This is a genomic window from Aridibaculum aurantiacum, from assembly GCF_017355875.1.
Taxonomy (GTDB): Bacteria; Bacteroidota; Bacteroidia; order Chitinophagales; family Chitinophagaceae; genus Segetibacter; species Segetibacter aurantiacus.
Genome location: NZ_JAFEWC010000001.1, coordinates 2,479,255 through 2,709,940, shown reverse-complemented (window position 1 = coordinate 2,709,940; position 230,686 = coordinate 2,479,255). Strand labels below are relative to the sequence as shown.

Sequence of the window (230,686 nt, the reverse complement as noted above, 5' to 3'; positions counted from 1 at the left end):
CTGATGTCTAGGTAGTGCAATTAGATGGAGGGCTTCAAACTCTTTTGTAATCTCTATCTCTTGTTCAGTTACACGGTCGTTTTCTTCATCATTTATGTACAGAGATTCATCGACTGTATTCAAAACAATGATTTTCACGTCAGGATTCGCATCAATAAGATTTTTCAATTTTTTGAAAGAAACTTTGTCTTTGCTTAAAAAGGAATCGAAAACGATGCATTTTACATCTGCATTTTTCTGTCCCAACGATTGTACTTCGTTTTTTACAGCATTATGTATTGTATGGGGTTTTGAATATGAATTGTCTATATAGATCCATAGTTCATTATTGTTCCATGCCTTCTTGACTAAGTAATGGGCTAGTGTTGTCAATCCGAACTGAGCAGGTGCATTTATGATATATGATTTCTCAGAAAGTAGTATTTCTTCAATTAGGACTCTTTGACTAAAGTTTTCATCAGGATTTCGTGATAAATCGCTAGTGCGACTGATAACTGGTTCTATCCAGACTTGTGGCTGTCCATCAAAACTCTTCAATGCATCTTGGAATCTCTTATCGAACATTTTGCACAAGGCCTGTTTATTGATAAGTTCATCTGCATTAGCTGGCTTTTCATTTGTTTTCTTGTATGAATCAATGAAGAATTTGGTTAGATGTTTTCTTAGCTTTTCTTCGAAATTAACGGGTCCATTATAGGAGCCATAGAGACCGAAAGGTTGGATTTTCTTTTTGAATTCCTCTATTTTGACCAATTCAGATATATTCAGGTCGCTCATTAATTGTGGTGGTTGCTCGTTAAAGTAAAAAATTACTTCTACGTTCTTTTTTTCCTGATGACGTTTAAATGCTTCATTAAATTCTTCTTCTGTTCCAGACCCAGCCCTTGGTGTAGGAGTGCCAAACTTTTTATTCATAATACCGATGAAAATCTCAAACTGGCTTCCTATCTGATCAAAAATGATTGTCTGTCCATCCTTATTTTGAATAGATGGTCTTACATCATTTTCCCATCTGAGCGACTCAACTCTAAAGTTGAAGATGTTTCCTAGTCCTGCATTGATTTCTGAAAATATTCTTTCGCATGCATCTCTTTCCTCACCGGTGTCACTTGGTGAAGCGATGAATGCTTTAAAAATTCTTACGTTCATCTTTTTCGCAATTAATTTTAGTTCAATCGTTCCGGTGAATTAGTTGATCTAAGGGGGATTGGATATTCAATTATAGTACGACTTCTTCCGGCGCTAGATAAAAGTAGCACAAGTGTGCGACGCAACGATGCTTAATAGCACAACTACAGCCGGAAACAAAATCAACTATGAACTATGAATGATAAATGATGAATGTAAGGGGCTACCTTCATCATTTATCACTCATCACTCATCATTAATCTCCACTTCGACAAGGTCAGTGTGACAAACACTACGTCGTCACCACACTCACGTCCACATCTTTATTCTCTTCCAACCACTGCACCATGTCATCATTCAATGTAAAGCCTTTCTCCAGCATGTACAGGCCTATCTTCATGTTTTGAGCAGGCTCGTTGATGTTGAACTTGATGGATGTCTTGCCCGGGTTGGCTTTTACGTTGCTGTCAATGAATTCCACAAACTCCCTGCTGATCGCACGGGCATTTACATCTATAATGATCTGCTTGGTCTGCGCGGCTTTCACGCCTTCCAGCAGAGCAATGGAGCTGATCTTGAACTCGTACTGCTCGCTGTTGAAGCGGCTTTTGAATTCGCCCTGTATCTGTATGTTGAGGCCTTTTTCCAGGTAATTCTGGCATCGTACATAGTCGTCGCTCCACAGCATGATCTCGGTCTTGCCGCTAAAGTCTTCAAAGGCAAGGATACCGAAGTTGCGGCCGGTCTTGGTAACACGGTGTTGTGCATCTACCACCAGTCCTGCCAGCTTCCACGTCTTGTTGCGCTTGGGCGATAAGTGCGGCGCTTCCTTTACCTCGTTGAACTCGGCAACAGGGGTGAAGCCGTAGTGCTTTAGTTCGAACTTGAAATGATCAAGCGGGTGACCACTCATATATATACCCGTCACTTCCTTTTCATGATCCAGCTTTTCGGTTAGCGTCCATGGAGCGATTTTAGGCAGTTGCGGTGTAGGAATGTCCATCTGTATCATGTCGCCAAACAGGCTGTTGCTGGTGGTTTGCAACTGTGCCTGGTAGCGCTGTCCAAACTGCACCACGATGTCGAAACCGGTTTGTGTGCTGTCTTTGGCCGTACCGAAATACTGTGCACGGTGGTGCTCAGGCCAGCAGTCGAAGGCGCCGCTATAGGCAAGGGCTTCCAGCGATCGCTTGTTCACGGCACGCAGGTTTACGCGTTTTACCAGGTCGAAGATGCTTTTGTAAGGGCCGTTCTTGCTGCGCTCTTCCAGTATACATTCAATGGCGTTCTCACCCACACCTTTCAGTCCCATCAGTCCAAAACGGATCTCACCTTTCATGTTCACAGCAAAGCCTTTCTGGCTCTCGTTGATATCCGGACCCAACACCGGCAGTCCCATACGCTTACACTCTTCCATAAAGAAGGTGATCTTTTCAATGGCACCGGCATGGTTGAGTACGCCGGCCATGTATTCGCTAGGGTAGTGGGCCTTCAGGTAAGCGGTCTGGTAGGCCACAAAGGCATAACAGGTAGAGTGCGATTTGTTGAACGCGTATTGCGCAAAGGCTTCCCAGTCGGTCCAGATCTTTTCGAGTTTGTCCTTAGGGTGACCTTTCTTGGTAGCGCCTTCGATGAACTGCGTCTTCATCTTGTTCAGTACGGCGATCTGCTTTTTACCCATCGCCTTACGCAGTACGTCGGCGTCACCCTTACTAAAGCCTGCCAATTTCTGGCTCAGTAGCATCACCTGCTCCTGGTATACCGTGATACCATAGGTCTCTTCCAGGTATTCGGCCATGTCGGGAAGATCGTAGGTGATCTCCTGGCGGCCGTGCTTGCGCTCTACATAGTCGGGGATGTAAGCCATTGGGCCGGGACGGTACAGGGCGTTCATCGCGATCAGGTCGGCAAACTTGTCGGGCTTCAGGTCGCGGAGGTGCTTCTGCATTCCCGGGCTCTCAAACTGGAACGTACCGTTGGTTTCGCCGTTCTGGTATAGCTGGTAGGTCTTCTCATCGTCCAGCGGTATCTCGTCTATCTCTATGTCTACGCCATGGTTTTGCTTGATGAGCTCCAGCGCAGTCTTGATGATTGAAAGGGTCTTCAACCCCAGGAAGTCCATCTTGATTACACCAGAGTCCTCAATGATGCTACCCTGGAACTGGGTTACCAATAGATCGGAATCCTTGGAGGTAGCCACTGGGATGATGTTCTTTAGGTCGTCGGGGGCAATGATGATACCGGCAGCGTGGAGACCGGTGTTGCGGACAGAACCTTCCAGCCGGGCTGCTTCTTTTAGCACCTGTGCCTGCAGGTCGTAGCCTTTATATATTTCGCGTAGGCGCTTTACATTTTCCAGGTCTTCGGGAGCAAGGTCTTCTTTCTCTTCCAGGCTCTTTTCGCCGTCCTTTTTGGTGAGCGGCGCAAACAACATACGGTTGAGGTTGGTGCCCGGCTTATCGGGTACCAGCTTCGCCAGCATATTACTTTCTGCCAGCGGAAGATCCAGCACACGAGCCACGTCCTTGATACTCATCTTGGCGGCCATAGTACCAAAGGTGACGATCTGCGCCACCTGGTTCTTGCCGTATTTGTCTACCACATAGTCGATCACCTTCTGGCGGCCTTCATCGTCGAAGTCCGTATCGATATCCGGCATGCTTTTACGATCCGGGTTCAGGAAACGCTCAAACAGGAGGTTATACTTAATGGGGTCGATATTGGTGATGCCGATACAATAGGCCACAGCAGATCCCGCAGCCGATCCACGACCGGGGCCAACAAACACGCCCAGCTCACGACCGGCACGGATGAAGTCGGATACGATGAGGAAGTAACCGGCAAATCCCATCGTCTTGATGGTGAACAGCTCAAAGTCGAGGCGTTCACGGATGTCTTCGGTGATCTCGCTATAGCGTTTGCGGGCACCTTCGTAGGTCAGGTAGTGTAAATATTCCCACTGGTTCAGGTTGCCATCGTCGTGCTTCTGGAATTCCTTTGGAATAGGGAAGTTAGGGAGGAGGATGTCCTTCTTCAGGTTCAGCAGTTCTATCTTATCTACAATGGCATTGGTGTTGTCGATGGCCTGCGGAATGTCTTTGAACAGCTCGGTCATCTCGGCTGTCTTCTTAAAGTAGAACTGGTCGTTAGGGAACTTAAAGCGTCGGTTCTTCACCTGCAGCTCATCGTTCACAAAATCGTCAAAGCCGGGTGTGCTTTGTTTTTCACCGGTGTTGATACACAACAGGATGTCGTGTGCATTGTAATCGTCCTGGTCGGTATAGTGACTGTCGTTGCTGGCGATCACCGGTACGTTGTACTTCACCGCCCAGCGAAGCAGCACTTCGTTTACCTGGTTTTGTTCCTTCATGCCATGGCGCTGGATCTCGATATAGTAGTCCTCGCCAAACATGTCCAGCCACCACTTGAATTCTTTTTCCGCCGCATCTTCGCTGTCGTTCATGATCAGTTGCGGCACATAGGCACCCAGGCAACAGGTAGTTGCGATCAGTCCTTCGTGGTATTTTTCGATCAGTTCTTTATCGATACGCGGGTACTTGCTGTACATCCCTTCCTGGTAGCCCAGCGAAGTCAGCTTTAGCAGGTTCTCGTAGCCCTGTTTATTCTTGGCAAGGAACACCTGGTGGTAGCGGTTATCTTTCTGCTCCTTGGTAAACGTCTTCTTATGACGATCTTCCACCACGTAAAACTCGCAGCCAACCACCGGCTTTACCTTAGGTTTGCCGTTCTCGTCCACGTTCTTATACGCCTCGGCCACAAATTCAAACGCGCCAAACATATTACCGTGATCGGTAATTGCCAGCGCCGGCATATTGTCGGCTATTGCTTTTTTATATAATCCTTTGATAGAAGCCGCTCCGTCGAGCAGGGAGAACTGGGTATGAACGTGTAAGTGAGAAAACTGCATATTAAGTCAAAAGTAAAAAGTCAAAAGTCAAGATGAATGCAAAATGAACCACAAAGACACCAAGGCTCTAAGTTTCACCAAGACTTCTTTGTGCCTCTTTGTGTCCTGCGTGCCTTCGTGGTTCAAAAACGTGCAAAATGCAACTTCTCCCACCGAAAACGAAAAAGAGAAATGCACATAAGTTGAGAAGAAGAAGGAGGGATTGTGGTACAGGCATTTACGCGCTATTAGACTTTACTTGCGCCTGCCCCGTTCGAAGCTTTAGCGGAGGCGGGGTCGCACACTTATACAGGTAGTTCTTTCTGCAGCTTGTTTTTGAACCACTAACGGCACAGCGGCTCTTACCGTTCATAACGTCCTACTGCGTAATGTTGAAAGTGGCCGTTAGTGCTTTAAGAGAATCCGTTCTAATCCTTCCAATCCGCGTCATCCGCGTTCCACAAACGTTGTGCTTCGTAGTGCCGGAAGTGTCGTCAGTGCCTGCCTGCCGGTAGGCAGGGTTCCAATCTTCGTGTTTCTTGGTGTCCTTCGTGCCTTAATGGTTCCATGATGCAGATCTACTTATGCACCCAGAGAAAAAGTTGATGCTGGAACTACTAAGGCCTGATATCAGGAAGCTTTCTTCGTGCCTCTTTGACTCCTTCCGGGCCTCTAGTTTTCAATCAAAAGGGGTGCAGTAATGCATCATGTAAAGTTCATAATATTCCAGATGACGCAATAGTAACAGAACTAGCGTGTAGAACATTCTCTTTATCACAAGATGTAAGTTTAAACAACAGGGTAAAAGAGTATTACATCTTATAGAAAAAAATTTTTTTGCTACTATTTGATATTGTGAAAACATTAACTATTTTGTTCTTCCTCCCAATAAAGATTTTAAAATCCTTCCTCTGATTTTCCTCCTCTGCTAGCTTAGAAAAGTACACCCTTTCTACACCATCAAAACACTGTCATATGAGAAATGCAAACTCCCCTTTGCACTGCAATGTCGTGTACTTTTTCTTCTGGTATTTTTCCTCGGGATGATGATAGATTGTAATTGTTACCATCACCAATTTCCCAATCATTCAAATTATAGATTATGTCAACCTTGCAAAATTTCTTCTCATTGATATCACTTCTGATATTTTTTTCTTTTTCATCCCATTTATCTGCACAAACATCAAATAAAGATATTGCAATCATCAAAAGTTGGACTGGCCTGATAGAAGCTGGGACTGAATGTGAAGTTTACTACTCATTTGTACAATGTGGTAATGAGAAAATAGTATTATTAAAATTTTATAATGAAGTACCCTTTCAACAAAACATCAAAGTCAAGGTAACCGTGAAATATTCTGGATATAGAGTTACTGAGGCTAAAACAGTCTCCATTAATCCAAACCAAACAATAGTAGGTGCCTGCAACTCAACTGATGAAAACTTATTTATTAAACTACCGACGCCTATTTGGGATTTTGATAAAACCACAATAGAAGTTATTTCATTAGAAACAAAGAATTAAAAAAACTAAAACTAACTGTATGTACTATAAATACTTAATTACAGCTGCACTCTCTTTGTGTGTGTCAATCTGTTCTTACGCACAATGCGGTGCACCAGTCATAGATAATTTTTCTCCTTTGTCTGCGGCAACAGGTACAATTATAACTATCAACGGTAGTAATTTTAATACAACAGCTGTAAACAATATAATTTATTTTGGAGCAGCTAAAGCTACGGCCACAACCGCAACTACAACACAATTGACAGTAAAAGTACCGTTGGGTGCAACTTTTAATTATCTCACAGTGACTAATGCTGTTTGTAATCTAACAAGTTATTCAACTGAATTTTTCAGCCCAATTAGTGTTTGCCCCGGTACCTTCAGTGCTTCTACTGTGGATGCTCGTATAGATTATACTTCGCCTGACCCTACTTATGGTCCCTACGCAATTCTTTTTGGAGATTTCGATTTAGATGGAAAAACAGATGTTGTTTATCCAACAGCTTTCACCACAGTCGCTCCAATTGTAATCGCAAGGAATCAAAGCGTACCAGGTCTTATTGATTTGTCATCAAATATTGTAATAGGTGGAGGAGTAGGTGCAGCACAGGCTCGAAATATGGCAATTGCAGATATAGATTTAGATGGCAAATTAGATCTTATTAGTGTCGATGGTGGTAGCTCACTTAGAATCTACAGGAATATATCTTCTGGACCCGGAAATTTTGCCTTTGCATCACCGGTTGTTTACAGTACTAACTCTAATTGCTACCAGGTTGCTTCCAACGATATTGATGGGGATGGTAAACCTGACCTTGCGGTTGGACACTTTGGTAGCAATGATGCTGCAGTTTACAGAAATACATCTGTTCCTGGCACAATTTCATTTGCAGCTAAGCAAGATTTCAACTCTCCAGGGTATTCAATAGCATTATCAGATGTAGATGGTGACCATAAAGTCGATTTATTATCTGGTGGAAATAATGGGCTATATGCTAGCAGAAATACATCCACGATTGGAACTATAAGCTTTGCCGGAGCTTCATTTACATCTGGTGGTGGAGGTTATAGAATAGCTGTAGGTGATTTAAATTCTGATGGAAAAAATGATGTAGCTTTTTCTGCAGGGAACGTTGGAATTTTCAGAAATACCAGTTCTGGTGGAAATATATCATTCATTTATTCAACTATTAATACAGCAAACTTAGGATCTCAACGAGTGGCTATAAGCGATGTAAATGGTGATGGAAGACCTGATATCATGGCTTGCAATACCGGAACTCCTCAGGTGGCTGTAGCACTTAATACAACAACTACCAGCGGCGGAGCAATCACCTTTGGAGCGACACCTGTACAGCTTACCGGAACTGGCTGCCAGTATGCGTTAGGAACTGCCGATATAGATGGTGATGGAAATAACGATGTGCTTGCAGGCGACTGGTGTCAAAACAGAAAGTTAAGTGTATTTAGAAATAATGTACTAGGATTAATACCTGTAACAAGTTCAGTTTCTCCAACAACAGGATTGGTTTGTAATAGTACAATCACAATAGATTATTTTGCTCAGTGTGCGGGGGCAAATCCTGGTAATGTTTATACTGCCCAACTTAGTGATGCCAATGGTAGTTTTGCTGTGCCGGTTAATATTGGTTCTGTGACATCATCTGTATCAGGTAGTATAGTTGGAACAATACCATCTTGTATTGCTACAGGAACTGGTTATAAAGTTAGAGTGGTTGGTTCTGATCCTGCTGTAACAGGAACTATATCAACAAGCAGTCTAAGTATCAATTGTCAGACAATTTCTCCTGCATCTATAGCTACTTCATCTATTACACCTACTTCTTACTGTGATGGGGCTTCATTATCAGTTCCATTTATTGCTTCTGGTACTTTTGGAGCTTGTGAAGAAAATACCTTCACAGCACAGTTAAGTGATGCAGGTGGCAGCTTTGCAAGTCCAATAAATATTGGATCAGTTATTTCGACCACCTCAGGTTCAATTAATGCTATTATTCCGCCTAACACACCAGCTGGTAACTCCTATAGGATACGGGTTGTAAGCAATCAACCAAGTATTGTTGGCACAAACAATGGTAGTGATATAACTATTTTGAATAATTGCAATATTGCACCAATAGCAGTATGTAAGCCACTTTCCATTTCTGCTGATGATAATTGTCAGGGAACTGCAATTGCCAATGCTTTTGATGATGGTTCAAGTGATCCTGATGGTGATCCATTGTCCTTCTCAATTTCTCCTGCAGGACCTTATGCAATCGGTACAACCAATGTCACTTTAACCGTGGCGGATAACAGAGGTGGAGTTAGTACATGTACAACAACCGTTACTGTTATTGATAATACCCCACCTGTAATTACCTGTCCTCAACCTATTTCAGTAAATAGTGATCCCAGTATGTGTGGTAAAATTGTAAATTATTCTTTACCGACAGTAATCGATAATTGTTCTGGTAGTGGATCTGAAGTAGAAACATTCAGTTATATTGGTGCTGCAACAACTTGGACAGTTCCTCCTGGTGTTACATCAGTTACTATCACTGCAAAAGGATCGCAAGGTGGTAATTCAAAAACATTTACAAGTGGAAATAATATTGGCGGTAAGGGTGCTATTATGAAAGGGAAGTTTAATGTTAATCCTGGTCAAATTTTAACCATTGTTGTTGGTGGTCAGCCTACAAGTTCAATAAGAAATATAGGCGCTGGTGGAGGCGGAGGAACTGGAGTTTTGCTTAATTCCACACCACTAATTATTGCAGGTGGAGGCGGGGGGGCTTCTGTTAACTTCAACGGAATCGATGCTTCAACAAATAATGACGGCGTAGGTTCTTCTGGTACTGCAGGAACCAATGGTGCTGGTGGTCAAAAAGGATACTATGCGGGCGATTGTGGCTTTGCTGGAGGTGGTGGTGGACTGGTTGGAGATGGATATGGCGGAAATGGAAGCTGGGATGGCGGCTTACAACCTGGTGTGTTAGCTATGTATGGTGGTGGAAAATCATGGGCGAATGGAGGTGCTGGTGGGGAGCTTGGTGGATGTCCATGGAATGATCATAAGAACATTGGAGGCTTTGGTTGCGGAGGTGGTGGCAGCAGCACACACGCTGGTGGCGGTGGAGGAGGTTATAGTGGTGGTGGTGGTGGTCAATACCGTTACTTCGATAATAATCAGCCTCTTTGGTCTCCTGGCGGAGGCGGTGGCTCTTATAATGATGGAGTAGATCAAGAGAACTCAATTGGGCATATTGGTAATGGTGAAGTCAATATAAGTTGGAGTACTAATATTATTGATTTGAAACAAGTCCAAGGTTTACCATCCGGTTCCTTATTTCCTATTGGTACTACAACCAATACCTTCGAAGCAACCGATGCTGCTGGCAATAAGTCCACCTGTAGTTTCAATGTGACAGTAACTGATAACGAGCCGCCAACAGTAGTGACCCAAAACATTACAGTACAACTCGATGCAACCGGTCAGGCTATCATCACGCCTTCTCAGGTTGATGACGGTTCTTCAGATGCATGTGGTATTCAATCAATGAGCCTAAGCAAAACAAGCTTTGACTGTTCCAATGTTGGTGCAAATACTGTAACACTGACTGTTACAGACGCGAATGGAAATCCTGCAAGTGCAACAGCCGTAGTGACGGTAGAGGACAACGTAGCACCAACTGTTGTGACCCAAGCAATCACCGTACAACTGGATGCATCAGGTCAAGCTACCATCACGCCTTCTCAGGTTGATAATGGTTCTTCAGATGCTTGCGGTATTCAATCTATGAGCCTAAGCAAAACCAGCTTTGACTGCTCCAATGTAGGTGCTAATACTGTAACACTGACTGTAACAGACGTAAATGGTAATCCTGGTAGTGCAACAGCTGTAGTTACAGTAGAAGACAAAGTGAAGCCAACAGTTCTTTCGAAAAATATCACGGTGAACCTGGCTAATGGAAATGTTACCATCACACCGGCACAAGTTGATAATGGTTCACATGATGCCTGTGGAATTCAAAGCATGAGTTTGGATAAAACGAGCTTTAATTGTACACAGATTGGTAATCATACTGTAACTCTTACTGTTATTGACCAAAATGGTAACACAAGCAGTGCGACTGCTACTGTTACGGTTGTAGGTGTTATTCCAAGCCCATCTATTACTGTTTCAAGAACAGATAATACTTACACCGGACCTGGAACAGATAAAACCATCTTCCTGGGTTATGGCGCACAAAGCTTGAACCTGGCTGCTTCTGACGCTTCTGTTCCTGCTTCCAGCACCTATTCCTGGAGTCCTTCAAGCTTCTTAAGTGCAAGTACCGGATCTTCAACAGTATACAGCCCAGATGCGACAGCTGTAGGTACAAGTCCAAACACTATCACATTAACTGCAACGAATCAATATGGCTGTACCAACACCACAAATGTTGCTATAACAGTTGTTGATGCCCGTTGTCAAACAGGCAAAGTGTTGGTATGCAAGAGCCCAACTCAAACAAACCCAAAAGCACAGGAAGTATGTGTTAGCCCGAATGCAGTACCCGCACTACTTGCTCAGGGGGGTCAGTTAGGTGCTTGTTCTAATTATCAGCCTTCATTTACAAAATCAGCAAATAGTACTGTCAATCAGCAACTAGCAGAAGGTTTAAGTCAAATGCAGGTTCAAGCACTTCCAAATCCATCAAACGGTGAGTTCATTGTTAGGATAGGAAAAACTAAAGCTTTGAATGCTGAAATATTGATCTTGAACGGTAGTGGAAGTGTTATCGAGAGGAGAAAAATTTTGGTTGAGAACGCCGGTACAAATGTTAGGTTCAATTTGCGTAACCATTCAAAAGGTGTATACCTTGTAAAAGTGGTAACGGAAGAAGGAGTTGAAACAGTCAAAGTTGTTATTCAATAACAACCATAATTGTTCAACTACAAACAAAGGCTGCTTGTGCAGCCTTTGTTTTTTTATGTTCTATAAAACAGGATGAAGGTTTGTGCAGCAAAGAAATCAAAGCACATTTCTAGCCTTGCAATCGATCTAACTGTACACGACAGTATCTGCTGGAGAGTTTGTAGCTCATTTGACCTGTTTTTATTCATGGCGATACTGAACGCTCCTAGTCATGTGGATTTATGTATGGGTATTTCCCGGAGCTTTGAGTTTGTTTTTTATCATTAACGGAACAACAACACCTGCGGGTCACCGCGTTGTGTTACTCCGTCCCGCCGTTTCTCTGTGCCTGCCTGCCGGTAGGCAGGGTTCAAACTCCACTTTAATCCTTCCAATCCGCGTCATCCGCGTTCCCCAACGTTGTGCCTCGTTGTGCCGTCGCTGTCGTCAGTGGTTCCTCCCTTAGTGCCCCTTCGTGTCCTTCGTGCCTTCGTAGTTCAAAATTTTGCGTTCCTTTCCGCCTTAGCGCCTTCGCGGCAAATCCAGCACCAGTACATGTGAACCATCATATAACGCATTTTCTTCTTTCTTCAACTGATTGTGCACAGATTAAAGACCCCTTAAAAGTTATTCAATGTCATGCTCTTTCCCAATATGAAACCCTTTCTTTGCGTTCATCTACGATGAATATAAAACAATTATCATATTGCCTGCTGCTACTGGTTATGCTCTCTTCCTGCAAACAGTTCAAAGCCATTACTGCATCCGATAACTCTGTTGCTTCATCCAAACCTTCCAAACGCAGTGGTCAGCGTGGCGTTAAATTCTTAGAGGATATCTCCGTAACCCACGGTCAAACCTCCACTACCAAAGTAACTACAGGTCCAGTCGCTCCAAGATCAACTACCAACTCAAGACTTTCCAATACACCACCTTCAGGTGATATAGAACGTGCAGACTGGCTGCAACTGAAGTATGCCATTATGCTCGACGCTAACGTCGAAAAGCTCAACAATGTGAGCATGCTCAAGACCATTGATGAATGGTGGGGCACTCGTTATTGCATGGGTGGCAGTACCAAGAGTTGTATCGATTGTTCGGCATTTACCCAAACTGTAATGCAGAGCGTGTACAACCTGAACATTCCGCGCACTGCGCAAGAGCAGTTCAACTACACTGAACGCATCAACCTTGAAGATCTGAACGAAGGCGACCTCGTTTTCTTCCAAACCTCTGGCCGCAGCATATCGCATGTAGGCGTATATCTCCTCAACAACAAGTTCGTTCACGCAGCCACCTCCGGCGGAGTAATGGTTTCTGACCTGAACGACTCTTACTGGCAGCCACGCTTCAAAGGCGCCGGCAGGGTAAGAGATGGAAAGATGGCGATGAAGCCGTAGTTCATCATTCCATTCCAGATGTTTTTTTTTCATCTTGTTGTAGGAACTTCAGCAAATGCTGATTTACAATCCACCTACAAGTCACTACACGAAATTCTTTCAAAGAATCCTAAGGTTTCTTCTTCTTTTTTCTATTCCTGTTTTATACTTTCTCCTGTTTCCCCAGGAGAATTCTGGTAGTTACCATTTACTACTGTGGATACTTTTTCTAATGAAGATATTGAATGAGATCAGTTTTAAAAGAGTATTGGAAGTTCGTTTTAAACCGGAAGAGAGAAAGATCATTTTTACTATAAGAACTTTATTTTCTGACCAACTACAAAAAGTATACTCCCTTGACGACTTGCGCCTGGAGGTAGTTGAAAGTAAACCTGTCATCTTCGGCTTATCTCAACCCGTAGCACTTTACTTCCTGCGAAACAGGAAGGAAGTATGCGAGCTAACTAATAGTAAAGATGGTTTCTCCAATGAACAATTACAGGAAATATATAAAACCGCTGAAACCTTATCGCTGCCGGTTAAGAAGGTGTAAGTGGTTCGTTTTAGAGAAACTCGAAAAGCTACGTGAAAGGAAAATTACCATCTCTGCGTTACGTCCCCTGTGGTCCTTCTCCGCATTTCTCTTTGGTTATTTCATTGTGAACATTTGCCCGCACCCATAACCCCGCCAAACAAAACAGCCTCCACAAATGCAGAGGCTGTTAAAAATCACATCAAATCATTTACTGTTTCAAGAGTTTCTCCGAATGAACAGTGTCATTGGTCACAACCTGCACGGTGTAGACACCGCTGGCTAACATAGACACATCAGCAGTTACCACTCCCGTAATCAACGAGATTGTCCGGTTGTACACTACCTTACCATCAGGTGCCAGTATCCTCAGCTGCGCATTGTTGATCTTATCACCATCATTCACGATCCTGATAAAATCTTTCGCAGGGTTTGGCTGCACCCGTATAGATGATCCTTTCTGGCTGATCCTGATCGTCCGCACGGGCGACAACGTGCTGCGTCCATCCACGTCCACCTGCTTCAACCTGTAGTGGATGACAGTATTGTACGGCAAATCTTTATCAGTGAAGCTGTAGTCACTACCAGTAGTGGCGTTACCCGTAGTGGCAATTGTGCCAACCTTACTGAAGTTATTGCTGTTGCCAATGCTGCGCTCTATGTCAAAAGACCGGCTGTTCACCTCGGTCAGTGTTTTCCAACTCAGCAATGCGTCATTGCGGTTGATCGCTCTCACATTGAATTCTCTCAACGCCACCGGCAGTACCACGTTTTGTATGGTGAAATCAGCATTGGAAATATCGAAGAAGATACTCTCAGCCGACTCTACCAGTAGCCGCACGGTAGCGTTACTTGGTAGGGAAGTTGGGACGGTGATCTGCTCCACCCCGTCGTTTGGTGTGTTCTCAAGTATGGAAATAGGGTAAGTGAAGCCGCCGTCCAACGAGAGCTTGATATTTACATTAGGCGAATTATAAGGAGCTACATTGGTAGCAGCATTGTTCCATGTAATAGTTTGTACTGAACCCGCCTGCCATGTTTCGCCACCATTTGGCGAGGTAACAGCAAACGGCGTTGCACCGGCCACAAAAATCCTGAAGGTATCGGTAAAGCCGGTAACACATCCTTCACCACCGGTTGCTATACCGCCGCCCCCTGTGCGGTTGTCTCGTACCGTCAGGCGAAACTTCATCTCCCTTGGCACCAGCGGCAGGTTTTCGCCTTTGATGCCATTCATTTCCGAAGGTGGATTGATAGGATAATTAGCCACGATAGCACGTATATCCGGGAAAATGCGGCTGCCGCTCAGCTTGGGTACACGAGAACGGAAAATAGGCTCTGTTGGAGTAGCAGGGCCAGCCAGCAAGCCGCCGCCATTTCCCCTGTCCATTTGCTCCCAGCTATAGGTAAGCACATCACCGTCGGCGTCCGTTGCAGTGCCTGTTAGTACAAACGGCGTAGATGGCGGAATGACAGCATTATTATTAAACATGGCCGTTATCACAGGCGGCGTATTACCGGTATTGATCCGCTGCTGGCAGTTCTGCGTGCGCAGGTAGTTAATCATTTCGTCATAGCTGATCGTGTGGAAGTGCGGGTCGCTGTTGGGTTGTGTATTATCCACGGTTGTACAAATGCCTGCATAACCTTGAATGGTAGTACCGCTGCCCGGCTCTACCGCGGTGCCTTGCGGACCAGGATTGGCATTGAGTAAACAGGTAGGAAAAACAGCGTTGAATGTATGGTTGCCGCCAAACTGGTGCCCCATTTCGTGTGCTACATAATCAATGTCGAAAGGATCGCCAGTGGGATTGCTGAGACCGGTAACGCCACGGGCCTTCACATTGTCGCGACAAACCACACCTAGTCCTGCAATACCGCCTGCACCAGTACTGAACGTATGGCCGATGTCGTAGTTGGCAGCACCTATCCGCGTGGTGATGTTGGACTGGCTTTCTCCCAGCAATGTCACGCCGTCGGAGTTGCCCATGTAAGGATCAGGATTAGCAGGATCGTTGTTGTATACGATTTCAATGTTGTTGGCGATCAACACCAGCCTTACAGCCAGTTCGCTTTCGTACACACCCGTTACCCGGTTCATGGTAGTCACGATACGCGCCAGCACCTGTTGCTTTGTTGGTTGTTGTATGCCTGTTGCCGCAACGGCATATTCGTCCGTGTTAGAAACGGCTGCGCGGTACACCCATAGTTCATTTCCCCGACACGGCGCGGCTGCATTGGAGCGCAGGTGCGCCTCATCACCGGGTGTTATATCAAGACCTTGTTCCTGGTAGGAGCCGCGTTTTGCAAAGTCTCTTTTGTAGTAGCTGATATAATGTTCCTTGTCGTTCCTTGCATAAGGATCTATGAACACTGTACCATGTGGTGACAAGATCATCCCGTGAAAGCCATAGTACGGGCTCCAGTCGAGGCGGATGGTAGCTGCCGGGTCGTCGATGCCTTGCCCGGCGTAGGTTCGGATCTCGGGCACTCTCTGCTCAAGACCCGGCTCCATAATACTGGAAACAGCCACGCGAAAGCGCTGTAGCGAACCATCGGGCATTGGGATAGGCAGGATGTTGTTGTTGCCGGTACGCGCTTCATGTGTAAATTCTTTTGGTGCAGCATGAAGCACTTGCATAAGCTGTCGCTCGTTAAGTGCAAACAGGCCGTACTTCTTGGGAATGATCTGTCTTTCGCCGGCAGACCTGAGGGAGGCCTCATTTGTTTCCCTCCACACCTGTGCAGTCACATGTTGAACTGCCGTAATAATAAAAAGCAAAAACGTAAATACTCTTTGCATACGGATTGATTTAAGTGAAGAATAGGTGACTGTTCTTTAGAGGGATAGGGTGCTGGTAATTCGGTACCGAAACGAAGAATAATGGATTTAAAAGACGCGCTATTGGCTTCTACTGTAATAAGTGAAAAATTCTGCTGTTGATTAAGATCCGATCTGGTGTATACGGCTTGGAAATGTTCTGATCTAACGCTTGTTTAGCTGGTTGTAGCCCTACTAGCTACCCCTGCCATGCCAAAACTGTGCCCATTTGTTAAGAAAATGTTACCGGTTAAGAAGTTGTTATCGACAGAAAAAGTCAGGTAAAATTAATTGTACAGTTTCGCTTGTTTCTTTCTAATGTCTTTATTCCTTACTATTTGATATTTTAAAATTGATTTATATATTGTTGCTCCAACCCAAAGTTTAATACCTTCTTCGTCTGGTCCATATTCTATAAAAATGATCTTAGGGTCTTTGTTAATTGTAATTAGATCACGAATTATCTGCCATATGCTTCTTCTCATTCTGTTCTTACAATGGAGACATTTGTTATCTGTCATGAACCATAGCCCTCCCGAGTTATGCAACTACTCCTTTATACTAATTCATAACAAATAAACTAATTGCATGAAAAAATTAATATCTACGATTGTTATTGCCGCTTTTTTTGCTTTTGGCACTTCTCCGGTAAATTCACAAACAGTGGTATCTGAAAGTGATGTTACCAGGCAGACCGAAAATACCCCGCCTACAGACAACTGGGTGTTATACACCAGGGCAGGAACACCACCTACAGCCGGTGCTTTTGTAGAGGGACCCGGAGATCCACCTTTAGGTTGTGGTACTTTCAAAATGACAACTGTAACCAGTTCTGAAAAAGTGTATTTATTCAATTTTGAACATGTTGGTACAGCTCTCTCAGATATCAGGGAAATTTCTTATTCAACCTTTCGAACTGCTGGTGCGGGACAGCAGGTTGCTGCATTAAACCTGGTAGTGGATTACAATGGTCCAAATGTAGATGGAGGATTTACAACCTTGGTATTTGAACCTGTTTATAATACATACCAGGGATCAGTAGTTGATAACATGTGGCAAAGTTGGGATGCATATGATGGCGGCAACGCCAGGTGGTGGTCATCACAGAATATACCAGGCGTTTGTCGAAGTTCCTGTTTTGTAACATGGAACCACATATTAGCCAACAACCCGGATGCAGTTATTTTAGGGGGTGTTGGTGTTAACCAGGGATCCGGCAATCCAGGACTAATTAGTGCTGTTGATAACTTTAATTTTAACGGAACCACCTATAATTTCGAACCTTCTGCAGATTCCGATGGCGACGGTTTAGGTGATGCATGTGATACATGCCCTAACGACCCGGGCAACGACTCCGATGGCGATGGCATTTGTGATGATATTGATAATTGTCCAGGCACAGCTAACCCTGGTCAGGAAGACGCAGACGGTGATGGCATAGGTGATGCCTGTGATAATTGTCCAACCGTCTCAAATCCGAATCAGGTTGATGCTGATGGAGATGGTATCGGTGATGTATGCGATGACAGCGATGGTGATGGCGTACCCGATGCTTACGATTGCGCATCGAATGATAAAAAGAATAACAAGTGGATGGTATGTCACAATGGCCAGACCTTGTGCGTAGCTAAAAGTGCAGTGGATGCCCACCTGAAACATGGTGATGTTTTAGGTCCTTGCGGTTATAACGCCAGAAGCAGCAAGCCAGTATTATCCCTGGTTGAAGAGCTATCTACCAAACCCTCCGTTTACCCATCACCAACTCGTGGTGAAGTAAACATCCAGCTTCCAATCTTGAAATCAGCAAAAGCAGAAATTGTGATTATGAGCTCCAACGGAAAAGTTGTAGATCGTAGGGCGGTGAAAGCAACTGGCCAGATCGAACGCTTCGACCTTCGCAAGAATGGTGCAGGTATGTATTTCATCCGCATCGTTTCTGAAGAAGGAGTAGAAAACCTGAAGGTGATCGTTCAGCGATGATTTTCGAATAGTTATTCATTAAAAAAATAGAGGGCACTTAAGGTGCTCTCTTTTGCTTTTATGAAACTTTCACAACAGCTTTTCTGGGGAGCCTCGCCGTATGCAGCGTGTGTAGCTTGAAATGATGATACCTGACTTCTACTTCTTCGGCATTCACCTCTACTACAGTCATGGGATTATTGAGCGGGATGTCGGGGAAGTTTTGCTTTAAGCTTGGTCGGAGCATAACTATGTCCATAGGCCTGATGATCCGTTTCTTCCTGCGCTTCTGGTTTCTTTTACTGATTATAATAAGTAAGGCAATGAGTGCTATAACAGCAATCACTGAAAGAAGGAGTTTTATGGCAAATGCATTCATAGATCGTCAGGTGGCAAGCAGGCAACGCAAGATTGCGTAATATCCATCAACTGCACAATAATTCAGTATTTTTTTTCTATTTAGTTCTGTTAATGCAAAAAGAAGGCCCATGGTACAACACCATGAGCCTTCAAATGTTTATTTATCACTTTCCAAGTTAGATCATCCTCACACCTCGAACCTAACACCTCTTCAACTACACCGCTACATTAAAATCTCTAAGTGCATCATTCAGGCTGGTCTTCAGGTCGGTACTTGCTTTACGTTGTCCGATGATCAGCGCACAGCTCACATTGTATTCGCCTGCAGGGAATTTCTTGATATAGCTACCAGGAATAACAACACTTCTTGCAGGTACACGTCCTTTATATTCTACCGGTTCGCTGCCGCTTACGTCAATGATCTTGGTCGATTGTGTAAGAACCACATTTGCACCTAGCACCACCTCTTTCTCCAGGTGAACGCCTTCTACCACAATGCTGCGGCTTCCCAGGAAGCAACCATCTTCTACTATTACCGGACTTGCTTGTAGTGGCTCCAGCACACCACCTATTCCTACACCACCACTAAGGTGAACATCCTTGCCAATCTGCGCACAACTACCTACAGTAGCCCATGTATCTACCATGGTTCCTTCATCTACATAAGCACCAATGTTTACATAGCTGGGCATCATTACCACGTTCTTTGCCAGGTAAGCACCATAACGTGCAACAGCATGCGGAACGGCACGTACACCCAATTCCTTGTAGTTGCTCTTCAGCTTCATTTTATCGTAAAACTCAAACGGAGGAAGTGTGAACGTCTCCATCTGCTGAATACCGAAGTACATGAGAATTGCCTGTTTCACCCATTCGTTTGTTACCCATCCATTTTCTGAAGGTGAGGCAACACGCAGCCTTCCTTTATCTACTTCTTCTATCACATCGCGTACTGCCTGCGCGTATTTCTCATCTTTCAGCAATGAACGATCTCCCCATGCTGTTTGTATCAATGATTGATCCATTTAAATAATTTTTGCAAAAGTAAGGGCAGGAGGAAGTGTGTCAAAAACAAAGCTCATCTTATTGAGGTAGGCCTGCTATGATGTTGCGACTAGAGTCGGCGAAACGCTTAAATGCAGGAGTATTCAGTGCTTTGTAAGCATCTGCAAGTGGCACATTCTGCTTTGCCTGGTGAAGCGCCCAATGGACTACCATACTTTGTGATGGCGCTGGTGCATCGTAGCCGCTCACCTTGAAGTCGCGGTTTATAATAAGATATGTTGGAAAATCATTTACACGGAAAGTGCGTAGCAGGTTAATCTTTTGTGGGCGATTACGTGCATAAAATACATTGATGCCGCCAATCTTTTATCCTTCACCATATCCTTCCATGCCTGCTTTCGTTCTATGTTTTCTATGCAGATGTTTAAAAACACGATGCTGGTATCGGCAGCAAAGAATGACTGTAGGTCTCTGGCGTATGGTATTTCCCTGATGCACGGTGGGCATTGGGTAAACCAAAAATCGACATAGATGGTCTTGCCTTTTAAAGAAGCAGTAGAGATCATCTGTCCGCTGGTGTCTTCCAGTTCCATTTCAGCGAAAGAAACATTTTGCAAAACCCCAAAGTGATTTGGAGGAATAACTAGTCGTGGTGGCTGAGCGGCCAGGAGGTTCGCCACCAGCGAAAGGACAAGGATCAGAAACCAGTTTTTCATTTGCCAGCTACAATTTTTTGATCCAGTACTTCCAGCAATTGCTGGGCGCGGATGGTATGTGCGCATTTGAAATGTCCCAATGGACATGCTTTGTGGCCGTGCAGTCCGCAAGGCTTACAGGCTAATGGCTCCTCCGTTTGTACAATCGAGCTGCACTCGCTGAGCGGCCCAAAGCCAAAAGATGGAACGGTAGAACAATATACCGCTGTAACAGGAGCATTTACAGATGAAGCAAAATGCATAGGAGCGGAGTCGTTTACATAGTTCATTTCAGCTCCTTCCTGCAAGGCTGTTGACTGAAGCAGGTTTAGCTTTCCTGCCAGGTTTTCTACATTTTTATTGGATGTACCGGTGCGGATAGTTTCACATAGATCTTTATCAGATGGAGCACCAAGCAAATAAACTTTATGAACTGCAGGTAAAACATCCAGCAATTCAATCCATTTTTCCTTTGGAAACTGTTTGGTAAACCAAACCGAAGCAGGTGCTATACATATGTAAGGCTCGTGCTGAAGCGTTGCTATCTTTTCCCTGTCTGCTGCAGAAGGATACAGACGAGGTTTGGCAGGCCGTGCATCCGTAAGATGCCTGATTAATTCCTGGTTTCGTTCTACTTCGTGCAGCACATTGTCTGCAGTACTTATTACGTGTTTTACTTTTTTTGAAAAAAGGAAACTCCATGGATTTTTATCAAAGCCAACTGTATGTTTTGCGCCGGATAAAACAGTGAGAAATCCTGTGGCAGCAAAACGCTGCACATTTATCACAACATCGTAATGCTTGTTGCGGATGCGCTGCAACATCTGAAGCAGGTTCTTGTATTTGTCTTCTTGTTTATTCCAAATCAATACTTCATTTAGATATGGATGATTTGCCAGCAGACCTTCATTTCCTTTTCTAAGCAGGAAATCTATTGACGCAGCAGGATAATGCTCATGAAGTTTTTCAACCAAGGCAGTAGCTAATACTACATCTCCAATAAAGGCTGTTTGAATAACAAGAATTTTCTGCATTGGCTTGCAAAGTAAAAGGATTTAGCTGTTGATTGTTTCGACAGGATAGTATCTAAAGTGTTAGCCTCGTTACTTTCAGCAGCCTTTGCTCTTCATAGCAACTTCAGCAGATCAAGTGATACTTTCGCAGCCATGACAGATTTTACCAACGATGTTGAACAATGCCTGCGGGTATTAGAAAGTGGAGGAGTAATTCTGTATCCTACAGATACCATTTGGGCATTAGGATGCGATGCTACTAACGATCTGGCGGTTGAAAAACTGCTTACAATTTGTCGCCGGCAAGCGGGAAAGGGATTGGTGGTGATACTGCCAACAGAACGGGATGTGCTACAGTACACGGCTAATCCTGATCTGGAAGTATTTGATTACCTGAAGACACAACAGAAACCTACTACAGTTATATATGAACATGGATTTGGTGTGGCGGATGCAATACTGGGAGCAGATGGATCTATAGCCATCAGGCTGGTTACAGAAGATTTTTGCCGTCATCTACTCAAACGTTTTAAAAAACCTGTGGTTGCAACAGCGGCAAGCTTATCAGAAACTGCTTTTCCCCATAATTTTTCTGAAGTTGATATTGAAATAAAAAATAATGTAGAATATGTGGTACAACATCGGCAGAATGAGAAAGTTGAGTTTGAACCCTCGGCTATCATCCGGTGGAAGAATGCGCAAGTAGAAGTAGTGCGACCATAAGGAAATTTGATAATATTAAAATTTTTCATTTTTAATTTTTGAGGCTTTGGTATGGCAGGCTTATTGTTCCACTCCCTACAAAACCATCCAACTATGCCACAGATCACGCTTTCAGTTCCAAAAGAAAAGCTCCCCCTGTTACAAGAATTCCTGCAAGCTTTAGGAATTGAAGGACAGCATATTCAGTCTATGTTTCGTAAGTCGCGTAAGAACGAAAAGTCTGCTTCTGCTGCTTCACAGCAGCCGTTTAGTTGGGAGTACTATTGCAACGAACTGGAGTTTGAATAGCGTGATGAGGGGTTTTCGTAGTTTCTGGTTCCTCGTTTCTAGTTATCATAGTATTAGTGGTTAATATTATTCTACTGACAGCAAATGCTTGGTTCATCCAGCAATAGAAGAACAAGGAACCAGAAACGAAGAACCAAAAACAGGAACCAAGAACCAGGAACGAGAAACCTTGATCCTACAACCGCCTCCAGCTTTACATCTCATCCCTTCATCTTCACACCTGCTATCCGTTATCTTTGCCGCTATCATGTTTATTAATTGCAGCGACAGGGAGTTATTCATTTTAAAAAAGATTGCTAACGCAGCTAAGGACTTGCAGATGCCTGCATACCTTATAGGTGGCTTTGTGCGCGATAAGATCATTGGTCGTAAAACCAAAGATGCTGACATCGTTTGCCTGGGAGACGGTATACAGCTAGCTGATAAGGTAGCAGAACGCTTTTCACCCAAGCCGCATGTTTCTTTTTTTAAAAATTTTGGCACTGCACAGATCAAACTCAGTGACCTGGAGATAGAGTTTGTAGGTGCCCGCAAAGAAAGCTACCGCTCCGATAGCCGCAAGCCTGCTGTAGAACCAGGAACGATAGAAGATGACCAGAACCGGCGTGATTTCACTATCAATGCCCTTGCAATTTCTTTGAACGATGCAGATTACGGACAGTTGCTGGATCCTTTCAATGGGATGGAAGACCTGGAAAACAAGATTCTCCGTACGCCGCTGGAGCCAGCGCAAACTTTTAGTGATGATCCATTGCGCATGATGCGCGCCATCAGGTTTGCTGCGCAACTAAACTTCACCATTCACCCTGAAACCTTTGCTGCAATTGGCGAGATGAAGGACAGGATCAGGATCGTATCGCAAGAGCGTATTACAGATGAGTTCAACAAGATCATGCTTACTGATAAGCCTTCGGTAGGCCTTGACCTGCTGTACAAGTCAGGTCTGCTGCAACTGATCTTTCCTGAGATGGTAGAGCTGGCAGGCGCAGAATATATTGATGGCAAAGGTCATAAGGATAATTTTTACCACACCCTCCAGGTCATCGACAATATTTGCATCAATACCAAAGACCTATGGCTGCGTTGGGCTGCCTTGCTGCACGACATCGGTAAACCTGCTACCAAGCGTTTTGAAGAAGGACATGGGTGGACATTTCATGGACATGAAGTAGTTGGAGCGAGGATGGTTCCAAAAATATTTGCGAAGCTTAAGCTGCCGCTAAGCGAGAAGATGAAGTTTGTGCAGAAGCTGGTTGAGCTGCATTTGCGCCCCATTAGCTTAACGAAAGAAAATATTACAGATAGCGCTGTCCGGCGATTACTTTTTGATGCTGGTGAAGATATAGATGCACTGATGCTGCTTTGCAGTGCAGATATTACCAGCAAAAACAAGTACAAGGTAAAGCGGTACCAGCAAAACTTCCAGCTGGTGAAAGAGCGCATGCAGGCGGTAGAAGAAAGCGACCGCATACGCAACTGGCAACCACCTATCACCGGAGAAATGATCATGCAGATCTTTGGCCTGAAGCCCGGCCGCAATGTTGGTATCATTAAAGATGCCATACGTGAAGCCATCCTCGATGGGGAAATTTCCAACAACTATGATGCTGCCTACCAGTTTATGCTGCGCAAGGCGGAAGAACTACAACTGCAGCCGGTTGGCTGATACACATTAATATCGTTTCTTTGGTGGCTTGTTTTTTTTATGTAGCCAGCAGCAGATCGCTATCCAGCTTCTGTTGCGTCGCACACTTCAACAATAGAAGCCTGGTGCAGCTGCAGTTTCAATTTTTTGAAAAACACCTGCAAGGGTTAATCTATAAATTTACCAATGGCCGTTCTAAAATTCAGAGCATATTACGAAGAGGATGACAGCGTGTACCGCGACATCGTGATCAAACACACCCAAAGTTTTGAGGACCTTCACCGGGCTATCCTGAAGGCTTACGACTTCGACAGCAAGCACCAGGCAACATTTTACCGCAGCAACGACTCCTGGCAGCGTGGACGCGAAATAACCCTGGAGAAGTACGATAAGTCTTACAAGGCTGAGCCATTGCTCATGAATGAAACCACTATCGGCTCCGAAATACGCGATCCTAATCAAAAATTCATCTACACCTACGATTTTGTAAAAGGCTGGACATTCCTGGTGGAACTGATCAGCGTGAGCAAAGAAGAAAGTTCTAAAATCACTTATCCATCTACCAGCCGTGCTGAAGGAATTGGACCGGCACAATATGGCACCAAGAGCTTGTTGGGCGATAAATTTGTTGACATAGAAGAGAAGTACGACCTGAGCGCCGGTGCTGAAGGCTTTGGCAGCGAAGGCGACGATGATGGCAGTTCAGATGATAGCGACGGCGAAAGTTATGGCTCCGAGGAAGGTAGAGAAGAGGAGTACTAAGTAAGAAATACAAAGTTCGAGGTACTAAGTTGGAGTGTGAAATTTTCGCCATAGGCTAGAATTTTATGTCAGGAGAGGGTAGAAGTGAGCAGTGAGATTGGCGTGAGACATTAGTTTTTAACTCAAGTAACCAGGCTCCCAATCATGCTTTAAAACATCCTTCGTTCCAGTATCCAATATCATTTATCAAGTATCAAGTACCCCAACCTCCAACAACCCCCATCCTCCAATTCAGAAGTTTGAAAACCATCTTCATTATTTGCGGGCCTACAGCGGTAGGAAAAACTTCCTTAGCCATCGAGTTGGCGCAGCGACTGCAAACGGATATAATTTCAGCAGATTCCAGGCAATGTTTTATAGAACTGAACATTGGCGTAGCCAAACCTTCTGAAAAGGAATTGGCTGCTGTTCATCATTATTTCATCAGTTCTCATTCAATTCACCAGGAAGTGAATGCCGCTGTTTTTGAAGAATATGCCTTACAGGCCGCTGCAAATATCTTTTCTATAAAAGATACTGCGGTGATGGTAGGTGGAACAGGCCTCTACATCAAAGCTTTTGCAGAAGGCCTGGATGAAGTTCCTACAGTTGATCCGGCTATTCGCCAGCAGGTGATTAACAGTTACAATAAACTAGGATTGGAATACCTGCAGCAACAATTACAGGAAAAGGACCCTGTATTTTGGGAGGTAGCAGAACAGCAAAATCCGCAGCGGCTGATGAGGGCACTTGAGGTGATTTTATCTACCGGCAGATCTATCAGTTCATTCAGAACAGGTAATAAGCAGCAACGTCCATTCAATATCATCAAGATCGGCCTTGAACTACCACGAGAGCAGCTATACCAGCAGGTAAATACAAGAGTGGATGAAATGATTGTAGCCGGGCTGGTAGACGAGGTAAAAGCGCTTTTACCGTATCAATATCTCAATGCACTGCAAACTGTCGGCTATCGAGAATTATTTCCTGTCTTCACCAAGGCTGTTACACTCGATACAGCAATAGAAGAAATAAAAAAGAACACACGCCATTACGCCAAGAGGCAGATGACATGGTTCAAACGCGATTCAGGCATTCATTGGTTTCACCCAAAACAGGAAGGTTTGATAGATCAGCTTATTTCAATGGTTACTAATTAGGATGAGCGGTTGCAGCGAGCTAAACATTCTAATAATTTTCCTTATTGTTTTTGCATCTTGCGGCTTGTTAAACTAAAACATCTCCTTTATGAGAAAATGGCTACTCGTTTTTTCAGCCGGCACATTGCTTTGCAGCAATGCATTTGCGCAGGCAAGAAAAATCAATTTTGAAAAGTACACACTGCCCAACGGTTTAAAGGTGATCCTTCACCAGGACAGAACTGCCCCTGTTGTTGCAGTTACCGTGTTGTACCACGTTGGTTCCAAAAATGAAGACACGGCACGCACAGGCTTTGCTCACTTTTTTGAACACCTGCTGTTTGAAGGTTCGGAGAACATTAAGCGCGGCGAGTTCATGAAGTATGTGAACGATGCCGGTGGTAGCTTGAACGCCAACACCAGCCAGGACAGGACCTTCTATTACGAGCTGCTTCCGAGCAACCAATTAAAACTTGGTTTGTGGTTAGAGAGTGAAAGAATGCTTCACGCCAAAATTGAAGAAATAGGTGTGAGCACACAACGCGAAGTGGTAAAGGAAGAAAAGCGCATGCGTATAGACAACCAGCCTTATGCTTCTTTTCAAACTGAGATGCTAAAGCGTGCACACCACGATAATCCATATCGTTGGGCTCCTATAGGAAGTATGGAGCACCTGAATGCGGCACAATTGCCTGAATTCATCGACTTCTACAAAACGTTTTACGTTCCTAATAACGCTGTATTATCTATAGCTGGTGATTTTGATGTTGCAGAAACAAAAAAGTGGATCAACGATTATTTTGCTGCTATTCCTCGTGGTACACGTCCTATTCCTCGTCCACAGTTTGAAAATAACCTGCTGGGTAAAGAAGTAAGAGATGTGGTGGAAGATAATATTCAACTGCCTGCTGTATTCCAGGCTTACCGTGCACCAAAGCAGGGTAGCGATGAGTATTATGCTTTCAATATGTTGTCTACACTTTTATCTGGTGGTGCTTCCAGCAGGATGAATAAATCTATTGTTGATGAAAAACAGCTGGCAGTACAGGCACTGGCATTCCCATTCTTCAACGAAAGTGCAGGCTTGTTCATTACTGTAGGAATAGCTAATATGGGTGTGAAGCCTGATACACTTGAGCAGGCAATGGATGTAGAGGTTAATAAGCTGAAGACTGCGCTTGTTTCAGAAAGAGAATTTCAAAAAGTAAAAAATCAAATTCAAACACAATTCGTTTCATCTAATGCTTCTATGGCAGGTATAGCCGAAAGCTTAGCCAACTACGAAGTGTATTTTGGTGATGCTGATCTCATTAATACTGAGATAGCCCGTTACGAAAAAGTAACGCGCCAGGACCTGATGAACGTGGCTAAGAAATACCTGAACAAAGACAACCGCGTTGTGCTGCATTATGTACCAAAAGGTAAAGCTCCAGCTGCCGGTCAGCCTTAATCTATTTTTTGAATTTGCAAAAACTTAATGATGAAAAAATCAATCATACTTCTTTTCACGCTGTTGCCATTTTCTATGATGGCGCAGGTAGACCGCAGTAAGGCTCCTGCTCCTGCACCTGCACCAGAGATCAAAGTTGGTAAGCCAGCTACTTTCACACTACCTAATGGACTTCGAGTATTCGTTGTATCTAACAATAAATTACCCCGCGTTTCTGCTACTCTTACTATGGATATGGATGGAATAGTAGAAGGCGATAAAGCTGGTCTGACTGACCTGGCAGGTAGTCTTCTTCGTCGTGGTACAACCAAAATGCCAAAAGCCAAGCTTGACGAGGAAATCGACTTCCTTGGAGCTAATGTAAATACTTCTGCATGGGGTGTTAGTGCTTCTTCTTTAAAGAGCAATTTTCCGAAAGTGATGTCACTGGTAGGTGATATCGTTCTTCGTCCTGCATTGCCAGCTGCCGAACTAGAGAAGCTGCGTAAGCAATCTATATCTGGTTTGCAGGCTGCTAAAGATAACCCAGATGCTATTGCTGCTAACGTGGTTAATCGATTGGCTTATGGAAAAAACCATCCTTATGGTGATATAGAAACAGAAGAGACAATTAACAATGTGAAGCATGCTGATATCAAGCAATTCTTCAACACTTATTGGAAGCCAAACAACGCGTACCTGGTTTTTGTTGGTGATATATCTGTTACAGAAGCACGGGCACTTGCACTATCTACTTTTGGAGCGTGGGCAAAAGGAAACGTTCCTAAAAAGACATATACTGCGCCACAGGCACCTGCTAAAACTTATATAGCAGTAGTTGATCGTCCTTCAAGTGTGCAGAGTGTGATCAATTTCATCACCCCTGTTCCTCTTAAGCCAGGCACTGCTGATGTTATACCTGCTTCAGTAATGAACAATATTTTGGGTGCAGGTTCTTCAAGCCGCTTGTTTATGAACCTGCGCGAAAAGCATGGCTTTACCTATGGTGCATATTCTAACCTGAAGAGCGATAGGCTGGTAGGTTCTTTCACTGCATCTGCATCTGTTAGAAACGAAAAAACAGATAGCGCAATCGGGCAGTTCCTGCATGAGTTTGAGCGCATACGTACAGAGCCTCTTTCTGATACTTCTGTTCAAAACATGAAGAACAACCTGGCTGGTAGCTTTGCCCGTTCTCTAGAAAGTCCTTCTACAATTGCCAATTTTGCTTTGAATACGGCTCGTTACAATCTTCCTGAAACCTACTACCAGGACTACCTGAAAAATCTTGCTGCTGTTACACCACAATCAGCACAAGCTGTAGCTAAAAAATATGTAACGCCTAACCAGATGCACATTGTGATTGTAGGGAATGCCAAAGAAATAGCTCCGGGCCTGGAGAAATACGGCGAAGTGAAATACTTTGATGTGTATGGTAATCCTATGGCGGCGCCGGTTGTGAAAGAAGTAGGTGCGGGTGTTACAGCTGAAAGCATTATTCAAAAAGCAATTACTGCAGCAGGTGGTGCTGCAGCTATTTCAGCTCTTAAAGATGTGCAGCTAAATGGAACTGTATCTGTGATGGGACAATCACTTAATCTGTCTCAGAAGCATGTGTTTCCAACTGCTTTTACTTTAGAACTTGGTATGCAGGGAATGGTATTGCAAAAGAAGGCAATGAACAATGGCCAGTATACACTTACTGCACAGGGACAGACACAGCAACCAGAAGAGAAAGATAAAGAAGAGATAAATGAAGACGCTGCACTTATAAGCGAAGTGTACCTGGCCAAACAACCAGGTTATAAGTTTACACTTGCTGGTATTGAGCAGGTAAATGGTAAAGATGCTTATGTAGTAAAAGTGAATTCTCCTGCTGGTCGTGAATATTCAAACTATTATGATGTAAACAGCGGCTTAAAAATTCAGCAAACCCGTGAAGAGGATGCAGGTCCAATGGGTAAGATAACTGTAAGCACTTCATACTCTGATTTTAAACCTTATGCAGGTGTACAAATACCTACTAAAATGGTGGTTAACCAGGGGCCGGTAAAACTAGATATCAGCTTTAATGATATAAAAGTAAATTCTGGTTTGCAGGCTGACCAGGTTAAATAACTTCAGTTTCTGATTTAGAATAAAGCCGCAACAAATGTTGCGGCTTTTTCTTTTGATAAGCAACTGATACCACCTGCAATTTCATTTTGGGTTTCACCTTCTCTCTATTCCATGCATGGCAGAATAATTGCAAATACGCAATGGGCAAACTAAATGATGCTCATTCATTTACAGTAAACTCTTTACAACTATGGAAGTAAGAAAAGAAGATTTCCCGGTGGTGGTGCAAGCTTTTGATACCACAGGAAACACTGACATTTTTATAGCTGAACAGGTAGTGAATTCACAGGCTGATATTGACAGCTTTACTTCCAGGTATACGGGTAAATTGATCAAGGCAAGGCGCCTTACTGAGGCTGAGCTAGGACGATTGAACAACACCTCCGGCACCACAACTTCTTCCCGAAGAAAATCATCTTCAGGTTCATATATACTCATTATTATACTATTGGTGATCGTTGCACTGGTTGTAATTGGTTTTACCACAGGTTGGATACAGCGCACGTTCAACATCCAGCTTTCGATTTCACCAATCAATCTGTTGCTTAACTTCCGGCTTTAATCACCAGAACCGCAATCCATACTTCCAGATTTAATTTTTCTGCTTGTTTTGATAGCGGCTGTAATAGCCACTATTGTTACCCATAAGCTTACACACGTAGCTGGTTGCACGGGTGGTGTATTGGCTATAGCTATTTATTCTGGTACCGGTTATACAGGTGTTGGTATGCTAGCAGCTTTTTTCCTGTTAGGTACCTTGGCTACTTCGTGGAAGTTGGCAAAAAAGCAAGCAGCAGGATTAGCTGAAACAAACAAAGGGCGTCGTACCGCAAGCCAGGTTGTGGCCAATGCTGGCGTAGCAGCTTTAAGTGCAATGTTGGCCGTTGCTTTTCCATCACTCAAGGAGCTTTCTATGTTACTTGTAGCAGCTGCATTTTCATCAGCTACAGCCGATACTTTATCATCGGAACTGGGTAATATTTATGGTAGTAGATTTTACGACATTACCACCTTGCAAAAAGACCAACGAGGACTTGATGGAGTAGTGAGTGTAGAAGGAACTTTATGTGGACTGGCAGGTAGTACTGTTATAGGTGCCATTTATTTGGCAGGCGGCGGCACATTATTCGGTGCTGTTATAGTATTAGTGGCAGGTACAATAGGAAACCTCACAGATTCTGTGTTGGGTGGTACTGTAGAGCGTGCAGGATTAATAAAAAATAATGCAGTAAATTTTCTGAATACACTCGTAGCTGCTGTAGTAGCACTCGCTTTTTCCTTTCTTCTGCATTAGGTTATTTGGAAACCTGCGATCTTGTAATAAAGAAAGCTGCCGCCACGGATGCTAAAAATGCTGCACCAATAGCAGACCTTGGTGAAGGTGAAAGCCTCACACTCCAGCCACCGTGGATGCCGGTACCATAATCCACCGGCTTCATTATATTTCCACTGGTATGTTCTGTAGGTTCTGCCACTTTTAAATAACCCTCTACCAACTTGGCTGTAATGGTGCGTGTAAGTGTAGGTGCAACTGCATTGGCTATTTTTAGTAAAGTAGATACGCTGCCTATAGTTACAGACCTTCTTGGGCGATTAACCACTGAAACCACTGCACGTGCTACTTCCTGTGGATCATAAACAGGTGGAGCCGGCTTAAGTATTTTGCCGGTATAATTAGCGGCATGTTGTATGCCTGGTGTATCAAGGAACGCAGGAAAAAGGTCACAGATCCTGATGTACCTGTATTTGGTTAATTCTCCCCGCAAAGCTTCTGAAAAACCTGTAAGGCCAAATTTACTTGCAGAATAGGCTACACCATAAGGAACCGGCATCCAGCCTCCAACAGAAACATTGTTTATCAGCGTTCCATGCTTCTGCTGCTTGAAGTAAGGCAGTACAGCATGCGCACCATAGAGGTAGCCGAGCAGGTTGGTATGTATTACCTGTTCATGAATTTCGGTAGGTGTTTCAGTAAAATCACCTGCTGCCAGTACGCCGGCATTGTTTATCCATACATCGATCCTTCCACCAAACTCATTTGCTTTTGCTGCTATGTCTTTTAGCGCGTCAGCATCTCTAACATCGGCAGGCATAGCTAAAGCTAAACCACCTAACTCATTACATTGTTGAACTACTTCCTTCAGTGCATCAACCCTCCGTGCCACCAGTACCAGTTTAGCTCCATATTTGGCTAGCTCTACAGCCATTGCACGGCCGGCACCACTTGATGCACCTGTTATAACAATTGTCTTATTGGTAAAGTTGATCCTGCGTTCCTTCCTCGTTTTCATGTGTTAATACATTTTGCAGAAAGGAAGAAAAAGAACTATGCCGCAGGTACAGGTTTGCAGAAACTAAAAAGCCCCGGAAAACCAGGGCTGATAATGTAGTCGCTATGTTAAGCCTATCGCTGAGGCTGCTTCTTTGTATCGTTTGAAACCGGAACTGGGATTAAAGCTGGTTTCTTATTTCCAAACACAAGGGCCAATACATCTTGCCAATTCATACTATCAGATTTTTGGGGGTGATTAATTACCTCTTCTTCTGAGGGTAGGTGTAAATTACATGATGAATGATTACCAACCGCACTCTTTTTTTCGAGTGGAGGTAATTTAACAATCGGCAACGCGAGCTTAAAAAATCTTCAGGCTGCTTTCTTTGCCATTCCCGCTCATTTATCGAAAGAATTTTTCAGCTTTTCATTAGCCCGATTAATTGTTGATTAAACCCTGCTGTTCTGGCATTGGCTTAACGCATTATAACATTTCACACCACTAATTTTGAAAAAGATTTTATGGAACAGATACAATAAATCATCATATTATCGTTAACAGCATATAAATAAAAGTAAAACCCCCAGAACATGAAAAACTTTGAAATCGTTTGCGAGATGGGCATGTACATCATCAGGCCTAAGCAATAAAGAAAAGACTTGTTTGAAAACAGCCCTGTAGTGAAAACTACAGGGTTTTTTATTTGGCAACGGCTGGTGGAGTAAGTTTGCGCTATGACGCAACTGTTCACTACACCAGCACGCATTATTGTAACGTGTAATAAAAGATTGTCGCCCTACCTGCAGATGGAGGTAGAGGAACTGGAACTGCCCATTGTTCGTGTCTTTTCCACCGGGGTGGAGCTGCAAGGAACCATCAATGATTGCATAAAGTTGAACCTGAACCTGCGCTGCGCCAGCCAGGTATTGTATTCTTTAAAAACATTTAGCTGCACCGGCCCCGAAGATGTATATAAACATGTGTCAGCCATCGCCTGGGAAAAGATCATTCCTGCAGAAGGATATTTTTCCATTACCAGCAATGTAGATCATCACTCCATTCGCACGCCATTATTTGCCAATGTAAAAGTGAAAGATGCTATAGTGGACAGGATGCGCCAGCAGACCGGAAGTCGTCCGAACTCTGGCCCGGAACTGGATCGTACGGTAATTCATCTTTTTTGGCGTAATGAACAGGCTGAACTCTTCCTTGATACATCGGGAGAAACGCTTGCCAAGCATGGCTACCGCAAAATACCAGGTAAGGCTCCTATGCTGGAGGCATTGGCAGCAGCTACATTACTTGCAACCAAGTGGGATAGAAAGTCTGCCTTTGTAAATCCTATGTGCGGATCATCTACGGTAGGTATAGAAGCAGCGTTGCTTGCTACCGACCGCAGGCCCGGCTTGTTTAGAAACAATTATTCATTCATGCACCTGGTTGGATTTGATGCAGGCGTTTATACTACAGAAAGGCGGAAACTTTTCGAACGTATAAAAGAGGTTCCGGGGCTGAAGATCATAGCTTCAGATATAAGTGCTGATGCTATTAATGTTTCTACCATCAATGCGGCCGCTGCCGGTGTAGAACAATACATGGAATTTTTTACAGGCGATTTTGAAGGCACACCCGTCCCTGGAGAAAGTGGTGTTGTGTACTTCAATCCTGAATATGGTGAGCGACTGGGTGTAGAAGCAGAATTGCAGGCAACTTATGCACGTATAGGCGATTTCATGAAGAAGAAATGCAAAGGCTATACAGGCTATATTTTTACCGGCAACCTTGAGCTTGCAAAAAAGATCGGCCTGAAGGCAAGCAGGCGGTTAGAGTTTTATACAAGTAAGATCGATTGCAGGTTGTTGGAATATGAACTATACGCCGGCACTAAAAAAAATGTTTCCACAGAACAACAGACTTAACCAGCTGATTTTGCGTCTATAGTAGCAGTTTAACCTCTATACCTTGAAAAATCCCCTGACCTGGTTGTTTAATTCGGTCGTACAACAAATATCTTAGTTGGATGAACCGGATGCAGACCCTTATAAAAGCAGCTGTGCTTACAGGCTTCATAAGCCTTGTAGGGGTGTCGTATATTGTTTTCTCCGTGGTTTCTTCGCCTGCCCCTGTTACAGTACCCGTACATGCGCGACAACCTCAAGCCGAAGAAAAGGTGCAGGTAAAAGAGCAAGCTCCATCCGTTGATGCCAATTTGCCTTCAACCACACCTCTTCCTTCAAAGATCACCATGCGGAGAACAGCCTATGCACTTCCTGGTTATTCAGTAGTGAAGCAAGTGACAATGGCTTTTCCAACCATAAAACGGCAGGTGCAAAGAAAACTGGAAGAGCAAAGACAAAGAGAACTGGAAGAGCAGCGGCAACTGGAAGAGCAGGAAAAAGCTTTTTTCAATATGGAGGTAGAGCCACCGGTAGCTACTCCGCAGCCTTCTGCACGTCAGCAGGCGCCACAGGAAGAAAAGGTGCCGGAGGCTCAGGTTGTAAAGAAAGAAGAACCTGTACGACAGCCTGCTAAAGCATTATCTGCAGAAGCGGAAAAAGCTATACTGGCAGAAGCCGCACGAACATCGGCAGAACGTAATAGAAAGCAGGAAGTGCTGGAAACAGGGAAGCTGCCTGTAAGGGATATGAAAAAACGCTTTGATGGAACACTGACAGAGCAACAACTGGCAAATGTTCTCAACGATATTTTTGGTGAAAAAGGAGAGCAGGATAGTGATGCCACTTGCGTACAGATAAGGTCGTTGCCTGAAACAGAAGTTACAGCCCGGCAGCTTACAAGTTATTTACTCAAAAATGGCTTTACTATGGCAGGCAGGGGAGAAGCAACTAATAAAGACAGGGGAATTAAAGTAGATGCTTCAGGAAAATGTATTGTGGTAACAATAGGTAAGATAAGTTAGAGGATAATGCTGGAATTTGGATAGCGCATTGAGTTTCTACATAGCGTTCCTTTGGAACAGGTGCACCACGAAAAATGCAAGCACGCAAAGCACCAGGATGATGATAACGGTTATCATAGACAAAGGCATTTGCTTTATCTCCCTTTTTTCTTTTCTCTGTTTTTTATTAGAAAGTTGTTGCTGCAGGTTCTTATTCAGTTGTTGAACCAGGTCATCCAGCTTCTCTTTTTTCTTGAAATGTTGTAAGCCTTCTACTGCATCATTATCAAAAGAAGAGTCAGTCATCTTTCTTTCAACAGCATGTTTCTCTTCATCCGTTGCCTCACCGGAAAGATATTTCAGCAACTCCTCGTCGCGCAGGTTCTCTTCTTCATCAAATATGTCTTTCAAGTCAGCCATTAATTTTGTTTCAATTTCTTCTGGATGATAAGTTTGAGATTTCGTTTACCATTTTGAATATAGCTTTTTACCTGTAGTAAGGTATAGCCAGTAGTATCAGCTATTTCCTGGTAAGATTTCTTTTGCAGGTAAAATAAAGTTACACATTGTTTCTGCTCTTCATTCAGTTCGTGCAGGCTATCATGCAGTGTATTTAGCGTTCTGTCCTTTTCATGTAGTTGAAGTTTCAGGTCAGTCTCATCATCTTGCCTGGCTATATTTTCCGTTACCTCTACTGCATATTTACCATGGCTTTCTCTTAGCTTCATCAGGCAGTGGTTCTTGGCCACCATGTACAGCCAGCTCTTAAAGTAATCTACTTTATACTTCTGTAGTTCAGTAATAGCTTTAAGAAAAATTTGTTGTACGCAATCTTTGGCCTCTTCTTCATTCTTCAAATACTTCATGCACAAACCCAATAGCAGGAGTGTATAACGCTGGAGCAAAATACCTAACCACTGGTTGTTTCCATCGTGGTAGAATTTATCAAGCAGTTCTTTATCTTCGATATGTGCAAAAGGATCTTTAGCCACGCTTCAAAGTAATGTACTTTTTTACCAAGATGCAGTAAAGATCAAAATCCATAATCATAACAATGAATAAAGCAATTTGTGTAGTGCCTGTAAGCCCCATGCGAGCAGCGCCTTCGCACAAAACAGAACAAGTAAGCCAACTGGTTTTTGGAGATGTGGTAGAAATATTGGAGCGGGAAACAGACTTCTTCTTTATCAATAACATCTACGACGGATATAAAGGATGGTGTCCAAAAGTTCACCTGCAACATATAGAAGATGAAGCGGCTTTCTTCCCGGCCATTCTTACCAATAAATGGGTAACCACAGTGTATGTGAATAATGCACCCATGCAATTGCCCTTAGGTAGTAATATAGGTTTTATAAAAAATGGAGCAGCGTACATTGGTCCCTTACATTTTTCTACCATTGAGGAAGGACTGGCAGTTCCGAGCAAGCCTGATCTGCAATTGCTACAACAATATGCAATGCTTTACATGAATACATCTTACCAATGGGGTGGCAGAACCGTATTTGGTGTAGACTGCAGCGGGTATACACAAATGCTTTATAAGCTGATAGGTGTGCCTCTTTTGCGCGATGCATCGCAGCAGGCTACACAAGGAGAAGTTGTTGATTTTATCCAGGAAGTAAGAACAGGCGATCTTGCTTTCTTTGATAATGAAGAAGGACATATAATGCATGTAGGAGTGATGCTTTCAAGTAATAGCATCATTCATGCATCTGGAAAAGTACGCATAGATACAATGGACCAGGCAGGAATTTTAAACAGGGAAACAGGCGAGCGAAGTCACAAGTTGCGCATTATAAAACGCATCTTATAGATAGATTAAATTGGACCTGTAGTTTCTTCTTTTGATGTGATTGAAGCATTCGGACTTCCATCAATATTTGGTGATTTCCTCCTGTCGAAGAAAAGCATCTTGATAGCTATGAGCATGATGACAATTGCGAAAAAACGTTTTACTTTTTCTTCGCTCATACCAAGTGATATTTTACTTCCAAAGTAGCTCCCGAGTATAAAACCAAGGGCTACAAATATGACTACTTTAAAATCAACATAACCTTGCTTGTAGTAGTTCAACACACCTAAAACACCTACGGGAAACATGAGCAGGCCTAAGGTAGTTCCCTGTGCAGACTTCTGCGAGAAAGCCAGCAGGAACACCAATGCCGGAACAATAATAATTCCACCACCAATGCCTACCATGCCACTTAACATTCCAGCGGCTATACCTATAAGTACGAGCATAAGAATAGTTTGTAGTGACATGGCAGCAGGTTTATATTTTAGAGAGAATTACTTTTTACCTTCTACAAATGTAGTCTTGTACAGGTCTATACCATTTTGTACAATACGTAGTGCAGTTGATTTATCTTGGAACTCTTCTACCACAACTTCTTTCTTCTCCAAACGCTTGTACTCCTGGAAGAAGTGACGCAGCTCCTCGAAGAAGTGCTTAGGCAATTCTTCAATATTATTGATGTAGTTGATAGCCGGATCGTGCGCTGCTACTGCTATGATCTTATCATCCGCATCGCCGCCGTCAACCATCTGCATTACACCAATTACTTTGGCAGTAACCAAACACAATGGCTGAATGCTAAGGCTTGAAAGTACCAGGATGTCTAATGGATCTTTGTCCTCACCATAGGTTTGTGGAATAAAACCGTAGTTGCTAGGGTAGTAGAAAGAAGAATGGATCACACGGTCCAATTGCAATAGACCAGTCTCTTTATTGATCTCGTACTTAGCTCTTGAACCTTGAGGGATCTCGATGATGGCATTCACCAATCTTGGCGCCTGGTCTCCGCAAGGAACTCCGTGCCATGGATGTAAAACATTATTCATTGTATTGTTATATAATTATCAATTAATCAAGTTCTGCTGATGTAAAATCCGGTACAGGCTGCAGCAATGCTTAAGACGATGCTTCCTGTTATATATGTTGCCGCCACTACATATTTCTGTTGTTGCAGCATCTGCATGCTCTCTATAGAAAAGGCGGCAAATGTAGTAAAGCCACCGCATATTCCTGTGGCTAAAAACAATCGTAATGTGTTAGATGAAAACTGATGTACGGCCATGCCCAGCACAATGCCAATAATAAAACTGCCAATGATATTAATACAGAAAGTAGCAAAAGGGAAGGATTGATTTCCTACTAGTATGGTGATGGTGAAACGAAGTATACTACCAATCATACCTCCAACGCCTACCATCAGTATGTTCTTAATGGTTAGCATTATAAGTTTCCTGAGAAGGTGTATTTAAAATCTACCACCCAATCGTTATTGAACTTTACTACTTTAATTTTCTGCGGCACGTTTTTATACGAATTGCTGTAGTGGATGATGGTGACACTATCGGCCACCACGTCTGATATTTCTAAAATATTGATAGAAGCCGTACTGAATGCTGTTTTTTCCTGCTCGTTTATCTTGCTGAACTCCTGGCTCCATTTGGCAAGCCAATAATTATTTTCTTCATCATTCAGCATGTACTGCTTTGCCTGGTTAAATTTCCCTTTCAGCGAGTACTCAATAAACTGTCTGCCGGCATCCAAAGCATTTTCAGGACGGGAATATTCATCTTTATTTTTACATGCAAAAAAAACAACAACTAAAACTATTGCGAAGAAATATCTCATACTTAGTACAACTTGGCGCTAAAGGTAAGTAAGAAATTGATGGTGGCGCTGTTGCTAAAAAGAAAGGCTGCATGTATGATGCAGCCTTTGCTTTAGTGGGTGAGTAAGTATTAACGTTGATGATGTGGCATCTCGTTCTGTTCTTTTTCTTTCTCGCGATCATAAGCTTTGATGATTGCTTTTACAAGCCTGTGACGTACTACGTCTTCTTCATCCAACTGTATATGTGCGATGCCATCAATATTCTTTAAAATGCGTGTTGCTTTGTCCAGGCCACTGCGTTGATTCTTTGGAAGATCGACCTGTGTAGGGTCACCTGTTATAATAGCTTTTGCATTGGCACCTATACGGGTCAAAAACATCTTCAATTGAAGATCGTTCGTGTTTTGTGCCTCATCTAAAATGATGAAAGCATTATCCAAAGTACGACCGCGCATATAAGCCAACGGAGCTATCTCAATGGTACGTGTGCTCATGTAATAACCCAACTTATCAGCAGGTATCATATCATCCAGCGCATCGTATAATGGACGCAGGTATGGATCAATCTTTTCTTTCAGATCGCCTGGCAGGAAACCTAAATTTTCACCGGCTTCTACCGCTGGACGCGTAAGAATGATCTTCTTTACAACTTTGTTCTTGAGAGCCCTTACAGCTAAAGCAACAGCAGTATAAGTTTTACCGGTACCTGCAGGTCCTATCGCAAATACAATATCATTTCTGTCTGCAGCCTTCACCATATTTTTTTGGTTGGCTGTGCGTGCTCTTACTGTTTTGCCATTGGGTCCAAAAACTAAAATGTCATTAGGATTGCGGTCTACAAAGTTGTCAATCACTTCTGCATCATCGCCTCCAAGTATCTGTTCAAAATAGTTTTCACTAAGATGTCCATTACGCTCAAGGTATTGAACGATCAGGTCGATCTTTTCTTTTGCAACATCTATCTGTTCGGGAGCACCGCTTAGCTTTAGTTGTGTGCCGCGGCTTAAGATCTTCAATAGCGGGAACTTCTTTTTTAGTAAGTCTAGTTTCCCATTGTTAACACCAAAGAATTCTATGGGGTTAACTGATTCGAGGTTGATTATTGTTTCTGTCAAATGTGTATGTTTTAAGTTGGTTAGCTGGAAGACCTGGTTACGTAATAGCTAATCTGAGGTAGGTAATTGTTACTCTCCAAATCTAACTCTTCACCTTACAAATATCCAAATTCCGTTATGCACAAACTGTGAATTAGTTGTCAAATAACAAATGCAACTTTTATGCCCTTGAGATGATGGCAGAGATCATTAATTGGTGATTAGTGATTGGAAATAATAAAACCAGGAACTAGTAATTTAGAAACCCTAACTTTTTTTTCTACCACTTCGCTACCAGCTTCAGGTTTAGCAGGCGTGGTGTCAATCGGTTAGGCATGGTGAAGGTATTATTCGCAAAGTCTTTAATGAGCAAATAGCTGATGGTATTAGGCCTGTCGATCAGGTTGAAAACTTCCAGGCTTACCCAAATATTATCGAAGCTGCGAAAAGGGCTATGGCTTCTTCTACGCGATCTTTCTGTGTCGAGCAGTAGAGCACTGAAACCAAGATCAACACGTATGTACGGGTCTATAACCAGAGCATTTCTGTAGCGGACGCTGCCAGGAATATTATAAGGAAGGTTGCTTCCATAGAGCGTGTTCAGGTATACTTTAAAGTTCTTATTGGTGCTTAGGTAATCCTGGAAGAACATACCAAAAGTTACCATCCTGTCTGTTGGCCTTCTTAAGTAACCAACATTTACCAGCGTACTATCAACAGGTGCATTTTGTTCATTCAATTGGTACTTGTAGTACTGGTCGTTTTGTAGGTCTTCTCTTGTACGCATCAAGCCTAAGCTTATCCAGCTCTCTGCATCTTTTACCAGTTCTCCGAACAATCTTACTTCCGCACCGGCAGCATAAGCTTTGGCCATGTTTTCACCAAAGTAGCGTAACCGTACATTATCTATATCATACGGAACTACATCCGTCATGTGCTTGTAATATAACTCTGTAGTAAGCCGGGCAGGTCGTTGCAGCATTTTAAAACTATAATCAAAACCACCCGTTACCTGCCAGCTCTTCTGTGCGCGAAGCTTATGATTGATGGTACCATCATACCTTCTTAACTCCCGGTAAAACGGGGGTTGATGATAAGCTCCTGCAGCAGCACGGAATACAATGTCTTTCTCCCAACGTTTTGGTTTGAAAGAAAAACCTACCCGCGGCGAAATCAATAATTCATTGTTCAGGTTATTGTAGTTGTAGCGCACACCAACCTGCATCGTTACATCAGCCGAATCGCGGAATTGAATATTGTCCTGCACATAACCGTTCAGTCGTATCACCTCCAGGTCGGCATTAGTTTTAAGCACCTTGCTTAGTTGAAGTATGTTGGGCGAGTATGGCAGTGAATAACCCGCAGAGTCATTGTATTCCCATTCGTGCAGTTTATCCATGATAGTCTGCCTTTCTATGCCGGCGCCAAACTGGATAAAGTGTTTGCCCTTGTCATAGTTGCCTTTCAGCGAAGCATTGGTAACTTTTATGTTCAGCTGGTTGCGCGCATATGTTTGAAATATACCGGCACCCAATGGATTAACGATAAGTCCAAAGGTTGGTTTGCTTTTGTCGAAATCTCTTTCGCCAAAAAGGTAAGCACCGGTTATGTCAATGTTTTCTGATTCATTGTTCTCAAACTGGCTCAACATCCATTTCAACCTAAAGTTCTTTGTGGGTTGATAAGTTGCAGAAAAGCCGATCATGTTTGTATTGTACCTGTCTTTTTCCTGCCCGTCGAAATAGATGTCAACAGAAAGGTTAGCAGAAAAGAGAGGAGAGAAAACAGCTGACGAAAGTTTGCTTTCTTCAGGGTATAATGTAAAACGGCTGGAAGAAAAATTACCCAAAGCTTCCAATTGCCATTTACTGCTAAGCTGATAGGTTAGTAGTGCTTGTATGTCAGACGAGGAAGGAATATAATTTCCTTTTGTTTCCTGGCTGGAAAGCAGGTTACGATTGCTTCGATTGCGCATACCTACTACATAACTAAACCTATTGTTGTTAGAAACGCCTTCCAGGTGCAGGCCTTGCTCCAACAAACCAACATACGCAGTGCCGCCAAACTTTTTTGGCCTGCGATATGTAATGTCCAAAACGCTACTCATTTTGTCGCCATACCTCGCCTGGAAACCGCCATTGTAGAACTTGACACCAGCGGTCATGTCTGGGTTAATGAAGCTTAATCCTTCTTGCTGCCCGCTGCGCACCAGGTAAGGCCTGAAAACTTCAAAATCGTTCACATAGATGAGGTTCTCATCGTAACTGCCACCACGTACGTTGTACTGGCTGGTAAGCTCGTTGTTGCTTCCAACAAATATTTTTATGAGGCTTTCTATATTACCTAAAGGAGAAGGATTAACACGAGCTGCACCCGGGTCAATGCTTATTCTGCCGGCTTCGGTTCTGCTACGGTTGTCTGTTACTGTGACACCTTGCAATACATTCTGCGAGGCCTGCATTTGAATGGTTACTGTCTCGTTTTCACCTACTGATAAATTGAAGTTTCTCTGTACTTCTGTATAACCAGTAAAAGAAAATATGAGAGCAAATGGCCTGCCGACAGGCGCCTGTATGGTAAACCTTCCTGCGGAGTCGGTTACTACGCCACGGTCTCTTCCAAGAATAGTAATGCTAACAGGATGTAGCGGTTTATCATTTTCATCCAGCACAATACCAGAAAGAGTTGCCCCATTCTTTTGGGCAAAAACAGATATAGAGAACAAGATGAAAACGGCCAACAGCTTGAATCTTCTCATATTAAAAGCTAAACGGTGCCAAGATACAATATGATTTTATGCAAGAGCGAAATGATTGAGTAACACTAAGATAATGGTACAGTTTTTTAAGAAGCTGGATTATATTTTTACCTTCGCTTTTTAAACAACTACTTTATGAAAAGAATTTTTACGCTTCTCTCTTCTTGTAAAACATTAATGATGAGTGCTGCTCTCCTGGCTTCGGCTAGTGTGTTTAGTCAGCCAATTGCAAGATGGACTTTTGAAGGAGTAACCTTTAGTTCTACTGCAAGTCAAACCCCAACCTTAACAGCAGGAACAACTACAGCTGATGAAGGAACACAACCTGGAGGTTCTGCTTTCACAGCTTTCCATTCCAGTGCTTCAACTGTTTATTCCACTCCTGCCGGTAATGGCTCGGCAAAATCTATAAGTTCTAATAACTGGGCAGTCGGCGATTACTACCAGTTCCAGGTAAATACCACAGGCTTTAATGGTATTGCAATAACTTTTGATCAGACAGGAAGCAATACAGGTCCGAGAGAATTTAAAGTACAATACAGTGTTGATGGAACCACTTATCTAGACCTAGCAGATTACCAGGTGCCAACTAGTTCAGGTTCATCAATTAGCTGGAATGCTACTACGCCTAATTCAAATTCCGGATTATACTTCGACTTAAGTGCATATCCTTCAGTGAACAATACATCTGCAGTATATTTTAGATTAGTAAATAGATCTACTGTTTCAATCAATGGTGGTACCGTAGCTAGTGGTGGCACTAACCGTGTAGACAATTTCGCAGTATGGCAAGCATCTGTTTTGCCAGTTTCCTTAAAAGCTTTCAACGCTGCATTATTTAACGGTTCAGCATCACTAAGCTGGTCAAGTGCAACAGAAAATAATTTGCGTGGCTATGCTGTAGAAAAGAGTTTTGACGGCGCTTCGTTTAGCGAAATATCTTTTGTTAGTGCAGAAAATCGTGCGGCCAATTATTCTTTTGTTGACAACAGCATTAAACCAGGAACTAATTATTACCGCTTAAGAATTGTAGATAAAGACGGTTCTACAAGCTACAGCAATGTTGTAGTATTGAGCAACAGGTCTATCAAAGCTGAAGTATTCCCTAATCCTGCAGTTAGCAACATCACTGTGTCTCACGACAAAGCTGAAGCAGGTGCACGCATCCGCATCGTAAGCATGGATGGAAGGCAGATCAAGATCGCACAGGTTCAGCCAGGTGCAATCCAAACAGGTATCTCTGTTAGCGAACTGGTGAAAGGCAATTACCTTTTGATCTATGAAAGCAATAATGATAAAGTAACATCTAAGTTCACTAAGCAGTAATTACATATTCTCTTTTTGAGCATGAATATTTTGAAATATCCCCTCCACGCCGGAGGGGATATTTATTTTACATCCTTCACCTACGGATCAGCCTGCTCTTTCTTATGCTTTTTTTATATATGTCATTTCTTACAACAGGCGTATTTTCTCAATTTCAAATTTTCCTTTTTTTAAGGTAGGTTTGCCCCTCTTTAAAATGGATACCCTGGTGAGGAGTAAATCCTTGACCACAAAACCAAAAATAAATACCAGATGAATTTCAACAGGATCAACAACATTGTTGGATGGGTTGTTTGTATCATTGCTTCGGCCACCTATATTCTCACTACCGAAAAGACCTCTAGCTTATGGGACACCGGTGAATTTATCAGTAGCTGTTACAAGCTGCAGATACCTCACCCGCCAGGAGCTCCTTTGTTTGTATTAATAGGTCGTTTCTTTATTATACTTTTTGGTGATAACCCGATGACTGCTGCTAAGGCAGTGAATATAATGAGTGCCCTTGCCAGTGGCTTTACCATTCTATTCCTGTTTTGGACGATAACACACTTTGCACGTAAGGTTGTTCAAAAAGCCGGTGAGGCATTAACAGGAAACCAGTTGGCTGCAATCATGGGTGCTGGTGCTGTGGGTGCTTTAGCATACACCTTCTCTGATTCATTCTGGTACTCTGCTGTGGAAGGTGAGGTTTATGCACTTTCATCTTTTTTCACTGCTATCGTTTTCTGGGCTATCCTTAAGTGGGAACACGCAGTAGACCATGTAGAGCAAACCGGTATCAATCCCGACCGTTGGATCGTATTCATCTTCTTCATGATGGGCCTTTCAATAGGCGTGCACTTACTAAACTTGCTTACCATACCGGCTATTGTTATGGTATACTATTACAAGCGTTACAAATCAACCCCAATGGGTACTTTCTGGGCTTTTGTGATTGGTTGTATCATCACTGGTGTTGCACAAAAAGTAGTTATTCAATATTCAATCAATACTGCAGGTTGGTTCGACAGGTTGTTTGTAAACAGCTTTGGCCTTCCTTTCTTCAGCGGGTTTATCGTTTTCTTCTTGTTGGTAGCAGCTGCAATCTGGTGGGCGCTTCGTTATGCAAAGCAAAACAACTACAGTTTCCTGCGCCTTGGTATGTGGTGTATCACATTTATACTTATCGGTTATAGCACATACATCACTACTATGATACGTAGTAATGCAGACCCTGCGGTGGATATGTATAATGTAGATAATCCAATGAGTTTGGTGGGGTACTTAGGCCGTGAGCAATATGGTGATTTCCCACTGCTGTACGGTCAGAAGTTTACTGCACAACCGATAGATTACAAAGAGACAGGTACAAAATGGATCAAGGCTGATGGTCGTTATGTGGAAAATGGTAAAGAAGGTAAATATGTTTATGAGCAGGATAAGATGATGCTTTTCCCTCGTGTATGGGATGGCAGCAACGACCAGGGTCATGCTGATTATTATGCATCTTATTTAGGCATTGGTAAAATGCAAGACGGCACTTATGAAAGAGATCCAAACTTTGGCGATAACATCAAGTTCTTCATGGGCTACCAGATGTACTGGATGTATTTCCGCTACTTTATGTGGAACTTCTCTGGTAGGCAAAACGATGTACAGGGCGTATTTACCGGTAACATCCGCGATGGTAACTGGATAACAGGTATTCCATTTATAGACAACGCCATGTATGGCGACCAGGACCTGATGCCGGATAGTGGCAAGAACAACAAAGCTAACAACAAGCTGTTCCTGCTTCCTTTTATCCTTGGAGTTATTGGTATCATTTATCATTCAAAAGCTCATAGTAAAGATTCCTTCATAGTTTTCCTGATGTTCTTCTTTACTGGTATAGCCATTGTGCTTTACCTGAACCAGGCGGGTAACCAGCCAAGGGAACGTGATTATGCATATGTTGGTTCCTTCTATGCATTTGCTATTTGGATTGGTTTAGGCGTATTACAGGTAAGAGAATGGTTAAGCAAAGCTGTAAGCAGGGGAGTGGCAACCAATCTGGCTACCGCTTTATGTCTTCTGGCAGTTCCTGTACTAATGGCAGCACAAGAGTGGGATGACCATGATCGTAGCCGTAAAGTACTGGCTAGAGATCTTGCTCGTAATTACCTTGAAAGCTGTGCTCCTAATGCTATTCTCTTCACATTTGGCGATAACGATACTTACCCGCTGTGGTATGCGCAAGAGGTAGAAGGTATACGTCCTGATATCCGTGTTATCAACTATAGCCTGTTAGGTATTGATTGGTACATTAACCAGATGCGTTACAAGATCAACCAGAGCAATCCTATAGATGTTATTTGGAGTAAAGAACAAATACAAGGACGCAAACGCGACTATATCAGGTATCGTCCTGTACCGGGCGTTTCACCTAATCAATACTTCGACCTGTACGACATGATGAAGAATTTTGTTGGCAGCGAAGATCCAGGTAAAATGCTGGCAACCGGTGGCAATGAAATGATCAATACTTTCCCTGTGAAGAAAGTATCAGTAGATGTAGACGCAAACCTGGTTCGCCAAAACGGAACAGTTACTCTTACAGATAATGTAGTGGACGAAGTTCGTTTCGATATTCCAAAGGACCTGTTGATGAAGAATGACCTGGCTGTACTGAATGTAATAGCTGCAAACAGGTGGCAACGCCCTATCTATTTTACAGCACCATTTGATGAGCTTGGCTTTGGACAATACCTGCGTAAAGATGGTTTGACCTACAGGCTTGTTCCGGTACAGGGTCAGCAGGTAAATACAGAATGGATGCTTGACAAACTGATGAACAAGTTCTCTTCTGGAAATGCAGATAAACCAAATGTTTATTTTGATGAAGAGAACCGCCGCCACCTGAATACAATCCGTTCTGCTTATGCTGAACTGGCACTTGACCTGGTATCTAAAGGCCGAAATGAAGAGGCGCGTACCATTTTGCAAAAAGGTGATAAGATGTTCCTTGAAAGTAATTTCCCTTATGGCCACATTAGCCGTGGAAACCTGCACAACAGGAATAGCATTATGTACCTGGAAGCCTGCTACCGTGCTGGTGCAACAGACCTTGCTGCTAAAGTGCTGAAAGGTGTTCGTACCGATCTTCAGCAACAAATGAAATTCTATAATTCACTTAGTGAATCAAAGGCTGAGTGGATGGCTTATGATAGAAAAACAACTGAAGATTATCTACAGGCACTTGATCGTCTTGAGCAAATATTTGGTGCTAAAGGAGCTGCTACTCCTGAAGGTGGCAATAATGTAGTTACGCCGGGCGGTGCACAACCTTTACCGGATACCAACAGGTAATTCAAACTAATATTCATATAAGCAAAGGCTGCCTTAATGGTAGCCTTTGTTTTTATAGTTCTTCGTCTTTATAATTGGTATTTTCATGCATCTAAAACACAACCAGGATATGCGCCTAGCAATCATTTTACTTTTTACACTTATACATGCAGTGGTGTTTGCTCAGAAAGAAGATTCGATCTACATGAGCACCCACTACAACAAGTTTGAATACAATATTCCCATGCGTGATGGAGTGCGGTTATTCACTATTGTTTACGTGCCAAAAGATGAAACAAAGAAGTACCCGATCATCTTAAATCGTACGCCGTACAATGCCAGTAATGCGGGAAATTTCAATATCACCAGGCGGTACATGGTACAGCACGGGTTCATCTTCGCTGTGCAGGATGTGCGCGGCAGGTATATGAGCCAGGGCAGGTTCACTACTATGACACCAAACATTGCTGGTAATAATCCAAAGAATAAAAAAGATATAGATGAAAGCTCAGATACTTACGATACCATAGAATGGATGCTGAAAAACCTGAAAAGCAACAATGGAAGAGTAGGTATCTATGGTATTTCATATCCGGGTTTTTATGCCGCAGCAGCTTTACCTGATGCGCACCCTGCACTGAAAGCAGCTTCGCCACAAGCACCAATAGCCGATTTTTTCTTCGACGACTTCAAGCATAATGGCGCTCATATACTTGGTTATACTCCGGCATATCCTGTTTTTGGTTATCAAAAAGATACACTTAAAAGATCGGTTTGGTATGGCGATAAGCAGCGACGGATGTACGCTACGCCTGTAAAAGATGCATATGACTATTACCTGCGGTTAGGGCCTTTGAGTAATATCACGAAGCAGTTTCATCATGATAATTTTTTCTGGAACGAGATCATTAAGCATCCTGATTATGATGCTTTCTGGCAAAAGCGCAACCTGCTTCCTCATTTGCAAAATATAAAACCAGCTGTGATGACGGTAGGAGGATGGTTTGATGCTGAAGACCTATACGGCCCGTTGCAGATATATAAAACCATTGAACGAACATCGCCTGCAGCCAAAAATACACTGGTGATGGGGCCATGGGCACATGGTGATTGGGGACGCGAAACTGCCAAAGCCACCCATAACCACATCTTTTTTGGCGATAGTATTTCCAGCTTTTACCAGCGAGAGATAGAGTTGCCATTCTTTGTACATCATCTGAAAGGAGAGGGTGCAGATAATTTACCTGAAGCATATTTGTTTAATACGGGATCTAAACAATGGCAAAAGTTTGATGTATGGCCGCCAAAAGCTAATCCACCGATGCGCCTGTATTTTGGAGCAAAAGGAAAATTGTCCATCAACCAACCTGTGGATGATAGTGCTACTTTTTCATATGTAAGTGATCCAGCCAAGCCTGTTCCTTACACATCCGAAACAGAAGGATTGACATTTACGCCACGCCGCTACATGAGCGACGACCAGCGTCATGCAAGCCGCAGAACAGATGTATTGACTTTTGAAACAGATACATTAAAAGAGGATGTAACCATTGCAGGTGAAATATTGGCAAAGCTAAAAGTGACCATGACAGGTACGGATGCAGATTTTGTAGTAAAGCTGGTAGATGTTTACCCGCAACATCATCCTGAATATGCACACAACCCAAAGAACGTAACCATGGGTGGTTACCAGCAACTGGTTCGGGGTGAAGTTTTTCGTGGTCGCTATCGCAATTCATTTGAAAAACCTGAGCCGTTCATTCCGGGTCATGTTGCCAATGTTAATGTGCCATTGCAGGATGTATTGCACACCTTTAAGAAAGGCCACCGCATCATGATACAAATTCATAGTACATGGTTTCCTTATATTGATCGCAACCCGCAGCGGTACGTAGATAATATTTACGAAGCTGAAGAAACTGATTTCATAAAATCGGCCATTACCATTTTCGGTTCGTCGGTGGTAGAAGTGGGTGGTACTATAAAGCGGTAAAAGAATATTAACCCTGGCTTTGCTATTAAACATTGTCAGTGGCTTAAATGTTGTAACAATAATCTCGCGTCTTTTCGCGCAATTCAATTGTATGTTAGGATTACGTTTTACCAATTTTGACCCCAACGAAGGTTCGCAGGATAAGTTCCAACAGTTACTCAACCTGTTTCTTCAATTGCTCACGTATACCAATGGTGACTTTAGCGAAGCCATGGATTGGATGAACCAACTTGACAGGCAATATGGCCTGACAAATGATGAATACGGAATGGGTGATTTTATTGATGAACTAAAGGAGAAGGGATATATAGACGAAAATCCTGTGAACGGCAGCATAAAGATCACAGGCAAGACCGAACAAGGCATCAGGAAAAGTTCCTTGGAAGAGATCTTTGGGAAGCTGAAGAAAACAAAGCAAGGCAATCACAACACCTTCAAGCCGGGGCAAGGCGATGAGCTAAACGCTGAGACCAGGCCTTTTATTTTTGGTGACATGATGGAGCAGATCGATTTTACCGAGAGCATCCGCAATGCCCAGATTAACCATGGGATCGATAGTTTCCGGATGCAGGAAGATGACCTGTTGATACGGGAGACTGATTATAAATCGCAGACTTCTACCGTGTTGATGATAGACATTAGCCATAGCATGATCTTATACGGCGAGGACAGGATAACTCCGGCCAAAAAAGTAGCGATGGCGCTGAGTGAATTGATCACCACCAAATATCCAAAAGACACGCTGGATATAGTGGTTTTTGGTAACGATGCCTGGCCGATAGAGATTAAAGATCTTCCTTACCTGCAGGTAGGTCCATACCACACTAATACTGTAGCAGGATTAGAACTTGCAATGGATATATTACGCAGAAGAAAGAACCAGAACAAGCAGATTTTCATGATCACAGATGGTAAGCCTACTTGTTTGAAAATTGGGAAACGCTATTACAAAAACAGCTTTGGCCTTGACAGGAAAGTGGTAAATCGTTGCATCAACCTGGCTGCTCAGTGCAAAAAGCTGAAGATCCCCATTACAACTTTCATGATAGCAAGCGATCCTTACCTGCAGCGATTCGTACAGGAGTTTACCGAGATGAACCAAGGCAAAGCATTCTTTGCATCACTGGATAAGTTGGGCGCTTTCATTTTTAAAGATTTTGAAAGCGGCAAGCGTAAAACAGTCTTTTAATGAGCAACTGCTTGTTAGAACTGAAGAAGCATACTCCTCATCATTTTTAGAAAAAACACAAACACACCAGATAATACACATGGACATTCATGCTATAAAAACATTGGGAGAGTTAAGAGAAAGTGGCTATAAAAGCAGGAGCATAAAAGAAGAGATCAGGAACAACCTGGTAAAGAAAATACAAGCCAAAGAAGAAACATTCCACGGGATTTTAGGTTACGAAGAAACCGTAATACCCGATACAGAAAGAGCCTTATTAAGCCGGCACAATATCCTTTTTCTTGGATTAAGAGGACAGGCAAAAACAAGAATGGCCCGCCAAATGGTAGACCTGCTGGATGAATACATACCTGTGATTGCAGGCAGCGACATCAATGACGATCCATTAAACCCAATGAGCCGGTTTGCCAAAGATTTGGTAGCACAACATGCTGATGATACACCTATACGCTGGCTGCACAGAAGCGAACGCTATGGCGAAAAATTGGCTACACCCGATGTAAGCGTGGCAGATCTTATTGGAGATATTGATCCTATAAAAGCAGCAAACCTGAAGCTGAGCTTTGGTGATGAGCAGGTAATCCATTACGGCATCATTCCGCGCAGCAATCGAGGCATTTTTGTCATCAACGAATTGCCTGACTTGCAGGCAAGAATACAGGTGGCACTGTTCAATATTTTACAGGAAGGAGACATCCAGATAAGAGGCTTTAAGCTTCGTATGCCTCTCGACATTTTGTTTGTGTTCACTGCAAATCCAGAAGATTATACCAACCGCGGAAGTATTGTAACGCCGCTGAAAGACAGGATCGAAAGCCAGATATTGACACACTATCCAAAAACTATAGAGACAAGTTTGGCCATCACTGAGCAGGAAGCAAATGTGCTTGACGAACAGAAGGAAAGGGTGATGGTGAGCGATCTCGTAAAGCGACTGATAGAACAGGTAGCTTTTGAAGCACGCACCAATGAATATGTAGATAAGAAAAGTGGTGTGAGTGCCCGCCTTACCATTGCAGCTTTTGAGAATGTTGTAAGCACCGCTGAGCGTCGTGCAATCATTCACAACGAAAAGCAGACTCAGGTTTGGATGGCAGATCTGATGGGTATCATACCTGCTATTACCGGTAAGATTGAACTGGTTTACGAAGGCGAACAGGAAGGTCCTTTCCAGGTAGCGGTAAACCTGGTAGAAAAAGCTATCAGGACGCAGTTTGTAAATTATTTCCCTAACCCCGAGCTTACTAAAAAGAAGAGGGCAACCGGCAAAGCGAGCCAGCAAACCAAAGCCGAAGAAGAGAACCCATACAAGGCTATCATTAAATGGTTTGACAGCGGCAATCATCTTGATCTGCTGCTCGACGTAAAAGATGAAGCAAAACTTGCTTCACTTTACCAGGTGAATGGCTTGCATGCTTTTGTAAAGAAGCATTTTCCAAATTTGAACGAAATGCAGACCGGCTTGTTGATGGAATTTGTTTTACATGGACTGGCAGCTTATTCACTCATCAGTAAAAAGATGCTAGAGGGACGGATAGAGTTCAAAGACCTAATGGGTAGTATGATGAATTTTGATCCGCATGATTTTGAAGAAGAGGAAAATGAAGATGATTTCAGATAATAAAAAACGGCTGGTAATTTACCAGCCGTTTTCATAAATACTTTTCCAGTTTTAGAATTTATATCCGAAACCAACGCCACCATAAAAAGGCCAGAAAAACCCGCTACCGATCAATGGGTTGATAGCAGCTCTAAAGAAGAAACCACCATTAGCTGGTTGTAATCTATAACCAATGTTCAGGTGACCGAAAGTAGCAGTCAAAGGATCATCACCTTCTGATTTAGCAATTACAGGAGTGATACCACCTCCGATTTCAATATAGTTGCGTTGATCCCTGCTGGCAATGTAATTCAAACCAACCGGTACAAGGATTAAAGATCCGCCATCTACATTGAAACCACCAAGGCCCGCTCTAAAACCTAAACCACCTTCTCCTTTGAAGCGCATATCGTAGTTGATAGAAGCAATACCAGGACCACCCAATTCAGCAAATACAACTTTGGCAGGAGGAGCAAACCCTTCGTCGGAACGAGATTGTGCTTGTACGGTGATAATAGTAGCTAGCAAAAATGCAGTTAGGATTGTTTTTTTCATCATGTTGAGTTTTTGGTAAAACAATGATAAGGACAAATCCGCTGCACTAAAAAATATTTTTACTAGTTCTTTAAATTAAGACAATTAGAAAGTATAACCCAGGCCTGCGCCAACCCAATATGGCCAGAAGAAACCATCACCAAAAACCGGGACAAGAGCTGCTTTATAAAACCATCCACCGTCGGAGGGTTGTTTTCTATAACCAATATTCAGGTAGCCAAACGATCTTTTGAATGGTCCTGTTTCACCAGGCAGTGCACTGCTATTACTTACAATAGAATAGCCGGCGCCTGCTTCAAAATAATCACGTTGATTTTTACTGGTTATATAATTGGCACCAATAGGAACAAAAAGCAATCTTGAATCTTTCAGTGACCATCCGCCAACACCTGCCCGTACACCAAAGCCATCTTTACGCTTTCCAAGGCGCATGTCATAGTTAATCGAAAGGAGCCCAGGACCACCAGCTTCTACAAAAACAACTTTTGCAGGTTTCTGGTCTACAACGCCATCCTGAATTTGTGCTGAAGAAGAAATAGAAAGACCTAAAAGAACAGAGGATACTAATAAGAATTTTCTCATAAACAATTTTTACATGTACAATGAATGCGTATGCCGCAGTTAAATAATATTTACTTCTCTCTCTAGGATTATGCCAAACCTATCTTGCACACTTTGTACGATCTCCTCGGATAATGCATAAACCTGGTTGCCTGTGGCGTGGCCATAGTTTACCAACACCAGCGCTTGCTTAGGATGGCATCCTGCATCACCTGTTCTATAACCTTTCCATCCGGCTTGTTCTATCAACCATCCAGCGGCCACTTTTGTTTGCGAAGTGCCGGCAGAATAACCAACAATGGCGGGGTGTTGCTGTTTCAGTTGTTCAAACTGTTCGTTAGGTATAGTCGGATTTTTAAAGAAACTACCGGCATTTCCAGTCACTGCAGGGTCAGGTAATTTGCTTCTCCTGATATTAATAACAGCTTGCGAAATAGCAGCTATATTCAACTGCTGCACGCCCATTGCATCAAGCTCTTGCTGTATAGCTCCATATGACGTATTGAAGTTGGCTTGTTTGCTAAGCCTGAAGGTTACGCTAGTAATGATAAACTTGCCTTTGTATTTCTTTTTGAAGACACTCTCACGGTAACCAAATTCACAATCTTCTTTATTGAATATTACTGCCGTATTATTGGCAATTGAGTAAGCTTCCAGTTCATGAAAAACATCCTTAATTTCTACTCCATAAGCGCCTATGTTTTGCATAGGACTAGCGCCTACATTACCGGGTATCAGGCTTAGATTTTCTACTCCCGCATAATTATTTTCAATGCAGTGCAGAACAAACTGGTGCCAGTTTTCGCCGGCTGCAGCGCGTATATAATAATGATCAGCGTCCTCATTCACACGCTCAATTCCCGTTAGTTCATTCCTTAGAACAAGCCCATTGTAGTTAGAGGTAAACAATACATTGCTACCGCCACCCAGTACCATGTGAGGCTGGCTGTTGAAGAGAGGCGACGTGACCAACTCCTGCAAAGATTCCAGTGAATTGAACGAAGTGAAAAACCTGGCTGTTACATCTATGCCGAAAGTATTGTAAGGCCTGAGTGAGATATTTTCTTGAATTTGCATGCTGCTCTTGTAGGGCGCAAAATAAACAATTATGGCACTAACCGCAGTTGTATTAGGAGCTACAGGCCTTATTGGTCAACAGGTAGTACAGCAGTTGATAGCAGATAATGGGTACGAAAAAGTAAGGCTGTTGGTAAGGCAACCTATAGATATTATGCATAAGAAGATTGAGGTGGTTGTGGTTGATTTCAACAACCTTGATGATTACAGGCAAAAGCTTGGAAATGGTGACTGCATCTTTTGTTGTATAGGTACAACCCAAAGCAAAGTGAAAGGTGATAAAGCAGCTTATCGAAAAATTGATTTTGATATTCCTGTTCATGCAGCTCATTTTGGTAAGCAGGCCGGCTTCCATACATATGCACTTGTTTCGTCTGTAGGTGCTGATGTAGCTAGTAGTAATTTTTACCTGCGGTTAAAAGGAGAGGTGGAAGAGGCTATAACAAAAAACGGTTTTGAAGCCTTACATATTTTCAGGCCGAGCCTGCTGCTGGGCCAGCGGAAGGAAAAACGTTTGGGCGAGGGGATAGGCAAGCTGATCTATCCAGCCATCGGTTTCTTCTTTGTTGGTAAATGGAGAAAGTATAAAGCCATTCAATCTGCAGATGTAGCACGTGCCATGGTAGCGGCTGCAGCCAGAAGTGAAAGCGGTATACATATTTATCATTATGATGAGATACTGGCGGTAGGCCGTAGTTAATGAGAATGCTGCTTAGGAACCTAAAGCAATGAATGAATTTTCTTTTGGTTTCCACGAGTTACTGCCAATAAACATATTCCCAGGCAACTTTCATAAATTTGGTAGATGGAGCAACTAACAGAAATAAAAAATGTTTTGCAGCAGCTCAAGCCTGAGTTAGCTGAAAAGTTCCATGTTCAGTCTATTGGATTGTTTGGCTCTATCCTAACAAACGATTTCTCAGCTTCAAGCGACATAGATATTATTGTAGATTTTGATCAGCCTATTGGGATTGAATTTGTTGACCTTGCTAATTACATGGAACAGCGCCTTCAAAAGAAAGTTGATCTTGTGTCACGAAAGGGGATCAAAGACAAGTATTTTAAAGCTATAGAACAAGATATTGTATATGTCTAAGCGTAATCCTAAACTGCTTGTTGAGGATATACTGGGTAGTGCACAAAAAATACTTGATTACACGGTGGGTCAAACATTTGAAGCCTTCACTAATGATGCTAAAACAGTAGATGCAGTGATTCGAAATTTTGAAATAATCGGTGAAGCAGCTAACCGTCTTCCTGGTGAATTCAAGTCACAATTTCCTGAGATCGATTGGAACCGTATTCGTGGTTTTAGAAACAGGATAGTTCATGATTATTTCGGAATAGACCACTCAATTGTTTGGCAGATCAAAGAAACATTTGTTCCGCAGTTGATTGCTCAACTTAAATCTATCCCCTAGAAATTAAATCTATAATTGACTATATCCCTCTCATGTTTTTCTAAGTTTATCATGCTTCAGATTTTGTGCACTCATCAGGTAAGATATTTGAATGGGCTTACTAAACGACCATTTGCAGGTGTACTCAAACAATTTCTACAAAAACTTACCAACATCCACCAGCAGCCTTCATGAATTATTTAGAAGTGGTGGATTTGTAGATGTACCGGATGATTGGCATGTGATCATCGCTGATGTAAAAAATTCTACTGCTGCCGTAAGTGCCGGTAATCATAATGATGTAAATCTTGTTGCAGCCAGCTCACTCGTTGTAGCTCTCAACATAGCTAAAGATGCCGAGGTCGAAATTCCTTTCTTTTTCACGGGTGATGGGGGAACTGTATTTGTTCCGCCTGTTATACTAAATGATGTTCTGAAAGGATTGCAGATACATAACAACAACAGCATCCAAAATTTCAATATTGAATTGCACTCAGGAAGTTTATCTATTGCAAGTATCAAAGAGGCAGGTCATGCAGTAAGAATTGCCAAAGTGCGGTTTGGTAATAGCATAAGTAAGGCAGTGGTGATAGGAGATGGGCTGCAGTATGCAGAAAAGATCATAAAAGGCGCCGGTGAAGAAAAAGGCGCAGCGGTTGATGATCCTGCTTTGCTGAACATGGAGGGGCTTGAATGCAGGTGGGATAAGATAAAACCAATAGCGGAAGACAACGAAGTAGTTTGCTACCTGATAGAAGCGGTTAAACCTTCTTTGCAAGCTGAAGTGTATGCGGATGTACTGCAAAAAATGGATGAGATATATGGAGCCATTGAAAATCGCAATCCTATTTCCTTTGAACGACTAAAGCTGATGTTGAGCGTAAACAAGATCAAAAAGGAAATGATGGTGCGGTTCGGTAGATGGAAGCGGAGTTATTTGATTTCTACTTTTCTAAAAACATTTATCGGGAAGTTATACTTCAAGTTCAACTGGAAGGTGAATAATCTTCGTGGACAGGAATACCTGAAGCAGGTAATTACCAATGCAGATATATTAACCATTGATGGCAGGATCAACACCATCATCTCCGCCACCAGGATCAAACACAGTGCTTTTGTTGCCTACCTTGACCAGCAAGAGCAAATAGGCCGGTTGGTATTCGGCCACTTTACCAGCAGGGAAAGCGTAATGACCTGCTACATCGGTAACAGGAATGAAAATCACATCCACTTTGTGGACGGAGCAGACGGTGGCTATACTGAAGCAGCAAAAGAATTGAAAGGTAAAAAGCGACTTTCAGCAATAGGGCGGTAGCAGCTAAAACATTCTTCTTGAGGCCTCAACTTACTTCAATCGATAACCTTCTTTATAAGTCTGGTTCTCCGCCTGCAGGTAGATGATGTCTTTCTTAAAATGTGCAACCGTTGATGCATCATTGGCAAGGTATACCTGCCAGTCAGCGCCTGCATCACCCTTCAGTACAGTAATGCCCGGGTGATTTGCAGCTGGTATCCATCTTCCAGTTATTGTTTTGCCCGAAAGTTTCCAGCTATAAGTGCCGTTAGCATTTATGGTGAGTGGTGGCTGAGATGCACCACCAGTAACTGTAGTGGTTACTTTATATCCATCCGTTCTGTCTATCATTGCTACTGGTATGCGTATTTCCCAAACACCTTGGTATTTTTGTGTCCACCACGGCTCCCTTACCAAGCCAGCAACGTCTTCGTGCCAGGTATAGTTCCGGGTGCCAACTTCATCTCCTGTATATTCATCCAGCTCCACGGTTACATATTGTTTGTCGAAAATGGTTCCTTTCTTTCCTATTTCTTTTATAATGGCATAGCGCCACGTATTTCCTGCTTGTTTTGCTATCACTTTATCTCCAACTTTGAAACGAGGAAAACCGGTTGCTGTACCATAACCTCTTGCTTCTACTTCTTTTGTAGCATTTAGCCGATGCACTTTTGGTGCAGGCTTACGAAGCTTTTCAGCTGTAACCCAGGTATCCCAGGCACGACTAAAGTTGTCATAAGTAATAAAATACTTTCCGTCTTTTACCTGCAGAACTTTACCGTAATACCATCTGCCATCAGAAAAAATGTCCACCATTTCGCCGGCAGCATAAGTAGTTGCTGGCGTAACAGAACCTGTACCATTACCGCCGCCGGTACCACTGTTCCCGTTATTACCTAAGTTGCCTGTATTACCTGCTCCACCTGTATTGCTTCCGTTGCCATTGCGTGGCCGCAGCCTGTCGGCATTTACCCATACATCCCATACACTACTGTATTCATCGTACCTAAACTTGTACTTGTTATCTTTTACTTCCAATATTTTTCCAGGATACCATTTGTTATCTGTGAAATATTCAACCATCGCTCCTGCAGCAAAGGCTGAAGTACCAACTTGATGGGCCGTAGGTGTAGCAGTTGTGAGTACGCGTAATTTGTCGGCCTTAACCCATGTATTCCAGACATCACTGTAGTCATCATACTTCACGTAATATTCATCTCCTTTTACTTGCAGGATGCTGCCTTTGTACCAGCTACCAGAATAAGATATTTCCACTCGTGTTCCAACCTTTAGTTCTTGAGCAAAAGATTGAAGTGCAGAAAAGAAACCAAAGATTAACAGCAGGAGTTGCAGGTAAAATTTTCTAACCATGGTAAATTTTTTGGAGGGGTTGAAAGTAGAAAAAATTATGATTTGAAAACCACTTTGTTCGAAGCTGTACCAGTAGCTTTCATACATTAGCCATCTTAATTAGCATCCACATCTGGTATGATGCTAACGCTGCGGTAGCGTTTGTTGCTTTGGATGATGACTACCTGTTGCAGTATCTCCTGCTTGCATTCTTTAATAAGCTGTGCCTGTCGCGGTAGTTTCAGTAATATCTCAAACAGGTACTGGTTTCGCACCCGGTTGATCACTGGTTCGGCTGGTCCACTTAAGTACTTTTCATATTTCGTTTTCAGGAATTGCGCCATTATGTTGGCTGCTTCCTCAGCAATGTTCTTTTCCTTGTGCTTGCACGTCACCTGGATGATGCGTGAGAATGGCGGGTAAAAGAACATCTTCCTGTTCTCGATCTCGTACTGGTACATTTTATCATAATCGTGCTCCTGTACAAACTTCAATACAGGATGATCTGTTTTGCTTACCTGTATCAGCACTTTACCACGGTCGCCGCGCCTGCCTGCCCGACCGCTAACCTGCTCCATTAGCTGGAAGCCTCTTTCGTTTACCCTGAAGTCAGTAAAATTCAAAATGCCATCTGCATCCACAATTCCCACCAGGTTTACATGTTCAAAATCTAGTCCTTTTACCACCATCTGTGTACCTGCAAGAATGTCTATTTTCTGCTGCTCAAAAAGCTTTATAAGAGCATCGTGGTCATTCTTGCCTTTAATGCTGTCGTAGTCCATGCGGGCAACTTTGGCTTGTGGGAAAGCCTCCACCAGCGCCTCTTCCAGCTTTTCGGTACCAAAGCTTTTTTGAACAAAATTGTGGCTGCCGCATGCTGCACAGGTTATAACTACCGGGTACGAGCTGCCGCAATAGTGACACTGCAGCCGGTTCTTTGCTTTGTGATAGGTGAGGGTAACGTCGCACTGTTCGCATTGAGGAATCCATCCACAGGTGCCACAGAGCTGGTACGGCACATAGCCACGCCTATTCTGGAAAAGTATCACCTGCTTCTTTTGCTCCAAAGCATCGAAGATGGCGCCCAGCAGGGGAGGGGTTAGCAATATTTTTTCTTTATCCCGTGGAAAAATGGTTTTTACATCAACGATCTCTATCTCCGGCAGTTGAACATTTCCATACCGCTGCGTTAGATGAACAAACCCGTATTTGCCTGTTTTGGCATTGTGGTAACTTTCTATAGAAGGCGTAGCACTTCCGAGCAGAACCTGCGCGCCATATAAAGCAGCATAATAAATGGCTGCATCGCGGGCATGGTAGCGCGGTGCAGGATCTTGTTGTTTGAAGGACGGATCATGTTCTTCATCTACAATCACAAGCCCGAGATTTTTGAAAGGCAGGAAAAGCGATGAGCGTGCTCCGAGCACCACTTTGGTATCTCCGCTTCTTATCTTATTCCATATCTCCACCCGCTCGTTCGGGTTGAATTTTGAATGATAGATGGTGATATAGCCGCCAAAATAGATCTGCAGCCGGCGGATGATCTGTGCCGTAAGGGCTATCTCCGGCAGCATATACAATACCTGCTTGCCTTCTTTTATCACCTGCTCAATAAGCTTGATGTATATCTGTGTTTTGCCACTTGAAGTAACTCCCTGCAGCAGGCACACCGGCTTTTCCATCAATGACTGCTGAATTTCTGCTGCAGCATGTTGTTGTACTTTTGATAGTTCAAAATCAATCTTCACATCTTTAGGCAAACCAGGCAGCCGGTCCAGCGAACGCTTTTCCAGTTTCAGGATATGCTTATCAGCCAGTCCTTTTAAATGCGCCGCAGTTGCATTGGCTTTTTTCAACAATTCAGGTTGTGTTACTTCACCTGCTGTTTTCATCAGGTGCAGGTAAGCCAGCAACAATTCTAATTGTTTTGGAGCTTTATTCTTGCTCCAGTCGTTTAGCAGTGTTGCCAGGTTTTGCTCGGTGTGATAGTCAGGATGGAGCAGAACATAGGTCTCCTTTTTCTCCTTGTATTTTTCTTTTAGCGCCTCCCAAACCACGCATACCCCTTTTTCGATCAGTTTCTTTATCACCGGGTATACGTGCGATGCATCCAGTATCTGTTGCACCTCGCTTAGCTTCAACTCCTTTTTTATTTGCAGCGCCTCAGTTACCAGGTATTCCTCATCACCCAGATTGGAATAATCCTCACCAAATTCTTCATTATAAGACAGGATAGTTTCGCTCGACAACTTGAGGTGCGAAGGCAGCGCCGCCTGCATCACTTCTCCTTCTGTACACATGTAGTAATCCGCCAACCACTCCCATAGTTGTAGTTGTACGGGGTAAACGAGTGGATCAGCATCCAGGAGGTTTATAATCTCTTTAGGTGTGAAAGCAGCCGGCTTTTGATCGTGAATGATTTTTACAATACCTGCGTAACGCTTGTTCTTGCCTAATCCGACCTCTACCCGGCAACCCTGCTGTATCGCCTTCTGCAGGTGCGATGGTATAGCCCAGGTGTAGTTTTTCGGAAGCGCCAGTGGCACAATAACCTCTGCATACAATTGTTGTTTAGCAGGAAAAAGAGTTTCACTGGTTTCTGGAGCCGCGTTCATGAAGTGCAAAATAAGAAGGAAGTACTTGTAAAACGAGGTTGAGCAGCAACTATAACAGCTTCATTTTTAAATCCTCATGCAATCTTCCTGTTGAGAAAAGGTAGCTGCTGCCAGATCTTCCTCTCACCTTGTAAAAGTGGTGTGCGTTTGTTTGCTGGGTCCTGCTGTAGCAGGGTACACAATCCCTGGAAAAGATCAGGGTAGAAAAGCTTCATCTGCACAGGTTTTTCAAAGAAGATCTCCAGGCTTTCAGCCCAAAACTCCTGTAGATCCTTGAAAGCATTATCGGTAAAAAGCTGGTGCGCGTTCATCCTGGCGGTGTAGTAATTCTTCTCGCATCTCTCCATCACTTCGTTGAAGTTGTCAACAAAAGGTCGGTGCTTCATCAGGTCTGCAATCATGTGCTGGTAATAAAGAGCATGCGCCATTTCGTGCAGTCCTACATTTATACCGTCGGCATATTGGTAGTTGGTTAGAAAATGATTCCAAGCTACCGTAATTGTTTGCCCCTGCACATGGCCAGCCAGTATGCGCAAAGAATCGTCAGCAAAGTAGGCTTCGGGATGTATTTGTATGTACCGGAAGAAAGGCAGCATGTACCGCTTAAGCCCAAAGCTTATCTGGATGGCAGCTGCGCTCATCAGCACCGGCATTTCTTTAAAACCTTCGTGGTGGCGGATGATGAAGATCTTTTCGCTCATGAAATTCTCCAGCCGCCTGGTGAACCGGAACTTGAGCGGCTCACTCAGCGACTGGTAGTAAGGGAAATATTTGTTCAGGATCTTTTCTATCTCCGGCCTTTTGATGCCGAGGTTCCAGCCATAGTACACCAGGTAGTCGGGCTGCGCCTGGATAATATGTTTTTGGTAGCCGATCCTGCGGTGCCTGGCTTCTAAATAATGAATAGTGGCAGCAAGTGCATAGATCACGCAACCAAAAATGATGCATCCTAACAAGGCGTCTAAACCACCTGATGGCTCTGTAGTCTGGTTATATTGAATAAGTAGCATTAATCTACCAGTATGGTGTCATTTTCTTCCAGCAGGTTCAGGTTCACTGCATCGGCCCCGGCTATACCTTCTATAGAACCACGGATGTGTGCCGCATTCAGCAACACTTTTTCCAACTGCTTTTCACGTGCTTTCCATAGCCGCTCCATTGCATCGCGCTCTTTTTGAATGCTCATGCGCATGCTCATAAAACCTTCCCTGATCGCGTTCCACTGCTCTGCAAATTCATTGCTGGTGAGATAGTCGTACAGCATGTTCATCTTTTCACCCTTGTTTTCCTGGCTACAGGTAAGTGCAAAAACCTTTTGAATACTTGTACGGAGAACAGCAGAAAGGCTTCTTACTTCAGCAAATGTGCAGATATATACACCATCTTTTTCACCAAACCTTTCCATGTCTTTGGGCAGAGCCTGAGTTACAATTACTGCAATATCTGCACCCTGCGAACGCATATCCGCTTTCAGTTTATCTATCCAGTCGTTGGCAAAGTCTTTGGTACGCTTGCTCTCGTAAATGATCTTCCCACACTCGTTACCAAAGGGGTTGCATACCACCTGGATACAATCTGCACCACGTACTCCTTTGCCCACAGGTACTATTTTATCAAATGGAAAACCGGTGCGCAGGATCTCTTCCAGCATCAGCTCCTGGACCTCACCCTGCAGTTGCATGCTGCCTTGTTCAGCTTTGCGGCGCATTTCCTCTGCCAGCTTCTTCTGGTCCTCCAGTTGTTTCTCTTTCTCTGCAAGCCGTAGCTTAAACTCATCTTCTATCTGCTGTATCTTCAGTTTCTCCACCTCGCGGATTTCTACCGAAAGTTTCTCTCTTTCCTGCATAAAACGTTTTTGCATTTCCAGCTCCAGCTCCTCCTGCTTTACTTTAAGTGCCTGCTCTTTCTGCATGAATTCCAGCTCTTTACGTCTTGCTTCCTTCAGCTTCTCTTCACCATCGTTCAGCGATTGTTGCAGCATCTTTAGCTGGTTCTCAAAATCTGAGGCTACAGATTTGCGGATGCTATCCTGCAGTTCCTGCTGCAGCTTTTGCTTTTCTACCTGTAATCGGTGTTGAATTTCCTGCTCCTGCTGCTGCTGTTGTTTTGCCAGTTGTTCTTTCTGTTGTTGAATGGCTAGTTTGTCTTTGTCTACTTCCGCCTTTAGCTTTTGCCATTCCGTCGCCATTTTTTGGCGAGCCTGTGTTTCAAAATCTTTCATGAAAGCTTCTCCTGGTTCAAACTTGGCGAGGCAACTTGGGCAACTAATCATTAATGTGGACATAACGTGCAGTTTTACTAAAAGTATTAGCAATACTACTGAATATGTAGAAAATGTTGATGATTTGTTTTACCACACGGTGTTTATAACTCAGCTGTAGGTAAATGTAAAAGTGCATGTTACAGAAATTCAATTAAGTAGAAGCCTTAAATGCTATTGTACATCAGGAGTAGCAGCCATACTTTGGATAAATGCGCAACGGAAACAGGAGAATGGTAGCAAACTAGTGACATAAAAAAAGCCATCAACAAATTGATGGCTTATCAAACAAACAAGTTATTTACCTGCAGCAGTTGCTGCTATTAACTACCATTTGCGGTTGATGTCCCAGTTTTCAAATTCCTTAGCTACTTCAGTAAGGAAGCTGGCGCCGATGCTGCCATCAACTACGCGGTGGTCGTAGCTAAGCGACAGGTACATCATGTGACGAATTCCTATGGCATCACCTTCAGGGGTTTCTAAAACTACCGGACGTTTTTTTATAGCGCCGACAGCAAGTATAGCTACCTGTGGCTGGTTGATGATTGGAGTTCCCATCAGGCTTCCAAAGGTGCCAACGTTGGTCATAGTGAAAGTGCCACCTGCAGTATCGTCTGGTTTCAGGCGGTTGTTGCGGGCACTATCAGCAAGTGAATTGACAGATTTGCTCAGGCCAACCAGGTTCAGGTAATCTGCATTGCGTATAACCGGAACGATCAGGTTACCACTAGGTAAGGCAGTAGCCATTCCTATATTGATGTCTTTTTTTAGGATGATGCGATCACCTTCTACAGAGCAGTTGATGTAAGGAAAGCGCTTGATCACTTTGGTGATGCACTCGATGAATAGCGGTGTGAAGGTAATCTTCGTGCCCTCTTGCTTCTCGAACTGGCTCTTTACGCGGTTGCGCCATACCACCATGTTGGTCACATCTGCTTCAGCAAAGCTGGTAACGTGCGGGCTGGTTGCCTTGCTCATCACCATGTGCTTGGCAATCATCTTGCGCATGCGATCCATTTCTATGATTTCTACATTACCAGTAGGAGCAGTGTACTCTTGAGGTTGTGCTTTTTCTTCTATAACGGCTGGCGCCATAGGAGCTGAAGCAGGAGGTGCCGCTACAGAAGTATCGGCTTTAGGCTGTTCTGCCTGCTGCTGCGGTTGCGCCTGTTGTTGTGGCTGCTCTTGCTGGGCAGGGGCTTTACCTGATTTTTTATCTTGTACATACTGGAGAATATCTTTTTTGGTAACCCTTCCTTCATTGCCTGTACCCGGAATTTTCTCTAGTTCGCTCATTGATACGCCTTCGCTATTGGCAATGTTCAGCACCAATGGGCTGTAGAATTTGTTGTTTGTTCCTGAAGGTGCAGGAGCCGGCGATGAGGCAGCTTGTACAAAAGGCACTTCTTCTGCTGCTTTTTCTTCTTCAGTATTTTGTTGTGGTGCCTGGGCCGGTGCAGCCTGTGGAGCAGGAGAGGCAGCACCATTTGCGTTGGTTTCTATACGAGCTATAACAGTACCAATAGGTACTACATCGTTCTCCTGGAAAAGGATCTCAGCTACCACACCTTCAGCTGTAGAAGGTACTTCGCTGTCCACTTTATCAGTTGCAATTTCAAGTAACGTCTCATCCTGTTTTACCTGCTCACCAGGTTTCTTTGTCCATTTCAGAATGGTAGCTTCCATTATACTTTCGCCTAGTTTAGGCATTACAAGATCAACTAAGGCCATAGGTTTTGTTTTATTTCAATTGGCAATTTGTTGCCGGCAATCGTGTTATTTATTTTCATCCTTGTGCTGCGGTGGTTGCAACTTGCTGCTATCGTAGTTCCTGTTCACTGGTCATCACTCAACTAACAGCAGTGCCTCATCATCAGAACGTTGCAAAGATGTTCGTTTTAGCTGAAAATGGAAAATGGAATTCGTGAGGAGGTTTTGAAGCAGAGAGAGAAACGTTTATTTTGAATTTTAAATTTTGATTGTTGGATTGGAATTCTAAAACTATTAAACCTGATTTTATCAGCCCAATGAACTTATCAACCTATCGACTTATCAACTCATACCCAAACCTTAAGCAACCAAAACCTTCCGCAGCATCATTATTGCGTTCATGGCAGTCATCTCTATATTCCTTCGCCTGTCGAAGCGGAACGAAAACTTTTGCCTCACCGTTTCCATACCTGCGGATGCTACTGCAATCCAGACCGTACCTACTGGTTTTTCTTCACTGCCACCACCTGGCCCCATGATACCGCTGACTGCAATCGCATAGTCCGATCCAATTGCCTGCAATGCACCTTCAGCCATTTCTGTCACTGTTTCTTCGCTTACTGCGCCATGAGCTTGCAATGTAGTCGGCTTAACACCTAACATTGTTTCTTTTAATTCATTGGCATAGCTAACCACACCACCTTTATAATAAGCGGAAGAACCGGCAATGCTGGTAAGGAGATGGGCAATATAACCACCGGTACAGCTTTCAGCAGTGGTTACAGTTTTGCCTCTTGCAGCCAGCATGCGGCCAATAGCTTCTTCTATAGTGATGTCTTCATTAACTACTAGTACATCCTGTAACTGTTGCTGTAAGTTTTCAAAAAGTATGTCTACATCGTGTGTGATGGCCTGTACATCTTCACCTGTAGCGGTCAGCCTTAGGCGAACCATTCCATAATTTGGCAGGTACGCCAGCTTGATGTGTGCAGGCAGAGCCGCTTCAAAATCTTTTATTCTTTCTGCTAGAAAAGATTCACCAATGCCTGCTGTTAGTAAAGTACGATGAACCACCGCAGGCAGCTGAAACCACTGTGCCAGTTGCGGCAGCACATAATCTTCCATCATACCTTTCATCTCGTGCGGTACACCCGGCATGCTGATGTAGATGATGTCATTTTTTTGAAACAACATTCCCGGCGCAGTGCCTCTTTTATTTTGTAAAACAGTACATACATCCGGCACCTCTGCCTGCTTCAGGTTTGATGGCAGTAACGGGTGGTTCAGGTACTTCAGAAAAATTGCCTTTACATTTTCTAATGCACCCTCATCTGTTACCAACTGCCCACCAAAATATTTACATAGCAATGGCTTTGTGATGTCATCAGCTGTGGGTCCTAAGCCGCCGGTAATGAAGATTATCTGTGCATGTTTGCTTTCTTCGTCCAGCGCATTCCATATATCATCCCATACATCGCCTACTGCCACACGTCTTCTTACCCATACACCGGCCTTATTCAGTTGTTGACCCATCCATGCACTATTGGTGTCTATGGTTTGTCCTATCAGTAATTCATCGCCAATGGTGATGATAGAAGCGTTGATTTTATTTGTCATATATAATTTAAAAGTAAAGCGGGAGCAAATCTTCACAATTCATAATCAACCAAAAACTATGCTTTCCAAATGCATCCACTATTTTTAGCGCAATGTATATACAACTATGAGATTATTATTGTTGATAGGATTTTTGGCAGGCACTACTTTACAGGCGCAGACGATTTCGCAAAAACTTCAATCTGCTGTTGCCTCTTTTGAGGCGGATGGACAATTGCGCAATGGCATTGTGAGCTTGTACGTGATGAACAGCAAGACGGGAGCAACAGTTTTCAACCACAATGGCAGGATAGGTTTAACGCCTGCAAGCAGTCAAAAAGTTATAACCAGTACAACTGCACTTGAAACATTAGGCACTGGTTATCGATTTAAAACTGAACTGGCTCATGATGGAACCATTGCTAATGGAGTACTGAATGGTAATCTTTATGTGATTGGTTATGGAGATCCGAGCTTAGGCAGTTGGCGCTATGCTTCTACTAAAGAAGAGGTGGTAATGAATAACTGGATAAAAGCTATTGAAGCTGCAGGAATAAAGAAGATCAATGGTAAGGTGATAGTGTATGATAAGAACTGGGAAAGCCAGGCTGTACCAGACGGATGGACATATGATGATATGGGAAACTATTATGGTGCTGGAGCAAGTGGTTTCAACTGGCGCGAAAACCAATATGATATCAAACTTTCATCGGGTAAACCAGGAGACGCTGTTAAGGTGATAGGAACAGAACCGATGTTGTTTGGTAATACATTCATCAATGAACTTACTGCAGGCCCTTCGGGTAGTGGTGATAATGCATACATATATCGTGCTCCAGGGCAATTTACGGCTTACCTGCGTGGCACCATTCCTCCTGGACAATCATCTTTCACCATCTCTGGTTCAATGCCCAATGCTGCCCATCATTTGTCGCATGCATTTTCTATTGTGTTAGCATCGAAAGGTATGGGCGAGGCCATAGCCGGCATGGATGAAAAAGCTGATGTTAAACTACCCGCAATTATCAAGGTGATACATACGCATCTTTCGCCACCACTTGATAGCCTCAATTATTGGTTTCTAAAAAAGAGCGTGAACCTTTATGGAGAAGCTTTTTTAAAAGCTTTGGATTATGAGAAAAAGAAAGTAGGATCTACTTCTGGTGGAATTGATGTCGTTAAAAAACTTCACCAGGCGAACGGTATAGAAGAAACAGCTTTGCGTATGTATGATGGCAGTGGCCTGTCGCCAAAGAACAGGCTGACTGCTGAAGCGTTGACGAAAGCAATGCAATACGCAAGAAAGCAGTCGTGGTTCTCATCTTTTCATGATGGCTTGCCTGATATCAATGGCATGAGAATGAAGAGTGGTACAATGGCAGGCGTTAAAAGCTTCACTGGTTATTCAGGCGATTATATATTTGCAATCATTGTAAACAATTATAATGGATCGCATGCCGACATACAACGTAAAATGTGGCGTGTGCTTGATGTACTTAAATAAACCAGCAACTAATGTCTTCCCAGAACTTTAAGAACCATTCACGGATCTCTTTCTCGTTTCACATCCTAACAGTATTGCCTTTAGTAGCTACAGTAGTAGGTGCTATTATGAACCTGGTGAATAGCTCAGGCGATAATTTGTACTCGGCTTCACTCATTCTCCTGATGTCTGTGTTGTTGCTGAGCATTGCTTTTCATGCACGACTTTTTGCTTTAAAAGCACAGGATCGCGCCATTCGTGCTGAAGAGAACCTGCGGCATTTTGTACTTACGCAAAAACCATTGGATCCTCGTTTACGGATGGGACAAATAATTGCTTTGCGTTTTGCGCCGGATGCAGAGTTCCCTCAACTTGCTGCGCGTGCTGCTGCAGAAGGACTTTCTAATAAGCAGATCAAGCAAGCCATTTCAAACTGGAAGGCTGATCATCACAGGGTATAAGTATTGCTTGCCTCCAATCATCAAATTGAACAAGAATGGATAGCAGACCAGTATTGGATGTAGTGATTGTAGGTGGTGGGCCTATTGGCTTGGCTTGTGGGCTTGAAGCCAAGAAGGCAGGCTTAAATTATCTCATCATTGAAAAAGGAACGCTTGTAAATTCCATTTATAACTACCCGGTAAATATGGGTTTCTTTTCTACCAGTGAAAGATTGGAGATTGGCGGTATACCATTCGTTAGCACCCATGCTAAACCAGGCAGGAATGAAGCTTTAGAATATTACCGCCGTGTAGCTATTGCCGGAGGTATTCAGGTAAGACTTTTTGAACGTGTAATAACAACTAAGAAAGAGGATGACCATTACATTATAACTACATCAAAAGGGAGTTATGCAGCTCGCAATATCATCATTGCTACTGGCTTTTATGATATACCGTACCTGCTGAATGTGAAAGGGGAGGAGCTGCCGAAAGTGAAGCATTACTATGATGATCCGCATTATTATGCTTTTCAGAAAGTAGTAGTGGTAGGCGCTGCTAACTCTGCCGTAGATGCGGCTCTTGAAACATGGAGAAAAGGTGCCGAAGTGACCATGGTTGTTAAAGGTGAAGAGATCAGTAACCGTGTAAAATATTGGGTGAAACCAGATATTGAGAACCGCATTAAAGAAGGATCTATACAGGCTTATTTCTCCTCTGCTATTACTGAAATAAGAGAAAATGAAGTAGATATACAAACGCCTGCAGGTCCGGTTACCATTGCTAATGATTGGGTACTTGCAATGACGGGATATCAACCAGATCTTTCGTTTCTTGAAAAGCTTGGAATAGAATTATCAGACGATGAAGTGCGCAAGCCTGCTTATAATGAAGATACACATGAAACCAATGTAGCAGGTATTTACCTGGCTGGTGTTATCTGCGGCGGAATGAATACACATAGATTGTTCATTGAAAACTCAAGGGAGCATGCGGAGAAGATTATAGCCAATATTGTAAAGCAATAAATCAGTCGTTCCAGATATCTTGTAGTTGAGGAGTAATTCTGCAATCATCTCCTAATTCAAACTGGTAGTTGTCTTTGTCGGTTTCCAACTTGTACTTACCATTTTCAAGCTTGTAAATGTCAACCTGCTTTTTATCGATATCCACCAACAGGTAGTATGGTATTCCTTCCTGTTCGTACAGTTGAAACTTTTTGTTCTTATCCTTGATCATAGTTGCCGGTGACAATACTTCAACTACAAGCTTAGGGGTGAAGTCAAGAAACTTCTTTTGGATTTTGCCACATACGATTAAGATGTCTGGTTGCACAATAGTGTCTTCATCTATTTTGTAATCCAGTGGATCATAAGCTCTACAGTCAGAACATTTTGAAGCTTTTAGCGCCAGCATAAATTGGAACCTGATTTCAGCAGCTACTCGTTGATGCTCAGGCACCGGCAGAGGACTCATAGCAATTGGATGGCCCTCTATTAACTCCCACCTGCCTTCCCAATTAAGGTAGTCGTTGTAGGTGTACCTGGGTAGATATGTTTCCTGTTGTGGCATAACTAAAGTTACACAATACCATCATCAAAAACCAGGCGTAACACCAATGTAATTATGTGGTGTAATTGCTTTTAGTTCTTTCTTCACGGTGCTATTCACCTTTAAGCTGCCAATGAATTGTTGAATATCATCTTTGGTGATAGATGCTTTTCCACGGGTTAGTTCTTTCAGCGCCTCGTATGGTTGCGGGTAATTCTCTCTTCTTAAAACAGTTTGAATAGCCTCAGCTACCACAGCCCAGTTGTTATCCAGGTCATCTTTTATTTTTACTTCGTTCAGCAGCAGTTTATCCAATCCTTTTTCGATTGATTTTATTGCAAGCAAAGTATTGGCAACCGGTACACCAATATTTCTAAGAACTGTGCTATCCGTCAGGTCGCGCTGTAGCCTGCTTACAGGAAGTTTGGCTGAAAGATGTTCCAGTAAAGCATTGGCTACTCCAAGATTTCCTTCTGCATTTTCAAAATCAATAGGATTTACCTTATGTGGCATTGCACTGCTGCCTACTTCACCAGCTTTGGTTTTCTGCTTAAAGTAGTCCATGCTGATATAGGTCCAGATATCGCGGCAAAGGTCAACCAGAATGTTGTTGATACGTTTGATCGAATCAAAATGAGCAGCCAAATTATCATAGTGTTCTATCTGCGTAGAAAACTGAACACGTTGTAATCCAAGAGAATTTTCAACAAAAGCATTCGCCAGTTTCACCCAATCTTTTCCAGGAAATGCAACAGCATGAGCATTGAAGTTTCCTGTAGCGCCACCGAACTTAGCTGTGTATGGAACGTGCGTGAACAACTGTACCTGATTTTCTAATCTTTCTGCAAATACCATCAGCTCTTTGCCCAATGTAGTAGGAGAAGCAGGTTGTCCATGTGTACGCGCCAGCATCGAAACATGCTTCCATTGCCTGGCCAGTTGGGTAAGCTTCTGTTGTAGGTTGATGATGGTGGGCAGATAATCATGCTCCATGCAAGCTTTCCAGCTCATGGGTATAGCAGTATTATTGATGTCTTGTGACGTCAGTCCAAAATGTATCCATTCTTTTAACTCAGCGGCACCGCATTTATCCAGTTGTTCTTTTAAGAAATATTCAACAGCCTTTACATCGTGGTTGGTAGTAGCTTCAATTTGCTTTATTTGCTGCGCATCGTCCAGGCTAAAATCAGTAGCTACTTTTTTGAGTAGCTGTTTTTGTTTAGGTAAAAGTTTGAAGAACTTTTTATCTGCAAGAAATATGAAATATTCAATCTCAACGATCACGCGGTACTTCATCAATGCATATTCAGAAAAGTATTCTTCTAGGAATGATAACTGTTTCCTGTAGCGGCCGTCGATAGGAGATATAGCGGTAAGATTGTTTAGTTCCATGTGTTGCTGAGTGTGGTTTTGTTGGGTAGCTGCGTATGGTTTCTTTGGTACAAGTGTGCGACGCAACGGAAGCCTAATAGTTGTTCTGCGGCTGGTATCCACATTCATCAGTGATACCAAAAGCGAGTGGCACTAACCGTAGCGTGCTATATTTGCGGCAAATGTAGATGAATTGGAGAAGAAGATAAGAGTAGGTGCGGTAAGTTATCTGAACACGAAGCCTTTGTTGTATGGATGGAAACATGGATATCATATAGAGGGTAGCGAGGTTTATGAAGCCTACCCGGCACGTGTTGCTGAAATGCTATTGAACGATGAAGTGGATGTGGGCCTGGTGCCTGTTGCTATCATTCCTAAACTGAAAGAGCATTATATAGTTTCCGATTATTGTATAGGAGCTGATGGGCCGGTTGCTTCTGTTTGTTTATTTAGCGAGGTTCCTATTGATAAAGTTGAAAAGGTACTGCTGGATTACCAGAGCAGGACGTCTGTAAACCTTGCGAAAATTCTTATGAAGCATTACTGGAAAATTGAACCTGAATTGGTTGATGGTGGTATAGATTTCCAGGATGAAATTGCAAGTACCACTGCAGCAGTGGTTATTGGTGATAGAGCTTTTGAGCAACGGCTTAAGTCAAAATACATATATGATCTTGCTGAAGCATGGATTGATTATACAGGTCTTCCTTTTGTGTTTGCTGCATGGGTTGCCAATAAGAAATTACCGGAGTGTTTCATCAACCAGTTTAACGAGGCAAACAGGATAGGCCTGTCTCATTTAGAGAAAGTGGCAACGGAAAATCCTTACGAGTTTTATGATCTTCACCACTATTACACAGCCAACATAAGTTATACGCTTTCGGAGGATAAACGCAAAGGATTAGAAAAGTTTCTTGAGCTTTTGAAAGATGTTACCTAGTCTTATTGGGGTTAAGAAAACCTTCTATTACCCACCATCTGAATTTTACCAGCATTGCCATCTTGCCCGGCTTTCCCTGGAACAGGTATCCAAAACCATAGGCAATTGCATAACCCAGTTTGGCTACATATTCTGTAAACTTCTTTATTAGCTTCCAGCTGTTGCCGGCGTTCATCAGGCGTTCGCTGCCGCCAATGCCATAGCTGTGGCGCCGCACATAAGCCTTGTCGAACTTGTTGCCTTCTACATGATGGTGAACAACAACATGCGGCAGGTAATATACCTTTTCGTTGTTGTTGATGAGCTTTAGGTACATGGCCTTTTCTTCTCCGGCCATCAGGCTTTTGCCACTGCGGCCAAGGTTACCGTCAAAGTATCCATACCTGTCAAATGCAGTTTTTCTAAAGTGCATATTGGCACCAGAGGGGTAACGAACGCCCTTCATTTGAAAGATCTTATTGCCCTGGTCGTAATGGCCAACCAATCCCCAAAAGTATTTGCCAAACCAATCCGCAACAGGAACGAGATATTTCGGAACGATCTTACCACCGGTTGACATAGCTTCAGGATGTTGCGCATAGAAGTCAACGATGTATTGAAGCCAGTTTTCATCTGCGAGGCAATCATCATCTATATAAGCAACGATTTCACCTTGCGCTTCCTTTGCACACCGCGTCCTGGTATGGCCAACACCTTGTTGCTTTTCTACTACATATCGAAAGTTAAGTTGAGGATACAATCCAGGCACCTGTGCACAAACCTCAGCGGTGTTGTCAGTGCTGTTGTTGTCAACAACCACTACTTCAAAATCAGCAACTGGAAAATTCAATTCCGACAAACTCTCTATACAAAGCTGTAGCAGCTTAGCACGGTTGTAAGTGCAGATGGCAATGGTGGCTTTGTAGGGGTAGAGCATCAGGAAGCGGAATACATTTGGTACAAAATCATTTTGAAATAGTTTCTAATAGTAATGAGCAGTTTGAAAGTGAAGACGGGCGACCTTATGTTCGGTACGTTGATTGGTAGTCTTTTCTTGCGTATTGTTAATAAGCTGCTCCATCATCATTAATAAAATTTCAATAACGGCTAAAGTTAAGAGAGCTTAAACCTTTTGGATTTTCAACACCATTATAACATTGTATTCAATCTGACAGTTGCTTTCAGAAATCAGTTCATAATTTATATTAGGAACTTCCTTCAATTTTTTAAGCATAAATTGTAGCCCCATATCCGCATGAATATGATGTGTGTTGAGAGGCTGCCCTGTTTTGAGGCAATGTGCCTCATATTTTACTTGATCTGGAAATACCAGAATTAGATTTCCTTCACTTTTAAGTATCCTGATGAATTCCTTTAAAGCAGCTGTTGTGTCAACGAAATCTTCTATGAGATGGCTTGAATAAACATAATCAAAGGTGTCATCTTGAACAGGGATTTTCTCCTTCATTACGTCACATGCAATGTCTACTTTATCCTTACCAGTATATGCATATGGTTGAGCATAGTCAATGCCTAAACAATTTTCTTTTTTGACTTTATCACCACCAAAACCAATGTCGCATCCATGACCCTGGCAATAGTTGATAACTAAGTGTCTTACCTTTGAAGTCTCTGAAGGATATATTTCTTTTATTCCTAGTTTGCGCTTTACCTTTCTTAAAAATTTTTCTAACATAAATGATATTCGCGTATTAGTAACTCAATTTGTTGAACGACAAATGTAGATGAATGAAGGGAACACTTTGGAATTCCTCCTGGTCCTACCAGCCTGCACTCTGGACCCTCAGTATTGATGGTTGAATGGTAGCAGCCTGCAAACTCACATGATTGTTGTAGAAACCGTCCCTTAAACAAAGAAGGAAAATGTCGTGTAATGGGATTCACAGCGCCAAAAAATACGAGAGAGGGCACTTTAAGACTTGCAGCTATATGACTTGGCCCAGAGTCTATCCCAATAAACATAGATGCATTACTGATGATGCCAATCATCTCTCTTATACTAGTCTTCAGAACTTCTGTGCCTTCTATCTTTTCTGGTGATTTACCTATTTGATATATTTTGAATCCACGGTTCTTCAGGTATAAAACTACTTCCTCCCAATTCACCCCAAAGACTTTTCTATAGTTCTTGTCAGATAAACTTTCAAGATGAATTACAACATAGTCTTTGGGCATTTTAAGGTTGCCTTTATTATCCTCATTGCCTAAAAAAAGTTGAGGATATTCTTCAGTGCATGGTAGCCCAGCTTTTTGTTGGTATGCATTAAGAAAATGCTTTTCAGGCGAATTCTCATATGCCATATCAAGATTAATAAACCATCTTCTCGTTCCAAAAAAAGATTCAACCCGACTTAAAACCTTTTCAAGAAGGTTTAATTTAGTTTTGAATACAACATTTGGAAGAGGATAATTTTCAAATAATTCGTTGTATTTGGTGTATACATATACCTTTTTATAACGTGTGGCAAGTTGCCTAATTACAGGTTCAATCCAAAGAACATCTCCTATTTGTCTTTTTCGAATAAGATATTTGATTTTGAAACTGAACATAAACTTGCTATTCTACATATTAGTTGTCCAAAAATAAAGGGGAAGCATTTAAGACCGAATAAAAACATTCGCTATAACGAAAGGAGTTTGGTTAGACCGAGTACCAAGTTGATTGAAATGCTCCATCTTTGTCTCTTTTTAGAGCTGCTTAAGTAAAGAAACCTTACATGGTGAATCAGAAACCCTATATCTCCATCTGCATTCCTGCCTATAAAAGACTTGAGTATCTTTCGCAGCTACTTGTCTCTATATCACAGCAGACTTTCAAAGATTTTGAAGTTGTTATTACTGATGATAGTGCGGATGCTTCTGTAGGGGAATTTCTTGCCACTTTTGAATGTGCGTTTTCCATCATCTATATCAAAAACCCCGTTGCCTTAGGCACTCCTGAAAATTGGAATGAAGCCATACGACATGCGAACGGTGAATGGATAAAACTGATGCATGATGATGATTGGTTTGCATCCAATGACTCACTTGAAAGATTTGTATCGCTGGCCAAAGAGAATCCTAAAGCTACTTTTTTGTTTTCTGGTTCATCATTCATAAGAAAAGGGGATAAGTTTGGGGGGGTGCACATAAGCAAATGGCAGGCAGGGCTGCTGCAAAAGGATCCTACTAACTTATACTATGAGAACTTCATTGGCCCACCCAGCGTCATGATGCATCGCAATACAAAAGATGTATGGTATGATAAGGAAATGAAGTGGCTGGTTGATATCGATTTCTACATGCGCTACCTGCAGCGGTACCCGCAGTTTGCTTTTACTAAAGAAAAACTGATCAATGTAGGATATAGCGCTGACCAGGTAACCTCGCATGTATTTCATGATAAAGAAGTAGTGGTAAAAGAGAACCTGTTGTTGTTCCAAAAACAGCAACAGAAGTTGCTGCAGCGTATCTGGAACTATGATTACACCTGGCGAATGATGCGGAACTATAATATCAGGAAGCTTTCGGAATTGGAAGCGTTGAAAGCCAATCCCTCTGTTACTTTGCCTGCGTATCATAAACAAATTATACAGGTTCAAAGGCATATACCTGTTTCGGTACTTAAAATCGGCATTGCATCAAAAATTTTAATGACGTTTAGTTACTTGTTAAGCAGGATCAAAAAATAATACATGTCTGTTCAGTTATCTATCATCATTGTTAACTACAAAAGTGGAGTGCTTACTTCCCAATGTATTGCTTCCATACAGGAACAGACGCAGCATTTATATTACGAGATCATTGTTGTTGACAATCATTCAGGAGATAATAGTGAAGAAGTTATTCTTAGTGCGCATCCTTCAGTTATATGGCACCAGGTAGGCTATAATGCTGGCTTCTCAAGGGCTAATAATGCAGGTATGCGACTGGCTAAAGGCAAGGTGGTACTGTTGCTAAACCCTGATACCATTGTTATAAATAATGCAGTAGAGCGATGTTATGAAAGGTTTATTAACTCAACCTATGCTGCATGTGGTGTTCAAATGATAGGTGCAGATGGTGTACCACAGATATCAGGTAACTTCTTTATGAAAGGTGGACTTAACCATTTGCTGCCCTTGCCATACTGGGGAAACTTTTTAAAAGCAATTGCCTTAGCTGCTAAAACCAAGAAGCCAAATATTGCGGAAGCAGTACATGAGGAAAAGGTTGACTGGATCACTGGCGCCTTCCTAATGACCAAGAGAGAAGTGATAGAAAAAGTAGGAGAGATGGATGAAGATTTCTTCTTGTATGCTGAAGAAGTAGAGTGGTGCAGCAGGATCAAGAAAGCAGGTGAACTTTGTATCTATGGTGATATAAGAATGATACACTTGCAAGGTGAAGTGATCAGTTCATCGACACAAACAGAAGATAAAACCTATGCAAACCTATACGATAAAAAAGGACTTCAACTGATTGTTTCCAATCATGTTCGTATAAGGAAGCAATATGGGGTGGGATGGTTCCTTTTTCAGCTACTTAATTATTCTATTGCTGTTCCGATCTTCTTTTTTGCCAGCATCATTCATAATCTTTTTCTCCTGAAAAATCCTTTGTATGATTGGAACAGAATAATGGGGTTGACAAAGAACGTTATCCGCACATGGCAATTAGCTCCAACGATTATCAGTAACAAGCCGCATTTTTACAAGATGCTGTAATCACTATAGCATTTTTTCCACTGCTCTTTGTACAATCTTTTCCCAATCAAAGTGATCAAAAAAAGATTGCGAAGTTGGTATATCAACGGATGCAGCATGAATAATCTTTTTGTTGTATTCGCTCCAGTTGCCATTAATAGCTATAAATAATTTGTCTTTCACCAACTCAACCGGCAGTCCTTCCACATTGCCTGCAAAACAAACAACATTCAGATCGTGTTGCAGTGCATCTATAGTTTTGGTTTGTATGCCACTACTGGCTGCAAGTGGATTGATGAAAACATCAGCAGCTGCATAATACATATCAATATCTTCAACTTCGCCGGCATAAATAACCGCTGGGTGCTTCAGGTGTCTTAAGTACTGAAAAGCTTCAAATTGGTTCCTGCCACAGATGATGATCTTGAAGTTTCCAGGCAGTGACGGCGCGATGTGTTTGTATATATCTTCTACTGCTTTAGCATTGGGCGCATAATCAAGTGTGCCTGCAAACAAAACTATTTTGCAATCTTCCTGTAGATCATGTGCTGTTGCTATTATCTTTCTTGCTCCAGCTTTTGAATATCTTTTTTCAACTCTTTCAATCCCATAAGGCACAACAACACATTTGTCATTTGCTAAAGCAAATTCCTTTTCTGCAATATCCAGGTCACGTTGCGTTTTGAAAAAATTAAGATCTGCCTGCCGGTGTGTCCATTGCTCATAAGCTTGCAGCAGTTTCCACCACCACTTTCCCTGCTCACGAAATCTTTCATATTCTATATTATGTGAATGAACAACAAGCTTTACACCCAACAATATTTTACATATCCATCCTGCTATACCATGGTATGGATGTTCAAGGATAATGTGAGTTGTCTTCTGCTGTTTAGCAAGTAAAAAGATCAGCCGCCAAGAAAGAGGATTTATGAATTGAAGTTTACTTACCGGAAGACGTGGTACAAGCGAGTATGAAATATTATCCGCCGGCTCGTTATTGCTACTGCAAACACAAACCAGCGGATAAATTTGAGAAAGATATTTATTGAATTGAGCTATTCCTTTTTGCCCACCATAACGTGCCGGTAACACTTTATACCAAACCACGCTTAGGAGCTTAGGCATTTCTTAGGCTACTTTTCTTTGGCCGTTTCTCCACTCCATGAACAGCGCACCAGCTACCAGCAAGATCATAAGAATAGAAAAAATAGTGGTGACCGTTTTGCCTGTATAATAAGCAGCTGGCTCAAATCGGAATTCAATATTATGTTGGCCTGCCGGTAATGGAAGTCCACGTAATACATAGTTCACTTTCACAATAGGTGTTTCTTTTCCATCTACAAATGCTTTCCAACCTTCTTTGTAATAGATCTCGCTAAATACTGCAAATTGATTGGTGGCTGCATTGCTGCGGTAGGTTACCACATCATTATCATTCTTTACCAGCTGTATCATTGCTGCACTATCAGCAACCGGCGTGAATGGTATCGAGCTTTTGAATTCCTCCTGTACCAGCGCAGTGTCTTTTGGATCAACCTGTCCAAGCAGATCCATTTCCTCTTTTGCATCTTTTACAAATCGAATAGCAGGAACAAACCATACAGGTCCTAATGCTGTAGGATTAGGTTGGTAGTTGGTTGTTTGGCCATTCCTGTCTTTCTGTATGAAATATTTTGTGTTCAGCATGTTGAACACATTCATGTTAGGTTGCTGTGCACTCAGTTTCTTTTCTATCAGGTCCTGGTAAATGATCAGCTTGGCCGGATGATATCCACCAACTGAATTATAGTAGTAAGAAGTATAATTCTCGTTGAAAGCATCACCTGCATAATTGAAAACACGGAAATAAGAAGTATCAGCTAAGATGGCATTATCAGCGGCTGTCTTTACAAATGCAGTCATGTTTTCTTCCTGCTCCTGGTAGTTTTCTGCATTTAGGTATTTGGTGTTGATGACCATTACATCTATCAATGCAAAAGCAATCAGTGCCCATGCAGCAATCAATGGCGATACAGTTTTTCTTATGAGTAAGAAAAGAATAACTGCTGCTGCTGCAATAAATCCTAAAGACCGGAAGATGTCGCCCATCATCAGGCTACGCCTGTCTTCACGCATTCCTTCCAGGAAGCTACGCAGGTAATCCAGCACCTGTGGTTGGTTCATTTGCTGAACCTGCTTTAGCATGGCAGCATTACTAATGCTGGTAAAGTCGAGGCTGAAGTACAGAATAAAGATCACCACAAATAAAGCACCCGTAGCTATTAGTCCTTTCTTGAACTGCGGCATCAGGGCTTTTGGTTCCTTCACATTTATAAAATGATTTACCGCCAATACAGCCAACATAGGTAATAAAAGCTGCGGTATCACTAATATCATTGACGGTGCACGAAACTTATTATAATAAGGCAAGTACTGGTACAGGATATTGTTGAAGCTGTCGAAGTACGAGCCCCACGACATCATTATGGTAAGCAGAATCGCTGTTAGCGCCCACCACTTGTGCTGCCTGTCGAGTACAAACATGGCTATGATAGCAAGAAAACAAATGATAGCACCTACATAAGGAGGACCTGAAGTACCACCAATACCACCCCAATAAAATGATAACCCACCTTGCAACTGCTGGCTCAGTTCCTGCGGCATCGATTGTAGTGCTTCAATAGCTTTTGATTTCTCTTGTTGTACTTCCAGTTTGTCGCTGCTGCCGCCATACATACGCGGAATAAGCATCACAAATGCTTCACTCGGGTACATGCTATAGCTAAACGCATAATCTTTGGTAAGACCTGTTTTGCTGTTCTCTGTTTCAGCTGAAGCCAATTGAGAAGAACCGCCGCGTATAGTTGCCTTCTGGTATTCGTATGTGGAGAACAAGGATACAGCATTACATAATAAAGCAATGATACCTGCTCCAATAGAAGATGCGGCTACCAAGCCTATGTGTTTCCAATCTTTATTTTTCACCCAGTCTATCATGAAGAAGATAGTCATGATACCCATTGCAATGAACAGGTAATAGGCTATCTGTAAGTGGTTCATCGCGATAAGGGTGGAAGCAAACAATGCAGTGAAAGCTGCGCCCAGCAAGTATTTGCGCTGAAAGATCAGGATGACACTTCCAAGTACAGCAGGCATATAAGCTATAGACAACATCTTTGTATTGTGCCCTACCGCTACAATGATTGGATTATAAGTAGCATAAGCAAAAGCCAATGATCCAAGTATGCCCACGTAAGGATTTATCCTAAGAACGATACATAAGAAATAAAAACAGATACATGCAAGAAAGAAGAACTGGATAGGAGCGGGAAGCCCTAGTGTGATGATAGCATGAAAATAGCCTGATGCATCATTACCCGATACGCCGCCTATCTGAAAGGTAGGCATACCGCTGAACAATGAGTTTGTCCAAAGCGGGTAATGACCATGTACTTCTTTATAATTTTCTGATTGTTGAAATGCACCTTTCCAGTGACTGATATCATGCTGGCTCAACACTTTTCCTTCCAGTGCAGGTTTGCAATAAATAACAGCAACAACAAGGAAAACAACGATCGCTATAGCATGGGGAATCAGTTTCTTCCAATCAATATTCTTCATGTATCAGGTTTATGCGGTTGGCAAAATAATACTATTTTACGCGAAACTTTTTCATGCCTTCGCTTTTATTTCTGGCACGTACAGCTTTCATTTGCAACCTGTTTTTCCTGTTATGTATACTTTTTAAATTCTGGGAAGTAATAGGCGACCAGGCTCTTGCAGGCTTTATAATTATAGTTGGATGGGTGATGGCTCCATTGCTCAACCTCGTATTCAATGTTGTTTTTGTTATTGCTTTTTATAAACGCAAACAACCACTGATGATACCCAAGTATATCATCGGCTTCAATGTTATTATTCAATTATTGCAGTTCATATTCATCCCTTTTGTATGATCCACAACATTCTGAAAGAACGCTCCATTAAACTATATATCATCTTAGCGGGCTTCTTCATCACCAATGCACTCATTGCAGAAGTCATAGGTGTCAAAATATTTTCACTTGAAGCCACTTTGGGTTTCGAACCTATCACCTTCAGCCTGCTTGGACAAAGTGATCTGTCTTTTTCGCTAACTGCTGGTGTCATCTTATGGCCAATTGTTTTCATTATGACCGATGTTATTAATGAATACTATGGCATGCGTGGCGTTCGTTACCTCTCATACCTGGCTGTTGGTCTTATTGCTTATGCATTCTTTGCTTTTACAGGTGCCATTGGTTTAACTCCGCCGGCCTGGTGGATCAATGCTTACCCAAATGTGCCTGATATGCAGCAGTCGTATACTGCTGTGCTTGGCCAGAGCAACTGGATCATTATTGGCTCGTTGGTGGCTTTCCTTGTAGGGCAGGTGGTAGATGTGTTCGTGTTTCATCGAATAAAAAAATTAACTGGTGAAAAACGTGTCTGGTTGCGTGCTACAGGCTCAACAATTATATCGCAGTTTATTGATAGTTATGTAGTCCTTATCATTGCCTTCTACTGGGGCGCCGGGTGGAGCATTCAACAAGTGCTGGCTATTGGCACTGTCAACTATATCTACAAGTTTATAATGGCTGTTGTACTTACGCCAGCTATATACCTGTCACATTATGGTATCGATAGGTATCTTGGTCATTCACTTGCTGTTGAAATGAAACAGGCTGCTATGCGAGGGAAGGTATAGGTTTTAGAGTGAAGCACTTTCAAGAGTGCTTCACTCTTCAGCAGTATCACTAATAGCAACTAAGGAAGACATGTATGCAGCAGGCTATAGTTTTCAATTCAGTTATTCAAAAAGTTTATTCTTCACAATACCTACTACTATCTTATCAATAGGAAGCGTTAGATCTTCTTCTGTTAAATTATCTAAGGGTATCCATCTGAACACTTCACATTCTCCTCTCTTATCTGCTACCTGGTGCGGCTCAAAATCAAAAACTTTTTCTTTGGTAAGTAGCGTTATAGGATGAACCGGGTGAACCTGGTAGTAGATACTGATGATCTGGTGTGCAGGATTGAAAGCGGACCTTTGGTAAAAGTCTGTGGTATAAAGATGTTCTCCTACCGTTACTTCCATGCCTGTTTCTTCCATAAATTCCCGTTGCAGGCATTCTCTTGTTCCTTCACCAAACTCCAAACCACCGCCAGGAAATTTTGTGATATATGCGCCACGAATAAATTCATCGCTTACCAGTACACGTGCGTTTTCTACTAATATACCATACACCCGTACGTTGAAGATTTGGGGAGTTGCAGCATTCATTTAAAACAATTTTTTCTTCATGAAATACCATCCAATGATCACAGAGATGGAAATGGATAGAATAACCGGGATATAGAAAGCGTGCTGCGAATGTTGGTACGGTATATCTACGTTCATACCATAGATGCCGGTTACAAGAATGGGTAATGATAATATGATGGTGATGCTGGTCAAACGCTTCATCACGTTGTTGAGGTTGTTACTAATGATGCTCGCAAAGGCATCCATTGTACTGCTTAAGATGTTGGTATACACGTTTGCCATCTCAAGCGCCTGGCTGGTATCTACAATCAGGTCATTCAATACTTCGCGTTCATCATCATTCAAATGAAGAAAATTCGTCCGTTGCAATTTCATCATCAACAGCTCATTACTACGAAGCGCTGTAACAAAATATACCAGGCTTTTTTGAATACGCATCAGGTTCAGCAGTTCCTCGTTACGATTGCTGTCGTATAGCTTTTGCTCTAAGGTGTTGCGCTGGTTATTTATTTCCTTTAGAAATTCCAGGTAGTTCTGCACTACTTTCTCCAATATTTTCAACAGCATCTGGTTCCTGTTGTCTGGTTGCCGCTTCGTAAAAGTGTTCAGAAATTTTTTGATAGCACCATTGTCGAACGAGTTAACAGTAACAATATGGTTGTGCGTAAGGATGATGCAAATTGGGATGGTGATATAGTAGGCATCACTATCGTTGAAAGAGTTATTCTCAGCAGGAGTTTTAATAACGACAAACTTTACATTGTCTTCTATTTCGAAACGAGGTCTTTCATCTATATCTAACGAGTCGCGCAGGAATTCAATTGGAATATCCAGCTGCTCCGATAGTTCAATGAATTCCTCTTCTTTGAATGGAGGAACAAGGTTTACCCAAATACCATTCTCTGGCTTACTTACTTCTACCGTTTGATTATCTACGTTCTTCAAATACTGTATCATGCTCAGCGATAGAAGGTTGGTGGTCCTTCTTTTTTTGTGAATGTAAGGTTACTAATCAACTATTTCTATCTCTCCTTTAAAAACAAAAGTAGCCGGGCCGCATAGCCAAATGTTTGAGTACTTGTTTTGATTTTTATCAAACTCTACAGCAAGCTGGCCACCGGGCGTGGTTATGCTTACGCGGTGAGTGCCATCAGCATTGGGTGCTGCCACTAATGCGCAGGCCGTTACACCTGTTCCGCAGCTATAGGTTTCATCTTCTACACCACGTTCATATGTGCGTACTGCTATACCTTCTGTTTGACGTTCTACAAAATTTACATTGATGCCTTTTACTTGATGAACATCATTATATCGTATTGCCTTGCCACTACTCACTACATCCATAGAGGCAAGATCATCTACAAATTTTACATAATGAGGTGAGCCTGTATTCAGTAGTTTATGATCAACATTATCAGTTATAGAATCTACATCCTTCATCTTCAAACGCACCCATCCTTGCTCATCAAATGTTGCTTCATGTGGTCCATCTATGGCTAAAAATGAATACACATCTTTTTCAATACCCATGTCTTTAGCAAACTGTACAAGGCACCGGCCTCCATTCCCGCACATGCTGCTTTCCCTTCCATCAGCATTATAATATTTCATTTCAAAGTCGTACCCATCCAGCAAGTTCAGCAACATCAATCCATCAGCACCTATACCAAAGCGGCGGTCGCACAAATGCTTTACCTGTTGTTGGGTAAGATGATCATGTGCTTTATCCCTGTTATCTAAAATAACAAAGTCGTTTCCTGTGCCCTGGTATTTATAAAAGTTTAAATGCATGATAATGTGTAGTTGCTTTTAGTGCCTATATCTTCTCAATGATCTCCAGCGACTTTTTGATGAGGTTTTCTACAGCGGCCGCGCCATCTTTACTGAATTCTTTTTTCACCCTGTTGGCTACAATAGCACTAAGGCTAAGGCAATGATGTCCCATCAGTCTTCCCAGGCCATAGATAGCGCTTGTTTCCATTTCAAAATTTGTAATTCTATGGTTGCCAAAACCAAAATTGGTCAGCCTGTCAATCAGGTCAGGATTAGCAAGACCTAAGCGTAAAACGCGGCCCTGTGGCGCATAAAAACCCGGACAGGTAATGGTAATTCCGTGGTGGAAGCCATCTACAAAATGTTTTAGTACAGAACCGCCTGCAGTAGCAATATAAGGTGGTGTCAATGAGCTAATTTGTGTGTGCGCTACAAATTGTTGAACGATCTGCTTTTCTTCTTCGTTATTATCCAGCCTGTAAAAATGCAGCAGGTTATCTAATCCTACTGCATGCGTGGAAGCCACAAAACAATCTACAGGTATATCAGCCTGCAACGATCCTGATGTGCCAATGCGGATAATATTCAGGTGTGTCTGTTGCTCTTTTAGTTGACGAGTTTCTATATCAATATTAACCAGCGCATCCAGTTCATTCAAAACAATATCTATGTTGTCAGGACCAATACCGGTAGATACAACCGATAGTCTCTTGTTGCCTATCCTTCCGGTATGGGTAACAAACTCACGATGCTGTAGTTGGTGTTCAATATGGTCAAAGTGTTTGCTTACTTCTTTCACCCTGTCAGGGTCGCCTACGGTAATGATGGTTTCAGCAATCTCATTGGGTAATGCATCCAGGTGATAGATAGCGCCTCTTTTATTTAGAATAAGTTCACTTTCAGCAATCTTGAGCATGGGGTTAGCGTTTAGATGGGCAAAAATAGGGTAGAAGGAAGTAGGTTTTAATTTTCAATTTTTGATTTAAATCAATTCCCCTATTTTCGCAGCCGTATTTACAGTTTGAGTAGTATTCCTATAGCAGATTGTAGTATTTGGTCCTGTGGCCGAGTGGCTAGGCAGAGCTCTGCAAAAGCTTCTACAGCGGTTCGAATCCGCTCGGGACCTCTCAATAAGAGGATTACATTTCGTAATCCTTTTTCTTTTTATCTCATATGAAGTATTCTAACTACATAGGTGCCGCCGCCGCTCTGGGGGTTATTATATCCTGTTTTTTTCCGTGGGTTTTTATTCAGCCTATTGATGTAGTTGTAACTGGTTTTAATGCGCCTAAAACACCTTTTGGCAAACCAGGTATGATGAATACGATCATTTCTTCTTTATCTGTCATATTGTTCCTGGTACCAACATTATTAGCGAAGCGCATCAACCTGTTTGTATGTGCTTTCAACCTTGCCTGGTCATTTAGAAACTACCTCCTGGTAACCCAATGCCAATTGGGTGAATGCCCTGTAACGCGTTCTGGTATCTATGCTTTGTTGGGTTTCTCTTTAGTTATGATGGTGATGAGCGTATTGCCTAAAGTAGAACTGAAATAATAGTAGTAGCATTAATTTGTTTAGAGTAGCACCCTTCATACCAGGGTGCTGTTTTATTTAAAGAAGTAATTTTTGTAGGCTTGATAGGACTTTGAGTATTAAAATCGGTGGATTAAGTGAAAACACCGTTTATAAGTAAAGCTGTTTCATTAGTTTAGCAACAAATTAAACTGAACTTATGAGGAAAATTTACACGCTATTAAGTGCTCTCGTATGCCTCGCTTCCTATAATGCGACGGCACAAATCAATTATTCTTTTTCTACTGCAACAGGCACGTACACACCCTTATCAGGGGGAACCGTACCAACTCTAGTTAGTGCAGGTATTACTGGTGCATCAGCTTTTGATGAAGGTTATGTAAACAATGTGCCTATTGGTTTTACTTTAAACTACAATGGAACTAACTATTCTACAATGCACATCAATACAAATGGCTTTATTGCATTAGGCGATCCTTTTGTAGATCCTCCTGCTAATGGTTATTATACTAATAATCTAACCTCAGGTCCTACAGGTCCAACTGCTACGCCAGCTGCACGCCCTATAATAGCGCCATTGTGGGATGATCTTGACATTGTTGCAGGAAGCAATTTATCTTATGCTTTAGCAGGAACAGCTCCTAATAGGGTTTTAACTGTTCAATTCTCCAACGTGCTATGGAGTTACCAGGCTACAGCGCCTACTATTTCGTTTCAAATCAAGTTGTATGAAACAAGTAATGTAATCGAGTTTATTTACAGGCAAGAAGCTGGTGCTGTTGCTGCTGGTAGTGCTTCCATTGGAATTACAGCATCTGGAACTGGTGCTAACAATTTTATGTCTGTGCAAAATACTACAGCCTCAGCTACTGCAAGTAAAGCGTCTGAAGTAGCTAATATCAACACCAAACCTGCGACCGGACAAATCTTTAGGTTTACACCTTCAGCTCCTATAACAAACGATGTTAGCGTTAACAAGGTGTATGCATTAGGAAAAGTTGGAAGAGGAGTAGGAACACTTGTTTCGGCTGTTATTTCTAATCTTGGAACAAATTCTTTAACTAATGTAAATGTTACGCTCACTGTTTCTGGTGCTAACACATATACAAACACTATCACTGTAGCAAGTCTTCCTGCTAGTTCTACACGTACTGTACAGTTTCCATTGTACAATAATGCAAATGTTGGAGCTAATACGCTTACAGTGTCTGTTCCTGCTGACCAGGATGCTTCTAACAACAGCTCATCTGCCACACAGGATGTAACTGTTAGTCAAATGTTATACGGTACTGGTTCTACACCAACTGCAGGTGTTAATGCTGGCAATGGTAACACCATAGTAGCAAAGTTTGCAGTTCCTTATGGCAACGCAATTTCAAGCTTGAACATATTCTTTACACAGGCAAATAATACTTACGAAGCAGTTATTTATGATAATGTAAATGGTGTTCCTGGTACAGCACTTTGGACCTCATCACCATTAACAACTACTGTAGGTGAAAACATCATTTCTGTATCGCCTGTTCAGCCAATATCAGACTCTTTCTATGTAGGTGTAAGGCAGACTGGTACGGCTCTTGGACTTGGATATCAAACAGAAACTCCGTTGAGAACAGGTACTTTCTATCTTAAATCTGGAACCAACCCTTGGTTTGATCTTTCTGGCAATCCTTCAAACATCTTCCTGACGATGATAGGATTGACCACAAATGCACCATTACCTGTACTTATTTCTCAACTGAGTGGTGAAAAACTACAGCAGTTTAACAAGCTTAGCTGGACAACTTTTACTGAACAAAACAACTACGGTTTTGAAGTAGAACGTTCTGCAGATGGCCGCAGCTTCAGCAGTATAGGTTTTATCAAGTCAAATGCAGCTAACGGTAATAGTGCTGCTACACTTAACTATACGTTCCCTGATAGCAAACCTTTCAGTGGCAACAACTACTACCGCCTGAAGCAGATCGATATAGACGGCAAAACATCATTTTCTAACGTGGTGCTTCTTAAAGGAGAAAAGGTAACTGCTCTTTCTTTCAGCAGCGTATATCCTAATCCTGCAAAAGATAAGTTGAGCATCATTGCAAGTGCTCCTTCTGCCGATAGGATCAACCTAGTGGTGACTGATCTTGCTGGTAAAGTTGTGAAGCAACAAGCTATCAATGTAGTTGCAGGTGATAACAACCTGTCACTTGAAGTAACATCACTTCCTTCTGGAAGTTATATACTGAAAGCAGTATGTGCTACTGGTTGTGAAACTGCTATCACCAAATTTGTGAAGCAATAAACGCACACCGGAAAAAGGTTTAAAAATAGAAACGCCCTGCATTTGCGGGGCGTTTCCTATTCTACAAGGTTTTTTCAAACCCACTTCTCTAGGTTATTCAAGTATAGCCAACGATCTTCCTATTATTTCAACAGCTTCTTTTATTTGTTGTTCATTGATAATAAGGGGTGGCGCAAATCTTATTTTATCGCCATGTGTAGGCTTGGCTAAAAGTCCATTCTCTTTAAGTTGCATGCATAGATCCCATGCTGCTTCTTTGTTAGGATGTTTTATAACTATAGCATTCAATAAACCTCTTCCGCGTATAGTAGTTATAAAAGGAGATTGCAGGTTCTGCAGTTCTGTTCTTAAGATTTCTCCCATTGCTGCAGCATTCTCAGCCATGTTCTCATCTTTTAAAACTTGTAGTGCTACCATAGCCACTTTACATGCTAGTGGATTGCCTCCATATGTGCTGCCATGTTCTCCCGGCTTAATATTCATCATTACTTCATCATCCGCTAAAACAGCCGATACAGGCAGAACGCCGCCGCTCAAAGCCTTACCAAGTATCAGGATATCTGGTCGTACATACTCATGATCGCAAGCCAGCATTTTTCCCGTACGTGCAAGCCCGGTTTGTATTTCATCTGCTATGAATAGCACATTGTATTTATTGCACAGTTGGCGAACACCTTGCAGGTATCCATCAGCGGGTACTACCACACCTGCTTCACCTTGTATGGGTTCCACCATAAAGGCTGCTACGTTTTTGTCTTGTATGGCTTGTTCCAATGCTTCAAGATTGTCATATGGAACCAGCTCGAAGCCTGGCATGAATGGGCCGAATTTTCTATAGCTTGAAGGATCGGTAGAAGAGGAGATAGCTGACATTGTCCTGCCCCAGAAATTGTTTTCTGCAAAAAGGATCTTGGCTTTGTTGTCTTCAATGCCTTTGTTTACATAGCCCCAGCGACGAGCTAATTTCACAGCGGTTTCTCCACCCTCCACGCCTGTGTTCATGGGAAGAACCTTGTCGTAACCAAAATATTCAGTAATATATTGTGCGTATTCGCCCAGCAAGTCGTTGTGAAAAGCACGGGAAGTAAGGGTTAGCTTCTGTGCCTGTTCTATCAAGGCTTGTATGATCCTAGGATGGCAATGGCCCTGGTTTACGGCAGAATAGCCGCTTAAAAAGTCAACATACCGTTTCCCTTCAATATCCCATAAATAGATGCCGTTGCCCTTTGTAAGTACTACAGGAATAGGATGATAATTGTGTGCACCGTATTTTTCTTCCAGCGCCAGGTAATCAGCTGTGGTCATGGCTGTTACATTAGTAACCATATGTTTCTAAAGTTATAAGAGTAAATAAAAGATGTAAAAGGCTTTTACAAGTTGTTGTAGTGGAAGCGGCAGACAATTGAAATTTCTTCAATGTCCGGCAACAACCATATTCACTTGTATTTAGATTGACACACATTGGTGATCGAGAAAATCAAGATTAAGAGAAAGAAAAGCCATGAGGACTAATTATTTACAGCGCAAGATAGGCAATAACCGGAAGCGGATTATTAGAATATAATTAGGAGAAGTAAAAGCGGTATTGATGTAGGTTTGCGTGTTGATAAAGTTGGCTTTTGCTACCAAAGAAGAACTTTTAACACACATGTGTGGAGAAATAGCTGAAAAAACAGAGAATTCTTTTTGATAATTCGGCAGATTTCCTGACTTTTGCCGTCCGAAAAAAAATCAATCATGGCTAAAGTATGTCAGGTAACCGGTAAAAAGCCAATCACTGGTCACAAAGTTTCTCACTCAAATATCAAAACCAAGCGTAGGTTCTTACCTAACTTGCAAACTAAGCGTTTTTACTTTGTTGAAGAAGATCGTTGGGTAACTTTGAAAGTTTCTACTGAAGCAATCCGTACCATCAATAAGAACGGGTTGTCAACTGTAATTAAAGAAATGAGAGCCAACGGCGCTAAAATCTAACAACTGTAAATTCTTAATAAAATGGCAAAGAAGAGCAAAGGCAACAGGGTCCAGGTAATATTGGAATGTACTGAGCAGAAGACTACTACTGTTCCAGGTACCAGCCGCTACATTACTGAGAAGAATAAAAAGAACACCCCTGAGCGTATCGAGTTGAAGAAGTACAACCCGAATCTTAAAAAAATCACTGTTCACAAAGAAATCAAGTAATCAGTTGATAGGTTGACAGGTTGAAAGGTATCAACTAAGTCAACTGGTCAACAATCAACTAATCAACTTATATACAATGGCAAAAGCAGCTTCAAAGAACGCGAAAGTAAAAGACGTAAAGGCCGCCGCTGAGGCAAAGAACTGGAGTAAAGTTATTAAGGCTGTACGCAGTCCTAAAACTGGCGCTTACACTTTCAAAGAAGTGATCGTTCACAAAGACAAAGTGAAGGATTATCTTTCTGAAAAATAATCCTGGTTTACCTGGCTTATAATATTTAAGAGCTGTCCTTTTCAGGACGGCTTTTTGTATTTGTACCTGTTTATGTTACACTAGTAACTGAAGGTTGAAAGTCATCTATTCAACTTATCTTGCGCACGCTTATATATGCCGCCTGGCTGGCTGCAGTATTTCATTTTAAAAAAGCATAATTAAAATTTATAACATGGGTTTTTTTGGAAAACTGTTTGGCAAAAAGGAAAAGGAAAGCCTGGATGAAGGACTGCAGAAAACAAAGGATAATTTTTTTACCAAAATAACCAAAGCCATTGCAGGTAAAAGTACAGTAGACGAAGAAGTTCTGGACAACCTGGAAGAGGCATTGGTAGGTGCCGATGTAGGAATAGAAACTACCGTAAAAATTATTGACAAGATAGAGAAACGTGTTGCGGAAGATAAATATGTAAGTACCGGTGATCTAAACAAGATCCTGCAGGAAGAGATCAGGGGTATCCTGGTTGACTCATCTGAGCAGAGTTACCGTGATTTTTCTACTCCAAGTGGCAAGAAGCCTTACGTGATATTGGTAGTGGGTGTAAATGGTGTTGGGAAAACAACTACTATTGGTAAGCTGGCGTACAATTTTACCAAAGCAGGCAAGAGCGTGCTATTGGGTGCTGCTGATACTTTTAGAGCAGCTGCTGTTGATCAGCTCACTATATGGAGCGAAAGAACAGGCGTACCAATTGTAAAGCAGCCTATGGGCAGCGACCCGGGAGCAGTGGCTTTTGATACGGTACAAAGTGGTGTAGCGCGTAACACCGATGTTGTGATCATTGATACTGCAGGACGACTTCATAATAAAGCGTACCTGATGGATGAACTGGGAAAGATCAAGCGGGTGATTCAAAAAGTAATTCCTGATGCGCCACACGAAGTAATGTTGGTGCTGGATGGTTCTACTGGTCAGAATGCGTTGGAACAAGCAAAGCAGTTTACTGCAGCCACCGATGTTACAGCACTTGCTATTACCAAACTTGATGGTACTGCTAAAGGTGGAGTTGTTCTGGCTATAGCCAATCAATTCCAGATACCGGTGAAGTTTATAGGTGTAGGAGAGAAAATGGAAGATTTGCTTGTGTTTGATAAACACGAATTTGTAGATAGCTTATTCAAATTAGAAGGATAGTAGATTTAGACATATCATGTATTGATCTTTATCACAGCTAGTATAATGAAAGGCGGTTAATTTTACATTAACCGCCTTTTTTTATGAACATAGTTTTATTTGATACAGCTAACCGCTCGAAGCTATACCCGCTTACGCTTACAAGGGCAGTAGCTTCTTTGCGAACAGGTATTCTTACAATAAAAGAGTTATGGGAGCATTATACAAAAGCTCATGTTTTTGTGTATACACCTGCGTACCTGTCTCCGCTGTATGATGAGATACCTTTAGGTGATACACTGTTCATCGATGGAAGCATTTTACCAGATAAACAATTTGTTCAAACAGTAAAGTCTTTGGCAATTGGTGAAGCATTAACTGATGATATAGGGCTTGTTGCCGGAAGAGTTGAGTTAGATGCTGTGCCTGCTTTTGGTGATCCACCGCAGCAGCTGTTTTCTATACATCGTACAATAGATGCACCTCCACGACTTAATTCACCATCTCAATTATTTCAGAACAATGAAAGCATGATCCGTGCTCATTTTGAAATTATCTGCAAAGGAAGGATAACAGTGCCTGTACCTGAAACGGTACAGGTTATTAAGCCTGCCAATGTTTTCATAGAAGAGGGCGCACAACTTGATTTTTGCACTCTAAATGCAAGTGCCGGACCTATCTACATTGGGAAGGATGCATTGATCATGGAAGGATCTAACATACGTGGTCCTTTTGCTATGGGTGAAGGTGCTGTTTTGAAAATGGGTAGCAAGATCTATGGTGGTACGACATTAGGTCCATACTGTGTTGGTGGCGGCGAAATAAAGAATAGCATTTTGATGGGCTATAGCAATAAAGCGCATGATGGCTACTTGGGCGATAGTGTAATAGGCGAGTGGTGTAATTTAGGAGCAGGCACCAGCAACAGTAATATTAAGAATACAGCTACAGAAGTGAAGGTTTGGGATTATCACACACTGAGTTATATTCCTTCAGGTTTGAAATGTGGATTGATAATGGGAGACTACTCGCGAACAGCAATTAATACTTCCATCAATACAGGAACTGTTATAGGCGTATGCTGCAATGTATTTGGTGAAGGATTAACACCCAAACTAGTTCCTGATTTTTCCTGGGGTACCAAAGGGCTTAGCAGGTACGAATTTGATAAAGCTGTACAGGATATAATGAACTGGAAGCGAATGAAGAATAAAAGTTTATGTGAAGCCAAAGTGAAGGTTCTCAAACATATCTTTGAACATAACAACCTTCCCCATGAAAAGATTTGAATATAAACTACTGGATGTCCCAACCAAGTTCTCGTGGAGTGGGGGCAAAATCAACTTACAAGAACTAACCTCCAAGCTTAACCAACTTGGTGCACAGGGATGGGAGGTGGTTAATACTACCGATACTAATATGACGCATGGTGCTACTCGTGGGCTTGTGATCATACTGAAGAAGGAATTAAGCTAAGTGATCAATTAATAAATCAATTATTAGATATGCGTAAACAAATTGCTGCCGCCAATTGGAAAATGAATCTTACTTACCAGGAAGCTGAAACCTTGCTTCACCAGGTAGTAAAAAATATACCTAAGCTAGAAGACCAACAACATGTGGTTTTTGCTGTACCTGCTCCATATCTTGATCTTGCACAAGATGAGATTGCACCTAAATACCAGGTGTATACAGCAGCACAGAATGTTTACACTAAAAAGTCAGGTGCATATACGGGTGAAATATCCGTTATTATGCTTAATAGCCTTGGTGTGGATCATGCTATTATAGGTCATAGCGAAAGACGAGAGTATTTCAATGAAAGCAATGAAATGCTTGCTGAAAAAGTACAGGTGTGTTTAGAAAATAATATTACTCCAATATTTTGTTGTGGTGAAGCACTGCAGGTAAGAGAAGAAAATAAGCAGAATGAGTATGTAGCAAAACAATTGGAAGAAAGCTTATTCAGGTTGCCTGCAGATCAGCTACAGAAGGTGGTAATAGCTTATGAGCCAATTTGGGCTATAGGCACAGGTAAAACTGCTACAAGCGAACAAGCACAGGAAATGCATGCTCATATTCGTAATCACATTGCCAAAACTTATGGATTAAATGTGGCCAACGAAATTTCAATCCTTTATGGAGGTAGTGTAAAAGGAGCTAATGCAAAAGAGATCTTCGGCCAGCCTGATGTAGATGGTGGCTTGGTTGGCGGTGCATCATTAAATGCAGAAGAATTCCTGCAAATAATAAAAGCATTGAAATAATTTTGTTTTGGATTTAAATTAATAAAGCCCGGACACCCGGGCTTTATTTTTAATTATTCTCTTGTTGTTACTTTAGTTTTAGTTATTCTTTTTCTTCCTGGTTGCTTTTTGTCTTTACTGCGACCAATCAGGTAGCCTGCTCCTGCACCTACAGCGCCGCCAACTAATGCACCTTTGCTATCATTCTTACTTATTGCTACACCTGTAGCTGCGCCTGCTGCACCACCTATAGCGGCACCCTTAGCTTTATTACTCCATCCTTTTCTTGTCTTTGTTTTTACTTCCCTTTGTTGTGCGTTCACATCTTCTATACTAAATGTGCTAATTGCAAAACCAAGTCCTAAAAGAAACAGATACTTTTTCATAGCTACTATATTTTAAATGAGTTTATTCAGCTGGGATACGTTCAGCTTTGAATGAGCAGGGTTCTAAAACTATGCCACTACGGTAGGAGTTGAATTTATAACAAGCATTGTATTAGCAGCAAAAAAATATAAGTAAACATTAAACCTAGTGGATTAAACCTTGTCCTATAGTGGCTGCATGTAGCTTTTAAAATCCATTAATCAAAAAAATCATCTTATGAAACACTTGTCAATTTTTGCAGTTATTCTTTGTTGCCTGGTTATTGTTTTTGCATGTAATAAATCATCTGAAAATCCTTCTTCCTCATCTTCTTCAAATGTTCAGATCAGGATGACGGATGCTCCGTTCGATGCAGAAGAGGTAAATATTGATCTACGGCAAGTTAGGATCAAATACAAAGGAGATAACAGCTGGGATACTTTACAAACTAATGCTGGGGTGTATAACCTGTTGCAATTTCAGAATGGCTTAGATACATTAATAGCTAGCGGTAATATACCTACAACCAGCACCATTAAGGAAGTAAGGTTTGTACTTGGTCCTGATAATACCATTAAAATAGATAATGTAGTTTATCCGCTTACCATTCCCAATGGTTCTGAAGACGGTTTAAAGATTAGAGTGAACAAAAAGACTTCAAGATCTATAGAAGATATACTGATTGATTTTGATGCAAATTTATCCATACATAGAACTGGAAGCGGACAATATATCCTAAAGCCGGTTCTGAAATTGAAGTAGAAATCCAATGTCCGAAGAATGCTTGAAAAACCTTTTTTAAGCAACAAAGGCAGTCTCGTAATGAGGCTGCCTTATTTTTTTGAATAAAATAAAATTGTTCTAAGCTTTCATTTCCCAAACTAATGCACTGGCACCTAAAATGGCGGCATCAGCTTCAGAAAGATTACTGAATATCAGCTGAACTTTATCACGGAAAATAGGCAACACATTCGCCTCCATATGCTGGCGGGTAGGAGCCAGTATATAATCTCCGGCTTTTGTTAATCCACCAAACAAAATGATGGCTTCAGGTGAAGAGAACATAACAAAATTAGCCAGTGCCTTTCCGAGTATCTCTCCTGTAAAACGAAAAACTTCTTTAGCGATATGGTCGCCTTTTTCTGCGCATTCAAACACGATCCTGCTATCTAGCTCATCGTACTGGTAGTTGCGCAACAAGCTTTCTGTACCGGGATTTTTTTCTATCATTTCTATGGCAGTAAGACGAACACCTGTGGCAGACGCATAGGTTTCTAATGTTCCTTTCATGCCGGTGCCCCAGTGTAAACGACCTTCAGGTACAATTACAGTATGACCAAGTTCGCCTGCAAAACCATCATGACCATAAACCAGGTTGCCATTGGATACAATGCCACTTCCTACACCTGTGCCAAGCGTGATAACTATAAAATCTTTCATTCCCTTAGCCGCGCCATACGTCATTTCGCCAACAGCGGCAGCATTTGCATCGTTGGTCAATGCACTGGGTAAATTGAAACGTGAAGAGACAAGGTCGGTGAATTGGATTATCCCTTTCCATTTAAGATTAGGCGCATATTCTATGGTGCCTTTATAATAATTGCCATTTGGCGCACCAATACCAATGCCCCTGATTTTTTCACTACCTCCTGCTGCCTCTATCATTGGAGAAAGTGTCCTGTACAAGGCATCTACAAAATCTTTTACATCCTCGTAATCAGTAGTGGAAAGATCGCCTTTAGAAATGATGTTTCCCCGGGCATCAACCAAACCTAATTTAGTTCCTGTTCCACCTATGTCTATTCCTATAGCCAGTTGTTGCGATGCTGAAAATTTCATATACTATTTACGCGTTGAAATGGTTGTTGTTAGATTGATTACTTCCTTGTTTCATGTGGTTGAATGCCTGCTTCAGGGTTTGAAGCCACTTCATTCACCATGTCATTTTCTTTTTCAAAATTTATTCCTTGCCTGCGAAGGATGCCTGTAACGATGTATGCAAAGAAAGCCAGGTATGCAAAGCATGCTACAGATACCCAGTACGACTGGTGAATACCATAACCAGCTTCAGTAGAGTTGGCTTGCATAAAGTCTGCCAGCTTGCCTTGTATTGGAGGAATGATCCCACCTCCCAGGATCATCATGATCAGGAATGCTGAACCTTGTGGTGTCCACTTTCCAAGACCTGTTACCGACAGTGTGAAAACAGCAGGCCAAATGATAGAACAGAAAAGTCCACCAGATAAAAAAGCATAAATAGCTACAGTACCTGAAGAAAATATTCCGATTACCATGGCAATTACACCAAGCATTGAGAACACAAAAAGTGTCCGCGCCGGCTTGTCCTTACTTATATAAAATGCAGCAATTTGTACAAGCACACAGACAATAAACAGGTAAAGCGGTGCAGGGTCATATCCTGAAAGCCATATAACTCCTATAACAATGGCAAACGCAACCAAAGGAACTATGGTAGTAAGCATCTGCCGCGTAGAGTTAGTAACATTGAAAACAGAAATAGATCCTACCCAGCGACCAATCATCAAACCACCCCAATACATAGATATAAAAGGTGCCACTTGCGATGATTGATAACCTCCAAAAGCTGGTTGACTAAGCAATTCTCCAAGGTTGCTGACAGTAGTTACTTCTACGCCTACATATACAAATATGCCCAGCATACCCAGTACCAGCTGAGGGTAACGCATAGCTCCCCAACCTTCCGGTTTTCTACGAGCACTAAAGTTTGATATCAATAAACCTCCAACAACCACAGCCAATGCACCAAATAACCACTTGAGCCTGTACGTTTCCATGGCGTGCATTTCGGCGGCAGTTGCATTGGTAAGATCAGTGCGGTAACTGTTAAATACAGGAACGAACATCACAATTAATAATCCTGTTATCACAATTAGTGAAACCAATGCTTTATTGGCCTTTTCTGTTTTTTCTTCTGATATACCTGCAGGTACTTTTTTAGATAAAAAGAACAATGCAGCAGCACCTATAAATAATGCACCTACACCAGCATATAGAATAATAACCTTTGTAAGGCTTAAAGCTTTAATTTTTTCATCAGTGATGGCCGCGGTAGTACCAAACAGAGCAAATGCAACAAGCAAAGGCCCAATCATCGTTCCAAATGAATTAACACCACCACCAAGATTTACACGGCTTGTTCCTGTTGCCGGGTCACCTAAAGTAATAGCAAAAGGTTGTGCAGCGGTTTGCTGTAGCGAAAAGCCAAGTGCTACAATAAATAACCCGAAGAGCATTCCTGAAAATGTATTTGCATTAACTGCAATGATCATTGCTACTGCTCCTAATGCAGAGAACAACAATCCATAGACAATGCTGCGCTTATAACCCCATTTTGCAACAAGGTCCTTGCCACCAAAAGCGCCATAAGTAAATAGTGCAAGTGCACCTACATAATAGGCTAAGTAAAAAGCAAAATCTATAAGCTGGCTTTGAAATTGGTCGAGTGTGAAGTAGTGCTTGCAAAAAGGAATAAATACACTGTTTCCTGCCGCAATAAAACCCCAGAAGAAGAAGACTGTAACCAATGTACTAAGGGCGCCATAGTTGGTTGGTTCACCTGTCGATTGGGTTGTTTGATGACTTGTTGTTGAAGTAGCTCCTGCCATTCGTTAGTAATTTTTTGGTGGTTGAAAGTAGATATATTTTTTGCTGTGGCAAGGTTTTATTTGGATGGTCTTAGTTACATATTCACATGATTATGATCATGATTTATTCAAGATCAACAGATGGAATTACCTTTAGAATATTTATTTATCAATAAATGCCAGAAAAAGGTTTACCTGTTACAGATGAATGATTTTACTTCATAACTTCAAACTGCTTCACTACATACACATTAATAATGGAAATAATTCATATAAGCGCAGAGTGTTACCCGGTAGCTAAGGCAGGTGGTTTAGGCGATGTAGTTGGTGCTTTACCAAAGTACCAACAGAAGCTTGGGCATATAGCTAAAGTGGTGATGCCAATGTATAGAACAAAGTTCCTGGAACAGAATGAATGGGAGGTGGATGGAACAGGATCAGCATATTTAGGCGATTGGAATTTTCAATATACCATCATCAGGGAAAAGACAAATAAGCTTGGCTTTAACCTGTACCTGGTAGATATACATGGCTTATTAGACAGGGAAAAAATCTACGGGTACGATGATGACCCGCAACGCTTCATTGCGTTCCAGATTGCGGTATTGGATTGGTTAAAACAGTGGCATCATTTACCAGATATTATACATTGCCACGACTACCATGCAGGCTTTGTTCCTTTTATGTTGAAATACTGTATTGGCTACCGTTCCTTATCTAATATACGTTCTGTTATTACCATACATAATGCGCAATACCAGGGTTGGCTTGGTTGGGATAAGAGTCATTTCATTCCCGAGTGGGATCCATGGAAGTCAGGCATGCTCGATTGGAATGATACCATCAATCCTTTAGCTAGCGCTATTAAGTGTGCAGATAAAATAACAACCGTTAGCTGGAGTTACCTGGAAGAGTTGCGTTATTCAGCCAATGGCCTGGAGAACTTGTTTGAATACGAGAAAGGTAAAAGTGTAGGTATATTAAATGGTATAGATGCTGATGTTTGGGATCCTGCTACAGATAGCTATATCACCAACCGATTTTCAGTTGCAGGTGTTACACGCGGCAAAGCAGCTAATAAAAAAGTATTGTGTAAAGAATATGGTCTTGACAGCAAGCTGCCATTGGTGGTGTTTATAGGAAGATTAGTAGGAGAGAAAGCTGCTGATATTTTAGCCGACAGTATACTCGCTGCTCTGTATGCTTTGCAAGGCAATATGTGCTTCCTGGTACTAGGCAGTGGTGATCCTCATGTAGAATGGCAGCTGACTACGATCACCGATAGGTTTGCAGATAGGTACAATGTAGTGATTGGTTACAATGAGCAATTAAGTCACCAAATGTATGCTGGCGCAGACTTTTTGCTAATGCCGAGCAGAGTTGAACCGTGTGGATTGAACCAGATGTACGCTATGAGGTATGGTACAGTTCCTGTGGTGCGTAGTACCGGCGGACTGCGAGATACTGTTATTGATATGGGTGATGAAGGAGGGTATGGTATCAGGTTCAATCATGCATCCGTAGATGATGTTCGTTATTCTTTAGAAAGAGCAGCAGAAGTATATGCAGACAAAAAGAAAATGAGTGCAATGCGCAAGACCATGATGCAGGTAGACAATAGCTGGGACAGGAGCGCGCAACAGTATATGGAAGTATATGAATCGCTGCTGTAGGTATTAGATCTTGTGCGGCAGGCAGGCAAAAAAGAGAAAAGAGGAATTTTTAAAAACAGATAATAAACATTAAACCAACAAATACTAATCCTATGCTCAATATTTCAAAATCTGTGATAGCAGTTATCCTGGGTGGAGGTGCTGGCACAAGGCTACATCCTTTAACGCAAAGCAGGAGTAAGCCTGCCGTTCCAATCGCAGGTAAATATCGACTGGTTGATATTCCAATCAGCAACTGTATCAATAGTAATATTCACCGCATGTTCGTACTTACACAGTACAACTCTGCGTCTTTGAATAAACATATCAAGAACACCTACCACTTTAGCAATTTCAGTACAGGTTTCGTAGATATTCTTGCTGCAGAACAAACACCTGACAGTTCCAGCTGGTTCCAGGGAACAGCAGATGCAGTAAGGCAATCGTTCAAACATATATTCACTTTCAGCGGTGAGTATGTGCTTATTCTAAGTGGCGACCAGCTTTACCAAATGGATTTTGATGAAATGGTAACAGCGCATGCTAAAAGTGGTGCAGATATAACATTGGCAACTATCCCTGTTGGGAAAAAGGAAGCCTCTGACTTTGGCATTCTCAAAGCCAATGAAGAAAACTGGATTACAACTTTTACTGAGAAGCCAAAGCAAGATGCTCTAGAAGGTTGGGATAGTGATACAGGCGAAGCAATGAAAAGCCAGGGTAAGGTTTATTTAGCTTCAATGGGTATCTATATTTTCAACAGGCAACTGCTGGCCGACCTGTTATTGAAGAACCATCCTGATGACAAGGATTTTGGTAAAGAGATCATACCAAAATCAATAGGTAATTACAAAGTTTTCAGCTACCAGTACGAAGGTTATTGGGAAGATATCGGGCAGATCTCATCTTTTTTCGAAGCCAATCTTTTATTGACAGATGAACTTCCTCCGTTTAATCTTTTTGATAATAACAATATCATCTACTCACGTGCACGTATGCTTCCTCCGGCAAAAATAAGTGGTACCACTATGGAGCGAACAGTACTTGCAGACGGTTCTATTCTGCACGCAGAAAGCATCAACCATGCAGTAATTGGTATTCGTTCACGTATCGGTCATGGCACACGGATCCAATCTACCTACATTATGGGTAATGACTATTTTGAAACGATGGACCAGATGCAGGAAAACCTGCGCAATGGAATTCCGCCTGTAGGCATAGGTGAAAGATGTCATATAGAAAAAGCCATCGTAGATAAGAATTGCCGTATAGGTAATGATGTAACCATAAGAGGAGGAACCGGTTTAGCTGACCAGGAACATGAACTTTATACCATTAAAGATGATATAGTGGTGATAAAGAAAAACGCCATTATACCGGATGGTTACGTGATCCAATAAATTTTTAAAACATCCCATTGCGGATGTTTTTTTTATCTAATTTTATCATCGTGTAAAATTTACATAATAAACACTAACGACTGCTATGGCCCTTGTACACACTGACCCTAATATCCCTGTTATTCAAGGACGCAGGAAGAAATTGTCTATCCTGCAGATCTTCAACATGAGCTTCGGCTTCCTCGGAATCCAGTTTGGTTTCGCCTTGCAAAATGCAAACGTCAGCCGCATCTTTCAGACACTCGGAGCTAAAATAGATGATATACCCATTTTATGGATTGCAGCACCCATCACTGGTTTGCTGGTGCAACCAGTAATAGGTTACCTGAGCGACCGTACCTGGCACCCGTGGTGGGGCAGGAGACGCCCGTTCTTTTTCTTAGGAGCTGTTCTTTCTGCTTTTGCATTGTTTATGATGCCTAACTCTACGGTGCTGTGGATGGCAGCCATCATGCTGTGGGTGCTCGATGCTTCTATCAATATATCCATGGAGCCTTTCCGTGCGTTTGTTGGCGATAAACTTCCATCGAGCCAGCGGACAACAGGCTTTGCCATGCAAACATTCTTTATTGGTGTAGGTGCGGTAGTAGCCTCTTTGCTTCCGTACTTTTTTACCAACGTCATGAAGATAACTAATACTGCACCTGAAGGTGTGATACCTGATTCTGTGAAGTATTCGTTTTATATAGGTGCTGCTGTTTTCTTTCTTACTGTGCTTTGGACGGTTATTTCTACACGAGAATATCCACCTGATGATATGGCTGCTTGGGAGCAGGAAAAGCAGGAAACACAAGGATTGGTGAAAGGCTTTACAGCCATCAGCAAAGGCATTTTCACAATGCCGAAAACAATGCTTCAATTGGCTATAGTTCAATTTTTTACCTGGCTTGCCTTCTTTAGTATGTGGATTTACACCACACCCGGCGTTGCCCAAAATGCTTATGGAACTACTGATACTACTACCAAAGCCTTTCAGGATGCAGGTGACTGGGTAGGGATAATGTTCATGGTGTACAATGGGGTTTCTGCTATAACAGCTTTCTTGTTGCCAATGCTGGCTGCAAAGATTGGAAGACGTGCTACACACATGACTGCCCTTATAGTGGGAGGCATTGGCCTCATCTCCATGTTATTCATCACCGATAGATTCATGCTATTGATACCGATGGTTGGAGTTGGATTGGCATGGGCCAGTACACTTACTATGCCTTACGCAATACTAGCAGGCGCTTTACCTGCCAATAAAATGGGCTTCTACATGGGCGTGTTCAACTTCTTCATTGTGATCCCCCAGATACTGGCTGCGGCTATACTTGGCTTTTTTGTACGCATACTTTTCAACAACGAAAGCATTTATGCTTTGGTAGTAGGTGGTGTATCTATGGTTATAGCAGGCCTTCTCAACTTTTTAGTTAAAGACGCTGACGAATAAAATTTCCTGTATGAAAAAAATCTTATTGGCAAACTTGTTTGCCTGCTTCTGCTTACTTGCTATATCGCAAGAAATAGCTGTTTACCCTACACACTGGTGGCCCGGGATGAAAAATCCTAACGTCCAGCTGATGGTACATTCAGAAAAAATTGGTGATAGGTTGCCCATGCTAAAAATAGCTGCTACCGGCATCAGGATAGCTGATGGTATCACCCTGAAGAAAATCCACCGGGTAGAAAATCCGAATTATGTATTTCTTGACCTGGTAATAGATAAAGCCGCTAAGCCGGGAAAACGTGTCTTAAACTTCGGAACCGGCAGCGCCAAAACTTCAATTGATTTTGAACTAAAAGTGCGTCGCACAGGCAAAGGTGTTACTTATGCTCAAGGGGTAACATCTGAGGATATGATCTACATGCTGATGCCCGACCGTTTTGCTAATGGAGATGAGAGCAACGATCGTTTGGCAGGCATGCGCGACCAAAGCCTTAACCGCGATTCTATATTTCATAGACATGGCGGCGACCTACAGGGACTTACTGCCAATCTTGACTACCTGCACGATTTAGGTGTAACAGCAATCTGGCCAACTCCCTTGATAGAAAATGATATGCCTTCGCGTTCAGAACATGGATATGCTGCTACCAATCATTACCGAATAGAACCACGTTTTGGAGGAGAGAAGGCTTTGCATGAATTCACCAGTGAGCTGCATAAGCGCAAAATGAAGTTTGTGCAGGATATAGTGTACAACCACATAGGCAGGTACCATCATACATTTCTTGATATGCCTATGAAGGATTGGGTAAACCAGTGGCCGCAGTTTACCAAAACCAATCACCGCGAACAGCCAGTGTTCGATCCGTATGCTTCCAAACACGACAAAAACATGACCCTGAATGGTTGGTTCGAGCCAATGATGCCTGACCTTAACCACAGGAACCCTTATGTTGCAAACTACATCATCCAGCACTGTATTTTTAGTATAGAAGAGTTTGGTGTGGATGGTTTTAGAATAGATACCTACAAATACAACGACCTTGATTTTATGAATCGATGTAACCAGGCTGTTTATGATGAGTATCCAAAGTTTACCATTTTCGGCGAAGCATGGGTAGGTAACGTGCCTGCTCAAGCATACTTTACCGAAAACAACATCAACCTTCCTTGGAAGAGCAACCTGCATGGGGCAGTAGATTTCCAGGCACTATTTGAAGGTATTTCGCCTGCTATGAATGAGAAGGATGGATGGAGCAATGGCGTAAACAAACTGTATTCAACACTCAGCCAGGATTTCCTTTATAAGAACCCAATGAACAATGTGTTGATCCTGGATAACCATGATATGACGCGTTGGTATTCTACAGTAGGCGAGGACATAAATAAAATGAAAACAGGAATAGCCTGGTTGATGACCTGCCGTGGTATTCCTCAATTCTATTATGGTACTGAAATAGGAATGAAAGGAATTTCAAACCCTGATGGTTGGGTGCGCCTTGATTTCAAAGGTGGTTGGAAAGGCGATAAAGAAAATAAATTCTCAGAGGCAGGAAGAAATAAAGAGGAGAACGAGATCTTCAACTGGACCAGGAGCCTTGCCAATTTCAGGAAGAATTCATCTGCAATAAAAACGGGTAAGATGATGCAGTACCTGCCGCAAGATGGGCTGTATGTTTACTTCCGTTATGATGACAAACAAACCGTGATGTGCGTGATGAACGCCAGCGAAAAAGAGATGACAGTTGATTTCTCCAAGTATGCTGATGGAATAAAAGATTTCACCAAAGCAAGATCAGTAACCAACGACCAGGAGTTTTCACTTAAATCAACCTGGCCTTTAGGAGCTAAGCAAATATGGGTGCTCGAGTTGGGAAAGTAGTGGAGGAGGTCGAGGTTTGAAGTTTAAGGTTTAAGGTTCTCAATAAATAAAGAGGCTGTCAGTGATGACAGCCTCTTAACTTTTGAAGTGACTTAACTTATTACTTACTACTTACTACATAATACTTACTACTTACTACTCACATTCATCATTCATCATTTATAGTTCATCATTAACCCTACTTTTCCTCCGGTGCTAAAACCAGCTTGATCATATTCTTCATATCAAAATACTGGTTCGCCAGTTCTTTTGTCCGTTGTACGGTTAGTTGTTTTACCATGGCCGGATCTTGTAATATTCCACGCGGGTCTTCATTGTGGTAATACTTCTGTTCCAGGTTGTAAAGCCAATAGCTGTTCTCTTTTACCTGCAACTGAAGACTGCGTACATCTTCTGCTATTACTTTTTCTATGTTTGTTTGCGAAGCGCCTTCTTGTTTCAGCTTTTCAATTTCCTGCATCACAATAGCAGTAAGCTTATCTACATTGCCAGGAGAGGTACTGAATGATATGCTTATGATATAGCTGCTGGTTGGAACCCGCCCAAGTGCTGCATTCACATTTACACCATAAACGCCTCCTTGCTCTTCACGCAACTCTTCCCGTAGGCGAATGGCTAACACCTTCGCTAGCTGGCTAAGTTGTGTAGCCTCTAGATCAGAATAAGTAGAAGTGCCTGTAAAAGCAATTCGTACGGTGCTCCTGCTTTCCTGTCCTTTGCGGATCACTTTCTGGATATTGCCACTTGGGTATCGAATACCAACATCTTTCCACTGTTCGTTTATATTCTTCGATGGTAGACCAGCGATATATTTCTCTACTAAAGGCGTGATGCTATCTACAGAAAAGTTGCCAACGAACGTAAAGATGAAATCTCCTGCATCTGCAAAACGTTCTTTGTAAATGGTGAAAGCCTTTTCCAGTTCTATCTCCTGCAAACGCTGCAGCGTAAGTGGCTGCCGGCGGTAATGATAATTGCCAAGAATATAATTGACAGAGTCGGCAAAAACAGCGTTGGGATCTTTTCCTTTATTGGCAAGCGACGATGACAGCTGCTGGAGCATCACCTGGAACATACTGCTGTCTTTGCGCGGCTCGGTAAAATATCCATTCAATAGCATGAAAGCTGTCTCCAGGTCTTTTGGAATTGCACTTCCGCTCAGCCCTTCACTGTACTGCGAAATGGAAGGAGAAACATAAGCCTGTTTCCCAGTCAGCTCTTTCTGCAAACTCATTACATCATAATTCCCCAAACCTCCAAGTTGTACTATTCCACTTGCATTTGCCGCGGACAAATAAACTTCATCATTGTACAATGATATGCCACCAGGACTGATAGCTGAAATCAGGATCTCGTTGTTTTTGAAGTTTGTTGGCTTCAATATTACCCGAGCTCCGTTGCTTAAAGTAAGTTCCGTTACTCCCAGCTCTTTTACTTCTTTCCGTGATGTAATCTTACCCGGCATAGGTGCATTGGCCAGTATGGAGCCTGTAACCGTAACATCTTTGTATGGTTGTAGTTTTCCGAAAGGTTTGTTTAGTAGGGCAACCAATTGCTCTTTCTTCACCAGGTTTTTCTTTTCTGAATCCGGTGCTAGTACCAACACCGCACGATCATCTGGTTTTAGCCATTTTGCCACCAGGCTATTCACTTCTTTTAGTTCTATACCCGGAACAAATCGCTGGTACATTTGATACTCGTACTCAATGCCAGGTATGGTTTCCTTCTTCAAAAAATTCCTGATCAGTTCCTGCACCAGGTGAGCCGACTTGGTTTTGTCACGCTCGTTATACATCGTTTCCATGTTGCTAAGCATGGCTGTCTTTGCGCGGGCCAGTTCTGTTGCAGTAAAACCATGTTGACGAACTCTTTCATTCTCTTGCAAAAGTGCACGTGTAGCACCAGGAATGGATAGGCCATCTTTAGCTACCGCAAAAAGTACAAGCGCATCTTTATCTGCTATGAAATTTGAATAGCTGCTGTTTCCGAATAAGAAAGGTGCATCTGGTTTTTGCGCCAGCTCCTGCAGGCGGTTGCTCATCATTTGGTTGAACATGCTGCGTACCAGTGTTGCCCGGTATTCACGCTCTGTTTGCGCCTCCGGAATTGCCTGTTGCTTATAGAACACCTGCACAATATTGTAAGGCTGTTCAGGATCTGTGATCACAGCAGTGGCTGTACCCTTCTGGGCAGGAACATTGAACTTGGTGCGAGGTTTTGCATTTGTTCTTTTAGGTATCCTCGAGAAATGTTCCCTTATCAATTGTTCAGTAGAATCAACATCTATATCTCCTACAACAATCACAGCTTGGAGGTCGGGCCTGTACCAATCGCGGTAGAACTGCTTGAGCGTTTCATATTTGAAAGTTTCAAGATTTTGCTTAGTACCAATTGGTAAGCGATCGGCATATTTTGATCCTTTCAGGATAACAGGAAAATATTTCTCCCGCATCCTTTCTTCAGCGCCTAAGCCTAGCCGCCACTCTTCTATTACAACGCCCCGCTCTTTATCTATTTCTTTATGATCAAACGATACATTGTGCGCCCAATCCTCCAGTATCTGCATGGCTTTTTTGAAAACTGCCGGGCTATCAGTAGGAACCTGAAGCTCGTACACCGTTTCATCAAAAGATGTATAAGCATTCAAATCGGCGCCAAAGCTTACACCACTTTTTTCTAAAAAATCCACCAACTCCTGTTTCTGAAAATTCTTGGTGCCATTGAAAGCCATGTGCTCAACAAAGTGTGCAAGCCCACGCTGGTTGTCATTTTCCAAAATAGAACCTGCATTTACTACCAGCCTCAGCTCAGCCCGGTTCTCAGGCTCTGCATTTTTCCTGATGTAGTAGGTAAGGCCATTTGCCAGCTTACCGATCTTGACCTGGGGCGCTACGGGTAGTTTTTTATCCGTAGCCGGTTGGGCAAATACTTCAGTTTGTAATCCTGCACACATACATGCAAACAGGATGATCCACGCAATCTTTGTCATAATGATTTTTGTAAAAAAGCAATATAGGTGATAGATGCAGTAGTTGCTATGCTGAATAGTTAAATGGCAGAAGCAATGGTAGAATTACCTTTTCTTATGATAACTGCAAGTACTGGTTTAAGCCAATTTTTTGCCGGTTATAGCTGTATATCCTGGAAGAAAAAGGAAGGTTGATTTCTTTACTACATTCAGCCCTGCCTCCTTCATCCACTGTTGAATATCATCTTTGCTCCATGTGCCGGATGTACTGCTGAGGGCAAAAAAGATATCGCCGATGGCGCCAAGCATGTCCTCATTCTTCTTTATCTGTCCCGGCGACACTACTTCCATTATTGTAAAATATCCACCTGGCTTTAGTGCAGCCTGCACCTTTTGCGCCACCAGCTTATTTTCTTCTTCGGTAAAATGATGTGCTACACTTGCCAGCAGTATGAAGTCGTATTTGTTACTGCCAATTTCATCGTGTAAAATATTTCCTGCTGTATAAGATAAACGCGCTGAAACTTGCGGGTCTCTATCCATATGCTGCGCCTGCTCTACAGCGGCTGGTAAGTCTAGTATGGTAGCCTTCAGTGAAGCATATTTTTTACAGAATGCTGCTGCATACAATCCATGCGAGCCGCCAATGTCGAGCATTTGTGTAGGAGCAGAGAAGGAGGGAACGCGCCTTGTTATTTCCCTGGCTGCATTTTTTGCCACTGCTTCCATTGCTTTTTGGTAATAGAACCATTGCTCTGTGGTGAAGCTGTCGTGGTATTGAAGGCCTTTACCTGTTTCCAAAAAAGTGGATGCATAGTTCATCCATTCAAAACAAACTTTCTGGTCGAAAAGCAGGAGCCAGTACAATGATGAAGGACTGTCTTTCAACAACCATTTTTTTGCTTTGGCAGTAAGCGCAAAATGAGGAGGACTTGTTATTACCAAACCCATTGAAGCAAAAAGCCTGAGCAGTTTTTCTACAGCCGTTGTATTTAGCTTACATGCGGTTGCTATATCATTTGCTGTTACTTTTCTTTTGCCTATTGCTTCGAATACACCTTTATCAATCGCCTCCAGTACAAACTTGCTTACGAGGTATCCAAAATGTGCTACTGCTACCGGTTCGGGTGCCACACCTGTTTTCACTGCAATCCATTCCAGGGGATTTTGTGCCGTTGTTGTCAGCTTCATCTATACATTTTATAAGTGACGAATGAGGCACAACAGGCTGCAGTCATTACTCATCATCCAGCGCAAAGCTCAGTTTCTGTATCAGCTCCATTGGAAGCTGGGGCAGTCTTCTTCTTTCTATCAGGAAAGTGGAAAGCGTTGCCAGGTCTTTGAAAACATAATGCTTTGTCATAGCACCTTCCAGGTAGCCGCTGCCCGACGTATTGCCCGTGCCGCTGCGCATGCCAATCATTCGCCTTACCATTATAAAATGTTTGTGCCGCCAGTTGCTCATCATATGATCAATCTCTACAAAAGCATCCAGGATCTGGTAAGAGGTTTGAAACACAGGGAAGTCGCGGTACAGCATAATAAAGAGCGCAGCCTTCATAGCCTTGGGCGAAAGGTCAGAACGCAGGTTGTGCAGCTGTTCAGCAGTATAGCCTTCAAGCGCTTTTTCAAAAAATATGAAATCAAATTCAGGCAGCTTACTCTTTTCTCTTTCAGTTAGTCCCTGTTCATATATATCTCGGTAGGTAGCCCAGAAAGGATGAAGATCGTTGCTGGTTGCTGTTTGCTGGAATGACTTCCAATACTTCATTTCGAAGAATGGCATGCGCTCCAGCCATGTGTTCAGCAGCTGCAAAAGTGTTTGCTCATTCTCTACATTGTTGATCGATTTATAATCATCGCTGTTGAAGCCACCTTCGTTGGTGCGTTTGTAATAATCAAACTCGTGGCGCTTTTGTAGCTGTAAGCCAAGACGCGCTTCTATCAGCCTGAACTGCACACTTTGAAAACCGGATGAAGGAGCAAGCAGGTTCCTAAACTCCAGGAAGTCGAGCGGTGTCATTGTATCAAGAATGGTAACCTGCTGGTTCAGCAGTTCGTTTATTCTAATCACTCGGTTCAGCCGGTGGCGTACAAGGTTCAGATCTTCAGAGTTATCGTTGATCTTTTCTTTTTTGAAAACTTCCATTACAAAATCAAGCTCAAAAAGTATTTGCTTAAACCACAGTTCTGATGCCTGGTGAATGATGATGAATAACATTTCATCATGTGCCGGCGTATTGGGTTGTTCAAAACTTACCGGGTGCTGGCTGTTCAAAATCTTTTCCAGTTCAAGGTAGTCTCGGTAATACATTACTTTTTCTTGCATGGCAATCTTGTAAAAATTGAATAGCAGCGAAAATACACTTACAGCCTTAATAAAAACCTTATTGGTATCACCATTTCATTATCCTTCATTATGAGTAGTTTAGCTGCTAAAATTTTCTACTAATGAAGAAACTTTGCTCTAACCTTTTGCTGCCTTTGCTCGTTTGTTTTTTCTTTTCGTGTAAGAACAATGCAAACCAAACGGCGGCTACACAAAATGATACTGCTACACAATCTGCAGATGCGCCTGAATGGATACTGCAGGGGAATATTTATGAAGTAAACATCCGCCAGTACACACCAGAAGGTACTTTCAATGCCTTTGCTGCGCATCTTGACAGGCTACGGGAAATGGGTGTGCAAACGCTGTGGTTCATGCCCATTCAACCCATTAGTGTAAAGGACAGGAAAGGCACGTTAGGCAGTTATTATGCTATAGCTGATTATACAGCTGCCAACCCTGAGTTTGGAACCATGGACGATTGGAAGCGCCTGGTGAATTCTGCACATGAAAAAGGTTTTAAAGTAATTATTGATTGGGTAGCCAATCATACCGGCGCTGACCATCGTTGGCTGCAGCAAAAGCCGGATTTCTTTACCAAAGACAGCACCGGCAACTTCATTGCTCCTTACGATTGGACGGATGTGCGTGAGCTGAATTATGACAACCGCGAGTTACATGATAGCATGACTGCCAGCATGAAGTTTTGGGTAACTGAAACAGGTGTGGATGGTTTCAGGTGCGATGTAGCTGGTGATGTGCCGGATGATTTTTGGAAGGATTGTATAGCAACGCTGCAAAAGGAAAAGCAACTGTTTATGCTGGCTGAAGGTGATAAGCCTTCGCTTCATACAGTAGGTTTTCATGCTAGCTATGCGTGGCCAATGTTCAGTAAGATGAAAGAAGTAGCCAATGGTTCTCGACCTGCTTCTGCTCTTGATAGCGTGATCCAGCACAATAACCAGGAATTTCCTGCCAATGCTATGTATATGTATTTCACCAGCAACCACGACGAGAACAGCTGGAACAAAGCTGATTATGGAACCATGCCTGGTAAAGTGCATGAGCCTTTTGCTGTGTTCACTCAAACGGCTAAAGCCAGCATACCACTTATATATAGCGGACAGGAAGAACCAGTACTGCGGAAGATTGAATTCTTTGAAAAAGATCCAATGACCTTCAATAAACTTCAGCGTGCACCATTTTATAAAACATTACTTACACTTCGTAAAAATAATACAGCACTGGCTGCAGATGCTGCTTACAGAAAACTGGATGCTGGTGATCCTGCTGCTGTGTATGCTTATGTAAGAGAAAAAGGAGGGAAGCGGGTACTGGTAGTGCTGAACCTTTCAGGTAAACAACAAACTGTGAATATCCAGGACCAGGCATTGCAGGGAAATGCTTTCAATGTATTTGCAAATGCAAACGAAGAAATCAGTTCATTGAAGCAACTGGAGCCATGGGGGTACAGGGTGTATGAGTATAGGTAGAAAAATATCTACTGTTTATTGCAATAAAGCCGGAAGAAGATCTTCCGGCTTTATTATTTCTGTTTTATTAGATAAAAATGATAATAAGGAAGTCACGTACTTCCTACTTCGTACCTCGTCCTTCAAGCTTTGTACCTCGTACTTCACCCTCATACCTCGTCCTTCAAAGTCCTACTTCACTTTTTCCTTTACCTCGTTCAGCTTCATTAGCGCCTCTACCGGCGTTAACCGGTTGATGTCAATGACGTCGAGCATCTGGCGGATCTCATCAAAGGTTTGACTGTGCGCATCAAAAATGCTGAGCTGCATTTTGGGTGCGGAAAGCGTTTTTACATGTTCGCCTATATGTTCATCTACATGCTTACTTTCCAGCTGTTGCAGTATTTCGTTAGCACGATCAATAAGTTTGGGAGGCATACCAGCCATGCGTGCTACATGTATACCAAAGCTATGGGTGCTGCCGCCGGGAGCAAGCTTGCGCAGGAAAATGATCTTGTTGCCTACTTCCTTGTTTGTGATGTGATAATTCTTTACGCCGCGCAGTTTATTCTCCAGCTCGTTTAACTCGTGGTAGTGTGTAGCAAAAAGTGTTTTAGGTGCATGTGGTGATGCATGCAGGTATTCTACTATACTCCAGGCAATGCTGATACCGTCGTAGGTGCTGGTGCCGCGGCCAATTTCATCAAGTAGTACCAAACTTCTTGATGTAAGGTTATTGATGATGCTTGCGGTTTCATTCATCTCTACCATGAATGTACTTTCGCCGCCGCTCAGGTTATCGCTTGCCCCTACGCGTGTAAAAATCTTATCAGTAAGTGGAATGTTCGCATTAGAAGCAGGAACAAAGCTTCCCATGTGAGCCATCAGTGTGATGAGGGCGGTCTGGCGCAGCAGCGCACTTTTACCACTCATGTTGGGTCCTGTAAGAATGATCACCTGCTGCGATGCCGGGTCCAATAAAATATCGTTGGAAACATAGCTGTCACCTGCAGGTAGGTTACGCTCTATCACCGGGTGTCGGCTGTCGTGTAGTTCCAATGCGCTGCCGGTATGAATGTTTGGCTTCTTGTAATTGTACTGCAATGCATTGTTGGCAAAACAGCAAAGGCAATCCAATACAGCCAGCACATTTCCATTTACCTGCATCGGTGCTATATAATCCTGCAACTCCAGCAGCAGCTTATTGAACAGGTCTTGTTCTATGGCTTGTATCTTTTCTTCAGCGCCAACTATTTTTTCTTCGTAGTTCTTGAGTTCGGGAGTGATGTAGCGTTCAGCATTGGCAAGCGTTTGCTTGCGCATCCATGTTTCAGGCACTTTACTTTTGTGCAGGTTGGTCACTTCCAGGTAGTAGCCAAACACATTGTTGAAGCCCACTTTTAAGGAAGATATACCCGTTGCCTCACTTTCTTTTTGCTGCAACTGCACCAGGTATTCTTTGCCTGTGCTGGCAATGTTTCGTAGTTCATCCAGCTCGGAATGCACACCTTCTTTTATAACATGGCCTTTTGCTACCAGTACAGGTGGATTTTCAACAATCTCTTTTAAGATCTTTTCCAGGATGTAGTGGCAAGGGTTGAGCGCATCAGCCAGCCGCTTCAGGTAGTCGTTAGAGGCTTGTAAACATTCATTTCGTATGGCATCTACCTGTTGCAGACCACGTGCTATCTGCAGTACTTCACGCGGGTTTATTTTTTTCAGCGGGATCTTACTCACCAGCCTTTCAATATCTCCTGCCTGCTTTATATGAGTAGTGATCTTATTGCGCAGCTCCACATCTTTGATAAGAAATTCTACCAGCTCCAGCCTTTCGTTTATCTTATCAATATCCTTTAGCGGAAGCACGATCCAACGTTTCAGCAAACGTGCTCCCATGGCACTTACTGTATTGTCTAAAACTCGCAACAGCGTCTGTCCATCCTCCACGCCACTTCCCAGTAGCTCCAGGTTGCGAATGGTGAATCGATCCATCCACAGGTAATCATCACGCTCAATCCGCTGAATGGAAGTAATGTGCTGCAGGTTGGGATGCTCTGTATCTTTTAAATAATGAAAAACAGCACCGGCAGCAATGATGGCTGCAGGCATATTTTCTACACCAAAACCTTTGAGGGAATGTGTTTGAAAATGTTTGAGCAGGTTTTCAGTGGCATAAGCGGTATCAAAAATCCAGCTGTCGAGCGTGTAGGTGTAAAACTTACTGCCAAAGTTCTCTTTGAACTGTTTCTGGTAATTGCGCTGGAAGATTACCTCCGCCGGCTTCAGCGTTTGTAATAGTTTGTCAATGTACTCCTGGTTGCCTTCACTCACAAACATTTCACCTGTAGAGATGTCTAAAAAAGCAATCCCGCTTTTATCGTCCTGGAAATGTAAGGCAGCAAGAAAATTATTGCTGTTGTGCTCCAGCATTTTGTCATTGGTAGCCACACCTGGCGTTACCATTTCGGTTACACCACGTTTTACAATGCCTTTTACCTGCTTTGGATCTTCCAGTTGATCGCATATGGCTACACGGTAGCCAGCTTTTACCAGCTTGTGCAGGTAAGTGTCCAATGCATGATAAGGGAAGCCAGCAAGCTCGCTACTGAAGGCAGCGCCATTGTTGCGCTTGGTCAGTGTGATCCCAAGCACTTGGCTACTAATGATGGCATCTTCTCCAAACGTTTCATAAAAATCGCCCACGCGAAATAAGAGGATAGCATCAGGATATTTTTGTTTAATAGCCTTGTGCTGCTGCATCAGCGGGGTTTCGGCACTACTCTTAGCCATAGCCGGCAAAAATAGGCGGATTGGGAGTTAAACGAAAACCACCGGGAATTGTAGTGGAGAAGTTGTGGATGATGCTGAAGAAAACCCCGGTATTCATTGTGCCTACCGGGGTTGTATTGCATTAAGTTCCTGAAGTCATACCCGCTTTCACCCATTGAGCTACAGTAACAGTACGCTTTGCCTGGTGCAAAACAGCTGCCTGCGCATCATTGGAAATTCCTTGTTGGCCAACAGTGGCGCTGGTGCCATATGGATTACCACCCGCCCCAAAAATAGACTGATCGGTATATCCTGGGCATGCTATGATTGCTCCCCAATGGAACATCATAGTGTACAATGACAGGAGGGTGGCTTCTTGTCCGCCATGAGGATTTTGTGCGCTTGTCATAGCACTCACCACTTTATTGGCCAATTTTCCCTGTGCCCACAATCCGCCTGTAGTATCCAAAAATTGTTTCAACTGTGCAGCCATTACCCCGTAACGGGTAGGCACACTAAAAATGATGGCATCTGCCCAATCAAGATCTGAAAGATCTACCGTAGGTACATCTTGTAATTTTTCAACGGTAGCTTTCCATGCAGGATTGCCGTCAATAACATTCTGCGGAGCCAATTCTGGAACTTTCAGAATTTTCGTTTCAGCGCCTGCATTGCGTGCTCCTTCCTCCGCCCATTGTGCTAACTGGTAGTTGGTCCCGGTCATAGTATAAAAAATGACCGCAAGTTTTACGTTACTCATTCCTTCTTTGGTTTTAGTATGAGTTGATACTGGCAATAAATTGATGCCAGCATCTTCATCTATGTCCGTTTGGGGCCTGCTTCAGCCTTTTTTAAACACATGACCGCCCCTGTTTTTCGTTTTGTATACACCAACCCCTTAAGAAATGCAAGAAGATTTTTTTAACGCACTTGTCCTGTTTGAAAATTGGTTGCCGCCATTAATCATCTCAGTTGTTCTACTGAAACTTGTTCTATTTGTATTTTTTAGAACCAGCAACAGTCGCATCGGCCAGTTTTTCTACTTCAACGATTACCAGGTGGTAGATACCAAATGCCTGAAAAACGTAACCATCAAGATTGTTCAGAACTGCCTTTCATTTTACCTCCTGTTCCTGCTTGTGTTTCACCTTGTTCTTCTTTTAGCGATACAGCCATAAATTTTCCAACTCTTAAATCTCATGTATGACCCAGCAGTTTCTCCTTCTCCGTTATAACAATACCTGTGGTCCTTTTACAGTTTCCGAACTCATAGAACAACAGCTTTTACCGACTGACCTGTTATGGCAGGAAGGCATCAGCATTTGCTGGAAGCAAGCCGCTGAATTCGAACAATTGCATGATTATGTTCAAGCACCTGAGCAAGTAGAACCTGTTGCCATTGCAGCAAGTGAAGAAGAAATAGTAGAACTGAATGTGAAATATTGCAAATCGCTGGTGGAGCTGCGGGAAGAATACAATCAATGGAATGAGAAGAAACAAGCGCGTCGTAGGCTACGCGCAAAGTTGCGTGTAGGACAATTTGTAATAATGCTGGCAATAGTGATGGCAATTACACTTCAGCTGTTCCGTTCGAACCAGCAAACTTCACATCATGAAAAAGATGAAACTTCGCTTGCAAATAATCAATTGGTAACGGTAAAGCAGGAATTGCTTACGAAAGATCAATAGGTAGTTACCTTACCAATCACCACTTTTACTCCAGCCTCCGACAGGTTGTGGATATCGTCTATCACCGCTTGTCCTTCAGGCGAGCCCATCGTTTCTATCATCTGCTCTTCAGACGAAAAATATAACTCCGCCATCCTGTAAAACTCCGGTTGGTCGCCACCTGGCGTAGGTACAAATTTCGTCAGCTCTACTTTACTCACACCAGGCATATGTCGTGCCATAGGCAGGTGCTTATTCTCATAATAATCTTCAAATGCTGCTTCGTCACCAGGATGATTATAAAGTACAGTGATCTTATGCATTGCTTGGCCTGTTGGTTTCTGATAATTATCATAAAGATAAGGCCAAACATAGTTTAAGGTTGCAGTTGCTCATACCATTGCAATCATATTTTTCGCATAACAGTACGTTCATGAATAGACCTAAAGCTGTGATACACTTACCTTTGCCGCCATGCGCAAATTGAGTATGGATGAGCTGGGCCGAAAGTCGGTCGATGAGTTTAAGCAGGCTGAGAAGAACCCGTTGGTGGTGGTGCTGGATAACATCCGCAGCATGCACAATGTGGGCAGCGTATTTCGTACTGCCGATGCATTTCTTGTAGAAGCTATTTGCCTTTGTGGCTATACACCGCAACCTCCGCATCGCGATATTCAAAAGACTGCATTAGGCGCTACTGAAACGGTAGATTGGCTTTATTATTCCGAAACTACTGAAGCTGTTGCCGAGCTGAAACAGCGCGGGTATACGGTTTATGCCATTGAACAAACGCAAGGAAGCATCTCGTTGGAAAAATTCCATTGGCAACCAGAGACGAAGCTAGCAATTGTACTAGGCAATGAAGTAGAGGGCGTAGCCGATGACGTTTTGAAGATGGCAGACGGCAGCATTGAGATACCGCAGCTGGGTATGAAGCATTCGTTGAACATATCAGTAGCAGCAGGTATTGTTACCTGGAAATTGGTGGAGCAACAGCTATTGCGGCTTTAGGTTTGGTGGGAAGAATTTTTGTAACCAGCATTTGAAAAACAATCAACTTCGTTGCGTCGCACACTTGTACTGTAGAGTAAGTATCGGCAAGGCAACATCAAAAACATAAATGAACACAGTAAAGAATTACCTGTCACTGGTAAAGTTTAGTCACACCATCTTTGCGCTTCCATTCGCATTGATCGGGTTTTTTCTTGGGTATAGGCTATTTGAACAGTATGGCAATGTGCTTTCACAAGTCCATTACGAGTTTGGTATATCCTCGTATGATTTTCCAGGCTCGATCCAGGAAATTATCCTCCGCTTTGTTCTTGTGCTGGTATGTATGGTCACTGCACGCAGTGCGGCAATGGCCTTCAACCGCTTTCTCGACAAAAATTTTGATGCAAAGAACCCGCGTACTGCCATCCGCGAAATTCCGGCTGGTATCATTTCGTCCAGCAGTGCGCTTCGCTTTGTTATTCTCAATTGCATCCTGTTTATTATCTCTACTTTCTTTATCAACCGCATATGTTTCTTTCTAAGTCCTGTAGCATTATTCGTAATTCTTTTTTATAGTTATACAAAGCGCTTCACTGCATTGTGTCATCTTGTGCTGGGGCTGGGGCTATCGCTTGCACCCATTGGCGCCTATCTTGCTGTTACCGGCGAGTTTGCCGTGCTGCCTGTATTATTTTCTTTCACAGTTTTATTCTGGGTAAGTGGTTTCGATATCATCTATGCTTTGCAGGATATTGATTTTGACCGTGAGCACCAGCTTCATTCTATCCCGGCGCGGCTTGGTAAAAAGAACGCTCTGCGGGTGTCGGAACTGCTGCATGTTTTTAGCGGATTGATTGTAATAGCTGCAGGATGGTTAGGTGAATTTGGCTGGCTGTATTGGATAGGGGTTGTTGTGTTTTGCGGCATGCTCATCTATCAACATTCCATTGTAAAGCCCCACGACCTGCGCCGCGTAAACCTGGCTTTCATGACGGCTAATGGTATAGCCAGTGTGGTGTTCGCTGTTTTTGTAATAGCCGATCTGCTTTGGAAAATGTAAAATGCAAAATGAAAAACTCATCGTTCGTCAGTTAAATCGCTAGGCATCAATTTCCTAATTTTTACATTTTACATTTTAGATTTTTAATTAAAAACATGGCTAGAATTCTTTCCATTGACTACGGCTCTAAACGCACAGGCCTGGCTGTTACCGACCCTATGCAGATCATTGCTACAGGCCTTGCAGGTTTACACACCAAAGACCTTGAGCAATTTTTGAAGGATTATTTTTCTAAAGAGCAGGTGGAGCGGGTCATCATTGGACATCCTACCAACTGGGACGACAGCGATACGCATGCTACGCCATTGGTTCAGGCATTCATCAATCGTTTCGTAAAAGTATTTCCCAACATACCCATAGAAAAAGTAGATGAACGTTACACTTCTAAAATGGCGGTGCAAAGCATGGTAGAAAGCGGGATGAAAAAAAAGAAACGCCAGGATAAAAAGATGGTGGATGAGATTGCAGCCATCATTATGTTACAGGAGTATTTACAAAGGCAATAACATCTATTTGGCTATTTTTGCCACCGCTCAACCAGCATTTTTAATACGTAGAAAATTATATATGACTCTTCCGATAGTTGCATACGGTGCTCCCATTTTACGACAAGTAGCCCAGGACATTTCTCCAGATTATCCTCAATTAGAGAAACTGATTGAAGATATGTGGGAAACCATGTATGCAAGTAATGGAGTGGGATTGGCTGCACCGCAGATCAATAGAGCTATCCGTCTTTTTGTTGTAGACAGCGCACAGATCTTTGCCAACCAGGACGACGATGAGGATGGTGGATATGCAGATGCTCCAGGTGTTAAGAAGGTTTTCATCAATGCGCACATCAAGCAATTGGATGGCGAAGAGTGGGCATACAACGAAGGCTGTTTGAGCATACCAAAGATCCGCGAAGATGTAAAGCGCCCTGAAGAGGTGGTGTTGGAATATGTAGACGAAAATTTTCAACCACATACAGAAACCTTTGTTGGTCTTACAGCACGCATCATACAACACGAGTACGATCATATAGAAGGTAAACTTTTTATTGACTACCTGAAGCCACTGCGCCGCAAGATGCTGCAAGGCAAACTGAACGACATCAGCAAAGGGAAGATCAGGATGGACTACAAGATGATGTACGCCAAATGATGAAGCAATGGTTGATACTGTCTCTTCTAACAGCGGTTTCCTTTTGCGCTTTTTCGCAAGAAGATACTACTGTTGTTTATAAGAACCAGTCCTTCACCTTAACCGATGTTGTTATCCGCAACAACTTTGATTATCCTGCCTTCATTGAATACGTAAAAAACGACACTACATTTTACAAAGCATTCCGCAACCTCAGGGTGCTCAGCTTTTCTTCTTACAACGACATCATCTTAAAGAATAAGAAAGGTGCGGTTACAGCTACCATGCAAAGCACCACCAGGCAGACCTATGCCAACGGCTGCAGAACAATGGAAGTGAAAGACGAAAAGACCACAGGTGATTTTTACAAAGGTGATGGCAGCTACAACTACACTACTGCGGAAATGTATGCAGGTTTATTCTTTACAAAAGGAAAGGTATGTGGTGAGACGAATATTGTAAAAGGAACAACTTTCAATACCCGGGGCAAAAGTGGGATGGCCAAACATAAAGAACAATTGAAGCAATTGTTTTTCAATCCAGGTAACCGTATTCCAGGTCTCCCTATGATAGCTAACAAAGTAGCCATATTCGATGAGGATGTTGCCAAGCTATACGACTTCAAAATTGATAAACAGGATTATCGAGGTTATCCTTGTTATGTCTTCACCATCCGACCAAAGAAAGACCTTTCTGCGTGGGACAGGAGCAATATAGTAATTGATGAAATGACCACCTGGTTCAATGCCCGCACGTTGGAGATCATTGGCCGCAACTATAGCCTTAGCTACAAAACAGGTGTATATGATTTTGACGTAGACATGGAAGTACAGCTAGAAAAAGTGGGAGAGTTGCTGGTGCCAAAAGTTCTACGTTATGTCGGCAATTGGAATGTTATGTTCAAGAAAAGAGAGATAGCCAACTTCACCGCTACTTTGTTTGATTTCAAGCGATAAATTGAAACAAGAGGAAATATACCTCTGCTCCATAAAAAAAGGCAACTGGTTCACAGTTGCCTTTTTTTCATATAAGCCTAACCTTAAACTTTATACTTTAAACCTTAAACCCTAACCTTGTGCTCTCAACGTCTTAAACGCATTGATCAATCCATTGGTAGAGCTGTCATGAGAATTTACAGTATCATTATTTTCCAGTTCAGGCAATATTTTATTTGCTAGTTGTTTTCCTAGCTCTACACCCCACTGGTCGAAGCTGAAGATATTCCAGATAGCGCCCTGTACAAATATCTTGTGTTCGTACATCGCTACGAGGTTACCTAATGTACGTGGTGTTACCTGTTTTACCATAAATGAATTCGTAGGCTTATTCCCTTTGAAGACTTTGAACTTCACCAGCTTTTTGATCTCTTCTTTGTTCAACCCAGCCTTTGTTAGTTCCTGTTTTACTTCGTCTTCAGTCTTACCATTCATTAATGCTTCTGTTTGTGCAAAATAGTTGCTCAACAGTTTTACATGATGATCACCAATAGGATTATGACTAATAGCTGGTGCTATAAAATCGCAAGGAATAATAAGTGTGCCCTGGTGGATGAGCTGGTAAAAAGCGTGTTGACCATTGGTGCCGGGTTCGCCCCAGATAACAGGACCGGTAGGGTAGTTAACCTCGTATCCGTTACGATCTACTGACTTTCCATTGCTCTCCATATTTCCTTGCTGGAAATATGCCGCAAACCTATGCATGTACTGGTCGTAAGGTAGGATTGCCTCGCTCTGCGCATTGAAGAAGTTGGTATACCAAAGGCCGATCAACGCCATGATCACCGGGATGTTGCCAGAGAACTTTTCTCTGCGGAAATGTTCATCAACCTCGTAAGCACCGTGTAGTAATTCTTCAAAGTTGTTATAGCCAATGGTCAATGCTATAGATAAACCAATTGCACTCCACAAAGAATATCTTCCGCCAACCCAATCCCAGAATTCAAACATATTCTCAGGTGCAATTCCGAATTTCACCACCTCTTTTTCATTGGTGCTAAGGGCAACAAAATGTTTTGCAATATGTGCTTCATCTATAGCCTGCTCCAGGAACCATGAACGTGCAGTATGTGCATTGGTCATAGTTTCTTGGGTAGTAAAGGTCTTACTTGCCACAAGGAATAAAGTCTCTTCCGGCTTAACCTTTTTTAGCGTCTCGGCTATATGAGTTCCATCTACATTACTTACAAAGTAGGTCTGTATGTTTTTCTTCCAATAAGGCTTCAGTGCTTCTGTAACCATCACTGGTCCCAGGTCGCTTCCTCCAATACCAATGTTCACGATACTCTTGATCCGCTTGCCTGTATAACCTTTCCAATCACCCGAATGTACTTTATCGCAGAAGGTCTTCATTTGCTTGCGCACCTTTACCACACCAGGCATCACATCTTCGCCATTTACCATGTATGGTGCATTACCCATATTGCGTAAAGCCACATGAAGTACAGCACGATCTTCCGTTTCATTAATCCTTTCACCACCAAACATGCTGTCTATTGATTGCCTTAGCTGGCATTCTTCCGCCAGTTGAAACAACAACTGCATGGTCTTCTGCGTCAGGATATTTTTTGAATAATCAAACAGGATATCATTGAACTGGAGACTGAACTTAGAGAACCTTTCTGCATCAGCGTCAAATAATTTGCGCATGTGCGTACGTTGCATCTCTTCTTCAAAATGTCGTCTCAGCAGCAGCCAGGCTTGTGTATTGGTGGGATTTACTTTAGGAAGCATTCAATAACCTTTAAATATTAAAATGAAGGTATTACAGCTGTTGTAATACATCAATAGTTTTCTCTACCATTTCTCTTGTTACATCTAGATGTAAAACCAATCTTACTTGTGTACGCGAAATGGCTATACATTTAATGTCATACTCGTTCATCAGTTTGTCAACCAATCCTTGTGGTGTAAATCTTCCCTTCACTTCAAATATCAGGATGTTGGTCTCTACCGGGTTGATCACTCTAACAAAATCTTTACTGGCCAATGCATCAGCCAGCATTTGTGCATGTTGGTGATCTTCAGCCAACCGGTCAATATGATTTTCAAGAGCATATATGCCGGCGGCAGCAAGGTAACCTGCCTGCCTCATTCCTCCTCCTAAAACTTTTCTTACCCGGCGCGCCTTCTTTATAAAGTTCTTGTCTCCCAATAATACACTACCAACTGGTGTTCCTAATCCTTTGCTAAGGCATAGTGAAATAGTATCAAAAACCTGCCCGTATGCCTGGGGCTTTTCATTTTTGGCCACCAATGCATTGAATAATCGTGCTCCATCCAGGTGAAGTGCCAACCCTTGTTCTTTACAAACCTCTTTTATCTTTTCAAGCTCAGCAAAATCATAGCAACTTCCGCCGCCGCGGTTCGCAGTATTTTCCAGGCTCACCAATGCAGAATAAGGTTTATGAATATCTTCCGGGTTAATAGCCTCCCGTACTTGTTCGGCAGTAATTCTTCCCCTGTCGCCTTTTACCGGCCGTACAGATGCAGCCGCATTGAAGGCTATGCCGCCACCTTCATATATGTAAACATGCGAAAGTTCTTCGCAGATCACTTCATCGCCGGGTTGCGTATGGCATTTAATCGCTATTTGGTTTGTCATTGTTCCACTAGGACAAAACAATCCAGCTTCTTTGCCAAACATGTCTGCAGAAAGTATTTCCAGCTTATTGATGGTGGGATCTTCTTCAAAAACATCGTCGCCTACTTCGGCTCTAAACATGGCTTCCAGCATGGCTGGAGTTGGCTTGGTAAAGGTGTCTGACCGGTAATCAATCATAGGGGCACGAAATTACTATCTATAGTGGTAAAAGAAACAATAGGGTATGCTTTTTGAATATTATTTCGCCGCATACCCAAACATTTCGTTCTACAAAAAGCTACTCCCGGATAGGAGAATTTCTTTACTTAAAAAAGTTTAAGCTAATGAAGTAGAAAAAACTGTAAATCAATAGTGGTTGGAATAGAAGGAAGAAGAAATCAAAATTGACTGATATACTAAATTTTTAGTTACAAAGGGTTAAATTATATACAATCCGGTTATCTTTTTCCACAAACGCTGGCAAAAACCAATGTTGCAACTTACCTTTGCAGACATTTGAATTATGGCGTTTAGCATTGTTATTGCAACCAGTTCATGTACATCAATGTCTTACAAGCGTTTTACTTTAACCAATACATTCAATTAAATTATGAGGCAGCTCAAAATTGCCACACAGATTACGAACCGCGATTCGCAAGCTGTAGAAAAGTACCTCCAGGAAATCTCTAAGATCCCAATGATCACTCCCGAAGAGGAAACGATCCTGGCCCAGAAAATAAAAATGGGCGATCAGAGAGCTTTGGAAAGACTTACTACCGCTAACCTTCGTTTCGTAGTGTCTGTTGCAAAACAATACCAACACCAGGGGCTTTCGCTAAGCGACCTGATAAATGAGGGTAACCTCGGTTTGATAAAAGCGGCCCAGCGTTTCGACGAAACAAAAGGTTTCAAATTCATATCTTATGCAGTTTGGTGGATCCGTCAATCAATTTTGCAGGCTTTGGCCGAGCAGGGTAGGTTGGTTCGTCTGCCACAAAATAAAATCGGAACTTATAACAAAGCCAATAAAGCTTACATGGCTTTTGAACAGGAACACGAAAGGGAGCCAAGCACTGAAGAGTTAGCTGAGATCCTGGAAATGAGTGAGACTGAGATCAACAATATCTTTCAAAGCAATACCCGTCACACTTCCCTGGATGCACCTGTGCACGAAGCTGAAGACGTAGCAATGGGTGACCTGCTGGAAGGTGGTGATGATACCGACGACGATGTAATGAAGGATAGTTTAAGAGAAGAAATTCGTCGGGTATTGAAGTCTCTATCTCCACGTGAAGCCGAGATCGTTAATGCATATTTTGGTTTAGATGGCGAAAATGGTGTTACCATTGAGCAGATCGGTCAAAAATATGATCTTACAAAAGAACGTATCCGCCAGATCAAAGAAAGAGCTATCAAACGTCTTCAAAAAGCACGTTATAGCAATGCGCTGAAAGCATATTTAGGATAATCTTTCCTACATAGATAAAAAGTAAAAACCCCTTCCTAACTGGAAGGGGTTTTGTTTTGTGTTAGAAATTCAAAAGTCAAATGTCAAAAGTCAAAACTCTAAAGTCGAAAACTTGTAACTAATCACCAGTTACTGATCAACTAATCAACTGATCAACTAATTACCAGCTCACTGCCCCGCAGTTCCCTCTTCTCCATATCTTATCAGCTCCATCAACTGGTCAAGCCTTGGTTCTAAAATGATTTCTGTTCTGCGATTCTTTGCACGCCCTTGTGTTGTTAGATTGGTATCAACCGGGTCGTACCAGGCGCGGCCACTGGCTGTTACTCTTGTTGGTTCTACTTTGTACGTATCTGTCAATATTCTCACTATCGCATTTGCACGCGCTGTACTCAGTTCCCAGTTGTCAGCAAAACGACCACGCATAGGAATGGAGTCTGTATGACCTTCTATCAATACATTGATCTCAGGATTACTGTTGAGTACACCTGCCAAAGTTCCCAATGCCTGTCGTCCTTTAGGATTTACTACCGCACTTCCTGAAGGGAAAAGCAGGTTTTCCTGCAGACTAACATATACTTTTCCATTCTTGGTAGAAACGGTCAATTCTTCCGTGTTGAAGTTGCCCAAAGCATCGCTCACCTTTTTTCTTAGTTCCTGTGTAGCTCGCCTTTGCTGCTCTATTAGTTGCTGCATATACTCCAGCCTTTTTTGCTGGTCAGCTATCTGGGCCGCACTCAGGTTCAAGCGGGTGCTGGCATCCTGCAGGCGGCTCGAAGCTTCCTGCCGCGTTGCACTTAGTTGTTGTTGAAGGGAGGTTCTGTTGGCTTCAAGATCGCGGATGCTGGCTTCCATCCGGCTAACATTCTGTTCAAGGGTGTTTATCCTTGCCGACATCTGGGTGCTGTCCATCTGCAGTCGCTGGATATTGTTTTCTGCATTTACTAAATGTCGTTTTGCCACACACGAACTAAGCGATAGTGCAGCACAAACAACCATTACTGGTACTGAAAGTGTTTTTCTCATTATGAACAATTTGCAGTAGGTGCAAAATTTCCATGCCATTTGCAGGTGTAGTTGTTGAAACTCAACCGAATGGTGATGTAATTGTTATAGTTTCTGCTCATATATTTTACCACCGTACTTTTGCTTTATGAAAAACACATTTTGGCTATTCCTGCTTTCAGTAATGGCTATCTCGTGCGAAAAAACAATCAATGTTCAGCCGGAAATACAAGAGCCGCTACTGGTAGTCGATGGCATTATTGAAGATGGACAACCGCCTTATGTTATATTAAGTAAGTCTATCAATTACTTTTCATCCTTTTCCCCTGATGTAGTAGCCGCTTCTGTTGTACGCGGAGCCAATCTTACCCTTAACGATGGTACCAGGACAGTAAACCTAAAGGAATACCATGTGCCGGTTTTAGGACTGTACACGCTTACTTATTATTCTACTGATACCACCAACGCTGCCCTAAATATGCTGGGTGAGCAGGAGAAAACCTATACATTATCCATAGGTGTTGACAATAGATCCTATACTTCCACTACCACTATTCCCAAACTTACCAAAACCATAGACAGCCTGTGGCACGAACCGACAAGGTTCAGCGATACGTCCAGGGTGTGGCTGATGGCGAAAATCACCGATCCGCCAGGATTAGGAAATTATATCCGTTACTATACCAGCACCAACAACGGCAACTTTTTACCCGGCGATAACTCCGTGCACGACGACCAGGTGGTTGATGGTACTACTTATAATGTAACTGTAGAGCAAGGAAAAGACCGGAACAATGGAGAAGGGCATAGGCGCTCGTTTGGAAGGGGAGATACCGTAACTGTGAAATTTGCCAATATTGATAAAGCCACCTACGACTTCTGGCGCACGCTGGAGTTTGGCTACCAGAGCGTTGGCAATCCATTTGCGAGCCCGGTGCGGGTCCTGGGAAATGTAAACAATGGTGCGCTGGGTGCTTTTTGCGGTTACGCGGTGCAGTATATTTCACTTATTATCCCCAAATAACAGTTCATGTTGAGAAAATGCCACCTCTGGCAATGTGTAGTAATTTAATTTTGTCGCCGCCAGCAGAACATTTATCAGCTGTAGTTGCGTCGCACACTTGTACTTTAACTGCTTTATTCACCAGTTTGCGCACTCAAACCACAACCTGGCATTCATTAGAAAAGACGAGCGAGGGTAGCCTCGTGATAAAACCCCTAAAATGGAAAATAATACAGAACACGTTCATTGCTTAATAATAGGTTCGGGACCGGCAGGTTATACTGCTGCTATCTATGCTGCCCGTGCTAACCTTAAGCCGGTGCTTTACCAGGGCATTCAACCCGGAGGACAACTTACCATAACTACAGAAGTAGAAAACTACCCGGGTTATCCTGAAGGCGTCCAGGGTCCTGAAATGATGATCGATTTTGAAAAACAGGCAGCACGTATGGGAGCGGACATTCGTTATGGAATGGCTACAAAGGTTGACTTCATGGAGCCGCCGTTCAAGGTATGGATTGATGAAGAAAAGTTGATTACAGCCGACTCAGTTATTATAAGCACAGGTGCATCGGCTAAATGGCTGGGACTGGAAAGTGAGCAACGACTGAATGGTTATGGCGTAAGTGCTTGTGCTGTATGTGATGGTTTCTTTTTTAAAGGAAAAGAAGTAGCAATAGTAGGTGCTGGTGACACTGCTGCCGAAGAAGCCTTATATCTTTCTAAGCTCTGCAGCACTGTACATATGCTGGTGCGCCGCGACCAGATGCGTGCCTCTAAGATCATGCAGGATCGCGTTTTTAAAACTGAGAATATCAAGGTTTACTGGAACACTTCTACGCAGGAGGTGCTGGGTGAAAAGAAGGTAGAAGCTGTTCGCATCATGAACCATGAAACCAATACAACTGCCGACATTCCGGTGAGTGCATTTTTTGTAGCTATTGGTCACAAACCTAACAGCGACATCTTTAAAGGCTGGCTCGAAATGGATGATGCCGGTTACCTGCTGACAACTCCAGGCACCAGTAAAACCATTATAGAAGGTGTATTTGCTGCAGGTGATGTGCAGGATAAGATTTATCGCCAGGCTGTAACTGCTGCAGGCAGTGGATGTATGGCTGCTTTAGATGCCGAGCGCTATTTAGCTATGAAAGGTATCTAGTGCCCTGTCTCTTCCTCATAATGTGTATGTAAAGAAGTTGGATACCATCTGAAGCCAGGATTGATGATGTACACCTAAATGTACAAGTGTGCGACGCAACCGGGGCTGAAGAAGGAATAGGTGCCGGTTAACAAAAACCTCATTTAACTAAAGAGGCTGCCCATTTGGAGCAGCCTCTTGTATTTCAGAGAATAGTGAGATCTGGTTTACCTGTTTACCACCAGGCGTTTGGTCATTTTTACATCGTCTACAATTAGCTCAACCCAATATGTACCTGCAGGAAGTGTACTTACATTTACTTCGTAACGCTGTACACTGCTCATTGCAGATGAGGCATTGAAAGTTGTAATTGGTTTACCCATGGCATCGTACAGGCGGATAAGGCCGGTGTTTCTGCCAGGCGTGCTAACCACCAGGTTGGCTACACTGGTTGCAGGATTAGGCATGATGTCGAAAACGATTCCACTTTCTTTAGTGCCCAGTTTTGCAACTGCCACATTGGTATAAGTGAAGTTTCCATCCACATCTTTCTGCTTCAGCCTGTAATGGTAGAATATACCTGCACGTACATCAGCATCATTGAAGATGTATCCTTTTTCTTGTGTGCTGTTGCCTGCACCTTTTACAAATCCAATAGGGCGGAAGTCGGTTTCGTTCTCAGCTTTTCTTTCTATTTCAAAACCATTGTTCTTCACTTCGGTGAAGGTCTTCCAGCTAAGCCTGATGTGATTGCGCTGTGCTGCTGCACTCAATGAAGAGATAGCAGTAGGCAGAGTAGCATTTTCGATAACTATTGTAGTGAAGCTTGCCTCTGGTGTATTGCCGGTAGAGTCAAATATTTGTGCACTACCACTTGCTACGTCCAAGGTTACTTTATTAGTGATTGTGGTCAGGTTGCTGATGATGTATACATCATCCATATACCAGCCTGGGTCAGTTCCTGAAGCAAGGCTTGCTACATCGCATGTATAGCGGAAACGAACCCTTATCTGCTGTCCTGCATAATCGCTCAGGTCAGCTACAGAATTGATATACCCTGCAGTAGCACCTGAGAAAGCAGATGTAGCTGCAGTGCCAATGTTCGGATTGTCTGCCGGCTGGATAACAGAATTGTAACCGTTCTTCTCAAACTTGTTTGGAGGAAGGTAAGTCCATGGACCATTATTCACCGATACTTCTACTATACCGCCATCGTAGTTGCGCTCAGTATTGTATTTGTGGTAGAACGATAGTTTAGCACCGCCAGCAGGAATAGTAACCTGTGGTACCATTTGCAACCAAACATTGTGTGTTGGATCTTCTACTTCGCGTGCATACCAATGGAAGTTGCCACTGTAAGACTGAGAAGGAAGATTGCGACGCTGCCATGTGTCAGGACGAGGATCTGTAGTCCAGTTTGCTCCACCTGATTCATGATCATCAAAGAAACGAGTAACAGATGCTTCAGGCAGGCTTACAGCAAGTGTCATGGTAAGTGTTTTTGTTTGACCTGCTGGAAGAGTAGCCAGGTTCCATACCACGAAATTACCTACTTGTGTACCACCGTCTGATGCTGAAATGAAGCTGGTGTTCATTGGGATAGAGTCTTTGATAACAACATTAGCGATATCTGTCGTTTGGATATTTCTTACCGTAACTGTGTAAGTCGCCAAAGTATTATTATCCACTCTTTCTGGTCCATCTATCTTCACATTCATCCGCAGTTGCGTGTTATCGCAAGCATTTGGTACGTCAAAACCCTGTACTTCATCACCCAAAGCATTGCTGCCGCTTCTTGCTCCTAATCCTAAACCTCTCTTTGCAAATGCTCTCCATATTCTGCAGCCGTTTACACCACCATACAATAAAGTATCTGCTTTAAGTATAGCATCGCGCTGCTGCTGGAAAGTAGGTGCAGTAGGTTGGATCTTCATACCTTCTATCACCAGGCGCATAGCAATGTTGTTACCACCACTTCCTGCCATAGGTGCTGTACCTGCTGCATTAGGCGCTGCTGCGTTATAAATATTATCATTGAAACCATATTCGTCAATCATCTCCTGCATCATTTCGTACAGCATAGTACACCAGATGTAGCCTACGCCGTGCGGAACGGTTATCTCTCCACCTTTTGCTATGTCTTTGAACAATGAAGGGTTTACGCTTTTGCTGATGCTGTAGCGTGTTGGACGGATACCTGCACCGGTAGTGCTTGGTTGATAAACTACGTACGTACCAATTCCTTTATCTGGCAGTACACCATTAGGATGATCTGCAGTAGCTGGTAGAAGATCATTGGTGCGGGTGATCATGTGTAGCGCAATAAAGTCGCTCCAGCCTTCACCGCCTTGCTCGCTGCCACCTAATGGACCTAGTGCTTTTCTACCGCCGGTAAGCCTGTTAGAAATACCATGACCATATTCGTGTGCAATAACACCATTGTCAAGATCTCCATCACGCTTAGGAGCAGGAGGATTATCTTGTTTTAATGAACCGATGATGGTAGCACCTGCACGAAGTTGTGCTTTTAGTATTTCACCATCAGCTTTGCTGATCATCACAGCAGGAATAGTAATAAGAAATCCTGGTGCATCGGCGCCACCCATTGCCATTGGTGGTCCATCTACATTGTTGATGATGATAACACCGGCTGCTCCGCCTTGTTGTGCACCAAATACTTTTTCTACAAATGAACAGTTACCTCTGTCAATCAGAACGATCTTATCCTGCACATCATTTCCCGGAGGTAAAGCAACACTTTGTTGGCCGGTTGAACAGCCTTCAGAGTCGCTACCTACTGTAGAAAGCGGGTTTTTCTTCACAATAACAAACTGCTTGTTTACTACCGGGTTGGTATGCAGGTTTTGTTGTGAAGGGCTGGCAAATGAACCTTTTATTGCGATGAATTTAGTGCCAGCAGGTGGTATACCTGATGATGAAGAAGTGATTTGCACCATTGAGTCTGGAATAGAGGCAGTCCACAGGTACATCTGCATCTGGCCATGTGTACCATCAGGTAGCGTAAGGAAATTGGCATTATTGGTACCACCGCCATCTTGCGCCTGCGCCAGTACTTCATCCAGCTGACCATCAAGGGCCGCTGTACTACCATGTTGTCCATCGCTAAAGATGTGTGATGTTTGGAAGGTACCTGCATCTTCATTAAAACCATACTTATAATACACATCGTGTATCAGGTTGTTCCAGTAAAAAAGGTTTACAATAGCTGCATTCCTATATGCTTCTGGTTCCTGTGCAAGATTGATTGGATAATCAAAGGTGAATGGCTCTGTAAGCGTTGGAGCACCTAGCGGTCCACCATTATTAAAAGCAGAATTTGCAGGTGAAGGAACACCGCCTAATGGAGTAGGGCTAGGATCCCAGAATGCCCACACGTTGTTACCACGCGAATAATTGAAAGGCGCACCAGCACCTACTCTATGCCATCCATCAGTTGAGGCTACGTCATCTTCTTTGCCTGAAACTAAAGAGTGTGAAGCTATAGGGTCATTAGGTGCTTCTATAGGCATATCGTATACGCGGTATGCATTGTTGGTAGCAGTTATATTTCTTAAAAAAGGCGAAAGTGGCTCTGGTGAATCCTGTACCTTTTCCACTTCCAGTTCGTGCTTGTGGTTTTGATGATCAGCATCTGTAGCCGGTCCATCAAACTGGCATTTTACTACCAGGTCTACTTTTTTCAAGATCTTGCCGCCCTGGTCTTCGATGTACATTACCCAGTAGTGCTTTTTGTTGTACTCGTAAACCTGCACTTCCCACGCTAGCTTTAGCTTCTTAGCTTTTTCATCAGCCAGGTATACCAGCCTTGCCGGTACATCCCACATGGCTGCTTCATTGCGTTTGAATACGGTTTTCTTTTCAGCACCGCCAGCAGCTTGTTTTACCTGTAAACCTGTAACACCGGCACCAATATGTTCCAGTGCTTTTTTTGCGGCAAATTCAGCTGTACGATACGGGAAAGAACCATCTTTTTGGAAAGCATGGATAGGAAGCAGTTGATTGGTTCCTACTTCATAGTTGTTCCTGGTATTTACATGCAGTGAAAAGCTTCCGCCTACTACATCAATACCGCCAATTTTTTGTTGTGCATAGATACGCTTGATTGGCGTTTCCTTTTCTGTGTAAGAATGTGTAATTCCTACATCTGCATAGTCTGTTGGTGAAAGTTGAAATTGTTCCTTGTGCTTTTCGAGATAAGCCTTTACTGCGGCTAATTCTGATTGTTGTGCTATGGCAGGGCCAAACACCATCAAGCAGAAAATAAAGAATAACAGCTTTAAAGTTGTCTTCATTTTCTAAAGTTTAAGTTTATAAATAGGGTGTAGTAAAGGATTAGGGATGGTGCTTTTTCAATAGAATTGGAGAAAGCCTTCAACAGAAGGTGTGGTGACAGGATCTTGTTCTACCGTAGAAGCAAAAGCAATGCCAATGTTAAAATTTTGTAAACGCTTCCTTAAAACATTTCCGTAGATGTACAGCCGATCGATTTAATTTGTGCCTTAAACAGGTATATGCTTTCTGTGATATTAAAAAACGTAAAGATCCAGCACACGCATGGGCTATTTTCGGAGGAAGAGCTTACCGGGAACGAGTTTGAAGTAAACCTGGTTGCCTCGTATGAACCGTTAAAAGTTCCTGTTTTACACCTGCAGGAGACAGTAGATTACACATCTCTTTATACTATTGTAAAAGATCGCATGCAAAAACGTACGGCATTGTTAGAAACAATAGCAACTGAGATTGTGCTGGATATCATGAGGAAGTTTAACAACGTACAGCAGGTGAATATTTCTATACATAAATTAAATGCCCCTATTCCCAACTTCCAGGGTGTGGTTGGTGTTAGTTTCGAATTAAACAGGAATAACTTATGAAGCAGGTTCTTTTAGCTCTATTATTATTTGCAGCTGCTCCGCTGGTGGCGCAGGATATAAAAACTTTATTGAAAGAAGCAGAGAATGCGGAGCGTTCTTTAAAGGATAGTGAGGCGCTTGATAAGTACAAGCAGGTATTGGCTACCGATCCCGACAATATACAAGCGCTGGTAAAGGCATCCGAACTGAGCAGCGGGATTGGTGCAAGACTGGCCGACAAGAAAGCAAAGAAGACCTATTTTGACCAGGCTAAAACTTATGCTGATAAAGCACTGCAGGTAGATGCCAACAATGCTGACGCTAATTATGTACGTGCAGTTGTTGCAGGAAAACTTACCGAAACCGAAACGGAGAATAAAAAGATAGTGGCTTATGTAAAGGAAGTAAAGGATTATGCTGATAAAGCTCTTGCACTCAACCCGGTACATGCCAGGGCTTCTTTTACTTTAGGTAAATGGCACATGGAAATGGTGAACCTGAATTGGGCTAAGAAGGCTGCGGTGAAACTACTTTTTGGCGGCCTGCCGGATGCAACCATTGATGATGCAATCAAGTACATGGAGAAAAGCCGCCAGCTGGATAAATATTTTGTGCTGAACCATCTTGAACTTGCCAAAGCTTACAAAGCGGATAATAAACCAGCTAAAGCAATTGAAATTCTGAATTTGCTTGTAAAGCTTCCAAATCGTACAGCCGATGATGCAGCATTAAAAGAAGAAGGAAAAAAGATGCTGCAGGACATGTTGTGATGATTGAAGGTCTCTTCAAAAAGGGCGGCTTGTACTGTGGCTAAAAACTATGCTGTATCATTGCACTGCAAAAAAATACGCAATGCCTGCTACGCAGTTCAAGATACTTTCTACTAATTATTTGCCTGGCGAAACCAGTAACAGGTTAATTATTGAGATAGGTGATCATCACCTGTCATGTGCGGTTTCCAATGAAGGTCATTCACAGGTGGTAGCTTTCGAAATGTTCACTTTTGATGCAGAAGAAGCTTCTGATCTTGAGGCTACATTTTCTACTATCAAGACTCAGTCGCAAATTCTTTCCAATGCATTTTCTTCTGTAGATATTGTAGTTAACAATGGTCTGTCTGTACTTGTACCTGCCTATAAGTTCAATAAAGAAATCTCGGACGATTACCTGCGGTTAGCGCTTGGTGATGGTGGTGCTCATCTAAAAGTTTTTGATAAGTTAGAATGTGACCCGGCAATAGTGAATGTTTACAGGCTACCTATAAACTGGAACGATGTATTGCTTAAGCATTATGAGATCAGGTCCGCAAGTCATATCTATACTAAGATTGTTCAAGCAGCATTAGATACTAATAAGGCTAACGAAACGATCTATATCCAGTTCTATCATTCTCATTTTATTGTTTGTGCTCTACGCCAGCAAGTGCTGCTTTTCATTCAAAGCTTTAGTTACGATGCGCCTGAAGATGTGGTGTATATGCTGCTTAATATAACACAGCAACTTGAACTTGCCAGGCCACTTGTTAGGGTGTCTGGAATGATTGAGCTGCAGTCAAATCTTTACCGCGAAATGCAAAAATACTTTAGCAACATAGAGGTGGAGGTATTAGGCGAAGGACAGGCAATTGAACAGGAACAGCACCCTGCACATTATTTCACGCCATTTAGTAAGCTAGTATCATGAGGATAATTTCAGGAGAGTTCGGTGGAAGAAGAATTAACCCACCACCAAATATGCCACATACAAGGCCTACGACGGATATAGCGAAAGAAGGTCTTTTCAATATTTTACAAACACGGATCGATCTGCAGGATATCAAAACGCTTGACCTGTTTGGTGGTACCGGCAGCATCAGTTACGAACTGGCCTCTCGTGGAGCAGCCGATCTTACTATAGTGGAAAAAGATACAGCTATGCATGCCTTCATAAAGAAGACAATGGAAATGCTGAAGGTTGAAAATGCTAAAGTGTTACGCCTGGATGTTTTCACCTTTCTTTCTTCCTGCACTGAACAATTCGATTTTATTTTTGCCGGCCCGCCTTATGCACTTGGTTCTATCGACGAACTTCCTAAAATCATCGTGTCACGAAAGCTGATAGCGCCAGGTGGCTTTTTCGTTTTGGAGCATACACCCCGCAATGCCTACGAAAAATTTGATGGCTTCAGTTTTGCACGCAACTACGGCACTACCATTTTTTCATTTTTTGTAAACAAAGAAGAGAACGAGTAGGTAATCAGCCGCGGGTGATTGTAATGGCGTATTGGATTTCATAAAGATCCATGTCTGCTTTATAATAATAAGGCATTAGTAGAAGTAGTTGAAAAAGGTTAATCATTAGGTGATCTAAGGCATCATTTCCAAATCCACAGCATGACGAAAAAGGAATTACGGAACATATACAAAGTCAAAAGAAAGGAACTTACTTCATCTGACAGGTTGAAGATGGATGACCTGATGCTGATACAACTGCAGCGCCTTGCATTTGAAGACAGGGTGCAAACCCTGCTTAGTTATTGGCCTTTAGAAGCGCAAGCAGAACCTAATACGCATCTTTTTACTTATTACCTGGAAAATCATATTCCTGGTGTACGCATAGCATATCCGGTTATCAATTTCGATGATGCTTCCATGAAAGCCATTCATGTGCATGAAGAGACAGACTTTGTAGAGAACAAGTATAACATAGCCGAGCCGGAAACAGGTGAGGAAATACCACCCATAGAATTGGATCTTGTTCTGGTGCCATTACTAGCTTATGATAACCAGGGTTACCGTGTGGGTTATGGCAAAGGCTACTATGATCGTTACCTGCAATACTGCCGAGCAGATGTTATTACTGTAGGTTTCTCTTATTTTGAGCCGGTTGATAAAATAGATGACACCGATCAATTTGATGTACCTTTAAACTTCTGCATCACACCGCATAAAGTGTATGAATTTTAATTTTTACCTGGTCAAGTCATTCCGCATTCTTCTCTTTCCTTTTTCTCTTCTTTACGGCCTGGTGATCGTGATACGCAATTTCCTGTTTGATAAAAACATACTGAAGAGTACGCGTTTCAATATGCCAATCATAAATGTAGGCAACCTGGCTGTGGGTGGTACAGGGAAATCGCCAATGGTAGAATACCTGCTTCGGTTGCTGCAAAATGAATTCAAAGTCGCTACTCTCAGTCGTGGATATAAAAGAAAGACCAAAGGATATGTGCTGGCGCATGCGGGCACTACAGCGCTTGAAATAGGTGATGAGCCAATGCAGTTCCACGAAAAATTTCCGGGTGTGGCCGTAGCAGTAGGTGAGGAGAGAATAGTTGCCATTCCGCAATTACTACACGATAAGCCGGGCACGCAGGTTATCATTTTAGACGATGCATTCCAGCACCGTAGTATAACAGCTGGTTTGAACATCATGCTCACGGATTACAACAACTTGTTTACCCGCGACATGTTTTTGCCAACTGGCGACCTGCGCGATCAACGGTCTTCGTATAAAAGAGCAGACGTCATTGTAGTTACCAAATGTCCTCAGGATTTATCCATTGAGGAAAGAAACAGCCTGGTGAAGGAGATCAACCCGCTGAAGCATCAAAAGGTGTTTTTTACCACCATAGCCTACGATATTCCTTACCATATCATCACTAAAGAACAGCGCTCCATAAAAGCTGAAGATGAAATATTGCTGGTATGCGGCATTGCCAATCCAAAGCCTCTAAAGCAATACCTGGTAACGCATGCACATACTTATTATGAGCAAACGTATGGTGATCACCACATTTTTACAATCGATGATCTGAAAGAGATCAGGAGCAAATTAGAGCAGCTAAACAATCATAAATTCATCATCACCACGGAAAAGGATGCAACCCGGTTAGCAAAATTCAGAAACGAACTAATTGATATGCCACTGTTTGTGTTGCCTGTGCGACACCAGTTTCTCTTTGGTGAGGGCACAGCTTTTGATAAAGTAGTTCATACCTTCATCAGCAGGTTTTCAGCGAACAACAAATCATTATGAGTAAAAAACAGAAATCTTCCCGTAGTAAAAAAAACAACCTGGAGCTATACAAAGGAACATTAGAAATTACCCGAAGTGGGATTGGTTACGTGGTGGTAAAGGAAGATGAAGGTGATATTTTAGTTCGTCCTAACGATTTCAATTCTGCTCTGAATGGTGACACCGTACGGGTACAGGTAACCAGGGAAAATTCGAAAAATGGCCGCAAAGATGGAAAAGTAATAGAAGTAATCAATCGTAAGCAATCAGATTTTATTGGTCATGTAGATGTTAGTGCTTCGTTTGCTTTCTTTATTCCCGATACAGATAAGCCAATGCCTGACCTGTATATTCCACTCGAAAAATTGAATGGAGCTAAAGATAAAGACAGGGTTTTGGCGCGCATCACCAAGTGGGACAGCGGCAATAAAAAACCTGAAGGTGAGATAATACAGGTGCTGCAAGCTGAAGATGAAAGTGATATAGCCATGAAGGAAATACTACTGGAGAATGGCTTTCCGCTTCAGTTTGATGATGAGGTAATGGAGGAGGCAGCAAGGCTTCCGGATATCATTGGTGAATCGGAAATAAAGAAACGCCGCGACATGCGCGAAGAGCTCACATTCACCATTGACCCTGTAGATGCACGAGATTTCGATGATGCGATTTCTATAAAACCTTTGAAGGGAAATATCTACGAAATAGGTGTACACATTGCAGATGTAAGCCATTATGTTACTCCCGGTAGCGAGCTTGATAATGAAGCTTACCGTCGTGCAACTTCTGTTTACTTGCCTGATAGGGTAAACCCAATGTTGCCTGAGAGAATTTCCAATGAGTTGTGTTCACTTCGTCCTCATGAGGATAAGCTAACTTTTTCAGCGGTTTTTCAAATCAATATCAACACAGGAGAAATCAAAAAGCACTGGTTGGGTAGAACAGTTACCCATAGTAATCACCGATTTACTTATGAAGATGTACAGGAAATTATAGAGAATAAAGAAGGGCAGTATGCTGAAGAAGTTCTTCTATTGAATAAACTGGCACAGCACTACAGGTCCGAACGTTTTTCTAAGGGCGCCATCAATTTTACTTCTACCGAAGTAAGATTTAAGCTGGATGAAAAAGGCAAGCCTATAGGAATTGTAGTGAAGGAAAGTAAAGAAGCCCACCAACTTATTGAGGAGTTCATGTTGCTGGCTAATCGCACAGTGGCGGAATATGTTTCAAACATAAAAGTTAATAAGAAAGAAGTTCCTTTTGCTTACCGCATACACGATGTACCTGACGAAATAAAGCTGCTGCCTTTTGTTGCTTTTGCTGCTAAATATGGCCACAAGTTCGATACTTCTACTCCTGAAAAAATTGCTTCCAGTTTTAACCAAATGCTGGAAGATGTAAAAGGCAGACCAGAGCAACATGTATTGGAGCAATTAGGTATACGTACAATGGCCAAGGCTGTTTACTCTTCTGAAAACATCGGTCACTATGGTCTAGCTTTCGAGCATTACTGTCATTTTACCTCGCCTATTCGCCGCTACCCCGATGTGCTGGTGCACCGGGTATTAGCTACATGTCTTGACGGACAGCCGGTGATAGATAAGAAGATGGAAGAGAAGTGCAAGCACTGTAGCAATATGGAACGTAGTGCTATGGATAGTGAACGTGCAGGTAATAAATACAAGCAGGTAGAGTTTTTGAAAGATCATATAGGTGAGACCTTTTTGGGTGTGGTAAGCGGGGTGGCTGCATTTGGTTTTTGGGTAGAAACGGTAGAGCATAAATGTGAAGGCTTAGTTCCAATAACCAGCTTAATTGATTTTGATGATTTCAGGTTGATAGAAGGTGATTATAGCCTGGTGGGTAAGCGTAGTGGCCGCAAGTTTAGAATGGGAGACAAGGTTTGGATAAAAGTAGTAGCAGCCAATCTTTCCAAGCGACAGTTGGATTTTGAATGGGTGCTTAAACCAGATGGCGAAGAAGAAAATGATGCGCCTGTTTCAAAACCAAAAAGAGCGAAAAGGGAAAAGGACAAACCGAAAGGAAAAGAAGGAAAAAAGAAGAAGTCCTCAGGTAGTAAGTTCCACGATTAGACATAATTAATAAAAGAAATAGAAATGGAATGGTTGGCGGGTTTAATTACCCTTATACTTCTAGAAGTTGTTCTCGGTTTAGATAATGTAATATTTATCTCTATAGTAGCATCAAGATTGCCTGCACACCAGCAGAAAAGGGCTCGCAGGCTTGGACTGATACTGGCCATGTTTATGCGGCTGGCTTTGCTGGGTCTCATTGCACTTATACTTCAGCTCCAGGGTAATCTATTTACGGTATTTGATAACGAGATCAGCGGCAAGGATCTAATCCTGATATTGGGAGGGCTTTTCCTCATCTATAAAAGCTCGACGGAAATTCATCACAAGATGGAAGGTGAAACGGGTGATACTTCCAAAAAGGTAAAAGCAGTAACATTTAAAGGTGTTATTTTCCAGATACTATTACTTGACATCGTTTTCTCTGTAGACTCTATTATCACTGCCGTAGGAATGGTGAAAGAACTATGGGTAATGTATGTGGCTGTTGTTGTATCTGTAGGTATCATGCTGTTTGCAGCCGAGCCTATCAGCAAGTTTGTAAACCAGCATCCTGCGTTCAAAATGCTTGCGTTGAGCTTCTTGCTATTAATAGGCGTATCACTTATAGCAGAAGGACTGGAAGTACATATTCCTAAAGGTTACATCTATTTCTCAATGGCTTTTTCTTTGCTGGTGAACTTCCTGCAAATGAAAATGCACAAAGCACCAGAGCCTGTTCAAATTCATGAACATTATTTTCCCGGAGAGGCGAAAGAGGCGAGAAAGGAAATCGTTTAGTTTATAAATCATTATTAGAAAAAGGAGCTGGGTCCAGCTCCTTTTTGTTTTTGGATTGAAAGAAAGAGGTAGCCTTTATATTTGCGCAGCAAGTAAATATTATGCAGTCATTCCAGGAGTTATCTAAGCAGTTCAACCATTTTTTTGATACACGTCATTTTCCTCAGAACCCTCAGTCTTTATACGAACCATGTGAGTATTTCCTTGGAATGGGTGGTAAGCGTATTCGCCCGGTGATGTGCCTGATGGGTAATGAACTGTTTGATGCAATCATTCCAGATGCTTTTGAAGTAGCCACTGCTATTGAGTTGTTTCACAACTTTACACTCATCCACGATGATTTGATGGACAAAGCACCCTTGCGTCGTGGAATGGAAACTGTACATACAAAATACGGTGACAGTACCGCGATATTATCTGGTGATGTGATGCTTATACAGGCTTATGAACACCTGCACAATGTAAAATCTCCTCAACTAAAGCGTATACTTCATTTGTTCAATAAAACAGCACGTGAAGTTTGCGAAGGCCAGCAACTGGATATGGATTTTGAAAAGCAGGATGGAGTAGCACTTGATGAATACATTCACATGATCGGTCTGAAGACTTCTGTGCTGATTGCGGCGAGCCTGAAGATGGGCGCCATACTCGGCGGGGCAGGTGAGGGTAATGCTGAACATCTTTACAACTTCGGTCTTAACCTCGGCCTTGCATTCCAGATACAAGATGATTACCTGGATGCATTTGGTGATCCGGCAAAAGTTGGTAAACAGGTAGGTGGAGATATTGTAGCTAATAAGAAAACATTCCTGATGATAAAAGCACTGGAAACCTGTTCAACTACTCAACGTGAAGAGCTCGATCAACTGCTTCAATCAAATGGAGAAGGTAAGGTAGAGAAGGTGCTTGAAATTTTTAGAAACTGCGGTGTAGATGAATGGGCGAAGAGCCTGCAACAGAAATATGTTCAGCAAGCTTTTGATGATATAGAGAATATAGCTGTTGTATCTAAACGAAAACAGCCAATGACTGAGCTGGCAGAGTACCTGGTAAAAAGAGAATATTAAAGTAGGTAAGAGTAAAGATCTACAGCTCATTCCGATTGTAGTCCACCTTAAATTTTTTTGCTATAGCGGGAGAAACCGACTTTTGATGTACTTTCCCTGTCCAACTATCTCTCCAAACAACAACATACTTATGAGAAAACTCTACTTAACACTTGTAGGTGTTCTTATTTTCTGGTCGTTGCAGGCGCAACTAACAGGAACAATGACCATCGACAACACACTGCCTACCACGGGCAACAATTACAACAGTTTTACTGACGCCTTCAACGCTCTCAACACTTCTGGTGTCGGACCTGGAGGTGTAACATTTGATGTAATTGCAGACAGAACTTTTACAGAAAATCCACCGGTGCTGAACGCAACCGGGACTGCCGCTAATCAAATTATTTTCAGGAAAGCGGGAGCCGGTGCAAATCCTAAAATAATCCAGGCCTCAGACGGAACGCTTTCACCCACCTTTGGTGGTCATGGCGATGGCCTGGTTCAGATAAATGGCGGCGACTGGATAACTTTTGATGCAATAGACTTACAGGCAAACGGAACGACAGCAAACCCGGGGGCTTTAGATTATGGTTATTACATTACAAAAGCTTCTGCAACTGACGCATCTAAGAACGTGAATATACGCAACTGCAACATCACGCTGCAGAAGGCTAATACACAGTCGTGCGGTGTCTTCGTCTCCAATATCTCAGGTACTGCTACTGTAACAGTAACTAGTGAAGGCGGAAGAGCAGAAAATATAAAGATCTTTAAGAACAACATCAGCAATGTGTACCACGGGGTTCAGGTTAGGGGTTTTGCACATACTTCAAGTCCATATAATTTTTATGACCAGAACATTGAAGTGGGCAAGCAGGATAGTGGTAATATCATCAGTGACTTTGCAGGAGGTAGTGTAACAGCTTATGGCATCTACGCTATTCAGCAAAATAATTTGAAGGCCAACTACAATAGCATAACTGGTGGAGACGGAACTACTTCAAATTTGTACGGGATCTTTTTAGGTACGTCTGCTAATGCTAATGTAGATTTTGATTTCAACACCATTCAACTAAACATAGGAACTACTGGCCAGTTAACTGGAATTTACCTAAACGCCGGAACAACTACAGGTACAACTAATACCCAGAATGTACGTAACAATACTATAACCAACTTTACAAGAGGAGGTGCCACCGGTGTTACTTACTTCATATATGCAACTTCGAATTATCCGCAGAACCTGAATATCTCGAACAATACAATTGGCAACAGCACCTTTGCAAGTAGTGGTGCTGTATACGGCATGTATAATATCAGCAATCCGGTAAATACTTTCATCAATAACAATACAATACAAAACATTACCAGGACTTCTACCTCTGCTTCAGCGGTCTTGTTTGGTATAGGATGGAACAACTCTTCGGCTACAACGCAGTTTAGTATTTCAGGTAACACCATCCATTCCTTAACAGGTATGGGTTCGACAGGCATTGTTGGCGGTATCACTGTAGGATCGCAAAACCTGATCAACATTTTCAAAAACAAGATCTACAACATTACCAGCGACCATGCTTCTGGAGTAGTGAACGGGATACAAATTGCTACTGGAAGTATCACAACAAACATCTACAACAATTTGATAGGGGAACTGAAGACTCCGAGTTCCAGTTCTACCAGTGCTGACGCTATCCGGGGAATTAGCAGCCTTACTGTTTCAGCAAATAGTTCAGTGAACCTATGGCACAATACAATTTACCTAGATGCTACCTCCAGCGGAACTAACTTCTATACATCCGGCATTTTTCATACTACCAGTACAACAGCAACCACTGCCACTCTCAATATGTTTAATAACCTGGTGGTGAATGTTTCTACTCCAAACGGTACTGGCGTGGCTTCTGTTTTACGCAGATCATCCACCACTACTACCAATTTCGGCGATGCTAATAACAACCTGTATTATGCTGGTACACCATCTGCTAACAATGTGATCTATTATGATGGAACAAATGTGGACCAGACACTGGCTGATTACAAAGCCCGCTTCCCACAAGCAGAAGGTAATAGTAAGACAGAGGATGTTTCTGGGAAATTCCTAAGCACTTCTGGAAGTTCACCGCTGTTTCTTCATATCGATCCTACACAGCCAACGCAAATAGAAAGTGGTGGCATTCCATTAGCAGGTGTAACAGACGATTTTGATGGACAAACCCGCAGCACAACCTCGCCTGATATAGGTGCTGATGAATTTGATGGAATTGGTGTTGATCTTACCGGACCTGCCATCACTTATACTCAGTTGGGTAACACTTCTACTACGTCCTCCAGAGCATTGACAGTAACTATTACAGACCCAAGTGGTGTGCAATCTGGTGCGAATGGTCCGCGTCTTTATTACCGTAAGGCAGGCACAGCTACATATTATTTTGATGCTAATCCTACTGTATCTGGTAATACATACACGTTCACGTTTGATTTTGCAGCCATTGGTGGCGTATCTGCGGGCACAACAATAGAATATTATGTAGCAGCGCAGGATCAAGCTGGAAATGGTTCCACCTCTCCTTCAGGCGGCTCCGGTGTTAATCCTCCTGGAACAACTCCACCTGCAGCGCCGGCAACTTTTGAGATCATTCCTGCACTTAGCGGCTCATACCTTGTGGGTGTGGGAGAAACTTATGCCAACATTACTGCAATAGCGACTGCTATAAATTCCAGAACAGTAGAAATAACGGGTAATGTGGTGTTTGAGTTGACCAACACCTATGACGGTACAACAGGGGAAACCTTTCCTATAAATTTCAATGAGTTCCAATCAACAAATCCTAATTGGACAGTTACCATTCGTCCTGCAACAGGTGTTACCAATAGGGTAACAGCAGGTGACCCTGCCTCCAGCTTAACGATTGGCCTCATAAACTTTACTGGTGGAGATAGATATTTATTAGACGGCAGACCAGGGGGAACCGGCAGTACAAATGAGTGGACGCTTCGTAATACTCGTACTACGGCCTCTATTGGATCCGTCATAAGATTGGTGGACGGTGCTAACTTCAACGTAATCCGGAATCTTAACCTCGAGAGTCAGGCGACATCCGCTACTACTGGTTTGATCTATTTTCATACGTCGTCTTCTGCCGATTCAGTAGGAAATTCTTTCAATACAATAACTGATAATTTTTTCAGAGGAAGAACAGACGTTGCCAACGCACATTCGGTTTCTGTCTATTCTTCAGGTACAGCTGCTGCACCAAATCGTGATAACAGCATCACGAATAATACCATGGTTGATTTCACCTCGGCAGGTGTTAGTATTAGTGCAACCGGTAATGGTCCTAACTGGATCATTACAGGAAATAACATGTACAATACCATCACCTCATCATCAACACAAAATGGTATACTGTTGGCATCTACCACTAGTACAGGTGTTGTTATTAGTAATAATGTAATAGGTGGTAGTGGTTTTGATGCTGCTGGAACCTGGACAAACTCTGGAAACGTAGTGGTAACTGGAATTAATATCACGAATGGTTTAGCAACTGTGACCAATAACAGAATAGCTAACATAACATCAACAAACACTGGAACAACTGCCCGTACACGAGGCATTAGTTATACAGGGTCATTGGCAAATTCTGTAATTGAGAATAACCAGGTACATGATCTTTCATCTAGCGGCGCTGCTGTCAGTTACACCGCCGGAAACCAGGCAGCTGTTGGTATACACTATTTTCCAACCGGTTTTCAGTCAGCAAGTATTAAAGGCAATACTATATTCAACATTTCAATAGAAAATACAACGGCGCTGACTACAACTAATATTGCAGCTGGCATTGTAGTAACTAATATGGGAGGTTCTGTAACACAAAATGTGGTTTATAACATCCGCAACAAGTCTACAGGTACCACTGCCAACCAGCCACCAGTTGCGGCAGGTATTTATGCTCGGTTCTTGTCTGGTTTGTTGACGAACAATATGATCTCCGTTGGTGAAGGAGAAATCAATGATGTTCAGTTCACTGGTATACTTGTAGCCGGTGGCGAGCTGACGAATTATTCGCCAATGTATGTTTTGCATAATTCTGTATATGTAGGCGGTAACGCTACAGGTTCTAATAGCTCTTTTGCTTTCTTAAGAGGAAATAACACCACTACCTCTCAGCTGCAAGCGGATACTTTGTATAACAATATTTTTGTGAACATGCGTACAGGCGGAGGAGCTAATCATTTTGCTATAGGTAACCAAGGCACAGAAGCAGCTACAAACTGGCAATCCAACTACAACAACCTGTATAGCAGCAATCCTACTACTATAGGATTTTGGAACGCTACTGGTTATGATTTTGATGGCTGGAAATCAGTATCAGGTCAAGATGCAAATTCAAAGTCAGTACCAGTTACATTCGCTAACATCAACATTGCTGATCTACACCTGGCAGGGTCTTCTGTTGGTGATGTAAACCTGGCGGGAACACCTATAGCTGCTGTTCCGGTTGACTTTGACGGAGACCCTCGTAACGCTACATCACCTTACATGGGTGCAGATGAAGCAAACGTTACTCTTCCGGTTATCGTCAACTATTTCCGTGGTGTGCGTCAAATGAACGAGCACCAGCTTACATGGAAGGTGACCTGCACTTCTAACACCGTGTTTAGCATTGAAAGAAGTTCAGACAGTCGCAACTTTACCAGCATTGGTACTATCCGCGCTACATTGGCTGATTGTGCTAATCCTTTCAACTTCACCGATAGCCGTCCTTTAGAAGGAACTAACTACTACAGGTTGAAGATGACAGATGCAGATGGAAGAGCTACTTATTCAATTACCATTGCACTGTTGAACAAACATGCCGGATTTGAAATAGTAGGATTGAATCCATCTTTGGTAGCAGGTAGCACCACTTACCTGAATGTAACGGCAGCACGTAATACAGCACTTACACTAAGCATCACAGATGTGAATGGAAGAACTGTTCAGCAGGCTGTGAAGCAGGTGCCTTCTGGTTCTGCATTGCTTCCTGTAGATGTGAGCACACTAGCAGCTGGTATCTACCACCTGACCGGTACAACAACAGATGGCTACAAGAAAACCATCCGATTTGTAAAACAATAATCACAAACTTTGCTATAGAAGGCCGCTCTTTATGAGCGGCTTTTTTAATAGATACAAGCAGCTGCAGCAGTCTTACCGGCTGCTTCAGAATTATTTCATATTTTGACGCCTCAAAAATTAACTGTATTCATGAGCGTATTGCGGAAGAAATCGATTGATAAAATAGTAGCGGATGCCGAAGCCGGTGCAGCAGATGGTCACAGCTCAGGATTGCGGAAGGTATTGGGAGTGAGGGATCTTACTTTTATGGGTATTGCGGCCGTAGTAGGTGCGGGTATATTTTCTACTATTGGTTCTGCAGCATTTAGTGGAGGTCCTGGTATTGCTTTCTTATTCATTATTACCGCTGTCACCTGCGGTTTCAGTGCGCTTTGTTATGCAGAATTTGCCAGTAGGGTTCCCATTGCCGGTAGCGCTTATACATATGCATATGTTTCGTTTGGCGAATTAATAGCATGGATCATTGGGTGGGCGCTGATACTGGAATACGCTATAGGAAATATAGTAGTGGCCATTAGCTGGAGCGGCTACTTCAATAATTTATTGGAAGCTTTCAATATCAACCTGCCGGCTTGGCTGGCCACAAATGCCACCACTGCTAAAGAAGCTTTTACTGAAGCTGCTACTTCTCTTACTGCAGGTGAAAATGTTGCTTCGCTTACCAAACCCTTACGCCAGGGTTATGAAGCGTGGACAACAGCTCCTTTGATTGGCGGTTACCGTTTTATCGTAAATCTTCCGGCCTTCATTATTGTAGTACTGGTAACCATTCTTGCTTATATCGGTATAAAAGAAAGTAAGAAGAGCACCAACTTCATGGTGGTCTTCAAGATCGCGGTTATCATCTTTATCATTATTGTCGGCGGCTTCTTTGTTGACCTGGACAATTGGCAGCCGTTTCTTCCTAATGGCTTTGGTGGCGTATTGGCTGGTGTGTCAGCCGTATTTTATGCTTATATAGGCTTTGATGCTATTAGTACAACTGCGGAAGAATGTAAAAACCCACAGCGCGATCTGCCGCGAGGAATGATCTATTCGTTGTTGATATGTACTGTTCTTTATATCCTGATAGCGCTGGTGCTTACAGGTATGGTAAACTATTCTGAACTAAAAGTAGATGACCCGCTGGCTTATGTATTTGAACGTTTGAATATGCCATGGATCAGCTATATGATCTCCGTTAGTGCAGTGGTTGCTACTACCAGTGTTCTGTTGGTGTTCCAGCTTGGCCAGCCGCGCATATGGATGAGCATGAGTCGCGATGGCCTGTTGCCAAAGAAATTTTCAAATGTTCATCCGCGGTATCAAACACCTGCGTTTGCAACTATTGTCACCGGTTTTTTAGTAGCCATCCCCGCACTCTTTATTCCCAGCAGCATCGTTACCGACCTGACCAGTATAGGAACTTTATTCGCTTTTGTACTGGTATGTGCAGGTGTACTGCTATTGCCACGTATCATGAAGGGACCGGGTAAATTTCAGCTGCCTTACATCAATGGAAAGATCATCATACCGCTGATGGTTATTGGTTTCACTTTTCTTTCGTGGCAGCGCATCAATGATGCAGTTGCCAACATTGGCAGTGAGAGCTACCAGGAGGTGTTGTTCCTTGTATTTATGGCAGTATTGTACATTTCTGCTTTATTCTCTTTCTTAAAAAACCTTTCTTTCATTCCAGTGGTAGGTGCACTTTGTTGTGCATATTTAATGATTGAAATTCCGGCAGATAGCTGGTTCTGGTTCTTTGTATGGATGGGTGTGGGGCTGGTTATTTATTTCATTTATGGAAGGCGCAGGAGTAAGCTTGCGGAATAGTTTTTGAGGAACAGGAGGCTATGACATTGATCGATCAAAAGTGGCAGCAACTGACTGCTTTCAATCCAGATACTGAACTTAAGAATACATTACTGCACGAAATAAAATCTGCTTATACAGCACCGGGTAGGCATTTTCATAATCTTGATCATATTGAACAAATGCTGCAATTGTGCGATGAGCATATTGCTGCGCTGCAAAATCCTGTAGTGGTAGGCTTTGCCATTGTGTACCACGATATCATTTATAACACCGAGCGCAGGGATAATGAAGAGCAAAGTGCTGAAAAGGCGAGGAGGCATCTGAAAGCTATCAACCTGAAGCGTTCATTTATTTCAGAAGTGGAGGCATTTATTCTTGCAACCAAGGATCATGTTATTCCAGAGGAAGTGGTTAATAAAAATGACTTAGCCTTCTTCCTGGATTTTGATCTTGCTGTTTTAGGTTCGTCAGAATTTGCATACGAACAATATAGGAAAGACATCAGGCAGGAGTATTTGCAATACCGTACACATGTTTATAAAGAGGGAAGAAAGCAGGCAATGCTGCAGTTATTGAAGAAAGATCACCTGTATTATACCAACGCGTTCAGGGAACTATACGAGCAACAGGCAAGAGAAAACATTAACAATGAACTTGCTGAATTCGCCTGATTTCATTAAGACCACCATCAGCTTATTCTGTACCTTCGCGCATTAATTTTTACCAGAGAATGAAGTACCAGGTTGGCGACGAAATTATAGTGGTGCACAGTAATGATGAGGGGAAGGTGATAGAGATCATTAACGACAAAATGGTGCTCATAGAGGTGAAGGGAGTGAAGTTCCCTGCTTACATGGACCAGATAGATTTTCCTTATTTCAAGCGGTTTACACAGAAAAAACTTTTTCCTGAACAGAAGAAGCCAAAGGTGTATGTAGACCAGGTGCAAAAGGAAAAACGTCGCGATGAAGTGAAAGTGGAAGATGGCATTTGGGTGGCTCTTTTTCCAAAATTTGATACTGATATTTTTGGCGATGATGTAGTGGATATATTCAAGGTCTACCTGATCAACCGGACCGAAGAAGGATATGATTTCAATTACAAGTACACTTTTGCTGGTGGCCATGTAGATTTTGAAATCACCAGCGAAATTCAAGGTTTCAAAGATTTTTACCTGCACGATATCAGCTTCGAAAGTTTGAATGATAATCCTTCATTTGATTTTGAATTTTCGCTGCTTCAGCCAAGTAGATACAAGGCTGAATTTGTAGAGGCGCATTATAAGATAAAGCCGAAGCAGTTGTTCAAAAAGATTGAGGAGCTGAAAGAAAAGAACCTGCCATCACTTACGCATAAGTTGCTGGATCGTTACCCTGATAAAGCTTACGAGGATTCTGGTTTAGATCTGAATCGTTTGCAGGCTGCAGGTTTCAAAATTTACGATGCTAAGAAAGTAAAGCAACACCTGGAGCCAGCACGCAGTGTAGTAGACCTGCATATAGAAAAATTTGTAGATAGCTGGAAGCACCTTTCTAATTTTGAGATCATAACACTGCAGTTGAAGGAGTTTGAAAAATGGTATGATCTTGCCGTGGCTCATCGTCTTCCTTCATTCATCGTTATTCATGGTGTGGGAAAAGGAAAGCTGAAGGAAGAGATACACGATATACTGAAGACCAAGAAGGATGTAAAGACCTTCGTTAACCAATACGATGCAAGGTTTGGATACGGCGCTACGGAGATATTTTTCCAGTATTGAGTTTTAGTGAGTAGTGATTAGAGACTAGAGATTAGTTCCAATGACCTACTGATCTCTGACCACTTACCATTGACTTTGAAACAGTTCTTTAAAATAAAGCTACCAACCGAACTATCGCCTTGCGTAAGCAGGGAGGAAAGTCCGGACAGCACAGAGCAACCTACCGGTGAATAGCCGGCTACCTGCTTCGGCGGTAAGAGATAGTGCCACAGAAAATAACTGTCTTACTTCGGTAGGATGAGGGTGAAAACGTGAGGTAAGAGCTCACGGTTGCTGCAGGTAACTGCAGTGGCGGGTAAACCTTGGGTGCTGAAATGCCATGTATAGGATCGATTGAGAGCTGCTCGTTCTCGTTTGTGGCTTGCCACAACGCGATCCAGGGTAGGCAGATACATCCTGCTAGTAATAGCTGGAGCAGATAAATGATAGTGTTGGAACAAAATCCGGCTTATGAGTTGGTAGCTTTCTTTTTGTGTTTATATCGGCAGGTAGTAAAGTTGGAAGTACTAAATTGGAAGTACGATTTCTTACCTCGTACTTCGTACATCTACTTTAATTATGTACTTCTAGGTTCGTACCTCGTACTTACCCCTTTGTTAAGCATCTCTTATACAACTGTATAGCATTCTCATACCCAAGGTATAAGGCATCGCAAATAAGTGCATGGCCAATAGATACTTCCAGTAGCCCGGGTATGTTATCAGAAAAATATTGAAGATTATCCAGGTCTAGGTCGTGACCTGCGTTGATGCCTAATCCTAATTTATTTGCAAGCTCCGCAGCCTTTACATAAGGTTCTATTGCAGCTTCTTTATTTTCAATGAACTGTTTTGCATATCCTTCCGTGTACAGTTCTATTCTTTCTGTCCCGGTTTTGGCAGCGCCTTCTATCATTGCTTCTACAGGGTCAACAAATATGGAAGTGCGGATGCCTGCATTCTTGAAAATGGAAACCAATTCTACCAGGTAATCCTTATGCTTTACGGTATCCCATCCATGATCAGATGTTAGTTGTCCTTCAGCATCAGGAACAAGTGTTACCTGGTGCGGCTTTACTTCCAAAACAAGATCTACAAACTTCTGTTCTGTAGGATTGCCTTCTATGTTGAACTCTGTTTTCAGAGCAGGTTTTATAGCACGAACATCTGCATAACGGATGTGTCTTTCATCAGGTCGCGGATGCACCGTCACACCATCAGCACCAAATCGTTCCGCATCCAGGGCAGCTTTTAATACATCCGGATTATTACCTCCACGACTGTTTCTAATGGTCGCAAACTTGTTGATGTTTACACTGAGTTTTGTCATGCTGCAAAGGTAGGTGCGAAAATGTTTAGGGTAATTGATCAATCTAAAGAGACTACTGTTGATGTTAGGCTAATCCCGTCCTGGCTTCAAGGTTTTCATTTGTTCTTTTCTTATCTGCCCACCACGCCCACAGTATCAATAACCATTGAGTTTGTGCATCCCATGCTACTGCATTGGTATCTGTAGGTGCAGGTCCAAATATGTTCAGCAGGTGTATGATCACCAAGAAAGTGATTAAGCTAAGTATGCGGAATTTGCCTTTCGTTTTAGCCGCGTCGGTTGACGTTAAATACAAAGCAACAGCTATAACAAAGAACAGAATTTCAATAGTGAGCGTTACGATTGGCCACTGCCATAATCCTAATCCTAACATCATAGAATCTCCTGGCCAAAGCGGAAGATCAGCAAGGTGAACAACCAAATCAAGCAGCCAGTGACTAATAACTAAAACTCCTCCAAGAGCTGCGCCGGTACTATCTTTTGTAAAGTATTTATACAATGCAGCAAACAGTATGGCCCAGCCTAATACCATAGCCAAACTATGCGAGTAGGGGTAGTGCGAAAACAAAAGAGGAATGGGTGCAGATGGGTCTGTAGCTAAATGAACATGCTCTACGCCCATCATCAAAAAGGACGGCCACAGCAAGTCAAGAAACTGGGCGGCAACAAAATAAACAGGCAAAGATGTTTTAGGATGCATCTTTTTTGCAGCAAAGGCAACGGCAAAATGTCCGAGGAACATGCAGGTAGATTTGGGTTAAAAATGGGGTTCAGCAAATTTACATTTTTCCCTTTCTACATCGCAAGCATCTTATCATTTTGGATGAAGCGCTCTCCATTCATCTTCCAGTATGCTCATCTCCACCAGGCTCCAATAACCATCATCTGTTTTAAGCACATCGCGCATCACACCTTCTGTAACAAAACCGCACTTGGTATAACAGCCCAGTGCCTTTTTATTAAAATCATAAACACCTAGTGATACTTTATGTAGCTGCAGTTGTTTAAATGCAATTTTCAAAATGGCCGTTACCATTTTACAACATAGACCTTTGCCTTTAAAACTATCATCGCCTATAAGTACACGGGTGATGCGTGCCGAGCTGTTTTTCCTGCTTATAGATCCCAATGAAATATGTCCAACTGCTTTTCCTGTATCGGTGGAGACTGCTTTATAAACCATCGCATCCGAAGTTTGCGGATCATTAGTTTTATCAAGGTACCACTCCAGGCTATGGTGCGTAAGCGGGAAACTAAATAAAGAGCCAGCCCAATTAGCTAACAGGTCTTCATTATCTATCCAATCTATTAGTTGTTGAAAATCTTCTTTAGTGAAATATTCAAGCTTTATCATCTGCTGGTTTTATAAGTTGCAAATAAAGAGTAATCCTTGCTATAAAATTTCAGTAATAGCACAGGCTGCTCTAAATGATGTTGAACAATAATGCAGCCACAGAAACAACAGCTTTATGTATAAAGAAATATCTCTATTGTATTTGTAGTTCCACAAGAGGTTGTCTATGGCTGTGAGCAATTTTCCTCATGTTTCCTCTTTATCCACATACTGTTGGAATGAGCTTTGTTTAACAAGGGTGGTTCTCTTCATTTAATACTTTTACTTTTTGTTAAGACAGACAGTTGTAATATTCAAAAATATTCACCGACACACTGGCATTATGATATCATTCAAAAAATCATTGTATACAGCAGCCTTGGTTGTTGGTATACAATCAACTTCTTTTTCTCAAGCCACGCAAGCCAATATAGATCCTGACGCAGATTTTAAATTAGCCAAAGAATTCTTTCAGAAAGAACAATTCAGCCTGGCTTACCCGCTATTCAAAAACATCTCATTGCTTGCTTCACCCAATAGTAAACTGCCTATTAGTGTACAGGTTGAGTCAAGGTATTACTCGCTGGTATGTGGTCTTATGCTGAACGAGTCTGCATCGGAAGTGGCAGCGCGTGAATTTATAGACCTGGAGCATAATACGCCACGTATACAAATGCTGAGCTACCACCTGGGCGAGTACTACTACAGGAACCAGCAGTTTGTAGAAGCATTGAATTATTACGAAAAAGCAGGCATCGACAACCTGAATAACCGCCAGATAGCCGAAATGAAATTTCACCAGGCTTATGGTTATTTCACCTTGCAGCGTTTTTCAGAAGCTAAGCCATTGTTTGATGCTATTCGCCAGATACCAACAGATCCTAATTACTTAGATGCGAATTATTATTTCGGTTTTATATCCTTCTACGATAAACAATATAATGTAGCACTCGAGTCGTTTCGCAAAGTAGAGAATGAACCGACCTATGCTAATATAGTTCCTTACTACATCACTGAGATCTTATACTTCAGTGGTCAAAAAGATAAAGCCATCGAATATGGTGAAGCGAAACTGGCTGCTGGCGGACAATACTATGATACGCAATTGAAGCAGCTGGTAGGTCATGCTTATTTTGAAAAGAAGAACTACACGAAGGCGCTTCCTTACCTGGAAGAGTATGTAGATAAAGCAGATAAGGTACGACGTGAAGACCTGTACGAACTGGCTTATACGCAGTACGAAACCAAGCAATACACGAAGGCTATAGCTGGTTTCAAAGAGCTAGGTGGCAAAGAAGATTCGCTGGCGCAAAATAGTATGTACCTGTTGGCAGATGCATATTTAAAAACAGGGCAAAAGGCCAATGCAAGAAATGCGTTCTTATTTTCTGCGGCCAATAATAGCAATGCATCGCAAAGGCAGATTGCAAGGTTTCATTATGCTAAACTTTCTTTCGAACTAGGTTTCCAGGATATAGCATTGAACGAATTGCAAAGCTTCATCAACGAGTATCCTAATTCTACGTATATACCAGAGGCAAAGGAATTATTGGTGAGTGTGCTGGCGAATACCAATAATTATAAAGATGCACTTACACTATACGAAAGCCTGAAAGGTAAGAGTGAAACAGTGAAGCGGGTTTACCCAAAAATATTGTATGGCCGTGCCGTGGAGCTGGTGAACGATCAGCAAATGAACCAGGCTGATGCTATGCTAAATGAGCTGATTGCACAACCTTATAATAATGCACAACTACCATATGTATATTTCTGGAAAGGAGAGATAGCATTGAGGCAGAACAATCCTGATGCTGCTATAGAGTTCTTCAATAACTACTTGAAAAATCCTGCTACCAATGGTGAAGTGAATGTAACCAATGCACGTTATAACCTGGGACATGCTTATTTCAAAAAGGAGCAGTACAGGCAAGCATTAGGTTTCTTTGAGCAGGTAACAAGATCAATTACACCAGCATCTACAGCAGTGGAGCAAGATGCATTTTTGCGTAGCGCCGATGCACAATTTATGAACCGAAATTATTCGCAGGCAGCAAGCATGTATGATGTTGTATTGAACAACAATATGCCTTCTGCTGATTATGCTTTATACCAGCGTGCTATTATAGCAGGTGCTTCTAACAGGAGTACTGAAAAGATAAACCAGCTACAGGCTTTGGAGCAGCGTTTTCCTTCATCCGCTTTAATACCTGATGCGAATTTAGAAGTAGCTAATACCTACCTGGCTGATGAAAATTACCGTGCAGCTATTGCTCCACTTACAAAACTGGTTCGTAATCGTAATGCTGCTTCATTGCATCCGCAGGGTTACCTGAAATTAGGTGTGGCTCACTTCAACCTGGAGAATAACCAGGACGCGCTTACCAACTTCCAAACGCTGATATCTACCTATCCTAATTCTGCAGAAAGTGATGCTGCAGTGGAATATGTTCGCAACATTTTTGTTGATCAACAAAAGCCTGCAGAGTTTGTAAACTTCATGCGCCAAAACGGTAAGAACATCAGCTTTAGTGAAGAGGATTCTCTTACCTATGCATCTGCTAATATCCGCTACCAAAACAGGGATATGACAAATGCACTTACAGGACTAAAAGATTACCTCAATCGTTTTCCAAATGGCCGCTATGCAATTGATGCCAATTATGTGATAGCAGATATTTACAACAGTCGCAAGGAGTACGAGAACGCCCTGATCGGCTACACGTATGTAGCATCAAAAGCGCCTAATAAATATGCTGAAAGGGCGGTACTGCAGGCAGCTCGTTTAAACTTCTTCGAGATAAAGAATTATGTATTGGCTGAACAATACTTCACACAACTAAAAGAACTGGCAACTGATCCAGCTATCAGGCTCGAAAGTATGCGCGGCCTGCTTCGTTCGCAGTACAGGCTCAATAGGTGGAAAGAAGCAGTGCCCAATGCACAAGACCTGCTAACACAAAAAGGTATTGCAACAGACGATAGAATGATGGCCAATATGGTGATAGCCAAAAACCAGCATCTCAACAACCAGCTATCAGAAGCAACGGCTACTTTTCGTACCGTAGTTAATTTGGGTAAATCTGAATTTGCTGCCGAAGCACGTTACCAACTTGCCGCTATACTTTATACGCAAAACAATCTTTCTGCCGCCGAAAAGGCCGCTTTTGAAGTGATCAATAAAGCAGGTTCATACGAATATTGGACAACAAAAGCTTACATACTGCTTGGTGATATTTATTGGAAGCAGGGTGACTTCTTTAACTCTGAAGCAACACTGAAAAGTGTAGCTGAGAATGCTACCATACCAGAGCTGAAAGAGGAAGCACAAGTAAAGCTTGATGCAGTAATAGATGAAAAGAACCGTAACAGCAAAGTTCAACAGTAATGCCGCAACCAATGATGAAACAAGTTTTTTCGATAGCCATACTTTCTGCCTTTGCCCTTACCGCAACCGCACAAAGAAGAACTACCCAATCTTTTGATACCACCAAAAAAACAGTGGTTATAACATCGGCTTATAAGCCGGAAATAAAACCTGCGGCAAAGATCAACTTCAGTGCATCTACTCCGCCGGTTGATACTGCACGTACTGCACTTACGTATAATGTACCTGCACAAAATCTATTTTTCACTTACCAGCCGGCATTGCTGAAGCCATTGGCTTTATCTATAGATACGGCTGTGGAATGGAATAATGAGAGCTATGTAAAAGCAGGTTTTGGCAATTTTCGTACACCCTTTGCACAGGCAGGAATTTCATTTGGTGATGGAAAGTCATCAGCAATGAATGTACATGCAAGGCATATTTCGCAAAAAGGAAACATTCCTTTTCAGCAGTACAGTCATTCCAATGTTGATTTTCTTGGAGTGTTCAATATGCAAGGCAACAACGAGTGGCGCGGCAAGGTTGGTTTCGATAACAGGACGCAGTACCTGTACGGTTTTCAACCGGATACATTACCCTATGGAAAGGACCAGTTAAGGCAACGTTTCACTACATTAAGCGGTGTGGTTGGTTTTAGAAATAAAGTGGCCAATGAATATGGTATCACTTATGATCCTTCGCTGAACATTAACCTGTTTACTGATAACAAGAAAGGCAATGAAACCAACTTTAGGTTGAATGCACCAGTAACCAAAACTTTCGGTAGAGCATTTGGTTTTAACCTTGGTCTTACTGCCGACATCACAACTTATAAAACAGGCAGTGGAGAAACCATTAAGAACAACTTGTATTTCTTAACACCATCGGTGCTGTTGAAAACGCCTAACCTACGATTGAACCTTGGTTTTACACCGGCATGGGACAACCAGGTGTTTAGCCTGTTGCCAAACTTTACCGCAGAAGCAAAACTGAAAGATGAGCGCTTTGTATTGCAGGCAGGATGGGTTGGATATTTTGAGAAGAATGATTATCGCACACTGACGCGTGTTAATCCATTTATCCACCAGCCACATGAACTGCGTAATACACGTATCCGCGAACAATATGCAGGATTTAAAGGATCGGCCGGCAGCCATTTTACTTACAACGGACGTATCTCTACGCTGTCATTTTCCAATGCAGTATTGTATGTAAATGATACCATGGATGGCAAGACGTTCATGCCATTGTATGAGTCGTCTATGAAAGCACTTCGTATACATGGTGAGGTAGGCTATACGGTGCAGGAAAAATTTAGCTTGTTGGCTGGTACAACCATAAACCAGTTTAGTGGATTGAGTGATAACGAAAGAGCATGGGGTTTAATTCCACTGGAGCTTACCGGCGCACTACGCTGGCAGGTACTAAAAGATGTACATGTAAAAAGTGATTTCTTCTTTTGGGATGGCGCAAGATTTAGAACAAAGAACAACGAGACTGTAAAACTAAATCCAGCTGTTGACCTGAATGCAGGTGTTGAGTTCAAAGTAATGCCTAAGCTTAATCTTTGGATACAGTTCAACAATTTGCTGAACAACCGCTACCAGCGCTGGAACCAATATGAAGTACTTGGTTTCAACGTGATGGGAGGTGTTGTATATTCGTTCTCCCAAATAGGTAAGTAATGTATCCTTTGTTGTATAAATATTTAATGCTGCATGAGCAGGTTTGTATTCCTGGCGTAGGTAGATTTTTCAAAGAGCGAACCGCTGCGCGCCAGGATTTCATCAACAAGGTATACCAGCCACCTGTATTTACCATTTCGTTTCGTGAAGAGCCAGTAAAAGCTGATAAGCAGTTCTATGATTTCTTAAGCAAGGAACGTGGAATAAATGAGGTTGAGGCAATTCGTTCTTTCCAGGATTTCTCTTACCGGTTTCAACAGCATGTAAAGAAGTTTTCCATAACTGAATTGCCGGGTATTGGTGTTATCAGGAAGAACGAGGAAGGCAGGCTTAGCTTTCAGCAGGATGAATTGCTGCGAAAATATTTTCCACCTGTTCCATTAGAGCCAACGGTAAGACCGAGCGAAGAGCATGCACTGCTTGTTGGAAATACCCATACTTCCAGTACAGAAATGCAGGCTAAGCTGGAAGCAGCTGAGGAGACAAAGGCTAAAGGCATGTGGTGGATCTGGGCGTTGATCATTGGTGTTATTGCTATTGCGGCCATTGCATATTATTTCTACATCAACGGGAATATCAGGTTGTAGCCTTCAATAGTGAGAAGCTCTTTTGAAACTTTAGAAGCAGGAGTCTAATATTTCCACTGCTACTTTTCTTGAAGTGAAAGAGTTATGATTGGCAGAAAAAAGCTTTTGTAATAGCCACCTAATCCAGCTTTCTTTGTTCTCATGTCCTTGTTTATATCATCTATCAATTCAGGAAGTAACGGCAACTGCTACTACATTGGCAACCATAACGAGGCCATACTGGTAGATGTTGGGATTTCCTGTAAAGAGGTGGAGAAACGTATGGCGAGGCTTGGTTTGAACATCAACAAGATCAAAGCCATTTTTATTTCGCATGAGCACACAGACCATATTCGTGGGTTGGCTGTACTTGCTAAAAAATTCCGGCTACCGGTTTATATCACTGCCAACACCTACCGATCATGTGGGGTAGAAATTTCGGCCGAACAAGTTTTTGAATTCAAACCCAACCAGCCTATAGCTATCGGTGAACTTTGTATCATGCCTTTTCCTAAGCTACACGATGCATGCGATCCAACCAGTTTCACTGTTTCCTGTGGTAACGTGGTTGTAGGCGTTTTTACAGATATTGGTTTTCCTTGCAGTCATGTAGTAAAACATTTCCAGCTGTGTAATGCTGCTTTCCTTGAAGCTAATTATGATGATGCTATGCTGGACCAGGGGAATTATCCTTACCATCTGAAGCGGCGGATAAAAGGTGGTAATGGACATTTGAGCAATGCGCAGGCACTGCAGTTGTTTCACAATCACAGGCCTGCATTTATGAGCCACCTGTTGTTGTCGCACTTGTCTAAAAACAATAACTGCCCTAAGCTGGTGCATGAGCTTTTCAGCAAAAATTGTGGAGATGTAAATGTGGTTGTTGCCTCTCGTTATGAAGAGAGTGCTGTATATGAAATATCTGCAGGCAAACAAGCTGCCAGTGTTATTCGTAAAGCAGCTGCTTCTTCACAGCTTGCTTTGGCTTTTGCATAAGTAGGACAGTAAGTGAAGAATGTTGCGGATTTTCAAAAGCAGCTATAGTATATTCTGCAACATTCAACCTAATCTTTAATTGCCGGCGTCTCTTGTTTCATAGATCATCGCGCCGCTTTTACCAAACAATCGAAGCGCTAATTCCTTTCCAGCACCGGCTTTATCTTTGAAGATCATTTTTTCTTCTACCACCACAGGTTTGTTACTGCCACCAACTGTATTTACGGTTGCTTCGTATCGGTCACCTTTTTTGATGAAGTTAACGGTAGCAATGGCCGTATTACCATCTGCATCATTCACCCAATCCACTCTTGCCTTCTTTAGTTCTTTCACTACCTCCTTAGTATTCTCATCTTCCAAACCAGCTATGTTCAGCTTCATTTTTACTTTTACATTGTTGAAAGGCATTAGCTGTGGGTAGGTTTCGTATAGAGTGTTGGCATAAAATTCTACCTCTTTATCATTGCCTTCATCTTTATGTGCTTTGTACATGCCTTCATACAATCGTCCTAAAAACAGCTTTTCAAAAGTGGTATCCACCAGCACTTCATTAGCTAATTTTTTATAACCTTCAAATGCCTTATCCTCGCTGCCTTTAGCCCACTGCAACTGGTGCTTAAATAAAGTGAAATAACGGGTCAGTTGCGTACGAGGATCATTGTCCTGGTAGTTAGTGTACTTGCGAATAAAGAAGTTAGGGCTAAAGTCTTTGATAAGATAATATGCTTCATCCCAAGTGGTGGTAGATTCGCTGCAGAAAAGATCATAAACAGTCCGTTCACGTTCAGGGTTTGCCGCCAGTTGATTGATGAGCACATACTGTATCATCATCATTTCCACCTTTAGCGAAGCTACTTTATACAGCGCTGCAGGAGAGTACCACCAACCTTTGTTGTTGAACTTCTCCTTAGCCATTTTTTTATCTATTAGTTGCAGCCTTAGCAGGTTTACTGTAAAATCGTATTGCGTTTGTGTGAGTGTAGTGCCTATATGAATTTCTTTGAAATCGGCAGCTTTTGTAAGTGCATATTCAGCACTATCTAATTGGCCATCGTACAGGTAGCTGCGGCTAAGGGCAATATTATACCAACCAAAGCCTGGCGTAGAGCCGGCAAATTCTATTGCCTCTTTACTTGCCGACATTGCTTCTTTGGTACGACCAGCATACACATCTAACATTGGTAAGTAATAGTATGGCTCACGCAGCATCTTTTCATACATCTTATACTTATCGCGATTGATGAATTCATAAGCAGTTGATAGTTCGCCTACCTCGTGCTTCATGTTGCCGTAGTTATTCCACGATACGCTGCCACCGTCTACCATTCGTTCATAGTAGTATGTACTGCTGTCGTAGTTCTTATTATACGCATGAAGAAGTGCCAGGTAATGGTACACGCTCATCTTGTCACTTTCTGCCTGCCCGGGCCCAAACCATACATCATTTTGAGGACGGTTCTTTTCTATCCTTGCCAAAGCGAGGTAGCAATAACCAAACGCCATCTTCTCATTATCCTCTACCGTGTTTTTTAAAAAAGCAAACTTATCAGACGTATAGAAGCGGTTGCGATGGTAGGTCCATGCCTTACTGGTTGTAACAGCAAAATGTTCTTTGGGAAAATTATACTTATCTACCTGGTCCAGCACCCACATTACGCTGTCTGCCATTTCCAGGTTGTCGTAGCATTCCTTCAGGCTATTGCTGATTTGTAAAAAATCAATGTACTGGTTGATTGACGCCATGTAGTTCTCTGGCGTAGTGAACATGTTGCGCATGTTCTTGCTATAGTCCCGCTGGAAGAGCATGAACGACTTCCTGAGCGCAGGAATGGCATTTCTGAAACCTATATAATCGCTGCTGCGTTCGGCTTTGTACATGCCTTCATACATGTGACCAACATAGTAGGTACTGTCAAGCCTGATAAATTCACGGCTACGTGGCAAAGCGTCTTTATCGGTAGGCATAACACCTTGTCGCTTTGCATCTATTTCGTAGCGTGCAGCGCTACCAGGCTGCGCCATGCAAAGTGAAAATTCGAAAATCAATAATATAAAACAGGCTGCTGCTTTCATTGAGAACCGGTATGTATATATTGATCCGCTATTCATCATCAACGACCTTTTTAGACTTTTGATTTTTCTTACTACTTATTACTTACTACTTATCTAATCTTAGTTTGCCCAACCTGCTCATTTCCTTATCCAGGATGCTTGCCAGTGCTTTTTGTTTTGCATCACGGTTTCTATAGATAAGGCGGTGATCCAATACTGGTGGCGTAATAATCTGTAAGTCATCTTCTGTTACAAACGTTCTTCCATTTACCAACGCGAATGCTTTCAGACATTTCAGGAAAGTAATACCGCTACGCGTAGATGCACCCAGCAGGATATCGTTGTGACGGCGTGTATCCCACACAATGTTTCTAACCGCTTTTACAATCTCTTCATGTACATGTACTTTTTCCGCTTCCTCTTGTAGAAACAGTATCTCTTCCATAGAAAGCACTTGCTCAATATGCTCCAGGTTATTAGCTATACCCAGGTAGTTGTTATAGATGTCCAACTCCGTTTCTTCATCTACATAACCGAAAACAATTTTTATAAAAAAGCGATCGAGTTGTGCAGCAGGCAGGGGATAAGTGCCTTCCATTTCTACCGGGTTTTGCGTAGCAATGGTGAAGAACATTTTCTCTAATGGATAGGTAGTTTCACCAATCGTGATCTGGTGCTCGGCCATACACTCCAGTAGTGCTGACTGCACTTTAGGTGAAGCACGGTTGATCTCATCAGCCAGTAGCACATTACAGAATAATGGACCACGCTTAAAGATGAATTCCTTTTGTACATCATCAAAAATGTGCGAACCAATAAGATCCATTGGCAAAAGGTCGGGCGTGAATTGTATACGTTTGAAATTGACACCTCCATCATGCGTACGACCTGCTATACTTTGAGCCAATGTTTTTGCCATCACTGTTTTACCTGTACCTGGATTGTCTTCCATCAGTATATGGCCTTTGGCAAGTAGTGCAGTTAGTATGAACTGTATCTGGTTTCTTTTTCCACGAATTACTTTCTCTATATTTTCTACCAGTCGCTGTATATTTTCAATGGCTTGTTCTACCTGTATGGTTTGCTCCATGTGCTGTTTCTATTTTGGTTTGGTAAAGAAATGAAGGGTATTGTAAACATTCAGGAAACGGCTAAATCTTGTTTTTACCGGCACCTGCTTTTTTACAGCCTCCACAAATGAAGGATAAAACGCATGTACTGCTTTTTCTTCATTAGCTGTTAGTGGAGTTGTACTGTACTTCACCTTCTGGTAAATATTATTGAAGCTGCTAAAGCTTGTTTTGAATGTTTGGTCAACCTGCGTAGCAAATGCAGCAGGGCTTTGATGATGCCTTGTATATCCCAACTGGTTGAGGTAATAAGTTGATGCAGTGAAAACATTGTAAGCTTTGCTTCTTGCATTACCTGCACCTTTCGCTTTGTTGTGTATCACCAGCCATATCAACCACGGCAGTGAAAACAGAATGATAATGAAACCACCTAAGACACTTAAGGTTATCCAGGCTGCTTTCACCCAATCAAATGGTTTTTTTGCTTCCTCTTGTTTTGACTGGCGCTCTTTCTTTTGCTCTTCCGTTTCCATGATTTTAACTTCATCAATGGGAGCTGGCTTTGGTGATTTGTCTACAAGCGAAGAAAGGTTATCCGTTGGTACAGGCTTCTTGTTTTTGAATACTTCTGCAAATGATACTGCTACTATGTTTGTCCCTTTTTTAATGTCGGATAAAACAGCCAAACCTGTATCACGTGTGATAGATGCAACTGATACATCCATCAGCATATCTTTTGGTGCATCTGTTGTAAAATTTTGATCATGATACATCAGCTTTTTTACTTTCATCGTAACACGCTTGGCTGCGGTATCAACAGAAATTGCTTCGCCGTCTGCTACCAATAAAGCTTGCTGTGTATTCATAGGTGGAGTGCCATCTGGCTGTGCCGCTTGCTGCGTATTCTGATCAGGCACTGTTGTATCAAAATCTATCCAACCATAACCTGGAAAATATACCTGCACCCATGCATGCGCCTGGTCTGCATAAAACCAATACCAGCCGGGGTTCTTGCTGCTTCTATCTACTGTAAGAAAACCGGCAGCAATTCGGCTAGGAATACCTAATGCACGTAGCAGGAAAAGAGTAGCGCCGGCATAATATGCGCAGTAACCTTTCCTATTCTCAAAAAGAAAATAATTCAGCTTGCTTGCGCTTGGCAATCCTGGTATTCCCGGGTTATCGCTATACCTGAATAACGGTTGTCCGAACTCATCTTTACCTAAAAAGAAATCGCGAATAGCAACTACTTTGTCAACAGGTGTATGTGCGTCTTTGGTAATGTCTTTTGCAAGGTCAACGATACGTTTATAATCTTCGTTGGCAGGCATGAAGGTGTAGTAGTCGCGAAACGTTTTATCCAATGATGAATAAGGACCAGCAGTACGCAGTTCATTAAAACGTGTTTGCTGAAACAGCTCCAGCATATCATTGCCAGCAGGATTGTAAATAAAGTAAGCGCTATTCAAATCACTCACCCACATCTTAGCACGGTAAGCACTTTTAAACTGGTCTTTATACTCATTTTCTACAGCTATAGGCTGACAGTAAAATGCTGTAGATGGAGCAAGATAATCGTGTGGCGAAAGAAGTGTTTTATAAACATCTGCCGTTACCACCTTTCTGCCTTTTGTTGCTTTTGTATTGGTCAATACCGTTGAATCCGTCTTTGCAAAATACAGTGGTATCTTGCTCGGGTCAGGACTGAACAGATCGTTGTACGGCATCTTATCATCCGTTTCAAAAGTCTGGGTGGATGTATCGAAACGGGTATAGTAGCGTGAGGTAAAGTAAAGTGGGTTAGGTGTTTTACCATCAGGAAAATAATTATCAACCCGCGCAACAAACACCAGTCTCTTATCTTTCGATAAAGAGCTTGTCATCTTCATCTGGTCTTTGTTGCTTATGCTGCCATCACGGTTTTCTTTGGTCATACTTTCTTTGCCACCTTTCTCTTTTCCACCTTGTGCACCGCCCCAATCATGCTCTATAGATTGAAAATCTTTTTGAAAGACCAGCAACAGTGCAACCAAAACCACTCCGGCAAGCATGGTAAAACCTATTAACCTTTTACCAATAAACCATACAAAGCCTTTCTCATCCTCATTCATGTTGCGGATGAGTTCAGCTATATAGATGACGTAGAAAGCATACGCTAATACAGGTGCAAAAGCAAAAATGATGGCATTAGCAGTGACCTCTGCAGTACGACTAACAACAATGATCTGCAAAGCCAACAGGAAGACCGCCCAGAAAATAGTGAAGTAGCGGGAACGGGAGAAACCATATCCAGCTACCCATCCCAATGAAAATAAGATTGCAAACATCAGGAACCTGACGGATACAAAGAATGCATCAAATTCGCCTACGCTTATGTTGCCTATGATTTTGTATACGAGGTAATAAAATGCTCCCAGTAACGCTGCTGTGGTTATGAACCTGAAGCGATAGCCATAAAACACTAATGATGTAACAATGCCCGTAGCAAAGAACAGTCCTTGCTCGGCATACCTGTTTTGAAGTACAGAATAGTACCTGTTCAGATCCCACAATAAGTATACAGCCAGTGCTATTGTTGGTAATGCCAACAAGAACAACTGTGCAGTCACTTTCTTCCAACTATGTATTCTTCCAATCTGCATTTAAAAGTTCTTCAATTTTTATAACGTTAGATTTTGTTCTGATTTTTGTAGTTCCTGGTTTCTAGTTCCTGGTTATTCACTTCATGTTTTCTTGTGTTCTCTTCCAAAACCGCATGTCGAGCAAAAGAATGATCTAATATTTCTTTTGAACGTTTTTATTCTTTTCACACCTCGCACCTAAGAACCAGAAACGAGGAACAAGAAACCATAAACCCATTTGCTTACACCACCACCGGGTCAGTAAACTGCCCAATGATAGCAGCCAGGTTCTTCTCATTTTGTATCACCTTCTGTCTTAATGGTGAAATAGCCCATGCTCTTTTATACACATCTATATCATTCTTTTCATTGTGTACAAACAGCCACTGCACCCAGTCGAACAGGTTCTGCCTGCGCAAGCCATCTGTAAGTTTTACAAATATGAACCGGATATCTTTTCCATGTTGTTCTGCCAGTTGCCGCACTTCTTCCGGGTCGCTGAAAGAAGAAACAAGTACAACAGAAGCATCTTTGGCTTTTACATAATTCTTCAGTTGCTTATCAGTATGCCACTGGCTTGTACTTACCTGGTATTTCACCACCTGTTGTTCATCAGCTGAATTATTCTTCGCCGTATCCTGGTCGGGAATATACTTTACATCAAATCCTTTCTTCACAAGATTTTGATAAACCGTCCACGCCATCACCTTGTAATAATTCAGGAATGGAACTTCTGCTACACTATTGCCAGTAGTATTGAAAATGGAATAGTAAGAAGTGTACATGTAAATGTGAGAAGCATAAGGATCCATAATCTCAGGTATACGTACCACCAGCTCCTTATTCTTTGCATAAATCTTCCATACTATCCGCCTTACATCATCATTGTTCTCAAAGTTTTTATAGTTCAGGTATTCACCTTCTACTTTGCGCAGTTCATCTATTCGTGTACTGGTTTCTTCCGTTTTACGTGGAGCTACTTTCAGCTCTGCTAATGCTTTAGCAGTAGGGTGGGTGAAGAAGTTACTTTTAGCCGGCAGGTCAATGGCCACTGAAAAGAACTGGAAAACATCTTCAAAGTAGATGACTGCCCTGTCTACTTTATATTCTTTAATCTGCGGTAACGGCCAGTTGTAAATGCCATCAATTTCATTGCTGAAAAACTTCTTCCTGTTCGTTTCCAGCAGTGAGAATTTTTTTGAAAAATGATTTTGATCGTACTGCAGTCTCAATTTTATAAAACCAAAGAAAGGCTTTAGTACAGGTGAAATATGTAAACGAACAGTCTGCTTTTGGTGCAGTTCACTTTCTTTCAGGTCGGTATCTATTTTAAACTGTATGCCGTATTTCTTTTTTTGATATACAAAATGAACAAGTGAAACAACAACAGACAGCAGTGCAACTGTAAGCATGATAATGGCAAACCACATAGCCACCTTTAACAGCAATAGAAAGATATTTCCAAACGCTGTATCTGCCTGCAGTGGATTGATGTGAAGCCAGCGCCACGCCAGCACTGATGCAACCGCAAAAACCAGGAAATAGATGGTGAAAGGAATGTAAAAGCCAGCTTGTTTGATGTTGCCCTTCAATCGTGCAAAATTCATAATTGTAATTACGCAGTTAAGATAAAGAAAGATCATGTAGTGCAGTAAAGAGATGCAAAAGGGGTAGTACTTTTTAACCGCCTTTTCACTTTCTTTGCACCACTTATTTATGGCTTCTAAAATTACATACGATCATTGTCCCTGTTGCGGAAGTGCTGCTATCAGCAAGATGTTTAGCTGCACCGATCACACAGTAAGCAAAAAGATTTTTGAAGTCTGGAAATGTAGTGCCTGCACATTTGCATTCACACAAAATGTGCCTACGCTCGATTATATAGCTCCTTATTACCAATCGTCGGCGTATGTGTCGCACAGTGATACTAAGGAAGGCATCATCAACAAACTATACCACCAGGTGCGTAAGGTGACGCTACGAAGCAAGCGAAGCCTTCTGAAAAAGATCACTGGCTTAAAGAATGGAACCTTGCTGGATGTTGGCGCAGGTACTGGTGCTTTTGCACATACTATGCAAACAGCCGGGTGGCATGTTACAGGTTTAGAACCTGATACTGCAGCGCGGGCTACAGCTTTATCTAAATACAACCTTGAGCTGCAAACACTGCAAAGTCTTACAGAACTGCAACCTGCATCTTACGATGCCATTACGCTATGGCATGTGCTGGAGCATGTTCACGACCTGGATGGCTACTTTCACACCTTTAGCAGGTTGCTCAAAAATACCGGGAGATTGGTGGTTGCTGTACCAAATTACACCAGCCACGATGCATCTGTATACCAGGCTTACTGGGCTGCTTACGATGTGCCACGACACCTATATCATTTTTCGCCAAAAAGTATGCATGTGCTTGCCGAAGAAAAAGGCTTCATCATAGAAAAGCTTTACCCAATGTGGTTCGATAGCATTTATGTAAGCATGCTTAGCGAACAATATCAAAAAGGGAAAAACAACCACCTACGCGCCATTAAAGTTGGCCTTGTCTCAAATGTGAAAGCGATTTTTGATACCGCAAAATGTAGCTCAGTGATCTATGTGATGCGGAAAAAATAAGAGGGTAGCAAATTTAGATTTTAGATTTTTGATTGAAGATTGGGTTCAAAATAATTTTCTCCGTTTTTACAGGAGGTAGTTTTCCTAAATCTAAAATCCGCAATCAAAAATCTTCAATAGACTAGCTGTTTCTTCTTCCTACAACTCCAAAAACTATAAGTGCTGCCAGCCATAGCAGGTTCCAGCTTTTATCTTCGGTAAGTATGGTAAGGCCTGCAGCTACAAAAACAAAGGCTATGCATGCCATCGAAATCCTGTAAATTTTGTTGGATATAAAACCACGAGCCCTGCTTGTCTTACTAATCATGCCGATGCCGGTAAGCGCGTATAATAGGGCAGAAAGGTAGTAGGTAACAGACTCATCATCGCGGTATACAAGGTTAACAACAATCACCACTAATGCAGCTGCAAAAATGCCCCATTCAAAAGGTGTATTACCTGCAAAGTACTGCCTGTTGTTGTTTGCCATGCTAGTTCAGTTTAAGCTCGAAGAGTAGCGGCCATTTCTTTCCGGTGATGTAAAGAGAGTTCTTTTCTTTATCGTACGCTATACCATTTAGTACATTGCCATCTCCGTACTCTACTGTTTTACCTGCTTTTTGCAACAATCCTTCCAGGTTCATTCTGCCAATTACATGACCAGATGAAGGATCTATTTTAATGATATAATCCGTGGTATACACATTGGAATAAACTGAACCATCAATATATTCCAGCTCATTCAGGTTTCCTACCGGACCATTGTTATCAAAAACACCGACTACATTTTTTATCTGGAAAGTAGCCGGATCAACAAAATACAGGTTGTTGCTACCAGTGCTAATGATCAGGTCTGTGCCATTGTGCGTAATGCCCCAACCCTGGTGCTCCCACTTAAACTCCTGTATCTTTTTTAAACTTGATGCATCATACACATACACCTTATTGTTCATCCATGTCAATTGGTAGATCTTATCATTCAGGATGGTGATGCCTTCTCCAAAATCTTCATCAGAAAGTTTTACTGCCTGCTGCGCTTTTCCTGTCTGCAGGTCTACCTTCAGCAGTTTGCTTTGCCCTTCTATACCAGTGCCTTCAAAAAGAGAATTATTAAGCCAGATCAATCCTTGAGTATACGATGAAGTATCGTGCGGATAGGAAGCAACTATATTGTACTGGATATTTTGAGGTGCAGGAATGGGACTGTTAGTAGTGGTATTTTCTGTATCTCCTGTTTTATCATCTTTACATGCAGCCATTGTTACTATCAAAAGAAGGTAGCCTAAAAATTTTTTCATCGTGTTACAAGGTTGGCGACAAAAGTAGGGAAGAAGACACTTCCTTCTCGTTAAAAGAGCCTGTAAGTTGTTGCACCACTTTTTCAGCAATGACAGGTGTAAGTGCTACACCCATACCATTGCAGGCACTTACAGCAAGTACATTTTTCTGCAATAGATGTAGGTAGGGAAGCTTGTTATTTGTAAATGCCATTATGCCGCTCCACCTGTGCGTGATCTCTACTTTAGTGTTTGGTAGTATATGTTTGAAAAGAAAATGTTCCAGCGCTTCCTGTACCTCACCAGATATGTTCATCTCATCCGTGGCTTCTGCATCAAACGCTGTATTGCGTGCTCCACCTAATAAGATCCTGTTTCCAACATTCCTGAAGTAATAATATCCTTCATCAAAATGGAAGGTGCCTTTCACTTTCAAATCATTGATGGGTGCAGTTACCAGTACTTGTCCGCGGTTAGGTTGAATGGTGGTATCATTTGTTATCCGAGGTAAGAATGCATTGGTAGCAAGTATAAGTTGACTGCAGGTGAAAGTTTGCTGATGTGTTCTTACATGAACCTTATCTTGTACCTCTTCCCATTGAAGAAGCTCAGTATTGTACAGAATTGTTATTCCCTTACTTGCTACCAATTGCTGCATAGCTTGTACATATTTCCCTGAATGAATTCCTCCTTCCAGTTTATTCTCTATCATAGATGAAAAGCCACTGAAACCTACATCATCTAATTTTTTGTTGGCCCACGTGAAAACATTTTCCTTTCCGGTAATAGCTTTCATTCCTTTATTCAGCCAGTCAAGCTGCGCGTTCACTTGCTCGTACTGTCCATCATCGTGTTTAAAACATTCATAGCCGCCACAATGGTCAAAGTCTATCACGTCATCAGTAAATGTTTTTCTGATTTTATCTATTCCCTTGTAGCGCATTTCTACTACTGACCACATTGCATCTTCATCCACTTTCTTAGCATCACTTATCATTTCTGTAGGGCTGCCAAAACAGGCAAAGCCTGCATTGCGCGTAGATGCGCCGCAAGGAATAGCACCACGCTCTAGTATGAGAATAGAGGCTTTAGGCAATTTGCCCTTCAATTCGAGAGCGATCCAAAGTCCCGCAAGACCGGCACCGGCAATAATAAAATCTTGTTCTTTATAAAAACTAGTTTGTTCCCAGAAGCTTACCTGCATAAAATTGTATCTGAAACGTTAATTCAATAGAGCGGCTAAAGCTCAAACTTATATTTGTCAAAACTCTAAACAACCTCGCATGATGAAAAAAAATCTTCTACTTGCTATAGCTATTGCAACCTCAGTTACATCTATACAGGCACAAGGTCTTAAAGGTTTACTGAAGGATGCTGTCAGGAAAGATAGTAGCTCTTCAAGTTCGATTGCAAAAAATATAGAATCACTTACAGGAAAAGGAGTTAATCTTTCAGCTGCCGATATAGCAAGTGGATTGAAAGATGCATTGGAAGCAGGCGCTCAAAGAAGTTCAGCAAAGCTTTCTAATGTGGATGGTTTCTTTGGGAACGCTGCACTAAAAATTTTGATGCCGGCAGAAGCACAAAAGGCTGAGCAAAAGTTAAGAGCAATGGGTTTGGGTAAACATGTAGATAATGCTATTCTTACCATGAACCGTGCTGCCGAAGATGCAAGCAAAAGTGCTGCAAACATCTTCGTTGCTGCTATCAAACAAATGACATTTGCAGACGCTGCATCAATACTCCGTGGCAGCGATAACGCAGCAACTGAATACTTAAGAAGTAAAACAACACTGGAACTTACCAACGCATTTCGTCCTGTAATTGAGCAATCACTAGCAAAGGTGGATGCTACCAAACATTGGAACACCGTGTTCACTAACTACAACCGTTTCAGCACAGACAAAGTGAATCCTGATCTTTCCGGTTATGTTACTGAAAAAGCACTGGCAGGCATATTTACCCAACTTGCACAGGAGGAACTACAGATACGTAAAGATCCTGTTGCCCGTACAACGGATATGATGAAGAAAGTTTTCAGTGCAAAATAAAAACACATAGGAGCTACTGCTCTTTGCTAATAGTAAAAACCATTGCTACACTTCAGCAGTGGTTTTTTTATTTTACCTACATCTTCCTGCATGGAATGATTCTTTAGCATCTTGAACAGGTAAAGTTTACAAGATGAAAAAGATGATTCTGCTGCTCGCATTAAGTACCATGACTTTATCAAGTTGCGATACAGCAAGACAAGTTTTAGAAGGCGTAGCAGCAGGCAATACAGGAGAGCTTTCTACTACGGAAATAGCAATGGGTTTGAAAGAAGCCCTTACTGTAGGAACCAGTCGCTCTACATCACAGCTTTCAGCTGTTGATGGATTTTTTCAAAATGCAGCTATAAAGATTTTGTTACCACCAGAAGCACGCAATGTAGAATCTACTTTGCGCAATCTTGGAATGGGTAACCTGGTAGATCGGGCTGTCTTGTCTTTAAATCGTGCAGCGGAAGATGCAGCCAAAACTGCAGGAGGAATTTTTGTAGATGCAGTAAAGCAGATGACCATTACAGATGCGATGAACATTTTAAGAGGTGGTGATTTTGCTGCAACCAACTACTTCAAAGGCAGAACAACTGTTGCACTTACAAATGCATTTCGTCCGGTTATTGATCGCTCATTGCAAAATGTAAATGCTACCAAGTACTGGGGCGATGTTATCAATGCGTATAATCTTGTTGCCACTAACAAGATCAATCCTGATCTTACAGCCTATGTAACAGACCGTGCGCTAACAGGTATATTTTACCAACTTGGATTAGAAGAACAGAAGATCAGGCAAAATCCTGTAGCACGTACCACTGACCTGCTAAAGCGGGTGTTTGGTAGCAGGCTGGCGCAAGGAAGCTAAATGGAAGAAGAGACGTGAGGTTGATTATTTAATTTTAGGAGTACCTTCAAAAACTCTCTAAGTTCATATTAATCACCTCTTGTGCTTATTCTTAGTAAGTCACAATTTTATCTGTAGCCTTTTTGTCTTTGATGGTTATCACATAGATGGTGCTGTACTCACTATCATCAAGATCTTTATATTTTTCCTGTTGCAATAGCAGGTTTACCAGCCTCGGATTAGTATTGGAATGACCAGCAACCACAATAGTTTTATTAACCTGGCTTAGTAGGTATGTCGCCATTTTTTCCAGGTTCCTTGGATCATATTCCTGTATTTCTACTCCGGCTTCCTTTGCCCAGGGATTAATAGTTTGGCGGGTGCGGATATATGGTGAAGAAAATATCTCATCTGGTTTTACCCCTTTAAATACAGCTGAAAGACGCTCAGCACGCTGCATTCCTTCTGATGTAAGTGCAGGATCATTACCGGCTTGCTTTTCTCCATGACGAACAATAATAACTGTAGTTACATCATTTGATTGCTGGCAAACACCAGTGATCGACAATAGAGAAAAACTTATAAGCAATAAAAAGAATACTATGCGCTTCATATTAGGATAATTAGTAGAAGCAATATACAGCTATGGAGTGAGTGGCGGGGAATAGTTTTTTAGGAGCGGTCGGTGAACGGTATCTGAATTATGAGTAAGAGCAAAACATCATCGTTATATACTACACCTGCCGGCGAGCCAGCCAGGACTGTAGATGAATGGGCAGAACATTTTAAGAACAAGAACTGGTACGAGATAGTAACTGAGATGCCTACTCCTTCTTACCTTTTTGGACTGGTAACTCCGGAAGGTGGGCCAAAGCCTGACTGGCGTTATGTGAAGTTGAAGAACAATAAGGTGCTTGATATGCGGCACGTCCTGGTGATGGGGATGAAGTATGGAGTGGTTATGGGTGTCCTGGTTGAATTGGGTCAATACATTTTTGAACCTACGTCAGCTAATCAAAAGCAGGATTATTATTCAAACTGGTTAGGTGCATCTTTTTTAAAATACCTGAGAAAGAATGTAGAAAGTTTTAAGCCGCCACGTACTGTTGCGGATGGTTTCAAAATAGAGCGCAGGTTGACTGAGCACTTCAGAAAATTTGCTGAAGTAACAGTTGTAAAGTAATTACATCAATATGGCAGCCGGTCGCTACCTGCACTTACATGTTTCACATTCTGCTTTGGTGGCAAAACCTTTAGCCGAACAGCCGCTATAACCTACCTGTTTGCAGCTATTGGTGGCTTTGTCGTAAAACCAGCGGGTGAAATGGGCTGCGCACAATTCCGTGGTTGGTACTACATCGGCGCAAACAGGGTCAGAAGGTTCGCAGGTTTCTACTTCTTTTTCCAGGCTGCTACATGCGACAAACAATAAAACAGCAGTACATACAGAAGCAATCGTTCTCATAATCTCTAGTTTATGTGTTCACAGCTGACAATAGTTTTTATACGGTCGTTGCATCCTTTGCTTGTATATATTTTCAAAATTTAAGCCGCCTCAGTTCTTTCTCTTACGATGACTTCTATTGTAACTTCTTGCCTGGCTGTACATTATACCTATTGCTAAAATGATGCTGACCGGTAATATCCAGATCAAATATTCTTTGATGACAGGAAAGCGTTGTCCCAGGAAATGACCTGCTACTGAAAAAGTGGTGATATAAGTTATAGAGGCGATAACGGACAAAGGAATAAAACGTTGGGTAGGTACACCTGTCATGCCTGAGACTACGGGCGTGAACGGGCGAATGACCGGCAGAAACTTTCCAAGGATCAATGCGAGCTTTGAATGCCTGTCCAGGTAATCTTTGGCTATTTCAAAATATTTTTTCCGGTAGTACCAGGTATCTTCTTTTTCATGGAGTCGCTTTCCAAATTTGCGACCTATGTAGTAGCCACTCAGGTCGCCAGCAATAGCCATTGCAATGAGAAGTGGAACAAGAACGTAGATAGAAGTTTCTAATGTATTGGTACTCACCAGTAATCCTGCTGTAAACACAAGTGTTTCACCACCAGGTATTGCTAAACCCAATAATAATCCTGTTTCTGCAAATACGAGCGCAGCAATGATGAACAACCCTCCCCATTCTATAATTCCCGTGGTCTCGATCAACAACATGTATAAAGTTTAGATTACCAATGAAAAAAATATTCCAGCCGGTGTGATTATTGTAGATTATTTCCATAACTGCCACAGTGCCTGCACATTATTTATCTCTATTTATTGCAAGGCAGAAATATTCACTTCTAATGTTTGCCTTCCATTTGAATTATTAAAATAATTTATCATCTTGTGAACCTGGTGACAGGTTTCATCGTAAGTGTAAAGTCAAAGTGGAGGTATGAAATATTTTTCAATAAACGATATAGAGAAATTCTCCGGAATCAAAGCTGCTACTTTGAGGATGTGGGAGAAGAGGTACGGAATAGCAAATCCCGCCAGGACAGAATATAATGACAGAGTTTATGATGTCAACCTATTGGAGACATTTCTTGATATAGCTATCCTGAAGAATAACGGTTGGAAAATCTCGGTTTTATCCAGTATGACGAAGGAGGCGCTGAAACAAAAAATAGACTCTCTAACGCATCGGGATGATACTTATCTAGCTGCTATTAACAGGTTGACGATCTGTATGTTTAAAACAGATATAGAGGAGTTTGAGGCAATACTTGACGCTGTTTTTAAAAAATATTCTGTATCATCTGCTTTGCTCCACATTATCATTCCTTTCTTCGAAAAGGTTAACATGCTTTCTTATACCAGCTCTGACAACGAAATGCATATAGCTGTTTCGCTTATTAGAAAAAAAATTATTTACGAAATAGAAAGATTGAAGCCTGAAACTAAAAATTTAGGTACTGCCTTATTATTTCTTCCACAAGACGAGCATTATGACCTGATGTTGTTATGCATGTACTACATTTTAAAAGAGCGGGGACTGAAAATAATTTATTTAGGCACAAATATTCCTGAGCAGAACATTATCAGTATGCTTAAGAATAAAAAGCCGGAATATATTTTTACTTATCTAGCCGAGGGAAATTTTTTGAAGTTTAAAAAAATGATCCTTAATATACAGGAGGAACTAGCCGAGCAGAAATTTGGAATAGTGGGAGATAGAAAAAGTGTTGAGATGGAAGCCGCAAATATTAATGCTGTAAATTATATTCCTTACAATCAATTGTCAGAAATGATACAGACAGCGTAGGAGAAAAAAAATTATTGGAGATATTGTCTTAAATCATTTACCTGCGATTTCAATTTTGTATTTTCCCGTTTAAGTTTAATTACATCAGCACTCTGCGATTCAAGTGCCCATTTTAGGAAATTGATTTCTTCTAAATCTTTTTTATTAGTTGTTGTGGTAGGTTTAGCAGAAGACGCCACAGTAAGTCTCTGCTCCAGTGCTGCAATTTCCTGGTTCTTCAATTCAAGTGCTTCATATAATGAATCTACCTTTTTAGAATAATCTTCAACTGGCTGAACGGGTTGTGCCGAAGGATAAACCTTTATTTTATTTTCTTCTGCGGAAATCTTTTTATCGACCGCTTTAGATCCTGGCTGCGGAATTAAAAAAGCGGTTCCTATGATTCCCATTACTAAGATGGTTGAAAGGTAGAGGATAAAAAACTGCCGCTTCTTCTTCTTTGTTTCCTCAATGTTCAAATAATTCATATTCTTTAATTGAAGTGTTAGATAAACTCATGTTCAATTCTGTTGTTACTCTTTTAGCTACAATAGTAGCATTGGGTTTTACCTGGTTTTCCCACAGATTTTTTTCTGGGTGGAGTGGCGTTAGCCGGTAGCCACCAAAAGTCCTGATGTAAAACTGCCAACCAAAAGATTGACCGGCTTCATCTTCTGTTTCTATATCTACTTCTTCCCGTAATTGTTGTACGATAAAATAATGAAAAACTCTACCCAGTTCCATTTGGGCCGGAGCAGTACAAGTAAATGTAGACAGATTTGTATCACTGGACTTTGGAGCAACTTTAATTTTGAGCGGGACACTGGCTAGGAAGACGAACGCTTTATTTTCAATAAGGTTTCTACGCTTATACCAAAGCGGGTACTGCTTTACAGGTATGTTTAAGAAGTAGTTATAGGTGTGAAGTATTAAATTAGGAGCAAAAAAAGATGCAGTAGCTACTATGCTTAGCCATATCAATTGATTGTTAATTGAACTTATAAGCGCTGCTATAGCTACTGCATTACCAATAGAAAATAATAAGGTTTTTCTTACTCCTGCCGAAGTTTTATAAGAGAATGTTGCGGTGGAAGATGATTGGAAAGTTGCATGAAGTATTCCACTCGCGATGTATAATACTACCAACGTTGCTAAAGTGATATACCAGTTATTTAAAGTAAAGTTTTGGAAGAAGAGAATAGAACTGATTGATAGATTGGCAATGATTATAAAAGGTGCATGAAGCCATGCAAATGAAGTTGACCTTTCCGGGTTATTTTCTAAAGCTAGATCCTGCTGCATATCAAAAAGCATTTTTTTCTCCTTTGATCATGTTGTATGCTGTTAAAAATACCATTTTAAGATCAAGATATATACTCCAATTTTCCATATACCAAAGATCATATTCCACTCTTTTTTGCATCTGGTGAACCGTTTTTGTTTCTCCTCTAAAGCCATTTACTTGTGCCCAGCCGGTTATGCCTGGTTTTAAGAATTGCCGAACCATATACTTTCCAATGATCTGTGAGTACTCATCCGTATGTTTCAGCATGTGGGGGCGAGGCCCAACAATGCTCATTTGGCCCATAAATACATTTATAAACTGTGGGAACTCATCCAGGCTCGTCTTGCGAAGGAACCTTCCTACCTTGGTAATACGATCATCATTGAGCGTAGCCTGTTTTTCATGTGCCTGGCTGTTCACACGCATGCTTCTGAATTTCAAGCACATAAAGGTTTTTTTGTCTTTGCCTGTTCTTGGTTGTGCAAAAAACACCGGTCCTTTTGATTCCAACTTTAGAATTATTGCAATGAGTGGTATCAGCCATGACAAAATAAAGATCAGCACCAGCGAACTCAAAAACACGTCAAATAACCGCTTCTTTAGCCGGTTGCTAATATCTTCCAGCGGCTCCCTGCGGAGCATCATTACAGGTATTTCTTTTAAAAAGTCAATGTGCATTTTTTGGTTCATGAATATGCCTAAATCAGGGACAATTTTGAACCTTATACAATTATCATCAGCAGTTTGTATGAGCTTATATATGTTCTGGTTGTGTTCTGGGGCAATCGTAGAATATATTTCGGTGATGCCGTGTTGCCTGCAAACTTCCATCGCGCCACCTATATTACTAAGGATGGGATATTCTGAAAGTTCATGCACGTTTTCATATTCTTCGCAAAAACCAACGATTTCTTTGTTTATACCATCTTCTTCCAAGTAACTAACCAATTTTTTAGAAAGATTATTGTAACCAATTACCATAACCTTACTCATCAATGCACTTTTACTTTTTAGGTACTGGAAAATATGGAGGTAAAAGAACCGGTTGATAAGCAGCATTATAGGCAATGCAACAAAAAGAACAGAAAGGAAAAGTCTCGACAAAGCAATCATTCTGAAAAAGAAAAGATAGATGCTAATGCCAAGCAGCAGGTATATGTATGCTGTTATTGTGGCCTTAGTAAAACTTTCAAAAGATAGAATATGCTTCTCATGATAAATATTGGTAGAGACAACCGTTCCTAACCATAATGTGCTTAGTGCAAAACCAAAATATAGATATTCCTGCTCGTGACCAATCAGGTTGCTTTTCCTGAATATGTAAAGGCATACCAGGAAAATAAAATTGAGCGAGATAAAATCTATAGATGCGTTTAGTACTTGTAAAGAGCGTAGAAATCTGTTGTTCATATTTTTCTTTTTACAAGTTTTAAGAACGAGCCAGGATAGGCTTCTTCTTCGATGGCATCATTTGTTTTATTAGCAGCATTATAAACTGCGTATTCGTTACTGCATATCTTTTGAACAATCTTTTTGGTTCCTGGCTAAAACGGAAGAGCCATTCAAGTCCATTTTTTTGCATCCATAGTGGTGCTCTTTTTTGCATTCCTACCATTACCGGCAATGCTCCACCAATGCCAATCATTTCTGCGTGTATCTTCCCTTTCATCGATGCCATCCACTTTTCCTGTTTAGGACAACCCAATGCTACGAAAACAAGTCCTGCTCCAGAGCCATTGATCATTTTCACTACTTCGTCATTTTCAGCTTCAGTAAGTTTTCTGAAAGGTGGGCTATACATACCTGCTACATCTACTTTTGGAAAATGAACTGATAGATACTGCTTTGTCTGATCAAGCATTTCTTTGGTGCCGCCATAAAAGAACACGGGTAATTGTGTGTCTTCTGCCTTAAGTAAAAGATCAGGAAGGAGATCCATACCGGCTACGCGGTCTTGCTTAAAACCATAAAGAAGTTTCATAGCCCATGTAAGTGGCATGCCATCCGGCGTTACCACATTTGCTTTTTCAAGCACTTCAGCAAATGCAGGATCATTATGCGCTTCCACCAGCATATGTACATTGGCCACACATATATATTCGCTTTTGTGTTCAAGCGCATTAGCAATAATGTTTTTTAGAAACTCCTGGTATCCTCCAATAGATACGGCAATACTTAGTACGCTTAATTTGTCCATGACAAGAAGTGTTAGATTAAATGAGAATGAGGTGTGGTCGTTGAGAGAAGGGTATCAATTCGTAATTACGAAATAGGCTTGATGATGGTTTGGGAGGATATTGGAGATGTATTATAAATGCATTTCGAAATGCTTTCTTCCTGTGTGTTCTGTCTGCCACTTCAATAGTGATACAAGGTTTAGAATTATGAACCTAAAATCACTATTTCTGTAGCTGAATAAGTACCTGATCTGCTATAATGGCTTCCTTAATCATTGTGGAGATGAGGCTAAAACTCATTCTATGCTTACTACACAAAAGAGAATGCAGGTGCTTCTGCTTTTTCTAATGCAGAACGGTATATAAACAGCAGGTGCTGCAAATTTTTGTCCGGTGAGTATAGACGTTCATAGGTAGTGCGGGCATTTGACCTGTATTCTTCTTTTTCATGCTCCGGCAGGTTAGCCCATCTATAGATCGCCTTCTGAAAGTCTGCTTTGTTTCCAGCCTCGAAGTGCAAACCGTTGTAGGAATCTTCAATCATTGATTTCATTGCACCAAGGTTAGACGCTATCACAGGTAGCCTTCCAGCAAATGACTCAATAATGGTTAATGGCATTCCTTCGTACCATTTTGAGGGAAATACCAATGCTGTAGCGGCTTGCATAGCAGCATTTATGCGGCTTTTATCTAAGATGCCGAGGTAATAGATGTTGCTATACTTGCTGGCATATGACTCTACTTCCTCTCTTAGAGGGCCGTCGCCTGCTATTAATATTGTGATACTGGACAGGGCGAAAGTTTCCAACAGCAATAAGATTCCTTTCTCTTCTGTTAGCCGGCCTACGTATAAAAAATGATCTCCACGCGGCTGTATTTCCTGGTGCGGCGGGGTAGAAAAGTTTGGCTTTACTACCAGTTGATGACGCTTCAGGTTCAGGTTCGAATTTTTGAATATCTCCTTTGCATGTTCTGTCAGGCAGATCATCCTGGCTGGTATGTGGTAAGTGTTTAATTTCCTGTGGAGTGCCATGCATATCGCCAGCCAAAGTGTGATCAACTTAGAGTTCTTGTAAACTCCTTTTTTCACTGCCATAACCGGGAAGTCCTGCTGCAATGACTGGTGAAATATTTCGCCTTCTACATACAGGGTAGCCGAAGGACAAAGGATGCGGTAGTTATGCAGTGTCATAACTACTGGAATGTTGCAATGCTTGAGTGCGAACAAAACAGATGGTGATGCAGCGAAATGCAGGTTATGTATATGGGCTATATCTGGCTTAAAAGATTTTACTATCTTTTTCGTTTTTAAATAAGAAGATAGGTTAAAGGGAAGTTGAAGGAGTTTCAGCAACTGGCGGCCTTCATTTTTAAATTGTAAAAGTTCTACTTCGTGACCATGCTGTTGCAGAAGGTTCATCTCCTGTTGCACTACCACATCTTCTCCTCCTTTGTATAAATAAGCGCAGTGTATAACCAGTATCCTCATAAAGTGACTGCTGCAGAAGCTGCGGCTTTTATTTTGTTTGAAAACTTAATAAAGGTGTTTGCAATCTTACGGCTAGCTAGCGCAGGAAGACTGTACGGCTTTCGCAACTGGCGCTGCAGTACAGGTATTTCAGTAGTGGATAAACAAAAATTGAAACTGCGGGCAGTGCCGTCGTCAAGGGTTGTTTTTAAATAGTCGATACCAAAGGTGTTGGTTGACTCATTGTCGAAGCCTATGTTGTATGCTTTAGAAATAATAGGATAGATAACTTTTAGTTCATGCCTTGCTACATGCACCTGCATCTGGATATCCCATGTAGAGATGGTTCCATTTATCTGCTTCACTACCATCCGCGATAGGTCGTGACCTTCTTTATTTAGTTTATCAACAAAACCTGGTTGCTGCATAATGGTTTCCAGCTCTTCCTTATCCCATTGTACATGCTTTACCCGGTTTGACCAGCTTGCCCAGCCATAGGAGCAAAACCTGCGGTGTACAATGGTATCGTACCTGTATTCTTTTACATCTATTGGAAAACAGAAGCCAGTAACACAAAAAATTGATTGATCTTCTTTGTAAAAATCTAAACCTTTTAGCAGGTAGCTGATATAATTTGGCGTTACCACTAAATCATCTTCTACAACTATAAAACGATCGTAGTTATCGCACAGCCAGGTAATGCCTTGCTTGAAATTCGGCCCGGTGCTTAAGTTCTTTTCGCGGTAATGTTTGTAGATGTTTCTAAAGCCGCTCAAAGTGTCGATGTAGGCGCGGGTTTGCATCACTCCTTCACGATCATGTTCTCCTTTAGGCCCATCACAGAAGAAGACGACATCCATTTCTGCGCATTCGGGGTTTTGAAGCAATGCTTCCATTGAACGTTTCAGCTTGGCTGCACGCTTATAGCAGAATACTGCTATGATCGTTTTCTCGCTCATCATGGTCATTTTAATGTTGTATTGAGTGTTGTACGTTTGTTGCCTTATGTACTTAAGTACAAGTGTGCGACGCAACGATGTTGATAGTGATCTGCTGGCGGGTCTATAAAAACTTGCCTGCTTTATTGTACTGCCTGCCTGCCTTTGAACTGATCCCACAATACGGGGAAGAGTGTTTTGAGCCAAAGCTTGCAGAATGCGGAAGGATATGAAAATGGAAAATGGCGCCTGATGAAAAGGAGGTACTCACTATACGCGAGGCCTTTGGGGCTCTTCAGGTACTGTATGCGTTCCTTCAGCGGTACGTTTTGAGACTTCCAGTTGTTGCCGTGATCGTCTTTGCAACTGCCTAAGTAACCTGGAGCAATAATTACCTGGTATCCTGCCTTTTTTGCTTTTAGTGTATAGTCATAATCAGCCAGGCTATGCGTGTAGCCGTCGGAAAGAATGCCAATGTTCTGTACGATCTCGGCAGGTACCAGCATGATGTTAGCATTACCAAAATCGCAATGAATGAAATCGTTGCCAGGCGCTACCATAGAGCTTTTCCATGCCCTGGATGCTGTAAGCCTGCTGCCACCATACGATTGTTTACCTGTTTCGTGGTCTATGGTGCTTCCGATGCAGATGGAAGGCGCAGGAGCACTTGCAGACGATTTAAGCAACGTAGCGACAGCATTGGGTTCCAGTACTGTATCGTCATTTACCAGGAAGTAATACTGTGGCTTACCTGTCATTGCTTGCTGCCAGGTGTAACGCATGCCGCCTGCCCAATAAAGGGAGCCTGTGCCTTTGTGCAAATTAACAGCAGGGTAGGTTGCTGCAACAGCCTCTGGTGTTCCATCTATAGATGCATCATCGGTTATGTGAACCACCAGTTGTACACCTGCAGGTAGTTGCTGGCTGTACAGACTTTTTAAACAAGCGAGGGTTTTCAGCTTGCGGTTGTAAGTGGTCATCAACACGCTTATGGTTGTACTTCTACTCATAAAAAGCGGGCTAATACAGGAATTTTAGTTAGTCGTTTTTTTATGGCGCGGTAGTAACTAACGGTATAATATTTCAACTTCATAGACACTGGTAAAGAGGGGATGCCCAGTTCCTTTTGTGCCAGTAGCCTGTACTTTTCATCGCTTATGTTCCAGCCATAGTTGTGCAGCTCGTTCATAAAGTGGTGGTAAAGGCTGAACAGGCCAAAGGTTTTTTCGGCAGGTAAATGCCATATACCCAGGTCAACATCGGTGGAGCGAACCTCGCGGTAGAATAGTGGGTTGGTCCAGATCCTGCGCATGAAGTTGTTGGATGGGTGTGCTCTAAATCCGTTCTTAAAGTAGAGATAGCTAAGTGTATGGGCTTCTTCGTTAAAAGTTTTCTTTCCTTGTTGGTGACGTTCTAACAGCACTGGCCATAGCTTTTGGAAATCGCTGAAGAACTTCCTGATGTTTGCTGCGCTGGCTAACAGAAATTCGCCAAGATGGTAGGAAGGGATCTCTTGTATTTCTTCTCCTAGCAGGTCTTCATACAAAGACTTCATATCGTTCCTGCTTAGACCATTAATTATGTAGTCAGGCTTTACTTCATCTTCAAAAGAAATAAAACCTTGTGGGGCGGCTGCAGCAAAAAGATCCTCTACTGGTTTTAAAAAGATACAATCCGAATCAAGCACCAGGTACATGTTCTCATCCTTCGGATCGTGGTGTGCTATATGCTCAAGGATAGAAAATTCATAGAACTGGTTTTGAAAGGCTCCGTAATATCCTTTAGGCGTTTTGTATTTGAAGTCGGTAAACACCACATCCACATCCAGCTCGTGAAGTAAGCTGCTGATGTACCTGCCATCTACTACAGGTAGTTGCTTCACATTGGTGAAAAGTATATGCTTTTCTTTTTTATTGAACCTTTTGCTGGTGATAAAGAATAAGATTATGCAGCGCCAGTAGATATTCTGGTGAGAAGCTGATGACGACAGTTGGCCTGTCTGTGGAAAATGACTTTCTTCTCCTTTTTCATCTGCGCAAAACCAGGTACAAATATGATTCATGGATTATTTATTTGAGGGATTACTTTGCAGTTGAAGATCAATTTGTTCATTACGCCATCTTTCTTTTCTATATCCTGTATCCATTCTTTCTTCGTAGCTAGCTTTATCTTTTTCAATATAATAGAGGCAAAGGCCAACATGTCCCCAGTAGATGAGAGGTAGAACGTAGTTGAAGGCGAAGATCATCCCGGCTACACATATTGATAAAAGGATGATGGTTTGCTCTGTAAGCTTTTTGCTGAACACCTGGTATAGCAGGTAAAACAGGAAGGAGAACTTAAACAGGAAACCTGCAATGCCATGGTAGAAAAGCATTTCCATATAGGTTTCATGAAAGTGCTGGCCACTATTCTTTGGCCACCAATCTACCAGGGGGTTATCCATTTCAAAACCTTCGTAGGTCCATCCAAAAAATGGGCGGTCCAGGAATAATTTGAAATAAACATCCCGCTGTTCGATTCTAAAATTACCGGTGCTTCCTTCTTTTGCAGGATTGAAGATTTCGCTAAAACGATCTCCAAGAAACTCTACCAGTTGTGGTGCCATATTGGAAAGGAAGAAATAGACAAGTGCAACGGAAATAAATGTTCCTAATAATATGCTGGCAAACCTGCCCAACGTTTTGTGGTTGGTGCGAATGCTGATGAAGGTGTACACCATCACTGCCAGCAGACAGCTACTCCATACAGAGCGGTGCTGGTGCATAATGATAACAAACGTGCAGAACAACACGATCAGTAATGCCGTTGTCTTGCGTTGTGTTATGTATTGGTGCAGGTACCAAAGGAAAGGGATGATCATCATAAATACGGAACGTGCGTGCACTATTCGGCCATCGCCGGAAAATGGACCATAATCATCCATTTCAATAGCATCAAGGCTGAGCGAAAAGTTTCGGCCATAGATGACCATGAAGACTATGTAGGTGAGCAGGTAGAATTTTGCGATAAACTCTAGCAGGTCGAGGTCGTAGGTGCGGCAGATGTATTTTATGAAAATGACAAAAATGATAGGATATAGCACCGTGAACATGGTGAACTGCTTAAAGATATGGCCGAACTCGAACAGAGATGCGAACATTAGCTTAAGCATGTAAGCTGTGAAAAGCACTACATAAATACGCTCACCTGGTTTTAGTTTCAGGTAAGAGTAAGCTACAAAAGCATAAATGAACAGGCTCAAAACTTTCTCATACCCAAGTACCACAACTGATACTGGTACAAACAGCCATGAAAAAATATTTTCCATGAGCAGGTATGTAGCAAATACCAGTAGTATTTCCTTTACATAAAAGTTGTAATTGAAAATCCTAATGACTGAATTCATCCTGTGCTACCGTTTTTTTTACTTGCGAATGGAGGGATGCTAATTGTGGTTGCACTTCCTGTGGGCGGGTTTGCAGCTTGCTCTTGATCTTATTAAAAGCCCTACACGGTATAGTTTTCAATCGTAGAACTGTCAACAGCAGGTTTAATGACCGAACTTTGATGCTGTTTCTGTTGTCGATCCACCTGATCTTTTTCTCTCCGTGCATATACATTTCCTGGAAGGTTTGCTCTTTTTCAGGAATGATGCCACGATATATAGCTGCTTTTTTATCAACAATAGATTTGTCTATATAGCCCAAATGTTTCAGTCGAAAATTTGTATTCCATTGCAGGCCACTAATTCCTTTTACATTGGGTGAGTCTATAATGAGATTTTGAAAATAGCCTGTTGGAGATTCTCTCCACATGATCCTGTCGTGCCCGGCGCTGTAGTTGAGCCTGAACCAGGAGCCTGCGAAATGTTCTCTGTCAATAAAATGAAAACGCCTGAAACCGTATTTATTGATGAAGCTTACACTCATCAACCTGTCGAAGTGCTGCCGGGTAAGATTGGCTTCGAATATCTCGTCTACGTCTACCCAAAGACACCAGTCAGGCTTGCGCAGTCTTACCCGTGCATACAATAAGTTTTTATCTCGACCCTCATTGTATCCTTCTGTGCGAATAATGTCAGTTACTTTAGGATGTGCTTCTAAAATTTCGTAAGTGCCATCTGTAGATCCATTATCCAGAACCACAATTTCATCCACTAATTTTTCAAAACACGCAAGCCACTCATGAACAAAAGTGATCCCGTCTTTTACACGGAGCATTACAATGAATTTCGGCATACAATTGTTTAATTATAGAGCAAAGCGTACAACCAGTTTTTGTTTCCAGAAACGTAGTTGATTGCGCAGGCCCTGGTCAATAAGAAGTAGTAATAAAATGAAAAATAATGTGAAGCAGGCTGAGTTAACCAGCAGCTTGACAAAATGCATATCCACAGGGATTGTATTTGTTATCAGCAGGTGCAACATATACGCCGCTACAGCACTACTGGGTATGATGATCGCGCAGATGCCGGCAATCTTTTTCATTAGTGCCACTTGCAGGTATCCCATCTTATATACGCGGTAAGAGAAAAAGAAAAGATCGATGCCCAGCGACATTGTTAGCGATACTACAACAGTTCCTATAATTCCGTAATAACGAGCTGCTATGACAATGAACACGCCATAAAAGAGGTTACGTATTATATTGAATTTGCTGTTCTTTTTGATGTCGCCTAATGCATATCCCATGTTGGACATAAAATAGGCGATCAATACTACAAAATTGGAAATCACCAGCAGGAACAAAATGTTGTCACCAATATATTTTCCTTCACCTACCCATGCAGTAATAAGGTCAAAATAATTAATGGCAAACATGAAGGCAACAAAGAGAGCGCCGTATATGTACAGCCTGAATTGTTTATTGATTAATTGTATGATAGCATGCTTATCGTCTAATCCTTTTGAATGTGAAATGAGCGGCATGAGTGCTACTGAATGACGACCAATGAGTGTGTTGGTCAGGTTCAAGGGACGCTTGTTTATTTCATAAATAGCGATCATGCCAGGGGCTATATATCTCGCCAGCACTACCATGTCGATGCTATAGGATAGGCCTGAAATAATTTTAGAAGCAGATGTAAACGAAAATATCCTGATGAATTTTTTGAAGTGAATGCGATTGAAAAGGATATTGATCCTTTCCCTGTTCAATAACTTTTTTAAAGAAGTAAAAATGTAGATGTTTAGAAATGAAGCCCTGGCAAGATTTGCTATGGCAATTGACATAACACCATATCCCATAAACAGGAATACCAGGTTGACAATCAGGAAGAGCACGTTTGCTGAAATGGATGATATGGCAACCTGTGCAGAATTATGCAAACCCTGGTTGATGCCGGTTAGTGTAAAAGAAACAAGGGATAATCCTGTAGCAATAATCGTTATCAATAACGCCATTGACAAGTGCTGGTACTGGGAGATGTCTTTTTTTAAAAACAAGCCAAGGCAGAAATAGAAAATTATCCCTACAGCAGCAGCTATGAATAAGATAAAGGATGATGATATCAAACCTGATCCTATTGACTTACCTATTTCTTCTTTTTCATTTTTACCTCTTAGCTCAGCAATTTTTTGTTGCAGTACTTCTCCTATACCCGGATCTACCATTGTCATCCAATTCAGCACACTGCTTGCTGCAAGCCATACGCCTAAAGTGGTTACTTCTATGTATTTGATGTAGAAGGGCAGTAGCAGTATCGAGTTGAATACATTGGTAAGTACCCAACCATATTGAAACACGAAATTCCAACGTAGGACTTTCTTATCCATTTACAGTTACCTCCATTGTACTGTTTATGTTACTGTTGGTAGCTGCTTTTACCATATTATCATCTATTCTTTTCATTTTGAAATACGCGCGTATCCGGCATCCATCCATACTTGCATAATTCTTTAGTTCTTTGTAAATCAATTTCACTTCTATTAGTCCTGGTAAGCAGGTTTAAGATCCAGGCAACGTTGATCTATAAGATCTAAAATATCTTGATCTTCCTCAACATCGAACTTTCGTGCAAACAGCGCTTCTGAGCTCATGATGACATCTATATTTTCTTTTACCAGAACCTCCGGGTGCGCTTTAGATGTATCTGGCCAAATGAAGAACCGCTTGTTGTTATTTCGCACCCTTTCCTTCAAATGTTTTGCATTCAGAAGAATGGTTTGAAAGAAAACCTCATCAGATGCGAAAGTGTATTTATGGAAGGGTACGTACAGTGGGTGGTTTTCTACATAATCCAGCACGTACTCCATTGTTTCTTTTGTCATTGACCACCACTGCGATCCTGCGTATGGACAAAGTGCTTTCATAGAAGGTCGACGAACAACGGGAATAAAACGTGCTAAAAAGTTCAATGCCTTTGCCGTCAATTTAGAATGGCTTTCAAGTCCCAAATAATATCGATCTATCCTGTAATAACCACCGCGTGGCGACCACCTGTTATAATCAGGAAGTAACGAGTAATCCATGAAGGCGGCTTCAGTAGCAGTTTTAAAAAAGTGATGAATGAAATCATTCTTTTTGATAGGGTAGTCCTGGCCGCTTAAAAGAGAGATCCAATTGAAATTGATGGAGTGGTTTTTAATGTCATGCATTGCATTCAACGTAGCTTCTACCAAACCAAATCCACCCCAATTGATTGGTACCCGATTTACCAGCTTTACTTTTTTAGTGAAAGCATTTACAACTGGTGCAAATTCTTCCAGTGATGCTTTTTTGTCAATATGAAGAAAAAAGAAAGAAAAGTCGTCATTAAGTCGTTCAACCAAGCGATAGACTTGTTCACCATTCTTGTGAGCTAAAATGATATAAGCTTTTTGCATGCATATTTACCTTAACGATCCCGTGAAGAAATTAGAGAAGACATACTTCGAGTTGCGTTTGAGGTTGAGGATTTCAACTCCTGAACGAATAACTTCTGCAACCATAGCATAACCTAGAGATGGTAATATGGCTTTGCAATATTTTCTTTTTTGATTGTTGCCGGTAGCTTCTTCAAGCTTTTCATCCCAAAATAGGGTAGATGAGTCTCCGTGCATGTTCACCAGTATTTTTTCGAGTTTTACATTAGTATGTTCACTGGTGAATTTTTTTATAATAACAATTTCAGAGTCGTTGATGGTAGCTGGTTTTCCTAGCCAGTAGATGAAATGCTTTACACCTTCAACCTGCTTTACGAGGCTTTCTTCCTGTTCGGCAATTTTCACAAATATGTATCGCTGAAACAGTGGCTGGCTGTTGACCCTGATCTTTTGGTTCAGCTTGTGGTAGATGGTGTTCTGTGGGTAAAAGTGCTCTATGTTCTTCTTTGTTAATTGATCACAAACCTTTTTTTCCGCTCTTGGTTTGGTGACCACTAGTCGCCAAATTTTCTTTTCTTCATTCATAAACCGTCGTTTTAATAAACAGGCTTCGCCCATCTCGGTCACATACGTGCCTATCAATTTTCTAAAATATGTTTGAGAATTGGGGGTGAAACAAGGGCTCTTTCGAGGTTTTTACTGTCTGTTCTTAACCTTGTAAAGAGATCCTCTTACGGCTTTGCTTATCGTCGTAGATATATCCATAACCATATCCATAACCATAGTGCATGCTGCCAAAACCTCGTGGCGTAACACCATTGAACACTATAGCTGCATTGGTCAATTGATTGATCTTGTTGTTTTCATCTATCCGCTCCACAAATACTTTTGGCGTGTAGCCATGTCTTACTATATAGAGTGTAGCATCGCAAAGTGGAGATAAAATATATGCGTCAGTTACAGGCATTACAGGCGCTGTATCTATGATGATGTAATCAAACATACCATCAAGATGATTCAGCAATTCTTCTGCTTTACCATTCATAATAAGCTCTGTTGGATTGTAAGGCAGATCACCTGTTGGTATCATGTAGAAATTCGGATTCACATCCGTTTGTACAATGATGTCTTCTACGTCTACATCACCTTCCAGGTATTCTGTTATTCCTTTCTGGTGCTGTATTTTTAGTTTGTTGTTGAGCGTTGGATTGTTCAGGTCAAAATCCAGCAGCACTACCTTTTTATTTGATAACGATAGTGTAAGTGCAAGATTAGAAGCTACAAAACTCTTTCCCTCGCCGCTTACAGAAGATGTCACAAGTATGCGTTTGCGTTTTGAGCTTACGCCCATATAGCTTAATGAGACACGCAACTTCCGGAACTGTTCTGCAATGAAAGTTTTTTTACCATTGCCAATAACGATAGGATTTTTCGAGCTCTCCACGCTTATCTCACCTACTATTGGCAGTTCTGTCAATTGTTCTATTTCGTGCCTAAACATGATCTTCCTACTTAAAGATTCGCGGCCATACACAAAGCCCATTCCACCAAGCAACGCAATAAGTAAAGAAGACAGGTAAACTATCTTTTTCTTTGGATTTACAGGTGTGTCAGATGAAGCTGCTTTATCAATAATCCTGCTGTCAGAAACAGTGGCTGCGTATGAAAGTGCAGTCTCTTCGCGCTTTTGCAACAGGAAAGTATAGATGCCATTCTTGATGCTTTGTTCCCTGTTTATATCTATAAGTTCTCTTTCTTTTGCAGGCATTGTACGCAATACAGATGAATACATGTTGTTGGTAGCAGAAATATTATTCCTGCTTGCTTGTAAGCCTCTGCGTTGGCTTTGGATATTCTCCATGATGCTTGGTCTTATCTTCTCAATTCTATCGGTAACTGACACAAGCAATGGGTTATTTTCTGCGGTTGTTTTCTTCAATCTTTCGTATTCTAATTCTGAAGTGTAAAGCTTTTCTACCAGTTGAGACAGAACAGGATCTGTAACGCCCAATGTAGAAGGAACAATCCCTCCAGAACGTTCTTTGGAATTGACAAATGACTCTACCTGGTTCAGCACAGCAAGCTGCATATTGATATCGCCCATTTTCTGGTCGTTCATGCTTACATTCTGTAAGAACAACTGACCTTGAGTGCTCAAATCCACGATGCCTTTGTTCGACTTAAACTGTTGTATCTTCCTTTCAATCGAATCAAGATCGTGCTCTACTGAACTTAGTCTTGCTTCAATGAATTGTAACGTGTTATCGGCAAGAGTATTCTTGTCTTGTACAATTGCCTGGTTATATACGTAAAGAAGTTCATTAAGGATGTCTTCACCCTTTTTAGGATCTTCGTCCGTTAGTTTTAGGTTCAAAATGCTGGTCATCTTATTGGATGTACTTACCGTCAATCTTTTACCGATTGATCCTGCAACTGATTTTGGACTAGCAATTGAAAAATAAAGTTTCTCATCACTTGCAGGCACAGCCGTGTTCTTGGTTGGCAGGAACTTCATTTTTCCATAAGGTGTAGATACCCAGTTGTTAAGCGGGTATTCACCACTTTCTAGTTTTACAACGGATTTTGTATTGTCGAACTGGAATGGGATTTTTTCAACAGGCCTGATCGCAGTTCCGGTATCCAATTGAACATAAATAGGAGAGGTAGAATATGCTGAAACACTCTTCAGCGCTTTTTCTTTGTAAACAGGTGCATATAAATGTAATCTATTTATTACCTGGTTCAGCAAGGTAGAAGATTGAATAACCTCGATCTCGTTCTCAATAATCTTTTTGGGGCTTAGCACATCAAGCGATTCCAATGCTTTTGATTCAATAGCTCCCTTTTTTTCATCCTTAATCAATAAGGTAGCAGTGGTTTCATACATGGGAGTAGCAAAACGCATATATAAATAACCTCCTGCTAAACCCAGTATAACAAATACGATAAATAATGGCCAATAAGGCATGAACCTGTAAATTCCCTGGCTGATAATATTTCCTGAGCGTTCTACTTTAATTTTTCTTGTAAATTCCATACACTACATTTTACCTGGTTACACGATCAACGATAATGGCAGCAAACGATAATCCGCTAAGTAAAATCGGTAATAGTTGGTTGGTACGGGTAGAACTGGCAACTCTTGCATTGTTTGGTTCTACATATACTATATCATTCGATTTCAAATAGTAATAAGGCGATTGAAATAATTCGCTTGAGTTTAAATTGATCCTTTTAATGATCTTTTGCCCTTCTTCTTCACGTATCACCATCACGTTGTCTTTTTTGCCAAAAATGGTAATATCACCAGCAAGGCCTAAAGCCTCCAGGAGCGAGATCTTTTCATCAGGAACATTGATAACTGTTGGTCGACTAACCTCACCCAGTACGGTAACCCGATAGTTAAGGAAACGAACAGTAACAATAGGATCAACCAATAATTTTTTGGAAGTAAGTGTCCGGGTAAGTTGTTCGGCTAATTGATTAGAATTTAAACCGGCTGCCTTTACGTTACCAAGGAGTGGGAACTGAATGTTTCCATCAGCTTTTACAAGGTAACCTGTAGTTTGTACTGCAGCGCCGGTAGTAGCTACTCCCGAAGTTGGTGTTACTGTAGTATTAGGTGTATTGAATATAGCTGTTGCCTCAGGATTTAAACTGCTAACATTTATACTAAGGAGATCGTTGTTTCGTATGATTGATTGAGGAACAGTGATGGTAGAAGCAATGGAGGCGTCTTTCTGCTCGTTGAAATACACAGTCTTCCTTGAATTACTGCATGAAGCGAGTAAGCCAATAGATAAGGGTATTAAGATTGATCCAAAATAAGAAGCCATATATGAGCTGTTATAGTATTATTCGTCTTCACCATGCACTTCACAGATAGATATACACTATCTATACAACAAGGTGTTTATGGCTGCAACAGTTGATGGATTCTAAAGAATATCTGGATACTAATATTCCTTAATATTCATGCCGAAACATTTTAGGACTTTTTACAAGATGTCCCTCCATGATTGTTTATATAAAAATTGATAATAATAGGATGGAGCCTAAACAACTGTAGATTGTGAATGGGGAAGTTGCTGGACAAGAAGAAGCTCCTCTTGAGCTGTTTAGTACAATTATTCAGGCTTTAAGCCTCAATTAATTAACCGATCGCCCAATGTATAACCTGAGGCAATTGCCATTTTGTTCTACACTCAAGCCTGTAGAAACTGATTTACTGATTTCTCGTCCGGCTATTGTATAACCATTTTCCTGGAGTATATGTGCAATGGCAAAATCGTCATTGATTTCACTATCTGCCGATTGAATAATTTGAACACAATTGGCACCAGGTTCTGCCTGTAATAAAGAAATTATTGTAGCTACTTCTGTATCGTTCAATGGTCGCGTTGAAACATTAGGAGTACTTTTTGAATGAGCTGGCTTTTCTTGTTCGACTTGATTTATAGATGCTTTTTCTTCGGCAATTTCCTGTTCTTCAGGTACAGCTATTGGTTCAACTTTTTGTACCTCGGCAACTGGTGATTCTTCTTCCTTGGCTTTCGGCAGGCTTACTTTAGCCACTGCATTTTGAGGTTCAGATGAAAGAACAAAGGGTACATCATTTTCATGTAAAACACTGCTATTCATCGTATTGAAGAATAAAAGTGTACCTACCAATATGACCCCAAAACCTGCTCCCATCCAGGCTTTTTTCCTCCGGCTATAAGATGCTGAATGTTTGTGGTATCGCGGCGATCTTGTGGCAACCTGGTTAAGATGTTGTTGCCTTAGCAATTCGTATGCATCGGCATAATTAGCCAATTTATAATCGTATTCCGCACGCTCTTCTTCATTTGCCAACACCTGCCTCGCCTCATTGATTTCCTTGAACCAGGAAGCAAAAAATTCATCACCAGGGTTCCTGTCGGGGTGAAACTTTTGAGCTAGTTTTTTGTAAGCTTCATTGATTGTTTGAAGACTGGCGTTAGCGGGAATGCCAAGGACGTTGTAATAATTCTTCATATGGGCTTTATAAAGTATAAATGAGGTAGAGCGCGGTAATCAGAGGATAAAGGAAATAGGCTCTGTTCTCAAAACAAGCCTGAAGACATATAGTTTATGCAGAACAGTAGAGGTTACTATGCAAAAAAAATGCCTCACCTGTTGCAGGTGAGGCATCTATTCATTATCAAGGTATTATTAGCGGGAAATTAGTATCCTGCTGCTTTTTACTTCTTTACTATTAGTTAGCTTAACTATATACACTCCAGGTGCCAGGCCTGCTGCCTGTAATTCAATAGTTTTTGCCACATTAGCTTCGCCCATACCTGAAAACAAGTTTCTTAGAACCCGGCCCTGCATATCTACAAGGTCAACAGAAGTCATTCCTGCTTGTGATACAGTAAAAGTAACCTTGCTGGTATGAACTACTGGATTAGGGACTACTTGTATGCTTGCGCCAGCCAATTTATTTATGGGTGTTTCTACTGCCATTCTTGCCCCAAAAAATATGCTGTTGCTAACTTCCTGTTTGTGTGCAAAAGGAGATAGCCTGCTTCCGGGTATTGGCATCTCCCGGTTGCCTGATGGAAGTTCCCAACCAACAGCGAGGTGATCCCCACCGCCACCTTCTTTTTGTATAGCCTCTATGTAGTAGCTTTTGCTGGCTTCTAAATAGATAAGAGCAGATTTTTGTGTGGCATACTTGTGCCATTCTCTTGGTCCGGTCCAGCTTAGGCTGAATGCTATCTTTCGTGCATTTGCAGGATTCATGTCGTTGCTTATCCTCAGCTCTGTTGCGTCGTCGCCGGAAATCCAAAATGTGTAATACCCATCTTGCGGAGCACATATATACCCCCTGATGCGCGAAGCGTAATTATCAGCTACATCCACAGGACCTTCAAAACTATTAATCAAACTGGAGCTGTGCGGAGTGCCAGACCAGTTGTTTTGCCACAAGTTATTTCCCCCTACTTGCTGCCAATATTCTCTAAGGATAAAACCGGTGGCTGCACATTGGTTAGCACCATGTACTACAAGGTTTCGACTGACAGCTGGTGCTGGAAGGAAATCAGAATTTCCAGCTTGTGTAGCTTCTATTACCACAGTTCCAGCGCCAATCACAGTTAAAGTATTTCCAGTAATGGTTGCCGGGCCAGAAATTACTTTGAATGAAACAGGCAATCCTGACGTAGAGGTAGCAGTTAACTGAAAAGGCGCTGTTCCAACAGTTACATCGGCCAGTGGCGCAAAATGAATAGATTGATCTGCAGCTACGGCTACTTTTTCAAAGGGAGAAAGACGGCTTCCGGCTATAGGTGCTTCAAATACTCCATTAGGTAATTGCCAGGCTACAGATAAATGATCTCCACCATTTCCTTCTTTATGAATGGCCTCTATATAATATTTCGTTCCGGCCTCTAATCTTATTAGCGCTGACTTCTGCGATGTAAACCTGTTCCATTCTCTTTCGCCTGTCCAGCTAAGGCTATAGGCTATTCTTCTTTTGTTAGCTGGATTAGCGTCTGTACTTACATATAATTCGGTAGCATCATCGCCTGCTATCCAAAATGTATAGTTACCCGAAACCGGAGGGCAGATATATCCACGTATGCGGGAAGCATAACTTTCTGCTGCATTGGTAGGGCCTTCAAATTGGCTTAGCTGGCTGCTACTGTGCGGGTTGTTGTTCCAATTGTTATCACTTATGTTGTTGCCAGCTACGTTGTTCCAAACTTCGCGCAAGATGCTGCCTGTAGCGCCGCAGGTACTTGCAGCGGTTGCTGTAAAAGTCCTGGATACTACTGGCGCCGGATTGAAGCTTGCATTTCCAGCCTGTGACGCTTCTATAACAATATTTCCGCCTCCCGTAACTGTACATTGATTATTGCTGATGGTCGCATTGCCGGATACAACGCGGAAACTTACCGGTAATCCAGATGTTGCCGTCGCCACCAATGCAAAAGGAGCAGCTCCAACAGTGACGTCAGCAATAGGAGAAAAATCAATGGTTTGATCAGCTGCCACGGATGTGGATGCTTGAAAGGGAGAAAGGCGGTTGCCGGGTATTGGTGCCTCCATTTCACCGGATGGTAGCTGCCACGCCACAGATACGTGGTCGCCGCCATTTCCTTCTTTGTGCAGTGCTTCTATATAATATTTCTTTCCTGCCTCCAGCCTTATTGGTAATGACTTTTGGGAAGAGAATTTGTTCCACTCTCTGAAGCTTGTCCAGCTGAGGCTGTAAGCAATGCGTACTTTGTTAGCAGGATCATCACTTGTACTGATGTATAATTCAGTAGCGTCGTCACCGGCTATAAAAAAGGTGTAGTTGCCGGTTTGTGGCGGACAAATAAATCCACGGATGCGCGATCCAAAATTTTCTCCAGCGTCTACAGCTGCTTCGAAAGCGGTAAGTGTTTTATTCTTCGTTGGCTGGCTATTCCAGTTTATATTGGCAATGTCATTGCCTGGAATATTTTCCCATAGTTCCTGGAGGATACTACCTGTGGCACTGCATGACGCTGCAGGAGGTGTAGCTGTACCAGTAGAAGTTTTCATCAATACTGCTGAGCTAAATGCAGGTAGCGATATGCTTGCATTGTAGGTTGTATTGGTTGCGTCAACGTATGTACTGCCTAGTGCGAAGTTATTGCCGGCTACCGACGCATTGTATACAAAGCGAACTGAATCCTGCACATTAGCCAGTGTTACATTTGCCTCCACCAATTCAATATTATCCAGATAAACAGGTGTTGGTTGTTCAGGAATGTCAATGCCGATGCTGGCGTTAGATAGACTTTCTGTTGGCGTAAATACAACAGCAATCTCTTTCCGGTTGCTCTTGATCTTTACAAGATGCCTGCTTGTTATGTCATTGTATGGAGACAGGCTTTTACGCAGGTAGACCTCCATCATAGTTGGGTTGTCAGTGCCTTTCAAGCTGAACTTCAGCAAATAGGTTTTATTAGCTGCCACTGCACCCACACCAATTATTACCGTTCCTTTATTATTGTTGACAGCCTGGCTTGAAAAGCTTACCTGCAGAGAGCCTCCATCAAGAGCGCCATTGTTCCATGTGGTAACGCAGTTATTGGCATTGGAATACGCATATAATCCACCAATGTTGCTATTGAAACTTCCATTGGTGAATTGGTTGTTGCCAGTGACATGGTTGATTGAAAATTTCGCAAATTCTTTTGGAGAAACAACCGACTGCAGATCCTTTCCATGCATCGACTTCCAACCATCAAGATCAACTTGTTGGAAGATATAGCTGCCGTTCACTTTCTTCAAAGTATTAATGACAGCATTGTTGTCTATAGGCCTGCAATAGTAGTTGTTGTTAAACGTTCCGAAGTTGGCGAGGTCATCGTTCCTGCTCTTATATTCTGCTACCGGCTGATCTGCCAATAAAGAGAAAAGAATATTATTAGTGACTACATTATTTCTTACCGGGCTGTTAGGTGCTATATCATCATGCTCCATTTCCAGTTGCACTCTATTATTGTAAACCGTATTATTTACAATAGAAAGGTCCCGTGCATTGTGCACATAAATACCAAAGCCTCCACAGCTGCTTACGCTATTGCCATCAATATTTACATGCGAAGCATTATCATCTATATAAATTCCGTGCGCATATTTTTTACCCGGATCTGGTGTTCCTTCACTTGCACCAATACCATTCAGAATAATGTTCTTCTTTATGGTTCTATTGTAATTTGAAGGAGCATTACTACCGTTGTTCCAGGTATATATGGCACCACCATCGTCTTTTACAAAAGCAAAATTGCTGATGGTGTTATTCGCTATGTTTATATCATTTCCATTGAAAGTAATGGGAATATAACCGGTGCTATCAATCTTATTTAACTCCACTGTATTGTTGCTTCCGTTCAACATTACTGCTTCATACGAACCTGAGTCGCCATCACCCATTCCCGTAAACACACCTGTATTGGTAATGATATTATTTTTTAAAATGTTATTGCTGCCACTGATACCATTGAAGGCAATATTGTTACTATGATTGATCGTAGAATTTTCAACAACAATATGATGACTGTTATCTGCAGTGATAGCATTGGTGCCATTGTAAAGCAGGTCACAGTTTTTTATTTGCACATGCTGTGCATTTTTTACAAAAAAAGTATGCTTGGTGCTTCCGGTGAATGCAATGTTGTCGAACACGATGTAGGAATGGTTTTGAACCTGCACTATTACATCCAGCGTACTCGCATGAACACTTCTTAAATTGCTATTGGCGTTGGCTGTGTATATGCCAATTTTCCGGGTAGAGGCATTGTAATACCATTCACCTTCCTGGTCAAGTGTTGACGGATGGTTTTGTATAAAATAGCTATATCCATTGTCGGCCCAATAACCAGATTGTGAAGTATAGGTAATGGTGTTGCCTGTGTGAAGTAGTATTTTATTCCTGTCTAAAACCCAGCGATTTTTCCTGATGACAATGTCTCCACCATTGAAATTTTTTCCGAGTAAATGATTATCAACAATAGAAGTGTTTGTAACGGCAGATTGAAAATACAGGTAACCTTTATTGGCTGCTGTGGCATTAGGATACCTGCCAACATGCCTGTTGTATCCATTTAGCAATAGCATATTTACCCGGCTACCTAAAGCGGGATGCGATGCTTCGTATATATTGTTGCCTGCTGCACTCCAGCCGCTAATTGAAGTAAAGCCTGTTATGATTGGCTTATTGCCTGAGCCATAAGCATTGAAAGTAATAGGAGATGAAGCGGTCCCAGATATCGAGATGTTGATCGTTCCATAGAAGGTGTCACCTCTTTTTAAATAAATAACATCTCCGGGTTGAAAGGAACTAAAAGCTGCATTTAGCTTTTCGATTGACTTCCACGGGGTTGCAGGATTTTGTGCTTGAGCTGCCGATCTATTATCATCACCTGCGGAGGTGGAAAAATAATAATTCGCAGCCTGCCCGGTATAACTGAGCAATACCAAACAAAGGATTGATAACTTTTTCATTAGGGGGTTAAGCAGATTAATGATTTTTTGTAGGGGCAAACAATCATCAAATAAAACTTGAAAATATCCAGTTTATTGCACTTCGTGGTTAGGAAAATATTGTCATTCTTCTTGCTTACTAATAGGATCTATAGAACTTTCGCTTGATCAAATTCATACTGCTTTGATTATGAATAGCATCAGCAGGAGCAGGGGTGGGTAATTAAAATTATTTAATGCTATACATTGAGGTAAAGTGGATTGGTATCAGCACAGGCTGCAATTTTTTTTTGTTCAAAGTATTATCAGCTCAACTTCAATCTTGATTAACAAGGGTAGAACTTCTGGCAAACAAAGAGAAATAGATAGCTAAGATTGTGGAGCTTCATCAGGCTGCCAACTAAGGTTAGTGATGATGACGTTTTCACCTTTTACCGCGAAACTGTATTTATTAAAAACCTTTTGGATCACCTCGAAGAATTGTTGAGCGCAACCAGCTTGCAAGCTGTCGTGCAGTTCAATGATGATCATGCGCGTACGGCTAAGCCAATATTCATAATTAGAAGAAAAGATGACTTTTTCGCTCGATTCAATGTCAAGTTTTAAGATGTCAATCTGCTTCAGGTTGTATTTACGCATAAGCATATTGATACTTCCGCCTTTGATATTGCCGGATGGACTTTCTTCTACCACCATACCCCAATTTCCTAATTCGTATTTATCATACACATGAAGGTTGGTGTCTTTGTTCCATAAGCCCATATTTTCCAGGAAAACGTTCTGGTAATTACTAGTATTCAACTTCAACTGGCGAAAGTTTTCTGCGTCAGGTTCTATTGAGATCACTTGCGCATGCGGGAACTGGTTCTTCATTAACACGCTAAACATGCCTATGTTGGCACCACCATCTATAATAACTGCTGGCGCTGCCACATAGTCCAGCTCGTATTCTTTGTATAGGAATGTTTGAAAGAATGCATATTTATCAGTTGATGCTTTCCTTAGACTAATAGGATGCAGAACGCCCGGAACCCGTACGTGATCCATTTTTTCAAGCTTTACCTGCGCGAATATTTTAAATCCGGCTGCTAATCCAAACCTGCTAACCAAACGCATGAGTAGCCCAACTGATTTAATGAGACCTTTTTCATCCACCCGCTGGTGATGGTTTACTTCAGGTGCAGATGACACTAGTTTCTCGTTCGTTAGCTGTTGGGATGTTTTATTCATGGTTAGTTATGGCTTTTAGCAGGACCTCTCTTGCACGGATCAACATCATTCAAACGGAAAATACTGTTTTATAGTGTTGGAAGATCATATGAGGGTTGATTATTGGCATTGATAGTCTTTCATCATCGCTCCCATTCTTTTTGGGGCAATCTATCAGCATGTATGGCTGTGTGCACAGCAATGGAACTCTAAGGGCAAAAATTCCTTGTAGCCTGGATGCTTGCAGACAATTCATGCATCTTGTTGAGATTGATGATGATGTACCATTACGAGGACGCTCTTTGTCCCTTAATAGTTGTAATCTCTAGCAGGTGTCTAATATTAGCAGATTGGCCGTTCATTTGAAACATACGTAATATGCGAAACCTGCTAACCTCATTAATTTTCTTGAACTTTCTTTCGCCTGCTTTTTCCCAGCCAACACAGATACAGGTTTTTGGAGGTGCTGCTAATTACCAGGGCGATCTTCAATACGGAACTGGTCGCTTACCACGCTATACCCTAAAGCAGGCTAGAGCCGTTGCAGGTATAGGTGCAGAATTTGGCCTGACTGCCAGGACTGCTTTACGGGCATCCTTCTCCATAGGTAAAATTGGTGCTGATGATAAGATCAGCGGGCACGACGTAAAAAGAAACCTCAACTTCATAACTACTATATCCGAGGTAATGGTCGGCGGACAATATTACCTGCTCGACCCATCCAAGCGTGTAGTGGCACCTTATGTATTTGCAGGTATAGCGGTATTCAAATTCAATCCCTATACTTACGATACTGTAGGTAACAAGCACTTTCTGAAACCATTGAGTACGGAGGGACAGGGCATTTTGCCTGGAAAGGAGCATTACGCGTTGACACAGTTCGCAATTCCATTTGGTGGCGGCATCAAGGGTTTTATCAGCAACCGTGTTTATGTAGGATTAGAAATAGGCATGAGAAAAACATTTACAGATTACCTGGACGACGTGAGCAGCGACTATGTGGATGAAAATGTTTTGTTGGCAGCCCGTGGACCGGTGGCAGTAGCACTTGCTTACCGAGGCAATGAGCTGCAAGGCGGGCATACATATCCTGCTGCAGGCGCCAGCCGGGGACGACCTTCACACAAGGATTGGTACTACTTTACCACAGCATTTATTGGGTACAGGTTTGTAAGCGCAAGCAGGTGGAAGAATAGCCTGAAGTGTCCAAAGGTGAATTGAAAAAAAGCAGGAAGCGGTAATATTTGTAAAGCGTGTGGGCAAGAAAAAAGCAGTTACAATTTTACTTGTAACTGCTTTTTTAGTGACCGCGTCAGGATTCAAACCTGAAACCTTCTGATCCGTAGTCAGATGCTCTATTCAGTTGAGCTACGCAGCCATTTCCCGTTCGGGGTTGCAAATATAGGAGGAAATTCTTTTCCTGCTACTCTTCCACAAAAAAAAGTTGTTAACCATCTTTCTGTCATAGTATTTGGTGTGGTGCAACAGGTTAATTTTACAGATAAACTTGCTTGTATGCCACATGAGGCGATCTCGGTTTTTGATATGTTTAAAATTGGTGTTGGTCCTTCCAGTTCTCACACATTAGGGCCATGGCGTGCAGCAATGCGCTTAATACAAACAATACATGAGCAGCACCAGTTGGCAGATGTGGCCGAAGTAAGCGTTCTTCTTTATGGCTCACTTGCTAAAACCGGTAAAGGACACGGTACAGATATAGCTGTCTTGCTTGGCTTGTGCAACGAAGATCCCGTGACCATTGATGTTAATTCAATCAACCCAAAGATTGACAACATAACCAATAGCAAAATCCTTCCTCTTGGCGGAGAGCACAACATCAATTTTGATCCTGCTACACACGTGCAGTTTCTTTTTAGCGAAACACTGCCTTTTCATCCCAATGGACTTACTTTTTTGGTGACCATGAAAAATGGCGAACAATGGGGTGAAACTTTTTATTCTATCGGTGGAGGTTTTGTTGTTAAAGAAGGAGAGGAGCCCTCATCTAAAGACACTATTGATCTGCCTTTTCCCATAAATACTGCTGATGATTTGCTGCACTGGTGCAGGAAAACGGGGCTGTCTGTATCTGAGGTAGTATTGGAGAATGAAGCAGCATGGAGAACAGATGTAGAGACCAAAGAAGGTGTGCTACGCATCTGGCAAACCATGAAAGACTGCATCTACCGCGGATGTCATACCAAAGGAATTTTACCCGGTGGTCTTTCTGTAAAACGTAGAGCTTTTGACCTCAACAAGCGATTGATTGGTAGCAGGCAATACAGCGACTACAATAGCTGGGTTGAAGCTATAAAACAAGGTGGCCAGAACTTCCAATACATTCTTGATTGGGTGAGTTGCTTTGCGCTTGCCGTAAATGAAGAAAATGCTGCTTTTGGGCGAGTTGTAACAGCACCTACCAATGGAGCCGCCGGCGTTATACCTGCTGTTCTCCAGTATTATATCACTTTCCTGGAGGGTAATGAAGAAGATAAGATCATCCGTTTCCTGGTGACAGCCTCGGAAATAGGAAGCATATTCAAAAAAGGAGCTACCATAAGCGCTGCCATGGGTGGTTGCCAGGCGGAAATAGGTGTATCCTCAGCGATGGCTGCTGGAGGGCTTACAGAGGCAATGGGAGGAACACAGCAACAGGTGCTTATGGCTAGTGAAATCGCGATGGAGCATCATCTAGGCATGACCTGCGATCCTATAGGCGGCTTGGTGCAAATTCCTTGTATAGAAAGAAATACGATGGGCGCTATAAAAGCCATAACAGCTTCGCAGCTGGCACTGCAGAGCACACCTGATTTTGCTAAAGTTTCGTTGGATAAGGTGATAGCCACCATGTGGAATACTGCACTTGATATGAACAGCAAATACAAGGAAACCTCTGATGGCGGACTGGCTGTTCAACTGCCTATCAGTTTAAGTGAGTGCTAAAGAAGAATTATAGTTCTCTGTTCCTTGTTTCTGGTTCCTTGTTACTGATGTATGGATACTGGTAAATTGGGTTTAGCTTCTTACTTGTAGAATTTAAAGGATGATGATGTTGTATTGATGGGTTCTTTAAATTTCTGCATGTGCTTTTGTTTGTTCTATATTATGTATACATTTAATATAGTTCTTCTTCTTTCTTCACACTTCAAATTATTGCTATGCCTAAGTATGTAATTGAAAGAGAGATTCCTGGTGCAGGTGATCTTACAAATGATCAGCTGAAAGGAATATCCAAAACTTCCTGTAATGTGCTGAACGAGCTTGGCCCTGAAATAAGGTGGGAGCAAAGCTATGTTACCGGGAATAAGATCTATTGTATTTACAACGCACCAAACGAGGAAATGATCCTGGAGCATGCCCGGCAGGGTGGATTTCCAGCTAATAGTATTCATGAAGTAGCTAATGTGATTTCGCCTGCTACTGCTGAACTGGCTTAAAAGGTTTGTTTTTGGGGATTTAAAGAAGTGCTATGGCTTAGTTGTCATAGCATTTTTTTTACCGCCTTCTGTGTAAGCAGGTGAGTACATGCACCTTTTCGGCTGAAAAGAGTTATCAAAGGTAAAAGAGTGCGACGCAACGATGTTGCCAGGTGATATGCCGCTGGTACCCACAAAAAAAGCCTGCACCAGGTGCAGGCTTTATATAGAAAATCTTTTTGATTAAAACCTTTCTAAGCCGCTGAAGAAGAAGTTTCCTTCAATAGCAGCGTTCTCATCGCTATCACTTCCGTGAACAGCATTTTCTCCTACTGACGAAGCAAAGTTTTTACGGATGGTACCTTCTTCTGCCTGGGCAGGATTGGTAGCGCCAATAAGTGTGCGGAAATCAGCTACTGCGTTTTCTTTCTCAAGAATGGCAGCTACTATTGGTCCGCTGCTCATAAACTGCACCAGCTCTCTGTAAAAAGGACGCTCTTTGTGAACTGCATAAAATTCACCCGCTTGCTCCTGGGTTAGCTTTGTCCATTTCATTGCCTTTATAGAAAAGCCTGCTTTTATGATCTGGTCTAAAATAGCACCTGTATGACCTTTAGAGGTAGCATCAGGCTTGATCATAGTGAAAGTTCTGTTACTCATACCATTGATTGTTTGGGCGGCAAAAGTAGGATAAGCAGGCTACTAAGCAAGCAAATTTGTTGTGGCTGGAAAATTCTTTTGCGTGTGTAGTGCAAATACAGGATTTTTGCCGCCTTCGTATGCAACCTGTTCAAGAATTTTATCCGCAACTTCTGTCTCCTAAGAAAGTTGTTATAACCACGCACCAAAAGCCTGATGGTGATGCAATGGGTTCTTCTTTAGGGCTTTACCATTTGCTTATCCAGCTGGGACATACCGTAACAGTAATCTCGCCTACCAACTGGGCTCAGTTTCTACAGTGGATGCCGGGAACGGAGCATGTTGTAGATTTTGAATCCTACCGGGAAGTTGCGCTTGAAAAAATAGCAGAAGCTGATCTATTGTTCTGTCTTGACTTCAACGTGCTGCACAGAACCAAGCACCTGGAGCCGCACCTGGAGCAAATGAAAGCAACCAAGATTCTGATCGATCATCACCAGCAGCCACAGGAAGCCGCTTTCCATTTTGGCATCAGCGATACCACCAAAAGCAGTACCTGCGAAATGGTGTACGACTTCATTGTAGATAGCGGTCATGCTGATAAGATAAATCATGATGTAGCATCGTGCCTGTATACAGGTGTAATGACCGATACAGGTTCTTTTCGTTTTCCCGCTGCCTCTGCCAATGTTCATCGGATGGTGGCGCATCTAAAAGATTTGGGCCTGAACCATACCGTTATCCACGAAAATATCTATGATAGTTTCCTGGAAAACAGGCTGCGTTTTACAGGTCATGTGCTGCTAAACAGGCTGGAGGTAATGTATGAATACAATACAGCAGTTATGTCTATTTCTAAGGGAGACCTGTTACGTTTTCATATAAAAACAGGTGATACCGAAGGATTGGTTAACCAACTGCTGAGCATCCAGGGTATCAAGTTTGGTGCACTGGTTATTGACCGCGACGAAGAACGCAAATGGAGCTTTAGAAGCAAAGGCGACTTTGACGTAAATACTTTTGCCCGCATGCACTTCGAAGGTGGTGGTCACTTCAACGCTGCCGGTGGCAGAAGTAGTGACACATTGGAGAATACAGTTAAGAAATTTAAGGTGGTGATAAAACAATACCACGATCAATTACAATAAACATGAAGAAAATTCTTGCATTTGCAGCACTTGCCATTGCCATGGCTTCGTGCAACACCAGTTATGAAAAAACAGAGACTGGTTTGGCTTATAAGATCATCAAAGATGGTAAAGGCGAAAAGCTGAAGCATGGCCAGATCATCAAGATCAATGGTATGGTGAAGATCTCTCCAAAAGACTCTACACTATTCACTACTTATGGCAGCATGCCTGTGTACCTAAAAATAGATACCACTCAAAAGAAGTCGCACGACTTTAACGAAGTGCTGAAGTTTGCTTCAGTAGGTGATAGTTTGGTAACAGTAGCTCAAGTAGATACGCTGGTGAAACTTGGATTGGCTCAATACAATGATGTACTGAAGAAGGGCCAGCAGATGACAACTACTCTGCGCATTTTAAAAGTGATTGCAAATGAGCAAGAGCAAGTGGCTGACCAGCAGAAAGAAATGGAAAGTTTTAAGCAGCGTGAGATAGCTCAACTAGAAGCTTACCTGAAGAAGAATAACATTAAAGCTGAAAGAACTGAGAATGGTGTTTTTGTAGAGATCAAAGAAAAAGGCCAGGGCGCTACAGCTACAGCCGGCAATGAAATAAGTGTAAACTACACTGGTTCGTTAGTGGAGAATGGAAAGAAGTTCGACTCAAATGTTGATACAACTTTTGGTCATACAGATCCAATCAAGTTTGTGCTTGGCCAGGGCCGTGTTATCCGTGGATGGGAAGAAGGACTACAGAAATTTGCTAAGGGTGGAAAAGGTACTTTGTACATCCCATCTTTATTGGCTTATGGCCCTCCCGGCCAGGCTCCTGAAATTCCTCCATATGCAGCATTGAAGTTTGAGGTAGAGGTACTTGATATCAATACCAATCCTGCACCTCAGCAGCAAGATCCAAACCAGATGAGCATGGAAGATCTGCAGCGTTTGATGCAACAACAACAGCAACAGCAGCAACAACAACAAGGACAGAGAGGGAACTAATTGTTTTCCCAGTTATAAAGACAGCCACAGCATTAGTTGTGGCTGTTTTTTTTGAGAGAATATGTGAACGCATAGGGACATAGGATCAGTAGGGCGCATAGAGGAGGGCTTGATTGTTTCGTTTTCAGTTTAGCTTCTATAAGTTTGAGGTATTCATTAAACCATTCATCCTGCATCATTATACGAACAGCCACAGCATTAGTTGTGGCTGTTTTGCTTTTGAGAGAGTCTGTGAACACATAGGGAAATAGGATCAGTAGGGCGCATAGAAGGACTAGCTGCTAACAGCATTCTATTTTTGATATGCTTCTATAAGTTTTATCGCTTCTGCCGCTTCTTTCACATCGTGCACACGAAGGATGCTGGCGCCATTTAGCAAAGCAATTGTGTTTAATACTGTTGTTCCATTTAGGGCTTCTTCTGCAGTAGTACTTAATGTTTTATAGATGGTTCCTTTTCGTGACAGTCCGGCCAGTATGGGTTTTTTCAGTACTTCGAAAACCTTGAGCTGCTTTAGCAACGTAAAGTTGTGCGCAATCGTTTTTCCAAACCCAAACCCGAGATCGATGATGATGTCTTTGATCCCTGCCAGCCTGCATTCTTCTGCTTTGCCCATTAGGTAATCCATAACTTCTAGTGTCACGTTTTCATAAATAGGATTTTGCTGCATCGTTTGTGGTGTACCCTGCATATGCATAATAATGTAAGGAACATTCAAGTTTGCCACCGTGTCTACCATTGTGCTGTCGAGGCTGCCACTGCTAATGTCGTTCACAATGCATGCACCTGCTTCTGCTGCTTGTTTTGCTACGGCAGCATAAAAAGTATCTATTGAAATAAAAGCCTGTGGTAGTGCTTTTGAGACTGCTTCAATAGCCGGTAATACTCTTGCTGCTTCTTCACTAGCTGGTAAATATTCTGCGCCGGGACGTGTGCTCTGGCCACCAATATCTATAATGGTAGCACCGTCAGCCAGCATTTGTTCCGCCTTTTGTACAACGGTCTCTTCGTGCTGATGCCTGCTGCCACTGTAAAAAGAATCGGGAGTAACATTTAAAATACCCATGACAATAGGTTGATCTATGGTCAACAGCCTGCCGTTACAATTGAGCGTGTACATTGATGCCTTTCATTTATTTTTGGTGCTGCCGGCAAGATACTTTGAAAAACCAGTTTCAGGTCTCTTGTTCCTGGTTTGTAAGGCTTATGTCCGACTATTGTAACCGAGGGAAATAACACATCAGTAAAATGAAATTATTAGTAAACATCAGCAGGATATTAGTAGGCGTATTATTCATTTTTTCGGGATTGGTAAAGGCAAACGATCCACTTGGTTTAAGCTATAAGATGCAGGAATTTTTCGAGGTGTGGGGGCTGCATGGCTTAAATGACTATACGCTCATGTTATCGGTGCTGATGAATGGATTTGAGATAGTAGCCGGTGTAGCTGTATTGCTTGGGTGGCGTATGCGGCTGTTTAGCTGGCTGCTGCTTATTCTCATTATCTTTTTCACTTTTCTTACCGGTTATGCATTGTTTTCGGGTAAAATAAAAACCTGTGGTTGCTTCGGCGATTGCCTGCCACTTTCGCCCACTCAATCATTTTGGAAAGACATTTTCCTGTTGGTGCTCATAGTGATCATCCTTGTAAAACACCAGCTGGTAAAGCCGGTACTGCCTGCTATCACAAATAATTTTCTAATATTTCTTTCAATAGCTTTTTGCATTGTAGGGCAATGGTATGTGCTAACATATTTACCTGTTGTGGATTGCCTGCCTTATAAGATCGGCAACAACTTGCAGGAACAAATGAAAACGCCGGAAGGTGCATTGCCAGATAGCTTTGCCATTAGTTTTAAATACAGGAAAGACGGCAAAGATTTGGTCTTCGACATGAACAACTTTCCGGAGGATTTTGACGAAGAGAAGTACGAGTATGTAGACAGGATACAAAAGCTGGTAAGACCGGCAACGGGCCAGGCTGCCATTGCAGATTTTGTTTTACGAAATACACAAGGTGGTGATATAACAGATTCTATTCTTAACCAGCAAGGACAGTATATAATGTTGTTTGTAAAAGACGCTGGTACTGCCGGTAAAAATTGGATAGAACATGCCAGTGTGGTAGCAAAAGCGGCTGCGGCTAAAGGCATTCCTATGTATATAGTTACGGCTACGGTAACACAGGTGCAGTCGCAGTTGTACAATGTTGACAACATCCACATCGTCATGGGCGATGCCACCATCATCAAAACAGCAGCGCGTGTTAACCCAACCTATTTTGTAATGGACGGAGCATTTGTGAAAGGAAAATTTGCGAATTCTAATTATGAGAAGGTAGTGGAGATGCTGAAGTGAATTTTAGGTATGAAGTATGAGGTATCAGGTATGAGATGTGGTGTAACTGTTTAGTTAGTTAACCACTACCTCCTTGATTACTTTATCTCCCAGTGCTTCATTCACTCTTTCAATGATCTCTTTCTTTTGGTAAATGAGTTCGTTGCGGAGCGGACCTACATTAGTGCGTATGAATAGTGTGCCGTTCACAATTTGTATCTTATCTGTGTAGCGTGCAATGGTTTTTCCCATAAGTTTTTCCCATAGCGCTTCTATTTGCAGCGCTTGTATGCGCGGCTTCATCCTGCTCTTTTCCAGGAAAACTCTTAGTGCTTCACCAATAGACATTTCAGACATACAGCTAAGGTACAACCACCTGGTGTAGTTAAGGAAGTTGTGGAAAAGTAGCATTTGATACGGAGAGTGAAAAGTGATGAGTGAAACCAGAAACAAGAAACCAGAAACAATAAACCAGAAACAAGAAACCAACAACCAGTTTACTCCAACCCAATCAACTGGAAAGGCACCTGTAGTTGTTGTAGCGCCAGCTGCAGTCTTTCGCGGTGGGTATCGGTAATGAATACTTGTCCGTCGTTCTCAACGCAAACGCGGTAAAGCAGGTTGTTCATACGATCAGCGTCGAGTTTCTCAAATACATCATCCAGCAGCAGGAGCGGAGCGAAGCCTTTTGCATGCTTTAATTCCAGGAATTCCGTAAGCTTCAATGCGAACAGCAGGCTTTTACGTTGTCCCTGCGAGGCAATATTTTTAAAATTCTTTCCATGCATTTCAATCTCTATATCATCTTTATGAATACCCAGCGTAGTGCGTTGCAGCAGCATGTCCTTCTGCCGAAAGATATTCAGCAGGTTGGCAAAATTGTCTTCGTGCAACGGGCTGTAGTAGGTAAAACGGACAGGTTCTGAAACACCAGCGATCTGCTGGTATGCATCAGCAACAGCCGGAAGAAACCGGCTTAGGAATTCCTTTCTTTTGTTATAGATGATGGTGCCCGGTTGCACCAGTTGATCGTTCAGTATCTCCAGCAGTCCTTCATCCAGGTAGCCTTTTTCCGCGGATGATTTAAGCAGGCTATTTCGTTGCTGTAAGATCTTGTTATAGTCTATCAGCCACTGCAGGTAGTTTGGGTCGAGCTGGCTTAGTAAAGTATCTAAAAATTTGCGTCGTATGTCGCTGTTGCCTATCACCAGCTCTACATCATCAGGGGCAATAATAACAGCCGGGAACTGCCCGATATGGTTGCTGAATTTTTTATAGTCTTCGCCGTTGCGGCTGATCTCTTTCTTATTGTTTTCCCTGACAATGCAAACCACCTTTTCTTGTTGGTCATGCTTTACAAAATTTCCTTCCACCCGTAGTCCCTGCATGCCATGATGCACATTAGCTGATTCTGATTTAGTGAAATAGCTTTTGGTAAAACAGAGGTAATAAATGGCATCGAGCAGGTTGGTTTTGCCCAGGCCGTTATTGCCGTGAATGCCCACTACACGTTCGGAAAAATTGTAAGATGCCGAAAGATAATTTTTGAATTGTATGATAGAAATCTTCTGTAGCCGGAGCATGGATGCAAGATAGAAGAAATGCTGAGTAGATAAGGGCTTCACCTACTTGTATGGCCTAAATAGTAGAAGGCTCTATTACATGTTAAGGACAGCTGCGCAAGTGCTGGCGCGTGCTTAATCATCCATATCTACTTCAATGGGTTTGCTTGCGGTTCTCATCCACTTCTTTGCACCTAGTTTAAAAAGATAACCAGATACTCCTGTACTTGCCCATATCTTGATCACGCTATTGTAAAGCATAGGAGAAAGCTTTTTTACCAGTTTGTATTTCCTTACATCGCTTCGCAGCCGCTTGTAGATCTCACGGTCATAGTTTGTAAAAATGCTTTTGTCAAAGCGATCATGCTCTATTGCTCTTGCTATAAATTCCGCAGCTATTAAACCCGAAATCATGCCTGGTCCTATGCCTTCACCGGTGGTAGGGCAAACAAGCGAAGCAGCATCACCAACTAACAAATAGCCGTCACCATACACATTCCTTTGTTGCGATGCGAAAGGCAATCCCCAACCAATAGGTTTTTCTAAAGGAGTGGCTCCAGCAAAGCGGTGTGCGATGGCCGGATCTTCAGTGATGAGTTGATGAAACAACTTCTTTAGATCAATTGAATTCTTTTTGATAAGATCACTTACAAGGCCACAGCCAACATTAGCCTCGTCGTTAGCTAATGGAAAGATCCACAGGTAAGCCAGTGGCAAAGACTTGGGAAGGTAAACTTCCATCCTGTTCTGTTCATTGAACCCGCTGATGCCTTTCCAATACTGCCTTAGTGCACCTGCATAATGAGCACGATCAATCTTACGCTCCCCCAAACAACGTAGTACTGTAGAATGATCTCCATCGGCACCAACAATCATATCGGCTTTGATGGTAAGTGGCTCATTATTTCGAATAGCTGTAATGATCCATTTGTTGTTCTCTCGTCTTATAGATTTAACTGCAGTTCCTTGCATGAAGTCTGCATAAACAGGATCGAGCTTCGAGACCAGGAAGTTGTCGAAATAAGCACGTTTGCTCACCAAGAAGAATGGCAGCGAACCATCTTGTTTATCAATATCGAAATGCAGCTGTTTCTTCTTTGAAATGATCACGCTTGCTCCCCACGAATTAGTAAAATGGTTGTTCTGTATTATCTCGTTCTGTACAATGTTAGGATCAAGTTGATTCAGTACCCTCATCACCTTTAGATCTATAGCGTCTCCACAAACCTTATCTCGAGGAAAAGATGCGGCATCTACTATTATATGCCTGATATTCTTTTTAGATAAAAACAACGAAGTAGTAGCGCCCGCAGGTCCTGCACCTATGATGCATACTTTGGTTTGGATGGTTGGCTGTAACATGCGTGTATTGCAGGAGATATGTGCGTTGAAGATAAGGTGAGGCAAGTGAATATTCATGTTTCACTTTCCTTATCAGGTGCATTGGATTTTTTTGTTGCATTGGTACTTCTGGACACTCTATGTAAAAAGTTGCTGGTTCCATTTTTTTGCAAGTACTTCATTCACTATGGATCACTCTCACCGATACTTTGTACTTCACAAACCATACAACATGGTATCGCAGTTTGTGAGCTCACATGATGTAGTGTTGCTGGGAGATATAAACTTCAATTTTCCTGCGGGTACACATGCTATTGGAAGATTAGATAATCACTCTGAAGGGTTGTTGTTGCTAACAACAAATAAAGCAATAACCAAAAAGCTTTTCCAGGGAACAGTACCGCATACACGCAAATACCTGGTGCAGGTAATGCATGTTGTGTCGGAAGAAACAGTACAAAACCTGCGAGATGGAGTTAGTATTCAGATTAAGGGAGGTGAGTACTATACAACTATTCCTGCTGAAGTAGAGATTGTGGATGAACCGTACAAGTTCATCCATTCCACCTTCAATGAAACACTGTATGTACAGCGCTCATGGCTGATGATAACAATGGTGGAAGGAAAATACCACCAGGTAAGAAAAATGGTGGCTGCTGTAGGTCATAAATGCTGCCGCCTTATCAGGGTTGCAATTGAAGATATTGAACTAGGTGATTTGCCACCCGGAGGTGTAAGAGAGTTGAATGAAGAAGATTTCTTCAGGCTATTGAAACTGGAAGAGTAGGCGCTGGTTTATTATTTAGTACCATCGCAAGAAAAACTTTTTTGGGATGTAAAACATTGACCAAGACCTTTGCGGCATGACCAATGAAAGACGAGAGAAACTGTTGAGTGTACTTAATAGACGACAAACAAACCTGACTGTAGTTTTAGAAAATGTATTTGATCCGCATAATGTTTCAGCAGTTATGCGTACATGCGATTCGGTTGGAATACAGGACATATTTATTCTTAACAACAAGATCCCTCCTCATAGAACCTGGGGATTTAGAAGCAGTAGTACTGCCAGTAAATGGCTGACCATTCACCAGTACACGGATGCGCAGGAATGTATGGATGAATTGAGGAAGCGCTATGACAAAATCTTAACAACCCACCTCGGCAGCGATTCCGTAAGTTTATATGATATAGATTTTACATGTAGTGTAGCACTTGTTTTTGGAAATGAAAAGCATGGTGTAAGTGAAGAGATAAGGGCGATGGCTGATGGTAATTTTGTTATTCCGCAAGTTGGTATCATTCAAAGCCTGAACATTTCTGTTGCGTGTGCAGTTTCTATATACGAGGCTTACAGGCAAAAAACATTAGCAGGTCATTACCAGCAGGCGTCACTGCCACAGGAAGTACTTAATAGTTTATATACTGAATGGGGCTTCAAAGAAGAGGACATTCCTGCAAGCGAAGCTTAAAAAAACATTTTATGAGAGCAACATTATTGGCAATTGGGTTGTTTGTAACTGTAGCACTAAGTGCTCAAAAAACAGATGCAGCAAAAACAAGTATTCAAAAAGTATCTGTAAAGGAGCTACGAACAATCATGGATACCACGTCAGGTCCGCTGATCGTAAACTTTTGGGCTTCGTGGTGTGGCCCTTGTATACGAGAGATACCCTGGTTTGAAGAAGGCGTTGCAAAATCAAAAGTTCCAGTAAAACTGCTGCTGGTAAGTTTAGATTTTCCTGAGGCTTATCCTAAACAACTCACCACTTTTGTTCAGAACAAGAAGTACAAGAGCGAGGTCGTTTTTCTGAACGAGACCAATGCAGATTATTTCATTCCTTTAATAGATCCTAAATGGACAGGTGCAATTCCTGCATCTATATTTATCAATAACAGCAAAAAATATTACCAGCTTTTCAATCACCAGATACCAGAACCAAGATTTGAATTGGAGCTGGAAAAGTTGGTGAAGTAAGCGGTTAATTTTTATAGGTCACCCTTGTTATTGTCGGATAGCTACTACAAGTATAACTATACGGTAAATAAGTTGGCAGGTCCATTGATCTTACCTGCGGCTCTGTAAAGGCTAATGTTTTCAACGAAAAATTTGATCCGTTGTACCCTGCTATTGAATGATTGTTTTCCATAGTTATGTGGCTTTACCTTTTAACTCCCAATGATCTTTAATTATATTTCCTTCGCTATCCGATTTTAATCGACGTGCATATCTTTCACCTTTTACTACTCCCTGGTCGTTTCTTTTACCAATAAAAAGTAGAATAGGGTTTCCTTCGTCATCTGTTTTAAATGAGATATCGTTGTTTCGAAACCTCATGTCAACCATTGTTGATGGTTCATATTTCTTCTGCAATTTCTTCTCAAGTTCTGGTCCCAGTGTCCTGCTCATTGCTCAATCTTTTATTCTGGTTTCTTCCAGGAATTTACTGAATGAAATAACCTTGATTGTGTATGAACACCAATGATGCGGTCATTTCTTACATTCTCGCCTTTCTTCTCTTGTTCCACTTTAATTACTCCAATTATCCTGCACTTTACGATGCAGCCTGGAAAAGTAGGAGCATCTGTAAGCACCATGATATCAAGTGGGTCACCATCTTCAGCAAGCGTGAATGGTACAAAGCCAAAATCAAATGGAAAAACAAGCCCGGCTGGCAAAGATCTTTTCAATTGAAATCCACCTGTTTCATGATCGTAAACATACTTGTTCCTGCTGTTCTTTGGTGTTTCAATTACAGCTTGTATTTCATCTGTACCAGCTGTATACGGACCAGGTAATTTCATATAATAAATCTTTCAAAAGTCGTACCTGTAGCGGGTTACAGCTGTTTCATCTCCTTACTATGAGGTGATAGTTCTACATTGAAGAACAAGTTCATTACAGCTGTAACGTCTTGGGAAATCGTAACCAACAAAAAAGGAGAACCATTTGGTTCTCCTTTATATAAACTTCAAATTCTTTCTTTATCCTTTTGTTCTTTTGATGGTACAACCAACAGATCTTGTTTCTTTCAGCGAAACATCGTGGCCTGCACGTACTTCTTCCATAGCTAGTTTAGCATGCTTACGTTGCGCTTTATCAGCTAAATGATTATCATCGATAGCGCCATGATAAACCAGTTTGCCAGTGGCATCAAACAAGAATAATTCAGGAGTACGAGTAGCGCCAAAAGCATTTGCCAGTTTGCTCTTTTCATCTACCACATAAGGTACATTTTTATAACCCTGGTTGTTTGCATAAGCCATCATCGCTTCGTACGAATCTTCATCAGAACGCATGCCTTCATTACTGTTGATGATGATAACGCCAAATCCTTTTTCTTTTGCTTCTTTGATTGTCTCCCTCGTTCTTTCCTGGTAACGTACCACATACGGACACGTGTTGCAACTAAACATTACTAACACACCAGCTTTGCCTGCTACATCTCTTATCGAGTAATGTTTACCATCTGTGGCTTTCATCTTTGTAGTTGCCATCGGGATAGTAGTGCCTATTGCTATGGGCTGAATATTTTCTTGTGCAACTACACTTGTCGCCATTAAGGCAATACAAGCAGATAAGATCAAGTTTTTCATTTTTATCAATTTTGTTTTGTCAATTTAGGTAATACTTCTTTCTCAATCAAACCACTCAACTCTTTTTGTTTCCGTTCCTCCGCTTCGGCTTTCAGGTAGGTTATGCTTACGTTCAGTTCAAAGCCTATAAGCAGGATGAGAGAGTTCAAATAGATCAACAACATTAAGATCATTACGGTTCCTATTGAGCCATAAACTTTGTTATAGTTTCCAAAGTTGTTCACCCAAAATGAAAATGCAGTGGTGGTAACAATGGTCAAAAAAGTAGCAAGGATAGCTCCGGGTGAAAATGTTCTCCATCGTTTGGTAACTGAAGGAGCGTATTTGTAGATGAAAGCGATGCCGTAGAAAAATAATGACAAGGTGATCAACCATCTTAGTACCAACACTAACAAGATTTGCGAGCCTGAAAGATTTAGCCATTGAACGATCTTCTCGAAGACTATTCCCTGGCCAATAAGGAGCAATACCATTCCTACCACCATTCCCATCAGGATCACAGTAAGCTTCATTGCCTTCCATCTTTCCCTGATAAATCCAAGTTCTTGCTTGTGATAAAAGATAGATTTATCGAACGTGTTTATAATTCCAAGCACAGCGTTGGATGAATAAAATATCATTAGGATGAAGCCAAAAGACAGCAGCCCGGTACGCGGCGTGTTTAGAAAATCCTCAAGGAAATTATTTACAAAAATGTAAGTACTCTGGTTGGGAGTAAGGTCACGCGTTAGGCGTAATATTTCTGATGTGATGGTTGCAGATAAGGGTAGATACGGAATAAGGGTGAATAGAGCAATACAGGCAGCAGGAATGGCCATTATGAAGTTGAATGATATAGCTGAAGCTCTTTCATTCAATCCAACCTTGTTGATCTGTTTCCAGAAGAATAAACCAACATCGTAAAGTGGGACACCTTGGAAGCCTGGCAAAACAAGCTGTTTGCTTTTATGCGCAATAAAAGCTACAGGTTTTGACTTTAATAATATCTTCTCTATTCGCTTCACAGGCCGCTGTTTGCTTTCTGACGTTTTGCTATCAATTCATCAAGTGCCCGTTGGTATTCTTTCGCATATTTCAGGTGGTCAGCATAATTGGTGGTGAAAGTATGGTAGCCGGAAAAATCACTTTTCGCTACAAAGAACAAGTAGTTGGTGCGAGGTGCATCCAATACAGCATCTATTGTAGTGGAAGATGGAGTACAAATTGGTCCGGGAGGCAATCCCTGGTTCCTGTAGGTATTGTACGGCGACTCTACCTGCAGGTGCTTTTCGTAAATACGCTTCAGGCTAAAATCCTGTAGTGCGAACTTGATGGTAGGATCTGCTCCAAGTGGCATGCCTTGCTGCATGCGGTTGATGTAAACACTGGCTACATTCCCTTTTTCGTCATGCTTATTGGTTTCTTCTTCTACTATGGATGCGATTATATAAACCTGCTTTGGTGTAAGCCCTAGTTGTTCTGCTTTCTCTTGCCTGTTCTTCTTGCTCCAAAAGGTTTCCTGCTCTTTCTTTAACCGTTGGAAGATCTTATTGGTTGGCGTGGTCCATTGTATTGAATAGGTATTTGGAATAACTACGGTCATCACCGTGTGCTCGTCTACATTAAGCTTTGCAAGACTATCCGGATTATTCATATAGCTGATAACATCTACTGAATCAATTTCAAAGTTCTTACCTATGATGCGCGCCAGGTCTTGTTTTGTCCTGATCTTATTGATAACGAGGTTTACGGGCGATTGGCGATTGTTGCGTAATGTTCTTGCAATATTCAGCAGGCTTTCGCCTTTTTTGATCTCGTACCTTCCTGGCTTTACTTTTTCCCATACATCCATCTGGTTTGCGATCACTTCGAATATACCGGGGTTCTTCACCAGGTTGCTGTCCCTGATGGTTGCCATAACAGATGCTTTGTCTGCCTTGCCTGTGTTTATGTACAGGTATTTTTTCTTTTGCGTGAATGAAGTAGCAGAACCAACAACAAGCCAACCTATTATAGCTGCAGCTACTAATGCTAATGCTACCAGTGAGAGTATTATCTTCTTCATAATAATGAGGCTGAAAATAAACAAAAACCCTGTCTAAAATTTAGACAGGGTTGAATATTATATAGATGTTTTGATCTACTACTGAGGCTGCTGCTGTGCAGGCGCTGGCTGAGCCGGAGCTTGTTGCGCAGGTGCAGGTGCTGGTTGTGCAGGAGTTTGCTGTGCTGGTGCAGCTCCTTGTGATGTATTGATCTTATTTAAGATGTTGTTATTGTTGCTGCTGCTTCCAGACATGAAGAAAGAAGAGAACAGGCACAAAAGAGCAATAACGATAGCGAAGATCCATGTACCTTTTTCCAGTACATCGTTGGTTTGTTTTACACCCATGAACTGGTTGTTGATACCAGCGATGTTTCCAGCAAGACCACCGCCTTTAGGATTTTGAACCAGTATGATGAAACCAAGAATGAAGCACGATAATACGATCAGGATAAGGAACAGTAGGGTCATTTCAGCTTGCTTTTAGATTTTTTATTTTGTCGGCAAAGTAAGCGCTTTTGTGGGGATTCAAAAAACTTAATTTGGTATATAATTGAATGGCTTTTTCATGCTTTCCCTGCTTTTCCAGAACCTGTGCCATAGCCTCTGTAACTACTTCACGCACAGTGTTTGATGTGTCTGCATCTTGCTGTACTTCGGCATCAGCAGGTTCTCCTTCATTCTCTAAAGCATCTTCAGGTCCCAGTTTTTTCATATGCTTAAGCCACTGCGTAAACCTTCTCAGCTTCTTGCCTAATTTATCCTGTGGGTTTGCTTCCAGGTCAAGTTTAATGCCCTGGCTGGCAAAATAATCAATGGCATGGTAGGGGTCTATGGGTATCAATGCATCATTTCCGCCCTTTGCTACTTCGTCTGTAGTAGCATCCAACATAGCTTTTATATTCTGAAACATCAGTTCATGCTCATCAGGTGCATCATCAACCAGTGCAAGTGCGGAAGTTGATTCAGCAGGTTTATTTATATTTTCTTCTTCTACTTCTTCAATGAATGCCAGTGTAGTTTCATCAACTGGGCGAGAAAGTGCCGCCAGCTCTTCTTCTGCTTGCGAAGTTGTTGGCTCATTAAAAGCGGGTTCTTGTTCTATAGGAAGAGTAGTTACCCGGTTTTCTTCTAACCCTGTAGCAGCATCGCCTGTAGTGGTGAAAGGTGGTTCTGTAACTTCCATGGCAACCGGGCCAGGCTCCCCCAGGTGTTCATGCGCCAGTTCACTGGCAGCTTCTATTTCATCTTGTGTAAATTCTGTCGTAATAGGAACTTCCTCATCCAGGGCAGGTATAGGTTCTGGATCAGCAAGCTGTTCATGCGCCAGTTCACTGGCAGCCTCTATTTCATCTTGTGTAAATTCAGTAGTAATAGGAACTTCTTCATCCTGGGCAGGTAAAGGTTCTGGTTCAGCCAGGTGTTCATGGGCCATTTCACTGGCAGCTTCTATTTCTTCTTGTGTGAATTCTGTAGTAATAGGAACATCATTTTCCTGTCTGGTAATCTGATCTGGCTCCTCCTGGAGTTCTGGCTCGCTATCACTTTCATCTAAACCTTCATTATTTATAGGTGCTGGATCTTGGTGGATCCGTTGGGAGGCTTCTTCAGCTGTTTCCTGGTGTTGTAATTCATCACCATGTTCTATATCTACTGTTGTGTGTCCTGTTGAAGTTTCATTATCAAATGCAGGTTCCTCTTCAAATATGCCAGTAGTTTCTGTTGCTGTACTGGTTATGTCCTCTTCAGCTGTTCCTATATTTAGATCCGCTTCTTCACTAGGAATTTTTCCTTCTTCTGGGAACACATAATCTTCTTTTGCACTTTCAGTTGTAGAACTAATAGATTCTATTGATGTAGTAGAGTTTTCTTCAACAGTTTGTTCTGTAGCAGGTTGATTGTAACTAGCACTTACGTTTTCGGTTGTTTCGCCATCTGCTAAAATATGGAGGTCGGTAGGAGGGAAGTTTAACAGCTGGTAGTGCAGCCAGTATGGATTGCTAATGTAAATAGAAGCCTTCTGCAGCTGCTTTTGAAAAGCTTTGTCTTCTTTCATTTTTAGCCGCTTTGCCAGCAGCAAATGTCCTACAGAAAAAAATGGATAATCCTGTGTTAGCTGTTCTAGTTTTTCTACCGGTACTTCATCTATATTTCCATTACCAGTAAGATAATAGAGTGCTTTATCTAAAGAAGGATTCATGCGGTGAAAATACAACTAGCTACCAATTGGAAAAAATACGGTTGAAAATTTCGTCTGTTAGCGTACGCATGATCTCATCCTGCAATCCTTGCTCTGCCTGGTTTCGCGAAAGATTTGCATTGAAGTCGAAGTTGCGCGTTACATCAAACTCTTCCGTCTTATTAGTAAGTGTATTGGTGAAAGTGATATGAACAGTAATGGTAAGCCTGTTGGTTGCCGCTGTTTGATTTGATATACCTGCGGTAGAAATAAAATCTTCAGCTATAAATCCGCTGATAAGGTAATGCGCATCATCATTGTTGGTTCGGGTAAGGCGCGTTTGGTTGGTGATCTTTTGTTGTAGCCTGTCAGTAAGTTGAGGACTCAACTGCGGGTTTACATAGCGCGCCCTGTTTTCTATAAAACCAATTTTTACTGTCTTAACATCAGGAGGAATACTGCCTACATCCGTGAACCTATAGATATTACATGATGAAAAACAAATGCTTGCAAGCGCTACCAGCATAACAACTATTATGTGTTGTATAGCAGCTACTCGCTTAGTGGTTTTTGTTATTATAAACTTGTTTTCAATCTTCATATCAATAGGGGCGGGTGGAGGTCTTATTCATCAATGTCGTATTCTTTCAGTTTCCTGTACAATGTTCTTTCACTTATACCCAGATCAGCCGATGCATCTTTTCTTTTTCCTTTATGTTTTTTCAGCGCTTTTATGATCAGCTCTTTTTCCTTATCCATGATGTTCAGTGACTCTTCCACCTCTTCGTGATGATGGATATCATCGTGAATAAAAACCGGCTGCCCATGTCCAATTGCATTGTGCGGATGCGGGTGCAATGGCGCAACAGCATGCGCAGGTTGATATTCCTGGTGAGGCTGCTGGTGATGATATTCCTGCATCATATCGCGTGCATAGGCTGTAGCAACATTCAATGCACTTGGATTTTGTACAATCTCAACAAACATCTTCTTTAGCTCAGTTACATCTTTCTTCATGTCGAAGAAGAGCTTGTAAAGAATTTCCCTTTCGTTAGAAAAGTCAGCACCACCACCATTATTGTTGTTGTGCTGGTTGGCCAACATGGGGAGCCGGTTGATATTGTTTGCTTCTGGTAAGAACTGTTTTAGTTGTTGTGCTGTCACTTGTTTATCTACACTCAGCACCGACATCTGCTCTGCAATATTCTTCAACTCCCGTACATTTCCCTTCCACGGGTAACGGATTAACAGGTTTTTGGCTTCATCATCCAGTTGAATAGGTGTGGTTTTATAACGCTCAGCAAAATCAACTACAAACTTTCTAAACAGGATCAGGATATCTTCCTGGCGGTCGCGTAAAGAAGGTACGCGGATAGGAACTGTACTCAACCTGTAATATAGGTCTTCGCGGAAGCGGCCATTCTGTGTAAACTCTAAAAGATCGCGATTGGTAGCAGCTATTACTCGTACATCAGTCTTCTGCACTTTAGAAGAACCCACACGAATAAATTCACCGGTTTCTAATACACGAAGCAGTCGCGCTTGCGTACCTATGGGCATTTCACCAATCTCATCCAGGAAAATAGTTCCACCATTTACTGTTTCAAAATATCCTTTACGACTGTCTACAGCTCCGGTAAAAGATCCTTTTTCATGACCAAACAATTCCGAGTCGATGGTGCCTTCAGGAATCGCTCCACAGTTAACAGCAATGAAAGGATTATGCTTGCGGGCTGACAGTGCATGGATGATCTGGGAAAAAACTTCCTTACCTACACCGCTTTCACCTACTATCAGCACGCTCAGGTCCGTATTTGCTACCTGCGTAGCTACATGAAGTGCGTGATTGAGAGCAGGGCTGTTACCTATAATCCCAAACCTGTTTTTTATTGATTGAAGATCCATTGATGATCCTGGATTTTGTGGTTATCGTTCGACCATGGTCGTTTATACAATCTCACCTATTAAGGTAGCGCCTGTTGCAGCAGTTACCTTTACATGTACATAATCGCCTTTGGCTAAAGGAGTAATGTTTTTAGGAAAAACAAGCACTTTATTCTGGCTTGTTCTGCCTGCCCAGTCGCTGTCACTCTTTTTAGAATTACCTTCTATCAGTACTTCAAAAGTTTTCCCGATATCTAGGAGGTTGCTTTGTTGCGACATGCGGTTCTGCAGCTTCACTATTTCATCCAGTCGTCTCTTCTTTACATCAAGCGGGACATCGTCTGTAAAGCGGCGTGCAGCCAGTGTGCCCGGACGTTCGCTGTAAAAGAACATATAGCTCATGTCGTACTTGCTATACTCCATAATGCTGAGCGTGTCCTGGTGATCTTCTTCTGTTTCAGTGCAGAAGCCAGCTATTATGTCGGCGCTGATGCTGCAGTCTGGCATGATCTCCTTGATCCTGTCCACCTTTGCCATATACCACTCGCGGGTATAGGTGCGGTTCATCAGTTGAAGAACACGTGTACTACCGCTCTGTACCGGCAGGTGAATGTATTTGCAGATGTTGTTGTATTTAGCCATTGTGAACAACACCTCGTCTGTTATGTCTTTTGGATGAGAAGTGCTAAAGCGAACGCGCAGTAATGGATCTATAGAGGCCACCATTTCCAGCAGTTTTGCAAATGTGATCGTCAGGTCTTTTTGCTCATCCATCCAATAGTAGCTGTCTACGTTTTGACCAAGTAATGTCACTTCCCTAAAGCCCTGGGTAAACAGATCTCGGCACTCGTTAACGATACTATCTGCATCGCGGCTTCTTTCGCGGCCGCGGGTAAACGGAACCACGCAAAAGCTGCACATATTATTGCACCCACGCATAATGCTTACAAAAGCAGTGATGCCGTTACTATTTAAACGAACAGGTGAAATGTCAGCATACGTTTCATCGCGACTAAGAAGTACGTTCACACCTTTTTGTCCTGTCTCTGCTTCTTTAATAAGTTGTGGCAACGAACGGTATGCATCAGGGCCAACCACCAGGTCTACAAGCTTTTCTTCTTCCAGCAGTTTACCTTTCAGCCTTTCTGCCATACAACCCAACATACCAACCAGCATGCTTCGGCGCACGAGTTTCAGTTTGCGAAATTCTGTAAGTCGTTTACGAACGGTCAGTTCAGCTTTTTCACGGATCGAGCATGTATTGAGCAGGATCAGGTCGGCTTCTTCTACATTTTGCGTTGCGCCAAAACCTTCATTGTATAATAAAGAAGCTACAATTTCGCTATCTGAAAAATTCATTGCGCAGCCATAGCTTTCTATGTAGAACTTTTTCTTAAAAACATTCGGCTCCTCTGCAAAGGGTGCAAATGCCTCACCCTGCCTTGCTTCGTCATGTGTCTTTTCCTGTAGTTCAAGGGTTTTCATCCACAAAAATTTGAGGCTGCGAAAATAGGTAAATATTAGCTGTGGTGACAGTTTGGCAGCAACTAAACAATCATAAAATTAGCAGCAACTTCTTTTGAGGAAGCACTTTTCATAATTCAGATGATGTAAAAGCTATAGTCCTTCTGCAGGTTTCTTTGAAGAATACAACCACAAGTATCCTACAATCATAGAAGCGAATGAAGCCACTAGTACAGCTATTTTAGAAATATCCTGGAACTGCTTGTCTTCAAAAGCAAGTGTAGAAATGAAAATAGACATCGTGAAACCTATTCCTGCAAGAATACCTGCACCAGCCATTTTGAAGAAGTTGGTGTTAGTTGGCAGATCCGCCAACCTAAGTTTTATTAGGATATAGGTAGAAAGGAAAATGCCTAATGGTTTTCCGAGGAACAAGCCCAGCATAATACCCCATGGAAGTGCACTATTCAATATTCCAACGCCACCGCCTGGTATAACGATAGCCGTATTTGCTAATGCGAAAATCGGCATAACCAGGAAGTATACTGGGTGGTGCAACTTGTTTTCGTAGCGCGTAAGCAGTCTTACCGGTACGAGGAAAGCGAAGATCACACCTGCTACAGTAGCATGGATGCCGGAATTGAACATGCAATACCACAATAGCAGACCAAGTAAAATATGGATAACACCAAAGTGCCTGCTCCGTTTGTTCAAGAAATAGATGATGATAACAATAGCCACACAAGCTAGTAACAACCACAAATTAATAGTGCCACCATAAAAGAGTGCAATTATCAGAATAGCACCTAAATCATCAATGATTGCGAGCGCAGTTAAAAAGATCTTTAGCCCTATAGGTGCACGCTTACCTAGTAAGGAAGCAATACCGAGTGAAAAGGCAATGTCGGTAGCTGTAGGAATACCCCAGCCGCCCTGGTACACGCTGCCATAAGTAAACAGGAGGAAAATGAGTGCCGGCGCTATCATTCCGCCGAGCGCACCGGTAATTGGCAGCAGTGACTGGCGGAAACTCGAAAGTTCGCCTTCTACCATTTCGCGTTTTATTTCCATTCCAACCAGGAAAAAGAACACCGCCATCAGGCCGTCATTTATCCAGTGCAGAAGAGAGTGGGGAAGGTGAAGTGTTTCAAAAATGTGGAACTCTATATTCCAGAAGTTTGAATAGGTATCGCCGTCTGGTAGATTTGATATAATTAAAGAGATAAATGTACAGGTAAGTAATACTACTCCTATAGCCCGGCTGTCGTTGAAAAATTCAAATAATGGATTAAGAAATCGTCTTTTAAGTACACTAAACATTCATCAATAATTTGGGGTGCAAAGTAACAGAGAATTTCCTTAGCCCCTAAATGTTTGAACATCATTGTCCAAATAACTCGAACTTAGTTTTGGGACGCCTGTCTTCGTACCATTGAAAACCTCTTACACGCATTTCACCATGGTTTACCTGGCGCATAGGGTAGATGGTTCCTTGTAGGTTATTGCGCAGCACCACCTTGTGCGGTTTCTGATCTTTGAAATAAACATCAATCACATCGCTGGTAGAGCGATTTACGCCAAGAAAGCTACTGTCTTCATCGGTAGCATAATAGATATTTTCTGCACTGCCACGTGCGCTGAAAAAGTCGATACGACCTTCTTTGAAATCACCTTGTATGGTGGTTCCTTTCACCTGGTTGAACAGGTCTTTTTGCGCCTTGCTAATAGCAATAGCATTTTCAAAAGCAAAAAACTTCTGTGGCTTTTGCTGGTGGGTGTATAGATAAATTGTATCGCCGGTCACCTGGTTTTCCTGCGACCAAACTACCGGGCTTTTGAATAAACGGAAAGCAGAATCACGAAAGCTGTAGAACATACTATCGCCCACAGCCTGCATACTATCAGAAAATATGCGCACATTATAATACGCCTCGATAAAGCGGTTGTTGCTGCTGTCTTTAGTATTTACAACAGGAGGTTTAACACCAAATGCGCTATCGAAAATATTAGGTACCGGTCGCTCTTTCTCAAGGTCGGTAAGTTTAGCAGTATATAATGTATCCGCTGCTATATAAATGCTGTCGCGCCCTTGCTTGATGATCATTAGCGGCTTTTGCGTAGCAAGCACAGCACCTGTTTTATTGTTTGCCTGTAGGCGGTTTGCCAGGATAACAGATGTGTTGGCTGTGTCTTTTGTTTTGTAAACCACGTTACCCAGCGCATCACTAAATCCTGAAGCATTGTCAAAGGCCAAACGATCTGCTGTTATATTATAGTCTTTGTCATCAACCACCGGCCGCTTTCCAAATTCAGCTGTTTTGTTGCGTAGATCGTAATATCCTTCGGAAGTTTTTACAGTGCGTCCATCAGTAACAATGGTAGTAGGCGAAAGGAAACGAGCAATCTCTGTATATGTATTATATAATAAGGTGTCAGTATTTACCTTGTAAGAAGGATCAGTAAGTACAACTTTTTTCCGGAAAATGATATCCCGGGTTTCGCCATAGTAATCGGCTTCAGTGCTGGTAAGAACCGTTTTGCCGTTTACAACGCGGCCTCCGTTTACATAATTACCTATATGCGTAGCCGTATTGTACTCCAGGTCATTGGTAGTTAAAACGGCTTTGCCATCAGTCAGTCTAACTTTGTTTTTTAGAACAGCCAGTTTTGTCTGTCCAAAATACTTTAAGTATTGCGCGTAAGTGTGTACGCTATCTGCATCATTAATGTGGATATTGCCAAATGCTTCTAATGTATTAGCCGCCTGGTGAACCACAGCGCTATCGCAATAGAATAGGGTTTTACCTTGCCGTAAACGAACATTGCCTGCTAATGAAATAAGATCGCCAACACCTTCTACTTTTTGATAGTTGTACCTATCAGCAATGATTATATCTATACGACGAGTAGTGTCACCAGGTACTTGTGCCAAACCGGTTTTGGCAAAGCTTGCTAGTAATAAGAACAAGAAAAATGGGACAAACTTCTTTTGCATTCTATCTCCTGGTGCCGGTAGTATCTTGAGACACCTGGAGCGGTGAAGTTAGGTATTGGTCTTTGCTCTTGCCACCAAAGACTGAAATGCTAACATATCTTTTTGGATTAACCCTGATGTCGTCCATAAGAATGTTCAAACTCCTGGTAGTGTTGTTCAGGTTATCGTATATCTGTGTGTCGTTCAGAAGTTTACCTATGGTTCCATCCTTGCTATCTATTTTTTCTATAGATGCATTTAGTCGCTCTACCGTTTGCCTCAGTTGGTTAACGGTACCATCAATATCGGCCCGCGATAGGTTATCTGTAGTGGTTTGAAGATTGGTTAAAGTACCATTAATACGATCGTTGTTATTAGCCAGGTTGCGGGTAAAGCTGTTGATGTTATCCATTGATTTCGCAATAGATCCCGACTGCTGGTTAAGCATCTGCTGGATAGAAGCAGTTGAAACAACAAGGCCTGCAGATATCCTATTAAGATTAGCAACCAGGTCTTGCATGTTATGCTTGGTATAAGGATCGAACACATCGTGAATGTCGCGAAGAACGGTATCTACTGTTCTCAAAGTCATCTTTACCTGGTCTACAACAGGCGTAAGTTGGTGTGTAACTTCAGCGAACATTCCCGGTGCATCCATTGTAGGAATGGTGTCATTTTTCTTTAAGAAGATATTGCTGTTGCCTTTACTGATTTCCATCCTTGCAGAACCTAAAGGATTATCTACAATAGAAGCTATAGAATTTACAGGAATATTGATCTCTTCATTAAGCTTTATAGCTACAATAATAGTATCGAGGTTCTTGGATTTAGCTTTCAGGTCGTAGATGGCGCCTACCTGGTAGCCATTAATCAAAACCGGGTTCGAAACCATGATGCCTTTTGTTTGCACCACTTTAGCATATAAAAAATTGCCTGTTTTAAACAGGCTTTTTCCTTTTAAGAAATTAAAACCAAGAATTAGTAGAGTGATAGCAAGTGCAGTAAGTGCGCCAACTTTGGTCTCGTTCGTTATTTTCATTTTATCTGGAACTTTAAAAAAGTGAACTGTATTGCAGGAAATGCAAAAGTCATGCTAGCGGCAAAAGTAGGTTTTTACCCCGTCCTTCCCGTGTTAAGCATTTGAAATCAACAATTTACTTTTTTATTTGTTGCACGTCGGCAGTGGAATTATCCAGTGAGTACTTATACCTCTTTAAAGCACGAACAATACTATCTACCATTTCTTTCTGGCCGCGGTCACTGTTCAGGTAATCTTCTTCGGCAGGGTTAGATATAAAACCAAGCTCAATCAGTACACTTGGCATAGCTACAGCCTGGAGCACCCAAATACCTTTTTCACGCTGTTGAGCCTGGCGGCTAACGCGACCAACTTTTACAAATTCTTCTTCTATGGTCAATGCGAGGTTGGCGCTTCTTCCAAAATACTGCTGGGTCTTCAGCGAGTAAAGGATCATTTTTTCCGGCGAGTTGGGATCGAAATCTTTTACGTGATTGGCTGTTGCACTATCCAGGTAAAGCGATTCGTTTTCACGCATGGCAGCTTCCTTCTGGTCTGTTTTATGTGCACCCCAGATATAGGTTTCTGTTCCTTTGGCAGGATTAGGAGATGTCCACGTACGGTACTGAGGTACTTTACGCGTATGCTTTTTTCTTTTTTTACCCTTACCTGTGTAGTAGGTTTCGGTCTTATATCCTACTATTTCTGAATGTTTACTAGGCGGCGCAGCATTGCAGTGTATACTTACAAACAAGTCGCCTTTATTGAAATTGGCAATGTTTGCCTTAGTAGGAGGCGAGTGGAAAATATCAGAAGTGCGTGTAGGAATGACCTCTACATCAGGCATTTCCTGTTGTAGTGCTTTCACTAGTTTAAGAGCTACTGCCAGCGAAACATCTTTTTCATTGCTATAGCGGCCACGAGCTCCTACATCGGAGCCGCCATGACCAGCGTCTACAATGATTTTCTTAAGTTGACCTTTTTGAGCTAATGCGGAATGAAATATGGATAACGATAGGGCTATAAAAATTATGCTTCTTACCACGGCTGATCCTCCTGTTTAAATTCTTCAATACTTTACTTTGTCCTGGTAACGCTCTTGCTGGCTTCCGGAGCTGAGTCTAATGCTTCTTTATATCTTAAAACGGCTCTCATCATTGCATAGGTCAGTTCATTCTGCCCTTTTTCACTGTTGAGGTAATCCTCTTCATCGGGTGTGCAAATGAAGCCGGTTTCAACTAAGATACTAGGCATATTGGTAGCTTGTAAAACCCAAATGCCTTCGTGGTTTCTTTGTTTTACGCCAAAGCTATTACGACCCAGTTTTTTGAATTCTTCTTCCACCAGGGCTGCTGCATTGCGGCTTTGGTCAAAATATTTTTTTGTACGAAGCGATGCAAAAATCTTTGCTTCAGGTGAATCGAAATAACTGAAGGCGCTATCCTGTGCTTCGAAATATTGTTCGTGATCGTCTTTACGGTTAATTGCCTGTTGCTTTTGATCTTGCTTATTTACTGCCCAGATATAAGTTTCAGTACCGCGAACATTACATGATAATTTATACGACTTGTAAATAGGCACCTTACGTGTCTTCTCTACTTTTTTCTTGCTCTTGCCTTTACCTGTGGTTACATAATAAGTTTCTTCCTTATAACCTTCCAATCTTCTTTCGTAGCGTGGCGCTGCAGAGTTAACATGAATGGCAATGAACAAATCCCCTTTATTATCGTTAGCATAATCAGCACGATAACGGTTGGCTTTGTTCCTGTCTGTAAGCCCGGCAGGAAGACCTTCATCGGTACGCGTGATTAGAATATTTGTTTCAGGTAAAACTTCCAAAAGCCTGTCTCTAAGTTTCAGACCAAGTGCAAGTGTAATCTGTGATTCGCTGCTATAAGCTCCCTGCGCACCAGGGTCTGGCAAACCATGACCCGGATCAATAATAATGGTACGAAGTGCACTTGGTTTCTTTGGTTGGGGGTCGGTAAAGGAGAAGAAAGAAAGGACTGTAAGTAAAAGAAATACAGCAACACTACATCTTAGCATATTGAATTCTTTAGGGGTTAGATTTTCAAAACGTTAAACTTCACAACTGCATCAAGCAATTCCCATTAAATTTGCCTCTTCTACTTATGGGCAATCGTTGTAAAGTTAGGTCAAAATCAATATCATCAATTTTGGTAATTGTGATTGTTTTCCTAATAACGCCACAGTTGAATGCCAAGTATCCCTTATATATTTTTTCTTTTCAAAGCATAGAAGAACAACAGGATACAACAAAACTTCGCAGCAATAGATCGCAGACTCTTTCTACCGAAAATGGATCAGCTATCCCGGCAAACACATTAAGAAATGTGATAGCTGAATCAAGAATTGACACACCACCCATTACCGATACGCCTCTCATCAATACCTTAGATACCCCGGTTCAAACTATAGATACTTTGAATGTAAGGGTCTCGCAGGATTCTATTGATGCACCTATAACCTATGCCGCAGAAGATAGTGGCGTGTTGTTTATCGATACCAAGCAATTCATTCTTTATGGTAAGTCTTCAGCCAAGTATACGGATGTGGAGATCAATGCAGCAGTTGTTCGCTTGGACCAGGAAAAGCAAATGGTGTTGGCTTATGGTGTTGCTGATACAAGTGGTAATCCAATGGATAAGCCTAAACTTATTCAAGGTGAAACAACCAGCTATAGCGACTCTATTTTTTACAACCTGCGTTCGCAAAAAGGTTTGACGAAAAGCTCCTATATACAGGAAGGCGAGATGTTCATTTATGCCAACACTGTAAAGAAGGTAAATGACAATACGCTCTTCGCATGGCGTGGAAGATTTACAACCTGTAACCTTGATACGCCGCACTTTGCTTTCAGGAGTAAAAGGCTAAAGATCATAAACCAGAAGATGGCAGTGTCAGGGCCTGCTTCGCCGGAATTTGAAGGCGTGCCTGTACCTATTTACCTGCCGTTTGGAATATTTCCTCTTAACCGTGGCCGTCAATCAGGTTTGCTTCCTCCGCAGTTTGCTGCCAACGAAGATTTTGGTTTAGGCTTAGAAGGGCTTGGATATTATAAAGCTCTGAATGATTACGTGGATGTAATGGTGCGCGGTAACTTGTACAGTTATGGTGGATGGAACCTGAATATTTCGCCTAACTACATGCGGCGTTACAGGTATAGAGGCGGGTTAAATTTAGCTATACAAAACACCAAGATCCTGAACAGGACAGGAAACGTTAAGGACGAATTTACCAGGACAAAGAGCTTTATGATTAACTGGAACCATGCCAGGGATGCTAAAGCAAGACCGGGAACAAATTTCTCTGCAAGTGTGAATGCAGGTAGCACCCGCTTCAACCGGTTTGTTCCAAATAACACCTTGCAGAATTTCCAAAACCAGTTGAACTCAACTATCTCGTATACCAAAGACTGGAGAGGAAAGTACAACCTGTCGCTGAATGCAAACCATAGCCAGAACAGTGTGAGCAGGCTGATCAACTTGTCTTTACCTAATGCTACTTTCAGCATGGTTACCATCTATCCATTCCAAAAGGCTGAGCAAGTAGGTACACCTAAGTGGTATGAGAAATTGGGTATTGCTTATAATGGTAATGTACAGAACCAGGTAAGTTTTTATGACTCTGCATTCAACCTGCGCAGGCTGCTTGATACTTCTTTGTGGACCGCCAATCATAACATTCCAATTACGCTATCATTGCCACAGTTAGGCCCTATTCAGTTGGCGCCGGGGGTATCGTACAGCGAAAGATGGTTTGGCCAGGCACAACGCGCTTATTATGATGATTCATTGAAAGTAGTACGCCTCCGTTCCACCCGCGGCTTTTACACCGAAAGAGAAACACAATTCTCATTGTCGGCTAATACGCGAATATTTGGTACGTACAACTTCAATCCTAAATCAGATGTGCAGGCTATAAGGCACGAGGTAAGGCCCAACTTCAGCCTGAACTACAGGCCAGACCTGAACAGGGGCAACTTTGAAATGATACAGGCCGATAGTACAGGAAGAGTCCGATTACCTTTCTCAACCACAACAGGAGCTCAAATGATCGGCGACAGGCGGTTTGCTGGTATGTCCTTCGGTGTTGATAATTTACTCGAGATGAAAGTGCGTAACCGTAAGGATACATCGGCAGGAGCGGTAAAAAAAGTTCGCCTGATTGATGGATTTGGTTTCAATAGTGCGTACAATTTCCTCGCTGATAGTATGCGTTTAGCACCTTTTAATCTTTACTTACGTAGTACTTTATTTGAAAAGATCAATATCACGGCCAATGCAGTTTTAGATCCTTATTCACTGGATGAAAGAGGCATCCGACGCAACCAGCTGACTTGGAATGCAGACCGCTTTAGCCTTGGCCGAATTACCAATGGACAAGTAGCTATATCCACTTCTTTTCAGAGTAAAACGAAAGATGGAAAGGGTGGTGATAACCAGGCGCCCCGCGATGAATACATGACACCAGAAGAGCAGCAGCGACAGTTGGATTATGTACGGAGCAATCCTGCTGAATTCACTGATTTCAACATTCCATGGTCAGTTAACCTGTCGTATTCATTGAGTTTCTCCAATACGTTCAACCCGTATGCAGGTGGTCAAAGAACGGATGTATTTTCTAACGTAAGTGTGAATGGAGATTTTAGTCTTACACCGCGCTGGAAAATGGGAGGAAGCACTTACTATGATTTTAAGACAAAGCAAATTCAAACGCTGACAATGTTCATCAGCCGCGAAATGCACTGTTGGCAAATGGCTATTAATCTTACACCAATTGGATTGTTCCGGTCATTCAATATTACCATCAGTCCTAAGTCCGGCATCTTACGCGACCTACGGATCAATCGTTCCAGGTTCTTTTACGGGCAGTAAGCTTACCTGCTTTCATGCAGTTTGAAGTATTCCCACATAATGCGAAATACCTGCTCCTTTACCTCTTTAGATGTTCTTCCTTTTGTAGGTATAGGCGAAAGAAAATGCATTTCCATTGTATGCGGCTCCAGGTAAAATGTTTTATTAGGAGGTAAAACTTTACGTGTATTAAAAATGAGTGTAGGGATTATCTCTTTACCTGTATCGGTAGCTAGTTTGAATGCACCATCATAAAATTGTTTTAGCGGGTCTTTAGTTCTGTTGCGCGTTCCTTCAGGATAGATAACCATGTGCAGCCCTTGTGCCAGCGTCTGCTTCATTAAGTCAAAGCTTTTTCTCCTGCTTTCATCGCTATTCCTGTCTACAAGCACACTGCCGCGTGTATATACCCAACCAAACAAAGGAACCTTCGCCATCGATTTCTTAGCAATGGTTCTGTTTGCCCCAGGTATGTACGGTGTGGTAAGTGGTACATCCATAAGCGAATTATGGTTACTTACCACTACGTATGTTTCACCTTTTTTAAAGTTGTCTTTTCCTTTTATGATAATCCTGCAGCCAATAAGAGTTAGAAAGACATTCATCCATGCTTTTGAAATGATCCGAAAAATTGCGGTGCCTTTTGGTTCGGCAATAAGAAACGTGAGCAGGATAGGGATGATAACAATAAGGAGTGTTGCCGTAAAGACAATGATTCCCCACAAAGCCCAAATGCGGCCAAAGATGTTTTTTATCGTGCTCATGTAATAGTTTCTACCAGAATAAAAAAAGCGAAGCCGGTTTTAGACTTCGCTTTGTGATCCGGTCAGGATTCGAACCTGAGACCTACTGCTTAGAAGGCAGTTGCTCTATCCAGCTGAGCTACCGGACCATGTTGTCCGTTCTTTGAAACGACCACTCGTTTTTTGAACGGCAGCAAAAGTAATTTTTAATTAGTTTGCAACCAAACGAAATATATGGATGTGCAAATTGAAGATAGTTGGAAGCAAATATTGGAACAGGAATTTGCTAAGAGCTACTTTCAACAAGTGGTTACTTTTCTTAAAGTAGAACGTGCGCAGAAGAAAGTGATCTATCCTCCAGGCCAGTTAATCTTCAATGCCTTCAATACAACACCTTTTCATAAAGTGAAAGTGGTAATACTTGGGCAGGACCCATATCACGGGCCTGGACAGGCACACGGACTGAGCTTTTCAGTACCTAAAGGAGTAAAGCCACCACCAAGCCTTGTGAATATTTTTAAAGAGCTAAAGGCAGATGTTGGGATGCCTATTCCTACATCAGGTGACCTTACCAGTTGGGCTCAGCAAGGCGTTCTATTACTAAATGCTGTATTAACTGTAAGGGCCGGAGAACCTGCCAGTCATGCTACATTGGGATGGACCGAATTCACCAATACTGTTATTCAAAAACTTTCTGATAGTCGATCAGGTATTGTATTTATGCTATGGGGCAGGTATGCACAGGAAAAGCAGGTGCTGATAGATGAAACCAAACATCATGTTTTAAAAGCAGCGCATCCTTCACCTTTTAGTGCAGATAAAGGCTTCTTTGGATGCAAACATTTTAGCCGTGCAAATCAACTTTTGGTAAAGCAAGGTGTTGAGCCCATTGACTGGATGCTACACGAAGAACCAGCCATAAAAGCTGAATCATAAACTGCTTAGAAAACCACAGGCATCACTACCTGCCATCAACAAACATCAACAAAATGAAAAGAGTATTATTTATAGACCGGGATGGGACCATTATCAATGAAGCGCCTCCCACTTACCAGATAGATGATTTCAGCAAGCTGGAGTTCTATCCTTACATGTTTACCTACCTGACTAAGATAGCCGCTGAATTGGATTATGAACTGGTAATGGTGTCTAATCAGGATGGACTAGGTACAGATGCATTTCCTGAATCTACTTTTACCCCAGTACATGATTTTATTATGAAGGCACTGGAGAATGAAGGCATTCATTTTTCTGCAGTTCATATAGATCGTTCATTTCCACATGAAGGATTGGATACCCGGAAGCCTTCTATCGGTATGCTGAAGGATTACCTTGATAAGGAGAAATATGATCTTGAGAATTCGTATGTAATTGGTGACAGGATCACAGATGTACAACTGGCAAAGAACCTGGCATGCAAAGCCATCTGGCTGAACAACGATCCTTCTTTAGGTGGTGGTGAAATAGCTGATGCGGTGGAAGCGCTGCGTGAAGTGGTAGCCATGGAAACAACTGAATGGAAGGCTATCTATGAATTCCTGAAGCAGGGGCTACGCGTAGTGGAACATGAACGTTATACACACGAGACTAAGATATCCATAAAGCTAAACCTGGATGGTACAGGTAAGGCAGATATAGCAACTGGGTTAGGTTTCTTTGATCACATGCTTGACCAGATAGCGCGTCACGGAAAATTAGATATGACAGTACACGCTAAAGGAGATCTGCACATTGATGAACATCACACCATAGAAGATACGGGGATAGCACTGGGAGAAGCCTTTGCTAAAGCACTTGCCGATAAGCGTGGCATGGAACGCTATGGATTTGCTTTACCCATGGATGAGGCAGAAGCAAAAGTGCTGGTGGATTTTGGTGGTCGTAACTGGCTGGTGTGGAATGCTGAATTCAAAAGGGAGAAGATAGGAGAGATGCCTACTGAAATGTTCTTTCACTTCTTTAAATCTTTTAGTGATGCTGCAAAATGCAACCTGAACATAGAATGTAAAGGAGATAATGAACACCATAAAATCGAAGCCATTTTCAAAGCTTTTGCCAAAGCAATCAGGATGGCAGTGAAGCGAGATCCGTTCAGTAACCATTTACCAACTACCAAAGGATTACTCTAAACAAAAACAGCTTGTTCATTCCGAACAAGCTGTTTCTTTTAAACTTTATTCTTTACCTGATCTTCGTCCAGGTATCTGTTTTTCCAATCCACGAAAAGCCGATATAACCACGAACACTAAGTGTTTTAGAATCCTTTAGTTTCAGGAAAGCTTTGTATTCTTTTCCATCTTCAGGATTATAAATCCTCCCGCTATTCCATTCAGCATCATCATATACGAAGTCGCGTAGT

General features: G+C 42.1%; 198 protein-coding genes, 3 tRNA genes and 1 other RNA gene (2 of these 202 running past the window's edge). 95 read left to right on the top strand and 107 right to left on the bottom strand.

Annotated elements, in window-relative coordinates:
• Window positions 1-1,149 carry the 5' end (the start) of an NACHT domain-containing protein gene (locus J4N22_RS11375; RefSeq protein WP_207494390.1) on the bottom strand. The gene continues 1,506 nt to the left of window position 1, outside the view, so only the first 1,149 of its 2,655 coding nucleotides appear in the window; its start codon is at window positions 1,147-1,149; its stop codon lies off the left edge, out of view.
• A gap of 271 nt (window positions 1,150-1,420) precedes the next feature.
• Window positions 1,421-5,056, bottom strand: coding sequence for a DNA polymerase III subunit alpha (gene dnaE, locus J4N22_RS11370; RefSeq protein ID WP_207494389.1), 3,636 nt, complete (start codon window positions 5,054-5,056; stop codon window positions 1,421-1,423).
• A 1,081-nt stretch (window positions 5,057-6,137) separates the two neighbouring features.
• Here dnaE and J4N22_RS11365 point away from each other — a divergent pair.
• From J4N22_RS11365 to J4N22_RS11350, 4 genes are all read left to right on the top strand, one after another.
• Complete coding sequence (locus J4N22_RS11365; protein ID WP_207494387.1) at window positions 6,138-6,560, top strand: hypothetical protein; 423 nt, start codon at window positions 6,138-6,140, stop codon at window positions 6,558-6,560.
• Between the two features lie 19 nt (window positions 6,561-6,579).
• Window positions 6,580-11,463 (top strand): FG-GAP-like repeat-containing protein, encoded by a 4,884-nt coding sequence (locus J4N22_RS11360; protein ID WP_207494385.1) that lies wholly within the window; start codon window positions 6,580-6,582, stop codon window positions 11,461-11,463.
• Between the two features lie 704 nt (window positions 11,464-12,167).
• On the top strand, window positions 12,168-12,842 hold the full coding sequence (locus tag J4N22_RS11355; RefSeq protein WP_207494383.1) for a C40 family peptidase: 675 nt from the start codon (window positions 12,168-12,170) through the stop codon (window positions 12,840-12,842).
• A 211-nt stretch (window positions 12,843-13,053) separates the two neighbouring features.
• On the top strand, window positions 13,054-13,374 hold the full coding sequence (locus tag J4N22_RS11350; RefSeq protein WP_207494381.1) for a hypothetical protein: 321 nt from the start codon (window positions 13,054-13,056) through the stop codon (window positions 13,372-13,374).
• A 190-nt stretch (window positions 13,375-13,564) separates the two neighbouring features.
• Here the strand turns inward: J4N22_RS11350 and J4N22_RS11345 are convergent, their stop codons facing one another.
• Window positions 13,565-16,156 (bottom strand): reprolysin-like metallopeptidase, encoded by a 2,592-nt coding sequence (locus J4N22_RS11345; protein WP_207494379.1) that lies wholly within the window; start codon window positions 16,154-16,156, stop codon window positions 13,565-13,567.
• A gap of 606 nt (window positions 16,157-16,762) precedes the next feature.
• Between J4N22_RS11345 and J4N22_RS20275 the strand changes: the two genes are divergently transcribed.
• Window positions 16,763-18,154, top strand: coding sequence for a T9SS type A sorting domain-containing protein (locus J4N22_RS20275; RefSeq protein ID WP_207494377.1), 1,392 nt, complete (start codon window positions 16,763-16,765; stop codon window positions 18,152-18,154).
• Window positions 18,155-18,212: 58 nt separating this feature from the next.
• Here the strand turns inward: J4N22_RS20275 and J4N22_RS11335 are convergent, their stop codons facing one another.
• The 5 genes from J4N22_RS11335 to J4N22_RS11315 form a co-directional block, all read right to left on the bottom strand.
• Window positions 18,213-18,512 (bottom strand): hypothetical protein, encoded by a 300-nt coding sequence (locus tag J4N22_RS11335; protein WP_207494369.1) that lies wholly within the window; start codon window positions 18,510-18,512, stop codon window positions 18,213-18,215.
• A 196-nt stretch (window positions 18,513-18,708) separates the two neighbouring features.
• A complete protein-coding gene (locus J4N22_RS11330) occupies window positions 18,709-19,518 on the bottom strand; it encodes a 2,3,4,5-tetrahydropyridine-2,6-dicarboxylate N-succinyltransferase (RefSeq protein ID WP_207494368.1) in 810 nt (269 codons plus the stop codon).
• A gap of 58 nt (window positions 19,519-19,576) precedes the next feature.
• Window positions 19,577-19,747 (bottom strand): hypothetical protein, encoded by a 171-nt coding sequence (locus J4N22_RS11325; protein WP_207494367.1) that lies wholly within the window; start codon window positions 19,745-19,747, stop codon window positions 19,577-19,579.
• A gap of 41 nt (window positions 19,748-19,788) precedes the next feature.
• Complete coding sequence (locus J4N22_RS11320) at window positions 19,789-20,214, bottom strand: TlpA family protein disulfide reductase (protein ID WP_207494365.1); 426 nt, start codon at window positions 20,212-20,214, stop codon at window positions 19,789-19,791.
• The gene (locus J4N22_RS11315; protein ID WP_207494363.1) at window positions 20,211-21,227 is read right to left on the bottom strand and encodes a glycosyltransferase family 9 protein; all 1,017 of its coding nucleotides are present in this window, start codon (window positions 21,225-21,227) and stop codon (window positions 20,211-20,213) included. Before J4N22_RS11315 ends, J4N22_RS11320 begins: the two co-directional genes overlap by 4 nt.
• A 132-nt stretch (window positions 21,228-21,359) precedes the next feature.
• Here J4N22_RS11315 and J4N22_RS11310 point away from each other — a divergent pair, with 132 nt between their 5' ends.
• From J4N22_RS11310 to J4N22_RS11270, 9 genes are all read left to right on the top strand, one after another.
• Window positions 21,360-21,929 carry an L-threonylcarbamoyladenylate synthase gene (locus J4N22_RS11310; RefSeq protein ID WP_207494361.1) on the top strand — a complete coding sequence of 190 codons (570 nt, stop codon included), beginning with the start codon at window positions 21,360-21,362 and terminating at the stop codon, window positions 21,927-21,929.
• Between the two features lie 93 nt (window positions 21,930-22,022).
• Entirely contained in the window at window positions 22,023-22,217 is a 195-nt protein-coding gene (locus tag J4N22_RS11305) for a hypothetical protein (RefSeq protein ID WP_207494352.1), read from the top strand.
• Between the two features lie 247 nt (window positions 22,218-22,464).
• Window positions 22,465-23,883 (top strand): CCA tRNA nucleotidyltransferase, encoded by a 1,419-nt coding sequence (locus tag J4N22_RS11300; protein ID WP_207494350.1) that lies wholly within the window; start codon window positions 22,465-22,467, stop codon window positions 23,881-23,883.
• Window positions 23,884-24,048: 165 nt separating this feature from the next.
• On the top strand, window positions 24,049-24,624 hold the full coding sequence (locus J4N22_RS11295) for an IS1096 element passenger TnpR family protein (protein WP_207494348.1): 576 nt from the start codon (window positions 24,049-24,051) through the stop codon (window positions 24,622-24,624).
• 239 nt (window positions 24,625-24,863) lie between these two features.
• On the top strand, window positions 24,864-25,763 hold the full coding sequence (gene miaA, locus J4N22_RS11290; protein WP_207494345.1) for a tRNA (adenosine(37)-N6)-dimethylallyltransferase MiaA: 900 nt from the start codon (window positions 24,864-24,866) through the stop codon (window positions 25,761-25,763).
• A gap of 88 nt (window positions 25,764-25,851) precedes the next feature.
• On the top strand, window positions 25,852-27,192 hold the full coding sequence (locus J4N22_RS11285; RefSeq protein WP_207494343.1) for a M16 family metallopeptidase: 1,341 nt from the start codon (window positions 25,852-25,854) through the stop codon (window positions 27,190-27,192).
• A 30-nt stretch (window positions 27,193-27,222) separates the two neighbouring features.
• A complete protein-coding gene (locus tag J4N22_RS11280) occupies window positions 27,223-29,289 on the top strand; it encodes a M16 family metallopeptidase (protein ID WP_207494341.1) in 2,067 nt (688 codons plus the stop codon).
• A gap of 190 nt (window positions 29,290-29,479) precedes the next feature.
• A complete protein-coding gene (locus J4N22_RS11275; protein ID WP_207494339.1) occupies window positions 29,480-29,851 on the top strand; it encodes a hypothetical protein in 372 nt (123 codons plus the stop codon).
• 48 nt (window positions 29,852-29,899) lie between these two features.
• Window positions 29,900-30,583, top strand: coding sequence for a DUF92 domain-containing protein (locus tag J4N22_RS11270; protein ID WP_242692132.1), 684 nt, complete (start codon window positions 29,900-29,902; stop codon window positions 30,581-30,583).
• 1 nt (window position 30,584) lies between these two features.
• On the opposite strand, the gene J4N22_RS11265 is transcribed toward J4N22_RS11270, so the two are convergent.
• Window positions 30,585-31,580 carry an SDR family oxidoreductase gene (locus J4N22_RS11265; RefSeq protein WP_207494337.1) on the bottom strand — a complete coding sequence of 332 codons (996 nt, stop codon included), beginning with the start codon at window positions 31,578-31,580 and terminating at the stop codon, window positions 30,585-30,587.
• A gap of 716 nt (window positions 31,581-32,296) precedes the next feature.
• Between J4N22_RS11265 and J4N22_RS11260 the strand changes: the two genes are divergently transcribed.
• Both J4N22_RS11260 and J4N22_RS11255 read left to right on the top strand, forming a co-directional pair.
• Window positions 32,297-33,481: a THUMP domain-containing class I SAM-dependent RNA methyltransferase gene (locus J4N22_RS11260; RefSeq protein WP_207494335.1), complete on the top strand. Its 1,185-nt coding sequence runs from the start codon at window positions 32,297-32,299 to the stop codon at window positions 33,479-33,481.
• Between the two features lie 101 nt (window positions 33,482-33,582).
• Window positions 33,583-34,482 carry a hypothetical protein gene (locus tag J4N22_RS11255; RefSeq protein WP_207494333.1) on the top strand — a complete coding sequence of 300 codons (900 nt, stop codon included), beginning with the start codon at window positions 33,583-33,585 and terminating at the stop codon, window positions 34,480-34,482.
• 36 nt (window positions 34,483-34,518) lie between these two features.
• Here J4N22_RS11255 and J4N22_RS11250 read toward each other — a convergent pair whose 3' ends face one another.
• Window positions 34,519-34,881, bottom strand: coding sequence for a hypothetical protein (locus tag J4N22_RS11250; RefSeq protein ID WP_207494331.1), 363 nt, complete (start codon window positions 34,879-34,881; stop codon window positions 34,519-34,521).
• The gene (locus J4N22_RS11245; protein WP_207494329.1) at window positions 34,881-35,453 is read right to left on the bottom strand and encodes a sigma-70 family RNA polymerase sigma factor; all 573 of its coding nucleotides are present in this window, start codon (window positions 35,451-35,453) and stop codon (window positions 34,881-34,883) included. Before J4N22_RS11245 ends, J4N22_RS11250 begins: the two co-directional genes overlap by 1 nt.
• Window positions 35,454-35,515: 62 nt before the next feature.
• Here J4N22_RS11245 and J4N22_RS11240 point away from each other — a divergent pair, with 62 nt between their 5' ends.
• Complete coding sequence (locus J4N22_RS11240) at window positions 35,516-36,277, top strand: C40 family peptidase (protein WP_207494327.1); 762 nt, start codon at window positions 35,516-35,518, stop codon at window positions 36,275-36,277.
• A gap of 5 nt (window positions 36,278-36,282) precedes the next feature.
• Here J4N22_RS11240 and J4N22_RS11235 read toward each other — a convergent pair whose 3' ends face one another.
• From J4N22_RS11235 to J4N22_RS11210, 6 genes are all read right to left on the bottom strand, one after another.
• Complete coding sequence (locus J4N22_RS11235; protein ID WP_255551673.1) at window positions 36,283-36,726, bottom strand: sulfite exporter TauE/SafE family protein; 444 nt, start codon at window positions 36,724-36,726, stop codon at window positions 36,283-36,285.
• Window positions 36,727-36,753: 27 nt separating this feature from the next.
• Window positions 36,754-37,305 carry an inorganic diphosphatase gene (locus J4N22_RS11230; RefSeq protein WP_207494323.1) on the bottom strand — a complete coding sequence of 184 codons (552 nt, stop codon included), beginning with the start codon at window positions 37,303-37,305 and terminating at the stop codon, window positions 36,754-36,756.
• A 26-nt stretch (window positions 37,306-37,331) separates the two neighbouring features.
• A complete protein-coding gene (crcB, locus tag J4N22_RS11225; RefSeq protein ID WP_207494321.1) occupies window positions 37,332-37,700 on the bottom strand; it encodes a fluoride efflux transporter CrcB in 369 nt (122 codons plus the stop codon).
• The gene (locus tag J4N22_RS11220) at window positions 37,700-38,104 is read right to left on the bottom strand and encodes a hypothetical protein (RefSeq protein ID WP_207494319.1); all 405 of its coding nucleotides are present in this window, start codon (window positions 38,102-38,104) and stop codon (window positions 37,700-37,702) included. The genes crcB and J4N22_RS11220 overlap by 1 nt, the downstream gene beginning before the upstream one ends.
• A gap of 110 nt (window positions 38,105-38,214) precedes the next feature.
• Window positions 38,215-39,201, bottom strand: coding sequence for a PhoH family protein (locus J4N22_RS11215; protein ID WP_207494317.1), 987 nt, complete (start codon window positions 39,199-39,201; stop codon window positions 38,215-38,217).
• Window positions 39,202-39,460: 259 nt separating this feature from the next.
• Window positions 39,461-41,938, bottom strand: a complete 2,478-nt coding sequence (locus J4N22_RS11210; RefSeq protein ID WP_207494315.1) for a TonB-dependent receptor — start codon at window positions 41,936-41,938, stop codon at window positions 39,461-39,463.
• Window positions 41,939-42,073: 135 nt separating this feature from the next.
• Here J4N22_RS11210 and J4N22_RS11205 point away from each other — a divergent pair, with 135 nt between their 5' ends.
• From J4N22_RS11205 to J4N22_RS11185, 5 genes are all read left to right on the top strand, one after another.
• A complete protein-coding gene (locus J4N22_RS11205; RefSeq protein ID WP_207494313.1) occupies window positions 42,074-43,264 on the top strand; it encodes a T9SS type A sorting domain-containing protein in 1,191 nt (396 codons plus the stop codon).
• Window positions 43,265-43,516: 252 nt separating this feature from the next.
• A complete protein-coding gene (locus J4N22_RS11200) occupies window positions 43,517-46,591 on the top strand; it encodes a glycosyltransferase family 117 protein (protein ID WP_207494311.1) in 3,075 nt (1,024 codons plus the stop codon).
• 109 nt (window positions 46,592-46,700) lie between these two features.
• Entirely contained in the window at window positions 46,701-48,563 is a 1,863-nt protein-coding gene (locus tag J4N22_RS11195; protein WP_207494309.1) for a CocE/NonD family hydrolase, read from the top strand.
• 91 nt (window positions 48,564-48,654) lie between these two features.
• On the top strand, window positions 48,655-49,752 hold the full coding sequence (locus J4N22_RS11190; protein WP_207494307.1) for a vWA domain-containing protein: 1,098 nt from the start codon (window positions 48,655-48,657) through the stop codon (window positions 49,750-49,752).
• Window positions 49,753-49,831: 79 nt separating this feature from the next.
• Window positions 49,832-51,373, top strand: coding sequence for a magnesium chelatase ATPase subunit I (locus J4N22_RS11185; protein ID WP_207494305.1), 1,542 nt, complete (start codon window positions 49,832-49,834; stop codon window positions 51,371-51,373).
• A 51-nt stretch (window positions 51,374-51,424) separates the two neighbouring features.
• Here J4N22_RS11185 and J4N22_RS11180 read toward each other — a convergent pair whose 3' ends face one another.
• The 3 genes from J4N22_RS11180 to murB form a co-directional block, all read right to left on the bottom strand.
• On the bottom strand, window positions 51,425-51,907 hold the full coding sequence (locus tag J4N22_RS11180; RefSeq protein ID WP_207494303.1) for a hypothetical protein: 483 nt from the start codon (window positions 51,905-51,907) through the stop codon (window positions 51,425-51,427).
• 84 nt (window positions 51,908-51,991) lie between these two features.
• Window positions 51,992-52,489, bottom strand: coding sequence for a hypothetical protein (locus J4N22_RS11175; RefSeq protein WP_207494301.1), 498 nt, complete (start codon window positions 52,487-52,489; stop codon window positions 51,992-51,994).
• Window positions 52,490-52,528: 39 nt separating this feature from the next.
• Window positions 52,529-53,545: a UDP-N-acetylmuramate dehydrogenase gene (murB, locus tag J4N22_RS11170; protein WP_207494299.1), complete on the bottom strand. Its 1,017-nt coding sequence runs from the start codon at window positions 53,543-53,545 to the stop codon at window positions 52,529-52,531.
• Between the two features lie 31 nt (window positions 53,546-53,576).
• Here murB and J4N22_RS11165 point away from each other — a divergent pair, with 31 nt between their 5' ends.
• The 4 genes from J4N22_RS11165 (at window position 53,577) to J4N22_RS11150 (ending at window position 56,260) form a co-directional block, all read left to right on the top strand.
• On the top strand, window positions 53,577-54,245 hold the full coding sequence (locus J4N22_RS11165) for an NAD(P)H-binding protein (protein ID WP_242692131.1): 669 nt from the start codon (window positions 53,577-53,579) through the stop codon (window positions 54,243-54,245).
• A gap of 105 nt (window positions 54,246-54,350) precedes the next feature.
• Window positions 54,351-54,641, top strand: a complete 291-nt coding sequence (locus tag J4N22_RS11160; protein ID WP_207494296.1) for a nucleotidyltransferase family protein — start codon at window positions 54,351-54,353, stop codon at window positions 54,639-54,641.
• Window positions 54,634-54,966: a HepT-like ribonuclease domain-containing protein gene (locus J4N22_RS11155; protein ID WP_207494294.1), complete on the top strand. Its 333-nt coding sequence runs from the start codon at window positions 54,634-54,636 to the stop codon at window positions 54,964-54,966. Before J4N22_RS11160 ends, J4N22_RS11155 begins: the two co-directional genes overlap by 8 nt.
• Window positions 54,967-55,057: 91 nt before the next feature.
• A complete protein-coding gene (locus J4N22_RS11150) occupies window positions 55,058-56,260 on the top strand; it encodes a DUF3095 family protein (RefSeq protein WP_207494292.1) in 1,203 nt (400 codons plus the stop codon).
• 30 nt (window positions 56,261-56,290) lie between these two features.
• Here J4N22_RS11150 and J4N22_RS11145 read toward each other — a convergent pair whose 3' ends face one another.
• The 6 genes from J4N22_RS11145 to J4N22_RS11120 all read right to left on the bottom strand — a co-directional run bounded on the left by J4N22_RS11145 (window position 56,291) and on the right by J4N22_RS11120 (window position 65,791).
• Window positions 56,291-57,610 carry an agenet domain-containing protein gene (locus J4N22_RS11145; protein ID WP_207494290.1) on the bottom strand — a complete coding sequence of 440 codons (1,320 nt, stop codon included), beginning with the start codon at window positions 57,608-57,610 and terminating at the stop codon, window positions 56,291-56,293.
• Between the two features lie 95 nt (window positions 57,611-57,705).
• Window positions 57,706-60,204 carry a replication restart helicase PriA gene (priA, locus tag J4N22_RS11140; protein WP_207494288.1) on the bottom strand — a complete coding sequence of 833 codons (2,499 nt, stop codon included), beginning with the start codon at window positions 60,202-60,204 and terminating at the stop codon, window positions 57,706-57,708.
• Window positions 60,205-60,278: 74 nt separating this feature from the next.
• Complete coding sequence (locus J4N22_RS11135) at window positions 60,279-61,214, bottom strand: zinc-dependent peptidase (protein ID WP_207494286.1); 936 nt, start codon at window positions 61,212-61,214, stop codon at window positions 60,279-60,281.
• Window positions 61,214-62,488: a DUF2130 domain-containing protein gene (locus J4N22_RS11130; protein ID WP_207494277.1), complete on the bottom strand. Its 1,275-nt coding sequence runs from the start codon at window positions 62,486-62,488 to the stop codon at window positions 61,214-61,216. Before J4N22_RS11130 ends, J4N22_RS11135 begins: the two co-directional genes overlap by 1 nt.
• Before the next feature lie 303 nt (window positions 62,489-62,791).
• The gene (locus J4N22_RS11125; protein ID WP_207494274.1) at window positions 62,792-64,195 is read right to left on the bottom strand and encodes a dihydrolipoamide acetyltransferase family protein; all 1,404 of its coding nucleotides are present in this window, start codon (window positions 64,193-64,195) and stop codon (window positions 62,792-62,794) included.
• Between the two features lie 339 nt (window positions 64,196-64,534).
• Window positions 64,535-65,791, bottom strand: coding sequence for a competence/damage-inducible protein A (locus tag J4N22_RS11120; protein ID WP_207494272.1), 1,257 nt, complete (start codon window positions 65,789-65,791; stop codon window positions 64,535-64,537).
• A gap of 106 nt (window positions 65,792-65,897) precedes the next feature.
• Here J4N22_RS11120 and dacB point away from each other — a divergent pair, with 106 nt between their 5' ends.
• Genes dacB through J4N22_RS11105 form a run of 3 tightly spaced genes read left to right on the top strand, consistent with a single transcriptional unit; the run spans window position 65,898 to window position 68,721 of the window.
• Entirely contained in the window at window positions 65,898-67,274 is a 1,377-nt protein-coding gene (gene dacB, locus J4N22_RS11115) for a D-alanyl-D-alanine carboxypeptidase/D-alanyl-D-alanine endopeptidase (RefSeq protein WP_207494270.1), read from the top strand.
• Between the two features lie 11 nt (window positions 67,275-67,285).
• A complete protein-coding gene (locus tag J4N22_RS11110; RefSeq protein WP_207494268.1) occupies window positions 67,286-67,714 on the top strand; it encodes a DUF6526 family protein in 429 nt (142 codons plus the stop codon).
• Between the two features lie 35 nt (window positions 67,715-67,749).
• The gene (locus J4N22_RS11105; protein WP_207494266.1) at window positions 67,750-68,721 is read left to right on the top strand and encodes a YpdA family putative bacillithiol disulfide reductase; all 972 of its coding nucleotides are present in this window, start codon (window positions 67,750-67,752) and stop codon (window positions 68,719-68,721) included.
• Between the two features lies 1 nt (window position 68,722).
• On the opposite strand, the gene J4N22_RS11100 is transcribed toward J4N22_RS11105, so the two are convergent.
• Both J4N22_RS11100 and purB read right to left on the bottom strand, forming a co-directional pair.
• Complete coding sequence (locus J4N22_RS11100) at window positions 68,723-69,265, bottom strand: Uma2 family endonuclease (protein ID WP_207494264.1); 543 nt, start codon at window positions 69,263-69,265, stop codon at window positions 68,723-68,725.
• 24 nt (window positions 69,266-69,289) lie between these two features.
• On the bottom strand, window positions 69,290-70,636 hold the full coding sequence (purB, locus tag J4N22_RS11095; protein ID WP_207494262.1) for an adenylosuccinate lyase: 1,347 nt from the start codon (window positions 70,634-70,636) through the stop codon (window positions 69,290-69,292).
• 172 nt (window positions 70,637-70,808) lie between these two features.
• Between purB and J4N22_RS11090 the strand changes: the two genes are divergently transcribed.
• The gene (locus J4N22_RS11090) at window positions 70,809-71,555 is read left to right on the top strand and encodes a menaquinone biosynthetic enzyme MqnA/MqnD family protein (RefSeq protein ID WP_207494260.1); all 747 of its coding nucleotides are present in this window, start codon (window positions 70,809-70,811) and stop codon (window positions 71,553-71,555) included.
• Here J4N22_RS11090 and J4N22_RS11085 read toward each other — a convergent pair.
• From J4N22_RS11085 to J4N22_RS11075, 3 genes are all read right to left on the bottom strand, one after another.
• Window positions 71,548-72,471 carry a glycosyltransferase gene (locus J4N22_RS11085; protein WP_207494258.1) on the bottom strand — a complete coding sequence of 308 codons (924 nt, stop codon included), beginning with the start codon at window positions 72,469-72,471 and terminating at the stop codon, window positions 71,548-71,550. The genes J4N22_RS11090 and J4N22_RS11085 overlap by 8 nt on opposite strands.
• Before the next feature lie 186 nt (window positions 72,472-72,657).
• A complete protein-coding gene (locus J4N22_RS11080) occupies window positions 72,658-73,230 on the bottom strand; it encodes a methyltransferase domain-containing protein (RefSeq protein WP_207494256.1) in 573 nt (190 codons plus the stop codon).
• Window positions 73,224-74,105 (bottom strand): glycosyltransferase family 9 protein, encoded by an 882-nt coding sequence (locus J4N22_RS11075; RefSeq protein WP_207494254.1) that lies wholly within the window; start codon window positions 74,103-74,105, stop codon window positions 73,224-73,226. Before J4N22_RS11075 ends, J4N22_RS11080 begins: the two co-directional genes overlap by 7 nt.
• A 167-nt stretch (window positions 74,106-74,272) precedes the next feature.
• Here J4N22_RS11075 and J4N22_RS11070 point away from each other — a divergent pair, with 167 nt between their 5' ends.
• Together J4N22_RS11070 and J4N22_RS11065 are read left to right on the top strand one after the other, a co-directional pair.
• Window positions 74,273-75,226, top strand: coding sequence for a glycosyltransferase family 2 protein (locus tag J4N22_RS11070; RefSeq protein WP_207494252.1), 954 nt, complete (start codon window positions 74,273-74,275; stop codon window positions 75,224-75,226).
• A gap of 3 nt (window positions 75,227-75,229) precedes the next feature.
• Entirely contained in the window at window positions 75,230-76,240 is a 1,011-nt protein-coding gene (locus J4N22_RS11065) for a glycosyltransferase family 2 protein (protein WP_207494251.1), read from the top strand.
• 3 nt (window positions 76,241-76,243) lie between these two features.
• On the opposite strand, the gene J4N22_RS11060 is transcribed toward J4N22_RS11065, so the two are convergent.
• Together J4N22_RS11060 and J4N22_RS11055 are read right to left on the bottom strand one after the other, a co-directional pair.
• Window positions 76,244-77,344, bottom strand: coding sequence for a glycosyltransferase family 4 protein (locus J4N22_RS11060; RefSeq protein ID WP_207494249.1), 1,101 nt, complete (start codon window positions 77,342-77,344; stop codon window positions 76,244-76,246).
• Window positions 77,345-77,347: 3 nt separating this feature from the next.
• Entirely contained in the window at window positions 77,348-79,819 is a 2,472-nt protein-coding gene (locus J4N22_RS11055; RefSeq protein ID WP_207494247.1) for a YfhO family protein, read from the bottom strand.
• A 53-nt stretch (window positions 79,820-79,872) separates the two neighbouring features.
• Between J4N22_RS11055 and J4N22_RS11050 the strand changes: the two genes are divergently transcribed.
• Together J4N22_RS11050 and J4N22_RS11045 are read left to right on the top strand one after the other, a co-directional pair.
• The gene (locus J4N22_RS11050) at window positions 79,873-80,154 is read left to right on the top strand and encodes a hypothetical protein (RefSeq protein WP_207494238.1); all 282 of its coding nucleotides are present in this window, start codon (window positions 79,873-79,875) and stop codon (window positions 80,152-80,154) included.
• Window positions 80,151-80,924 (top strand): queuosine precursor transporter, encoded by a 774-nt coding sequence (locus J4N22_RS11045; RefSeq protein ID WP_207494235.1) that lies wholly within the window; start codon window positions 80,151-80,153, stop codon window positions 80,922-80,924. The genes J4N22_RS11050 and J4N22_RS11045 overlap by 4 nt, the downstream gene beginning before the upstream one ends.
• Window positions 80,925-81,026: 102 nt before the next feature.
• Here the strand turns inward: J4N22_RS11045 and J4N22_RS11040 are convergent, their stop codons facing one another.
• Genes J4N22_RS11040 through J4N22_RS11025 form a run of 4 tightly spaced genes read right to left on the bottom strand, consistent with a single transcriptional unit; the run spans window position 81,027 to window position 84,174 of the window.
• Window positions 81,027-81,503 carry an NUDIX domain-containing protein gene (locus tag J4N22_RS11040; protein WP_242692130.1) on the bottom strand — a complete coding sequence of 159 codons (477 nt, stop codon included), beginning with the start codon at window positions 81,501-81,503 and terminating at the stop codon, window positions 81,027-81,029.
• The gene (locus J4N22_RS11035; RefSeq protein WP_207494233.1) at window positions 81,504-82,442 is read right to left on the bottom strand and encodes a magnesium transporter CorA family protein; all 939 of its coding nucleotides are present in this window, start codon (window positions 82,440-82,442) and stop codon (window positions 81,504-81,506) included.
• Between the two features lie 51 nt (window positions 82,443-82,493).
• On the bottom strand, window positions 82,494-83,276 hold the full coding sequence (gene dapF / locus J4N22_RS11030; protein ID WP_207494230.1) for a diaminopimelate epimerase: 783 nt from the start codon (window positions 83,274-83,276) through the stop codon (window positions 82,494-82,496).
• A gap of 25 nt (window positions 83,277-83,301) precedes the next feature.
• Complete coding sequence (locus J4N22_RS11025) at window positions 83,302-84,174, bottom strand: nucleoside phosphorylase (protein ID WP_207494226.1); 873 nt, start codon at window positions 84,172-84,174, stop codon at window positions 83,302-83,304.
• A gap of 139 nt (window positions 84,175-84,313) precedes the next feature.
• On the opposite strand from J4N22_RS11025, the gene J4N22_RS11020 reads away from it, so the two are divergent.
• From J4N22_RS11020 to J4N22_RS11010, 3 genes are all read left to right on the top strand, one after another.
• Window positions 84,314-84,384 (top strand) — tRNA-Cys (locus tag J4N22_RS11020).
• A gap of 47 nt (window positions 84,385-84,431) precedes the next feature.
• On the top strand, window positions 84,432-84,815 hold the full coding sequence (locus J4N22_RS11015; RefSeq protein ID WP_207494222.1) for a hypothetical protein: 384 nt from the start codon (window positions 84,432-84,434) through the stop codon (window positions 84,813-84,815).
• Window positions 84,816-84,993: 178 nt separating this feature from the next.
• A complete protein-coding gene (locus J4N22_RS11010) occupies window positions 84,994-87,081 on the top strand; it encodes a T9SS type A sorting domain-containing protein (protein WP_207494220.1) in 2,088 nt (695 codons plus the stop codon).
• A gap of 93 nt (window positions 87,082-87,174) precedes the next feature.
• Here the strand turns inward: J4N22_RS11010 and rocD are convergent, their stop codons facing one another.
• On the bottom strand, window positions 87,175-88,407 hold the full coding sequence (rocD, locus tag J4N22_RS11005; protein WP_207494218.1) for an ornithine--oxo-acid transaminase: 1,233 nt from the start codon (window positions 88,405-88,407) through the stop codon (window positions 87,175-87,177).
• A 411-nt stretch (window positions 88,408-88,818) separates the two neighbouring features.
• Here rocD and rpmB point away from each other — a divergent pair, with 411 nt between their 5' ends.
• The 7 genes from rpmB (at window position 88,819) to tpiA (ending at window position 92,917) form a co-directional block, all read left to right on the top strand.
• Window positions 88,819-89,055, top strand: a complete 237-nt coding sequence (gene rpmB, locus J4N22_RS11000) for a 50S ribosomal protein L28 (protein ID WP_207494216.1) — start codon at window positions 88,819-88,821, stop codon at window positions 89,053-89,055.
• A 21-nt stretch (window positions 89,056-89,076) separates the two neighbouring features.
• Window positions 89,077-89,265 carry a 50S ribosomal protein L33 gene (gene rpmG, locus J4N22_RS10995; RefSeq protein ID WP_207494214.1) on the top strand — a complete coding sequence of 63 codons (189 nt, stop codon included), beginning with the start codon at window positions 89,077-89,079 and terminating at the stop codon, window positions 89,263-89,265.
• Between the two features lie 76 nt (window positions 89,266-89,341).
• Window positions 89,342-89,515, top strand: coding sequence for a DUF4295 family protein (locus tag J4N22_RS10990; protein WP_207494212.1), 174 nt, complete (start codon window positions 89,342-89,344; stop codon window positions 89,513-89,515).
• Between the two features lie 193 nt (window positions 89,516-89,708).
• Window positions 89,709-90,671: a signal recognition particle-docking protein FtsY gene (ftsY, locus tag J4N22_RS10985; protein ID WP_207494210.1), complete on the top strand. Its 963-nt coding sequence runs from the start codon at window positions 89,709-89,711 to the stop codon at window positions 90,669-90,671.
• Window positions 90,672-90,754: 83 nt separating this feature from the next.
• The gene (locus J4N22_RS10980; protein ID WP_207494208.1) at window positions 90,755-91,939 is read left to right on the top strand and encodes a putative sugar nucleotidyl transferase; all 1,185 of its coding nucleotides are present in this window, start codon (window positions 90,755-90,757) and stop codon (window positions 91,937-91,939) included.
• Complete coding sequence (locus J4N22_RS10975; RefSeq protein ID WP_207494205.1) at window positions 91,926-92,126, top strand: DUF4177 domain-containing protein; 201 nt, start codon at window positions 91,926-91,928, stop codon at window positions 92,124-92,126. Before J4N22_RS10980 ends, J4N22_RS10975 begins: the two co-directional genes overlap by 14 nt.
• 29 nt (window positions 92,127-92,155) lie before the next feature.
• Window positions 92,156-92,917 (top strand): triose-phosphate isomerase, encoded by a 762-nt coding sequence (tpiA, locus tag J4N22_RS10970; protein ID WP_207494203.1) that lies wholly within the window; start codon window positions 92,156-92,158, stop codon window positions 92,915-92,917.
• A gap of 53 nt (window positions 92,918-92,970) precedes the next feature.
• Here the strand turns inward: tpiA and J4N22_RS10965 are convergent, their stop codons facing one another.
• On the bottom strand, window positions 92,971-93,282 hold the full coding sequence (locus J4N22_RS10965) for a glycine zipper domain-containing protein (protein ID WP_207494201.1): 312 nt from the start codon (window positions 93,280-93,282) through the stop codon (window positions 92,971-92,973).
• Window positions 93,283-93,499: 217 nt separating this feature from the next.
• Here J4N22_RS10965 and J4N22_RS10960 point away from each other — a divergent pair, with 217 nt between their 5' ends.
• On the top strand, window positions 93,500-94,024 hold the full coding sequence (locus J4N22_RS10960) for a DUF4382 domain-containing protein (protein ID WP_207494199.1): 525 nt from the start codon (window positions 93,500-93,502) through the stop codon (window positions 94,022-94,024).
• A gap of 99 nt (window positions 94,025-94,123) precedes the next feature.
• Here J4N22_RS10960 and J4N22_RS10955 read toward each other — a convergent pair whose 3' ends face one another.
• Together J4N22_RS10955 and J4N22_RS10950 are read right to left on the bottom strand one after the other, a co-directional pair.
• Window positions 94,124-95,101: an ROK family protein gene (locus J4N22_RS10955; RefSeq protein ID WP_207494197.1), complete on the bottom strand. Its 978-nt coding sequence runs from the start codon at window positions 95,099-95,101 to the stop codon at window positions 94,124-94,126.
• A gap of 38 nt (window positions 95,102-95,139) precedes the next feature.
• Complete coding sequence (locus J4N22_RS10950) at window positions 95,140-96,909, bottom strand: MFS transporter (RefSeq protein WP_207494195.1); 1,770 nt, start codon at window positions 96,907-96,909, stop codon at window positions 95,140-95,142.
• 236 nt (window positions 96,910-97,145) lie between these two features.
• On the opposite strand from J4N22_RS10950, the gene J4N22_RS10945 reads away from it, so the two are divergent.
• The 4 genes from J4N22_RS10945 to J4N22_RS10930 all read left to right on the top strand — a co-directional run bounded on the left by J4N22_RS10945 (window position 97,146) and on the right by J4N22_RS10930 (window position 103,251).
• A complete protein-coding gene (locus J4N22_RS10945) occupies window positions 97,146-98,561 on the top strand; it encodes a glycogen synthase (RefSeq protein WP_207494193.1) in 1,416 nt (471 codons plus the stop codon).
• A gap of 92 nt (window positions 98,562-98,653) precedes the next feature.
• The gene (locus tag J4N22_RS10940) at window positions 98,654-99,940 is read left to right on the top strand and encodes a glucose-1-phosphate adenylyltransferase (protein WP_207494191.1); all 1,287 of its coding nucleotides are present in this window, start codon (window positions 98,654-98,656) and stop codon (window positions 99,938-99,940) included.
• 85 nt (window positions 99,941-100,025) lie between these two features.
• On the top strand, window positions 100,026-101,372 hold the full coding sequence (locus tag J4N22_RS10935) for an MFS transporter (protein WP_207494189.1): 1,347 nt from the start codon (window positions 100,026-100,028) through the stop codon (window positions 101,370-101,372).
• Between the two features lie 10 nt (window positions 101,373-101,382).
• Window positions 101,383-103,251, top strand: coding sequence for an alpha-amylase family glycosyl hydrolase (locus tag J4N22_RS10930; RefSeq protein WP_207494187.1), 1,869 nt, complete (start codon window positions 101,383-101,385; stop codon window positions 103,249-103,251).
• A 178-nt stretch (window positions 103,252-103,429) separates the two neighbouring features.
• Here J4N22_RS10930 and J4N22_RS10925 read toward each other — a convergent pair whose 3' ends face one another.
• From J4N22_RS10925 to J4N22_RS10915, 3 genes are all read right to left on the bottom strand, one after another.
• Window positions 103,430-106,240, bottom strand: a complete 2,811-nt coding sequence (locus J4N22_RS10925) for a M16 family metallopeptidase (protein WP_207494185.1) — start codon at window positions 106,238-106,240, stop codon at window positions 103,430-103,432.
• Between the two features lie 117 nt (window positions 106,241-106,357).
• Complete coding sequence (locus tag J4N22_RS10920; protein WP_207494183.1) at window positions 106,358-107,410, bottom strand: methyltransferase; 1,053 nt, start codon at window positions 107,408-107,410, stop codon at window positions 106,358-106,360.
• A gap of 46 nt (window positions 107,411-107,456) precedes the next feature.
• Window positions 107,457-108,548, bottom strand: a complete 1,092-nt coding sequence (locus J4N22_RS10915) for a tryptophan 2,3-dioxygenase family protein (protein WP_207494181.1) — start codon at window positions 108,546-108,548, stop codon at window positions 107,457-107,459.
• 122 nt (window positions 108,549-108,670) lie between these two features.
• Here J4N22_RS10915 and J4N22_RS10910 point away from each other — a divergent pair, with 122 nt between their 5' ends.
• Window positions 108,671-110,041 (top strand): alpha-amylase family glycosyl hydrolase, encoded by a 1,371-nt coding sequence (locus tag J4N22_RS10910; RefSeq protein ID WP_207494179.1) that lies wholly within the window; start codon window positions 108,671-108,673, stop codon window positions 110,039-110,041.
• 171 nt (window positions 110,042-110,212) lie between these two features.
• Here the strand turns inward: J4N22_RS10910 and mutS are convergent, their stop codons facing one another.
• Entirely contained in the window at window positions 110,213-112,810 is a 2,598-nt protein-coding gene (gene mutS / locus J4N22_RS10905) for a DNA mismatch repair protein MutS (RefSeq protein ID WP_207494177.1), read from the bottom strand.
• 121 nt (window positions 112,811-112,931) lie between these two features.
• Window positions 112,932-113,549, bottom strand: a complete 618-nt coding sequence (gene wrbA / locus J4N22_RS10900; RefSeq protein WP_207494175.1) for an NAD(P)H:quinone oxidoreductase — start codon at window positions 113,547-113,549, stop codon at window positions 112,932-112,934.
• Between the two features lie 145 nt (window positions 113,550-113,694).
• Here wrbA and J4N22_RS10895 point away from each other — a divergent pair, with 145 nt between their 5' ends.
• Window positions 113,695-113,967: a hypothetical protein gene (locus J4N22_RS10895; RefSeq protein ID WP_207494173.1), complete on the top strand. Its 273-nt coding sequence runs from the start codon at window positions 113,695-113,697 to the stop codon at window positions 113,965-113,967.
• 25 nt (window positions 113,968-113,992) lie between these two features.
• A complete protein-coding gene (locus J4N22_RS10890) occupies window positions 113,993-114,478 on the top strand; it encodes a hypothetical protein (protein WP_207494171.1) in 486 nt (161 codons plus the stop codon).
• Here the strand turns inward: J4N22_RS10890 and J4N22_RS10885 are convergent.
• A complete protein-coding gene (locus J4N22_RS10885; protein ID WP_207494168.1) occupies window positions 114,472-114,780 on the bottom strand; it encodes an EthD family reductase in 309 nt (102 codons plus the stop codon). The two genes, J4N22_RS10890 and J4N22_RS10885, sit on opposite strands and share 7 nt — an antisense overlap.
• Before the next feature lie 151 nt (window positions 114,781-114,931).
• Between J4N22_RS10885 and J4N22_RS10880 the strand changes: the two genes are divergently transcribed.
• The 5 genes from J4N22_RS10880 (at window position 114,932) to J4N22_RS10860 (ending at window position 118,591) form a co-directional block, all read left to right on the top strand.
• A complete protein-coding gene (locus J4N22_RS10880) occupies window positions 114,932-115,468 on the top strand; it encodes an RNA methyltransferase (protein WP_242692129.1) in 537 nt (178 codons plus the stop codon).
• Between the two features lie 109 nt (window positions 115,469-115,577).
• Window positions 115,578-116,510 carry a UbiA-like polyprenyltransferase gene (locus tag J4N22_RS10875; RefSeq protein ID WP_207494166.1) on the top strand — a complete coding sequence of 311 codons (933 nt, stop codon included), beginning with the start codon at window positions 115,578-115,580 and terminating at the stop codon, window positions 116,508-116,510.
• A 95-nt stretch (window positions 116,511-116,605) separates the two neighbouring features.
• Entirely contained in the window at window positions 116,606-117,016 is a 411-nt protein-coding gene (gene ruvX, locus J4N22_RS10870; protein ID WP_207494164.1) for a Holliday junction resolvase RuvX, read from the top strand.
• Window positions 117,017-117,077: 61 nt separating this feature from the next.
• Window positions 117,078-117,656, top strand: coding sequence for a peptide deformylase (def, locus tag J4N22_RS10865; RefSeq protein WP_207494162.1), 579 nt, complete (start codon window positions 117,078-117,080; stop codon window positions 117,654-117,656).
• The gene (locus J4N22_RS10860; RefSeq protein WP_207494160.1) at window positions 117,653-118,591 is read left to right on the top strand and encodes a hypothetical protein; all 939 of its coding nucleotides are present in this window, start codon (window positions 117,653-117,655) and stop codon (window positions 118,589-118,591) included. Before def ends, J4N22_RS10860 begins: the two co-directional genes overlap by 4 nt.
• A 111-nt stretch (window positions 118,592-118,702) precedes the next feature.
• On the opposite strand, the gene pgi is transcribed toward J4N22_RS10860, so the two are convergent.
• Both pgi and J4N22_RS10850 read right to left on the bottom strand, forming a co-directional pair.
• Window positions 118,703-120,364: a glucose-6-phosphate isomerase gene (gene pgi, locus J4N22_RS10855; protein ID WP_207494158.1), complete on the bottom strand. Its 1,662-nt coding sequence runs from the start codon at window positions 120,362-120,364 to the stop codon at window positions 118,703-118,705.
• Between the two features lie 31 nt (window positions 120,365-120,395).
• Window positions 120,396-121,412, bottom strand: coding sequence for a threonine aldolase family protein (locus tag J4N22_RS10850; protein WP_207494156.1), 1,017 nt, complete (start codon window positions 121,410-121,412; stop codon window positions 120,396-120,398).
• Between the two features lie 412 nt (window positions 121,413-121,824).
• Between J4N22_RS10850 and J4N22_RS10845 the strand changes: the two genes are divergently transcribed.
• Complete coding sequence (locus tag J4N22_RS10845; RefSeq protein ID WP_207494154.1) at window positions 121,825-122,682, top strand: sigma-70 family RNA polymerase sigma factor; 858 nt, start codon at window positions 121,825-121,827, stop codon at window positions 122,680-122,682.
• Between the two features lie 168 nt (window positions 122,683-122,850).
• Here the strand turns inward: J4N22_RS10845 and J4N22_RS10840 are convergent, their stop codons facing one another.
• A complete protein-coding gene (locus tag J4N22_RS10840) occupies window positions 122,851-123,708 on the bottom strand; it encodes an OmpA/MotB family protein (RefSeq protein ID WP_242692128.1) in 858 nt (285 codons plus the stop codon).
• A 127-nt stretch (window positions 123,709-123,835) separates the two neighbouring features.
• On the opposite strand from J4N22_RS10840, the gene J4N22_RS10835 reads away from it, so the two are divergent.
• Both J4N22_RS10835 and trxB read left to right on the top strand, forming a co-directional pair.
• Window positions 123,836-124,711 (top strand): DUF4249 domain-containing protein, encoded by an 876-nt coding sequence (locus tag J4N22_RS10835; protein ID WP_207494152.1) that lies wholly within the window; start codon window positions 123,836-123,838, stop codon window positions 124,709-124,711.
• A gap of 199 nt (window positions 124,712-124,910) precedes the next feature.
• Window positions 124,911-125,852 carry a thioredoxin-disulfide reductase gene (gene trxB, locus J4N22_RS10830; protein WP_207494149.1) on the top strand — a complete coding sequence of 314 codons (942 nt, stop codon included), beginning with the start codon at window positions 124,911-124,913 and terminating at the stop codon, window positions 125,850-125,852.
• A gap of 206 nt (window positions 125,853-126,058) precedes the next feature.
• Here trxB and J4N22_RS10825 read toward each other — a convergent pair whose 3' ends face one another.
• Complete coding sequence (locus J4N22_RS10825) at window positions 126,059-130,144, bottom strand: M36 family metallopeptidase (protein ID WP_207494147.1); 4,086 nt, start codon at window positions 130,142-130,144, stop codon at window positions 126,059-126,061.
• A gap of 228 nt (window positions 130,145-130,372) precedes the next feature.
• On the opposite strand from J4N22_RS10825, the gene J4N22_RS10820 reads away from it, so the two are divergent.
• From J4N22_RS10820 to rnpB, 14 genes are all read left to right on the top strand, one after another.
• Window positions 130,373-130,726, top strand: coding sequence for a dihydroneopterin aldolase (locus J4N22_RS10820; protein WP_207494145.1), 354 nt, complete (start codon window positions 130,373-130,375; stop codon window positions 130,724-130,726).
• Window positions 130,723-131,475, top strand: coding sequence for a tetratricopeptide repeat protein (locus J4N22_RS10815; RefSeq protein WP_207494142.1), 753 nt, complete (start codon window positions 130,723-130,725; stop codon window positions 131,473-131,475). The genes J4N22_RS10820 and J4N22_RS10815 overlap by 4 nt, the downstream gene beginning before the upstream one ends.
• Window positions 131,476-131,557: 82 nt before the next feature.
• Window positions 131,558-132,388, top strand: a complete 831-nt coding sequence (locus J4N22_RS10810; RefSeq protein WP_207494140.1) for a DUF3822 family protein — start codon at window positions 131,558-131,560, stop codon at window positions 132,386-132,388.
• Window positions 132,385-132,936, top strand: coding sequence for an RsmD family RNA methyltransferase (locus J4N22_RS10805; RefSeq protein ID WP_207494138.1), 552 nt, complete (start codon window positions 132,385-132,387; stop codon window positions 132,934-132,936). Before J4N22_RS10810 ends, J4N22_RS10805 begins: the two co-directional genes overlap by 4 nt.
• A 141-nt stretch (window positions 132,937-133,077) precedes the next feature.
• Window positions 133,078-133,650, top strand: a complete 573-nt coding sequence (locus J4N22_RS10800) for a 5-formyltetrahydrofolate cyclo-ligase (protein WP_207494136.1) — start codon at window positions 133,078-133,080, stop codon at window positions 133,648-133,650.
• Window positions 133,640-134,722 carry a tetraacyldisaccharide 4'-kinase gene (gene lpxK / locus J4N22_RS10795; protein WP_207494134.1) on the top strand — a complete coding sequence of 361 codons (1,083 nt, stop codon included), beginning with the start codon at window positions 133,640-133,642 and terminating at the stop codon, window positions 134,720-134,722. The genes J4N22_RS10800 and lpxK overlap by 11 nt, the downstream gene beginning before the upstream one ends.
• Window positions 134,719-136,794 (top strand): ribonuclease R, encoded by a 2,076-nt coding sequence (rnr, locus tag J4N22_RS10790; protein WP_207494131.1) that lies wholly within the window; start codon window positions 134,719-134,721, stop codon window positions 136,792-136,794. Before lpxK ends, rnr begins: the two co-directional genes overlap by 4 nt.
• A 24-nt stretch (window positions 136,795-136,818) precedes the next feature.
• Window positions 136,819-137,574, top strand: coding sequence for a TerC family protein (locus J4N22_RS10785; RefSeq protein WP_207494129.1), 756 nt, complete (start codon window positions 136,819-136,821; stop codon window positions 137,572-137,574).
• A gap of 101 nt (window positions 137,575-137,675) precedes the next feature.
• Window positions 137,676-138,641 (top strand): polyprenyl synthetase family protein, encoded by a 966-nt coding sequence (locus J4N22_RS10780; protein ID WP_207494127.1) that lies wholly within the window; start codon window positions 137,676-137,678, stop codon window positions 138,639-138,641.
• Between the two features lie 130 nt (window positions 138,642-138,771).
• Window positions 138,772-143,742, top strand: a complete 4,971-nt coding sequence (locus tag J4N22_RS10775) for a beta strand repeat-containing protein (RefSeq protein WP_207494125.1) — start codon at window positions 138,772-138,774, stop codon at window positions 143,740-143,742.
• Between the two features lie 129 nt (window positions 143,743-143,871).
• Entirely contained in the window at window positions 143,872-145,557 is a 1,686-nt protein-coding gene (locus J4N22_RS10770; RefSeq protein WP_207494123.1) for an amino acid permease, read from the top strand.
• A 20-nt stretch (window positions 145,558-145,577) separates the two neighbouring features.
• Window positions 145,578-146,210: an HD domain-containing protein gene (locus J4N22_RS10765; protein ID WP_207494121.1), complete on the top strand. Its 633-nt coding sequence runs from the start codon at window positions 145,578-145,580 to the stop codon at window positions 146,208-146,210.
• 59 nt (window positions 146,211-146,269) lie between these two features.
• Window positions 146,270-147,298, top strand: coding sequence for a Smr/MutS family protein (locus J4N22_RS10760; RefSeq protein WP_207494119.1), 1,029 nt, complete (start codon window positions 146,270-146,272; stop codon window positions 147,296-147,298).
• A gap of 98 nt (window positions 147,299-147,396) precedes the next feature.
• Window positions 147,397-147,765: RNase P RNA component class A (gene rnpB, locus J4N22_RS10755), an RNA gene on the top strand.
• A gap of 118 nt (window positions 147,766-147,883) precedes the next feature.
• Here rnpB and J4N22_RS10750 read toward each other — a convergent pair.
• From J4N22_RS10750 to J4N22_RS10740, 3 genes are all read right to left on the bottom strand, one after another.
• Window positions 147,884-148,606 carry a pyridoxine 5'-phosphate synthase gene (locus J4N22_RS10750; RefSeq protein ID WP_207494117.1) on the bottom strand — a complete coding sequence of 241 codons (723 nt, stop codon included), beginning with the start codon at window positions 148,604-148,606 and terminating at the stop codon, window positions 147,884-147,886.
• Between the two features lie 64 nt (window positions 148,607-148,670).
• Window positions 148,671-149,348, bottom strand: coding sequence for a hypothetical protein (locus tag J4N22_RS10745; protein WP_207494115.1), 678 nt, complete (start codon window positions 149,346-149,348; stop codon window positions 148,671-148,673).
• A gap of 72 nt (window positions 149,349-149,420) precedes the next feature.
• Window positions 149,421-149,960, bottom strand: a complete 540-nt coding sequence (locus J4N22_RS10740) for a GNAT family N-acetyltransferase (protein WP_207494113.1) — start codon at window positions 149,958-149,960, stop codon at window positions 149,421-149,423.
• Between the two features lie 322 nt (window positions 149,961-150,282).
• Here J4N22_RS10740 and J4N22_RS10735 point away from each other — a divergent pair, with 322 nt between their 5' ends.
• The 4 genes from J4N22_RS10735 to J4N22_RS10720 all read left to right on the top strand — a co-directional run bounded on the left by J4N22_RS10735 (window position 150,283) and on the right by J4N22_RS10720 (window position 156,550).
• On the top strand, window positions 150,283-153,324 hold the full coding sequence (locus tag J4N22_RS10735) for a tetratricopeptide repeat protein (protein ID WP_242692126.1): 3,042 nt from the start codon (window positions 150,283-150,285) through the stop codon (window positions 153,322-153,324).
• 11 nt (window positions 153,325-153,335) lie between these two features.
• Window positions 153,336-154,988: a hypothetical protein gene (locus J4N22_RS10730; protein ID WP_207494111.1), complete on the top strand. Its 1,653-nt coding sequence runs from the start codon at window positions 153,336-153,338 to the stop codon at window positions 154,986-154,988.
• The gene (locus J4N22_RS10725; RefSeq protein WP_207494109.1) at window positions 154,988-155,575 is read left to right on the top strand and encodes an HU domain-containing protein; all 588 of its coding nucleotides are present in this window, start codon (window positions 154,988-154,990) and stop codon (window positions 155,573-155,575) included. Before J4N22_RS10730 ends, J4N22_RS10725 begins: the two co-directional genes overlap by 1 nt.
• A gap of 141 nt (window positions 155,576-155,716) precedes the next feature.
• Window positions 155,717-156,550: an MBL fold metallo-hydrolase gene (locus tag J4N22_RS10720; RefSeq protein WP_207494107.1), complete on the top strand. Its 834-nt coding sequence runs from the start codon at window positions 155,717-155,719 to the stop codon at window positions 156,548-156,550.
• Window positions 156,551-156,625: 75 nt separating this feature from the next.
• Here the strand turns inward: J4N22_RS10720 and J4N22_RS10715 are convergent, their stop codons facing one another.
• From J4N22_RS10715 to J4N22_RS10700, 4 genes are all read right to left on the bottom strand, one after another.
• Window positions 156,626-158,623, bottom strand: coding sequence for a hypothetical protein (locus J4N22_RS10715; RefSeq protein WP_207494105.1), 1,998 nt, complete (start codon window positions 158,621-158,623; stop codon window positions 156,626-156,628).
• 85 nt (window positions 158,624-158,708) lie between these two features.
• Window positions 158,709-159,692, bottom strand: a complete 984-nt coding sequence (locus tag J4N22_RS10710; protein ID WP_207494103.1) for an AAA family ATPase — start codon at window positions 159,690-159,692, stop codon at window positions 158,709-158,711.
• A 9-nt stretch (window positions 159,693-159,701) separates the two neighbouring features.
• The gene (locus tag J4N22_RS10705; protein WP_207494101.1) at window positions 159,702-162,314 is read right to left on the bottom strand and encodes a transglutaminase-like domain-containing protein; all 2,613 of its coding nucleotides are present in this window, start codon (window positions 162,312-162,314) and stop codon (window positions 159,702-159,704) included.
• A gap of 221 nt (window positions 162,315-162,535) precedes the next feature.
• On the bottom strand, window positions 162,536-163,900 hold the full coding sequence (locus tag J4N22_RS10700; protein WP_207494099.1) for a DUF58 domain-containing protein: 1,365 nt from the start codon (window positions 163,898-163,900) through the stop codon (window positions 162,536-162,538).
• Between the two features lie 109 nt (window positions 163,901-164,009).
• Between J4N22_RS10700 and J4N22_RS10695 the strand changes: the two genes are divergently transcribed.
• Window positions 164,010-164,909 (top strand): class I SAM-dependent methyltransferase, encoded by a 900-nt coding sequence (locus tag J4N22_RS10695; protein ID WP_207494097.1) that lies wholly within the window; start codon window positions 164,010-164,012, stop codon window positions 164,907-164,909.
• A gap of 121 nt (window positions 164,910-165,030) precedes the next feature.
• On the opposite strand, the gene J4N22_RS10690 is transcribed toward J4N22_RS10695, so the two are convergent.
• Genes J4N22_RS10690 through J4N22_RS10680 form a run of 3 tightly spaced genes read right to left on the bottom strand, consistent with a single transcriptional unit; the run spans window position 165,031 to window position 167,369 of the window.
• Complete coding sequence (locus J4N22_RS10690) at window positions 165,031-165,378, bottom strand: hypothetical protein (RefSeq protein ID WP_207494095.1); 348 nt, start codon at window positions 165,376-165,378, stop codon at window positions 165,031-165,033.
• A gap of 1 nt (window position 165,379) precedes the next feature.
• The gene (locus J4N22_RS10685; RefSeq protein ID WP_207494093.1) at window positions 165,380-166,186 is read right to left on the bottom strand and encodes a glutaminyl-peptide cyclotransferase; all 807 of its coding nucleotides are present in this window, start codon (window positions 166,184-166,186) and stop codon (window positions 165,380-165,382) included.
• Window positions 166,187-166,190: 4 nt separating this feature from the next.
• Complete coding sequence (locus J4N22_RS10680) at window positions 166,191-167,369, bottom strand: NAD(P)/FAD-dependent oxidoreductase (RefSeq protein ID WP_207494091.1); 1,179 nt, start codon at window positions 167,367-167,369, stop codon at window positions 166,191-166,193.
• 79 nt (window positions 167,370-167,448) lie between these two features.
• On the opposite strand from J4N22_RS10680, the gene J4N22_RS10675 reads away from it, so the two are divergent.
• Both J4N22_RS10675 and J4N22_RS10670 read left to right on the top strand, forming a co-directional pair.
• Window positions 167,449-168,216, top strand: a complete 768-nt coding sequence (locus J4N22_RS10675) for a DUF4197 domain-containing protein (protein ID WP_242692125.1) — start codon at window positions 167,449-167,451, stop codon at window positions 168,214-168,216.
• Window positions 168,217-168,349: 133 nt separating this feature from the next.
• On the top strand, window positions 168,350-169,072 hold the full coding sequence (locus tag J4N22_RS10670; RefSeq protein ID WP_207494089.1) for a DUF4197 domain-containing protein: 723 nt from the start codon (window positions 168,350-168,352) through the stop codon (window positions 169,070-169,072).
• A 91-nt stretch (window positions 169,073-169,163) separates the two neighbouring features.
• Here the strand turns inward: J4N22_RS10670 and J4N22_RS10665 are convergent, their stop codons facing one another.
• Window positions 169,164-169,664, bottom strand: a complete 501-nt coding sequence (locus tag J4N22_RS10665) for a SixA phosphatase family protein (protein WP_207494087.1) — start codon at window positions 169,662-169,664, stop codon at window positions 169,164-169,166.
• A 90-nt stretch (window positions 169,665-169,754) separates the two neighbouring features.
• Between J4N22_RS10665 and J4N22_RS10660 the strand changes: the two genes are divergently transcribed.
• A complete protein-coding gene (locus tag J4N22_RS10660; protein ID WP_207494085.1) occupies window positions 169,755-170,234 on the top strand; it encodes a hypothetical protein in 480 nt (159 codons plus the stop codon).
• A gap of 24 nt (window positions 170,235-170,258) precedes the next feature.
• Here J4N22_RS10660 and J4N22_RS10655 read toward each other — a convergent pair whose 3' ends face one another.
• Both J4N22_RS10655 and J4N22_RS10650 read right to left on the bottom strand, forming a co-directional pair.
• A complete protein-coding gene (locus tag J4N22_RS10655) occupies window positions 170,259-170,516 on the bottom strand; it encodes a BPTI/Kunitz-type proteinase inhibitor domain-containing protein (protein ID WP_207494083.1) in 258 nt (85 codons plus the stop codon).
• Window positions 170,517-170,606: 90 nt separating this feature from the next.
• Window positions 170,607-171,227, bottom strand: coding sequence for a DedA family protein (locus J4N22_RS10650; RefSeq protein WP_207494081.1), 621 nt, complete (start codon window positions 171,225-171,227; stop codon window positions 170,607-170,609).
• Between the two features lie 223 nt (window positions 171,228-171,450).
• Between J4N22_RS10650 and J4N22_RS10645 the strand changes: the two genes are divergently transcribed.
• Window positions 171,451-172,320 carry a MerR family transcriptional regulator gene (locus J4N22_RS10645; protein ID WP_207494079.1) on the top strand — a complete coding sequence of 290 codons (870 nt, stop codon included), beginning with the start codon at window positions 171,451-171,453 and terminating at the stop codon, window positions 172,318-172,320.
• A gap of 11 nt (window positions 172,321-172,331) precedes the next feature.
• On the opposite strand, the gene J4N22_RS10640 is transcribed toward J4N22_RS10645, so the two are convergent.
• From J4N22_RS10640 to J4N22_RS10550, 19 genes are all read right to left on the bottom strand, one after another.
• Entirely contained in the window at window positions 172,332-172,787 is a 456-nt protein-coding gene (locus J4N22_RS10640) for a hypothetical protein (protein ID WP_207494077.1), read from the bottom strand.
• On the bottom strand, window positions 172,768-173,601 hold the full coding sequence (locus tag J4N22_RS10635) for a TssN family type VI secretion system protein (protein WP_207494075.1): 834 nt from the start codon (window positions 173,599-173,601) through the stop codon (window positions 172,768-172,770). The genes J4N22_RS10640 and J4N22_RS10635 overlap by 20 nt, the downstream gene beginning before the upstream one ends.
• Window position 173,602: 1 nt before the next feature.
• On the bottom strand, window positions 173,603-174,994 hold the full coding sequence (locus tag J4N22_RS10630; protein ID WP_207494073.1) for an undecaprenyl-phosphate glucose phosphotransferase: 1,392 nt from the start codon (window positions 174,992-174,994) through the stop codon (window positions 173,603-173,605).
• Window positions 174,995-175,013: 19 nt separating this feature from the next.
• Window positions 175,014-175,781 carry a WecB/TagA/CpsF family glycosyltransferase gene (locus tag J4N22_RS10625; RefSeq protein WP_207494065.1) on the bottom strand — a complete coding sequence of 256 codons (768 nt, stop codon included), beginning with the start codon at window positions 175,779-175,781 and terminating at the stop codon, window positions 175,014-175,016.
• A 290-nt stretch (window positions 175,782-176,071) separates the two neighbouring features.
• On the bottom strand, window positions 176,072-177,250 hold the full coding sequence (locus J4N22_RS10620) for a glycosyltransferase family 4 protein (protein WP_207494063.1): 1,179 nt from the start codon (window positions 177,248-177,250) through the stop codon (window positions 176,072-176,074).
• The gene (locus J4N22_RS10615; RefSeq protein WP_207494061.1) at window positions 177,247-178,347 is read right to left on the bottom strand and encodes a glycosyltransferase family protein; all 1,101 of its coding nucleotides are present in this window, start codon (window positions 178,345-178,347) and stop codon (window positions 177,247-177,249) included. The genes J4N22_RS10620 and J4N22_RS10615 overlap by 4 nt, the downstream gene beginning before the upstream one ends.
• Window positions 178,311-179,177: a glycosyltransferase family 2 protein gene (locus J4N22_RS10610; RefSeq protein WP_207494059.1), complete on the bottom strand. Its 867-nt coding sequence runs from the start codon at window positions 179,175-179,177 to the stop codon at window positions 178,311-178,313. Before J4N22_RS10610 ends, J4N22_RS10615 begins: the two co-directional genes overlap by 37 nt.
• Window positions 179,174-180,229, bottom strand: a complete 1,056-nt coding sequence (locus J4N22_RS10605; RefSeq protein ID WP_207494057.1) for a hypothetical protein — start codon at window positions 180,227-180,229, stop codon at window positions 179,174-179,176. The genes J4N22_RS10610 and J4N22_RS10605 overlap by 4 nt, the downstream gene beginning before the upstream one ends.
• Before the next feature lie 3 nt (window positions 180,230-180,232).
• Window positions 180,233-181,555: an O-antigen ligase family protein gene (locus J4N22_RS10600; RefSeq protein ID WP_207494054.1), complete on the bottom strand. Its 1,323-nt coding sequence runs from the start codon at window positions 181,553-181,555 to the stop codon at window positions 180,233-180,235.
• Complete coding sequence (locus tag J4N22_RS10595) at window positions 181,539-182,387, bottom strand: glycosyltransferase family 2 protein (protein ID WP_207494052.1); 849 nt, start codon at window positions 182,385-182,387, stop codon at window positions 181,539-181,541. Before J4N22_RS10595 ends, J4N22_RS10600 begins: the two co-directional genes overlap by 17 nt.
• Window positions 182,388-182,399: 12 nt before the next feature.
• Complete coding sequence (locus J4N22_RS10590) at window positions 182,400-183,923, bottom strand: lipopolysaccharide biosynthesis protein (RefSeq protein WP_207494050.1); 1,524 nt, start codon at window positions 183,921-183,923, stop codon at window positions 182,400-182,402.
• Window positions 183,916-184,071, bottom strand: a complete 156-nt coding sequence (locus J4N22_RS10585) for a hypothetical protein (protein ID WP_207494048.1) — start codon at window positions 184,069-184,071, stop codon at window positions 183,916-183,918. The genes J4N22_RS10590 and J4N22_RS10585 overlap by 8 nt, the downstream gene beginning before the upstream one ends.
• A gap of 5 nt (window positions 184,072-184,076) precedes the next feature.
• Complete coding sequence (locus tag J4N22_RS10580) at window positions 184,077-184,973, bottom strand: beta-1,6-N-acetylglucosaminyltransferase (RefSeq protein ID WP_207494046.1); 897 nt, start codon at window positions 184,971-184,973, stop codon at window positions 184,077-184,079.
• Window positions 184,974-184,979: 6 nt separating this feature from the next.
• The gene (gene nusG, locus J4N22_RS10575; protein ID WP_207494044.1) at window positions 184,980-185,537 is read right to left on the bottom strand and encodes a transcription termination/antitermination protein NusG; all 558 of its coding nucleotides are present in this window, start codon (window positions 185,535-185,537) and stop codon (window positions 184,980-184,982) included.
• A gap of 124 nt (window positions 185,538-185,661) precedes the next feature.
• The gene (locus tag J4N22_RS10570) at window positions 185,662-187,989 is read right to left on the bottom strand and encodes a GumC family protein (RefSeq protein WP_207494041.1); all 2,328 of its coding nucleotides are present in this window, start codon (window positions 187,987-187,989) and stop codon (window positions 185,662-185,664) included.
• A gap of 10 nt (window positions 187,990-187,999) precedes the next feature.
• A complete protein-coding gene (locus J4N22_RS10565) occupies window positions 188,000-188,788 on the bottom strand; it encodes a polysaccharide biosynthesis/export family protein (RefSeq protein WP_207494039.1) in 789 nt (262 codons plus the stop codon).
• Window positions 188,789-189,101: 313 nt separating this feature from the next.
• Window positions 189,102-189,968: a J domain-containing protein gene (locus tag J4N22_RS10560; protein ID WP_207494037.1), complete on the bottom strand. Its 867-nt coding sequence runs from the start codon at window positions 189,966-189,968 to the stop codon at window positions 189,102-189,104.
• A 177-nt stretch (window positions 189,969-190,145) separates the two neighbouring features.
• Window positions 190,146-194,957: a PA14 domain-containing protein gene (locus J4N22_RS10555; protein WP_207494035.1), complete on the bottom strand. Its 4,812-nt coding sequence runs from the start codon at window positions 194,955-194,957 to the stop codon at window positions 190,146-190,148.
• 348 nt (window positions 194,958-195,305) lie between these two features.
• Complete coding sequence (locus tag J4N22_RS10550; RefSeq protein WP_207494032.1) at window positions 195,306-196,166, bottom strand: FkbM family methyltransferase; 861 nt, start codon at window positions 196,164-196,166, stop codon at window positions 195,306-195,308.
• A gap of 357 nt (window positions 196,167-196,523) precedes the next feature.
• Here J4N22_RS10550 and J4N22_RS10545 point away from each other — a divergent pair, with 357 nt between their 5' ends.
• Window positions 196,524-197,366: a DUF6089 family protein gene (locus tag J4N22_RS10545; RefSeq protein WP_207494030.1), complete on the top strand. Its 843-nt coding sequence runs from the start codon at window positions 196,524-196,526 to the stop codon at window positions 197,364-197,366.
• 83 nt (window positions 197,367-197,449) lie between these two features.
• Here J4N22_RS10545 and J4N22_RS10540 read toward each other — a convergent pair.
• Window positions 197,450-197,523: transfer RNA gene (locus J4N22_RS10540), tRNA-Arg, on the bottom strand.
• Between J4N22_RS10540 and J4N22_RS10535 the strand changes: the two genes are divergently transcribed.
• Both J4N22_RS10535 and J4N22_RS10530 read left to right on the top strand, forming a co-directional pair.
• Window positions 197,496-199,088 carry an L-serine ammonia-lyase gene (locus J4N22_RS10535; RefSeq protein WP_242692124.1) on the top strand — a complete coding sequence of 531 codons (1,593 nt, stop codon included), beginning with the start codon at window positions 197,496-197,498 and terminating at the stop codon, window positions 199,086-199,088. The genes J4N22_RS10540 and J4N22_RS10535 overlap by 28 nt on opposite strands.
• Before the next feature lie 215 nt (window positions 199,089-199,303).
• Window positions 199,304-199,582 carry a DUF4242 domain-containing protein gene (locus tag J4N22_RS10530; RefSeq protein ID WP_207494028.1) on the top strand — a complete coding sequence of 93 codons (279 nt, stop codon included), beginning with the start codon at window positions 199,304-199,306 and terminating at the stop codon, window positions 199,580-199,582.
• A 222-nt stretch (window positions 199,583-199,804) separates the two neighbouring features.
• On the opposite strand, the gene J4N22_RS10525 is transcribed toward J4N22_RS10530, so the two are convergent.
• On the bottom strand, window positions 199,805-200,221 hold the full coding sequence (locus J4N22_RS10525) for a nucleoside-diphosphate kinase (RefSeq protein WP_207494026.1): 417 nt from the start codon (window positions 200,219-200,221) through the stop codon (window positions 199,805-199,807).
• Between the two features lie 119 nt (window positions 200,222-200,340).
• Here J4N22_RS10525 and J4N22_RS10520 point away from each other — a divergent pair, with 119 nt between their 5' ends.
• Both J4N22_RS10520 and J4N22_RS10515 read left to right on the top strand, forming a co-directional pair.
• On the top strand, window positions 200,341-201,348 hold the full coding sequence (locus J4N22_RS10520) for a DHH family phosphoesterase (RefSeq protein ID WP_207494024.1): 1,008 nt from the start codon (window positions 200,341-200,343) through the stop codon (window positions 201,346-201,348).
• Window positions 201,349-201,350: 2 nt separating this feature from the next.
• The gene (locus J4N22_RS10515; RefSeq protein ID WP_207494022.1) at window positions 201,351-202,328 is read left to right on the top strand and encodes an FKBP-type peptidyl-prolyl cis-trans isomerase; all 978 of its coding nucleotides are present in this window, start codon (window positions 201,351-201,353) and stop codon (window positions 202,326-202,328) included.
• A gap of 292 nt (window positions 202,329-202,620) precedes the next feature.
• On the opposite strand, the gene folP is transcribed toward J4N22_RS10515, so the two are convergent.
• Window positions 202,621-203,394, bottom strand: a complete 774-nt coding sequence (gene folP / locus J4N22_RS10510; RefSeq protein ID WP_242692123.1) for a dihydropteroate synthase — start codon at window positions 203,392-203,394, stop codon at window positions 202,621-202,623.
• Between the two features lie 182 nt (window positions 203,395-203,576).
• Between folP and J4N22_RS10505 the strand changes: the two genes are divergently transcribed.
• Window positions 203,577-204,686, top strand: coding sequence for a BT_3928 family protein (locus tag J4N22_RS10505; RefSeq protein WP_207494018.1), 1,110 nt, complete (start codon window positions 203,577-203,579; stop codon window positions 204,684-204,686).
• Window positions 204,687-204,740: 54 nt separating this feature from the next.
• On the opposite strand, the gene J4N22_RS10500 is transcribed toward J4N22_RS10505, so the two are convergent.
• The 3 genes from J4N22_RS10500 to J4N22_RS10490 form a co-directional block, all read right to left on the bottom strand.
• Window positions 204,741-205,022: a DciA family protein gene (locus J4N22_RS10500; protein ID WP_207494016.1), complete on the bottom strand. Its 282-nt coding sequence runs from the start codon at window positions 205,020-205,022 to the stop codon at window positions 204,741-204,743.
• 140 nt (window positions 205,023-205,162) lie between these two features.
• A complete protein-coding gene (recF, locus tag J4N22_RS10495) occupies window positions 205,163-206,248 on the bottom strand; it encodes a DNA replication/repair protein RecF (protein ID WP_207494014.1) in 1,086 nt (361 codons plus the stop codon).
• A gap of 114 nt (window positions 206,249-206,362) precedes the next feature.
• Entirely contained in the window at window positions 206,363-207,646 is a 1,284-nt protein-coding gene (locus J4N22_RS10490; RefSeq protein ID WP_207494011.1) for an NAD(P)/FAD-dependent oxidoreductase, read from the bottom strand.
• Window positions 207,647-207,755: 109 nt separating this feature from the next.
• Between J4N22_RS10490 and J4N22_RS10485 the strand changes: the two genes are divergently transcribed.
• The 3 genes from J4N22_RS10485 (at window position 207,756) to J4N22_RS10475 (ending at window position 209,546) form a co-directional block, all read left to right on the top strand.
• Complete coding sequence (locus tag J4N22_RS10485) at window positions 207,756-208,355, top strand: pseudouridine synthase (RefSeq protein WP_207494009.1); 600 nt, start codon at window positions 207,756-207,758, stop codon at window positions 208,353-208,355.
• Window positions 208,356-208,431: 76 nt separating this feature from the next.
• Complete coding sequence (locus tag J4N22_RS10480; protein ID WP_207494007.1) at window positions 208,432-209,040, top strand: TrmH family RNA methyltransferase; 609 nt, start codon at window positions 208,432-208,434, stop codon at window positions 209,038-209,040.
• An 11-nt stretch (window positions 209,041-209,051) separates the two neighbouring features.
• Window positions 209,052-209,546 (top strand): redoxin domain-containing protein, encoded by a 495-nt coding sequence (locus J4N22_RS10475; RefSeq protein ID WP_207494004.1) that lies wholly within the window; start codon window positions 209,052-209,054, stop codon window positions 209,544-209,546.
• A gap of 174 nt (window positions 209,547-209,720) precedes the next feature.
• Here J4N22_RS10475 and J4N22_RS10470 read toward each other — a convergent pair whose 3' ends face one another.
• The 15 genes from J4N22_RS10470 to J4N22_RS10400 form a co-directional block, all read right to left on the bottom strand.
• Window positions 209,721-209,978, bottom strand: a complete 258-nt coding sequence (locus J4N22_RS10470) for a hypothetical protein (RefSeq protein WP_207494002.1) — start codon at window positions 209,976-209,978, stop codon at window positions 209,721-209,723.
• Between the two features lie 11 nt (window positions 209,979-209,989).
• Window positions 209,990-210,373 carry an inorganic diphosphatase gene (locus J4N22_RS10465; protein ID WP_207494000.1) on the bottom strand — a complete coding sequence of 128 codons (384 nt, stop codon included), beginning with the start codon at window positions 210,371-210,373 and terminating at the stop codon, window positions 209,990-209,992.
• Between the two features lie 180 nt (window positions 210,374-210,553).
• Complete coding sequence (locus tag J4N22_RS10460; RefSeq protein ID WP_207493998.1) at window positions 210,554-211,165, bottom strand: thioredoxin family protein; 612 nt, start codon at window positions 211,163-211,165, stop codon at window positions 210,554-210,556.
• 5 nt (window positions 211,166-211,170) lie between these two features.
• Window positions 211,171-212,169 (bottom strand): YhjD/YihY/BrkB family envelope integrity protein, encoded by a 999-nt coding sequence (locus tag J4N22_RS10455; protein ID WP_207493997.1) that lies wholly within the window; start codon window positions 212,167-212,169, stop codon window positions 211,171-211,173.
• Window positions 212,166-213,209, bottom strand: coding sequence for an endolytic transglycosylase MltG (gene mltG, locus J4N22_RS10450; RefSeq protein ID WP_207493996.1), 1,044 nt, complete (start codon window positions 213,207-213,209; stop codon window positions 212,166-212,168). The genes J4N22_RS10455 and mltG overlap by 4 nt, the downstream gene beginning before the upstream one ends.
• A 78-nt stretch (window positions 213,210-213,287) precedes the next feature.
• Entirely contained in the window at window positions 213,288-213,659 is a 372-nt protein-coding gene (gene secG, locus J4N22_RS10445; RefSeq protein ID WP_207493995.1) for a preprotein translocase subunit SecG, read from the bottom strand.
• A 1-nt stretch (window position 213,660) separates the two neighbouring features.
• Complete coding sequence (locus J4N22_RS10440) at window positions 213,661-215,388, bottom strand: hypothetical protein (RefSeq protein ID WP_207493994.1); 1,728 nt, start codon at window positions 215,386-215,388, stop codon at window positions 213,661-213,663.
• Window positions 215,389-215,407: 19 nt separating this feature from the next.
• The gene (locus J4N22_RS10435; protein ID WP_242692121.1) at window positions 215,408-215,968 is read right to left on the bottom strand and encodes an LptE family protein; all 561 of its coding nucleotides are present in this window, start codon (window positions 215,966-215,968) and stop codon (window positions 215,408-215,410) included.
• 23 nt (window positions 215,969-215,991) lie between these two features.
• Window positions 215,992-217,272, bottom strand: a complete 1,281-nt coding sequence (locus J4N22_RS10430) for a sigma-54 interaction domain-containing protein (protein WP_207493993.1) — start codon at window positions 217,270-217,272, stop codon at window positions 215,992-215,994.
• A 42-nt stretch (window positions 217,273-217,314) separates the two neighbouring features.
• A complete protein-coding gene (gene miaB, locus J4N22_RS10425) occupies window positions 217,315-218,736 on the bottom strand; it encodes a tRNA (N6-isopentenyl adenosine(37)-C2)-methylthiotransferase MiaB (protein ID WP_207493992.1) in 1,422 nt (473 codons plus the stop codon).
• Between the two features lie 132 nt (window positions 218,737-218,868).
• Window positions 218,869-220,035: a Na+/H+ antiporter NhaA gene (nhaA, locus tag J4N22_RS10420; RefSeq protein WP_207493990.1), complete on the bottom strand. Its 1,167-nt coding sequence runs from the start codon at window positions 220,033-220,035 to the stop codon at window positions 218,869-218,871.
• Between the two features lie 61 nt (window positions 220,036-220,096).
• The gene (locus J4N22_RS10415) at window positions 220,097-221,710 is read right to left on the bottom strand and encodes an OstA-like protein (protein ID WP_207493989.1); all 1,614 of its coding nucleotides are present in this window, start codon (window positions 221,708-221,710) and stop codon (window positions 220,097-220,099) included.
• Window position 221,711: 1 nt separating this feature from the next.
• A complete protein-coding gene (locus J4N22_RS10410) occupies window positions 221,712-222,728 on the bottom strand; it encodes an MlaD family protein (RefSeq protein WP_207493987.1) in 1,017 nt (338 codons plus the stop codon).
• A 115-nt stretch (window positions 222,729-222,843) separates the two neighbouring features.
• Window positions 222,844-223,752, bottom strand: a complete 909-nt coding sequence (locus J4N22_RS10405) for an N-acetylmuramoyl-L-alanine amidase (RefSeq protein WP_207493986.1) — start codon at window positions 223,750-223,752, stop codon at window positions 222,844-222,846.
• 32 nt (window positions 223,753-223,784) lie between these two features.
• The gene (locus J4N22_RS10400; protein WP_207493984.1) at window positions 223,785-224,753 is read right to left on the bottom strand and encodes an N-acetylmuramoyl-L-alanine amidase family protein; all 969 of its coding nucleotides are present in this window, start codon (window positions 224,751-224,753) and stop codon (window positions 223,785-223,787) included.
• Between the two features lie 140 nt (window positions 224,754-224,893).
• Between J4N22_RS10400 and J4N22_RS10395 the strand changes: the two genes are divergently transcribed.
• Window positions 224,894-227,605, top strand: a complete 2,712-nt coding sequence (locus tag J4N22_RS10395) for a putative LPS assembly protein LptD (protein WP_342450929.1) — start codon at window positions 224,894-224,896, stop codon at window positions 227,603-227,605.
• Between the two features lie 2 nt (window positions 227,606-227,607).
• Here J4N22_RS10395 and J4N22_RS10390 read toward each other — a convergent pair whose 3' ends face one another.
• Both J4N22_RS10390 and J4N22_RS10385 read right to left on the bottom strand, forming a co-directional pair.
• Window positions 227,608-228,348, bottom strand: a complete 741-nt coding sequence (locus J4N22_RS10390) for a lysophospholipid acyltransferase family protein (RefSeq protein WP_207493982.1) — start codon at window positions 228,346-228,348, stop codon at window positions 227,608-227,610.
• Window positions 228,349-228,402: 54 nt separating this feature from the next.
• Window positions 228,403-228,476, bottom strand: a tRNA-Arg gene (locus J4N22_RS10385).
• Window positions 228,477-228,561: 85 nt separating this feature from the next.
• Here J4N22_RS10385 and ung point away from each other — a divergent pair.
• Together ung and hisB are read left to right on the top strand one after the other, a co-directional pair.
• Window positions 228,562-229,263, top strand: coding sequence for a uracil-DNA glycosylase (ung, locus tag J4N22_RS10380; protein ID WP_207493980.1), 702 nt, complete (start codon window positions 228,562-228,564; stop codon window positions 229,261-229,263).
• Between the two features lie 53 nt (window positions 229,264-229,316).
• A complete protein-coding gene (gene hisB, locus J4N22_RS10375; RefSeq protein ID WP_207493979.1) occupies window positions 229,317-230,456 on the top strand; it encodes a bifunctional histidinol-phosphatase/imidazoleglycerol-phosphate dehydratase HisB in 1,140 nt (379 codons plus the stop codon).
• Between the two features lie 52 nt (window positions 230,457-230,508).
• Here hisB and J4N22_RS10370 read toward each other — a convergent pair whose 3' ends face one another.
• Window positions 230,509-230,686, bottom strand: partial view of a DUF2147 domain-containing protein gene (locus J4N22_RS10370; RefSeq protein ID WP_207493978.1) — the 3' end only. It continues 254 nt past the right edge of the window; only the last 178 of its 432 coding nucleotides appear in the window; the start codon falls outside the window, past its right edge; its stop codon occupies window positions 230,509-230,511.

Bases quoted from the DNA above. Each gene is read 5' to 3' on its own strand.
- dnaE (WP_207494389.1), bottom strand. From the start codon at position 5,056: ATGCAGTTTTCTCACTTACACGTTCATACCCAGTTCTCCCTGCTCGAC.
- J4N22_RS11365 (WP_207494387.1), top strand. From the start codon at position 6,138: ATGTCAACCTTGCAAAATTTCTTCTCATTGATATCACTTCTGATATTT.
- J4N22_RS11360 (WP_207494385.1), top strand. From the start codon at position 6,580: ATGTACTATAAATACTTAATTACAGCTGCACTCTCTTTGTGTGTGTCA.
- J4N22_RS11355 (WP_207494383.1), top strand. From the start codon at position 12,168: ATGCTCTCTTCCTGCAAACAGTTCAAAGCCATTACTGCATCCGATAAC.
- J4N22_RS11350 (WP_207494381.1), top strand. From the start codon at position 13,054: ATGAAGATATTGAATGAGATCAGTTTTAAAAGAGTATTGGAAGTTCGT.
- J4N22_RS11345 (WP_207494379.1), bottom strand. From the start codon at position 16,156: ATGCAAAGAGTATTTACGTTTTTGCTTTTTATTATTACGGCAGTTCAA.
- J4N22_RS20275 (WP_207494377.1), top strand. From the start codon at position 16,763: ATGAAAAAATTAATATCTACGATTGTTATTGCCGCTTTTTTTGCTTTT.
- J4N22_RS11335 (WP_207494369.1), bottom strand. From the start codon at position 18,512: ATGAATGCATTTGCCATAAAACTCCTTCTTTCAGTGATTGCTGTTATA.
- J4N22_RS11330 (WP_207494368.1), bottom strand. From the start codon at position 19,518: ATGGATCAATCATTGATACAAACAGCATGGGGAGATCGTTCATTGCTG.
- J4N22_RS11320 (WP_207494365.1), bottom strand. From the start codon at position 20,214: ATGAAAAACTGGTTTCTGATCCTTGTCCTTTCGCTGGTGGCGAACCTC.
- J4N22_RS11315 (WP_207494363.1), bottom strand. From the start codon at position 21,227: ATGCAGAAAATTCTTGTTATTCAAACAGCCTTTATTGGAGATGTAGTA.
- J4N22_RS11310 (WP_207494361.1), top strand. From the start codon at position 21,360: ATGACAGATTTTACCAACGATGTTGAACAATGCCTGCGGGTATTAGAA.
- J4N22_RS11305 (WP_207494352.1), top strand. From the start codon at position 22,023: ATGCCACAGATCACGCTTTCAGTTCCAAAAGAAAAGCTCCCCCTGTTA.
- J4N22_RS11300 (WP_207494350.1), top strand. From the start codon at position 22,465: ATGTTTATTAATTGCAGCGACAGGGAGTTATTCATTTTAAAAAAGATT.
- J4N22_RS11295 (WP_207494348.1), top strand. From the start codon at position 24,049: ATGGCCGTTCTAAAATTCAGAGCATATTACGAAGAGGATGACAGCGTG.
- J4N22_RS11285 (WP_207494343.1), top strand. From the start codon at position 25,852: ATGAGAAAATGGCTACTCGTTTTTTCAGCCGGCACATTGCTTTGCAGC.
- J4N22_RS11280 (WP_207494341.1), top strand. From the start codon at position 27,223: ATGAAAAAATCAATCATACTTCTTTTCACGCTGTTGCCATTTTCTATG.
- J4N22_RS11275 (WP_207494339.1), top strand. From the start codon at position 29,480: ATGGAAGTAAGAAAAGAAGATTTCCCGGTGGTGGTGCAAGCTTTTGAT.
- J4N22_RS11265 (WP_207494337.1), bottom strand. From the start codon at position 31,580: ATGAAAACGAGGAAGGAACGCAGGATCAACTTTACCAATAAGACAATT.
- J4N22_RS11260 (WP_207494335.1), top strand. From the start codon at position 32,297: ATGACGCAACTGTTCACTACACCAGCACGCATTATTGTAACGTGTAAT.
- J4N22_RS11255 (WP_207494333.1), top strand. From the start codon at position 33,583: ATGAACCGGATGCAGACCCTTATAAAAGCAGCTGTGCTTACAGGCTTC.
- J4N22_RS11250 (WP_207494331.1), bottom strand. From the start codon at position 34,881: ATGGCTGACTTGAAAGACATATTTGATGAAGAAGAGAACCTGCGCGAC.
- J4N22_RS11240 (WP_207494327.1), top strand. From the start codon at position 35,516: ATGAATAAAGCAATTTGTGTAGTGCCTGTAAGCCCCATGCGAGCAGCG.
- J4N22_RS11235 (WP_255551673.1), bottom strand. From the start codon at position 36,726: ATGTCACTACAAACTATTCTTATGCTCGTACTTATAGGTATAGCCGCT.
- J4N22_RS11230 (WP_207494323.1), bottom strand. From the start codon at position 37,305: ATGAATAATGTTTTACATCCATGGCACGGAGTTCCTTGCGGAGACCAG.
- crcB (WP_207494321.1), bottom strand. From the start codon at position 37,700: ATGCTAACCATTAAGAACATACTGATGGTAGGCGTTGGAGGTATGATT.
- J4N22_RS11220 (WP_207494319.1), bottom strand. From the start codon at position 38,104: ATGAGATATTTCTTCGCAATAGTTTTAGTTGTTGTTTTTTTTGCATGT.
- J4N22_RS11210 (WP_207494315.1), bottom strand. From the start codon at position 41,938: ATGAGAAGATTCAAGCTGTTGGCCGTTTTCATCTTGTTCTCTATATCT.
- J4N22_RS11205 (WP_207494313.1), top strand. From the start codon at position 42,074: ATGAAAAGAATTTTTACGCTTCTCTCTTCTTGTAAAACATTAATGATG.
- J4N22_RS11200 (WP_207494311.1), top strand. From the start codon at position 43,517: ATGAATTTCAACAGGATCAACAACATTGTTGGATGGGTTGTTTGTATC.
- J4N22_RS11195 (WP_207494309.1), top strand. From the start codon at position 46,701: ATGCGCCTAGCAATCATTTTACTTTTTACACTTATACATGCAGTGGTG.
- J4N22_RS11190 (WP_207494307.1), top strand. From the start codon at position 48,655: ATGTTAGGATTACGTTTTACCAATTTTGACCCCAACGAAGGTTCGCAG.
- J4N22_RS11185 (WP_207494305.1), top strand. From the start codon at position 49,832: ATGGACATTCATGCTATAAAAACATTGGGAGAGTTAAGAGAAAGTGGC.
- J4N22_RS11180 (WP_207494303.1), bottom strand. From the start codon at position 51,907: ATGAAAAAAACAATCCTAACTGCATTTTTGCTAGCTACTATTATCACC.
- J4N22_RS11175 (WP_207494301.1), bottom strand. From the start codon at position 52,489: ATGAGAAAATTCTTATTAGTATCCTCTGTTCTTTTAGGTCTTTCTATT.
- murB (WP_207494299.1), bottom strand. From the start codon at position 53,545: ATGCAAATTCAAGAAAATATCTCACTCAGGCCTTACAATACTTTCGGC.
- J4N22_RS11165 (WP_242692131.1), top strand. From the start codon at position 53,577: ATGGCACTAACCGCAGTTGTATTAGGAGCTACAGGCCTTATTGGTCAA.
- J4N22_RS11160 (WP_207494296.1), top strand. From the start codon at position 54,351: ATGGAGCAACTAACAGAAATAAAAAATGTTTTGCAGCAGCTCAAGCCT.
- J4N22_RS11155 (WP_207494294.1), top strand. From the start codon at position 54,634: ATGTCTAAGCGTAATCCTAAACTGCTTGTTGAGGATATACTGGGTAGT.
- J4N22_RS11150 (WP_207494292.1), top strand. From the start codon at position 55,058: ATGGGCTTACTAAACGACCATTTGCAGGTGTACTCAAACAATTTCTAC.
- J4N22_RS11145 (WP_207494290.1), bottom strand. From the start codon at position 57,610: ATGGTTAGAAAATTTTACCTGCAACTCCTGCTGTTAATCTTTGGTTTC.
- priA (WP_207494288.1), bottom strand. From the start codon at position 60,204: ATGAACGCGGCTCCAGAAACCAGTGAAACTCTTTTTCCTGCTAAACAA.
- J4N22_RS11135 (WP_207494286.1), bottom strand. From the start codon at position 61,214: ATGCTACTTATTCAATATAACCAGACTACAGAGCCATCAGGTGGTTTA.
- J4N22_RS11130 (WP_207494277.1), bottom strand. From the start codon at position 62,488: ATGTCCACATTAATGATTAGTTGCCCAAGTTGCCTCGCCAAGTTTGAA.
- J4N22_RS11125 (WP_207494274.1), bottom strand. From the start codon at position 64,195: ATGGCCTTAGTTGATCTTGTAATGCCTAAACTAGGCGAAAGTATAATG.
- J4N22_RS11120 (WP_207494272.1), bottom strand. From the start codon at position 65,791: ATGACAAATAAAATCAACGCTTCTATCATCACCATTGGCGATGAATTA.
- dacB (WP_207494270.1), top strand. From the start codon at position 65,898: ATGAGATTATTATTGTTGATAGGATTTTTGGCAGGCACTACTTTACAG.
- J4N22_RS11110 (WP_207494268.1), top strand. From the start codon at position 67,286: ATGTCTTCCCAGAACTTTAAGAACCATTCACGGATCTCTTTCTCGTTT.
- J4N22_RS11105 (WP_207494266.1), top strand. From the start codon at position 67,750: ATGGATAGCAGACCAGTATTGGATGTAGTGATTGTAGGTGGTGGGCCT.
- J4N22_RS11100 (WP_207494264.1), bottom strand. From the start codon at position 69,265: ATGCCACAACAGGAAACATATCTACCCAGGTACACCTACAACGACTAC.
- purB (WP_207494262.1), bottom strand. From the start codon at position 70,636: ATGGAACTAAACAATCTTACCGCTATATCTCCTATCGACGGCCGCTAC.
- J4N22_RS11085 (WP_207494258.1), bottom strand. From the start codon at position 72,471: ATGCTCTACCCCTACAAAGCCACCATTGCCATCTGCACTTACAACCGT.
- J4N22_RS11080 (WP_207494256.1), bottom strand. From the start codon at position 73,230: ATGTTAGAAAAATTTTTAAGAAAGGTAAAGCGCAAACTAGGAATAAAA.
- J4N22_RS11075 (WP_207494254.1), bottom strand. From the start codon at position 74,105: ATGTTCAGTTTCAAAATCAAATATCTTATTCGAAAAAGACAAATAGGA.
- J4N22_RS11070 (WP_207494252.1), top strand. From the start codon at position 74,273: ATGGTGAATCAGAAACCCTATATCTCCATCTGCATTCCTGCCTATAAA.
- J4N22_RS11065 (WP_207494251.1), top strand. From the start codon at position 75,230: ATGTCTGTTCAGTTATCTATCATCATTGTTAACTACAAAAGTGGAGTG.
- J4N22_RS11060 (WP_207494249.1), bottom strand. From the start codon at position 77,344: ATGCCTAAGCTCCTAAGCGTGGTTTGGTATAAAGTGTTACCGGCACGT.
- J4N22_RS11055 (WP_207494247.1), bottom strand. From the start codon at position 79,819: ATGAAGAATATTGATTGGAAGAAACTGATTCCCCATGCTATAGCGATC.
- J4N22_RS11050 (WP_207494238.1), top strand. From the start codon at position 79,873: ATGCCTTCGCTTTTATTTCTGGCACGTACAGCTTTCATTTGCAACCTG.
- J4N22_RS11045 (WP_207494235.1), top strand. From the start codon at position 80,151: ATGATCCACAACATTCTGAAAGAACGCTCCATTAAACTATATATCATC.
- J4N22_RS11040 (WP_242692130.1), bottom strand. From the start codon at position 81,503: ATGAATGCTGCAACTCCCCAAATCTTCAACGTACGGGTGTATGGTATA.
- J4N22_RS11035 (WP_207494233.1), bottom strand. From the start codon at position 82,442: ATGATACAGTATTTGAAGAACGTAGATAATCAAACGGTAGAAGTAAGT.
- dapF (WP_207494230.1), bottom strand. From the start codon at position 83,276: ATGCATTTAAACTTTTATAAATACCAGGGCACAGGAAACGACTTTGTT.
- J4N22_RS11025 (WP_207494226.1), bottom strand. From the start codon at position 84,174: ATGCTCAAGATTGCTGAAAGTGAACTTATTCTAAATAAAAGAGGCGCT.
- J4N22_RS11015 (WP_207494222.1), top strand. From the start codon at position 84,432: ATGAAGTATTCTAACTACATAGGTGCCGCCGCCGCTCTGGGGGTTATT.
- J4N22_RS11010 (WP_207494220.1), top strand. From the start codon at position 84,994: ATGAGGAAAATTTACACGCTATTAAGTGCTCTCGTATGCCTCGCTTCC.
- rocD (WP_207494218.1), bottom strand. From the start codon at position 88,407: ATGGTTACTAATGTAACAGCCATGACCACAGCTGATTACCTGGCGCTG.
- rpmB (WP_207494216.1), top strand. From the start codon at position 88,819: ATGGCTAAAGTATGTCAGGTAACCGGTAAAAAGCCAATCACTGGTCAC.
- rpmG (WP_207494214.1), top strand. From the start codon at position 89,077: ATGGCAAAGAAGAGCAAAGGCAACAGGGTCCAGGTAATATTGGAATGT.
- J4N22_RS10990 (WP_207494212.1), top strand. From the start codon at position 89,342: ATGGCAAAAGCAGCTTCAAAGAACGCGAAAGTAAAAGACGTAAAGGCC.
- ftsY (WP_207494210.1), top strand. From the start codon at position 89,709: ATGGGTTTTTTTGGAAAACTGTTTGGCAAAAAGGAAAAGGAAAGCCTG.
- J4N22_RS10980 (WP_207494208.1), top strand. From the start codon at position 90,755: ATGAACATAGTTTTATTTGATACAGCTAACCGCTCGAAGCTATACCCG.
- J4N22_RS10975 (WP_207494205.1), top strand. From the start codon at position 91,926: ATGAAAAGATTTGAATATAAACTACTGGATGTCCCAACCAAGTTCTCG.
- tpiA (WP_207494203.1), top strand. From the start codon at position 92,156: ATGCGTAAACAAATTGCTGCCGCCAATTGGAAAATGAATCTTACTTAC.
- J4N22_RS10965 (WP_207494201.1), bottom strand. From the start codon at position 93,282: ATGAAAAAGTATCTGTTTCTTTTAGGACTTGGTTTTGCAATTAGCACA.
- J4N22_RS10960 (WP_207494199.1), top strand. From the start codon at position 93,500: ATGAAACACTTGTCAATTTTTGCAGTTATTCTTTGTTGCCTGGTTATT.
- J4N22_RS10955 (WP_207494197.1), bottom strand. From the start codon at position 95,101: ATGAAATTTTCAGCATCGCAACAACTGGCTATAGGAATAGACATAGGT.
- J4N22_RS10950 (WP_207494195.1), bottom strand. From the start codon at position 96,909: ATGGCAGGAGCTACTTCAACAACAAGTCATCAAACAACCCAATCGACA.
- J4N22_RS10945 (WP_207494193.1), top strand. From the start codon at position 97,146: ATGGAAATAATTCATATAAGCGCAGAGTGTTACCCGGTAGCTAAGGCA.
- J4N22_RS10940 (WP_207494191.1), top strand. From the start codon at position 98,654: ATGCTCAATATTTCAAAATCTGTGATAGCAGTTATCCTGGGTGGAGGT.
- J4N22_RS10935 (WP_207494189.1), top strand. From the start codon at position 100,026: ATGGCCCTTGTACACACTGACCCTAATATCCCTGTTATTCAAGGACGC.
- J4N22_RS10930 (WP_207494187.1), top strand. From the start codon at position 101,383: ATGAAAAAAATCTTATTGGCAAACTTGTTTGCCTGCTTCTGCTTACTT.
- J4N22_RS10925 (WP_207494185.1), bottom strand. From the start codon at position 106,240: ATGACAAAGATTGCGTGGATCATCCTGTTTGCATGTATGTGTGCAGGA.
- J4N22_RS10920 (WP_207494183.1), bottom strand. From the start codon at position 107,410: ATGAAGCTGACAACAACGGCACAAAATCCCCTGGAATGGATTGCAGTG.
- J4N22_RS10915 (WP_207494181.1), bottom strand. From the start codon at position 108,548: ATGCAAGAAAAAGTAATGTATTACCGAGACTACCTTGAACTGGAAAAG.
- J4N22_RS10910 (WP_207494179.1), top strand. From the start codon at position 108,671: ATGAAGAAACTTTGCTCTAACCTTTTGCTGCCTTTGCTCGTTTGTTTT.
- mutS (WP_207494177.1), bottom strand. From the start codon at position 112,810: ATGGCTAAGAGTAGTGCCGAAACCCCGCTGATGCAGCAGCACAAGGCT.
- wrbA (WP_207494175.1), bottom strand. From the start codon at position 113,549: ATGAGTAACGTAAAACTTGCGGTCATTTTTTATACTATGACCGGGACC.
- J4N22_RS10895 (WP_207494173.1), top strand. From the start codon at position 113,695: ATGCAAGAAGATTTTTTTAACGCACTTGTCCTGTTTGAAAATTGGTTG.
- J4N22_RS10890 (WP_207494171.1), top strand. From the start codon at position 113,993: ATGACCCAGCAGTTTCTCCTTCTCCGTTATAACAATACCTGTGGTCCT.
- J4N22_RS10885 (WP_207494168.1), bottom strand. From the start codon at position 114,780: ATGCATAAGATCACTGTACTTTATAATCATCCTGGTGACGAAGCAGCA.
- J4N22_RS10880 (WP_242692129.1), top strand. From the start codon at position 114,932: ATGCGCAAATTGAGTATGGATGAGCTGGGCCGAAAGTCGGTCGATGAG.
- J4N22_RS10875 (WP_207494166.1), top strand. From the start codon at position 115,578: ATGAACACAGTAAAGAATTACCTGTCACTGGTAAAGTTTAGTCACACC.
- ruvX (WP_207494164.1), top strand. From the start codon at position 116,606: ATGGCTAGAATTCTTTCCATTGACTACGGCTCTAAACGCACAGGCCTG.
- def (WP_207494162.1), top strand. From the start codon at position 117,078: ATGACTCTTCCGATAGTTGCATACGGTGCTCCCATTTTACGACAAGTA.
- J4N22_RS10860 (WP_207494160.1), top strand. From the start codon at position 117,653: ATGATGAAGCAATGGTTGATACTGTCTCTTCTAACAGCGGTTTCCTTT.
- pgi (WP_207494158.1), bottom strand. From the start codon at position 120,364: ATGCTTCCTAAAGTAAATCCCACCAATACACAAGCCTGGCTGCTGCTG.
- J4N22_RS10850 (WP_207494156.1), bottom strand. From the start codon at position 121,412: ATGATTGATTACCGGTCAGACACCTTTACCAAGCCAACTCCAGCCATG.
- J4N22_RS10845 (WP_207494154.1), top strand. From the start codon at position 121,825: ATGAGGCAGCTCAAAATTGCCACACAGATTACGAACCGCGATTCGCAA.
- J4N22_RS10840 (WP_242692128.1), bottom strand. From the start codon at position 123,708: ATGAGAAAAACACTTTCAGTACCAGTAATGGTTGTTTGTGCTGCACTA.
- J4N22_RS10835 (WP_207494152.1), top strand. From the start codon at position 123,836: ATGAAAAACACATTTTGGCTATTCCTGCTTTCAGTAATGGCTATCTCG.
- trxB (WP_207494149.1), top strand. From the start codon at position 124,911: ATGGAAAATAATACAGAACACGTTCATTGCTTAATAATAGGTTCGGGA.
- J4N22_RS10825 (WP_207494147.1), bottom strand. From the start codon at position 130,144: ATGAAGACAACTTTAAAGCTGTTATTCTTTATTTTCTGCTTGATGGTG.
- J4N22_RS10815 (WP_207494142.1), top strand. From the start codon at position 130,723: ATGAAGCAGGTTCTTTTAGCTCTATTATTATTTGCAGCTGCTCCGCTG.
- J4N22_RS10810 (WP_207494140.1), top strand. From the start codon at position 131,558: ATGCCTGCTACGCAGTTCAAGATACTTTCTACTAATTATTTGCCTGGC.
- J4N22_RS10805 (WP_207494138.1), top strand. From the start codon at position 132,385: ATGAGGATAATTTCAGGAGAGTTCGGTGGAAGAAGAATTAACCCACCA.
- J4N22_RS10800 (WP_207494136.1), top strand. From the start codon at position 133,078: ATGACGAAAAAGGAATTACGGAACATATACAAAGTCAAAAGAAAGGAA.
- lpxK (WP_207494134.1), top strand. From the start codon at position 133,640: ATGAATTTTAATTTTTACCTGGTCAAGTCATTCCGCATTCTTCTCTTT.
- rnr (WP_207494131.1), top strand. From the start codon at position 134,719: ATGAGTAAAAAACAGAAATCTTCCCGTAGTAAAAAAAACAACCTGGAG.
- J4N22_RS10785 (WP_207494129.1), top strand. From the start codon at position 136,819: ATGGAATGGTTGGCGGGTTTAATTACCCTTATACTTCTAGAAGTTGTT.
- J4N22_RS10780 (WP_207494127.1), top strand. From the start codon at position 137,676: ATGCAGTCATTCCAGGAGTTATCTAAGCAGTTCAACCATTTTTTTGAT.
- J4N22_RS10775 (WP_207494125.1), top strand. From the start codon at position 138,772: ATGAGAAAACTCTACTTAACACTTGTAGGTGTTCTTATTTTCTGGTCG.
- J4N22_RS10770 (WP_207494123.1), top strand. From the start codon at position 143,872: ATGAGCGTATTGCGGAAGAAATCGATTGATAAAATAGTAGCGGATGCC.
- J4N22_RS10765 (WP_207494121.1), top strand. From the start codon at position 145,578: ATGACATTGATCGATCAAAAGTGGCAGCAACTGACTGCTTTCAATCCA.
- J4N22_RS10760 (WP_207494119.1), top strand. From the start codon at position 146,270: ATGAAGTACCAGGTTGGCGACGAAATTATAGTGGTGCACAGTAATGAT.
- J4N22_RS10750 (WP_207494117.1), bottom strand. From the start codon at position 148,606: ATGACAAAACTCAGTGTAAACATCAACAAGTTTGCGACCATTAGAAAC.
- J4N22_RS10745 (WP_207494115.1), bottom strand. From the start codon at position 149,348: ATGTTCCTCGGACATTTTGCCGTTGCCTTTGCTGCAAAAAAGATGCAT.
- J4N22_RS10740 (WP_207494113.1), bottom strand. From the start codon at position 149,960: ATGATAAAGCTTGAATATTTCACTAAAGAAGATTTTCAACAACTAATA.
- J4N22_RS10735 (WP_242692126.1), top strand. From the start codon at position 150,283: ATGATATCATTCAAAAAATCATTGTATACAGCAGCCTTGGTTGTTGGT.
- J4N22_RS10730 (WP_207494111.1), top strand. From the start codon at position 153,336: ATGATGAAACAAGTTTTTTCGATAGCCATACTTTCTGCCTTTGCCCTT.
- J4N22_RS10725 (WP_207494109.1), top strand. From the start codon at position 154,988: ATGTATCCTTTGTTGTATAAATATTTAATGCTGCATGAGCAGGTTTGT.
- J4N22_RS10720 (WP_207494107.1), top strand. From the start codon at position 155,717: ATGTCCTTGTTTATATCATCTATCAATTCAGGAAGTAACGGCAACTGC.
- J4N22_RS10715 (WP_207494105.1), bottom strand. From the start codon at position 158,623: ATGAAAGCAGCAGCCTGTTTTATATTATTGATTTTCGAATTTTCACTT.
- J4N22_RS10710 (WP_207494103.1), bottom strand. From the start codon at position 159,692: ATGGAGCAAACCATACAGGTAGAACAAGCCATTGAAAATATACAGCGA.
- J4N22_RS10705 (WP_207494101.1), bottom strand. From the start codon at position 162,314: ATGCAGATTGGAAGAATACATAGTTGGAAGAAAGTGACTGCACAGTTG.
- J4N22_RS10700 (WP_207494099.1), bottom strand. From the start codon at position 163,900: ATGAATTTTGCACGATTGAAGGGCAACATCAAACAAGCTGGCTTTTAC.
- J4N22_RS10695 (WP_207494097.1), top strand. From the start codon at position 164,010: ATGGCTTCTAAAATTACATACGATCATTGTCCCTGTTGCGGAAGTGCT.
- J4N22_RS10690 (WP_207494095.1), bottom strand. From the start codon at position 165,378: ATGGCAAACAACAACAGGCAGTACTTTGCAGGTAATACACCTTTTGAA.
- J4N22_RS10685 (WP_207494093.1), bottom strand. From the start codon at position 166,186: ATGAAAAAATTTTTAGGCTACCTTCTTTTGATAGTAACAATGGCTGCA.
- J4N22_RS10680 (WP_207494091.1), bottom strand. From the start codon at position 167,369: ATGCAGGTAAGCTTCTGGGAACAAACTAGTTTTTATAAAGAACAAGAT.
- J4N22_RS10675 (WP_242692125.1), top strand. From the start codon at position 167,449: ATGATGAAAAAAAATCTTCTACTTGCTATAGCTATTGCAACCTCAGTT.
- J4N22_RS10670 (WP_207494089.1), top strand. From the start codon at position 168,350: ATGAAAAAGATGATTCTGCTGCTCGCATTAAGTACCATGACTTTATCA.
- J4N22_RS10665 (WP_207494087.1), bottom strand. From the start codon at position 169,664: ATGAAGCGCATAGTATTCTTTTTATTGCTTATAAGTTTTTCTCTATTG.
- J4N22_RS10660 (WP_207494085.1), top strand. From the start codon at position 169,755: ATGAGTAAGAGCAAAACATCATCGTTATATACTACACCTGCCGGCGAG.
- J4N22_RS10655 (WP_207494083.1), bottom strand. From the start codon at position 170,516: ATGAGAACGATTGCTTCTGTATGTACTGCTGTTTTATTGTTTGTCGCA.
- J4N22_RS10650 (WP_207494081.1), bottom strand. From the start codon at position 171,227: ATGTTGTTGATCGAGACCACGGGAATTATAGAATGGGGAGGGTTGTTC.
- J4N22_RS10645 (WP_207494079.1), top strand. From the start codon at position 171,451: ATGAAATATTTTTCAATAAACGATATAGAGAAATTCTCCGGAATCAAA.
- J4N22_RS10640 (WP_207494077.1), bottom strand. From the start codon at position 172,787: ATGAATTATTTGAACATTGAGGAAACAAAGAAGAAGAAGCGGCAGTTT.
- J4N22_RS10635 (WP_207494075.1), bottom strand. From the start codon at position 173,601: ATGCAGCAGGATCTAGCTTTAGAAAATAACCCGGAAAGGTCAACTTCA.
- J4N22_RS10630 (WP_207494073.1), bottom strand. From the start codon at position 174,994: ATGAACAACAGATTTCTACGCTCTTTACAAGTACTAAACGCATCTATA.
- J4N22_RS10625 (WP_207494065.1), bottom strand. From the start codon at position 175,781: ATGGACAAATTAAGCGTACTAAGTATTGCCGTATCTATTGGAGGATAC.
- J4N22_RS10620 (WP_207494063.1), bottom strand. From the start codon at position 177,250: ATGAGGATACTGGTTATACACTGCGCTTATTTATACAAAGGAGGAGAA.
- J4N22_RS10610 (WP_207494059.1), bottom strand. From the start codon at position 179,177: ATGAGTAGAAGTACAACCATAAGCGTGTTGATGACCACTTACAACCGC.
- J4N22_RS10605 (WP_207494057.1), bottom strand. From the start codon at position 180,229: ATGAATCATATTTGTACCTGGTTTTGCGCAGATGAAAAAGGAGAAGAA.
- J4N22_RS10600 (WP_207494054.1), bottom strand. From the start codon at position 181,555: ATGAATTCAGTCATTAGGATTTTCAATTACAACTTTTATGTAAAGGAA.
- J4N22_RS10595 (WP_207494052.1), bottom strand. From the start codon at position 182,387: ATGCCGAAATTCATTGTAATGCTCCGTGTAAAAGACGGGATCACTTTT.
- J4N22_RS10590 (WP_207494050.1), bottom strand. From the start codon at position 183,923: ATGGATAAGAAAGTCCTACGTTGGAATTTCGTGTTTCAATATGGTTGG.
- J4N22_RS10580 (WP_207494046.1), bottom strand. From the start codon at position 184,973: ATGCAAAAAGCTTATATCATTTTAGCTCACAAGAATGGTGAACAAGTC.
- nusG (WP_207494044.1), bottom strand. From the start codon at position 185,537: ATGAATGAAGAAAAGAAAATTTGGCGACTAGTGGTCACCAAACCAAGA.
- J4N22_RS10570 (WP_207494041.1), bottom strand. From the start codon at position 187,989: ATGGAATTTACAAGAAAAATTAAAGTAGAACGCTCAGGAAATATTATC.
- J4N22_RS10565 (WP_207494039.1), bottom strand. From the start codon at position 188,788: ATGGCTTCTTATTTTGGATCAATCTTAATACCCTTATCTATTGGCTTA.
- J4N22_RS10560 (WP_207494037.1), bottom strand. From the start codon at position 189,968: ATGAAGAATTATTACAACGTCCTTGGCATTCCCGCTAACGCCAGTCTT.
- J4N22_RS10555 (WP_207494035.1), bottom strand. From the start codon at position 194,957: ATGAAAAAGTTATCAATCCTTTGTTTGGTATTGCTCAGTTATACCGGG.
- J4N22_RS10550 (WP_207494032.1), bottom strand. From the start codon at position 196,166: ATGAATAAAACATCCCAACAGCTAACGAACGAGAAACTAGTGTCATCT.
- J4N22_RS10545 (WP_207494030.1), top strand. From the start codon at position 196,524: ATGCGAAACCTGCTAACCTCATTAATTTTCTTGAACTTTCTTTCGCCT.
- J4N22_RS10535 (WP_242692124.1), top strand. From the start codon at position 197,496: ATGCTCTATTCAGTTGAGCTACGCAGCCATTTCCCGTTCGGGGTTGCA.
- J4N22_RS10530 (WP_207494028.1), top strand. From the start codon at position 199,304: ATGCCTAAGTATGTAATTGAAAGAGAGATTCCTGGTGCAGGTGATCTT.
- J4N22_RS10525 (WP_207494026.1), bottom strand. From the start codon at position 200,221: ATGAGTAACAGAACTTTCACTATGATCAAGCCTGATGCTACCTCTAAA.
- J4N22_RS10520 (WP_207494024.1), top strand. From the start codon at position 200,341: ATGCAACCTGTTCAAGAATTTTATCCGCAACTTCTGTCTCCTAAGAAA.
- J4N22_RS10515 (WP_207494022.1), top strand. From the start codon at position 201,351: ATGAAGAAAATTCTTGCATTTGCAGCACTTGCCATTGCCATGGCTTCG.
- folP (WP_242692123.1), bottom strand. From the start codon at position 203,394: ATGGGTATTTTAAATGTTACTCCCGATTCTTTTTACAGTGGCAGCAGG.
- J4N22_RS10505 (WP_207494018.1), top strand. From the start codon at position 203,577: ATGAAATTATTAGTAAACATCAGCAGGATATTAGTAGGCGTATTATTC.
- J4N22_RS10500 (WP_207494016.1), bottom strand. From the start codon at position 205,022: ATGTCTGAAATGTCTATTGGTGAAGCACTAAGAGTTTTCCTGGAAAAG.
- recF (WP_207494014.1), bottom strand. From the start codon at position 206,248: ATGCTCCGGCTACAGAAGATTTCTATCATACAATTCAAAAATTATCTT.
- J4N22_RS10490 (WP_207494011.1), bottom strand. From the start codon at position 207,646: ATGAATATTCACTTGCCTCACCTTATCTTCAACGCACATATCTCCTGC.
- J4N22_RS10485 (WP_207494009.1), top strand. From the start codon at position 207,756: ATGGATCACTCTCACCGATACTTTGTACTTCACAAACCATACAACATG.
- J4N22_RS10480 (WP_207494007.1), top strand. From the start codon at position 208,432: ATGACCAATGAAAGACGAGAGAAACTGTTGAGTGTACTTAATAGACGA.
- J4N22_RS10475 (WP_207494004.1), top strand. From the start codon at position 209,052: ATGAGAGCAACATTATTGGCAATTGGGTTGTTTGTAACTGTAGCACTA.
- J4N22_RS10470 (WP_207494002.1), bottom strand. From the start codon at position 209,978: ATGAGCAGGACACTGGGACCAGAACTTGAGAAGAAATTGCAGAAGAAA.
- J4N22_RS10465 (WP_207494000.1), bottom strand. From the start codon at position 210,373: ATGAAATTACCTGGTCCGTATACAGCTGGTACAGATGAAATACAAGCT.
- J4N22_RS10460 (WP_207493998.1), bottom strand. From the start codon at position 211,165: ATGAAAAACTTGATCTTATCTGCTTGTATTGCCTTAATGGCGACAAGT.
- mltG (WP_207493996.1), bottom strand. From the start codon at position 213,209: ATGAAGAAGATAATACTCTCACTGGTAGCATTAGCATTAGTAGCTGCA.
- secG (WP_207493995.1), bottom strand. From the start codon at position 213,659: ATGACCCTACTGTTCCTTATCCTGATCGTATTATCGTGCTTCATTCTT.
- J4N22_RS10440 (WP_207493994.1), bottom strand. From the start codon at position 215,388: ATGAATCCTTCTTTAGATAAAGCACTCTATTATCTTACTGGTAATGGA.
- J4N22_RS10435 (WP_242692121.1), bottom strand. From the start codon at position 215,968: ATGAAGATTGAAAACAAGTTTATAATAACAAAAACCACTAAGCGAGTA.
- J4N22_RS10430 (WP_207493993.1), bottom strand. From the start codon at position 217,272: ATGGATCTTCAATCAATAAAAAACAGGTTTGGGATTATAGGTAACAGC.
- miaB (WP_207493992.1), bottom strand. From the start codon at position 218,736: ATGAAAACCCTTGAACTACAGGAAAAGACACATGACGAAGCAAGGCAG.
- nhaA (WP_207493990.1), bottom strand. From the start codon at position 220,035: ATGTTTAGTGTACTTAAAAGACGATTTCTTAATCCATTATTTGAATTT.
- J4N22_RS10415 (WP_207493989.1), bottom strand. From the start codon at position 221,710: ATGCAAAAGAAGTTTGTCCCATTTTTCTTGTTCTTATTACTAGCAAGC.
- J4N22_RS10410 (WP_207493987.1), bottom strand. From the start codon at position 222,728: ATGAAAATAACGAACGAGACCAAAGTTGGCGCACTTACTGCACTTGCT.
- J4N22_RS10400 (WP_207493984.1), bottom strand. From the start codon at position 224,753: ATGCTAAGATGTAGTGTTGCTGTATTTCTTTTACTTACAGTCCTTTCT.
- J4N22_RS10390 (WP_207493982.1), bottom strand. From the start codon at position 228,348: ATGAGCACGATAAAAAACATCTTTGGCCGCATTTGGGCTTTGTGGGGA.
- ung (WP_207493980.1), top strand. From the start codon at position 228,562: ATGGATGTGCAAATTGAAGATAGTTGGAAGCAAATATTGGAACAGGAA.
- hisB (WP_207493979.1), top strand. From the start codon at position 229,317: ATGAAAAGAGTATTATTTATAGACCGGGATGGGACCATTATCAATGAA.